Source organism: Pseudomonas shiyinii (assembly GCF_056725765.1).
In genome coordinates this window covers 3469860-3697340 of sequence record NZ_CM161522.1, presented here as the reverse complement: position 1 = coordinate 3697340, position 227481 = coordinate 3469860, and the positions used below count along the sequence as shown (strand labels likewise).

Sequence of the window (227481 nt, the reverse complement as noted above, 5' to 3'; positions counted from 1 at the left end):
CGGCCAGTTTTTTGCCCGGAGTCAGAGATTTGCAAGTCCATGCCCAAGAAAGCGATGAATGAATCACCATTCTTGAAATCCCCCCCGGATAAACGCTGTCACCAACCCCACAGCGGTCAAAAATCCGATGCCTTCTATCTTTTGGCAACGGGCGACCTGCTCGCTTAATCCTGCTTCGCGTACCAACTCCTTGAGCTTTTTCTGAAGCAGTACATCGAGTTTCTCCATGCTCTTGGCAAAGGATTTGAACACGGTCTCAAGGCTTCTCTCATTGGACCAGCTTTGCGTCAAGGCGGTGCGTGCCGAGACCAGCGAGGCGCGGCGACGCAGAAGGCTCTGGAGCTTGCCGTAGACGGCTGGAGGTGGGCTCCAAGGACGTAGTCCACTGCCTTCGCGGGAAAGATAGCGAGAGAGTAGATAAGCGTCAGAGGCGTCCGTCTTCACCCGACCACCGACGCTCTTTCGATAGTTACTGAGCTGGAAGCCATCGACCACGTAGACTTCAAAGCCTTTTTCATAAGCCATCTCCACCAGGTCGAGATGGTAGGTATTCGTTGCTTCGACGCAGATAGCGGTATTGGCGGGTTGTTGTCCCAGCCATTTCTTGATTTCGGGTTTGGTATTTTTCAGCGAGGACTGTTCATCACGGTCTTCGAAATGGACAACCAATTCGACTTTGGCCACATCCACACCAATGATGAATTGGCTTACCTGCATTGCCATTGGCCACACTCCCACGTATGGTTTTTCTGCTTGGAGGGGTTTTCACCAAGAGGCGCTGGCTTGCTTCTATCGTCGCTTGCAAACGATGCATTCTTTATCGGCGCTTTGGTGAAGGGGTGGGGCGATGTCTCCCACGGTCTGTACTGCGGCTAACAGTCAGAATCGGCTTTTTCGTCCCACCACCCCTTCAAGTATCACCATACAAGCGGGCTTGTCCCGCGATTAGGCCGGGCCCGATATCACCGTCGCCTGGCAAGGGCTTCGCTCTTGATCGCGGGACAAGCCCGCTCACACAGGGATTTCGCTAGTCTTGAGAGCGGCGCAATCTCGGTGGGAGCTGGCGACAGCCTGCGATGGGCTGCAAAGCAGCCCCAAGCCCTCAAACGCTGGAGCCCCTCCAGACTCAAGGGGCCGCTTTGCGGCCCATCGCAGGCTGTCGCCAGCTCCCACGAAGCAAGCGGAGCCTGGGCTGTATTCAGGGCTGGAAGGCGCCGATGAAGATCGCCGGGTCGACCCGTGCGTCGTTGAGGCTGACGTTCCAGTGCATGTGCGGCCCGGTTGCCCGCCCGGTGGCGCCCACGCGGCCGACCACCTCGCCGCGGCGCAGTACCCGCCCCGGCTTCACGTCGATCTTCGACATATGGCAGAACATGCTGATGAACCCCTGGCCGTGGTCGACGAACACGGTGCGGCCATTGAAGAAGTAGTCGCCCACCAGGATCACCTTGCCGTTGGCTGGGGTCTTGATCGGCGTGCCGGCCGGCACGGCGAAGTCCAGGCCGGCGTGGGGGTTGCGTTCCTCGCCGTTGAAGAAGCGGCGCACGCCGAACTTGCTCGACAAAGGGCCGGTGACCGGCTTGTCGAGGATCAGGTTGCTCGGCAGGGTGGGGCTGAAGCTGCGATAGGCCTTGATCTGTTCGGCCAGTTCCCGGTCGATGCGCTTGAGGTCGGCAGGGTTGGGGTTGACTTGGCGCTTGTTCTTCAAGGTGATGTGCTGCTCGGGGTACTTCTTGCTGCCAACGGTGAAGGGCAGGGTGCGCGAGCCTTGGGTGACAACGGCCGTGCCGGGTTTCTGGGTCAGCGGAATGCCGACAATGGCCAGCCAGTTGCCCTGTTCCTGAACCACCAACACCGGCTTGCCGTCGAAACGTGCGCTGGGCGCGGTGGCGGCGGGGCCAAGGTCGACCACTGCCACGCCGCCGGGTACCGGCTTGTTCAGCTGGCGGGTGATGTAGCTGGCTTGGGCATGGGGGCCGAGCAGCAGCAGGGAAAGAGCGAGCAGGGGCGCGAGCAGGCGGGGCATGTATCAGTCCAGTAGCGAAAGGGTGACCGGGGTCTGGTGGTTGTCCTCGACCCTCACCTTGAGCTCGCCTTCGTTCAGGCGTGCGGTCAGGCGTTGGCCGTTGTGGGTCTGGGCGGCGCTGCGGATGGCCTGGCCGCGCTCGTCGAGCAGGATGCTGTAACCGCGCGCGAGGGTGGCCAGGGGGCTGACCACCTGCAAGGTCTGCAGCTGGGCCTGGAAGCGTTGGCGGCGGTCCTTGAGCACCTCGCGCATGGCCCGCGGCAGGCGTTCGGCGAGGGCGTCCAGGCGCTGGCCGAGCAGCTTCAGCGCCCGGCCTGGATGTTGGGCAGCCAGGCGCGTGTCGAGGCGGCCCAGGCGTTCGTGGCGCTGGTTCAGGGTGAGCATGAAGGCGCGACGCAGGCGCATGTCCAGGTCGTCCAGGCGCTGGGCCTGCTGGCGCAGGCGCTCGCCGGGGTGGCGCAGGCGCCGGGCCAGGCCGTCCAGGCGCAGGTGGTCGTGGGCCAGGCGGTTCTTCATGCGCAGCAGCAGGCGCCGCTGCAGGCTGTCGAGGCGTTGCTGCAGGCCGCTGCTGTCAGGCGCCAGCAGCTCGGCGGCGGCCGAGGGCGTCGGCGCGCGCACATCGGCGACGAAGTCGCTGATCGATACGTCGGTCTCATGGCCCACGGCACTGACGATGGGCGTCACGCAGGCAGCCACGGCGCGGGCCACATCTTCTTCGTTGAAGCACCAGAGGTCTTCCAGCGAACCACCGCCGCGGGCCAGGATCAAGGCGTCGTAGCCTTGGCTGTCGGCCAGGCGCAGGGCACGGACGATCTGGCCGATGGCCTCGCGCCCCTGAACGGCGGTGGGAATCAGGTTCAGTTCGACCTGTGGCGCGCGGCGGCGGAACACGCTGATGATGTCGCGGATCACCGCGCCTGTGGGCGAGGTGACGATGCCGATGCGTTGCGGGTGGGCCGGCAGCGGCTTCTTGCGTTCGGCACTGAACAGGCCCTCGGCGCCGAGCTTTTCTTTCAGCGCCTCGAAGGCCAGGCGCAAGGCGCCATCGCCGGCCGGCTCGACGGTGTCGAGGATCAGCTGGTAGTCGCCACGCCCCTCGAACAGCGAGACCTTGCCACGCACGCGCACGGCCAGGCCGTCGCGCAGGGCCTGGCGCACACGCGCGGCATTCTGCCGGAACAGTGCGCAGCGCACCTGGGCGCCGCTGTCCTTGAGGGTGAAATACATGTGCCCGGAGGCCGGGCGGGCGAGGTTGGAAATCTCGCCTTCCACCCAGACACTGCGGAACACATCCTCGAGCAGCACGCGCGCGCGGCCGTTGAGCTGGCTGACGGTGAGGACCTCGCGGTCCAGGCCGAGTCGTTCGAAGGGGTCTCTGATCATGGCGGGCATCATAAAGGACATCGGCCCCGGTTGTCTGTCCCGGCCCTATCGCCGGCAAGCCGGCTCCCACAGGTATCGCGCTGGCTTGGGCCTCATGCTGTCCCTGTGGGAGATTCTATGGTTGTGGGCAAGCATTTTTAGCTGTTCTGGTGACGTATTCGCCCTGGCTCTTCAGTAGGGCGAATGCGACTCTGGCGAGCTTTCTGGCCAAGATCACCAGGGCCTCAGTAGTGGCCTTACCCTTGCCCCTATGGTGTGCATAAACGTCTTTCCAGACCGCTGATCGACTAGCTGACATGGCCGCATTGTGCAAAAGGCGTCGTATCTCAGAACAACCCCGTTTGGTGAGCCGCCGACGGCCAGTTTTTTGCCCGGAGTCAGAGATTTGCAAGTCCATGCCCAAGAAAGCGATGAATGAATCACCATTCTTGAAATCCCCCCGGATAAACGCTGTCACCAACCCCACAGCGGTCAAAAATCCGATGCCTTCTATCTTTTGGCAACGGGCGACCTGCTCGCTTAATCCTGCTTCGCGTACCAACTCCTTGAGCTTTTTCTGAAGCAGTACATCGAGTTTCTCCATGCTCTTGGCAAAGGATTTGAACACGGTCTCAAGGCTTCTCTCATTGGACCAGCTTTGCGTCAAGGCGGTGCGTGCCGAGACCAGCGAGGCGCGGCGACGCAGAAGGCTCTGGAGCTTGCCGTAGACGGCTGGAGGTGGGCTCCAAGGACGTAGTCCACTGCCTTCGCGGGAAAGATAGCGAGAGAGTAGATAAGCGTCAGAGGCGTCCGTCTTCACCCGACCACCGACGCTCTTTCGATAGTTACTGAGCTGGAAGCCATCGACCACGTAGACTTCAAAGCCTTTTTCATAAGCCATCTCCACCAGGTCGAGATGGTAGGTATTCGTTGCTTCGACGCAGATAGCGGTATTGGCGGGTTGTTGTCCCAGCCATTTCTTGATTTCGGGTTTGGTATTTTTCAGCGAGGACTGTTCATCACGGTCTTCGAAATGGACAACCAATTCGACTTTGGCCACATCCACACCAATGATGAATTGGCTTACCTGCATTGCCATTGGCCACACTCCCACGTATGGTTTTTCTGCTTGGAGGGGTTTTCACCAAGAGGCGCTGGCTTGCTTCTATCGTCGCTTGCAAACGATGCATTCTTTATCGGCGCTTTGGTGAAGGGGTGGGGCGATGTCTCCCACGGTCTGTACTGCGGCTAACAGTCAGAATCGGCTTTTTCGTCCCACCACCCCTTCAAGTATCACCATACAAGCCGGCTTGCCGGCGATGGGGCCCTTCAGGCCTGCATCGCCGTGACGAACTGGCGCACCATCGAGCCTGCGTCACGCCTGCAAGCCATCGCCACAGAACTCTCACACCCTCCTTCCAGCGCCACGAAGCTGACTGAGGCCGGGGCAATCTCGCGCATGCACGCCGGCAGCAACGCCACCCCAAACCCCGCCTGAATCAGCTGCAACTGGGTGGTCTTGCGCGACAGCACCTGCGCCGCGCGCGGGAAAAAGCCTGCCTCCATGCACATCGAGGCCGACAGGTAGCTCAGCCCGCCACGGTCCCGGTGCGGAATGGAAATGAAGCGCTCTTCCCGCAGTTGTTCCAGTTTCACCTGTGGCGCGCTGGCCAAGGGATGCGCGGCGGCGACCGCCAGCAGCAGGGGTTCGCTGAACAGTTCATGCAGCACCACCCCTTCATGCTGGCGCAGCACCGGCAAGCGCAGCAGGCCGATGTCCAACCGCCCGGCAGCGATATCCTCCAGTTGAGCCTCCGACGACTGCTGGGCAATTTCCAGCGAAACCCCTGGGTTGTCGCGCAAGTAGCCGCCCAGGCGAGCCAGCAACGGGCCGGTCAACGGCACTGTACTGGAGTGGTTCAGGCGCAGGCTGCCCTGCAACCCTTCGCCAATATCGCGGGTAACCCTCTCGGCCTGCGCCAGGTCGGCCAGCAAGCGCCGCGCCCGTTCCAGGAAGGCCTGGCCAGCCAGTGTCAGGCGTGGCTGGCGGGCGGTGCGTTCGAACAGCGGCGTGCCAAGCTGCTGCTCCAGCTCCTTGATCTGCCGGCTCAAGGCCGATTGGGCAACGTACAGCCGCTCGGCAGCCGCGCTGAAGCTGCCGTGCTCGGCAATTTCCACGAAGTAGCGCAGTTGGCGGATGGAGGTCATGGCATGCCTTTTCGAGATGGCTAAGGGTGAAAAAGCATATTAGTCGGCATGGCTCATGGCTGGCTAACCTGTCTGCGTCTTGTCAGGAATCGTGTTCATGCTCGTCCAACTGCCCTTTTCCGGTCTTGATTGGTTGCCCATCCTGCTGGGTGTCGGCATCGCCTACATTGTGTTTGGCATCGCCGGCTTCGGCACCGCCTTGGTGGCGGGGCCGATATTGATTCATTTCATGCCGTTGTCGCAGATCATCCCGCTGCTGGTGCTGCTGGACTTCGTGGCCGCGTTCGGCAACTGGTTACCCTCGCGCAGGGCGGTGGCGCGCAGCGAGCTGTTGAGGTTGTTGCCGTGCATGGCGGTGGGCTGCACCCTGGGCGTGGTCTTCCTGCTGCACTTGAAGTCGGACCTTCTCTTGTTGCTGATGGGGCTGTTCGTGACGGGGTATGCGCTGTATGGCCTGGCGATAAAGGTGCGGCCCGCGCGGCTGGCAGGCGCCTGGGCAGTGCCGATGGGCACGGTGGGCGGGCTGTTCGGCGCCTTGTTCGGCAGCGGGGGCTTTCTTTATGCGATCTACCTCAATGCCCGGCTGGATTCCACGGAGCAGGCGCGGGCGACCCAGAGTGCGCTGATCAGTTGCAGCACGGTGGTGCGCCTGTCGCTGTTTGTCATCGCCGGGGCCTATGCCGATGGCCAGCTGTTGTGGCTCGCCGCGTGCCTGCTGCCGGTGATGGCTGTCGGGCTCTGGCTGGGCCGGCACTTGACCTCGAAGCTGTCCCGTGAGGCCTTCGTGCGCGTGGTCACCTGGCTGGTGCTGGCCAGCGGGCTGGCGCTGATCGGTCGCTACCTCGGTGGCTGAGCGGTAGAATCTCATCATTACCGCAGTCCGCAGGCCCGTTTCGTTCATGAACACCCAGAGCATCATCGTTCCCAAACTCTCCACTGTCCCGGTCCACGAAGCCCGCGCCCGGGCGATCCTGCGCTGGCTGGTGCGCGAGAAGATCGTCGAGGAGCCGCTCAGCACCTGTGGCCGCACCGGCAACCGCATGGGGCATGCCCTGGCCGAAGGTGCACGCAAGGTGGCGCTGCACCCCGAGCGGCTACCCTTCGGCGAGCAGGTCAACGGCCTGGAGGTGATGCTCAAGCGCTGCATCTATACACCCACCGAGGGCTTTCTCGAAGAGGCCGGTTGCCCCGAATGCCGGCGTGAAATCGGCGAGCCGCTGTTCGAAAGCCTGGAAGAGTGGATGCCCGGGGTGACGGACAACTTCACCTGCCCGCTGTGCGGCTTCGAGGACGACATCAACGGCTTTCTTTTCCTGCAGCCATGTGCCTTTTCCAACCTGGGCTTCATCTTCAACAACTGGGGCGAGGCCGGGTTCACCCAGGCCTTTCTCGATAGCTTCGCCGACTGGCTGGACCAGCCAGTGGCGGTGGTGCAGGTGAAACTGCCGCAAGGCTGACCGAAGGCCCTTATTTTGCATTGAGCGGCGCGCCGTGGATGAGTATAATGGCGCGCTTCCATTTTTCCCGCCCGGGAGCCCCCGCGATGCTGCGTATCAGCCAAGAAGCCCTGACCTTCGACGATATCCTCCTTGTACCTGGCTATTCCGAGGTACTGCCCAATGAAGTCAGTCTCAAGACCCGTTTGACCCGCGGCATCGAGCTGAACATCCCGCTGGTCTCCGCCGCCATGGATACCGTGACCGAAGCGCGCCTGGCCATCGCCATGGCCCAGGAAGGCGGCATCGGCATCATCCACAAGAACATGACCATCGAGCAGCAGGCTGCCGAAGTGCGCAAGGTCAAGAAGTTCGAGGCCGGCGTGGTCAAAGACCCGATCACCATCGACGCCGACGCCACCGTGCGCGACCTGTTCGATCTGACCCGCCTGAACAACATCTCGGGTGTTCCGGTGCTGGAGAACGGCGACCTGGTCGGTATCGTCACCTCCCGTGACGTGCGCTTCGAAAGCCGCCTGGACGCCAAGGTGCGCGAGGTGATGACGCCCAAGGAGCGCCTGGTCACCGTGCGCGAAGGCGCCGACAAGAACGAAGTCCGCGAGCTGCTGCACAAGCACCGCCTGGAAAAAGTCCTGATCGTCGACGACAAGTTCAACCTCAAGGGCATGATGACCGTCAAGGACATCGAAAAAGCCAAGGCCTACCCGCTGGCCAGCAAGGACGACCAGGGTCGCCTGCGCGTCGGCGCCGCGGTCGGCACCGGCAAGGACACCGGCGAGCGTGTTGCCGCCCTGGTTGCCGCCGGCGTCGACGTGGTGGTGGTCGACACCGCCCACGGCCACTCCAAGGGCGTGATCGACCGCGTTCGCTGGGTCAAGCAGACCTACCCGCACGTGCAGGTGATCGGCGGCAACATCGCCACCGGCGCTGCTGCCAAGGCCCTGGCCGAGGCCGGTGCCGACGCGGTCAAGGTCGGTATCGGCCCAGGCTCGATCTGCACCACCCGCATCGTCGCCGGTGTCGGCGTGCCGCAGATCAGCGCCATCGCCAACGTCGCCGCCGCATTGGAAGGCACGGGTGTGCCGCTGATCGCCGACGGTGGCATCCGCTTCTCCGGTGACCTGTCCAAGGCCATCGTGGCGGGCGCCTCGTGCGTCATGATGGGTTCGATGTTCGCCGGTACCGAAGAGGCCCCGGGCGAGGTCGAGCTGTTCCAGGGCCGTTCCTACAAGGCCTATCGCGGCATGGGCTCGCTGGGTGCCATGGCGCAGGCCCAAGGCTCCTCGGACCGTTACTTCCAGGACTCTTCGGCCGGTGCCGAGAAGCTGGTTCCGGAAGGCATCGAAGGCCGCGTGCCCTACAAGGGCGCCCTGGCGGCGATCATCCACCAGCTGATGGGCGGCCTGCGGTCTTCCATGGGCTACACCGGCAGCGCAACCATCGACGAGATGCGCACCAAGCCGGAATTCGTGCGCATCACCGGTGCTGGCATGGCCGAGTCCCACGTGCATGACGTGCAGATCACCAAGGAAGCGCCAAACTACCGCGTAGGCTGAGGCTTCCAGCAACACCTGTTAGCGGGGCTGTCACGACAGCCCCGCGTCGTTTCCGATTTCCACTGACGAGATTGAGTCATGGCCCTCGACATTCACGCTCACCGCATCCTGATCCTCGATTTCGGTTCCCAGTACACCCAGCTGATCGCCCGCCGCGTGCGCGAGATCGGCGTCTACTGCGAACTGCACCCGTTCGACATGGACGATGAAGCGATCCGTGCCTTCAACCCGCGCGGCATCATCCTCGCCGGCGGCCCGGAATCCGTTCACGAAGCCAACAGCCCGCGCGCGCCGCAGGCCGTCTTCGACCTGAACGTACCGCTGCTGGGTATCTGCTACGGCATGCAGACCATGGCCGAGCAGTTGGGCGGCAAGGTCGAAGGTTCCGACCTGCGCGAGTTCGGCTATGCCCGCGTCGACGTGGTCGGCAAGAGCCGCCTGCTCGACGGCATTGAAGACCATGTCGACGATGACGGCGTACTGGGCCTGGACGTGTGGATGAGCCACGGCGACAAGGTCACCCAGATGCCGGGCAGCTTCAATATCCTGGCCAGCACCCCGAGCTGCCCGATCGCCGGCATGTTCGACGATACCCGTGGCTACTACGGCGTGCAGTTCCACCCGGAAGTGACCCACACCAAGCAAGGCGGTCGCATCCTGTCCCGCTTCGTGCAGGACATCTGCGGCTGCGAGGCCCTGTGGACCCCATCCAACATCGTCGAAGACGCCATTGCCCAGGTGCGCGAGCAGGTCGGTTCGGCCAACGTCCTGCTGGGCCTGTCCGGCGGTGTCGACTCCTCGGTGGTTGCCGCGCTGCTGCACCGTGCCATTGGCGATCAGCTGACCTGCGTCTTCGTCGACAACGGCCTGCTGCGCCTGCACGAGGGTGACCAGGTGATGGCCATGTTCAAGGAGAACATGGGCGTCAAGGTGATCCGCGCCGACGCTGAAAAGCAGTTCCTCGACAACCTGGCCGGCGAGACCGACCCAGAGAAGAAGCGCAAGATCATCGGCCGCACCTTCATCGACGTGTTCGACGCCGAGGCCAGCAAGCTGGAGAACATCCAGTTCCTCGCCCAGGGCACCATCTACCCGGACGTGATCGAGTCGGCCGGCGCCAAGAGCGGCAAGGCCCACGTGATCAAGTCGCACCACAACGTCGGCGGCCTGCCGGAGGAAATGAACCTCAAGCTGGTCGAGCCGCTGCGCGAATTGTTCAAGGACGAAGTCCGCAAGATCGGCCTGGAGCTGGGCCTGCCGTACGACATGGTCTACCGCCACCCGTTCCCGGGCCCGGGCCTGGGCGTGCGTATCCTCGGTGAAGTGAAGAAGGAATACGCCGACATCCTGCGTCGCGCCGACCACATCTTCATCGAAGAACTGCGCAAGGCCGACTGGTACCACAAGACCAGCCAGGCGTTCGTGGTGTTCCAGCCGGTGAAATCCGTCGGCGTCGTCGGCGATGGCCGTCGCTACGCCTGGGTCGTGGCCCTGCGCGCCGTCGAGACCGTGGACTTCATGACCGCTCGCTGGGCACACCTGCCGTACGAGCTGCTGGAGACCGTCAGCGGCCGCATCATCAACGAAATCGACGGTATCTCGCGCGTCACCTACGACGTGTCGAGCAAGCCGCCGGCCACCATCGAGTGGGAATGAGTTGAGCCACGAGGGCGCCGCAAGGCGCCCTTGTCGTATTTGGCGTCGCGACACAAGGCCGCGCCCATGAAAGGCACTCTTCACTTAATCTTTCTCAATTGCAGGTGTATCGTATTCGCCCTTCATTGCCGGCCACTGCTGGCAGACTGATTGCGCAGAAACGAGGTACCCGCACCGATGTCCTTTACCCGTCGACAAATGCTCAAGGGCCTGACCGGCCTGGTGGTGGTTGGCCTGGGCGCGGGAGGCGCCGCGCGGTACTGGCTGGGCAAGGTCGAGGACGAGAATGCCGGGCACGACTATGAACTGATCGCCGCGCCCCTGGACGTCGAGCTGGTACCGGGCTTCAAGACCGAGGCCTGGGCCTTTGGCCCCTCGGCTCCGGGCACCGAGCTTCGTGTGCGCCAGGGCACCTGGTTGCGGGTGCGGTTCATCAACCACCTGCCGGTGGAAACCACCATCCATTGGCACGGTATCCGCCTGCCGCTGGAAATGGACGGCGTGCCCTATGTGTCGCAGTTGCCGGTGAAGCCTGGCGAGTTCTTCGACTACAAGTTCCGCGTGCCGGATGCCGGCAGCTATTGGTACCACCCCCATGTCAGCAGCTCCGAGGAACTGGGTCGCGGCCTGGTCGGGCCGTTGATCGTCGAGGAGCGCGAGCCTACCGGGTTCAGGCATGAGCGCACCTTGAGCCTGAAGAACTGGCACGTGGATGAGCAGGGTGCCTGGCTGCCGTTCAGCATTCCCCGGGAGGCGGCGCGCAACGGTACCGCCGGGCGCCTGATCACCATCAATGGCCAGGCAGGGTCGGTCACCGAGTTGCCGGCCGGGCAGGTGGTGCGGGTGCGGTTGCTGAACTTGGACAACACCTGGACTTACCGCATCAACCTCAAGGGCAACTGCGAAGCCAGGATCTACGCACTCGATGGCAACCCGGTCACCCCGCGGCCACTGGACGACGACTACTGGCTTGGCCCGGGCATGCGGATCTGCCTGGCCATTCGCATCCCTGAAGCGGGCGAGGAAATTTCCCTGCGTGACGGCTTCGTGCGCCTGGGCACCCTGCGTTCGGTAGCCAGCAACGAGGCACCGGGCGACTGGCCGGAGGCGTTGCCTGCCAACCCCATCGCCGAGCCGGACCTGGAGAACGCCGAGAAACTCAACTTCAATTTCGAGTGGGCCGGCAAGGTTTCGGTGGGCACCGAGGACGGGCGGCCGCCGAGCCTCTGGCAGATCAACGGCCAGGCCTGGGACATCACCGACAAGACCTGTGCCGAGCGGCCTATCGCCACCTTGACCAAGGGCAAGAGCTACATCCTGGAACTGAAGAACATGACCCAGTACCAGCACCCCATCCACCTGCATGGCATGAGCTTCAAGGTGATCGCCTCCAATCGACGCAAGATCGTCGAACCGTGGTTCACCGACACCTACTTGTTGGGCAAGAACGAACGGGCCCAGGTTGCGCTGGTGGCGGATAACCCCGGCACCTGGATGTTCCACTGCCACGTGATCGACCACATGGAAACCGGCCTGATGGCCGCGATCGCGGTGGTCTGATGCGCCCGCAGATCATCGATCGCAGCCGCGACCAGGAATTCATGCGCCTGGCCCTGGACCTGGCCGCCCAGGGCGCCGCCATGGGTGAAGTGCCGGTGGGTGCGGTGTTGGTGCAGCATGGCCAGGTGATCGGCCAGGGTTTCAACCGTCCGATCATCGACAGCGACCCCAGCGCCCATGCCGAGATGGTGGCCATCCGCGCGGCGGCCAAGGCTGCCTGCAACTACCGGCTGCCAGGCAGCACCCTCTACGTGACTCTGGAGCCGTGCAGCATGTGCGCGGGGCTGATCGTGCATTCGCGCATCGCCCGGGTGGTGTATGGGGCGCTGGAGCCCAAGGCTGGGATCGTGCAGAGCCAGGGGCAGTTCTTCAGCCAAGGCTTTCTGAACCATCGGGTGATGGTCGAGGGAGGGGTGTTGGCCGAGGAGTGCGGGCAGATACTCAGCGAGTTCTTCAAGGCCAGGCGGGCCAAGGGCTAGCGCGCCCCTGTAGATACCGTCTTGACCCTCACCCCGCAAGGGCGATTTGAGGGTCAAACGGTTTACCGGACTTCACCACGCCATACACCAGGTGCAAAAGCTTGCGCATAGCAGCGCAAACTATCTGCTTATAGGCTTTACGCCGGCTGTTCAAACGCTCTGCCAGTGCCTTCACGACCGGGTTGTGTCTGATCGAGACCGTGCCTGACATCCACAAGCCGGCGCGCAGCCTCGGCGCTCCTGTGCGAGAAATGGTCGATTGGCCAATCTTCTCCCCCGATTGATGGATCATCGGGTTCAGACCTGCAAACGCAACAATGGCTGACGGGCTTTCGTATTTCAGCGGATCACCCAGTTCTGCGAGGATCAGTGCGGCTGTGGTATCACCCAGACCATCAATCGATGTAATCAGTTTTCGCCGTTGGCGCAGATCCGGATCGTCATCGATCGTCTGCTCAATCGCCTTGCGGGTTTTCTCTATTTCTTCGGTGATATGCCCAATTACAGCTCTGATTGACTCCTGCACAGCTGTCTGCGCCACATCCAGACGGTTCTGCTCCATCTGCTGCATTTCTTTCAGGTCGTCCAGACGCCGTACTAAGGCCCGCAAACGCCGCTGAGCTGGCGGCTCAGGCTCCCACTGACGGAGCTCATCCTGTTTTTGCTGGCCATAAGCAGCAATAACTTTGGCATCAGCCTTATCGGTTTTGACGCGTCGAAGGTCGGCCTCGGCAAACTTGGCAATTACGGCGGGATTCAGAATGCACACCCGGTAACCCTTGGCATGAAGGCAATCGGCAAGCGCCTCGTGATAAGTGCCAGTAGCCTCCATGACAACCCAGGCACGCGGTTCGGCATGTTTCTCAAGCCAGGTTGCGAACTGCTCAAAACCACTCGGATCATTGGACAGCTTGGCCTTGGTGCGAACCTTCCCATTGGGAAGTGGAGTCGCAATATCGAAGGATCGCTTGGCTACATCGACGCCAACAACAACAGACATGATCTTCTCCTTCAGACAACGAAAGTTCGATCACCCAGCACTCGGTTCAACCTTGTGAATGCGTGCTCACGCCGGGGGCGGGCACTAGATACCGTTCGAACTGTTCGAGTGGGGTTGGAGGGTCTGAGCGTTATCTACAATACGGGCTCGATGCCCTTGGAGCGGCTCCGCTTCATGACCCTCCCTCGATGATCAGTCGAGAACTTTCGCCTCTTGGAAGGCGAAAGTCGAGATACAAGGAGCGGCCTTGTGCCGCGAAAGGGCTGCGCAGCAGCCCCAGTCCGGTGCAGGCGCATGAATCGCTGGGGCCGCTGCGCAGCCCTTTCGCGGCACAAGGCCGCTCCTACAGAGGGGCCTACATCGGCGGCGACTGTTCGGCCGGCTTGTCCTTGTTGACCCCGGGCACGTGCAGGTTGCCTTCGGCCACCTGGCCTTCGAGCTGCGGCTGGGTCACCCAGGTGAGGATGTCGTAGTAGCGGCGGATGTTGGCCACGAAGTGCACCGGCTCGCCGCCGCGGGCATAGCCGTAGCGGGTCTTGCGGTACCACTGCTTCTGCGACAGGCGCGGCAGCATCTTCTTCACGTCCAGCCATTTGTTCGGGTTCAGCCCCTCGCGCTTGGCTAGCATGCGCGCGTCCTCCAGGTGGCCGCTGCCGACGTTGTAGGCGGCCAGGGCGAACCAGGTACGGTCAGGCTCCTTGATGCTGTCGTCGAGCTGGCTCTTGACCAGCACGAAGTACTTGGCGCCACCCTGGATGCTCTGCTTGGGGTCCAGGCGGTTGGACACGCCCATGGCCTGGGCGGTGCGCTGGGTGAGCATCATCAGGCCGCGCACGCCGGTCTTGGACGTGACTTCCGGCTGCCACATGGACTCTTGATAGCCGATCGCTGCCAGCAGGCGCCAGTCCACCTGCTCGACCTTGCTGGAGGCGCGGAAGTGCTTTTCATATTTGGGCAGGCGTTGCTGCAGGTGCTGGGCGAAGGTATAGGCGCCAACGTAGCCGAGCACGTCGACATGGCCGTAGTAGCGCTCCTTCAGGCGTTGCAGGGTGCCGTTCTTCTGCGCCTTGTCGAGGAACTCGTTGACTTCGTTGAGCAGGCTGTTGTCCTCGCCGGGCGCCAGCGCCCAGCGCTGGTCACGGGAGTCGCCCAGGTCGAATGCCACGCGCACGTTGGGGAAGTAGACCTGGTTCATGGCCAGCTCATTGGAGTCCACCAGGGTCAGGTCGATTTGCCCTTCATCGACCATGCGCAGGAGGTCGACGACCTCGACCGCATCGGACTCTTCGTATTCCAACGTAGGATTTTGCTTTTTCAGTTCAGCCAGCTGATCGGCATGGCTGCTGCCCTTGAGCACCATGATTTTCTTGCCGATGAGCCCCTTGACGTTGGTGGGCCGGGAGCGGCCGTTGCGGTAGATGACCTGCGGGGTCACCTCGAGGTACGGATGGGAGAACTTTGCCTGGGCAGTGCGTTTTTCGCTGCTGACAAGGCCTGCGGCGGCCAGCACCGGGCCTGAGGGCTTGCCCAGCTGGTCGAACAGTTCATCGAGGCTGTCGGCCGTCTCGATTTCCAGCTTCACGCCGAGATCTTCGGCGAAACGCTTGACAAGTTCGTACTCGAAGCCGGTTTCGCCGTTGCGGTCCTGGAAGTAGGTGGCCGGGCTGTTGCGGGTAATTACGCGCAGCACGCCATCTTCCTTGACGCGTTCTAGGGTGCTGGGTTTTTCAACACAGGCACCGAGCATCAGGAAGAGTCCGGTTGCGAAGAGCCATCTGGCGCAGCGCTGGCGCAAAGCAGTGTGGGCGAACATAGGTTGCAGTATACGCAAAGGACTGGCCCCGCCATATCTCGACAATATACGGGTTGTCTGGTAGCGAGCCTTGTGGTGTGCCCCACGTCCGCCCCAGCCCTATCGCCGGCAAGCCGGCTCCCATAAAGGATGTGCCGTACCCTGTGGGGGCCGGCTTGCCGGCGAAAGGCCGGTAACGGTCACAAGGCATGGAAGCGATAATTTTTTGACCGCAAAGTCCGGTTCCGCCGCCCGGCAGCCGTGGCTTAGAGCGGGTGCCGAAACCGTACGAATTAGGCTAGAATGCACGGCCTCTAAGCACACCCCTTCCTGAGGCTGTCCCGACGATGTTGATCCTGCGCGGCGCTCCTGCCCTTTCTGCCTTCCGCCACGGTAAGTTACTCGAGCAACTGAGCCAGAAAGTACCCGCTGTTACTGGTTTGTATGCCGAATTCGCCCACTTCGCCGATGTCGATGGCGAGCTGACCGCCGACCAGCAGCAGGTGCTGGGCCGTCTGCTCAAGTACGGCCCGAGCGTCCCGGTCCAGGAGCCGAGCGGCCGCCTGTTCCTAGTCGTGCCGCGCCTGGGCACCATTTCGCCCTGGGCCAGCAAGGCCAGCGATATCGCCCATAACTGTGGCCTGCAGAGCATCCAGCGCCTGGAGCGCGGTATTGCCTACTACGTCGCCGGCGAGCTGTCCGATGCCGACGCGGCCGCCGTCGCCGCCGAGCTGCACGATCGCATGACCCAGCGCGTCCTGGGCCGCCTCGAAGATGCCGCCGACCTGTTCAGCCATGCCCAGCCCAAGCCGATGACCTCCGTGGACATCCTCGGCGGTGGCCGTGCCGCCCTGGCCCAGGCCAACATCGACCTGGGCCTGGCCCTGGCCGAAGACGAGATCGACTACCTGGTCAATGCCTTCCAGAGCCTCAAGCGCAACCCGAACGACATCGAGCTGATGATGTTCGCCCAGGCCAACTCCGAGCATTGCCGCCACAAGATCTTCAACGCCAGTTGGGACATCGACGGCCAGGCCCAGGAAAAAAGCCTGTTCGGGATGATCAAGAACACCTACCAGATGCACAGCGAAGGCGTGCTGTCGGCCTACAAGGACAACGCCTCGGTCATCGTCGGCAACGTCGCCGGCCGCTTCTTCCCGAACCCTGAAACCCGCCAGTACGGCGCGGTGCAGGAGCCGGTGCACATCCTGATGAAGGTCGAGACCCACAACCACCCGACCGCCATCGCCCCGTTCTCCGGCGCCTCCACCGGCTCCGGCGGCGAGATCCGCGACGAAGGCGCCACTGGCCGTGGCGCCAAGCCCAAGGCCGGCCTCACCGGCTTCACTGTCTCCAACCTGCGCATCCCGGGCTTCGAGCAGCCCTGGGAGCAGGCCTACGGCAAGCCAGGCCGCATCGTCGACGCCCTCGACATCATGGTCGAAGGCCCCCTGGGCGGCGCTGCGTTCAACAACGAATTCGGCCGCCCGGCCCTGACCGGCTACTTCCGTACCTTCGAACAGGCGGTCAATACCCCGCGCGGCGAAGAAGTGCGTGGCTACCACAAGCCGATCATGCTCGCCGGCGGCATGGGCAACATCCGTGAAGACCATGTACAGAAGGGCGAGATCACCGTCGGCGCCAAGCTGATCGTGCTCGGCGGCCCGGCCATGCTGATCGGTCTGGGCGGCGGCGCCGCCTCGTCGGTGGCCACCGGCGCCAGCTCGGCCGACCTGGACTTCGCCTCGGTACAGCGCGAAAACCCGGAAATGGAGCGCCGTTGCCAGGAGGTCATCGACCGTTGCTGGCAGCTGGGCGACAAGAACCCGATCGCCTTCATCCATGACGTCGGTGCCGGCGGCATCTCCAACGCCTTCCCCGAGCTGGTCAACGACGGTGGCCGCGGCGGCCGCTTCGAGCTGCGCAACGTGCCCAACGACGAGCCGGGCATGGCCCCGCACGAAATCTGGAGCAACGAGTCCCAGGAGCGTTACGTGCTGGCGGTCAGCGCCGAGGACTTCGAGCGCTTCAAGGCCATCTGCGAGCGCGAGCGTTGCCCGTTCGCCGTGGTCGGCGAAGCCACCGAGGAAAAACACCTCACCGTCACCGACAGCCACTTCGACAACACCCCGGTCGACATGCCGCTGGACGTGCTGCTGGGCAAGCCGCCGCGCATGCACCGTTCGGTTACCCGCGAGGCCGAGCTGGGCGATGACTTCGACCCGAGCGAGCTGGACCTGGACCAGGCCGTCGAGCGCGTCCTGCACCACCCGGCCGTGGCCAGCAAGAGCTTCCTGATCACCATCGGCGACCGCACCATCACCGGCTTGGTCGCCCGCGACCAGATGGTCGGCCCGTGGCAGGTCCCAGTGGCCGACTGCGCCGTCACCGCCACCAGCTTCGACGTCTACACCGGCGAAGCCATGGCCATGGGCGAGCGCACCCCCCTGGCCCTGCTCGACGCCCCGGCCTCCGGCCGCATGGCCATCGGTGAGGTGCTCACCAACCTGGCCGGTGCCCGCATCGAGAAGCTTTCCGATATCAAGCTGTCGGCCAACTGGATGTCCGCTGCCGGGCACCCGGGGGAAGACGCCCGCCTGTACGACACCGTCAAGGCCGTCGGCATGGAGCTGTGCCCGGAACTGGGCCTGACCATTCCGGTGGGCAAGGACTCCATGTCGATGAAGACCCAGTGGAGCGAGGATGGCGTGCAGAAGAGCGTCACCGCGCCGATGTCGCTGATCGTCAGCGGCTTCGCCCCGGTGGTCGACATTCGCGGCACCCTGACCCCGCAACTGCGCATGGACAAGGGCGAGACCGACCTGATCCTGATCGACCTGGGCCGCGGCAAGAACCGCATGGGCGCCTCGATCCTGGCCCAGACCTACGGCAAGATCGGTGCCCAGGCACCGGACGTCGACGACGCCGAGGACCTCAAGGCCTTCTTCGCCGTGATCCAAGGCCTGAACGCCGACGGCCACCTGCTGGCCTACCACGACCGCTCCGACGGCGGTCTGCTGACCACCGTGCTGGAAATGGCCTTCGCTGGCCACTGCGGTCTCGATCTGCAACTCGATCCGCTGACCGACAGCAAGCGCGACGTGGCGGCCATCCTCTTCAACGAAGAGCTAGGTGCGGTCATCCAGGTTCGCCAGGATGCCACCCCGGACGTACTGGCGCAGTTCAGCGCCGCCGGCCTGGGCGAAGGGTGTGTCGCGGTGATCGGCAAGCCGGTCAACAATGGCGAAGTCTCCATCAGCCTGAACGGCGAAGTGCTGTTCGACGACGACCGTCGTCTGCTGCAGCGCCAGTGGGCCGAGACCAGCTACCAGATCCAGCGCCTGCGCGACAATGCCGACTGCGCCGACCAGGAATTCGACGTCCTGCTGGAGGAAGACAACCCTGGCCTGTCGGTCAAGCTGGGCTTCGACATCAACGAGGACATCGCCGCGCCGTACGTCAAGAAGGGTGTGCGTCCGCAAGTGGCGATCCTGCGCGAGCAGGGCGTCAACGGCCAGGTCGAGATGGCGGCAGCCTTCGACCGCGCCGGCTTCGCGGCCATCGACGTGCACATGAGCGATATCCTCGCTGGCCGTGTCGACCTCGAAGCCTTCAAGGGCTTGGTGGCCTGTGGCGGCTTCTCCTACGGTGACGTGCTGGGTGCCGGCGAGGGCTGGGCCAAGTCGGCGCTGTTCAACAGCCGTGCCCGTGACACCTTCCAGGCGTTCTTCGCGCGCAACGACAGCTTCGCCCTGGGCGTGTGCAACGGTTGCCAGATGATGTCCAACCTGCACGAGCTGATCCCGGGCACCGAATACTGGCCGCACTTCGTGCGCAACCGCTCGGAGCAGTTCGAGGCGCGCGTGGCCATGGTCGAGGTGCAGAAGTCCAACTCGATCTTCCTGCAGGGCATGGCCGGTTCGCACATGCCGATCGCCATCGCCCATGGTGAAGGCCATGCCGAGTTCGCCAGCGAAGAGGCCCTGCTGGAAGCCGACCTGTCCGGTTGCGTGGCCCTGCGTTTCGTCGACAACCATGGCAAGGTCACCGAGGCCTACCCGGCCAACCCGAACGGCTCGCCGCGTGGTATCACCGGCCTGACCAGCCGCGACGGCCGCGTGACTATCATGATGCCGCACCCCGAGCGTGTGTTCCGTGCCGTGCAGAACTCCTGGCGCCCGGATGAGTGGCAGGAAGACGGTGCCTGGATGCGCATGTTCCGCAATGCGCGTGTCTGGGTGAACTAAGGGTGTACAAGCTCGCCTTCTTCGTGCCGCCGAGCCACGTGGATGTGGTCAAGGCGGCCGTGTTCGCCGCTGGGGGCGGGCGCATCGGCGACTACGACCACTGCGCCTGGCAAACCCTCGGCCAGGGCCAGTTCCGCCCGTTGGACGGCAGCCAGCCGTTCCTCGGGCAGGCAGGCCAGGTCGAGCAGGTGCAAGAGTGGAAGGTGGAGCTGGTGGTGGCCGACGACCTGGTCGCACAGGTCGTCGCCGCGCTCAAGGCGAGCCACCCGTACGAGACGCCGGCCTACGAGGTCTGGCGCCTCGCCGAGTTCTAGACCACACCGGACCCTGTGGGAGCGGGCTTGTCCCGCGATCAAGGGCGAAGCCCTTGCCAGGCGACGGTGATATCGGGCCCGGCCTAATCGCGGGACAAGCCCGCTCCCACAGGCCGCCGCAACCCCGCACAGGCCAGCAACCCCACCTCGAACAGCAGCCACATCGGCACCGCCAGCAGGGTCTGCGAAAACACGTCCGGCGGCGTCAGGATCATCCCCACCACAAAACACCCGACGATCACGTAGGGCCGGCTGCGTCGTAGCGTGGCCACATCGGCAAGCCCTGCCCAGACCACGATGAAGGTCGCCACGGGGATCTCGAACGCCAGGCCGAACGCCAGGAACAGCGCCATGATGAAATCCAGGTACTGGCTGATGTCGGTCATCATCGCCACCCCTTCCGGAGTGACGCTGGCAAAGAACCCGAACATTATCGGAAACACCAGGAAGAACGCGAACGCCATGCCGGCATAGAACAGCAGGATGCTCGACACCAGCAAGGGCAGGGCAATGCGCCGCTCCCGGCGGTACAGGCCCGGCGCGATGAAGCCCCAGGCCTGGTGCAGCAGCACTGGCATGGCGACGAACAGCGCGCACATCGCCGTCAGCTTGAACGGTGTCAGGAAGGGCGAAGTGACGCTGGTGGCGATCATGCTGGCGCCTTGCGGCAGGAAGCGCCGCAAGGGTTCGGAGATCAAGGTGTAGAGCGTCTGGGCGAAGGGAAACAGCCCAGCGAACATCACCGCGACCACCAGCAGGCTGCGTACCAGGCGTTTGCGCACATCGCGCAGGTGTTCGGTCAAGGGCATGCGCGCCTCCTGTTCCATGGCAGTGCTCATGCGCTGTGCTCCTTGGCTGGGGTGGTGGTTGCAGGCGGGGCCTCGAGGCTCACGCCCTGGCGGATCTGCTGTTCCAGGCGCTGCAAGGGCTGGCTGTCCAGTGGCGGCAGGTCGATTTCCCGTTCCACCTGCGCCCGTAGTGCCTGCATGGCCCGCCGTGCCTGGCCGAGCCCACGGCCGACGGTACGCGCCGCCACGGGCAGACGCTCGGGGCCCAGTACCAGCAGGGCGACGATGCCCACCAGCAACAGTTCGGTGAAGCCTACCTCGAACATCAGGCCTGGCGGTCCGCTTGCGGCTGCTGGGCGGCCTGGCCGGTCAGCGGAGCCTGTTGCTGTACCTGGGCGTTGGTCGGCTCTGTTTCCGCGCCGCTGCCCATGGATTTGCGAAAGCCCTGGATCGCGTCGCCCACATCGCTGCCCAGGCCCTTCAGACGCTTGGTGCCGAACAGCAGGAAGACGATCAACAGCACGATCACCAATTGCCAGATTCCGATGCCACCCATTGCGACCACTCCTGTAAGGTCATGAAAAGGAACGACGATCCTGCCTGCCTTAGATGACGTGCACATGAACGCTGGCGTTGCCATCTGCCTGAAACACGCGCCGTGTTGACTGGCGCTTTTGGCAGGCGCAGGGATGGGCAGGATGGGCGGTCGGCGACAGCGTGGGGCAGCATTGCTGATGGTGTTGGTGGCGCTGGCGATGCTCGCCGGTGGCCTGGCCTGGCTGGTGGAGGATGGCCGCCATCAGGTGGACGACGTGCGGCTGTTGCAGCAGCGGGTGCAGGTGCGGGCGATGGAGCAGGCCGGCCTGGCCTATGCCAGCCAGGCCCTGCGCGACCCGGCATGGCGGGCCAGCCCGTTGTTCTGGCAGGCCTTGCGCGGTCAACCGCTGGACTATGACTTTGGCGCCGGTACCGCCCGATTGCGGGTGCGCGACCAGCACACCTGCTTCAACGTCAACGCCTTGCTCGGCGAGGATGGCGAACGTGCCGAGCGCCAGCTGCGCTACCTGCTCGGCGACGACATGGCGGCCGAGCGGCTGGTGCAGGCTCTGGCCGACTGGCTCGATGCCGACAGCGATGCTCGCCTGCAAGGGGCCGAAAGCGCCCAGTACCTGCGTCAGCGGCCACCACGGCTGGCGGCCAACCAGCCGATGCTGGACATGAGCGAGCTGAACCTGCTGCTCGAGCCTGACCCTGGCCGCCAGGCGCGCTACCCGATGCTCTGCGCCTTGCCCGAGACCCGTGGCTGGCGCTTGAATGCCAACGCCCTGGGGTTGGAGCACCTGCCATTGCTCGATGCCGTCTATGAAGGCCGTTTTCCCCGTTCGCTGCTCAGCCGTATTGTCAGCGGCAGGCCGGCGTCGGGTTATGTGGATGCGGCGGCACTGCGCCAGGCCTTGGGGGCGGTGGACGACGAGACCTTCGAACGGCTGAGCGAGGGGTTGCTGCTCAACAGTGGCTACTTCCTGTTGCAGCTGTCATTCGAACAAGAAGGGCGCACCCTGCGCAGTGAGTTCCAGGTGCAGGCACATGGGGTGGTGCAATGGCATGCGAGGGTGCCGGCGCAGCAGGTGCGGGTCAGCAGTAGGTCGCCAGTTCTCTGGTGAAAGGCGAGAACCCATCGCCGGCAAGCCGGCTCCCACAGGTACGGCGGTGTCTCTGAAAACAGCGCAGGACAAGTGGGTGCAACTGTCTTGGTTGTTTGCCCTGGCCCTATCGCTGGCAAGCCAGCTTCCACCGGTATGGCGATGTCTTTGAAACAGCGCAGGGCAGGTGGGAGCCGGCTTGCCGGCGATTGGGCCGCAACGCGGCCCCGTTGGGTCAGACCGTCCCGATCTCCCCGCCATCGTTACGCTGGATCACCACCGTCGAAGCCCGTGGCCGCACCGTGGTGCCTGCCGGGGTCACGTCGGTCGCCTTGTCGGTCGACGGCCAGTTGTCCGGGTGCTGGATGTTGACGAACAACGTCTTGTTGTCCGGCGTGAAGGCGATACCGGTCACCTCGCACCCGTTCGGGCCGACGAAGAAGCGGCGCAGGTCCACCTGGTTCTTGGCATTGACCGGCACCTGCTTGCCGTTGGCGTCCACCAGGTCGGTCGGGATGACCGCCAGCAACTGGTCGTTGGTGTAGCTGGTCACGCTCTTCTCACCGTTGTCGGTCTCGAACCACAGCACGCCCCGGCTATCGAAGCTCATACCGTCGGGGCTGGCGAACTGGTTCAGTTCGGTGAGGCCGGAGCGGTTGATGTCCGCAGTGCCATCGGCATTGGCGCCGAACACGAAGATGTCCCAGGTGAAGCTCAGGTGATCGTCGCTGTCGTGCCAACGGATGATGTGGCCGTGGCGGTTCGGCCCGCGAGGGTTGGCGGCATCCACCTTGTCCGGCGTGCGTGCGCTGTTGTTGGTCAGGGTCAGGTAGACGTCGCCGTTGAGCGGGTTGACCGTGGTCCACTCCGGGCGGTCCATCGGCGTGGCGCCCACAGCGTCGCCGGCACCTCGGGTGTTGAGGATGATGCCGGGCAGGTCGCCGTACAGCGCGCCCAGGGTGCTGCCGCCGGTGGTCGGGGTGGCCACGTCGAGCAGCAGCCACTTGCCGGTGCCGTCGGCATTGAAGCGCGCTACGTAGAGCTTGCCTTTGTCCATGTACTTGGCGCCGGTCGCCAGGCGGTCGGCCGGGTTGGCATCGGCCTCGCTCCATACGGCGTCGGAGACGAACTTGTACAGGTACTCGTTGTTCGAGTCGTCGCCCATGTACCAGACCAGGGGCTTGCCGGCCACCGGCAGGCCCGGGCAGCAGCCTTCGTGACGGAAGCGCCCCAGGGCGGTGCGCTTGGTGGCGAGGGTAGCGCTGTTGTACGGGTCGATCTCGACGATGTAGCCGTAGGTGCTGGCTTCGTTGCGGTAGTCGTCGGTGGCGCTGGCGCCGCTCGGGGTGATGTCGAAGCGGGCGAATTCGTCATTCACCTCGGTGCTGTCACCGGCTGCGCTCTCCCACTTGTACTGGCCATTGGCGGTGGCCACGCCGATACGCACCTGGTCCTCTGGCCGGGTGGCCTTGTTGACGAAGATGCCAGGCCAGTTCTCTTCGCAGGTCAGGTAGGTGCCCCACGGTGTGTAGCCGTTGCCGCAGTTGTTGTTGGTGCCGCGGCACTGGGTGCCGGTGGGCGAGAACTTGGTCTTGACGTGGTCGGTGCCACGCAGCGGGCCGGCGATGTCCATCAGCGAGGCGGTGGTGAAGCGGCGGTTGAGCGGGTCGTTGTCCACCACCTGCCAGCGGCCGTTGACCTTGCTCAGGCGCACCACGCCGGCGCCGTGGGCATTGATTTCCTTGCGCACTTCCTCGGCCGGGCGCTTGCCGTCCAGGTCGGTGGTCGGGCCGTTGGGGTGCAGGGCAGAGGCGTCGATGTACTCGAAGTTGATCGCCAGCAGGCCATCGTCGGAGCGACCGTCGATGGGGAAGAAGTGCATGCCGTCGTGGTGCATGCCCATGGCATTGGCCTGGTCGGTGGAGGTGTTGCTGCCGTCGGCCTTCCATGGGTTGGCGTTGCGGTTCAGCGGCGTGCCCCAGGGCGCCAGGACATAGGCGCTGTAGCCCGTGGCGACCACGCAGGCATCGGTGCGCGAGCCGGGGATGGACTGGAAGCCCAGCTTGAGTTTCGGCTTTTCCGGCTCGGGCGCGGGGGCATCGTCGTGGTCGGAGCCGCCGCCGTCGAAGCAGCCTGTCAGACCGGTACCGGCGATCATGGCGATCGCTGCGCCAAGGCTGCCGCGCATCACGCTGCGCCGGCTCAGGTAGGCGTCCATGACGCTGGCCATTGGCAGGTTGTCGCTTGGGTTGCGGTCCAGGTTGTCGCCGGTATCTCGACTCATCAGGGTGTCCTTAGGTTGGCTGAGTTGAAGAAAACCGCGACTGTAGAGCGCAAAGATGATGATTGGTTGGCAGAAATGTTAAGGGCTTTTTAAAACAAGCCGTTCTTAGCATCGCGTTACAAAGATTTTTTTGGAATCGTTGTCGGATATCTGCCATCAAACTGTCATCCAGGCGCCGCAATATCCGGGACCCAACAAGGAGACGGGCGAGGATGGCGGGTCGATGGCAAGCAGTGTAGGCAGGCGGGAAGTCATCAGCTGGATGGGTGTCGGAGCACTGGCACCCTTGCTCGGCGCCTGCTCCACATTCCCGGGGCGAGGCCGCGACAACGCCGCGGTGGACCTGCTCTACCTCGCCGACACCCTCGACACCCGTCAGCCCGGCCCACCCGTGGTGCCGGCGACCCGGCTGGGGCCGGTCAGCCACCTGGGGCGTGCACCCTGGATGACCGGCGCCAGTGCCCTGGCGTTCGACCCCGCGTTGGCCCCCTTGCTCGATGCCACCCAGGCCGGCAATGCCCGCCTGGGTGGCTATGCGGTGCTGGCGGCGTTGCTGGAGCAATTGCGTGGCGAGGCGGGGGCGAACAACAGCCTGACCCTGGAGAACGGCCAATGCTGGAACGGCAGCGGCCTGGCCTACCTGACCCAGGGCGACAGCGGTGTGCAGGGCAGCCAGCTGCTGGGCAGCGAGGTGCGGGTCAGCAGCGACGAACGCGTGCTCTGGCCGCAGCGTTGCGCCGGCCTGTATCGCCAGGCACCGGCCACCACTGTTGGTGCCGGCCTCGCAGTCAGCCAGGCCAAGGCACTGGCCATCGACGGCATGCGGGTGTTCGAGCGGGGCGGGGCGCGCATTGCCGTGGTCGGGGTGACCGACCCCTATGCCCAAGACCAGAAAGCCTCCCTTAAACAGTGGTACCAATCACTGTTGCCCACTTTTCAGCAAGCGCGCCGTGAAGCCGATCTGGTCGTGGCGCTGGCCGATGTCGGCACCGGCCCTGGCCTGTGGCTGGCCGAGCGGGTGCCTGAGCTCGACGTGCTGTTCTGCGCCCGTGGCCAGGACTTCTGGCCCGCACCGGTAGAGGTCACCCAGGCCAGCGGGCGGCGCGTGCCGGTGCTGTTCGCCGGCTGCCGCGCCAGTGGCGCATTCCGCCTGCGTTGCCAGCAGGTGGCCGGGCAGTGGCGGTTCACGGCGCAATTCTTCCCCGCCTTCGAGCACCAGCTCGGCCCGGTTGCCCAGGGCCGCGCCAGCCAGTTGCGTACGCAGCTGCACCTGCAACGCGCCGGGCATGCCGCCTGGCTCGACCAGCCCCTGGCCAGGGCGCCGGAAGCCCTTTGGCGTCGCGACACCCTCGGCGGCAGCTGGGACCGCTTGCTGCACCAGGCACTGGCCGACGGCAGCAGCGTCCCGGTGTTGCTGCCAGGGCTGCGCTACGACGCACCGCTGGCCAGCGGTGAATTCATCACCCGCGAACACCTGATCGCGTTGTCTGGCGGCTACCCGGCGCCGGTGGTCGAGGCACCGGCGCGGCAGGTCGAGCAGGTGCTGGAGAACGCCGCCGAGCAATTGTTCGGCGACCCGCTGCTGCTGGACAACAGCCAGGACCTGCCCCGCTGGCAAGGCCAGGCCTGGCGCCTGAGCTATAGCCCCCAGGGCAAGCGGGTCGCGGGCCTCGAGCCGGTCGAAGGGCTGTGCCGCACCTTTGGCCTGCAGTTCGATGCCAAGGCCGGCGAGCCGTTGTGGCAGAAGGTCGAGGCCTGGCTGCTGCGCCAGCGCCCCGACTGGCAGCTGGACACGCTGCAACGGCCGGATGTGCGCTATGTACAGGGCCACCCCGGCTGGCACCCCCGGCAGGTGGCGTCGTGACCTGGCGCGGCCGCCTGTTCGGCGCATCGCTGCTGACCCTGGCCGGCTGGCTCGCCGCCCAATGCGTGCTGCAGCTCAGCCAACCCGTGCAGCCCGCCCGTGCTCCCGACAGCCGCGATACGGGCCTGCCCGGTCTGATGGCCGGCCACTGGCAGCCCGCGCTCGACGATGGCGTCATTCCCTTGACCCGCTTGCCGCTGCGCTACCTGGGAGGCCTCAAGGCGCAGCCGCTGTCCGCCACGGTGGTGGTGCTGCGTTTCGGCGAACAGGTACGCACCCTCGGCCTTGGCCAGCGGCTGGCGCCGGGCATCGTGCTGCAGGCCATCGACGCCGATGGCCTGATTTTCGACAACCAGGGGCGGCGCGAACGCCTGCCCTGGCCGCCACGGCCCGCCGTGACCGGCTTCAAGCGGCAAGGATGAGCGATGTTTGCAAGATACTGTGTGGCCGCAATGTTGAGCCTGGGCCTTGCCCTGGCCTGGGCCGAGGAGCCCGAGGAGATCGATGAGAACGGCACGCCGTTGTACGAGGTGAACTTCGTCGACACCGACCTTGGCGAGTTCATCGACAGCGTGTCGCGCATCACCGGCACCAGCTTCATCGTCGACCCACGGGTCAAGGGCAAGGTCACCGTGCGCACCGTCGATCGCCATGACGCCGAGGCCATCTACGACATCTTCCTGGCCCAGTTGCGCGCCCAAGGCTTCGCCGCCGTCGACCTGCCCAACGGCAGCGTGAAGATCGTCCCCGACCAGGCTGCGCGCCTGGAGCCGGTGCCTGTGGAGGCCGCAGGCAGGCAGAGCGAGGGCAGCGATGGCGTGGCCACCCGGGTGTTCAATGTGCGCAACGCTGCCAGCGAACAGATGCTCGGCATCCTCAAGCCGCTGATCGACCCCCGGGTCGGTGTCATCACCCCGTATCCGGCGGCCAACCTGCTGGTGGTGACCGACTGGCGCAGCAACCTCGAGCGTATCGACAGCCTGCTGCGCCAGCTCGACCAGGTCAGCGACGAGCCCCTGCAGATGATGCCGCTGCGCCATGCCAGTGCCGCCGACACCGCCCAGCTGGTAACCCGCTTGCTGGCCCGCGAGCAGGGCGCCGACAGCGCCCAGGTGGTGGCCGACCCGCGCAGCAACGCCTTGCTGGTACGCGGCAGCGCCGATAGCCGCGAGCGCGTGCGCGCCCTGCTGGCCCAGCTCGACCGGCCCAGCGACAGCCTGCACAGCAGCAACACCCAGGTGATCTACCTGCGTCACGCCAACGCCAGCGAGGTGGTCAAGGTCTTGCGCGGCCTCAGCCAGAGCGGCGCGGTGCCGACCGAAGGCGAAGGGCAGGGCAAGGAGGCGCCGGTGGCGATGGCCAGCGACTCGGGTATTCGCCTGGAGTACGAAGAAGGCACCAACGCTGTGGTGATGGTCGGCCCGGACAGCGAGCTGGCCGCCTATCGCAACATCGTCGAGCAGTTGGACATCCGCCGTGCCCAGGTGGTGGTCGAGGCGATCATCGCCGAGGTCAGCGACAGCCAGGCCCAGGAGCTGGGCGTGCAATGGCTGTTCGCCGACGAGAAGTTCGGCGCCGGTATCGTCAACTTCGGCAGCAACGGCGTGAACATCGCCAACGTCGCCGGGGCGGCCGCCAGCGGCGACAACGAAAAGCTCGGCAAGCTGCTTTCGGCCACCACCGGTGCCACCGTCGGCATCGGCCATATCGGCGGCGGCTTCAACTTCGCCATGCTGATCAATGCGCTCAAGGGCAAGAGCGGCTTCAACCTGCTGTCGACGCCGACCCTGCTGACCCTGGACAACGCCGAGGCGTCGATCCTGGTCGGCCAGGAGGTGCCCTTCGTCACCGGCTCCGTGACCCAGAACAACGCCAACCCCTACCAGACCATCGAGCGCAAGGAAGTGGGGGTCAAGCTGCGCATCAAGCCGCAGGTGAACATCGACAACAGCGTGCGCCTGGACATCGTCCAGGAGGTCTCGTCGATCGCCGATTCCAGCGCGGCCAGCGACGTCATCACCAACAAGCGCGAAATCAAGACCAAGGTGATGGTCGAGGACAATGGCCTGGTGATCCTCGGTGGCCTGATCAGCGACGAGCTGAGCACCAGCGACCAGCGCGTCCCGTTGCTGGGCGATATCCCGGGGCTGGGCCGGCTGTTCCGCTCCGACGCCAGCAAGAACACCAAGCAGAACCTGATGGTGTTCATCCGCCCGCGCATCCTGCGCGACGGCCAGAGCCTGGCGGGCCTGAGCCAGGAGAAATACCGCAGCCTGCAGCAGGGCACGCCGCTGCAACTGCCGGAGCTGGCCGAGGGCTCGCAATTGCTGAAGGTGTTCCCCTCCAGCCGTGCGCGCCTGGAAGGCGGGGACTGGTGATGCTCCCGTATCGCCTGGCACGCCAGGCCGGCCTGGCCATGGCCCCGAGTGCCGAAGGTTGGCAGCTGTGGCTGCGCGACGATGCCGACAGCGACCAGCTTCACGAGCTGCTGCGCGTGCATGGCCGGCCGCTCGCCTGCCAATACCTGGACCGTGCTGCCTTCGACGAGCGTCTTGGCCTGCTGTACCAAGCGGGGGAGTCGGCCACCGAGGCCTTGATCGAAGGCATCGGCGACCAGGTCGACCTGGCCGGGCTGATGAGCGAGATGCCGCGCATCGAGGATTTGCTCGAAAGCGATGACGAAGCGCCGGTGATTCGCCTGATCAACGGCCTGTTCGCCCAGGCTTTGCGCCAGCGCGCTTCGGATATCCATATCGAGACCTTCGAGCAGAGCCTGGTGGTGCGCCTGCGCATCGACGGTCACCTGCGCGAGGTGCTGCGCCCGCCGCGGGCGCTATCGGCCATGCTGGTGTCGCGGATCAAGGTCATGGCACGCCTGGACATCGCCGAGAAGCGCCAGCCCCAGGACGGGCGCATCACCCTGCGCGCCGCCGGGCGCGAAGTGGACGTACGGGTCTCGACCTTGCCGGGCATCCACGGCGAGCGGGTGGTGATGCGCGTGCTGGACAAACAGGCCAGCCTGCTGGCACTGGACAACCTGGGCATGACCGAAGCGGTGCTGCACGGCTTGCGTGGCTGCCTGGCCCGCCCCAATGGCATCGTGCTTTCCACTGGCCCCACTGGTTCGGGCAAGACCACCACGCTCTATGCCTGCCTCAACAGCCTCAACGACGGCAGCCGCAACATTCTCACTGTCGAAGACCCAGTGGAATACGCCATCGCCGGCATCGGCCAGACCGCCATCAACCCACGCGCGGGCCTGACCTTCGCCAATGGCCTGCGTGCCATCCTGCGCCAGGACCCGGACGTGATCATGCTCGGCGAGATCCGTGACCGGGAAACCGCGCAGATCGCGGTGCAGGCCAGCCTCACTGGGCACCTGGTGCTTTCGACCCTGCACACCAACAGTGCCGTGGGCGCGGTGACGCGTCTGCGCGACATGGGCGTCGAGCCGTTCCTCATCGCCTCCAGCCTGCGTGGCGTGCTGGCCCAACGCCTGGTCAGGCGGTTGTGCCCATGTGCCGTGCCACACCCACTGCAGGCGGCCGAGCGGCGTCTGTGGCCTGAGCTTGCGAACCTGGACGAGACCTACCACCCGGTCGGTTGCGAGCAGTGCCAGGGCACTGGCTATGTGGGGCGCCTGGGCCTCTACGAATTCATCGAACTGGATGCCGGCCTGGTGGCGCTGCTGTATGACGGCGCCAGCGAGGTGGCCATGCAAGGCTACCTCGCCGACCGGCGCCAGAGCCTGGTAGGCATGGCCAGCGACTGCCTGGCCCGCGGCCGGACCAGCCTGGCCGAAGTGTTGCGCGTGGTGCAGGGCTGAGCATGCCGACCTACCGATACCAGGCGCTCGACATGGCCGGGCGGACCCACAAGGCCAGCGTGCAGGCCGACACCGAGCGCCACGCCCGGCAGCTGTTGCGCGAGCAGGGCCTGTTCGCTCGTCAGTTGCAGCGCCAGGACCCGGGCGAAAGCAAGCCGCACCGCCAACGCCTGAGCCGGCCGCAATTGTGCGAGCTGACCCGGCAGTTGGCCACCTTGACCGGTGCCGGCATTCCCTTGGTCGATGCCCTGGCGACCCTGGAGCGGCAACTGCGTCAGCCGGCGTTGCACACGGTGCTGGTCGCCGTACGCGGCTCGCTGGCCGAAGGCCTGGGGCTGGCGCGCAGCCTGGCCCGCCAGGGCGCCCCCTTCACTGGCCTGTACTGTGCCCTGGTCGAAGCCGGCGAGCGCTCCGGGCGCCTGGCCCAGGTGCTGGCGCGCCTGGCCGATCATCTGGAGCAGGTGCAGCGCCAGCAGCACAAGGCCCGCACGGCACTGATCTACCCCAGCGTGTTGATGGGTGTGTCGCTGGCGGTGGTGATCGGCCTGATGACCTTCGTGGTTCCCAAGCTCACCGAGCAGTTCGCCCATTCCGGGCAGAGCCTGCCCCTGGTCACCTCGCTGCTGATCGGGCTCAGCCAGGGCCTGGTCACGGCAGGCCCCTGGTTGCTGGGCCTGGCGATCCTGTCGACGTTGTTGTGCGCCTGGCTGCTGCGCAAGCCCCACTGGCGCTTGCGCCGCGACGACCTGCTGCTGCGCGTGCCGCGCGTCGGCGCGCTGCTGCAAGTACTGGAAAGCGCGCGGCTCGCGCGCAGCCTGGCGATCCTCTGCGGCAGCGGCGTGGCCCTGCTCGAAGCCTTGCAGGTGGCCACCGAGACGGTCGGCAACCGGCGCATCCGCCAGGCCATGGAACAGGTGCGTACTCAGGTCGAAGGCGGTACCTGCCTGCACCGGGCCCTGGATGCCAGCGGCCAGTTCCCGCCACTGCTGGTGAACATGGTCGGCAGCGGCGAGGCCAGCGGCACCTTGGCCGACATGCTCGAGCGCGTGGCCGATGACCAGGAGCGCGGCTTCGCCCGCCAGGTGGACACCGCCATGGCGCTCTTCGAACCCTTGATGATCCTGGTGATGGGCGGCGTGGTGCTGTTCATCGTGCTGGCGGTGCTGTTGCCGATCATGCAGCTCAACCAGGGCCTGCAACTGTGAAAACCCGCAATGTGAAAAGGAGCACCGACATGCAGCACCGACGCCCCCGCCAGCGTGGCTTCACCCTCATGGAAATCATGGTGGTCATCTTCATCATCGGCCTGCTCATCGCCGTGGTCGCCCCCAGCGTGCTGGGCAACCAGGACAAGGCCATGCGCCAGAAGGTCATGGCCGACCTGGCGACCCTGGAACAGGCGTTGGACATGTACCGCCTGGACAACCTGCACTTTCCCAGCAGCGAACAGGGCCTGGCGGCCCTGGTGAAGAAGCCGACCCAGGAGCCGCTGCCACGGGCCTGGCGCAGCGACGGCTATATCCGTCGCTTGCCGGAAGACCCTTGGGGTACGCCCTATCAATATCGCTTGCCTGGTGAGCACGGCCGGGTCGATGTCTATTCCCTGGGTGCCGATGGCGTGCCGGGCGGCGAGGGCCTGGATGCCGACCTGGGCAACTGGGCGCTCTGACCTGTGACCGGCCAACGCGGCTTCAGCCTGCTCGAGCTGCTGGTGGTGCTGGCCATCGCCGGGCTGATGACCGGGCTCGGCGTGGCCTGGCTCGACGGCGGCAAGGCTGGCGCCGATCAAGCCTTGGCGCGCTTGGCCGCCGAGATCCGCAGCCAGTCTGCCCTGGCCCGGCACGCGGGCCAGTTGCGTGGCCTGCGCTGGAACGGCCAGCGCCCGGAGTTCGTTCGGCGTGAGCCGGCAGGTTGGGTAGTCGAGCCGACCCGCCTGGGCGACTGGCCCACGGCGCTGCGCCCGGACTGGCCCGCGAGCCAGGCACCGCAACTGGTGTTCACCCCGCAGGGCTGGGCCCAGCCGGGCAGCCTGACCTGGCGCTGGGCCGAAGGCAGCGAGCGTTGGGCGTGGGGGCGTGATGGCCAGCTGCGCAGGATCCAGGGCTCATGAAGGCGCGCCAGCGAGGGTTCACCTTGCTCGAAGTGAGCGTCGCCCTGGCGATCGCCGCAGTGCTGGCGGTGATCACCAGCCAGGTGCTGCGCCAGCGCCTGGCCGTGCAGGAAAGCGTGCAACAGCATCGCCTGGGCCTGCTCTGCGCGCGCGAACTGCAGGCGCGTTTTACCGTGGAGCGCTACTGGCCACCGTCCAACCAGAACAGCGGCGTACTGCACCAGGGCGGGCAGGCCTGCCACTGGCAGTTGCAACTGCGTGGCACAGGTGTGCGCGACTTGCGCCGGGGCCAGTTGCGGCTGTTCGCCGACGCCGACCAACGTCTGCCGCTGGGGCAGTACAGCCTTTTCCTGGAGCGCCCATGAACGCGCGCCAGGGAGGCATGACCCTGATCGAACTGATGGTGGCGCTGGCCTTGACCGCCGTGCTCGGCGTCATGCTTGCGGCGCTGGTGAACGGCTGGCTCAAGGTGCGCGAACGCCTCGGTACCTCTGCCGACGCAGACAGCGTCCTGGAGTTCTGCCTGGCCCTGGAGCGTCGTTTCGACAGCCCGGTGCTGCGCCGGGTGTATGAACAACGCCTGCCCCTGGCGGTGCGCTGGCTCGACTGGCAGCCGCAGGGCAACACCTTGTTCTGGGTGGCTGCAACCGGCTGGCCGCAGGCCGAGGGCGGGTCGCGCCTGCAGCGCCAGCGCCTGCGCTTCGACGTCCAGGGCCAGCGCCTGCTGCTGGAAAGCTCGGCAGACCTGTACGCCGTGGCTGAGCCGCACTGGGTGCTGCGTGACCAACTGCAGCGGGTGGACGCCATGCACATTCTCTATTTCCAGGAGGGCCGTTGGCTGGCCTGGCCTTCCGACCAACCGGTGCACCCTGGTCGTGGCGTGCGCCTGCATCTGCAGCGTGATGGAGCACCGTATGCCTGCACCTTCGTATTGCCCTGGGGGCGCTCATGAAACGTGAGTGGCGCCGATCCGCGCCGGCCCGGCCCTGGCTCCTGCTGCGCCCCGGCCAGGCCGACGCCCCCTGGGACTGGTTGCTGGTGGACGGCGACACACCGCTGCGCCAGGGCCAGGGCGAGCCGCCAGCCGAGCCGCACGCCCGTGTAGCCCTGGTGGTGCCGGGGGAGGCGTGCAGCCATTTCCAGGTGCCTGCACCTGCTGGGCTCAGGCGCGAGGAGTGGCCATTGCTGCTGGAGGACCAATTGTTGCAGGAGCCCCAGATCCTGGCCTGCGCCAACCTTGCCCGGCTGGCGGGCCAGGTACGCCTGGTGGTCGTGGCCCGCCAGCAGCTCGAAGCCTGGCAAGCCCAGTGTGCAACCTGGGGATTGCCGCTCGAGCGCTGCTGGGCGGAGTTCCAGCTGCTGCCGGCACCGACGACGGGCACGGCATGGCAATGGCGCAAGCTGACGAACATGAGGCTGTTCAGAGGCGTGCTCGAGGATGGCCGCGAGCATTGGCTGGCCTGGCCGCAGACCCTGGGCGAGGCCCCGCGTTCGCCTTGGGCGGGCCTGCCGATGGAGGTCATGGAGGGCGCCTGGCCGACGCACCTGGCCAACCTCGACGTGTTGCCCGGGCTGTTCGCCCAGCAGCGTACGCAAACTTGGCGCAGGCCCCAACTGCCGCGCGTGCATCTGCGCCTGATGCTGGCTTGCCTGCTGTTGTGCACGCTATGGGCCGGGTTGTGGACGCACCAGCAATGGCGCCAGGCGCAACTATGGCGAGCCCAGGTACACGCGGTGGTAGGCCAACAGGCGTCGCCACGCCAGGCCGCACAGGCCCTCAAGCGCCTGCAGGGGGCCGAGACGGAGCGGCAACTGCGCCTGCGCCAGCTCGAGGACCTGCAAACCCGTTTGCAGGCCTGGCTGCGTGAGCAGCCAGCCTGGCGCCTGCAAGCCGTGCGTTTCGATGGCCGGCGCTGGCACTTGAGCATGGAGGGCGATGGCGCCGCGCCGCCTTGGGACGCGATGGCCTCGGGCGCGGGCGTACGCGTCGAGGTGCAGGGCGATGGGCAAGCAGGGCAATGGCACGTGGTGTTCGACCTGGGGGACGCAACATGAACTTGGAGGGCGTGCGCCGCTACCGCATGGTCCTGGCCTGGAGCCTGATTGCATCGCTGCTGGCGTTGCTGGCCGGGCGTGAAGGCTTGGCCCTGTGGCGCGAGACGAATCAGTGGCAAGCCTTGGCCGCCACGGCTGCAGGGCTGCGCAATGGGCCGACGCTGAGCCTGGAGCGTCTGCGTCAGTCGGCCCAGGCACGGGGGATCGAGCTGCAGGATGTGCAAGCCGACGACCAAACCTGGCAACTGCAGGGCCTGGTCGCCGACGAGCAGGTGCTGCAAGGCTGGCTGCAGGCCGTGCAGATCGACGGCGCCCGGCCCTTGCAATGGGGCTTGGAGCGGGACGCCAAGGGCCTGCGTTTCGCGCTGTGGTTGCGGCCATGACACGGCGTGGCTGGGTATGGCTGATGGTGGTGTTCTGCCTGACCCTGCTGGTCGAGCTGCCTGCCGGCTGGGTGCTGCGTGGCCAGGCCCTGCCGGTGGCCGGCGTGTCTGGCAGCCTATGGCAGGGTGAAGCCCGGCAGGTAGGCGAAGCCGGCCCGGTGCGCTGGCAGTGGCGCCCCTGGCATCGCGAGCTCGAGGCAGACCTGGCGTACCAAGGGCAAGGCTGGCGCGCCCGCCTGAGCGGTTGGCCATGGCAGTGGCAGGCTGAGCTCGAGGCGCTGGGACCGCACGCCAGCGTTGCGTCGGTCTATCGGGTGGCGGGGCAATGGCAAGGCGTGGTTCGTCTGCAGGGCAAGGGGGCGCGATGCCTGCAAGCCCAGGGCCGGCTTGCGGTGGAAGACTTGGCGCTGGTTGCGCCCTGGTCGCTGGGGTTGGGGCAGGGCTGGGTTGAGATGGACTGTCATGCAGGCTGGCGTTTGCGCGGGCAACTGACGCAGATGGGGCAACATGAATTGAAGCTGGATGCCAACCTGCTGGCACACCGAGCAACGGTTGCGCTCGATTTGCAGCCAGATGCCGGGCTGATTGCGGTGTTGCGGGGCATGCAATGGCTGGGGCCGCAAGTGCTGTCTGGTCGAAAAGAGCTCCAGTGGTAGCGATTTTTCCTACAGACGCTTCTGAAATTACAAAAAGGCCCATTTAACTGAACCGCCAACCTTCGGCTCAGAGGCAACGATTTCTCTGGTGTGTGGCTTTTTGATGTCATTTTTGTCCACCTGTAACCCGCGCCAGACAAGGCCCTCACTCGGTTGACAGTGCAACGCCCCAGCCTATTAACTCAGCGCCTTTCACGGATGATTACACGGCAATCTGATTGAGGACCTTCACCGTGCATTTCATGGAGATGCTGATGTTTATGGATCGACGCGACCCGGTCGCAGGCGATCCCGTTCCTGGCGAACAGGAGTAACCCTCATGTTCGAAGCGGCCAGGTTCGGCGACGAGATTTCACACACCAGCGCGCTGGGGGGCTTCCTGATCGGAGCGGCCCTGGGGATCGCGCTGGTGGCCACGGTGGCCATCGCCACGTTCACATGCGGGTTCGGCGTGGCCTTGCTGGCCGGTCTCGCAGCCGGTATCGGAGGCAGCTTGCTGGTTGCCGCAGGGGAGGCGATAGGCAAAATGTTCTCATCCCCCTCAGGGACGATAACCACTGCCTCCCCCAACGTCTTCATCAATAGCCGCAAGGCCGCCCGCGTCGAAAAAAGCATCGGTGCCTGCGACAAGCACCCAGGGCCGGTGCAGATCGCCGAAGGCTCGACCAACGTTTTCATCAACAGCGTGGCCGCCGCACGCAATGGCGACAAGCTGACTTGCGGCGCGACCATTACCAGTGGCTCGGACAACGTCATCATCGGCGGCGGTACCTACCGTTACCTGCCGGTAGATGATGAAGTACCTGAATGGCTACGCACCACCGTCGATGTGCTGATGGCCATCGCGGGTGCTGCCGGCGGCATCGCGCAGTTGATCAAGGCCGGTAGCCAGGCCGGCATGAAGGCCATCATGCCGTGCGTGGCCAAGTTCACCGCCGGGTTCGTGGCCGGCGAGGTGGCCAGCCGTTATGTGGTCGGCCCCGCGATCGAGCGTGCCGTGGGCGGCCTGGTGGGCAACCCGGTCGACCTCACGACTGGGCGCAAGGTCATTCACGACGAAGTCGATTTCAACCTCCCGGGCCTCATGCCGATCGAATGGTCGCGCTTCTACGCCAGCGACCTGACCGTCGACAGCGTACTCGGCCGTGGTTGGGTGCTGCCTTGGGAGCAGAGCCTGCGCCGCAGCGGTAGCTTCATCTACCTGACCGACAACCAGGGCCGGGAAGTCCCCTTCGTCACCCTGCAACCAGGCGAGCGCATCTACAACCCCCACGAGCAGGTGTACCTGGTGTGCACCGAGGGCGGCCACTACCTCCTGCAAACGCTGGACAACCTGTTCTTCTACTTCGGTGAAGTGCCAGACACCAACACCGAAGTCCCGCTGCAACGCATCGAGAACGCCCTCGGCCACTTCCTGCATTTCACCCGTACACCCGAAGGCAGGCTGACCGACATCAGCGCCACCGGCGGCACGCGGGTGCACCTGCACTATGACAACCCGCTGGGCCGGCTGACCGACATCAAGCGCGTGGTGAACAACGAAGCGGTCGAAACGCTCACCCAGTACCGCTACGACGAACACGGCCAACTGAGCGAAGTGATCAACCGCAACGGTGATTCGGTGCGCGGTTTCACCTACGCCGAAGGGCTGATGACCAGCCACAGCAACGCGCTGGGCCTGGGCTGCCACTACCGCTGGGAAACCATTGGCGACAAGCCGCGCGTGGTGGAGCATTGGACCAGCGACGGTGAGCACTACCATTTCCGCTACGACCTGAGCGCCCGCACCAGTTGGGCCACCGACGTGTTCGGCCGCGAGCTGGAAGTGCAGTACAACGCCGACCATCGCGTGGTCGCCAGCCGGGACTATGGTGGCGAGCGCTATGCCATCGAGCTGGACGAGCAGGGCAACATGATCGGCCTGGGCCTGCCGGACGGCAACAAACTCGCCTTCAAGTACGACGAGTTCGCCCGCCTGCTGGAGGAAACTGACCCGCTGGGGCGCAAGACCACCTACGAGTATCACCACCTGACCACCCTGGTGACCCAGGTCAGCTACCCGGACGGCAGCACCTGGCGAGCGCGCTACGACGACAAGGGCAACCTGCTCGCCGAAATCGATGCCCTCGGCCAGATGACCGAGTACCTCAACAGCGACGATGGCCTGCCGCACACCATCATCGATGCGACCTACAAGTCCAAGTACCTGTGGTGGAACACCCAGGCCCAGGTCGAGCGTTACCAGGACTGCTCGGGCAAGAGCACCTACTACCGCTACGACGAGCGCCAGCACCTGGTCGCCGTCACCGACGCGCTGAACCAGACCACCACGCTGGAGCGCAAGCCGGACGGTGAGGTGCTGAAGATCACCCATCCGGACGGCACCTCGGAAACCTTCACCTACAACGTCTATGGCCAGGTGCTCAGCCACACCGACGGCAAGGGCCAGACCACCCGCCTGCTGCGCACGGCCCGGGGTTTGCCAAGCAGCCGCCAGGATGCCAAGGGCCAGCGAATTCGCTACGAGTACGACAAAGCCATTCGCCTGACCGCGTTGGTCAACGAGAACAACGCGACCTACAGCTTTGCCTACGATGCGTCGGACCGGTTGGTCGAAGAAGTACGGGTGGATAACCTGACCCGGCGTTTCAGCTACAACGTCGGAGGTCATCTCATCCGACTGGATGAGATGGGCTACGGCGAAAACGCCGAACGCCCGGAACGGCACACGCTGTTCGAGCGTGACAGCATTGGCCGGTTGGTCGCCAAGATCAACCGCGATGCGAGCCAGACCTTCGCGTACGACGACGGCGACCGGTTACTGAGCATCGAGCGGCAACCGACTGGGATCGGCAAGCAGCTTGGGATCACGGAAGAGAAGCTGGAGTACGCCTACGATCTGCTCGGCCGGCTGACGAAAGAAATCACGCCCGCCGGCACGCTCGGTTACGAGTACGACCCGCTCAGCAACCTGACCACCCTGACATTGCCGGACGGCCGCAAGGTCAACCACCTGTACTACGGCAGCGGACACCTGCACCAGTTGAACCTGGACGGCCAGGTGATCACCGACATGGAGCGTGACGACCTACACCGGGAGATCTACCGGACCCAGGGCAAGCTCACCAGTTGCTTTGGCTACGATGCGATGGGGCGCAAGGCCTGGCAATTCGCCTCGAGCTTGCCAGCCGACAAGCTCTCGCAGGTGCATAACACCGGTATCAATACCTCGCTGCTGGTGGAGCATGCCTACAACCCGATCCACCGCCGTTATCAGTACGACCCGTCGGGTGAACTGGTGCGCACGCTGGACAAGCTACGCGGCGAGGTTAAATACGAATACGAAGCCAACGGGCAATTGCGCAGCCGCGATACCGGCTCGCTGATTGGTAGCGAAGAGTTTCGTTACGACGCGGCGGCCAACCGGTTGGACTTCAACGCGCGCCAGTTCGATAAGGTCAAGGACAACCGGATCAAACAGTGGCGGGACCAGGAATACAACTATGATCCCTGGGGCAACCTGATCGAGAAGCGCTCGGGGCACAGCAAGCTGCAGCACTTTGTCTATGACTGCGAAAATCGATTGGTGCGGGCAGAAACAACGGTCAATGGCAAGCTGGAAAGCACCGGGCACTACCGTTATGACAGCTTGGGGCGGCGGGTTGCGAAGCAGGCGGAAATCAACGGCGAGGTCGAGCAGAAACGCTTCCTCTGGCAAGGGCTGCGGATGCTGCGTGAGGAGACGCCGGGGCAGAGCATTCTGTATCTCTATGAGCCGGGGAGTTACGCGCCCTTGGCACGTGTCGATCAAGTCGAAGGGGAAGGGCAGAAGGTCTACTACTTCCATACCGATCAGATCGGCACGCCGCTGGAGCTGACGGATAGCGACGGTGAGATCGTTTGGCAGGCGACGTATCGTTCATGGGGGGGGATTGAACAGCTAGCCATAAATGAGGTTGAACAGAACCTGCGGTTCCAAGGGCAGTATCTTGATGACGAAACCGGGCTACACTACAACACCTTCCGCTATTATGATGCTGAAAGCGGACGTTTTATTACTCAAGACCCAATAGGAATAAGTGGGGGTTTTAACCTCTATCGTTATGCCTCAAATCCAGTTAACTGGGTGGATCCATGGGGGTGGGCGTGTAACAAACCAGGAGGATATAAAGCTGGCGATGTTGATGCGCACGGTAATCTATCGCCCCAAGTAAACAGAGCTGTAGGTCATAAAAACATTGCGGCAGATGATTTCGTGCAGTCTCATCATTTCATCCAGCATGAGTGGGCCAAGCTCAACGTAAAAGGATATAAAAGAAATAGCGCTCCGGCTATTTTGCTAAAAAGTAGTTCGGGTGAGTCACATGCCATGATTTCTGCTATGCAGCGAGCAAGACGCAGAGTGTCCGGATTTGGCGGAACGCTACGCGACGAGTTTAATATTGCATATAGAGAAATGATTGATGCAGGGGTTAGCCCAGATGTAGCTAGGCGCGCTGCAAGCAAGTCGTATAAATATTATGAATCTTTAGGGGCTTTCTAAATTATGCGTATATATACTGAACGTCACGATGCAGCGCCTGATAAACTAATTGAGGAGGTCGCCGAGAGGTTGGGGATTGTGACTGGCTCATGGATTTTGGAGTTCTGGAGGAAGAGTGACGGTGCGCTACTAAATGATCAGGTTCTGATTTATTCGACTAGTGATATCGAAGAGCGCAATGATACTTTTGAAGTGGATAAGAACTTCAAAGGTATGGTGGCTATTGGGGATGACTCGGGTGGCCGGATAATTCTCATTGACAAGAACGATGCCGGTAAATTATGGCTCGTAGATGCAGGTAGTGTATCGCTAGAAGCAAGTGATCAATTCGTATCTTTGGATCAAGTGTTGGATTTTATTGCGTCTGAAGATGATGTTGATGATGTGGGGATTGGAGATATTGTCACTGTTGGCTCTAAGCCAAGTCTTGATGAGGTTTTTAATATAAAAAAGGCTCTGGCGGTTAATATCTCAGTGGTGGAGTTGAAAAAGCTGCTTGAAGAACCTGGGCAGGTTTTGTTGAGATCTGTTTATGCGCAGAAGTATGAGCGAGCCCTAATTGAGTTTTCTCATATCATTAGATTTCGATAGGGCCTAGTTGATGCGTTTAGAAGTGGCACATATGATGCTATCTTCGCGCAGCATCCGCGGCAGCGATTGCTGAGGCAGCAGGCGAGAGCTCTTTAAAAATAATTCAAGATGGCGCGTTTGTTATCTTGGGCTTGGGGCAAGTAATTAACTAGTTGATTAGGCTATCAACAGCATGTTGGTCGCACGCAATGGCGACAAGCTGACTTGCGGCGCGACCATTACCAGTGGCTCGGACAACGTCATCATCGGCGGCGGTACCTACCGTTACTTACCGGTAGACGACCTGACCACCTTGGTGACCCAGGTCAGCTACCCGGACGGCAGCACCTGGCGAGCGCGCTACGACGACAAGGGCAACCTGCTCGCCGAATTCGATGCTCTCGGCCAGATGACCGAGTACCTGAACAGCGACGATGGCCTGCCGCACACCATCATCGACGCGACCTACAAATCCAAGTACCTGTGGTGGAACACCCAGGCCCAGGTCGAGCGTTACCAGGACTGCTCGGGCAAGAGCACCTACTACCGCTACGACGAGCGCCAGCACCTGGTCGCCGTCACCGACGCGCTGAACCAGACCACCACGCTCGAGCGCAAGCCGGACGGTGAGGTACTGAAGATCACCCACCCGGACGGTACCTCGGAAACCTTTACCTACAACGCCTTCGGGCAGGTGCTCAGCCACACCGACGGCAAGGGCCAGACCACCCGACTGCTGCGCACGGCCCGGGGTTTGCCGAGCAGCCGCCAGGATGCCAAGGGCCAGCGAATTCGCTACGAGTACGACAAAGCCATTCGCCTGACCGCGTTGGTCAACGAGAACAACGCGACCTACAGCTTTGCCTACGATGCGTCGGACCGGTTGGTCGAAGAAGTACGGGTGGATAACCTGACGCGTCGCTTCACCTACAACGAAGGTGGTCATCTCACCCGACTGGATGAGATGGGCTACGGCGAAAATGCCGAACGCCCGGAACGGCACACGCTGTTCGAGCGTGACAGCATTGGCCGGTTGGTCGCCAAGATCAACCGCGATGCGAGCCAGACCTTCGCGTACGACGATGCCGACCGGTTACTGAGCATCGAGCGGCAACCGACCGGGATCGGCAAGCAGCTTGGGGTCACGGAAGAGAAGCTGGAGTACGTCTACGATCTGCTGGGCCGGCTGACGAAAGAAATCACGCCCGCTGGCACGCTCGGTTACGAGTACGACCCGCTCAGCAACCTGACCACCCTGACATTGCCGGACGGCCGCAAGGTCAACCACCTGTACTACGGCAGCGGACACCTGCACCAGTTGAACCTGGACGGCCAGGTGATCACCGACATGGAGCGTGACGACCTACACCGGGAGATCTACCGGACCCAGGGCAAGCTCACCAGTTGCTTTGGCTACGATGCGATGGGGCGCAAGGCCTGGCAATTCGCCTCGAGCTTGCCAGCCGACAAGCTCTCGCAGGTGCATAACACCGGTATCAATACCTCGCTGCTGGTGGAGCATGCCTACAACCCGATCCACCGCCGTTATCAGTACGACCCGTCGGGTGAACTGGTGCGCACGCTGGACAAGCTACGCGGCGAGGTTAAATACGAATACGAAGCCAACGGGCAATTGCGCAGCCGCGATACCGGCTCGCTGATTGGTAGCGAAGAGTTTCGTTACGACGCGGCGGCCAACCGGTTGGACTTCAACGCGCGCCAGTTCGATAAGGTCAAGGACAACCGGATCAAACAGTGGCGGGACCAGGAATACAACTATGATCCCTGGGGCAACCTGATCGAGAAGCGCTCGGGGCACAGCAAGCTGCAGCACTTTGTCTATGACTGCGAAAATCGATTGGTGCGGGCAGAAACAACGGTCAATGGCAAGCTGGAAAGCACCGGGCACTACCGTTATGACAGCTTGGGGCGGCGGGTTGCGAAGCAGGCGGAAATCAATGGCGAAGTCGAGCAGAAGCGCTTCCTGTGGCAAGGGCTGCGGATGCTGCGTGAGGAGACGCCGGGACAGAGCATTCTGTATTTCTATGAGCCAGGGAGTTACGCGCCGCTGGCACGCGTCGATCAAGTCGAAGGGGAAGGGCAGAAGGTCTACTACTTCCATACGGACCAGATTGGTACACCGCTGGAGCTGACGGATAGCGATGGCAAGATCGTTTGGCAAGCCATGTATCGTGCATGGGGGACGGTAGAGCTTTTCGCTGTCAACGAAATTGAGCAGAATTTGCGCTTTAAAGGGCAGTACTTTGATTCAGATACAGGTCTGCACTACAACACATTTAGATACTATGACCCTGAGATAGGCCGATTTATTAGCCAAGACCCAATTGGTTTGGGGGGGGGGCTGGAATCTTTACAAGTACGTAGCCAACCCAATCGCTTGGGTGGATCCACTTGGGCTGGACGCATTAAGCACTCTCGCAGAGCGAGGGTATTCTGGTGTAACGAAAACACTGGGTGGAGGGTTAGATTATGCTGGTAGTAATGCGCTTTATGCGAAAAAGCCTAATGTCAATCCTATAGTTACAATCGAGTACACAGGGGACTATATTAAGGATTTTGAAGCGGCGAATAAGGTCGCTGAATTGAATCAAAAAACGACCCCGCGTGGCTATGTTTGGCACCATCTGGATGACTATGATCCTAAGACTAACAAAGGTACTATGCAGCTAGTGGAGCAGAGAGCTCACCAAGGCGTTCCTCATAAAGGAGGAGTGGCCCAGTACACGGCGGCAACTGGGAAGTCTTATACATTCCCTGCTAGGAAACCGGCGGCAGCAAAAAAGGTAGGAGGGACTGCATGTTAGATCTAGAAGAGTCTGAATCGAGTATTGATATGGGGGATTTCTCCCAGATTGAGTTTCTGGCTGGAGGAAAGCTTCCGCCTCTATTTAAGAGTATTTATCTTAAGAATAATGGCGGTTTCCCTGAGGCGACCGAGGTCGAAGGTGATGAGTATGTGTTTAGTATAAATGGTTTCAACCCCATAAAGTTTGGTAAGCTGCCGATAGAAAAATTAATGCAGGAATATATAAATCAAGATAGCGACCTTGAAGGTTATGTTCCTTTTGCATATGATGATGGCGGAAACAGCTTTATGCTTTCTTTAAAGAAAGAAGATGCCGGGGTGGTGTATTTATGGATTCAAGGTGAAATGCGTTTAGAAAAAGTTTGTTCGGGCTTTGATGACTTTATAAACTCACTTCGTGTAGGCTAGGCTCTGTACGAAAAGAGATGTCGCAAACACCGCATGGAACAAGCCATTGAGACCATGGCGGCATAGCTTTTCGCGAGCTTGTCGAAGCGTGTCACGATGCGACGGTTCTCTTTCAGCCAGCCAAACATGCGCTCAATGATATTGCGCTGTCGGTATTTGGGCCGATCAAACAGTCTGGGTAAGCCTGGTTTGGGCTTGCGCTTCATCGAGCGCAGCGGGATGACGGGCTGCATTCGGTATTGGTCGCAGTAGCGGCGAAGTGCCTCGGCGTCGTAGCCCTTGTCGGCAAGCAACCATTTACAGCGCTTGCGAGGGCGGCCACGTTGGCTCGATGGAATGCTGACCTCGTCCAGCAATGGCTGGGCATAGCTGATGTCACTGGCTTGACCGCCAGAGAGGAGGAAGCGCAACGGTGTCCCGTTGGCGTCGCAGAGCATATGGATTTTGGTTGTCAGTCCGCCACGACTGCGGCCTAAAGCGTGATCGGCAGGCTCGTCAGGCCCCCTTTTTTCCCGGCACCAGAAGACGCTCGGGTTGCGCGTACAGCGGTTGAGTCGATCATCCAGGTTTGCAAGTCGATCAAGCCTTGCTCATTCAATCTCAGATGCAAGCGTTTGAGCATCTGATTGAACGTGCCCTGGTTTCGCCAACCCCGGAACCGCTGATAGACCGTTGACCATGGACCGAAGCGTTCCGGCATGTCTCGCCACGCAGCGCCTGAACAGAGCACCCAAAGCACGCCATCGAGCATCAGCCGGTCGCTCAGGCGCGGCCTCCCTCGGCCATGAGTTTCGATGAAGAGATCGGAGACCACATCCCAGGCCTCGTCCGAGAGTTCGTAACGCTTTGCCATCACAGAATTCCTTTCCGTCGATGGCGTGGGACTCTACAAAAACTCAGCGTTCGAGGGGCGGCGATTGGGTTTCTCGGGATTTCGTACAGAGCCTAGAGGTTGATAAGGTTCAGCAGAATTTACGCTTTCAAGGCCAGTACTTCGATTGCGAAACGGAATTGCACTACAACACGCTCCGCTACTATGATACTGGTGCCGGGAGGTTTGTGACTCAAGACCCAATTGGGTTGCAAGGTGGTTTTAACTTATACAAATACGCTATCAATCCGCTGACTTGGCTTGACCCCCTTGGATTGGCGAACAGGCCGAATAATGGAAAGTATAATATTTTCCATGATCACATGTTGGATCCTCAGTATAGATACTCTAGTGATGCCGTTCAATTTAATAGGGCTAATGCCGATCTTTTGAATAGGATGGAACTTGAGCCTGAGTTCAGGAAGGATATGCTGAATCGCTATCCAAAACTTGAGGAGTGGGCTAAGACAGGTGGTAAAAGTGGCAGCCCCCCTGGCTTGACGTGGCACCACCACGAGGATGTTAATAGGCTATCTCTAGTGGATCGTATGGATCATAAGTCGAATCATAGTTTATACCACCCGACTGGTAAAGGCGGTAGAGATATATGGGGTGGTGGCGCTCAAGGGCGAAAAGGCAAGCTTGACGGCGCAACCGGAAAAATTTGCTGTGGTTGATCAACTGGAGAAATGTCATGTTATTGAAGGATAAGTTTTATGCTCTTTCAGAGCTAATCGAGCATGTTAAGGTTTTTGCAGAGCAAGATGATGACTTTTGTCTTTATGGTCAGGATCAAGATCAGCTAGATTTAAAGGTGCAATATTTTGTGGCGGATTATCCAAGCGTTAAAGACGATAAGGAGATCTATCCAGAGTCCGTAAAAAAAACAGGGCTGAGTTATCTCTATGCGGGGCAGCAATTTGTTGATGTTGTAACGTTGTTGGCGGAGCAAAAGCCTGATGCATCGTATGATGACTATGTTAAGGTCTTGAATTATTATCAAGATAATGATGAATTTATCGATTTGTGATTTTTTACTTTTAATCTCTTCACATGAGTCGGCGCTTTGATCGGTAGAAGGTAAAATGTGCGAGGCAAATTAGCCTCGCACAGACATACGTAGGTTGTATTCACGTTCCCAGCCTGCAAGCCAATCGATATTTAAAATTCAAACTTATGGACTGAGGCGTAAGTCTCAGTCCTATTGGTAGCGTGTCCGACGGCACCCTGACCGAGGCTGTCACTACCGCTGGGAAACCCAGGGTGGCAAACCACGGGTGGTCGAGCACTGGACCAGCGACGGCTACAACCTGAGCGCCTGCACCAGCTGGGCCACCGACGTGCTCGGCCGCGAGCTGGAAGTGCAGTACAACGCCGACCATCGCGTGGTTGCCAGCCGGGACTATGGTGGCGAGCGCTATGCCATCGAGCTGGACGAGCAGGGCAACATGATCGGCCTGGGCCTGCCGGACGGCAACAAACTCGCCTTCAAGTACGACGAGTTCGCCCGCCTGCTCGAGGAAACCGATCCGCTGGGCCGCAAGACCACCTACGAGTATCACCACCTGACCACCCTGGTGACGCAGGTCAGCTACCCGGACGGCAGCACCTGGCGAGCGCGCTACGACGACAAGGGCAACCTGCTCGCCGAATTCGATGCCCTCGGCCAGATGACCGAGTACCTGAACAGCGACGATGGCCTGCCGCACACCATCATCGACGCGACCTACAAATCCAAGTACCTGTGGTGGAACACCCAGGCCCAGGTCGAGCGTTACCAGGACTGCTCGGGCAAGAGCACCTACTACCGCTACGACGAGCGCCAGCACCTGGTCGCTGTTACCGACGCGCTGAACCAGACCACCACGCTGGAGCGCAAACCGGACGGTGAGGTGTTGAAGATCACCCACCCGGACGGCACCTCGGAAACCTTCACCTACAACGTCTATGGCCAGGTGCTCAGCCACACAGACGGCAAGGGCCAGACCACCCGCCTGCTGCGCACGGCCCGGGGTTTGCCGAGCAGCCGCCAGGATGCCAAGGGCCAGCGAATTCGCTACGAGTACGACAAAGCCATTCGCCTGACCGCGTTGGTCAACGAGAACAACGCGACCTACAGCTTTGCCTACGATGAGTCGGACCGGTTGGTCGAAGAAGTACGGGTGGATAACCTGACGCGGCGTTTCAGCTACAACACGGGTGGTCATCTCACCCGACTGGATGAGATGGGCTACGGCGAAAATGCCGAACGCCCGGAACGGCACACGCTGTTCGAGCGTGACAGCATTGGCCGGTTGGTCGCCAAGATCAACCGCGATGCGAGCCAGACCTTCGCGTACGACGACGGCGACCGGTTACTGAGCATCGAGCGGCAACCGACCGGGATCGGCAAGCAGCTTGGGGTCACGGAAGAGAAGCTGGAGTACGCCTACGATCTGCTGGGCCGGCTGACCCAGGAAGTCACGCCCGCCGGCACGCTCAGTTATGAATACGACCCGCTCAGCAATCCGATCACATTGACCCTGCCAGATGGCCGCAAGGTCAACCACCTGTACTACGGCAGCGGGCACCTGCACCAGCTGAACCTGGACGGTCAGGTGATCAGCGACATGGAACGTGATGACCTGCACCGCGAGGTGTATCGGACCCAGGGCAAGCTCACCAGTTGCTTCGGTTATGACGCGATGGGGCGCAAGGCCTGGCAATTCGCCTCGAGCTTGCCAGCCGACAAGCTCTCGCAGGTGCATAACACCGGTATCAATACCTCGCTGCTGGTGGAGCATGCCTACAACCCGATCCACCGCCGTTATCAGTACGACCCTGCAGGCGAACTGGTACGTACCCTCGACAAGCTGCGCGGCGAGATCAAGTACGAGTACGAAGCGAACGGGCAGTTGCGTAGCCGTGATACCGGTTCATTGGTGGGCAGCGAAGAGTTTCGTTACGACCCGGCAGCCAACCGGCTGGATTTCAATGCGCGACAGTTTGACAAGGTCAGAGACAACCGGATCAGGCAGTGGCGGGATCAGGAGTACCGTTACGATCCGTGGGGCAACCTGATCGAGAAGCGCTCGGGGCACAGCACGCTGCAGCACTTTGCCTATGATTGCGAAAACCGGTTGGTGCGGGCGGAAACACTGGTCAATGGCAAGCTGGAGAGTACCGGGCAGTACCGGTACGACAGCCTTGGGCGTCGGGTGGCCAAGCAGGCTGAAATCAACGGCGAGGTCGAGCAGAAACGCTTCCTGTGGCAAGGGCTGCGGATGCTGCGTGAGGAGACGCCGGGGCAGAGCATTCTGTATTTCTATGAGCCAGGGAGTTACGCGCCCTTGGCACGTGTCGATCAAGTCGAAGGGGAAGGGCAGAAGGTCTACTACTTCCATACTGATCAAATGGGCTTGCCGTTAGAACTGACAGACAGTGATGGTGATATAGTCTGGAAAATATCTTATCGATGCTGGGGAGTAGTTGAGAAGATTGCAGTAAACAAAGTCGAGCAAAATTTACGCTTTCAAGGTCAATACTATGACCAAGAGACTTGTCTTCATTATAACTTATTTAGGTATTATGAACCTGAGTTGGGGCGTTTTATCACGCAAGATCCATTAGGGATTTTGGGCGGGGATAATCTTTATGCATATGCCCCCAATCCTATTTCTTGGGTAGATCCTGCTGGTCTTTCACCTAGCAAGCTTCTTGCTATGGCCATGGCTAAAGCCGGAAATACGATCCCGCCTGGGTATGCCGCACACCATCTCATTCCTACTAATGTGGTCAATAGATTCGCTCTAATCCAAGAGGCGATGAAGCGTGGGATATATAATCCGAATGGTGCCAGTAATGGTTCATCACTACCTACGTCTTCAGCAGAATCACTCGCCTCGGGTAAACCATTGCACAGCGGCGGTCACTTGGGCTCGTATTATGATGCGGCTCGAAGCCGCTTGATGATTGCGGAGCAAAAAATAGGCAATATAGCAGCAGCATCTGATAAAGAGCTGCTTAAGAAAATTGGGGCTGTCGAGCGCAGTATGCGGATGAGCCTCGGATCAGATACATTACGCTTGCAGAATACAGATCCCAGACCAAAGGGCACTCGTTCGACATGTTAGGAGAAAGGAATGAATTACTATTCTATGTGCCATGAGGTGGTGGATGGTGGATATACAGATGGCGATGTTCTATTTTCGCCAGCGCTAGGCGGTTATTATCGAGTTGGGGAAAGTATTTCTTTAACGCATCTGTCGGTTTCGGTGGTTTTAGATAAAAAGGTTCGCAGTCTGAAGTCTGACTTCTTTCTAACAGCTTGTGGTGCTTTTTTTGTGTCAAACGATTTGAAAGATGTTCTTGAGGAGCTTAGTTCTAAGGCGCAGTTTGTTTCAGCTGATGTCAAGTACTTTAACGGGCGACATACTGAAAAAAAATATTTTCTGATTCATGTAAATGAGAAGGTCCCGTGTTTTGACTACGAGCTGTCGGAATATTCTGGTAAGTCTATGGTTGTGAGTAAACTTTTGGCTGGTGAGCTGGCTTATGATTATAAGGTTCGAGGTGTGAAAAAGATGTGTATCAACGAGAAGGCAGCTGGGGGGTTGGACTTTTTTTTTGTGGATGGTGTGATATGGATTGATCCTATTGTCTCAGAGCAACTGGTGCTAAAGGTTAAGAGTAAAGAATTATCAGTTAGGTTTAATGCTATTGATTAGGATGGCTTGTACTGCTTATATCGTATAGTTTTAATGTAAGTGGTTTGAATGGCATCTATAGCTACTAAGCGGCGACGAGAACAACGCGATCTACAGCTTTGCCTACGATGCGTCGGACCGGTTGGTCGAAGAAGTACGGGTGGATAACCTGACCCGGCGTTTCAGCTACAACGTCGGAGGTCATCTCACCCGACTGGATGAGATTGGCTATGGCGAAAACGCCGAGCGCCCGGAACGGCACACGCTGTTCGAGCGTGACACCATTGGCCGGTTGGTCGCCAAGATCAACCGCGATGCGAGCCAGACATTCGCGTACGACGACGGCGACCGGTTACTGAGCATCGAGCGGCAACCGACCGGGATCGGCAAGCAGCTTGGGATCACGGAAGAGAAGCTGGAGTACGCCTACGATCTGCTCGGCCGGCTGACGAAAGAAATCACGCCCGCCGGCACACTCGGCTACGAATATGACCCGCTCAGCAACCTGACCACGCTGACATTGCCGGATGGCCGCAAGGTCAATCACCTGTACTACGGCAGCGGGCACCTGCACCAGCTGAACCTGGATGGTCAGGTGATCACCGACATGGAGCGTGATGACCTGCACCGCGAGGTGTATCGGACCCAGGGCAAGCTCACCAGTTGCTTCGGTTATGACGCGATGGGGCGCAAGGCCTGGCAGTTCGCGTCGAGCTTGCTAGCGTACGAGATGTGCTGGCGCGTGACATAAGAGAGTTGCGGCGTGTTTATCCTGATGTGCCAAATCAGAAGCTACAAGAATGGATGGTCATGAATAAATTTATGTATCCAGAGATGCGAAAATAAGGGTTGGTAGATGAATGATAAGAAATTTGTGGATGCCATTTACTGCGAACTATTCAGAAAGAATTTTTTGCGGTATAAGGAGTCTCTTCAGAAACCAGTTGAAGGTGATAAAGACTCATATGCTCGAGCGCGAAATTCCCTGGCGCTGCTTAGTGGTTCTCAGAGAATGGATGTAATAGATTTCTTTAAGGTTATTATTGCGGATAGCGCTTCTGTACTATTGGGCGCACTGGACGGAGTGCACTTTCCAGATGGTCTGGAAGGCGATTTTATACTGAGTATGGATGGCGAGGAAATTCAGGGTTACTTGCAGGATCTGTTTATTGAAAAAGCTCAAGAGGAAGGGGTTTACGACTGACTTAAGATCTGGGGGGAATTGGAAAGGCATTTCTGGATGGTTATGAGATATTACTCAGTAGCTCAGGATGATAAATTTAAAACTTTAATTGGAAAATATGGCGGTCTTTCATTGCATGCTGCCGCGCAGCAATACGCCTTTGGCAATGATGTCGAATCTTTGCTTGCAAACCAATATGAGCTGGAGTTCAATTCTGATGATAAGAATAAGAAAGACGCCTCGGATATATTTGCTTTCTTTAAGCCTGTGCTCATTGTGACGTCCAAGGCCAAAATTCTATTCCGCTCCGTGGCTCCCAGTTCTATTGAGGATGTAAGTGTCTTGTCCCCAAATTCAGATCATTCTGGAATTTTGGTTCAGACGGTTCTGGATGGCGCGTTTAATAGAGAACTCTCGGAGTTTGATGAATACCCCAATGGTTTGGTTGTTTATAGGGTTGTACTTAATGCTCTTGCGGTGCAAGGTTGTGATGTTTTTCGGGTGGCTGAAAGTCCGCTTTCCATTTTTGTTTCTGATAAATTCGTTGATGCGGCCAAGGATAGCGGGTTGAAGGGGTTGGATTTAAGGGAGATTAGAGTGGTTTGATAGTCCCGCTCGCTGCAACGCATCGAGAACGCCCTCGGCCACTTCCTGCATTTCACCCGTACACCCGAAGACAGGCTGACCGACATCAGTGCCACCGGCGGCACGCGGGTGCAATACCCGCCTTGCAATAGTTGTAAAGGTAAGATGAATGCATTTAAAGGCTTTGCCGGTGCTGATGTCGAATATAGATGGCCATCAGGCGATGGCGCATCCAAAGAGGTTTGGAATGCGAAAAGTAAGAAAGTACAAAAAATATCTGGTTCTGGATGTGGCTAGTAATGGAGGTCTCTATGGATGATTTTGTTGCCTCAAACATCGAATGCTATGAAGAAGATGATGTATTAATAGTTGCGCTTGGTGATGGTGGTGCTGACCCTGTAAATTATGTGATAATTACCCGCTTGGATGATGAAGATAATTCAAGTGTTGATAGTTGTATTGGCTTGCAAGCTTCTGGGGCAAGCTATGAAGTGGCAGGCGCAATAGAAAAAATAGTGTTGGCGGAGGGTGGTCTTAGGGTTGAGGTCAAACCGCAGTTCGTTAATCATTTCGGGGCTTCAACTATTTTTGCTAAATTTGACAATGCTCTTTTAGACGTCGAGGGCAAAGTATTCTCCATGCGAGAGGCTTTGCAAGTGCTTTTCAATGGTAGTGCGGTTGAATTGGATGTTTAGATTGGATTGTTTGATGTTTTGTGAGTTCTTTAAAGGCTGAAGCTGTAGTCTTATTTTAACTTCTGGGTGTATATTTATTAACGGCGCCGCGCGGGCGGCGCTCGATCTCGCAAGCACCAACACCGCCGCGGCGAACACTACATAACCCTCTCAGCGATCCCCCTTCTGCCGAACCTCCGAAACCCACTGCTCGCTGCGGCTATACCCACTGGTGCGTAACAATCCCAGGTCCAACGCGTTCTCGCCATCGGCCGCCCCCTTGCCCTTGGTCAGCTCGGCGATCGCGGTGCCCAGGTCGACGGGTGAGTTCGACGCATCGACCGACACATCCCGCCGATAATCCGTGCCGCTCAGCGTTTCGCGGGTAACCGACGTCGCCTGCAGTTCCACCGGCCCATTGGCCGACTGCAAGCGGGCACCCACCAGGCGCGCATCGCCGCCAACCTTCAGGTCGATGCCCTCACGGCCCTTGAGGGTTGCCTGATGGGCCACGGTGTCGCGTTGCCGATGGGACACCTCGAGCTTGAGGGTTGGCGACAGGCCCGGCTCGGCCTTGCTCAGCGCTGCGCTGGTCTTCTCGTTGACCTTGCCGCTTGCCGGCCCGGCCAGGGCCTTGGCGGCGTTGGTATAGCCTTGGGGGTTCTTCTCCTGGCTCAGGCGCGCATCGACCGCCACGGTCAGGCTATCGACCCGGTCCTTGCGGCTGGCGACCAGCAGGTCGCCGTCGATGTCGCCCTGGATGCGCTGGGCCTCGAGGCTGCTGCCTTCGATGCGGGTGTCACCCTGGCTCAGCAGGTTGATCCGGTCGGCACGCCAGGTGTTGGCATTCCAGGTTTGGTTGTCCCGTTTGTCGAGGTCGACCTGGACTCGGCCGTGCAGGGCGCGGCTATCGAGTTCGCCCTGGCTCAGGCTGATACCGGCCCCTGCGCTGATGCCGAGGTTGTTGCGATAGTCCCGGTTGCCCGAGCTCTCGAGCAACAGGCCACCCTTGAACGCCTGGGCGTCGATCCGTGCCGCAGATGCCTGCAGGCCTTGTACCCACAGGGCGGTTTCTTCCCGGGTGCGGCTGCTCATGGACAGGGCGCCGGCACTGGTGATGCGCGCATCGACGGCCTGGTCGCTGCGTTCGTCCAGCGTGCCATGGGTGAAGTGGCCGCCGATGCCACCGCCCTTGCTGGTACCGGCCTTGGCCGCCAGTTCGAGCCCGCCGCCGAGCTTGGCACCGCTGGCCTGATGGGGGTCGCGCGCGGCCTTGACCTGCAGCAGGCCGTCGCTCTCCAGGCGCACATTGGCCACGGGGGCCTCGCGGCTGCCGATGCGTGTGCCTTCGAGCAGCAGGTCGCCGCCGCTGGTGAGGCTGACATCGCCCTTGGCATCGATCTGCGCGACCCGGGCCTGGGTGTCCAGGCTTTGCTGCCGGTCCTTGTCCAGGTAGCCCCGGCCGTCGATACCTACGCTGCCAGGGCGGTTGCCGCCCTTGACCCAGCCGTTGCCGACCAGGCTCCCGGTCTGCTGGCGGGTGCTGTCCGTGGCCTGGGCCAGGGTCAATGTGCCATCACTGTGCACTGATACGTCGCCTTCACCACCCTCGATACGGGTGCCTTCGTAGCGGCCCTCGCTGCCGAGTTGGACCTGGATGCCCTGTTGGCCGTACAGCGTGCCGGGGCGGGCCGTGGTGGTGGTGGCCTGTTTCTCCAACGAGCCCCCTTTACCGGCGACCCGTGCGTTGATGTCCTGGCCGGTGCTGGTATCGACGCGCACGTCGCCGCCCACGTCCAAACGCCGGACGCTGTCTGTACCCGTGTCCGAGGCCGCCAGCATCTGGTGCCGTTTTGCCTGGAGGGTCAATACCCCTTCGTTGGCGCGCCATTGGGTGCCCCGGTCATCGACCTGCTGGGCCTTGACTGTGACCGAGGCGCCGGACAGCTCGCTGGCCTGGGCATAGCCGCGGCGCTGGTTTTCCAGGCGCAGCAGATGGTCTGCGGTCAGGTCGGCTCCGATGCTGGGGGCTGTCAACGCGTCTTCCACAGAAGCCTGCTGGAAGCGGGCAGCTTCCTCGCCCTGCACCAGGCGTTCGATCGGCCGGCTGATGTCGCGGTATTCGAGGCTGGCGCCAAGGCCGGCGCGCCAGTTGCGGGTCTCTTGCTCATGGCTTTCGATGTTCTCGACGGCCTGGTTGTCGATGCGCTCGGCCTGTACCTGCAGAGCGCCGCCTGCCACCACGTGAGCGGCCTCGGTGAGAAGAGTGCCCGTGTCGATGCGGATATCGCCAGCGGCCTGCAGTTCACTGCGCACGGCAGTGCTGGTGCTATCGCGCACCGTCTGCTGCTGATGCTGGCCGGTAAAGGCGCTGCCGACTCTGTCGATCCCCCCGGTTACCGCCAGGGCGCCTTCGATGTGGGTCTTGTCGGTAGCCGACTCGCGGGTATCGCGCGTCACGCCGAGTGTGGTTCGTTCGGCCTGCACGGTGAGGGAGCCGGCGCTGGCCTGGACCTTGGAGCCCTTGACCTGCAGGTGCCCACCGCTGGTGAGCGCCACGGTGGCGCCCTTGAGCTCGCTGGATACCTGCGAGGTGTCCTGTTGTTGCTGACGCGTGTTGCTCACCCGATACCCCAGGCTGGCTTCGAATTGGCGCGAGTCCGGTTTGCCGTCCTGCGCCGTCTGGGTTTGCCTGGCGCTGGCGGTCAGGCCGCGCGCGTGGGTCAGGACCTCGGTCTGTTTGCTGGCTTGTGCGCTGTCGACCAGCAGGTCGCCCTTGGCCTCGACGTGCAAGGTACCGCCCGCGTTGACCTTGGCGCCATGGATACGCATTTCTTCGGCACTGGCCAGGCGCAGGTCGCTGCTGGCGGACACGTCGCTGACCAGCACCTGGTCCTCACGGTTCGTGCGGGTCTGCTGGTTGCCGATCAGGCCGAAGAGCTTGTTGTCGCTCTCACGTTCCGTGGAAGTGAGGGTACTGCGGTCGGCCTCGATGGCCAGCAGGCCTTGCTCGCTGTAAAGCACCGAGTCGCCCTGGCTTGCCAGGCGGCTGCCTTTGATCGTGACCTGGTCGGCGCTGATACTGAGGTTCGCGCCTGCCGTGACGGTGCTGCCGGCCAGGGTCTGGCCCTGGCGCTCATTGCCTTTGCGGTCGCCGAAAAAGGTGCCGGAAACCAGGTCGCCGCGATAGTCGCGCTGATTGCCGGATTCTTCGAGCGAGGTCGTGGTCACAGTCACCTGCTTGGCCTTCAACTGCATGTCGGCACGGCTCTGCAGCTGGCTGCCTTGCACCTTGAGGTTTTTTCCGGCATTCACGACCAGGCGCTCACCCTCGAGCACGCTGCCTCGAGCCATCTCCTTGGACGTATCGGTATCGCTGTCGCCACGCCAGAGGTGCTTGCGATGGCGCACCTGTTCTTCGATCCGCTGGCGATCGATGCCCGCCTCGATGTCAAGGTTCCCGGCACTGTCGAGGGTGACCTGGTCGCCGGCACGCACGTCGGCTGCCACCAGGCGCATGTCGGCCCCGGACCGCAGGGAAAGCCCCTCATCGGCTCGCAGTTGGCTACCTTGTTGCGTGCGATCGGTGGTGGTGCGGGTGCGGCTGTAGGTTTCGGTGGTGACGAACCAGGCTTTTTTCTTCCATGCTTCCTGGTCGCGCTGGATCTTCTCACGGAGCTCGGCGTCCAGGGTCAGTGTGTTGCCGGCCTCGATGTCGACCCGCCTGGCTTGGCCTTCGACGGCCTTCAAGGCCAAGTCGCCTGTCGCGGTCAACCGGAGCTCGCCCTTCCCGGCGTTCAAGCGGGTACGCTCGGTGCCGGTGCCGCTGACCTCCAGGCCGCCGGCCGAACTGACGCTGAGGCCGTTGTCCGCCGATACCGGTACCGCTCCCATGCGCACGCCGGCACCTTCGGCAGTGCTGACCACACGGATGCGCCCGGCACGCATGGCGCCGAACAGGTTGGCATCGATGCTGGCCGGTACACCTGGCTGGTGCTCGAGTACATCGCCTGTAGCAGGATCGATGCGGTTGCGCCCCACGGTGAGCGTGAGGTCGCCTGCAGCGGTCAGCGGGCCTTGGCTGTCGATGCGCGGGGCGATCAGGTCCAGTGCGCCTTCGCTGTTGGCCTGTCCGTCACCGGCTACCTGCAAGGCACCACTGGCCTGCAGGGTGTCGATCAAGCGCAGTTGCTGTTCCTCGACCAGCGGGGTGCCGACCACGAACCCGGCGCGGGTCGTGTTGATGAAGCTGCCGCCGTTGAGGGTGATGCCATTGGGGTTGGCCAGGATGTAGTCGGCCGGGCGACCGAAGATTTCCTGAGGGCCTTCGATCAGCGACGCGTTGCGGCTGATCACTTCGTTGAGGATGGTCGAAGCGGCCTGGCCCTGGAACTGCGGGTTCGCCGCCAGGGCGCCGGCCAGTTGCGACTGGCCGGGTTGCAAGGCGTTGTTCAACACCACACCGGGCCTGCCGACGTTGTAGTCGAGGAACTGGTTATGCGACAGGCCCTTGGCATTCGGGGCGACGATGTCGATCACCGGCACGCCATGGCCATTGTTGACCACCGGGGTGCCGCCAGGGCCGGCGGCCGGTTGCAGGCCAGGCCCTGCCAGAGCGGCTGAAGAGGCCAGCAGAGCGATGAAGATAGCCCAGCGCAAGGTATCCGGGCGTTTGGATCGAGGTTGGATGCAAGTCGTCACGGTTTCTTCTCTTTGTTGTGGTGATCAGATGCTCAGGGCCCATTCCAGGACCCAGATGCCGGGTTCCAGCGACTGCTGGTTGCGATCGCTGGCGTACAGGGCGCGTTGGTAGTCGAGGCGCAGGCGGTTGCCCGGGCGCGCCAGCTCGACGCCGAGGGAAGCGCCGGCGAGGCGTTGGGACGGAGCGTTGCGGTTGAAGCGTGTCCAGCCCAGGTCCAGGCCAAGCTGGGGGCGGATCTCCAGCGGCACGGGGATGGGCAGGGGCTGGCTGAAGGTATTGCGCCACACCGCACCGCTGGCGCCGGCCACGGTGGCCTGGCGCCAGCCGCGGACGGCGGAATCGTCACTGAGCAGCAGTTGTTCGATGGCCGGCAGTGCCTCGCGGCTGTATTGCAGGTTCAGCTCGCCTTGCCAGCGCCAAGGCCATTGTGCAGGCCCCTGGCGCAGGTGCAGGAGGTTGGCGCGGTACTTGCGAAAATGTGCCCGCGTAGCCAGCCACGGAACCTGGGCGGGGTGCTCGGCGCCGAGCCAGTCCAGGCTCTGGGCGACGCCCAGGTAGGCATTCCACAGGCCGCCGTCGAGCCACAGCAGGTTGAGCCCGGCTTCCAGGGTGGTCAGGGTCGGGCTCTGCTGGCGAGTCGTGGCGCCGTCGATGCGATTGACCAGGGCTTTTCTGTCCAGGCGGGCGACCGTGCTCAGCAGGCCCTGTTGGTTGCGCCAGAGCACACGCTCCAGGCTCATGCCCTGGAGGCTGCTGGTGCCGCTGCTGACCTGCCGCCCGTTGGGCAGTGGGGCCTTGTAGCGCATCCAGCTGGCGTTCAGGGCGAACGTCCAGGGGCCATAGGGCACGGTGTAGTAAAGGCTGGCGCCCTGGCTTTGCCCTGGGGCATGGAAAACAGCCGAGACCAGGGCCAGGCGCAGGTCATCGTTCAGGCCCAGCGGGCTGTCCAGCCCCAGGCCGAGGTTCAGGCGGTGGCGGCCGGTCAGCTCGCTGCCGCGATTGTCCAGGCGGCTGTCCAGGTGCCAGCGCGAGCCGACCTGGCGCGGCTGGATGATCACCCGGGTACCCCCTTGCAGCGCCCCCGGCAACAGGTCCGCGCCCAGGTCATAGGCGCGCAGGCGGTTGAGCTGGTCCAGCCCTTGTTCCAGGTCAGGCAGGTACAAGGGGTTACCGAGCAGGCCGGGAAAGGCGCCTTGCAAGGACAGCGGCAGGTCGGCGTCGGACAGTTCGATCGACTCGACGAAGCCTTCGACGATGACGATGTCCAGGGGCTGGCCGTCTTGGGGCTGAAGGGCCAGGTAGGGGCGGCTGGCGGGGTAGCCGGCCGCCACGTAGCGTTCGGTGATGGCCTTGAGCAGCCGATTGATGCTGGCCACATCCAGGCAGGGCGCAAGCAGGGGGCGCAGGGCCTGGTCCAATGTCGCGCTCGACACCTGCCGGTTGCCGCGCAGGCGCAGGCCGGGGATTGCCCAGCAGCGACCGCCTGGGCGTTCATCGGTGGTCGGTTCCCTGGCGGAGGTGGGCGCTGGGCGCCGCCGCCATTGCTCCAGGCGCTGTTGTTGTTCGAGCTGGCGCAGTGTGCGCTGCTGGTCGCGCAGTTGTTCGCTGGCAGGGTCGGCTGCCTGGGCGGGCAGCGCGACCAGGCAGGCCGGGATCAGCCCGATGGATAACCAGCTGGCAATACGCGACAGGAGGGTCGGCATAGGGGAATTCCGCAAGGTGAGTACGGGAAGTACCCGATTGCGTGAATTCTAAAAATGGATCCTATGGCTTGGATGCGGTCCCGTGCCCACACGCCTGTCGGCTGGGAGCGGATTGAATGTATGAAGCTTCTTACAGAATTGGCGAAGTGTAGGAATCAGGGACGAATCTCGATCAAGGTCCCGTCCTTGACCATGCTCCAGACTTCCTGCATGTCCGCGTTGCGCATGGCGATACAGCCTTCGGTCCAGTCCAGGGTGTGGAAGTACCACTCCGGGTATTCCTCGTCGATGGGCGTACCGTGGATCATGATCATGCCGCCAGGGTTGACGCCTTCACGGCGGGCGCGGGCGGCATCGCTGATGTTGGGGTAGGAGATGTGCATGGCCAGGTTGAAGCGGTCGCTGACCTTGCGCCAGTCCAGCCAGTAGAGGCCTTCGGGGGTGCGGTTGTCGCCTTCGCGTTCCTTGGTGCCCTTGGGTTGCTTGCCCAGGGAGATGCGGTAGGTCTTGAGCGGCTCGCCACGGCTGATCAGTTGCAGGCGGCGCTCGGACTTGAGCACCAGTACCTTGTCGACCAACGGTTGACGGGTGACCGAGGACTGCGCGGCGTCCTGTGGCTTGCGGATGATGGTCTCGGTGAACGCAGCCTGGGACACCGACGTAACGCAAAGGCAGAAAAGGGCGAGCAACCAGCGCATGAAACCGTATCCCTGAAAACTAGGTGATGGACGACGAGACATTCATCGGGGGCAGGTACTCATGGCCTACCGGGTAGGACTGCCCGATGCGGTCGCGATAATAGCATTCTAGTGTGCGTGCCACGGTGCGGAAAGCCAGCTGGTCCCATGGAATTTCATGTTCCTCGAACAAGCGCACTTCCAGGCTCTCGATTCCGACGGCGAACTCCAGGTCGGCCAGTTCGGCGCGGAAGAACACATGCACCTGGTCGATGTGCGGCAGGTCGAACAACTGGTACAGGCTCATGTGCCCGACCCGGGCGCAGGCTTCCTCCACGGTTTCGCGACGGGCGGCTTGCTCGAGGGTCTCGCCGTTTTCCATGAAACCGGCGGGCAGTGTCCAGAACCCACGGCGCGGCTCGATCGCACGGCGACACAGCAAGACCTGGGTGCCGTGGGTGGGTAAGACGCCAGCAACGATATTGGGGTTCTGGTAATGGATGGTCTGGCAATGGTCGCAGACATAGCGGGGGCGGCTGTCGCCCTCGGGGATCCGCTGTATCACTGGCTGGCCGCACGCGCTGCAGAATTTCATGCTTTTCTTCCTTTGAGGTACGGCTATCTTGGCGTGCCCGCCACCGTGACCGCAAGCTGCCATCCGGCGGGGCTTGGGTGCGTTGCGGCTTTGGTGCATCATGCAGGGCAGGCCTTGCAATCGAGAGTGTGTAATGCTGGATGAGCTCCTTCGCCGTATGAGCAACCATACCCCCGCGTCATTGGAAACGGACCGTCGTTTCCCCGAAGCGGCGGTTCTCTTGCCCATCACCCGTAGCGAAGAGCCCGAGCTGGTGCTGACCCTGCGGGCCAAGGGCCTTTCCACCCACGGGGGCGAAGTGGCCTTCCCCGGTGGGCGGCGCGACCCGGAAGATCCTGACCTGGTGTTTACCGCCTTGCGCGAAGCCGAGGAGGAAATCGGCCTGCCGCCTGGCCTGGTGGAGGTGGTTGGCCCACTCAGCCCGCTGATCTCCCTGCATGGCCTGAAGGTGACGCCGTTCGTCGGTGTGGTGCCGGATTTCGTCGAGTACCGGGCCAACGACGCAGAGATCGCAGCCGTGTTCACCGTGCCGCTGGCATTCTTCCGCCAGGACCCGCGCGAGCATACCCATCGTATCGATTACCAGGGGCGCAGCTGGTATGTGCCTGCCTACCGCTATGGCGAATACAAGATCTGGGGGCTGTCGGCGATCATGATCGTCGAGCTGGTCAACGTGCTGTTCGATGCCGGTATCGACCTGCACCATCCCCCCGAGCGCTTTATCCCGATCTGATCGGGCATTCCGCCAAGGCCTTGAACCATGAGGAGCGAGACATGAAATACCGCCTGGGCGACCTGCGGGTCGAAACCCATCCCACCAGCTGGGCCGCACCCAATGCCACGCTGATCGGCAAGGTGCGCCTGCAGGCCGGGGCCAGCGTCTGGTTCGGTGCGGTGCTGCGTGGCGACAACGAGCTGATCGACATCGGCGAAGGCAGCAATGTCCAGGATGGCACGGTGATGCATACCGACATGGGCTCGCCGCTGACCCTCGGCAAGGGCGTCACCGTCGGCCACAACGCCATGCTCCATGGCTGCACGGTGGGCGACCACAGCCTGGTCGGTATCAATGCGGTGATCCTCAACGGGGCGCGTATCGGCAAGCACTGCATCATCGGCGCCAACGCATTGATCCCGGAAGGCAAGGAGATTCCCGACGGCTCGCTGGTGATGGGTTCACCGGGCAAGGTGGTACGCGAGCTGACCGAGGCACAGAAGCGCATGCTCGAAGCCAGCGCCGCCCATTACGTGCAGAACGCCGAACGCTATGCCCGTGACCTGGTGCCGCAGGATGACTGACGTGGCTGATCGTGAGCGGCCGGTCGCCTCGCCGTGCGTGAACGTCTGCGCGCTGGATGAACAGGACATCTGCGTGGGCTGCCAGCGTACGGTGGCCGAGATCACCCGCTGGTCGCGTATGGACAACCAGGAGCGCCGGCAGGTGCTGGCGCTGTGCCATGAGCGGGCGGTGGCGGCTGGGTTGGTCATCGGGCGGTGAGCCGGCTGGCCCCCCCTTGAGTCTGAAGGGGCTCCACCGTTTGAGGGCTTGGGGGTGCTTTGCAGCCCATCGCAGGCTGTCGCCAGCTCCCACCAAGATTGCGCCGCGCTCAAAATTTGCGAAATCCCTGTGGGAGCCGGCTTGCCGGCGATAGGGCCATGACAGGCCACTACCGAGTCAAAAGCTGCAGTTGACTTTGAAATCAAGTATTCTGTGCCGCTTGCCCAACGCGTGATCCCATGTTCTATCTCATTGCCTACATCAGCAGCGTAGTGCTGATCAACTACGCCTTCTCCAGTGCGCCGCACCTGGATGTGATCTGGTCCGCCTGGGGCGGGCTGGTGTTCATCCTGCGTGACATGGTGCAGACCCGCTATGGCCATGGCGCGCTGCTGGCCATGCTGGCGGCCCTGGTGCTGTCCTACGTCACTTCGGAGCCGGCCATCGCGCTGGCCAGCGCCACTGCGTTCTTCATCTCCGAGCTGATCGACTGGCTGGTGTTCAGCGTTACCCGCCGGCCGCTGCGCGACCGCCTGTGGCTGAGTTCGGCGCTGAGCATCCCGGTGGACACCTTCATTTTCTTCGGCATGATCGGTGCCCTGACCCCAGCGGTGATCGGCACGGCGCTGGCCTCGAAATTCGCCGGCGTGACCGCCGTGTGGCTGGCCATGGCCTGGCGGGCACGCCGCACGGCCGTGGTGGGTTGAGGCAGGCGCGCACGCTCTTTGGCGACACCAGGCCGCCTTCACAACAGCCCCAACGGGCGTTGCCAGGTGTAGAATACCGGTCCTTTTTCAGCGGGCGGCAGCCAGCGTGGCGCGGCCCCGACGCCTTCGAGGACCTGAAATGACCCGTATCGGAACCCCATTGTCGCCCACCGCGACCCGTGTACTGCTGTGTGGCTGCGGCGAGCTGGGCAAGGAAGTGGTGATCGAGCTGCAGCGCCTGGGTGTCGAGGTGATCGCCGTGGACCGCTACGCCAATGCGCCGGCCATGCAGGTCGCGCATCGCAGCCATGTCATCAACATGCTCGATGGCGCTGCCCTGCGCGCGGTGATCGAGGCTGAAAAGCCGCACTACATCGTGCCGGAAATCGAGGCCATCGCCACCGCCACCTTGGTGGAGCTGGAGAATGAAGGCTTCAACGTGGTGCCCACCGCCCGTGCCACGCAACTGACCATGAACCGTGAGGGCATCCGGCGCCTGGCGGCCGAGGAGCTGGACCTGCCGACCTCGCCCTATCACTTTGCCGATACCTTCGAAGACTACGCCAAGGCGGTCGCCGACCTGGGCTACCCGTGCGTGGTCAAGCCGGTGATGAGCTCCTCGGGCAAGGGCCAGAGCCTGCTGCGCAGCGAAGCCGACCTGCAGAAGGCCTGGGACTATGCCCAGGAAGGCGGCCGTGCCGGCAAGGGCCGGGTGATCATCGAAGGCTTCATCGACTTCGAATACGAGATCACCTTGCTGACCGTGCGCCATGTGGGCGGCACCACCTTCCTGGCACCGGTCGGGCATCGCCAGGAGAAGGGCGACTACCAGGAGTCCTGGCAGCCCCAGGCCATGAGCCCTAAGGCGCTGGCCGAGTCCCAGCGGGTCGCCCAGGCGGTCACCGATGCCCTGGGCGGGCGTGGCCTGTTCGGCGTAGAGCTGTTCGTCAAGGGTGACCAGGTATGGTTCAGCGAGGTCTCGCCGCGCCCGCACGACACGGGCCTGGTGACGCTGATCTCCCAGGATCTGTCGCAGTTCGCCCTGCATGCCCGCGCGATCCTCGGCCTGCCGATCCCGGTGGTGCGCCAGTTCGGCCCGTCGGCCTCGGCCGTGATCCTGCCGCAGGGCAAGTCGCAGCAGACCTCGTTCGCCAACCTGGGCGCAGCGTTGAGCGAGCCGGATACCGCGATCCGCCTGTTCGGCAAGCCGGAAATCGACGGCCAGCGCCGCATGGGCGTGTGCCTGGCGCGTGATGCGTCGATCGAGGCCGCGCGGGCCAAGGCTACCCGTGCGTCGCAGGCGGTCAAGGTCGAGTTCTGATACCTGCCGCTCCCACGATTCCGGTAGGAGCGGCCTTGTGCCGCGAAAGGGCCGCAACGCGGCCCCAGCCGTTCAAAGTTCCGCGTTGCGGGTCTCTTTCAGGCACAGCACGGCGATCAGGCTGATCACAGCCGCCGCCGAGACGTAGCCGCCCACCCAGCTCAACCCACCCATGCTCACCAGTTTCTGGGCGAAGAACGGAGCCGCCGAGGCGCCGACGATGCCGCCCAGGTTGTAGGCCGCCGAGGCGCCGGTGTAGCGCACATGGGTCGGGAACAGTTCAGGCAGCAAGGCGCCCATCGGGGCGAAGGTCACGCCCATCAGGAACAGCTCGATGGCCAGGAACAGCGCCACGCCCGTGGTCGAGCCCGAAGTCAGCAGTGGCTCCATGGTGAACCCCGATGCCACCGCCAGCAGTGCGCCGACGATCAGCACCGGCTTGCGCCCGTAGCGGTCGCTCAACCAGGCCGACAAGGGCGTGGCCAGGGCCATGAAGACCACGGCGAAGCACAGCATGCCCAGGAAGCTCTGGCGGGTGTAGCCCAGGGTCGAGACCCCGTAGCTCAGGGAAAACACCGTGGAGATGTAGAACAGCGCATAGCACACCACCATCGCCAGGGCGCCCAGCAGGGTCGGCAGCCAGTACTTGGCGAACAGGTCGACCACCGGCAGTTTCACCCGCTCATGGCGCGCCACGGCCTTGGCGAACACCGGGCTTTCCTCGAGCTTCAGGCGCACATACAGGCCCACCACCACCAGTGCGGCGCTGAGCAGGAACGGAATGCGCCAGCCCCATTCGCGGAACTGTTCGTCGCTGAGCACCAGGGCCAGGCTCAGGAACAGACCGTTGGCGGCCAGGAAGCCGATCGAAGGGCCCAATTGCGGGAACATGCCGAACCAGGCCCGCTTGCCTTCGGGCGCGTTCTCGGTGGCCAGCAGCGCAGCCCCGCCCCATTCGCCGCCCAGCCCCAGGCCTTGGCCAAAGCGCAACAGGCAGAGCAGTACCGGTGCCCAGATACCGATGCTGTCATAGCCCGGCAACACGCCGATCAGCGTGGTGGACACGCCCATCAGCAACAGCGAGGCGACCAGGGTCGACTTGCGCCCGATGCGGTCGCCGAAGTGGCCGAACAGCGCCGAGCCCAGCGGGCGGGCGAGGAAGGCGATGCCGAAGGTGATGAAGGCCGCGAGCATCTGCGCGGTGCCCGAGCCCGACGGGAAGAACACCGGGCCGATCACCAGGGCCGCGGCCGTGGCATAGACGTAGAAGTCGTAGAATTCAATGGCGGTGCCGATGAAGCTGGCGGTGGCCACCCGCGCAGGCGAGTTGACCGGAGCTGCCGGGGTATCGGCATAGGTACTGCTGGTTGTCATCGTGTAGGTCCCTGACAGTCGATTGCTCCTTGTGGGCGGTTCGTGCCCTGCCGGGCAGACAGGGGCGCACGGGCGCCGGAGCGAATAGTAGTGAGTCGCCCGACTGACGATAGCCCAGGGGGTAGGGAAGGGGAGCGGGCTGTTCTGGGTGGTGAAGCAGGACCGCGGGGCGTGTCAGTGGAGCGGACTGGCCGTAGGACGCCGGGTGCGGGTAGCGGGCGGGACGGCAGGGCTGGGTAAGCGTGACCCGAGTATAGCTATCGGGTCACGGTCCACACCAGTACCTTGCTGGCGCAATTGTCCTCTGTTTCGAGGATTTCCAGGCGATAGCGGCCGATCTTCAGGCAGACGGCGCTTTCCGGGATGCTTTCCAGGGCTTCGGTGACCAGGCCGTTGAGGGTCTTCGGGCCGCCGTCGCAGGGCAGGTGCCAGCCGAGGCTGCGGTTGATCTCGCGCAGCGAGGCGGTGCCTTCGATCACGTAGCGGCCATCGTCCAGGGGGTGGACGTGGGGGTTGTCGAGGGACTGTTCGTCCTCGAACTCGCCGACGATCTCCTCGAGGATATCCTCCAGGGTAACGATCCCCAGCACTTCGCCGTATTCGTCGACCACCACGCCCAGGCGCCGCTGCTGCTTGTGGAAGTTCAGCAGCTGCATCTGCAGCGGCGTGCTCTCGGGTACGAAATAGGGCTCGTAGCAGGCGGCCCGCAACGCCTCGCGGGTCAGTTCGGCGTGGGGTAGCAGGTGGCTGATCTGCTTGGTGTTGAGGATGGCTTCGACCTGGTTGATATCGCTGTGGTAGACCGGCAGGCGGGTATGGCGGCTGACGATCAGCTGCTCGATGATCTGCTCGATCGGCTCGTCCAGGTTGATGCCGTCCACTTCGTTGCGCGGCACCAGGATGTCGTTGACGGTGATCTTGTCCAGCGATTGCAGGCCTTCAAGCAGGCCCGCCCGAGGGGCCTCGAAGGGTTCGGCGTCGTCGAAGTCGTCGTGCTCCTCCGGGTGCAGGGCTACTGCCGTGGGCGGGGTGCGAAACGGCCGCAGGAGCAGTTTGGCGCAGCCATCGAGCAGGCAGGCCAGTGGCTGCAATAGCACCAGCGGCCAGCGCAACAGGGCGCCGAGGGCGACGAAGGCCTGCGGGTTGCGCCGGGCCATGCGTCGTGGCAGGTATTCGCCCAGGACCAGCAAGGTGAAGGTGGCCGCCAGGCCGGCCAGCCAGAAGCCATGCTCACCGTTGTAGCGCTGCCCGGCCAGGCAGGCCAGGCCGAGCACCAGCAGCTTGCCCAGGCTCGCACACAGCACCACGGCCTGGGCCGGCAGGGCGGGTTCGGTGCTTTCAGCGGGGCGCTGGTGGCCGTTGAGCAGTTGGCGGGCCGCGTCGACTGCGGTGAACAGCGCCGACCACAGCAGCGCCAGTGCCAAGGTGCCGAGTAGCGGTGCGTACGGCAGGGTGTTCATGGGCGGCCGTCAGATATGCAGGATGAATTCACGTACCAGCTTGCTGCCGAAATAGGCCAGCATCAGCAGGCAGAAACCGGCGAGGGTCCAGCGGATCGCCTTGTGGCCACGCCAGCCCAGGCGGGTGCGGCCCCACAGCAACAAGCCGAACACCACCCAGGCGATGCAGGACAGCAAGGTCTTGTGCACCAGGTGCTGGGCGAACAGGTTATCCAGGAACAGCCAGCCGGACACCAGCGACAGCGAAAGCAGGCCCCAGCCCGCCCAGAGGAAGCCGAACAGCAGGCTTTCCATGGTTTGCAGGGGCGGGAAGTTGCGGATCAACCCGGAGGGGTGCTTGTGCTTGAGCTGGTGGTCCTGCAGCAGCAGCAACAGGGCCTGGAACACGGCGATGGTGAACAGGCCATAGGCCAGGATCGACAGCAGGATGTGCGCCAGGATCCCCGGCTCCTCGTTGACCAACGGTACGGTCCCAGGTGGCGCGAACTGGGCCAGCAGGGCGGTGATGGCGCCGAGCGGGAACAGCAGTATCAGCAGGTTTTCCACCGGGATGCGCAGGCAGGCCAGCAGGGTCAGGCCGATCACCGCGACGGCGATCAGGCTGGCGGCGCTGAAGAAGTCCAGGCTCAGGCCCAGCGGGGTGATCAACTGGAAGAACAGGGCGCCGCCCTGGGCGAGCACGGCAAGGGCGCCGAGCAGGCCGAGCAGGCGCTTGTCGGCCTTGCGGCCCTGGGCGAAGTAGGCACCCTGGTAGATAGCTGCGGCTATATAAAGGCCGGCGGCGATCAGGTTGGGGATGAGGCTGGGAGAGGAGACCATAAGTCCTGGTTGGCGAGCCTTAAAGAGACGGAGTGTGGCATAGATCGCCGCTGCCAAGGAAGACCGGCAGGCCCCATCGCCGGCAAGCCGGCTCCCACCTGTCCCGCGCTGCTTTTAGAGACACCGCCATACCTGTGGAGAGGGGCGGCTTGCCGGCGATGGGGACACCGACCATCCAGATCCGGTGGTGCCAAGGTGTGCGCCGTCGCCGCTCTTCGCTATAATCGCCGCCTTGCTGTGCCCAGCGCGTGTACCTATTCACCTGGGCGCCTGAAAAACCTCGGCTTCACTAGGGCCTGAAAGGATCACCATGTTCGAAAACCTGACCGACCGCCTGTCACAGACGCTGCGCCATGTCACCGGCAAGGCCAAGCTGACCGAAGACAACATCAAGGACACGCTGCGCGAAGTGCGCATGGCCCTGCTCGAGGCCGACGTCGCCCTGCCGGTGGTCAAGGATTTCGTCAACAGCGTCAAGGAGCGTGCGGTCGGCACCGAGGTGTCGCGCAGCCTGACCCCGGGCCAGGCGTTCGTGAAGATCGTCCAGGCCGAACTCGAAGGCCTGATGGGCGCCGCCAACGAAGACCTGGCGCTCAATGCCGCTCCGCCCGCCGTGGTGCTGATGGCCGGCCTGCAGGGCGCAGGCAAGACCACCACCGCCGGCAAGCTGGCGCGCTTCCTTAAAGAGCGCAAGAAAAAGAGCGTGATGGTGGTCTCGGCCGACGTCTACCGCCCAGCGGCGATCAAGCAGCTGGAAACCCTGGCCAATGACATCGGCGTGACCTTCTTCCCGTCCGACATCAGCCAGAAGCCCGTGGCCATCGCCGAGGCGGCGATCCGCGAGGCCAAGCTCAAGTACATCGACGTGGTGATCGTCGATACCGCCGGCCGTCTGCACATCGACGCCGACATGATGGACGAGATCAAGGCCCTGCACGCCGCAGTCAAGCCGGTCGAGACCCTGTTCGTGGTCGACGCCATGACCGGCCAGGACGCCGCCAACACCGCCAAGGCCTTCGGCGACGCGCTGCCACTGACCGGCGTGGTGCTGACCAAGGTCGACGGCGACGCCCGTGGCGGTGCCGCTCTGTCGGTGCGCGCCATCACCGGCAAGCCGATCAAGTTCATCGGCATGGGCGAGAAGACCGAGGCCCTGGAGCCGTTCCACCCGGACCGTATCGCCTCGCGTATCCTCGGCATGGGCGACGTGCTCAGCCTGATCGAGCAGGCCGAGCAGAACATCGACAAGGCCAAGGCCGACAAGCTCGCCAAGAAGCTCAAGAAGGGCAAGGGCTTCGACCTCGAGGACTTCCGCGACCAGCTGCAGCAGATGAAGAACATGGGCGGCCTGGGCGGCCTGATGGACAAGCTGCCGAGCATCGGCGGGGTCAACCTGTCGCAGATGGGCAATGCCCAGGGCGCGGCCGAGAAGCAGTTCAAGCAGATGGAGGCGATCATCGACTCCATGACGCCGGCCGAACGTCGCGACCCGGAAATCATCAGCGGCTCGCGCAAACGCCGCATCGCCCTCGGCTCCGGCACCCAGGTGCAGGATGTCGGCCGGCTGATCAAGCAGCACAAGCAAATGCAGAAGATGATGAAGAAATTCTCCGCCAAGGGCGGCATGGCCAAGATGATGCGTGGCCTGGGCGGGATGCTGCCGGGTGGCGGCATGCCGAAGCTGTAATGTCATTCAGGGCGGTTGCCTTTGATCGGGCAGCCACCCGGAACCCCCGCCTTGGCGGGAACGATGTCGCGAAATCCGCGGCTTAACCGGCAGATCTGAACGGCGCGGCAGGCCCTCGCCGAAAAAGGCATTTGCAAATGTCCGTGTATTCCCCGAGAATATGCGGCCTTTTGGGCACCCTGTGCCCATTTGGGCATTCAGATTTGCAGCACCGACTATAGGAACGATGTTCACATGGTAACCATCCGTCTTGCCCGTGGCGGCTCGAAAAAGCGCCCATTCTACCACCTGACCGTGACCAACTCGCGTAACGCCCGTGACGGCCGTTTCGTTGAGCGCGTTGGCTTCTTCAACCCGATCGCATCGGGCGCCGAAGTCAAGCTGTCGGTCAACCAGGAACGCGTCAACTACTGGCTGAGCCAGGGCGCGCAGCCGTCTGAGCGTGTTGCTCAGCTGCTGAAGGACGCTGCCAAGGCCGCTGCCTGAGCAGTATGAACGCGACGCCAGAAAACGCTGACGCCCTCATCGTCGTCGGCAAGATTTTTTCGGTTCACGGCGTTCGCGGCGAGGTGAAGGTGTACTCCTTTACCGATCCGATTGAAAACCTGTTGGATTATCCACGCTGGACGCTTCGGCACGAAGGCAAGGTAAAGCAGGTCGAGCTGGTCAACGGTCGTGGCTCCCAAAAGGGCCTGGTCGTGAAATTGAAAGGCCTCGACGATCGTGATGAAGCGCGTCTTCTGAGCGGTTACGAAATCTGCATCCCGCGGAGCCTTTTGCCCAACCTGGCAGCTGACGAGTACTACTGGTACCAGTTGGTGGGCCTGAAGGTCATCAATCAGGACGAACAGCTGTTCGGCAAGATCGATCACCTGTTGGAGACCGGTGCGAACGATGTAATGGTGGTCAAGCCTTGCGCAGGCAGCCTGGATGATCGCGAGCGTCTGTTGCCCTATACGGAGCAATGTGTGCTGGCAGTCGACCTGGAAGCAGGCGTGATGCGAGTCGAATGGGACGCGGATTTCTAACGATGGGCAACCTTCGCGTAGAAGTCGTCACCCTGTTCCCCGAGATGTTCTCGGCCATCACGGAGTACGGCATTACCAGCCGCGCGGTGAAACAGGGGTTGCTGCAGGTGACCTGCTGGAACCCGCGGGACTACACCACGGATCGCCATCACACGGTGGATGATCGGCCTTTTGGCGGTGGTCCTGGCATGGTGATGAAGATCAAGCCTCTGGAAGACGCCCTGGCCAGCGCCAGGCAGGCAACCGGAGCATCGGCGAAGGTGATCTACCTTTCGCCACAAGGCCGCAAGCTGACCCAGCAGGCGGTCGAAGGCCTGGCACAACAGGAATCGTTGATCCTGATTGCCGGCCGTTATGAAGGCATCGACGAGCGTTTTATCGAGGCTCATGTCGATGAAGAGTGGTCGATTGGCGACTATGTGCTTTCCGGTGGCGAGCTGCCGGCCATGGTACTGATCGATGCGGTTACGCGACTGCTGCCCGGAGCTTTAGGGCATGTGGACTCGGCGCAGGAAGATTCCTTCACCGATGGTCTGCTCGATTGCCCGCACTACACCCGACCGGAGGTGTATGCGGATCAGCGCGTTCCCGACGTGTTGCTTAGCGGCAACCATGCACACATCCGGCGTTGGCGGTTGAAGCAGTCCCTTGGTAGGACCTTCGAACGACGCGCCGATCTTCTGGAAAGTCGCTCGCTTTCTGGAGAAGAGAAGAAGCTGCTCGAGGAATACCTCCGCGAGCGGGACGATAGTTAACGTATCGATGGTGGATCGAGTTATCCGCCTTAGGAGCACAGCATGACCAACAAGATCATCCAGCAGCTCGAAGCCGAGCAGATGAACAAGGAAATCCCTGCCTTCGCACCAGGCGACACCATTGTCGTCCAGGTCAAAGTGAAGGAAGGCGACCGTTCCCGTCTGCAGGCGTTCGAAGGTGTCGTTATCGCCAAGCGTAACCGCGGCCTGAACAGCGCCTTCACCGTGCGCAAGATCTCCAGCGGCGTTGGCGTAGAGCGTACCTTCCAGACCTACAGCCCGCAGATCGACAGCCTGTCCGTGAAACGTCGTGGTGACGTGCGTAAGGCCAAGCTGTACTACCTGCGCGACCTGTCCGGCAAAGCCGCTCGCATCAAGGAAAAACTGTCCTGAGTGCAGTTTGACCGGTGGCCGAGGCCACCTTGCGAGAGAAAAAGCAGCCTTCGGGCTGCTTTTTTGCTTTCTGCTGCAGGGATTGTTCACTGGCCCTGTAGGAGCGGGCTTGTCCCGCGATTGGGCGCAAAGCGCCCCCTTCCATTCTTCAGCGATTGGCCACGCCCGCCTCGACAGCCGTTTTCGCCTCCCGATCAGCCTCTACCAGCGCCACCAGCGTCCACCCTGGCTGGGGCTTTAGCGGTGCGTCCGGGCTGGCCACATGCACCCAGCCATTGGCGTCGCAGGCGAACAGGACGGTGGCTCGATCGCCATGCAGGTCCTGGTAGTCCTGCCAGGAAAAGCCCTCGGTCAGGTGGGTGCTGTACAGCTCGGCACCCTGGTGCAGGCGGTTGGCCAGTTGCCCGTAGGTCATCGGGTTCGCCCCCAGTAATTGGCCGCGATGTTCCTCGCTGGCGCGGTGCTTGTCGCTGCGCTGCTTCTCCAGACCGCTGGCCAGCACGAACAGGCGGTTATGGCCGAAGTCATGGCGAAAGCGCGCGCAGGCCAGGGCATTGAGCTCGCCTGCCGGCGACAGGCCGAGCAGGTGGCCAAGACCGACCAGGTCCAGGTGGGCATCGGCATGCTGGGAGGCAGGGTTGCCGAAATAGGTCGGCAGCCCATCCATGCGCGCGGCGCGGATGTTTTCCCAGCTCGAGTCGGTCAGCAGGACCCGGCTACCCAGTTGTTGCAAGGCTTTGGCGACGGCGCGTGCCGGTGGGTTGGCGCCGACGATGAGAAAGCCGCTGGGCGCAGGTTCGGCAACCTTGAGCAGGCGGGCCAGGGGCCTGGCGGTGGCGCTCTGCAGCACCACGGTGCCGATGATCACCGCGAAGGTCAGAGGCACCAGCAGCAGAGCGCCCTCATGGCCCGCTTCGTCCAGGCGGATGGCGAAGATGGCCGAGACCGCTGCAGCAACGATACCCCGTGGGGCGATCCAGGCCAGCAGCAGGCGTTCGCGCCATGCCAACGTCGAGCCCCAGGTGGACAGCAGAACATTGAGCGGGCGTGCCAGCAGTTGGATTACCAGCAGCAACGCCAGTACCGCCGGGCCCAGGGCCAGCAATGCATGCAGGTCGAGGCGGGCGGCCAGGAGGATGAACAGGCCGGAAATCAACAGCACGCTGAGGTTTTCCTTGAAGTGCAGGATCTGCCGTACATCCACCCCCGGCATGTTCGCCAGCCACATGCCCATCACCGTCACCGCCAGCAGGCCGGATTCATGGACGATCTGGTTGGCCGCGATGAAGATGCCCAGCACCGCGGCCAACGAGGCCAGGTTGTGCAGGTACTCCGGCAGCCACTGGGCGCGCATCACCTGCCCCAGCAACCAGCCGCCGGCGGCGCCCAGGGCGCTGCCGCAGAAGATCACCCCGCCGAAGGTCACCAGGCTCTGGCTGAGTCCTTCGCCATCGGTGCGGGCGATGATGAAGCTGTAGACCACCACCGCCAGCAAGGCGCCGATCGGGTCGATGACGATGCCTTCCCAGCGCAGGATGTTGGCGATCGCCGCCTTGGGCCGCACCACGCGGAGCATGGGCACGATCACCGTCGGGCCGGTCACCAGGGTCAGGGTGCCGAACAGGATCGCCAGCGGCCAGTCGAAACCCAGCAGCCAATGGGTGGCCAGGGCGATCACCAACCAGGTGCTCAGCGCGCCCAGGGTCACCAGCCGGTGCACCACGCTGCCGATCTCACGCCATTGGGACAGGTGCAGCGTCAGGCTGCCTTCGAACAGGATCAGGGCCACGGCCAGAGACACAAGGGGCATCAGCAACGGGCCGAACAGGTCTTGAGGCGACAGCCAGCCGAGCACTGGGCCGGCGACGATCCCGCACAGCAACAGAAACAGGATCGCAGGCAGCTTCAGGCGCCAGGCCAGCCATTGGCAAGCCAGTGCGGCGGCGCCGATGCCACCGAAACTCAGGAGAATCTGCTGTTCGCTCATGCGGGCTCCCTATGCCGACGTTGTTATGAAAGACTAAGCGCCAATTCGTCGTTTGCCACCGAGTTTTCATGTCCGCCCTCGACCATCCCCTGATCGACCAGTTCCTCGATGCCCTGTGGCTTGAAAAAGGCCTGTCCGACAACACCCGCGCCTCCTACCGAAGCGACCTGGCCTTGTTCAATGGCTGGCTGCAGGCGCGCGGCGTGGCATTGCCGGACGTTGGTCGCGAACTGATCTTCGATCACCTGGCCTGGCGCGTCGACCAGGGCTACAAGCCCCGTTCCACGGCGCGCTTTCTTTCCGGGCTGCGCGGCTTTTTCCGCTACCTGCTGCGCGAGCGGCTGGTCAGTGTCGACCCGACCTTGCAGGTCGACATGCCGCAGTTGGGCCGGCCTTTGCCCAAGTCCCTCTCCGAGGCCGACGTCGAGGCATTGCTCAAGGCGCCGGACCTGGGCGAGGCCATCGGCCAGCGCGACCGGGCCATGCTCGAGGTCCTTTATGCCTGTGGGCTGCGCGTTACCGAGCTGGTCAGCCTGACACTCGACCAAGTCAACCTGCGCCAGGGCGTGTTGCGGGTCATGGGCAAGGGCAGCAAGGAGCGCCTGGTGCCGATGGGGGAGGAGGCGGTGGTGTGGCTGGAGCGCTACCTGCGCGATGGGCGCGGCGAACTGCTCAACGGCCGCCCCAGCGACGTGTTGTTCCCCAGCCAGCGGGGCGAGCAGATGACCCGGCAGACCTTCTGGCACCGCATCAAGCACCAGGCCAAGGTGGCCGGGATCGACAAGCCGCTGTCGCCCCATACCCTGCGCCACGCCTTCGCCACCCACTTGCTCAACCACGGCGCGGACCTGCGTGTGGTGCAGATGCTGCTGGGGCATAGCGACCTGTCCACCACGCAGATCTACACCCATGTGGCCAAGGCGCGCCTGCAACAGCTGCATGCCCAGCACCATCCGCGTGGATGAATGATTTTCATGTTCCGACCTGTGGCGTGTGAGGGCTGATTTAGCGCCTGCCGGTTGTGGTAGGCTTGGACGGTTTCCAAGGGCCGCACGGTCGACGCCCGCTTGCCGCATGTCGACGCCCTCCGGCCCCGTCCGCCTTCAGGAGTACCCCATGCGCGTGACCCATCTTTTCGCCGCCGCCGCCCTGGCGCTGGCCAGCACCTTTGCCGTGGCTGCGGCCAGCGACGCCGGTGCCGGCGCCGAGCAGGCGATCCGCAACACCCTCAAGACGCTTGAGCTGGAAGTACCGATCGAGAGCGTGGCCAGCAGCCCGGTCAATGGCCTCTATGAAGTCAAGCTGCAGGGCGGACGCGTGCTGTATGCCAGCGCCGACGGTCAGTTCGTGATGCAGGGCTACCTGTACCAGATCCAGGATGGCAAGCCGGTCAACCTCACCGAGAAGACCGAGCGCCAGGGCATCGCCAAGCTCATCAACGGCATTCCGGCTGCCGAGATGGTGGTTTATCCTGCCAAGGGCCAGACCAAATCGCATATCACCGTCTTCACCGATACCACCTGCCCGTATTGCCACAAGCTGCACGCCGAAGTGCCCGAGCTCAACCGTCGCGGTATCGAAGTGCGTTATGTCGCCTTCCCGCGCCAGGGCCTGGGCTCGCCGGGTGACGAACAGCTGCAGGCGGTCTGGTGCTCCAGCGACCGTCGCGCGGCACTGGACAAGATGATCGATGGCAAGGAAATCAAGGCCGCCAAGTGCGCCAACCCGGTCGGCAAGCAGTTCCAGCTGGGCCAGTCGATCGGCGTCAATGGCACGCCTGCGATCGTCCTGGAAAGTGGCCAGGTGATTCCGGGCTACCAGCCGGCCCCTCAGGTGGCCAAGCTGGCGCTGGCGCAAGGCAAGTAATTCAAACAGTACGCCGTCTTCATGGGGAGACGGCACGTTTCACGGTCGGCGCAGGCGCCGGCCGTTCAATGGGGAGTTCACAGTGAAACCGGTCAAAGTAGGCATCTGTGGGTTGGGGACCGTCGGTGGCGGAACCTTCAATGTACTTCAGCGCAACGCCGAGGAGATCGCCCGCCGTGCCGGGCGCGGTATTGAAGTGGCACAGATCGCCATGCGCTCGCAGAACCCGAACTGCCAGATTACCGGTACCCCCATTACCGCTGATGTGTTCGAGGTCGCGTGCAACCCCGAGATCGATATCGTCATCGAGCTGATTGGCGGCTACACCATTGCCCGTGACCTGGTGCTCAAGGCCATCGAGAACGGCAAGCACGTGGTCACCGCCAACAAGGCGCTGATCGCCGTGCATGGCAACGAGATTTTCGCCAAGGCCCGCGAGAAGGGCGTCATCGTCGCCTTCGAAGCTGCGGTGGCCGGCGGCATCCCGGTGATCAAGGCGATCCGCGAAGGCTTGTCGGCCAACCGTATCAACTGGCTGGCGGGCATCATCAACGGCACCGGCAACTTCATCCTTACCGAGATGCGTGACAAGGGCCGTGCCTTCCCCGAAGTGCTGGCCGAAGCCCAGGCCCTGGGCTACGCCGAAGCCGACCCGACCTTCGACGTCGAAGGCATCGATGCCGCCCACAAACTGACCATCCTGGCGTCCATCGCCTTCGGCATCCCGCTGCAGTTCGACAAGGCCTACACCGAAGGCATCACCCAGCTGACCACCGCGGACGTCAACTACGCCGAGGCCCTGGGTTACCGTATCAAGCACCTGGGCGTGGCCCGCAGCACCGACGCCGGTATCGAGCTGCGTGTCCACCCGACGCTGATCCCCAACGACCGCTTGATCGCCAACGTCAACGGCGTGATGAACGCGGTGATGGTCAATGGCGACGCCGCTGGTTCCACCTTGTACTACGGCGCAGGTGCCGGCATGGAGCCGACCGCCTCCTCGGTCGTCGCCGACCTGGTGGATGTTGTCCGCGCCATGACCTCCGACCCCGAGAACCGCGTGCCGCACCTGGCCTTCCAGCCAGACTCGCTGTCGGCTCACCCGATCCTGCCGATCGAGGCCTGCGAGAGCGCCTACTACCTGCGCATCCAGGCCAAGGATCACCCGGGCGTGCTGGCCCAGGTGGCGAGCATCCTCTCCGAGCGCGGTATCAACATCGAGTCGATCATGCAGAAGGAAGCTGAGGAGCAGGATGGCCTGGTGCCGATGATCCTCCTGACCCACCGCGTGGTGGAGCAGCGCATCAACGACGCCATCGTTGCCCTGGAAGCCTTGCAGGACGTGGTCGGCAAGGTCGTGCGCATCCGCGTCGAACAGCTCAATTAATGTCAGTGGCGGGTCGCGACGGCGGCCCGCGCCCAGAACCGAAGGTTTGCACCCATGCGCTATATCAGTACCCGCGGCCAGGCACCGGCCCTGAATTTCGAAGATGTCCTGCTGGCCGGCCTTGCCAGCGATGGCGGCCTGTACGTGCCGGAAAACCTGCCACGCTTCACCCAGGAGGAGATCGCCTCCTGGGCCGGCTTGCCGTACCACGAACTGGCCTTCCGGGTGATGCGCCCGTTCGTCGACGGCAGCATCGCCGATGCCGACTTCAAGAAGATCCTGGAAGAAACCTACGGCGCCTTCGCCCACGCCGCCGTTGCGCCGCTGCGCCAGCTGGGCGGCAACGAATGGGTCATGGAACTGTTCCACGGCCCGACCCTGGCCTTCAAGGATTTCGCCCTGCAGCTGCTCGGCCGCCTGCTCGACCACGTGCTGGCCAAGCGCGGCGAGCGTGTGGTGATCGTCGGCGCCACCAGCGGTGACACCGGCTCCGCAGCTATCGAAGGCTGCCGCCGTTGCGACAACGTCGACATCTTCATCCTGCACCCGCACCAGCGCGTGTCGGAAGTGCAGCGCCGCCAGATGACCACCATCTTCGGTGACAACATCCACAACATCGCCATCGAAGGCAACTTCGACGACTGCCAGGAAATGGTCAAGGCCAGCTTCGCCGACCAGTCCTTCCTCAAGGGCACGCGCCTGGTGGCGGTGAACTCGATCAACTGGGCGCGGATCATGGCCCAGATCGTATACTACTTCCATGCAGCGCTGCAGCTGGGTGGCCCGGCCCGTTCGGTGGCCTTCTCGGTGCCGACCGGCAACTTCGGCGACATCTTCGCCGGCTACCTGGCGCGCAACATGGGCCTGCCGATCAGCCAATTGATCGTGGCCACCAACCGCAATGACATCCTGCACCGCTTCATGAGCGGCAACCAGTACGTCAAGGATGCCCTGCACCCGACCCTGTCGCCGTCGATGGACATCATGGTGTCGTCGAACTTCGAGCGCCTGCTGTTCGACCTGCATGGTCGCAACGGCGCCGCCATCGCCGAGCTGATGGAGCGCTTCAAGCAGGGCGGCGGCTTCAGCGTCGAGCAAGACCGCTGGACCGAGGCCCGCAAGCTGTTCGATTCCCTGGCGGTGACCGACGAGCAGACTTGCGAGACCATCGCCGAGGTGTTCGCCAGCACCGGTGAGGTGCTGGACCCGCACACGGCGATCGGCGTCAAGGCCGCCCGCGAATGCCGCCGCAGCCTGGACACGCCAATGGTGGTGCTGGGCACGGCGCACCCGGTCAAGTTCCCCGAGGCGGTGGAAAAGGCAGGCGTGGGCAAGGCCCTGGAGCTGCCGGCGCACCTGAGCGATCTGTTCAGCCGCGAAGAGCGCTGCACGGTCCTGGCCAATGACCTGAAGACCGTCCAGGCCTTCGTCAGCCAGCACGGCAACCGCGGCAAGCCGCTCTGACCTCATTGCGGGACAGGTCGGGCCGCCGGTCCGACGTGTCCCGCGATCACGGCAACGCCGTTGCCATGCACCGCGGCGCGCAAGCCGTTCCCGCAACGGGTGGCGCGGATATTTCTACAAAAGATTCGGATTTTTCTGACATAGCTTTCAGCGTGACGCCATTAGAGTGACTTGCCCATTCACGCGGGTGCGATACCCCAGGAGCGGCTCATGCAATGGCTCAACGTGCTGATTCACGCACGACCTTCCCACGACATTTCCCTGCATCAGGCCTGCAATGCCCACGGCGTCTTCAATGTACGGGTCGCCCAGGACCTGCTCGAGGCCAAGTCCTGCCTGGCGCAACGCGGTACGGTCGACCTGCTGATCCTGGACAATGCCATGCCGGTACGAGAGGGGCGAGTCCTGCTCCGGCAGGTGGATCGCGCACAGCGTCCTTGTGCGTTGTTGTTCGTCGGCGAGCCGGCGGGGCAAGGAGAGAGCCTGGCCCGCGAAGCCCGGCGGCAGGACCTCAAGGTCGTCGGTGAGCTGTCCTGGCCCTTGTCGATGCCGACCTTGCAAAGAGCGCTGGAGCGCCTGGCGTTGCCGGCCGGCCTATCCGTCTAGGCCGGTTGTCAAACTGTAATCTCCCCCGCGCATGCTCAAGGTGACCGGCGCTGTGTGACGAACTTTCCGCTGCGCCTGGTGGTCAGTTCCGATAGGTTCCACGAACAGCGAGTAAGCCGGATGGAAAGAATCTGCAAACTGCTCAACCATGCCCTGACCCCTTACCAGGCCCAGCTTGGCGAAACAGACGCCAGCGGCAACCGCCAACTCACCGTGGTCGACAAGCAGGGGGACGTGACCCTCCAACGCACCGTGAGCCAACATCAGTTGCAGGACCAGCGGCTGCTGGTCGATCTGGTCGATGGCCTGCACCGGGACCTGCAGATCGCCGAAGGCCGTTTGCAACCCTGCGTGATTGCGGCCTTGCAGCATCAGCGAACATTCCAGGGAACCTTCGCCTGAACGGTTCATCAGAAACAGTAGGGGTGGTGTGACAGCGCTTTGCTCCGGTGCTGCGGGCTGCCCCTGGAAGCCCCTTGGGCTTCGCTTGACCCCGGACGATCCTTCCCCAGCGTCCGGGGTTTCTTTTTTGAGGCAATAAACCTAGTTCTGGCGGTCTTCGAAAAAGTGCTTGCTGTGCTCCAGGTAGTCCACTCGTTGCTCCGGGTCCAGCCAGTGGGCATACAGTGCAGGCAGGACGTCCCGGCGCAGGGCCGACAGCAGTTGGTCGATATGGCGGATGGCTTCGCGCCCCAGCGGCGTATCGGAGCAGCCGACATGCAGGAACTGGTAGCGGCTCACGCCCTGGATGGGATGGAACGCATAATCCTCCAGCGGCCAACCCTGCGCCTGAATCAGGTAGCGGATTTCCGGCCAGTACCCCAGCACCAATTGCAGGCGCCCCAGCTGCTGCATCTGCAACAGGTTGGTGGTGGCTTCATTGCCGTAATGGCGGCTCACGACGGTGTCGGGCAGTTGGCGCAGCATGGCATCGACCTGGGTGCTGTAGCTGCGTTCTGCGACCACGCCAAGCTTGAGACGGGGCTCGGCGAGCAAGCGCTTGAGGTCGACGCGCTCGCCGTCCAGAAGGGGCGTCAGCATGGCCTGGTCCTGCTTGCGCACCACCACGCCGCTGCTCAACACGCCCAACGACGGTGTGGAGAAATGCACGAACCTGGCCCGCTCCGGCGTCCACAGCAAAGTCGGGTCACAGGTGAAGCTGGGCTCCTGGAGCATCTGCATGCCCCGGGCACGATTGACCCGGATGATGCTGTGCTCGTATTCGGGCATCTGTGCGATCAGCTGTGGCAGCAGACGGTCGATGACGCCCTGGCCTTGTGCTACGCCATCGAAGATGGTGAACGGTGGCAAGTCGCGTATCAGCCACATCAGGCGTTCCTTGGCGCTGGCCATGGCGGGCAACAACCCGCACAACAGTACCAACAGGCCCAGCACCTTCCGGACGGCCAGGGGCATCGGCGTGCCGTCAGACCGCACCGGCTTCGCGCAACCGGCTGATAGCTGGCGCGTCGTAGCCCAGGCTGGCGAGCACCGCCTCGGTATGTTCGCCCAGGGCCGGGCCGACCCATTCGGTGGAGCCCGGGGTGTCCGAGAGCTTGGGGACGATGCCCGGCATCTTGAACGGCTTGCCATCGGGCAGCCTGGCCTGGAGGAACATTTCGCGGGCCAGGTACTGCGGGTCGTTGAACATGTCCTCGGCCGAGTAGATCCGGCTCGCCGGTACCTCGGCATCGGTCAGCACCTGCATCACCTGCGCCAGCGGCAGGCTGTTGACCCAGCGGTCGATGACGCCGTAGAGCTCGTCGCGGCGCAGGTCCCTGCCATCGTTGGTGGCCAGGGCCGGGTCGCTGGCCAGGTCGTCGCGGCCGATGGCCTGCATGAAACGCTTGAAGATGGCATCGCCATTGGCGCCGATCTGCACGTGCTTGCCATCGGCGCTGGTGTGGATGGAGGAGGGCGTGATGCCCGGCATGATGTTGCCGGTGCGCTCGCGGATGAAGCCGAACACATCGAACTCCGGCACCATGCTTTCCATCATGGCGAAGATGGCTTCGTACAAGGCCACATCCACCACCTGCCCCTGGCCACCGTTGACCTCGCGGTGACGCAGGGCCATGAGTGCGCCGATCACGCCCCACAGGGCGGCGATCGAATCGCCGATGGAGATCCCGGTGCGCACCGGTGGGCGGTCCTCGAAACCTGTGATGTAGCGCAGGCCGCCCATGGATTCGCCCACGGCGCCGAAACCGGGCTGGTCCTTCATCGGGCCGGTCTGGCCGAAGCCCGACAGTCGCACCATGACCAGGCGCGGGTTGAGCGCATGCAGCACCTCCCAGCCCAGGCCCAGTTTCTCCAGCACGCCGGGCCGGAAGTTCTCGATCAGGATGTCGGCATCGGCCAGCAGCCGCTTGAGAATCTCACGGCCTTCGGGGTGCTTGAGGTTGAGTGTCAGCGATTGCTTGTTGCGCGCCTGGACGAACCACCACAACGAAGTGCCCTCGTACAGCTTGCGCCATTTGCGCAGCGGGTCGCCGCCATCGGGGGATTCGACCTTGATGACCTCGGCGCCGAATTCGGCGCAGATGCGCGAGGCGAAGGGGCCGGCGATCAGGGTGCCGAGCTCGATCACTTTCAGGCCGGCGAGGGGTTTGCTGGGCGTGGGCATGGGGCATCCGTGGCGGCTGGGTTGATGCGTGGTTTTATCATAGGTCGTCGGCTGCAGGTACTGTCACGGCACAACGAAGGGCGGGATCGGTTAGACTGTGTGACTTTTATTTCGCAAGAAGCCCCCGCCCATGGCCCAGCCGTCCACCACCTACAAGTTCGAACTGAATCTGACCGACCTCGACCGCGGCGTATACGAGAACGTCCGCCAGACCATCGCCCGCCATCCTTCGGAAACCGAGGAGCGCATGGCCGTGCGCCTGCTGGCCTATGCCCTGTGGTACAACGAGAACCTGTCGTTCGGCCGCGGCCTGTCGGACGTGGACGAGGCGGCCTTGTGGGAAAAGAGCCTGGATGACCGCGTGCTGCACTGGATCGAGGTCGGCCAGCCGGATGCCGAGCGCCTGACCTGGTGCTCGCGCCGTACCGAACGTACCAGCCTGCTGGCCTATGGCAGCCTGCGCGTATGGCAGAACAAGGTGGTCGATGCGGTCAAGGGCCTGAAGAACCTCAGCATCGCCGCGGTGCCCCAGGACGTGCTGGAGACCCTGGCCACCGACATGCCCCGCTCGATCAAGTGGGACGTGATGATCAGCGAGGGCACCCTGTTCGTGACCGACGACCGTGGCCAGCACGAAGTGCAGCTGGAGTGGCTGCTCGGTGAGCGTGGCTGACCTGTCCCCAACCTGATTGCCGAAGCCCTCAATGCGTATCGAACCTCGTCCCTTGCCACCGAGCCTGCCCTTTCTCGGTAACCTCCCGCCCTTGCTGACCCGCCTGTATGCCGCCCGTGGCGTGCAGTCGGAGGCCGAACTGGACAAGAGCCTGGCGCGGCTGCTGCCCTACCAACAGCTCAAGGGCATCGACGCGGCGGTGGACCTGCTGGTCGAGGCGCTCGACCAGCACCAGCGCATCCTCATCGTCGGCGATTTCGACGCCGACGGTGCCACGGCCAGTACCGTCGGTGTGCTTGGCCTGCGGCTGCTGGGCGCGGCCCATGTCGACTACCTGGTGCCGAACCGTTTCGAATACGGCTATGGCCTGACCCCCGAAATCGTCCAGGTGGCCCTGCAGCGCGAGCCGCAGTTGCTGATCACGGTGGACAACGGCATCTCCAGCGTCGAGGGCGTCGCCGCCGCCAAGGCGGCCGGCCTGAAGGTGCTGGTCACCGACCACCACCTGCCGGGCGAACACCTGCCGGATGCCGACGCGATCGTCAACCCGAACCAGCCCGGCTGCGATTTCCCCAGCAAGGCCCTGGCCGGCGTGGGGGTGATCTTCTATGTATTGATGGCCCTGCGTGCACGCCTGCGCAGCCTGGGCCGCTATGACAGCCAAGCGCAGCCGAACATCGGCGAGCTGCTCGACCTGGTGGCCCTGGGCAGCGTCGCCGACGTGGTGCCGTTGGATGCCAACAACCGCATCCTGGTGCACCAGGGGCTGGAGCGTATCCGCGCTGGGCGGGCCCGGCCGGGGCTCAAGGCCATCCTCGAACTGGCCCGGCGCGATCACCGGCGCATCACCTCCACCGACCTTGGCTTCATTCTCGGCCCGCGCCTGAATGCGGCCGGCCGCCTGGACGACATGAGCCTGGGGATCGAATGCCTGCTCTGCGATGACGCAGCCTTGGCGCTGGACATGGCCCAGCAGCTCGATGGGCTGAACCAGGACCGCAAGTCCATCGAGCAGGGCATGCAGCGCGAGGCGCTGGCCCAGCTCAAGGACCTGCCGGTCGAGTCCATGCCTTATGGCCTGTGCCTGTTCGAGCCCGACTGGCACCAGGGGGTGATCGGCATCCTTGCGTCGCGGCTGAAGGAGCGTTACCACCGGCCGACGATCGCCTTTGCCGACGCCGGCGAGGGGATGCTCAAGGGGTCGGCGCGTTCGGTACCTGGGTTCCATATCCGCGATGCGCTGGATGCGGTGGCGGCACGGCATCCGCACTTGATCAGCAAGTTCGGCGGGCATGCCATGGCGGCCGGCCTGTCGTTGCCGGCGGAGCATTTCCCGGCGTTTGCCGCAGCCTTCGACGAGGAGGTTCGCCGGCACCTTGGGGAAGAGGACCTGACCGGGCGGTTACTGTCCGACGGGACGCTGGCGGTCGAGGAGTTCCACCTGGACCTGGCACGTGCCTTGCGCCATGCCGGGCCGTGGGGGCAGCACTTCCCCGAGCCATTGTTCCACGGGGTTTTCCAGTTGGTCGAGCAGCGGGTGGTGGGGGAACGGCACCTGAAGGTGGTGCTCAAGAGTGAGTGCGGTTCGGTCAGGCTGGACGGGATTGCCTTCGGGATCGACCGGGAGGTCTGGCCGAACCCTACGGTACGTTGGGTGGAGCTGGCCTACAAGTTGGATGTGAACGAGTTTCGCGGGCAGGAGAGCGTGCAATTGATGATTGCACACATGGAGGCGCGGTAGCCGGATTTATCGGCGCGCGCTCGTCCCGCGATTGGGCGGCGCTCGATCTTTCAGACACTCTCCCTGAAGGCAGGCACTCCCTATCTGGTCTAGTCTGAACACTACCGATACCGGACCAAGGCCTCACACAAGTGCCCGGACCGGCCAACCATTGGAGTCCCTGGGAGGTCCCCTCATGAGCCTGCTGCTTGAGCCCTACACCCTGCGTCAGCTGACCCTACCCAACCGCATCGCCGTCTCCCCCATGTGCCAGTACTCCGCCGCTGACGGGCTGGCCAACGACTGGCACCTGGTGCACCTGGGCAGCCGTGCCGTCGGCGGCGCTGGCCTGGTGATCACCGAAGCCACCGCCGTCACCCCCGATGGTCGCATCAGTGCCGAGGACCTGGGCCTGTGGGACGACGCCCAGATCCCACCCCTGCAGCGCATCACCCGCTTCATCACCGCCCAGGGCGCCGTGCCCGGCATCCAGCTCGCCCATGCCGGGCGCAAGGCCAGTACCCATCGCCCCTGGCTGGGCAAGCACGGCAGTGTCAAGGTCGAAGACGGCGGCTGGCAGCCGGTAGGCCCGTCGAAGATTGCCTTCGACCCGGAACACACCGTGCCCCGTGAGTTGTCCGAAGATGAAATCGCCGGCATCGTCCAGGCTTTCACCGATGCTGCGCGTCGTGCCCTGGAGGCAGGTTTCAAGGTGGTCGAGGTGCATGCTGCCCACGGCTACCTGCTGCACCAGTTCCTGTCGCCGCTGAGCAACCAGCGGCGCGATCGCTATGGCAGCTGCTTCGAAAACCGTATCCGCCTGACCCTGGAAGTCACCGAGGCGGTGCGCAAGGTCTGGCCACAGGAGCTGCCGTTGTTCGTACGGGTCTCGGCCACCGACTGGGTCGAAGATGGCTGGAACCCGGACGAAACCGTCGAGCTGGCCCGGCGCCTGAGAGCCATTGGCGTGGACTTGATCGATGTGTCCTCCGGCGGCACCTCGGTCAACGCCGAAATCCCCACCGGTCCCGGCTACCAGACCCGATTTGCCGAACGAGTGCGCAAGGAGTCGGAGATTGCCACCGGCACCGTGGGCATGATCACCGAACCGGCCCAGGCCGAGCACATCCTGCGCACCGGGCAGGCCGACATCATCTTCCTCGCCCGCGAGCTGCTGCGCGACCCGTACTGGCCCCTGCACGCCGACGACGACCTGGGCGGCAACAAGGCCACCTGGCCGGCCCAGTACCAACGGGCTACCAGCCGGGCCAACCCGATCCATGAGTCGGACTTGAGGGAGTGACCGCGCTATTTCAGTTATGGGCGGCTTGATCGAGGATGTCGCTCACCCACTGGTTGATACTCTTCTGCGCCAGTTCGGCCTTCGCTGCCACGCTGGCGTGGAGAGCCGGTTCCAGGCGAAGGCTGAGCTTGCCGGAGTAGGCTTTCTGTGGGGCCCGGCCCAAGCGTTCGCAGGTTTCCAGGTAATCGTCCACGGCGTCTTCGAAGGCGCTGCGCAACTCACTGATCGATTCGCCATGGAAACCAATCACATCGCGTATGCCGGCAACATGCCCGATCAGCAGTTGGTCTTCATCGCTGTACTCGATGCGTGCGCTATAGCCGCGATAGCTCATGACATTCATGGGGTTACTCCTGCCTGCTCGAGGAATTGACGGGCGTCGCGTATCTGGTATGGCTTTGCATGCCTGTCTGGGTGTGGCCGATGAAAGGTCGCCACCATCCTAACGCCAGTCAGTTAAGCCTTATCGGCTGCATTTGGGGCTGCTTCGCAGCCCATCGCCGGCAAGCCGGCTCCCACAGGTTCCGCGGTGTCTATAACAGCAGCGCAGGACAGGTGGGAGCCGGCTTGCCGGCGATGGGGCCTTAACTGACAGACATTCGCCACCACCCCTTTCACTCGAAGCGCACCCGAGAGCCTCTGCCCTCGATGACCTTCGCGCCAAGCGATACCAAAAGCGACTCCAGCCGCGACCATTCCAGGGTCTTGGGAGCGGGCTTGCTGAAGATTAAAGACAAGGTCGTTCGCTGATGTGTGTTCATGGTATCAGGCTATGATACCAATTGCGCGTGTCACAACCGCTTGCGAGTAGGAAGGGGAAGCGCTTGTTGAATGAAATCGCGACACCGCTTCCGGTGAAAGAAGCGGCGTCGTCTCGTCCGTCAGCTCAATGCTTGATCATCACATGCCGCACGCAGGTGTAGTCCTCCAGGCCATACATCGACATGTCCTTGCCATACCCCGAATGTTTCTGCCCGCCATGGGGCATTTCGCTCACCAGCATGAAGTGGGTGTTGACCCAGGTGCAGCCATACTGCAAGCGCGCCGCCAGGCGATGGGCGCGACCGGTGTCGCGGGTCCACACCGACGAGGCCAGGCCGTAGTCGGAGTCGTTGGCCCAGGCCAAGGCCTGGGCCTCGTCGCTGAAGCGCGTCACCGATACCACCGGGCCGAACACTTCGTGGCGCACGATCTCGTCGTCCTGCTGGGCGTCGGCCAGTACCGTGGGCTCGAAGAAGAAGCCGTCGCCGGGCAGTACCTTGCCGCCGGTGACCAGACGGATGTGCGGCTGGGCGATGGCCCGCTGCACCATGCCTGCGACCTTGTCGCGATGCTGGGCGCTGATCAAAGGGCCTAGTTCGGTATCGGTGGCATCCTGCAGGCCAGGCTTGATCGTGGCCACAGCCTGGCCCAGGCGCTCGACGAAGCGTTCGTAGATGCCATCCTGCACGTAGAGCCGGCAGGCGGCGGTGCAGTCCTGGCCTGCGTTGTAGAACCCGAACGTGCGGATGCCCTCAATGGCGGCATCCAGGTCGGCATCATCGAACACCAGCACCGGCGCCTTGCCACCCAGCTCCATGTGCATGCGCTTCACGCTTTCGGCGGTGGCACCGATGATGCGCGCCCCGGTGGGGATGGAGCCGGTCAGCGAGACCATGCGCACCTTGGGGTGGGTGACCAGCGGCGTGCCGACCGTCTGGCCACGGCCGAAGACGATGTTCAGCACCCCGGCGGGCAGCAGGTCCTGGGCCAGCTCGGCCAGGCGCAGGGCGGTCAGCGGTGTCATCTCCGAGGGTTTGAGCACCACTGTGTTGCCTGCCGCCAGCGCTGGGGCGATCTTCCACGCCAGCATCATCAACGGGTAGTTCCACGGGGCGATGGAGGCCACTACGCCCAATGGGTCGCGACGGATCATCGAGGTGTGGCCCGGCAGGTATTCGCCGGCCGCCGAGCCGCCCAGGCAGCGGGCTGCACCGGCGAAGTAGCGGAACACGTCGGCGATGGCCGGGATCTCGTCACCCAGTGCGGCGGCGAACGGCTTGCCGCAGTTCTGCGATTCCAGCCGGGCCAGCTCCTCGCCGTGGCGCTCGACCGTGTCGGCCAACGCCAGCAAGGCCTGTGCACGGTCCTTGGGGGTGGTCTGCGACCAAGCGTCGAAGGCCTGGTCGGCGGCGCGCACCGCGGCATCCACCTGGGCCTCGCTGGCCTCGTTGATCTGCGCCAGGGCGCTGCCCAGGGCCGGGTTCAGCACGGTCCAGGCCGGACCTTCGCCGTTCACCAGGCGGCCATTGATCAGCATTCGGGTTTGCATGGAAGTCCTCCTAGGTCATTTGCCGCTGCCCGCAACGTTTTCGCCGCCACGGGTCAGGTAATAGGCGCCGAGAATCGGCAGCATGGTCACCAGCATCACCAGCATGGCGACCACATTGGTCACCGGCACATCGCGTGGGCGGCTGAGCTGGTTGAGCAACCAGATCGGCAGTGTGCGTTCGTGGCCGGCGGTGAAGGTGGTGACGATGATTTCGTCGAACGACAAGGCAAAGGCCAGCATGCCGCCGGCCAGCAGGGCCGAACCGAGGTTGGGCAGGATGATGTAGCGAAAGGTCTGCCAGCCGTCCGCGCCCAGGTCCATCGAGGCTTCGATCAAGTTCTGGGAGGTGCGCCGCAGGCGCGCGATGACATTGTTGTAGACGATCACCACGCAGAACGTGGCGTGGCCGACCACGATGGTGAAGATGCCCGGTTCGATGCCCAGCTGCTTGAAGGCTGCCAGCAAGGCGATACCGGTGATGATGCCGGGCAGGGCGATGGGCAGGATCAGCATCAGCGAGATGCTTTCCTTGCCGAAGAAGCTGCGCCGGTACAGGGCCGCTGCCGCCAGGGTGCCCAGCAGCAAGGCGATCAGGGTCGCCAGGCAGGCGACCTGCAGCGACAGCTTGATCGCCTCCAGTACGTCCGGGCGCGAGAAGGCCACGCTGAACCACTTCAGGGTGAACCCCTTGGGCGGAAAGCTGAACGCGGCGTCCTCGGTGTTGAAGGCGTAGAGCAGGATGACCAGGATCGGGAAGTGCAGGAACAGCAGCCCGCCCCAGGCCGCCAGGCGCAGGCCCAGCGAGGCTTTTTCAGAGTGCATCGAAGGCCCCCAGGCGTTTGACGATCGACAGGTATACGGCGATCAGCACGATGGGCACCAGGGTGAAGGCGGCGGCCATGGGCAGGTTGCCGATCGCCCCTTGCTGGGCATAGACCATGCTGCCGATGAAGTAGCCCGGCGGCCCGATCAACTGCGGCACGATGAAGTCGCCCAGGGTCAGGGAAAAGGTGAAGATCGAACCTGCGGCGATGCCCGGTACCGCCAGCGGCAGGACCACCAGGCGCAATGTCTGCCCAGGGCGGGCGCCCAGGTCGGCGGAGGCTTGCAGCAGCGAGGGCGGCAGGCGTTCCAGCGCGGCCTGGATCGGCAGGATCATGAAGGGCAGCCAGATGTACACGAACACCAGGAAGCGCCCCAGGTGAGAGGTCGAGAGGGTGCTGCCGCCCACGCCCGGGACGGCCAGGGCCGTTTGCAGCAGCGGCTCCAGGTGCAACTGATGGATGAACCACTGGGCCACGCCGCCCTTGGCCAGCAGCAAGGTCCAGGCATAGGTCTTGACGATGTAGCTGGCCCACATCGGCATCATCACCGCGATATAGAAGAACGCTTTGGTCCGGCCTGTGGTGTGGCAAGCCATGTAGTAGGCAATGGGAAAGGCCAGTACGGCGCTGGCCAGGGAGACGGCGATGGCCATCGCCAGGGTGCGCAGGATGATGTCGAAGTTCGAGGGGGCGAACAGCGCGGCGAAGTTGGCCAGGGTCAGGTCCGGCGTCACCGCCATGGTGAAATCGTCGAAGGTGTAGAAGCCCTGCCAGAGCAAGCCCAGCAGCGAGCCGAGGTAGATCGCGCCGAACCAGGTCAGGGGCGGGACCAGCAGCAACGCCAGGTACAGGTTGGGGCGCCGGTAGAGCAGGGTGCTCAGGCGGCGCGCAGGCCCGGTCTCGCGCTGCATGGCCAGGGTCACCTCACTGGCCCTCGTCGGGCAGGGTTTCCCGCAACCCGGTCATCGCCGCCCGGGGCCAGTGGGCCTGCACGCGTTGGCCGGGTTGCCAGGGCAACGGCTGCGCCTGCCACTGGTCATTGGCCTGGCTCACGGTCAGCAGCAGGCCATCGTCCAGCTGCACGTCATAGCGAGTGGCGCTGCCCTGGTACTGGATGTCATGCAGCAGCCCGCTGACCTGGATGTCCTGGCTGGCATCGGCCTGGCCGCCCAGGCGGATGTGCTCGGGGCGGATGGAAAACGCTGAAGCATCCCCCGTGAGGCGCCTGGCCAGGTCGCCGCGGATCACGTTGGAGGTGCCGACGAATTGGGCGACGAAGGTCGTCGCCGGTTTCATATAGAGGTTGCGCGGCGTGTCGACCTGCTCGATACGCCCGCGGTTGAAGACCGCGACCCGGTCGGACATCGACAACGCTTCGGTCTGGTCATGGGTGACGAAGATGAATGTAATGCCCAGTTGGCGCTGGAGCTTCTTCAGCTCGCCCTGCATCTGCTCGCGCAGCTTGAGGTCCAGAGCACCGAGGGGCTCGTCGAGCAGCAGTACCCGTGGCCGGTTGACCAACGCACGGGCCAGGGCCACGCGCTGGCGCTGGCCGCCGGAGAGCTGTGCCGGCCTGCGTTCGGCGTAGCCGGCCAGGGCCACCATGCCCAGGGCTTCGTCAGCCCGGGCGTAGCGTTCGGGCTTGGCCACGCCCTTGACCTTCAGGCCATAGGCGATGTTGTCGCGCACGTTCATGTGCGGGAACAGGGCGTAGTCCTGGAATACCGTGTTGACGTCGCGCTGGTAGGGCGGCAGGCCTGCCGCTTCCAGTCCATGCAGGCGGATCGAGCCGCTGCCGGGCTGCTCGAAGCCGGCGATCAGGCGCAGGCAGGTAGTCTTGCCCGACCCGGAAGGGCCGAGCATGGAGAAGAACTCACCTTCCTGGATGTCGATGCTGACCCGATCGACAGCCATGACCTCGCCGAATGCGCGGGTGACCTCGGTGAACTGGACGGCTAGGGGCATTGCGTTGGCTCCCGGCGATGGTTGTGTTCTACGCGGGCAGGTTTGTCCTTGCCCGGCAGCGGCGTTGGCAGTGCCGGCCATTCGCGGGACAAGCCCGCTCCTACAGGATGACCTCGGCAAACAGCCGCCCTCAACGCCCACCCATGATCGCGATGTAGTCCTGGGTCCATCGGCTATAGGGCACGAACTTGCCGCCCGAGGCCTGTGGGGTCTTCCAGAAGGCGATCTTGTCGAAGTTGTCGAAACCGTTGGTCTTGCAACCCTCGGCGCCCAGCAGTTCGCTGCCGGTGCAGGCAGCAGGAACAGCTGGCAGCGAGCCGAACCAGGCCGCCACATCACCTTGCACCTTCGGCTGCAGCGACCAGTCCATCCATCTGTATGCACAGTTCGGGTGCTTGGCCTGGCTGTGCAACATGGTGGTATCGGCCCAGCCGGTGGCGCCTTCCTTCGGTACGGTGGAGGCCACCGGCTGGTTGTCGGCCTTGAGGCTGTTGACCATGTAGCCCCAGGAACTCGAGGCGACGACCCCTTCGTTCTTCACATCGCTCATCTGGACCGTGGCGTCATGCCAGTAGCGATGGACCAGCGGTTGTTGCTGGCGCAGCAGGTCGAGCACGGCCTTGTACTGGGCCTCGTTCAGTTCATAAGGGTCCTGGATACCCAGTTCCGGTTTGGCCGACTTCAGGTACAGCGCAGCATCGGCGATGTAGATCGGCCCGTCGTAGGCCTGCACACGGCCCTTGTTGGGCTTGCCGTCCGGCAGGTCCTGGGGCTCGAAGACTACACTCCAACTGCTCGGCGGTTGCTTGAACACCGTGGTGTTGTACAGCAGCACGTTCGGGCCCCATTGATACGGGGTGCCGTAGACCTGCTTGTCGACCACGTACCAACCGCCATCGCGCAGGCGCGGGTCGATGTTCTTCCAGTTGGGGATCAGCGCGGTGTTGATCGGTTGCACCCGCTTGCCGGCGATCAGGCGCAGCGAGGCATCGCCCGAGGCGGTCACCAGGTCGTAGCCGCCCTTGGTCATCAGGCTGACCATCTCGTCGGAAGTCGCGGCGGTCTTCACGCTGACCTTGCAGCCGGTGGCTTTTTCGAACCCGGTGACCCAGTCGTAGGCTTTATCGCTCTCACCGCGTTCGATGTAACCGGGCCAGGCCACGATATCCAGGCGCCCCTCGCCATCGCCGAGGCTCTGGGGCAGGCCGGCGGCCTGCAGGTGGGCGCTGGCCAGCAGGGCGCAGGTCATGGCGCTGGACAATGCGGTCTTGTGCACTGGCATGGTGTTCCCTCTTTTTAACGTTCTAGTCGGGGCAGTCGTCAAGAAAGCAGTGAAGCGATGGGATAAGCGTAGTGCGGTTGGCGCAGGCCGCAGTCGAGTCTAGTCCGTTTTTATCGGGTGGCCGCGCAACATCCGGAAGCAAATGCATTAAGCGTGAGTTCAGCGTGCGGGCCTAATCTGGGGCTTTCCTTTCCAGTGAAGAGGTAATGCCAGATGAACACCCGTGGCTTGCTCGACCAATTGCTCAAGTCCGGCCAGCAATTGCTGCAGAACTCGCAAGGCAAGGGCGAGGCAGGCAAGGCTCCCGGCCTTGGCGACCTGCTGGGTGGCCAGGCGGGCAAGGGCGGCCTTGGCAGCTTGCTCTCCGGTGCCGGTGGCGGCGCGTTGGCGGCAGGTGCCATGGGCCTGCTGCTGGGCAACAAGAAGGCCCGCAAGTACGGCGGCAAGGCGCTGACCTATGGCGGCCTGGCCGCTCTTGGCGTGCTGGCCTACAAAGCCTATGGCAACTGGCAGGCGCGCCAGGGCATGGCCCAGCCGCAGGAGCCGCAGACCCTCGACCGTCTGCCCGCAGCCCAGGCCGAGCAACACAGCCAGGCCGTGCTGCGCGCCCTGGTGGCGGCCGCCAAGTCCGATGGCCATATCGACGCGCGTGAGCGGGCACTGATCGAAGGTGAGTTCGTCAGGCTCGACAACGACCGCGAACTGCAGCACTGGCTGCATGCCGAACTGAACAAGCCGCTGGACCCCGCCGAAGTCGCCAGCGCCGCGCAGACACCGGAAATGGCCGCCGAGATGTACCTGGCGAGCGTGATGATGGTCGACCAGGAGAACTTCATGGAGCGCGCCTACCTGGATGAACTGGCACGCCAGCTGCGTCTGGACGCGAACTTGCGCCAGGAACTGGAGGCGCAGGTCAGGCTCGCCGCCGGACAATGACCCGACCTGGGCAGGGAAGCCCCGTCACCCCTTGATTGAGCTGCGATTGCGCTGGGCGCCTACGCTATACTCTGGCGATTTTCCCCGCTCGTATCGAATTCCTGAGGGCTGAATGTGAAGAACTGGACCTTGCGCCAACGGATCCTGGCAAGTTTCGCCGTGATCATCGCCATCATGCTGCTGATGATCGTTGCCGCCTACTCGCGGCTGGTGGCGATCGAGGCCAGCGAAGAATCGGTGGGGTCCGACAGCATTCCCGGCTTCTACTACAGCTCGATGCTGCGCAGTGCCTGGGTCGACAGCTACGTGGCCAGCCAGCAGCTGGTGGGCCTGTCCAATCGCCGCGAGATGACGGCGGCCGACCTGGCCGACTTCAAGTCGTTCGACGAGCGTCTCAAGCAATACATGGCCAGCTACCAGGGCACGATCAAGGAGTCGGACGACCAGGCCGCCCTCGATACCTTCCGGCGCCTGGAAGCGGAATACATCAAGATCCTCGACCAAGTGCTGGCTACCTACCGGCAGAAGGACTACACCGAGGCCGAACGGTTGGTGAACGATGTGCTGACGCCGGCGTGGGTCAATGGCCGCCAACACCTCAATGGTGTCATCGAGCGCAACCGGGAATCGGCCGAGTCGGCGACCAACGATATCGTCAGTGCGGTGGCCACCGCCAAGGGCAGCATGGTCGTCTCGTTGCTGCTGGCAATCGTCGCCGCAGGCATCTGCGGCCTGTTGCTGCTGCGCGCGATCACCGCGCCCGTGCAGCGCGTCGTGCATGCGTTGGACAAACTGCGCTCCGGCGACCTGAGCATGCGCCTGAGCCTGGACCGCAAGGACGAGTTCGGCAGCATCGAGACCGGCTTCAACGAAATGGCCGAGGCCTTGGCCAACCTGGTCGCCCAGGCCCAGCGCTCGTCGGTGCAGGTGACCACCTCGGTCACCGAAATCGCCGCCACGTCCAAGCAGCAGCAGGCCACCGCCACCGAAACCGCCGCCACCACCACGGAAATCGGCGCCACCTCGCGGGAAATCGCCGCCACCTCCCGTGACCTGGTGCGGACCATGACCGAAGTCACCTCCGCCGCCGACCAGGCCTCGGTGCTGGCCGGCTCCGGCCAGCAGGGCCTGGCGCGCATGGAGGAAACCATGCACCAGGTGATGGGCGCAGCCGACCTGGTCAACGCCAAGCTGGCGATCCTCAACGAGAAGGCCAGTAACATCAACCAGATGGTGGTGACCATCGTCAAGGTGGCTGACCAGACCAACCTGTTGTCGCTCAATGCCGCCATCGAAGCGGAGAAGGCGGGCGAGTACGGGCGTGGCTTCGCCGTGGTCGCCACCGAGGTGCGACGCCTGGCCGACCAGACGGCCGTGGCCACCTACGATATCGAGCAAATGGTGCGCGAGATCCAGTCCGCCGTGTCGGCCGGGGTCATGGGCATGGACAAGTTCTCCGAGGAAGTGCGCCGGGGCATGTTCGAAGTCCAGCAGGTGGGCGAGCAGCTCAGCCAGATCATCCACCAGGTGCAGGCGCTGGCGCCGCGGGTACTGATGGTCAACGAAGGCATGCAGGCCCAGGCCACCGGTGCCGAACAGATCAACCAGGCCCTGGCCCAGCTCAGCGATGCCAGCACCCAGACTGTGGAGTCGTTGCGCCAGGCCAGCTTCGCCATCGATGAACTGAGCCAGGTGGCCGCCGGACTGCGCGGCGGCGTGTCGCGCTTCAAAGTCTGATCGCGATGAACGACGTGCAGCTCCAGCAGGAGCAGGCAGGCGACGGCAAGGGCACGCTGTACCTGCAGTTTCGCATCGGTGACCAGCGTTTTGCCCTGGATGTGCACGAGGTGATCGAGGTATTGCCGCGCCGTACGCTCAAGCCCATCGCTCAAGCCCCTGTGTGGGTGGCCGGTATCCTGGCCCACCGCGGCGCACTGGTGCCGGTGGTGGACCTCTCGGCGCTGAGCTTCGGTCGCCCGGCCCCCATGCGCACCAGTACGCGACTGGTGCTGGTGCATTACCGTGGCGACCAGCAACTGGGCCTGGTCCTGGAGCAAGCCACCGATACCCTGCGCTGCCGCCCCGACGAGTTCCAGCCCTATGGCCTGGACAATACCGATGCGCCGTACCTGGGGCCGGTGCGCCAGGACGCAGGCGGGTTGTTGCAGCGTATCGAGGTGGACGACCTGCTGCCGGACGATGTGCGCCGGTTGCTGTTTCCCGAGCTGCCTGGGCAGGTGACGGCATGAACCAGCAGCATTTCTTCCGTTTCCTGCAGGAGCGTATCGGCCTGGACGTGGACTCGGTCGGCGCGCCCATGGTCGAGCGGGCCTTGCAGCAGCGCTGCGCCGCTTGCCAGGCCAGCGACCTGGACGACTACTGGCTGCGCCTGCAGCAGTCGATAGACGAGCAACAAGCGCTGATCGAGGCGGTGATCGTTCCGGAAACCTGGTTCTTCCGCTACCCGGAGTCGTTCACTGCCCTGGTGGGGCTGGCCCATAAACGCCTGGCCGAGCTGGTCGGCGCACGCCCGCTGCGCATTCTCAGCCTGCCCTGTTCGACGGGCGAGGAACCCTATTCGATCGCCATGGCGTTGCTCGATGGGGGCATGGACCCGGCGACGTTCCGGATCGATGGCATCGACATCAGCCCCAGTTCCATCGCCCGCGGCGATCAGGCGGTATACGGGCGCAACTCCTTCCGTGGTATCGACCTGGCCTTCCGTGACCGGCACTTCAGTGAGGCCGACGAGGGCCACCAACTGGCCGAGCGGGTGCGCAAACAGGTCAACCTGCAGGTAGGCAATGTGCTGGACCCTCTGCTCAAGAGCCGCGAAGGGCTCTACGACTTCGTGTTCTGTCGCAACCTGTTGATCTATTTCGACGTGCCGACCCAGCGGCGAGTTTTCGAGGTGCTCAAGCACCTGACCCATGCCCAGGGCGTGCTGTTCATCGGCCCGGCCGAGGGCAGCCTGCTGGCGCGCCTGGGCATGCGCCCGCTGGGCATCGCCCAGTCGTTCGCCTATGTTCGCCAGGAAGCGCCACCGCCCCCAGCCACCCGCCCGGTACTGGCCGTTCGCCCGCTGACGATGCCGCCCTTGGCGCCGCGGCCTGTGACTCGCCCCGCCCGGATGCCTCGCCCGGTGCCGGCGGTTTCCCATGCCCCGGCCCATGGCGAAGGCGAGCGGCAGTTGCTCGAGCGCATCGCTCGCCAGGCCAATGCCGGCGACAGCGAACAGGCGCGGGCCAGCTGCCAGCAGTATCTGCAGCAGTTCCCGCCCAAGGCGCAGGTCTATTATTGGCTGGGCCTGCTCAGCGATACCGAAGGCGACATCCAGGCCGCACTCAGCCATTACCGCAAGGCACTGTACCTGGAGCCCCAGCATCCAGAGGCGTTGGTGCACCTGGCGGCCTTGCTCGCCTCCCAGGGCGATGAGGCCGGGGCCCGTCGGCTGCAGGCGCGGGCTGCGCGTGCGGGGCGGGAGTCTGAACGATGAGTGACGTACAGGGGGTGCACCTGATCGCACGGGACGATGAGCTCATCGACGACTGCTGGAACCGCATCGGCGTGCATGGCGACAAGCAGTGCCCGTTGCTCGAACGCCATGTCCACTGCCGCAACTGCCAGGTCTATGCCGCAGCGGCCACCCGCCTGCTGGACCGCTATGCCCTGTTGCAGGACGAGCAGGACGTGGTGTTGCCGCCGGAGGAAGACAGCGTTGGGCGCTCCATGCTGCTGTTCCGCCTGGGCGAGGAGTGGTTGGCCCTGGCCTGCGCATGCCTTGCCGAAATCGCCCCGCTGCAGGCCGTGCATTCACTGCCGCACCAGCGTTCACGGGTACTGCAGGGCGTGGCCAACGTACGTGGCGCGCTGGTGCCCTGTCTGTCGCTGGCCGACCTGCTGGGCATGGAAATACTGCCGGCCCAGGAACGCAATGGCCGAGTGATGCCACGTATGTTGATCCTTGCAGCCGAAGGTGGCCCGGTGGTTATCGCGGTGGACGAAATCGATGGTATCCACCGCCTGGACCCTGCGCGTTTGGTCGATGGCCAGGACGCCGCGCATTTCACTGCGGCGGTGCTGCAATGGCGCGGCCGCAGCGTGCGGGTGCTGGATGAACGACACGTACTGTCTGCCGTGAAGCGGAGCCTGTCATGACCCCTGAGCAAATGCGCGACGCATCGCTGCTCGAGCTGTTCAGCCTGGAGGCCGAGGCCCAGACCCAGGTGCTCAGTGCTGGCCTGATGGCGCTGGAACGCAACCCGACCCAGGCCGACCAGCTGGAAGCCTGCATGCGTGCGGCCCACTCCCTCAAGGGCGCCGCCCGCATCGTCGGCATCGATGCCGGGGTCAACGTGGCCCATGTCATGGAGGATTGCCTGGTGGCCGCTCAGGAAGGGCGCCTGCTGCTGCGTGCCGAGCATATCGATACCCTGCTGCAGGGCACCGACCTGCTGATGCGCATCGCCACGCCGGGCGACCAGGGCAGCGAGGCGGCGGTGCCGGCCTTCCTGGCACAGCTGGCCGGCCTGCTCGACCCGAGCGCGTCGGCTGCAGCCCCACCGAGTGCCCCCGCCACTGCGGCCTTGCCTCCTGCGGTAGAGGCAGAGGCGCCAGCGGCTGTGAGCGAGCCGGCCGAGCCCGTCCCGCCGCCCAAGGTGGCCAAGCGCGGCGGGGAAGGGGCCGAGCGGGTGCTCAGGGTCACGGCCGATCGCCTCAACAGCCTGCTGGACCTGTCGAGCAAGTCGCTGGTGGAAACCCAGCGCTTGAAGCCCTACCTGGCCAGCCTGCAGCGCCTCAAGCGCATGCATGGCCAGGGCATGCGCGCCCTCGATGGGCTCAAGCAGCAGCTCGAAGGCAGCGGCCAAAGCCAGGAGGTGCTCGAAGCCCTGGCCCAGACCCAACGCCTGTTGGGCGAAACCCAGCAGATCCTGCAGCAGCAGGCCGCAGAGATCGACGAGTTCGGCTGGCAGGCCAGCCAGCGTGCGCAGCACCTCTACGACACGGCGTTGGCCTGTCGTATGCGCCCCTTCGCCGATGTTTTGACCGGGCAAAGCCGCATGGTCCGCGACCTGGGGCGCTCCCTGGGCAAGCAAGTGCAACTGCAGGTCGAGGGCGAAAAGACCCAAGTCGACCGCGACGTGCTGGAGAAGCTCGAAGCGCCCTTGACCCATCTGCTGCGCAATGCCGTCGACCATGGCATCGAGCTGCCCGAGCGGCGCCTGCTGGCGGGCAAGTCGGTCGATGGCACGTTGCGCCTGCGAGCGTCCCACCAGGCCGGGCTGCTGATTCTCGAACTCAGCGATGACGGCGCCGGTATCGACCTTGAACGTCTGCGTCACAGCATCGTCGAGCGTGCGCTGTCGCCTGCCGAGACCGTGGCGCAGATGAGCGAGGCGGAGCTGCTGACCTTCCTCTTCCTGCCGGGCTTCAGCCTGCGTGACCAGGTCACCGAGGTGTCCGGGCGGGGCGTTGGCCTGGATGCGGTGCAGCACATGGTGCGCGAGCTGCGCGGCTCGATCGAACTGACCCAGGTGTCCGGCCAGGGGTGCACCTTCCACCTGGAAGTGCCGCTGACCTTGTCGGTGGTGCGCAGCCTGGTGGTGGAAGTGGGCGGTGAAGCCTATGCGTTCCCATTGGCGCACATCGAACGCACCCTGGAGGTGTCCGCCGAGCAGATCGTGCAGATCGAAGGGCGCCAGCACTTTTGGCACGAGGGCCGGCACATCGGTCTGGTGGCCGCGAGCCAGTTGCTCAACCGCCCGGCAGGGCAGGATGACGAACGCAGCCTGCGGGTCGTGGTGATCCGTGAGCGCGATCAGCTCTACGGTGTGGCGGTCGAGCGCCTGGTCGGTGAGCGGGTGTTGGTGGTGATGCCGCTGGATACGCGCCTGGGCAAGGTCCAGGACATTTCTGCCGGGGCCTTGCTCGACGATGGCTCGGTGGTGCTGATCATCGACGTCGAAGACCTGCTGCGCTCGGTCGAGAAGCTGCTCAGCACCGGGCGGCTGGAACGTATCGAGCGTGGTGCCCGGGGTGGGCGTGGCCTGGTGCGCAAGCGCATCCTGGTGGTGGACGACTCGCTCACCGTACGCGAGCTGCAGCGCAAGCTACTGGGCAACCGCGGCTACGACGTGGCCGTGGCGGTGGACGGCATGGACGGCTGGAACGCCTTGCGCAGCGATGATTTCGACCTGCTGATCACCGATATCGACATGCCGCGCATGGACGGCATCGAACTGGTGACCCTGGTACGCCGGGACCAGCGCCTGCAATCGCTGCCGGTGATGGTGGTGTCCTACAAGGATCGTGAAGAAGACCGGCGACGTGGACTGGACGCCGGTGCCGACTACTATTTGGCTAAGGCCAGCTTCCACGACGACGCGCTGCTGGACGCCGTGGTGGAGCTGATCGGAGGGGCCCAGGGATGAAGATCGCCATCGTCAACGACATGCCCATGGCCGTGGAGGCGCTGCGCCGGGCGCTGGCCTTCGAGCCTGAGCACCAGGTGTTGTGGGTGGCGGCCAATGGCGCCGAGGCGGTGAGGCTGTGCGCCGAGCAAACCCCGGACCTGATTCTCATGGACCTGATCATGCCGGTGATGGACGGCGTCGAGGCCACCCGCCGGATCATGGCCGAGACCCCATGCGCCATCGTCATCGTCACGGTCGATCGCAAGCAGAACGTGCACCGGGTGTTCGAGGCCATGGGCCATGGCGCCTTGGACGTGGTCGACACGCCTTCGCTGGGGGCCGGCGACGCCCGGGAAGCTGCCGCGCCACTGTTGCGCAAAATCCTCAATATCGGCTGGTTGATCGGCCAGCAACGGCCTGCCACGACTCGGACTGTGTCGGCGCCGCTGCGTGAAGCGTCCCAACGTCGTGGCCTGGTAGCCATCGGTTCTTCGGCGGGTGGGCCGGCGGCACTGGAAGTGCTGCTCAAAGGGCTGCCGCGCGAGTTCCCGGCCTCCATCGTGCTGGTCCAGCATGTGGACCAGGTGTTCGCCGCCGGCATGGCCGAATGGCTCAGCGGGGTGTCCGGCCTGCCGGTACGCCTGGCCTGCGAAGGCGAGCCACCGCAGCCGGGGCAGGTCCTGCTGGCGGGCACCAACCACCATATCCGCCTGATGCAAGACGGCCAGCTGGCGTATACCGCCGAGCCGGTCAACGAGATCTACCGCCCCTCGATCAACGTGTTCTTCGAGAGTGTGGCCCGCTACTGGACCGGCGATGCCGTCGGCGTGCTGCTCACCGGCATGGGCCGCGACGGCGCCCAGGGCCTCAAGCAGATGCGCCAGCGAGGGTTCCTGACCATCGCCCAGGACCAGCAAAGCTCCGCCGTCTACGGCATGCCAAAGGCCGCTGCGGCAATCGATGCCGCTGTGGAAATCCGGCCGCTGGAGCGTATCGCCGGGCGGCTGATGGAGATCTATCCAAAATGAAGTTATGTATTGAGTCACGCCGGCTGGCCGGCAGTGACCGGGTGAACAGGCATGAATGATCTACCGATCGAAGGTTTCACGACCATCAACGAAAGCGCGGCGATGGTCCTGCTGGTCGACGACCAGGCGATGATCGGCGAAGCGGTGCGCCGTGGGCTGGCCCATGAGGAGAACATCGACTTCCATTTCTGCGCCGACCCCCACCAGGCGGTGGCCCAGGCCATGCGCATCAAGCCCACGGTCATCCTCCAGGACCTGATCATGCCAGGCCTCGATGGCCTGACCCTGGTGCGCGAATACCGCAACAACCCGGTCACCCAGGACATCCCGATCATCGTCCTGTCGACCAAGGAAGACCCACTGGTCAAGAGCGCAGCCTTCGCCGCCGGGGCCAACGACTACCTGGTCAAGCTGCCGGATAACATCGAGCTGGTGGCGCGGATCCGCTATCACTCGCGCTCCTACCTGACCCTGCTGCAGCGCGACGAAGCCTACCGCGCCCTGCGGGTCAGCCAGCAGCAACTGCTCGATACCAACCTGATGCTGCAGCGGCTGATGAACTCCGATGGCTTGACCGGGCTGTCAAACCGCCGTCACTTCGACGAATACCTGGAACTCGAATGGCGGCGAGCCATGCGCGAACAGCAGCAATTGTCGCTGTTGATGATCGACGTCGATTATTTCAAGGCCTACAACGACAGCTTCGGCCACTTGGCCGGCGACGAGGCCCTGCGTCAGGTGGCCGAAGCCATCCGTGGTTCCTGCTCGCGGCCCACCGACCTGCCGGCGCGCTATGGCGGCGAGGAGTTCGCCCTGGTGCTGCCCAATACCTCGCCCGGCGGGGCCCGGCTGATCGCCGAGAAGCTGCGCCAGACGGTGCTGGCGCTGAACATTCCACACAGCGCCCCCCAGGCCGATGCGCACCTGAGCGTGAGCATCGGCCTGGCGACCCTCACGCCTGGCATCGGCAGCCATAGCCGGCAGCTGATCTCGGCGGCCGACAAGGGGCTGTACATGGCCAAGAACAACGGGCGTAACCAGGTGGGTGTGGCCTGACTCCCTTGCGGCTTGCACCAGGACACAGCGCGCAAGTGCGGCGCGTACCTTGTGCCGCGCAGGGGCGCGCGACGGACTCCTGCCGATACCGCCCGGCGGGTCTGCCGCCCTGGCACGGACTGCGTTATACTCGCAGGCTTTTCACCGAATTCGCGCGAGTAGCCAGCCCATGGAAATCCAACCAATCCTGAACACCATCAAGGACCTCACCGAACGTTCCCAGTCCATTCGGGGGTATCTTTGACTACGATCAAAAAGCTGATCGCCTGATCGAAGTCAACCGCGAACTGGAAGACCCTGCCGTCTGGAACAAGCCCGAGTATGCCCAGGGGCTGGGGCGCGAGCGTGCCATGCTGGCACAGGTCGTCGAAACCCTGGACAAAATGTCCAACGGCCTGTCCGACTGCAAGGACCTGCTCGACATGGCCGTCGAAGAGAATGACGAAGCTGCCGTCAGCGATGTCGTGACCGAGCTGGAGGGGCTGGAAGAAGTCCTGGCCCAGCTCGAGTTCCGTCGCATGTTCAGCGGCGAGATGGACATGAACAACGCCTACCTGGACATCCAGGCCGGCTCCGGCGGCACCGAGGCCCAGGACTGGGCCAACATCCTGCTGCGCATGTACCTGCGCTGGGCCGACAAGCGCGGTTTCGACGCCACCATCATCGAGCTGTCCGAAGGCGAGGTCGCCGGCATCAAGGGCGCTACCGTGCACATCAAGGGTGAGTACGCCTTCGGCTGGCTGCGCACCGAGATCGGCGTGCACCGCCTGGTGCGCAAGAGCCCGTTCGACTCCGGCGCCCGTCGTCACACCTCGTTCTCGGCGGTGTTCGTCTCGCCCGAGATCGACGACAAGGTCGAGATCGAGATCAACCCGGCCGACCTTCGCATCGACACCTACCGCTCCTCCGGTGCCGGTGGCCAGCACGTGAACACCACCGACTCGGCGGTGCGTATCACCCACGTGCCGACCAACACCGTGGTGGCCTGCCAGAACGAACGTTCCCAGCACGCCAACAAGGACACCGCCATGAAGATGCTGCGGGCCAAGTTGTACGAACTGGAAATGCAGAAGCGCAATGCCGCCTCGCAAGCCCTGGAAGACAGCAAGTCGGACATCGGCTGGGGCCACCAGATCCGCTCCTACGTGCTCGATGACTCGCGCATCAAGGACCTGCGTACCGGCGTCGAGCGCAGCGACTGCCAGAAGGTCCTGGACGGCGACCTCGACCAGTACCTGGAAGCGAGCCTCAAGCAGGGGCTGTAAACCGCACACCACCGCCGCGATACCAGGCCCCGGGCCGGTATCGCGTGCCCTGCCCGACAGGGGCAACGAACACCTGATGGAAACAATGACGACATGAGCGACCTCAAGACCGAATCGCAAGACCTGCAACAGGAAGAAAATGCCCTGATCGCCCTGCGCAAGGAAAAACTTGCCGCCGAGCGTGCCAAGGGCAACGCCTTCCCCAACGACTTCCGTCGCGACAGCTACTGCAACGACCTGCAGAAACAGTACGCGGACAAGACCAAGGAAGAGCTGGAAGCAGCCGCGATTCCGGTCAAGGTTGCCGGCCGCATCATGCTCAACCGTGGTTCGTTCATGGTCATCCAGGACATGACCGGGCGCATCCAGGTCTACGTCAACCGCAAGACCCTGCCGGAAGAAACCCTGGCCGCGGTCAAGACCTGGGACCTGGGCGACATCATCAGTGCCGAAGGCACCCTGGCCCGTTCCGGCAAGGGTGACCTGTACGTCGAAATGACCAACGTGCGCCTGCTGACCAAGTCGCTGCGCCCGCTGCCGGACAAGCACCACGGCCTGACCGACACCGAGCAGCGCTACCGCCAGCGTTACGTCGACCTGATGGTCAACGAGGAAACCCGCCACACCTTCCGTGTGCGTTCGCAGGTGATCTCGCACATCCGCAAGTTCCTCATCGAGCGCGACTTCCTCGAAGTCGAGACGCCGATGCTGCAGACCATTCCCGGTGGCGCCGCGGCCAAGCCGTTCGAAACCCACCACAACGCCCTGGACATGGCCATGTTCCTGCGTATTGCGCCGGAGCTGTACTTGAAGCGCCTGGTCGTGGGCGGTTTCGAAAAAGTCTTCGAGATCAACCGCAACTTCCGTAACGAAGGCGTCTCGACCCGGCACAACCCCGAGTTCACCATGCTCGAGTTCTACCAGGCCTACGCCGACTACCGCGACAACATGGACCTCACCGAGGAGCTGTTCCGCGAGCTTGCGCAGTTGGTACTGGGTTCCACCGACGTGCCGTATGGCGACAAGGTGTTCCACTTCGGCGAGCCGTTCGCGCGCCTGTCGGTGTTCGACTCGATCCTCAAGTACAACCCTGAGCTCACCGCCGCCGACCTGCAGGACGTCGACCGTGCCCGCGAGATCGCCAAGAAGGCCGGCGCCAAGGTGCTGGGCCACGAAGGCCTGGGCAAGCTGCAGGTGATGATTTTCGAGGAGCTGGTCGAGCACAAGCTGGAGCAGCCGCACTTCATCACCGAGTACCCGTTCGAAGTCTCGCCGCTGGCGCGCCGTAACGATGACAATCCGGCCGTCACCGACCGCTTCGAGCTGTTCATCGGTGGCCGCGAGATCGCCAACGCCTACTCCGAGCTCAACGATGCCGAAGACCAGGCCGAGCGCTTCCTGGCCCAGGTGGCCGAGAAGGATGCCGGTGACGACGAGGCCATGCACTACGACGCCGACTTCGTCCGAGCCCTGGAATACGGCATGCCGCCGACTGCCGGTGAGGGTATCGGTATCGACCGTCTGGTCATGCTGCTGACCAACTCGCCGTCGATCCGCGACGTGATCCTGTTCCCGCACATGCGTCCGCAGGCCTGAGCATGGTAAAGGGGGCCGCTGCGCGTCCTGCCCTGTAGGAGCGGGCTCGCCCCGCGAAAGGGCTGCGCAGCAGCCCCAGAATTTCAAAGCGCCGCTCCAGTGAATGCCAAGTGCCTTCGGAGCGGCCTTTTTTTGCCTGCAACCCTTTTGTGACTGGGTGGTCACAGTTCGCGGGCCGGCGCCGCCACCGGCTACAACCGTCTTTACTGGAAGCAGAGGGGACGACCCTCGCCGAGATTCAACGAGGTAAACATCGTGACTCCCGCAATGGCTCAACAAGGTGCAGCCGGCGTCGCCAGCGCCGTCGCTGAAAGCGTGCAATACCAGGGGCGCAAGACTGCCCGCCAGGGCAGCGAGCAGCGCCGCCAGCAGATCCTCGACGCGGCCATGCGCATCGTCGTGCGCGATGGCGTGCGCGGCGTGCGACACCGGGCGGTGGCCGCCGAGGCCGGTGTGCCTTTGTCGGCCACCACCTACTACTTCAAGGACATCGAAGACCTGCTCACCGACACCTTCGCCCAGTATGTCGAGCGCAGCGCCGCCTACATGGCCAAGCTCTGGGCCAGTTCCGAAGTGCTGCTGCGCCAGTTGCTCGCCCAGGGCGACGGCAGCCCGGCGTCCCGGGCACGCCTGGCCGACGACGTGGCGCGCATGATGGCAGATTATGTCAGCCGCCAGTTGCATACCCGGCGCGACTTCATCATGGCCGAGCAGGCCTTCCGCCAGGAGGCGCTGTTGTGCCCACGCCTGGCCGAACTGGTAACCGCCCACGAGCAGATCCTGCTGCATGGCGCACGCCAGATGCTGCAGGTGGTCGGCTCGCGCCAGCCCGAGCAGGACGCCCAGATGTTGACGGCGATAATCGAGCAGATGGAATATCAGGGCCTGCTCAAGGATGCGAATGCGCAAGCCGATGGGCAGATGCTCGCTATCCTTACCCGGTACCTGCACCTGGTGCTGGCATCGGCCTAGGCTGGGACCGACCCCAGGGGCGACCGACTTTTTCAAGGAGAACCTGATGAAAGCCTGGCGTGTGGTGTTGTTGACGCTGTCATTCCTGATGCTCGGTGGCTGTCTGGTGACCTTCCATGAACCTTTGCCCAGCAACCAGGCCGCGCCCAAGGCGCTGCTTGGCAAATGGAGCAGCAAGGACGCCTGGGGCGAGCCGCTCAAGCTCGCCATCAGCCGCGTCGGCGGCGATGCCTACCGGGCGGTGGCCACCGCCAAGGGCAAGGCACCCGAGGAGTACGTCTTTACCGTGTCGCGCCATGGCAACCGCTGGTACCTGTCGGCGGGGGTGCCCAAGCGCCTGGGCGGCAACTTCCTGATCGGTGGCTTCGATATCGTCGATGACAAGGAGCTGGTGCTCTACAACCTCGATGTCGACCAGGTCCAGCAGGCGCTGGAGCACAAGGAACTCAATGGGCGCAGCACCGAGGGGGTGGAGGACAACGGGCCGGGTGTGTTGATCGACAGCCCGGCGGAGCGGGTTCTGGCCTACCTGGACGACCCGGCCAATTCCGACCTGTTCGTCGAAGTGGCCCGTTTCCAGCGTTCCAGCAAATGATCGTGCGGCCTCATCGCCGGCAAGCCGGCTCCCACAGGTATATCACTGCCCTTGCGCATGTGTATCGGTGAGAGCAACTGTCTTGTCGGATTTCTGTGAGCTGGCGCAACCCGGTGGGAGCCGGCTTGCCGGCGATAGGGCCGTTACAGGTATGTTCTGAAAGGAGTCCTCGGTGGACGAGTACCAGCAAACCATACGCGCGTTGTCCGATCGCATCGTCGCGGCGCAAACCCCCATTCGTGTGCTCGACGCGGTGAAATGGGACGACAACATCCGTAACGGTTTTCTCAAGGCCAAGGGCAAGGAGCCACCTGCGGTCGATCGCGCCTACTACCAGGGCCGACCCTTGTCGTTCGATTCCAGCGCAGTGAAGGCCGAGTTCCAGAGCATCGAGCGCGACATCACCCGCCAGCTCGGCCAGTTCAACCCGGTCGGCCAGATCATGCGGCGCATGTGCAAGGAGTACCGCATGGTGGTGCGCATGCTCGAAGCCCGTGGTACCGAGGACTTTGGCCTGATTTCCCAGGAGCTCTATGGCGCGGCCTCCGACGCCTTCCATGCCGGCGACCCGACCCTGGCCGACCTTGGCCTGATGCTCTCGGATTACCTGAACAACATCGATGGCCGGGGCGACCTGAAGGACGAGCCGAAGAACCTCACCGCCAAGGAAGCCGTGGCGATTCTCCAGCGCCGCCTGAACAAGGTGTTCGGCGAAGCCGAGGAGACCATCCGCGTGTTCGAGTCCGATGGTATCGTCGCCGACGCTGCTGCCGGTGCCGACTACATCAAGGTGCGTGCCGACGCCATGTTCAACAGCCGCGACGTACGCGCCCTGGAGGTCCACGAGGGGCTGGTGCACGTGGGCACCACCCTCAATGGGCTCAACCAGCCGATCTGCACTTTCCTGGCCAAGGGGCCGCCCTCGTCGACCGTGACCCAGGAAGGCCTGGCCATCCTCATGGAGGTGATCGCCTTCGCCTCCTACCCCAGCCGCCTGCGCAAGCTCACCAACCGCACCCGGGCGATCCACATGGTGGAGGAGGGCGCCGACTTCATGCAGGTCTATGAATTCTTCCGCGGCCAGGGCTTCGAGATGGCCCAGAGCTACAGCAACGCCAGCCGGGTGTTTCGTGGTTCGGTGCCCAATGGCCTGCCTTTCACCAAGGACTTGTCCTACCTCAAGGGTTTCATCATGGTTTACAACTACATTCAGTTGGCCGTGAAGAAGGGCAAGCTCGAGCAGATCCCGCTGCTGTTCTGCGGCAAGACCACCCTGGAAGACATGCGTACCCTGCGCCAGCTGGTCGAGGAGGGCCTGGTGGAGCCGCCCAAGTACCTGCCGGAGCAGTTCCGCGACCTCAACGCCCTGTCGGCCTGGATGTGCTTCTCCAACTTCCTCAACCACCTGAGCCTGGATCGCATTGAAGCCGACTACGCGAACATTCTCTGACGCTTGTCGCCTGCTGATCCTGGGCCTGCTCCTGTTGGGGCTCGGGGGCTGCAGCAGCTTGCTGTTCTTCCCGGAGCCGGGCCTTGCGTTCACCCCGGAAAAGGCCAAGCTCGCCTATCGCGACCTGACCCTCACGGCGGCCGACGGCACGCGCCTGCACGGGTGGTGGCTGCCGGCCAAGCCTGGTGTCGAGGTCAAGGGCACGGTGCTGCACCTGCACGGCAACGGCGGCAACCTGGCCTGGCACCTGGGCGGCAGCTACTGGCTGCCCGAGCAGGGCTACCAGGTGCTGTTGATCGACTACCGCGGCTATGGCCTGTCCCGGGGCAAGCCCAGCTTGCCCGAGGTTTACCAGGACATCGCCGCGGCCATGGCCTGGCTGGACCAGGCCCCGCAAGTCAAGGGCAAGCCCCTGGTACTGCTGGGGCAGAGCCTGGGCGGTGCCATGGCCATCCACTATCTGGCCGCTCATCCCGACCAGCGCCAGCGCTTCAAGGCACTGGTGTTCGACGGCGTGCCGGCCAGCTACCGGGAAGTGGGGCGTTTCGCCTTGAGCACGTCCTGGCTGACCTGGCCGTTGCAGGTGCCGCTGTCATGGCTGGTACCGGACGGCGACAGTGCGATCCGCTCCATCGAGCGGCTGGACAGCCCACCGAAGCTGTTCTTCCACAGCATCGACGACAACCTGGTGCCGATGGACAGCGGGATCCGCCTGTACCAGCACGCACCGCCGCCGCGGGTCCTGCAACTGACCCGGGGTGGCCATGTGCAGACCTTCGCCGACCCGACCTGGCGCCAGGTGATGCTGCGCTTTCTTGATGACCCCAGCCACTTCAATGGCCTTCGGCGCTTGGCCGAAGTGCCCAACTACCCAGACGAGAACAACGAGCAATGAGTGAAGAACGCAACGCCATCCCGCTGATCCTGACGGCCGTCGGCAGCATCATCGTGACGGTCGGCACCCTCTGGTACTACGGCTACGTGCATTTCGCCAAGCCCGAGGATGCCCTGCTGCTGCAGGACTTCACCATGCTCAAGACCATCCCCGGCGAAGACTACAAGGTCTCCCTGGACCCGGCGCCCCAGGTGGCCCAATGCGTCGATGGTGTGCTGGTGCTGTTCGATACCCAGCAGAAGGGCCTGACCGGCGTGCTGGTGGACAACCGCAAGCGGGCGATCCGCTGCCTGGGGCAGGAGACGCCACAGCAGGTGCAGTGATTCTTTTCACGAGAACAAGCCCGCACCCACAAGAGAACCCTGTAGGAGCGGGCTTGTCCCGCGATGGGCTGCAAAGCAGCCCTGTTCAAGACCCAGGCCCTATCGCGCCTGGCTCACCGAACGCGGTTGCACCGGTTGGTTGTCGTTGGAGATGGTCACCTCCACGCGGCGGTTCTGGGCGCGACCGGAGTTGCTGCTGTTGTCGGCCACCGGGTATTCCTTGCCGTAGCCTTGGGCGACGATGCGGGTCGGGTCGACCCCGGCACGCACCAGGGCCATGCGCACGCTGTTGGCGCGGCGTTCGGACAAGGCCTGGTTGTAGGTGGCCGAGCCCACGCTGTCGGTATAGCCCTCGACGATCACCTTGCGCTCAGGGTTCTCCTGGAGGAACTGGGCGAGCTTGGTGATGTTGGGGAAGGCGCTGCTCTTGAGCTCGGACTTGTTGAAGTCGAACAGCACGTCGCCGAAGGTCACCAACGTGCCTCGGTCGGTCTGCTTGGCGTTGAGGCTCTCCTGCAGCGTGCGGATCTGTGCGTCGCGGGCATCCAGGCGGGCCTGGGCGCGCTGGGCGGAGGCGTTTTTCAGTTCGTTCTCGGCCGAGCGCAGGGCGATGGTCTGCTTGGCCACCTCGACGCGCTGGTTGGTCAGGTAGGCCAACTGGTCGACCTTCTTGTCGTCCTCGCGGTCCATGAATGCCTTGTCGGCCTTGTTCAGCCAGTCCTGGGCATCCTTGGTCTCGAGAGCCGCCAGCTTGCTGGCTTGCGGGTCGCTCTGCAGGGCCGAGAAATTGGTACGCGCCGACTCAAGGTTCGGGTTCGGGTCGTGGGAGCAGGCGGCCAGGCCTACGCTCAGGGCCAGCAGAGCGGGGATCATGACGTGATTACGCATAGTGTTCATCCTTTGAAAAGTGGCGAAGGCTCAAGAAAAGGCTGGGCTGCGCTCATTCGGCGCTGCGCATGCCTTCCTCACGCAGGTCCTGGACACCCTGGCGAGCGTCCTGCACGGCCTTTTGCGCCTTGGCGGCCTGCGCCTTGCGCTCGGCCACGCGCGCGTCCCACTCGGCCTGTTCGGCCAGGCGCTTGGCTTCGTCATACTTCTTGTCATGCATGGCGATTTCGGCCTGCTTGAACTTGTCCTGGGCGGCCTTCATTTCCACTGCGGCGAATTCGGTGCCGCCGGCACTGACCGCGGAGTTGACCGCGGATTGGGTAACGGCGTACTGCTCGGTGGGCGGGTTGCCAGCGCAACCGGCCAGGACCAGGCTGCTGCCCAGGGCCAGTGCGGCCAGCTTGAGCCCGCGCCCAGGGTAGGATGAGTCGTGCGATGTGCGGGTCTTCATGGTGGTCAGCTCCATTGGTTCACTCCTGTTGACGACAATGTCCGTAGCAGTCCATCGCTTCTCCCTGGCAGATGCGCGCACTTCGGCTGAACAGTGCACAACGGCATGTGTGCAGGGTTTTAGCGTGATGGCTATTGGCTGTGACTGAGGCGTTTTTCAGATAGTTCAGAAAAAATTGCCCTCGATAGGCAAGTTTTTCTGACTGATCAGTCAGCGTTTTCGCCGCTGATGGGAGTCTCTGGGACAAACTGCGAGCGCCCTGGGGGCGCTCGCCCAGACTCACTTGGAGGTGTCGTCGCCGGTGCTGCCGAGGCTATGCAGGTGGTGGCGAGAAAGCGCCAGGAAACGCGGGGTAGGGCCGATATCTTCGTACAACGGGTCACCCTCTTCATCGGTGGCGATCACCTGCTGCCCCTGGACATAGGGAAAGCTGGCCTCCAACTCTTCGAGGGCTGCGCCGACCAGCTCACCGAGCAGTTCTTCGGCGGTGCGCTTGGGGTACATGTCGATCAAGGCAGCCAGGCGCGCTTCGGACTCCAGGTCCAGGTGCAGCACATGGCCGGTAGGGCTCAAATGCCCCTTGGCGTTCTGTTCCCATTGTTGGACAAGCTCGCGGATTTTCATGACGACCTCTGGCCACGGATGACTCCTTTCACTTTAGTCGCTTTGCCAGGCTGCGGCTTGCCATGGCGGGCCGGCTGTGCCAGTACTGTTCCCTTCCTGAGCGGGAGCGCGGGCGAGCCGCGCCGGAGAGAGGGCCGATGACCGATATCGATGTACGCTTGCGTGAGGATGTCCATCTGTTGGGGGAGCTGCTGGGGGAGACCATACGCCAGCAGCATGGCGAGGCGTTCCTGCAGAAGATCGAGGACATTCGCCACAGCGCCAAGGCCGACCGCCGTGGCGCCGCCGAGCAACTGAGCTCGACGTTGGGCGACCTGGCCGACGATGACTTGCTGCCGGTGGCGCGGGCGTTCAACCAGTTCCTCAACCTGGCCAATATCGCCGAGCAGTACCAGTTGATCCGCCGCCGCGACGCTGGCCAACCCGAGCCCTTCGAGGCGCGGGTATTGCCGGAGCTGCTGGCGCGCCTGAAACAGGCCGGGCACAGCGATGATGCCCTGGCCAGGCAACTGGCCAAGCTGGATATCCAGCTGGTGCTCACCGCCCATCCCACCGAGGTGACGCGCCGGACCCTGATCCAGAAATACGACGCCATCGCCGGGCAACTGGCGGTGCAGGACCATCGTGACCTGACCCTCGCCGAACGCCAGCAGGTTCGCGAGCGCCTGCGCCGGTTGATCGCCGAGGCCTGGCACACCGAGGAAATCCGCCGCACCCGGCCGACGCCTGTGGACGAAGCCAAGTGGGGCTTCGCGGTGATCGAGCATTCCCTGTGGCAGGCGATCCCCAACCACCTGCGCAAGGTCGACACGGCGCTGTTCGACGCTACCGGGCTACGGCTGCCGCTGGAGGCGGCACCGGTCCGCTTCGCCTCCTGGATGGGCGGCGACCGCGACGGCAACCCCAACGTGACCGCGGCGGTGACCCGTGAAGTACTGCTGCTGGCGCGTTGGATGGCCGCCGACCTGTTCCTGCGCGATATCGACTACCTGGCCGCCGAACTGTCCATGCAACAGGCCAGCGCGGCCCTGCGCGAACGGGTTGGCGACAGCGCCGAACCCTACCGTGCACTGCTCAAGCAATTGCGTGATCGCCTGCGCGCCACGCGCGCCTGGGCCCATGCCGCCCTTACCAGCACGCTGGCGCCTGGAGCCGAGGTATTGGCCAGCAACCGTGAGCTGATCGAGCCCCTGGAGCTGTGCTACCAGTCGTTGCATGAGTGCGGCATGGGGGTGATCGCCGACGGCCCGTTGCTCGACTGCCTGCGCCGGGCGGTGACCTTCGGCCTGTTCCTGGTGCGCCTGGATGTACGCCAGGACGCGGCCCGGCATCGTGACGCGCTGACCGAAATAACCGATTACCTGGGCCTGGGGCGCTACGCCGACTGGGACGAAGAGCAGCGCATCGCGTTCCTTCAGGCTGAACTGAAGAATCGGCGACCTTTGCTGCCTGCACATTTCCAGCCTGGGGCCGATACCGCCGAAGTACTCGTCACCTGCCGCGAGATCGCCGCCGCGCCCGCGGCCTCGCTGGGCTCGTATGTCATCTCCATGGCCGGTGCCGCCTCGGACGTGCTGGCGGTGCAACTGTTGCTCAAAGAAGCCGGCCTGACCCGACCGATGCGGGTGGTGCCGCTGTTCGAGACCCTGGCCGACCTGGACAACGCCGGGCCGGTGATGGAGCGTCTGCTCGGCCTGCCGGGCTACCGTGCCGGGCTGCACGGGCCACAGGAAGTGATGATCGGCTACTCCGACTCCGCCAAGGATGCCGGTACCACGGCAGCCGCCTGGGCCCAGTACCGGGCCCAGGAAAACCTGGTACGCATCTGCCGCGAGCACCAGGTCGAACTGCTGTTGTTCCATGGCCGGGGCGGTACGGTCGGCCGAGGGGGTGGGCCGGCCCACGCTGCGATCCTGTCGCAGCCGCCCGGCTCGGTGGGCGGGCGGTTCCGCACCACCGAACAGGGCGAGATGATCCGCTTCAAGTTCGGCCTGCCGGGTATCGCCGAGCAGAACCTCAACCTGTACCTCGCCGCTGTGCTCGAGGCCACCCTGCTGCCACCGCCGCCCCCGCAGCCAGCGTGGCGCGCATTGATGGATCAACTGGCGGCCGATGGTGTCAAGGCGTACCGCGACGTGGTGCGCGAGAACCCTGACTTCGTCGAATACTTCCGCCAATCCACCCCCGAGCAGGAGTTGGGCCGCCTGCCCCTGGGCAGCCGCCCGGCCAAGCGACGTGCCGGCGGCATCGAGAGCCTGCGTGCGATTCCGTGGATCTTCGGCTGGACCCAGACGCGCCTGATGCTGCCGGCCTGGCTGGGCTGGGAAACGGCGCTGGGCAATGCCCTGGCCCGTGGCCAGGGCGAGCTGCTGGCACAGATGCGCGAGCAATGGCCCTTCTTCCGCACGCGCATCGACATGCTGGAGATGGTCCTGGCCAAGGCCGATGCGGAAATCGCCAAGGCCTACGACGAACGTCTGGTGCAACCGGAACTGCTGCCATTGGGTGCGCAACTGCGCGACCTATTGTCGCAGTCGTGCCAGGTGGTGCTGGGGCTGACCGAGCAATCGGTGCTACTGGCTCACAGCCCCGAGACCCTGGAGTTCATCAGCCTGCGCAACACCTACCTGGACCCGCTGCACCGCCTGCAGGCCGAGCTGCTGGCCCGTTCGCGCAGTCGCGAAGCCGCTCTGGACAGCCCGTTGGAGCAGGCCCTGCTGGTGACCGTGGCGGGCATCGCCGCAGGCCTTCGCAACACCGGCTGAGGTGACAGAGGAAGGGCCTTGGCCGGGTGGCATGTGCCGTTCGGTCGGGCCTGGCCAAGCCGGTTGCGCTGGGCGCAACCGACTCGCCAAAGGCCCCTGCATGGCGATTTCCTGCAACTTTGGGACGCTTGTCTGGTTGCCGGGCGCTGTGTATCTTGAGCAGCCTTTTGACCGATTTTCGGTCTCACCCGATTTTTCGGAATTGGCCATGTGTGCCGAATCCGTTGATTTACATAGAAAAATATGAGGAGCACAAGATGCGCGTAATTCTGCTGGGAGCTCCCGGGGCCGGTAAAGGTACTCAGGCAAAGTTCATCACCGAGAAGTTCGGTATTCCACAGATCTCCACCGGTGACATGTTGCGTGCTGCCGTCAAGGCCGGCACCCCGCTGGGCCTGGAACTCAAGAAGGTCATGGATGCCGGCCAGCTGGTTTCCGACGAGCTGATCATCAGCCTGGTCAAGGAGCGCATCGCCCAGCCGGATTGCGCCAACGGCTGCCTGTTCGACGGCTTCCCGCGCACCATTCCCCAGGCTGAAGCCATGGTCGCCGCCGGTGTCGACATCGACGCCGTGGTCGAGATCGCCGTGGACGACGAAGAGATCGTCGGTCGTATGGCCGGCCGCCGCGTACACCTGGCGTCGGGCCGTACCTACCACATCCAGCACAACCCGCCGAAAGTGGAAGGCAAGGACGACGTCACCGGCGAAGCGCTGATCCAGCGTGATGACGACAAGGAAGAGACCGTACGCCACCGCCTGTCGGTGTACCACAGCCAGACCAAGCCGCTGGTGGACTTCTACCAGAAGCTGTCGGCCGCAAACAATGGCAAGCCGAAGTACGCCCACATCGAAGGTGTCGGCTCGGTCGAGTCGATCACCGCCAAGGTGCTGGCAGCCCTGAGCTGATCCAACACCGTGCGTCACGACGGCCCGCTTGCGGGCCGTTGTCGTTTATACTGCCGTTCTTTTACCTCTGCCCTGGAATACCGTTCGATGACCACGTTGCTGGCCCTGGATACCGCCACCGAAGCCTGTTCCGTCGCCTTGCTGCATGACGGCAAGGTGACCAGCCACTACGAGGTCATCCCACGCATGCACGCGCAGAAGTTGCTGCCGATGATCAAGCAACTGCTCGCCGATTCCGGTGTGGCGCTCAATGCCATCGACGCCATTGCCTTTGGCCGTGGCCCGGGCGCGTTCACCGGTGTGCGTATCGCCATTGGCGTGGTGCAGGGGCTGGCCTTTGCCTTGGAGCGCCCGGTGCTGCCGGTGTCCAACCTGGCGGCGCTGGCCCAGGGAGCCTTGCGCGAGCGTGGCGTGCAGCAGGTGGCCGCGGCCATCGACGCGCGCATGGACGAGGTGTACTGGGGGTGCTACCAGGCCAGCGAGGGCGAGATGCGCCTGCTCGGGCGCGAAGCGGTACTGCCGCCGGAACGGGTACAGTTGCCCGAAGGTGCCAGCGGTGACTGGTTCGGTGCCGGCACCGGGTGGGGCTATGCCGAGCGCCTGGCCGTACCGGTGGGCGAGCGCGACGCTTCGGCGTTGCCCAACGCTTTGGACATCCTCAGCCTGGCCACCTTCGCTTGGGGGCGCGGTGAGGCCATTGCCGCCGAGCAGGCGCAACCTGTGTACCTGCGCGACAACGTGGCCACGCCCAAGGCGCGCTGAACAGTTCAGACCTTGGAGAAGCGGCGCCCTTGATTCGGCCGACCCTGCCATCGCGGTGAATTCAGTTCTGCGTGCATAGCCCGAAGGGCTGGGTTATGGCTCACCGGAAAATGCGGCGTTCTGACGAATGGGTTCATCCGGCGATGAGGCCAAATCCGAACCTTTTGTCCAAACTGTGGTCCAGTTAACAAATCGGGCATTAGCGACGGATCTCTGGTGCTGCTAAATTGCCATCATTGATCCTGAGTGCCCTGTCCATGCGTATCGACGGTTTCTCCTCGCAGTCCTATCCGATCAAGCGCCCCGCGCGTAAGGCACCGGTGCGCGACGAAGCGATCGAGGACGCCGAGCTGGTCGATGAGGTCGAGGTGCCGCAGGACCCGGGAACCCGTCGCCGCGCCGCTGGGTTCCCCGCCCGCCAGCAGGACATGGTCTTCCCGCGTGCCCGCGACCGGCGCACCGCGACGGCCCTGGCAAGCTACCTGGCCACAGCCGGCTTCACCGACTGGGAGATGGAAGTGCTGGGGCTGGACCTGTACATTTGATGGATGAATCCATCGTCTCTTCCTTATTTTCTCGGTTGCCCGTCCTGGAGTGACAACGCCTGGCGCGACTACCTCTATCCCGCCGATGCCCGTCCTGCCGAATACCTTGGCCTGTACAGCCAGGTGTTCAACGCCGTTGAGGGCAACACCACCTTCTATGCCCGCCCCGCACCCGCCACGGTGGAGCGCTGGGCGCAGGTGATGCCGGCGCATTTCCGTTTCACTGCCAAGTTTCCGGGCGATGTCAGCCACGCAAGCCACCTGGGCGAACAATTGGCCTCGGCGCATGATTTCACGCGGCTGCTGGCGCCGCTGGGCCCACGGGTTTCGCCGTATTGGCTGCAGTTGCCCGCGCAGTTCAGCCCAACGCGTCTGGGGGAGCTGTGCCATTTTCTCGATGAGATCGGCGTACCGGTGGCGGTCGAGGTGCGTAACGAGGCATTCTTCGCCCGTGGCGAGGAAGAGCGCCTGCTCAATCGGCTGCTGCGCGAGCGTGGCGTCGAGCGTATCTGCCTGGACCCGCGCGCCCTGTTCAGTTGCACGCTGCGCGACCCCGGCGTGTTGGACGCCCAGGCCAAGAAACCACGGGTACCGCCACGTCCGGCTGCTTTCAGCCAGCATCCCCAGGTGCGTTTCATCGGGCATCCGCACCTGGACGCCAACGAACCCTTCCTCACGCCCTGGGTAGACAAAGTGGCCACATGGATCGAGGAAGGCCGCAGCCCCTATGTCTTCTTGCACACGGCCGACAACCGGCTGGCCGCTGCCCTGGCCCAGCGCTTTCACCAGCGTCTGATGGCACGCCTGCCTGGGCTTGCCCCGCTGCCGGAATTGCCCCGCGCCCCCGAGGTCGAACAACTAGGACTACTCTGAGCCATCCCCAACACGCTGCCGGAGGTCATGACCATGGATGTGCAAACCCTGCGAGCCGAAGCCTTCAGGGCCCTGCACGAGCGCGATGGCGCGTTCGTCATTCCCAACCCGTGGGATGCCGGGTCTGCGAAGTTGCTGGCCAGCCTTGGGTTCGAGGCGCTGGCGACTACCAGCGCCGGCCTTGCCTTCAGCCTGGGGCGGCCTGATGCAGAAGGGGCCTTGGACCTCGAGCAGACGCTCGGTAATGCACGGGCAATCGTTGATGCCACGCCTTTGCCGGTGGCGGCCGATCTGGAAAACGGTTTTGGCGACTTGCCCCAGGACTGTGCCGAGACGATCCGACAGGCCGCCGGGGTCGGGTTGGTGGGCGGTTCGATCGAAGATGCCAGCGGCCAGGCCGATGCACCGATCTATGACTTCGGCCTGTCGGTGGAGCGTGTCCGTGCAGCGGTGCAGGCTGCCCGTGAGCTGCCATTTCCCTTCACCCTCTGCGCCCGGGCCGAGAACCTGCTGCACGGCCGCCTGGACCTGGATGACACCATCCGCCGCCTGCAGGCCTATGCCGAGGCCGGTGCCGATGTGCTGTATGCCCCGGGCTTGCGCAGCGTCGACGAGATCCGTGCGGTGGTGCAGGCCGTGGCGCCCAAGCCGGTCAATGTATTGATGGGGATGGCGGGCGTGGCGTTGAGCGTCAACCAGTTGCAGGATTTGGGTGTGAAGCGCATCAGCGTCGGTTCTTCCCTGGCACGGGCGGCATTGGGCGCGTTCCGCCGAGCGGCGCTGGAGATCCGTGACGAGGGCACGTTCGGTTATGGCGAACAGGCCATGCCGTTCGCCGACCTCAACGACCTGTTCCGGCGCTGAATGCGCCTGTTGTCGGTGCTGGCCGTCGGCCTGCTGATGCTGGCGGGCTTTGCCTGGCAACTGGGCTGGCGACCGCCGTCGGCCTGGAACCCCTGGGCGGTGCTGGATGTACGCCAGCCACCGAACCTGCTCACCCCATACAAGCTGTCGCGCCTGCGCACCGATGCAGGCCTGTGCCGCCAGGCGTTGCAGACCTCATCCCTGCGCTACCGGGCGCAGGCCGACAGCCCGTCGACGGCGGCATGCCCGTTGCGGAACGTCTGGCGCATCGAAGGTGGCCTGGCGCGCCTGGGCAGCAGTTTCCTGGCGTCGTGCCCGCTGGCGGTGGCCTACGCATTGTTCGAAACCCATGGCGTGCAGCCGGCGGCACGGCGGGTGTTCGGCCAACCGGTGGCGCAGGTCGAGCACCTGGGCAGCTTTGCTTGTCGCAATGTCTATCACCGCAAGCAGGGGCGGCTGAGCCAGCATGCCACGGCCAATGCCCTGGATATCAGCGGCTTTCGCCTCCAGGATGGCGGGCGCATCGTGCTGGCGCGGGACTGGCAGGGGCAGGGGCGGGAAGCCGAGTTCCTGCGTCAGGTCCATGAGGCGGCGTGCGGCAGTTTCAGCACCGTGCTGGGGCCGGACTACAACGCGGCCCATCGCAACCACTTTCACCTGGACATGGGCTTCTGGCAGGTCTGTCGCTGATCAGGCGTGTACGCGCACGTTGTTCAACACCACCGGGCGGGCCCAGTGGAGGTCGAATTCCAGGTCGTTCTGTTGCTGGGCCAGGGTGGGCTCGTCGTAGGGTTCGGGGGCGTTGTCCAGCAGGTCCATCTCGAACTCGGCGATCGGCAGGAACAGTGGGCGCGGCGACGGTGCCGGGCCTGGCTCGGGTAGCGGTTGGCCTTGGCTCATGACCACCGGGCGCAACCAGCTGTTGTTCAGGTCGAGCTGGCGTTGTTGTTCGATGAGTTCGGCGGCGCTGAAGGGTTCGGGGGCATTTTCCAGCAGCTCCATCTCGAACTCGGCCTTGGGCAGGAACAGCGGCTCGGGCGGGGAGATCTCGCTGTCATGGATGTCGCAAGCGCGCTGCAGGCGAATCTTCGCCAGAGCTTGCGCACCGCCCAGTGGCTCGCCGCTGTGTTGGTCGACCTGCTGCTCGATGGCCTGGCTGACCGGGTCGGGCTCCGGGGCCTGCTGTTCGGCCAATGCGTGGGCGAAGAAGTCCTGCCACAGGTGGCTGACGCCCCCGAGTGCCTGGGTGTTCTGCCGACCGAAATGGTCGACAGGCGACAGGTAGGTCAAGCCGATGGGAAGAGTATCTGACATGGCAGTCGCGCGCGTTGTGCTCTGGCAGAATAGCGGATACTGCGTGTATCGGCGGTGGCCGGGATTTCATTAATTTTTCGAGTGCGGGAACGGATGGTAGAGCTAGAGCAGGGCGCGGGTATCAGGGTCGAGGCGTTGTCGGCCGAATTTCAGGCCCAGGCGGTGGCGTGGGCCGAGCGCTTGGGCTTGCCACTGGTGGACGACGCTGCCGGCTTCGCCGTGCAGGTAGGGGCCGAGGGATTGCAGATCCAGCAATTGGGGCCACAGGCACCGGGGCCGGTGCGGGTGGATTTCGTCGAGGGGCAGGCGGCCCATCGGCGGCTCTATGGCGGCGGCAATGGGCAGATGATCGCCAAGGCGGTGGGCATCGCCCAGGGCGTGCGGCCGCAGGTGCTCGATGCCACGGCGGGGCTGGGCAAGGATGCGTTCGTCCTGGCCAGCCTGGGCTGCCAGATGACCTTGATCGAACGCCAGCCGTTGATTGCCGCCTTGCTCGAGGATGGCCTGGCGCGGGCGCGCGGCGATGAGGAGGTCGGCGCGATCGTGGCGCGCATGCGCTTGCTGACGGGCAACGCGATCGAGCGCATGCGCAGTTGGGAGGGCGAGGCGCCGCAGGTGATCTACCTCGATCCGATGTTCCCGCATCGGGACAAGAGTGCGTTGGTGAAGAAGGAAATGCGGGTGTTTCGGCCCTTGGTGGGCGATGACCTCGATGCGCCGGCATTGCTCGAGGCGGCCCTGGCGTTGGCTTCGCACCGGGTGGTGGTCAAGCGGCCGCGCAAGGCACCGATGATCGAGGGGCCCAAGCCAAGCCACAGTCTGGAGGGGAAGTCGAGTCGGTATGACATCTACCCCAAGAAGGCGCTCAAGACTGGCGGGTGAGTGGTCGCTTTGGTGCTGGGTGGCGCCTGGGCTGGCGTTGTTTATTCAATGGGATTGGCGGTGGGCTGTTGGGCCAATCGCGGGACAAGCCCGCTCCTACAGGAGGGCGCGGTCTCCCTGTGGGAGCGGGCTTGTCCCGCGATTAGGCCAGAAAAGCCAACCAATCAATATGATTTTTCGACACCGTCGAGCGCGATGCCGGGGCCGGATGCAGGGCCAGCGTTTTGTCGCGTGGGCGGAAAGGTGCCTGAGCGGGAGGAGGGTGTCACTTACTCGAGACCTACATTCAAAAAAGCGCCTAAACCCGATACGCCCGCATGAACAAACCAACCACCTCTCGCACATGCGCCTCGGCCTCATCCCCCACCAATGCCGGTGCACACCCCAGCAGCAACCGATAATCCGGCGCCCCCTTCACCAGGCAGAAGAAGTGCTCCGCCGCCCGCAACGGGTTGTCGATCGCCAGAAGCCCTCGCTGCGCCACACACCGCAGCAGCGACTCCATGCCCCCGAGCACCCGTTTCGGCCCCGCTTCCCAGAAGTACTCCCCGAACCCAGGGTCCTGGTTCCCCAGGGCAATGATCAACCGGCTCAACCTCACCGACTCGTCACTGCTGATCAATGCATGGAAACCGCGAGCGATGTTCAGCAGCACCTGCTCCAGCGGTACCCCCTCGGGGAGTTCGAAGATCAGGTCCGGCAGTTGCGCCTGGCAAGTCGCCATGACCGCCGAGCCGAACAGCGTCTGTTTGTCGGTGAAATGGCTGTAGACCGTGAGCTTTGAAACACCTGCCGCCGCAGCGACCGCATCCATGCTGGTGTTGGCATAGCCAAGGCTGAGGAACAGCGTCTTGGCGGCTTCGAGGATGGCCTCGCGTTTGGCCAGGTCCTTGGGCCGGCCCGGGCCTATGGGGGCGTCGTGGGACATGGGGATCCGAATCTGGTTGAAAAAGGCCTCCATCTTACCGGGTATGACGGCGATGGGCGTGTGCTGGGCGAACGTTTTTCTCGCATCTGCCCGCTTCCCCGGGCCGATCAGCTGACTTAATATACTCGCCAGTATAAATATTCCAGGCGCTGCCCCCGAAAGGATTTCCATCATGTTGCGTCATGCCTTGCCCATCGTTTTGCCTGTCGCCTTGGCCCTGCTGCTGTCCGCCTGCGGGCAGGAAACCGCGGCACCCGCGGCGCCTCGTCCGGCGCTGGTGGTCCAGCCCCAGCCGGCCGGCGCGTCGGCCGACAGCTACCCAGGCGAGGTGCGGGCCCGCTTCGAACCGGAGCTGGCCTTCCGGATCGGCGGCAAGGTCACCAAGCGCCTGGTGGAGGAAGGGCAGCGGGTCAAGGCGGACCAGCCCCTGGCAGAACTCGACCCTCAGGATGTGCGCCTGCAACTGGAGGCCAACCGCGCCCAGCTTGCCGCCGCCCAGGCCAACCTGGCCCTGGTGCGGACCGAGCGCGACCGCTATCAGAAGTTGCTAGAGAAGCAGATGGTCAGCCGTTCCCAGTTCGACAACGCCGAGAACCTCTACCGCGCCGGCCTGGCCCGACTGAAACAGGCCAAGGCCGAATTCGACGTGGCCGGCAACCAGGCTGAATACGCGGTGTTGCGCGCTCCCCAGGCTGGCGTGATCGCCAAGCGCCAGGTCGAGGTGGGCCAGGTGGTGGCCGCCGGGCAAACAGTCTTCACCTTGGCCGCCGACGGCGAGCGTGAAGTGCTCATCGGCCTGCCGGAGCAGCAGTTCGCCCGTTTTGCCGTGGGGCAAACGGTCAGCGTGGAGCTGTGGTCGCACCCCAATGCGCGCTATGAAGGGCGTATTCGCGAGTTGTCTCCGGCGGCCGATCCGCGTTCACGCACCTTCGCCGCGCGGATTGCCTTCACCTCGGCCAGCGCACCGGCAGAGCTGGGCCAGAGCGCGCGGGTGTTCATCGCCCATGCCGAACAGGCGCCGCTGTCGGTGCCGCTGTCGGCCGTCACCGCCGAGCAGGGCCAGGCCTATGTCTGGCGTGTCAACAAGGACAGCCGGCTGGAGCGCGCCGTGGTGCGCCTGGGGCCCTATGGCGCCGACAGCGTGCCGGTGCTCGAAGGCCTGCGGGCCGACGACTGGGTAGTGGCCGCCGGTGGCCATGTATTGCGCGAAGGGCAGCAAGTCCGGCCCGTGGATCGCACCAACCGTGATGTGGACCTGGCGGCCAAGGAGTAAGTCCCGATGGGTTTCAATCTTTCCGCCTGGGCCCTGCGCAACCGGCAGATCGTGCTGTTCCTGATGATTCTCCTGGCCGCGGTTGGCGCCATGTCCTACACCAAGTTAGGGCAGAGCGAGGATCCACCGTTCACCTTCAAGGCCATGGTCATCCGCACCCTCTGGCCGGGCGCCACTGCCGAGGAAGTCTCCCGGCAGGTCACCGAACGCATCGAGAAGAAGCTGATGGAAACCGGCGAGTACGAGCGCATCGTTTCGTTCTCGCGCCCGGGGGAGTCCCAGGTCACCTTCATGGCCCGGGACTCCATGCATTCGCAAGCCATCCCCGAACTCTGGTACCAGATCCGCAAGAAGGTCGCGGATATCCGCCATACCCTGCCGCCGGAAATCCAAGGGCCGTTCTTCAACGACGAATTCGGCACCACCTTCGGCAACATCTATGCCCTGACCGGTGCCGGCTTCGACTACGCGGTGCTCAAGGACTATGCAGACCGCATCCAGATCCAGCTGCAGCGGGTCAAGGACGTGGGCAAGGTGGAACTGCTCGGCCTGCAGGACGAAAAAATCTGGATCGAGCTGTCCAACGTCAAGCTGGCGACCCTCGGCGTGCCGTTGCAGGCCGTGCAGCAGGCGTTGCAGGAACAGAATGCGGTGAGCACCGCCGGCTTCTTCGAAACCCCCAGCGAGCGCCTGCAACTGCGGGTGAGCGGGCGCTTCGATACGGTCGAGCAGATCCGCCAGTTCCCGATTCGCGTGGGTGAGCGCACCTTCCGCATCGGCGACGTGGCCGACGTGCACCGTGGCTTCAACGATCCGCCTGCGCCGCGCATGCGTTTCATGGGGGAAGATGCCATCGGTCTTGCGGTGTCGATGAAGGAGGGGGGCGACATCCTGGTCCTGGGCAAGGCCTTGGAAAGCGAGTTCGCCCGCCTGGCCCGCAACCTGCCCGCCGGCATGGAGCTGCGCAAGGTCTCCGACCAGCCGGCGGCGGTGAAGGCCGGGGTCGGCGAGTTCGTCCAGGTGTTGGTCGAGGCCCTGGCGATCGTGCTGCTGGTGAGCTTCTTCTCCCTGGGCCTGCGCACCGGCTTGGTGGTGGCCCTGGCCATTCCGCTGGTGCTGGCCATGACCTTCGCCGCCATGCACTACTTCGGCATCGGCCTGCACAAGATCTCCCTGGGCGCATTGGTGTTGGCCCTGGGGTTGCTGGTGGACGATGCGATCATTGCCGTCGAGATGATGGCGATCAAGATGGAGCAGGGCTTCGACCGGCTCAAGGCGGCCAGCTATGCCTGGTCGAGCACGGCGTTCCCGATGCTCACCGGTACCCTGATCACCGCAGCGGGCTTCCTGCCGATCGCCACCGCCGCCTCGAGCACCGGCGAATACACCCGTTCGATCTTCCAGGTGGTGACCATCGCCCTGCTGACGTCCTGGGTCGCGGCGGTGGTGTTCGTGCCCTACCTGGGCGACCGGCTGTTGCCGGACCTGGCCAAGCGCCACGCGGCGCGCCATGGCGAGGGTGGCCATGACCCGTACGGCACGCCGTTCTACCAGCGGGTGCGCCGGGTGGTGGGATGGTGCGTGCGACGGCGCAAGACGGTGATCGTGCTGACCATCGCTGCGTTCATCGGCAGCCTGTTGCTGTTCCGCTTCGTGCCCCAGCAGTTCTTCCCGGCGTCGGGTCGGCCTGAATTGATGGTCGACATCAAGCTCGCCGAAGGCGCGTCGCTGGCCAATACCGCCGAGCAGGTCAAACGCCTGGAGGCATTGCTCAAGCAGCAGGACGGCATCGAGAACTACGTCGCCTACGTCGGCACCGGCTCGCCGCGTTTCTACCTGCCCCTGGACCAGCAACTGCCGGCGGCCAGCTTTGCCCAGTTCGTGGTGCTGGCCAAGAGCCTGGAGGACCGCGAGGCCTTGCGCAGTTGGCTGATCGCCACGTTGGACGAACAGTTCCCAGAACTGCGCTCGCGGGTCACACGCCTGGAGAACGGCCCGCCCGTGGGCTACCCGGTGCAGTTCCGGGTGACGGGCGAGCATATCGAGAAGGTCCGCGCCCTGGCGCGTGAAGTTGCCGACAAGGTGCGCGAGAACCCCCACGTGGTGAACGTGCACCTGGACTGGGAGGAGCCGAGCAAGGCCGTGTTCCTGGAAATCGACCAGGACCGCGCGCGTGCCCTGGGCGTGAGCACCGCGCACCTGTCGAGCTTCCTGCAAAGCTCGCTCACCGGCACCACTGTCAGCCAATACCGCGAGGACAACGAGCTGATCGAGATCCTGCTGCGCGGGACCGATCAGGAGCGCCGCGAGCTGGGCAACCTGGGCAGCCTGGCATTGCCCACCGACAACGGCCAGAGCGTGGCCCTGTCGCAGGTGGCGACGCTGGAATACGGCTTCGAGGAAGGCGTCATCTGGCACCGCAACCGTTTGCCGACGGTGACCGTGCGCGCCGATATCTACGGCAAGGAGCAGCCGGTGACGCTGGTCAAGCAGATCCTGCCGACCCTGCAGCAGGTGCGCGACCAGTTGCCGGACGGTTACCTGCTGGAGGTCGGTGGCACGGTGGAGGATTCCGAGCGCGGGCAGAAGTCGGTGAATGCCGGCATGCCGCTGTTCATCGTGGTGGTGCTGACGTTGCTGATGATCCAGCTGCGCAGTTTCTCGCGCACGGTGATGGTGTTCCTCACCGCCCCCCTGGGGCTGATCGGCGTGACGCTGTTCCTGCTGGTGTTCCGCCAGCCGTTCGGCTTCGTCGCCATGCTCGGCACCATCGCCTTGGCGGGGATGATCATGCGCAACTCGGTGATCCTGGTCGATCAGATCGAGCAGGATATCGCCGCCGGGCTGGACCGTTGGCAGGCGATCATCGAGGCCACGGTACGACGCTTCCGGCCCATCGTGCTCACCGCGCTGGCGGCGGTGCTGGCGATGATCCCGCTGTCGCGCAGCGTGTTCTACGGGCCGATGGCGGTAGCGATCATGGGTGGGTTGATCGTGGCGACGGTGCTGACCCTGTTGTTCCTGCCGGCGCTGTATGCGGCGTGGTTCAGAGTGAAGAAGGGCTGAAAACCGAAGGGGCGCTGCAGGCCCATCGCCGGCAAGCCGGCTCCCACAGGATGGTGCTGTCCTCAAAGCTAACGCTTTATTTGTGGGAGCCGGCTTGCCGGCGATGGGCAGCCCTCGGGTTTATGTCGGTAGACGGCTGATCACAGCGCGCCGAACACCTTCTTGGCCAGGCTGGTAGCCGCTTGTGCCGGGTTCTGGCGGATGCTCTGTTCCTGCTTGGCAATCATCTCGAACAGGCCGTCCAGCGCTTTCTCGGTGACATAGTTCTCGATGCTGGCGCTCTTGGCGTCGACCACGCCCAATGCCACAGCCTGGCCGGCGAAGTTGTTGTACTGCTGCGCCAGGCCGACCTTGTCGGTGGCTTGCTTGACGATCGGCAGGAACTTGGCGCGGATCTCCTCGCGGCTGCTCTTGTTCAGGTACTGGGTGGCCGAATCCTGGCCGCCTGCGAGGATGTCCTTGGCGTCGGTCACGGTCATCTTCTTCACCGCGTCCACCAGGATGACCTGGGCTTGCGGCACAGCCGCTTCGGCGGCCTTGTTCATGCTGTCTTCCAGGGCTTCGACTTGCTCACCCTTGCCGAACATCTTCATGGCCTTGGCGGCCTTGCCCAGGTTGCCCGGCAACTCGATGCGCACATCCGGGTTGTTGCTGAACCCGCCAGGCGTGCTCAGTTGCTTGACGGCGATTTGGGCGCCCTGGGTCAGGGCGTCCTTCAGGCCGCCGCTGGCATCTTTCTGGGTGAGGTCGCCCAGTGACAGGGCCAGGGCGCTGGCCGACAACAGCAGGCCGGCGCAGAGGGTGGTGAAGCGCAGGGAGGTGCGGATCATGGGTATTTCCTTATAGGCAAAATGGGCGGGTCAGCGCACCGGGTCGACTTTGATACGCACGGGCTGCGGGTCGCTGCCGTCGAGCTTGACGCCATGGTGTTCGGTATTGATGAACAGCAGCTTGCCGTCCAGTTCGATGCGTGCGCTGACGGCATAGCGGTGGCCAGGTTTGACCTGGGCGGGGTCGTAGCTCAGGTGGAAGGGCAGCGGGACGTTGCCCTTGACCGGGCCGGCCTGGTTGGCCAGGGTCACTGCCGGGGCGTCCATCAGCGATACATCCTGCAGGCTGACGCTCAAGGTGGCCGCAGGCGGCAGGGCGATGCGCTGCAGGTAGAAGACTTCGCCATCCAGGCTGGCCTGGTGCGAGGGGGTGTTGCTGGAGCAGGCTGCGAGCAGGGATGCGCCACACAGCATGAAGAACTTTTTCATGGAATCTCCGATGTCCTTGGGGTCGGCTTTTGGCCAACCCCAGGGACTTTAGCGGATTTTTCCGGAGGATTCAGCGACGCGGCTTACGCAGGGTGATTTCGCTCAGGTCCATTGGATTGGAAAGGTCCAGGTTCTTGATGACGTTGCCCGCGAGTAGTTGTTGTCGATCGAGGCTGAAGAGGCCCATGTGCAGTTTTACCCGATACCCAGGGGGAATGACGGAGGCATCCAGGAGCAGGGTGAAGGGTGCGTTCGGCTGTCGGATGAGCCTGGAATGCTCAGCGATGTTGCTCGACGCTCTGTTGCTGTACCCATCTTCCTGGATGAGCAACAAGGTTGTGTCCAGATAGGCTTCTTCCAGCATGAGTTCAGGGGGAATCTGGATAACGCCGGACAGCGGAATGATCGCGGGCGGAATCGGCATTTTTTCTGCGGTGGCCTGCGCTATGCCGTCGATCGGTTCCAATAGCAGGTCCAGAGGGCCGACCTGCGTGCTAGCCTCCCCTGCGAAGGGCTGCGACGCGAAGGCCACCGTACCCGCTTGCCCTGGCGTGGTCGAGCACCTGGCCTCCAGTACTAACGCCTGCTCGGTCTCCAGGCAGGTGCTGTCGACTTGTAGCTGGAAGGGCATGGGCGAGCCGCTGGCCTGGCAGCTCCATGACGCGATGAACTCCCCGTATGGCTGGGTCTCGGTTTTGAGTGTGACGCTCAGGCGGGCAGCACCATCTGCCAGTGTCGGTAGATGGGGGCTGGTTACAGTGCCGAAGATTTCCGTGAAGCGATGGTCCATATGAGCTCCTTGCCATGCGCCGGGTGATGGCGAACGTGCCGTGTGCATGTCTGGCGGACTCTAGGAAATGACGAGGCTGCGGATCAGAGGGAAATGGCACACGAACCGTGAGGCCGTGTGCCCGCTGGATCACCTGGTACGGTTGCCGCCATGGATGCCGTCAGGCTGTTGGTCGATGAAGCCACTGCCGCGTTCGCCACGCATGCAGGCCGGCTCCGCGACCCTGTCGACAGACACGCGCAGCGGACCGGTAACGCCGTCAGGCTCAACAGGGTGCGACACGGTGTTGATGTACCAAAGCTTGTCTTCTTGCTCGATGCGTGCGCCAAGGACATAGCGCCGGCCAGCTTTCAGGCTTCGGCTGTCGTAGTTCAGCATAAGGCGGATCGGCATCACGCCAGCACAACGCAAGCGCAGCTGCGCGATAGCGATGGCTGGCGCATCCGCGAGCGAGGTATCCAGGAGGCTGAGCGAAACCTGTGCCGAGGGTGGAAGGTCCAGGGTGCTGGTAGAGACGATTTCGATATCCAGGTGTTTCATGGATGTATCGGTCATGTGAGGGCTCCGATAAGTATTCGAGTGGATGCAGCCTTGGCATCCTGAATCTTCCGCGGGCCCTCTGGCAGGCTGAAACCCTACACCCCGACGATTTCCTCCGGTTCGTCACGGTGCAAGGCCACCTGACGGATCGACAGGCGCAGCTCGGCCGACAGCACCCGCTTGGCCACGCCCTCGGCCAGTTCGGCGAGCTTGTCGTGATAGCCCAGCTTGCCCTGGGCATCGGGCCGCAGCACATCCTGGCCAACCAGGGTCTGGATGAAGTGGCGGAACAGCGTCTTGTCGAAGAATTCCGGGGCATTGAGCCCATGCAGGATCGACAGGCGCTGGGCCATCATCACGCACAGGTCCTCCAGCTCCTCGGCCGTCAGGGTGTTCTGGCCGCTGTTGAGCAACAAGGACGTCGCCATGTAGAAGCGTTGCAGCGTCTGGGTGATGGCGCGGGCCAGCAGGGTCAGCAGGACGAACTGTCGCGAACTGGGCGCCGGGCGCAGGTAGACGCCGTTCTCGAAGCGCAGCAGGCCCTGTTCCACCAGGGCGGCCAGCCATTGGTCGATCACGCCCTCCAGTTGCCCCGGTGTCCAGCGCAGGAACAGCTCGGCCTGCAGGTAGGGGTACAACGCCTGGACATATTGGCCGACCAGCTCGCGGCTCATGCGCGAGCTGCTCTGGAAGAAGCTCGCCAACAGGGCCGGCAGTGCGAAAATGTGCAGGACATTGTTGCGGTAGTAGGTCATCAGCACCGCGTTGGCTTCATCCAGGTACAGGATGCGCCCCAGGGCGTCCTTCTGTTCGGACAGCAGGCCCATGCCCTTGACGTGCTCGATCAGCGCCGGGCCATCACCCTCCGGCAGGGTGGTGTGCGGGGAATAGGGCACTTGGCGCAGCAGCGCCAGGTAGAGGTCGAGCACCCGGGTCAGGGCGCGGTCGTCCAGGGCCAGGCGGCTGGTGGAGAGCAGCGCCAGGGCCACCAGGTTGACCGGGTTGATCGCTGCGGCTTCGTTCAGGTGACGGGCCACGGTCTCGCCCAGGCGTGTAGTGGTCTCGTTGAGCCAGGCCGGGCGGAACTGTGGGCCGAGCGCCTGTTCGCGCCAGCCGGGCTGCTGCTCGTCGAGGAACCCGGCCAGGCGGATCGGCTCGCCGAAGTTCACGTAGACCTGCCCGAAGCGCTGTTTCAGCGCGCCGACCACCTTGAAGATGTCGAAGATCGACTCCTTCTTCTTGCTCGCCCCGCGCAGCTCGCCCAGGTAGGTACGGCCCTCCAGCACGCGTTCGTAGCCGATATACACCGGCACGAAGACGATCGGTGTACGCGAGGAACGCAGGAAGCTGCGCAGGGTAATGGCGAGCATGCCGGTGCGTGGCTGCAGCATGCGGCCGGTGCGCGAACGGCCGCCCTCGACGAAGTACTCGACAGGGAAGCCCTTGGTGAACAAGGTATGCAGGTATTCATTGAACACCGCCGTGTACAGGGGGTTGCCCTTGAACGTGCGGCGCATGAAGAACGCACCGCCACGGCGCAGCAGGCCGCCGATGACCGGCATGTTGAGATTGATGCCCGCCGCGATGTGAGGTGGGGTGAGGCCGTTGCGGAACAGCAGGTACGACAGCAATAGGTAGTCGATGTGGCTGCGGTGGCAGGGCACGTAGATCACTTCGTGGCCTGGCGCGATGCCTTGGACCTGCTCGATATGGTTGACCTTGATACCGTCGTAGATCTTGTTCCAGAACCAGCTCAGCACCACCTCGAGGAAGCGGATCGCCGTGTAGGTGTAGTCCGAAGCGATCTCGTTGCCGTAGCGCAGCGCCTGGGCTTCGGCCTTGGCATAGGGGATCTTCTCGCGCTCGGCTTCGTCGCTGATCGCCTGGCGCACCAGCGGGTCGTGGACCAGCCCCTTGACCAGGTTGCGCCGGTGGGAGATGTCCGGGCCGATGACTGCAGTCTTCAGGTTGCGAAAGTGCACGCGCATGATGCGCTGGGCCATGCGCACGGTGCGCTCGTGGCCTTTGTTGTGCTGCACCAGCTCGCGCAGGTGGATGGGCGCGGAGAACTGCACGCGGGTCTTGCGGCCCAGGATCATGATCGTCAGCAACCGGCGCAGGCGCCCGGTGACGGCCCAGCTGTCGGCGAACAACAGCTTCCACGGGCTGGACTCGCTGGCCGGCGACTGGCCCCAGAACACGCTGACCGGGATGATCTGCGCATCTTCCTCGGCATGCTGGCTGACTGCGGCCACCAGGCGCTCCAGGGTGGGCGGCGCGCCGCGCTTGTCATGGCGGCCGAGCCAGTCCGGGTCGGGCGTCAGGTAGAAGAACGCAGCCGGTTCTTGCAGCGGGCCCACGGCAACCGGCAGCACCGGGCGCGGCAGCCCGGCCTTGGTGCATTCGCGGTCGACCACGGCCAGGTCGGTCAGCGAGGGCGAGGGCAGGGCGTAGAACACTGGGCGGCTGCGGTCGAGCTTGAGCGTCAGGGACGACTGGTTGATGGTTTCGGAGCGCACCCACAGGTACAACAGGCGACGCAGGGCGCCGAAAATCAGCCGGCGCAGGGGGGAACGGGTCATGGGGTGTGTGCCCTGGGTGAAATGTTTTGGGAATATCCAGGCAGTTAGTCTGCCGTATCTGTGCAAGTTCGGCAAAATTCGCCAAAACTCGTTCCAGTCATGAATTTTTTTTGTTCGCTGTCATATACTCGGTCCGCAGCTTGCAAGATATTTCAGCGAGCTGCGTCAGCACGGGGAGGTGACCCCGTGCTTGCAAGGCGATCTTCAAAATAAAAATCCGGAGTAGTTCAGATGTCGTCTCGTGAGACTGGGAATGTAAAGTGGTTCAACGATGCCAAGGGTTATGGCTTCATTCAGCGCGAGGGTGGTGCGGATGTGTTCGTCCACTATCGGGCTATCCGCGGTGAGGGGCATCGTACCCTGGTCGAGGGACAGCGGGTTGAATACGCCCTCGTGCAAGGCCAGAAAGGCTTGCAGGCCGAGGACGTGATCGGCCTCTAAGGCCTCTGGCTACACGCTTGAAGCTTCAAGCTGCAAGTTGACCGTGGAACTTGCAGCCTGACGCTTACCCGCCGGCGTTTCAGCTGGTGCGCCAGGTGATTTCCTGTTCACCGTCGGCGCTGATGCGGACCCAGCGGTCGGCATCTTCTTCGCCATCTTCCTCGGCCCAGCCACCCGGTGCGCAGCGCACTTCGACCCCGAGTGCGGCATAGGCTGCACGGGCGCAGGCGATGTCGTCGTCCCACGGCGTCTGGTCGCTTTCCAGGAACAGGCTGTTCCATTTCCCCACAGCCTTGGGTACCCAGGTGACCGGAATGTTACCGGCTGTGCATTTCCAGGTCTGGCCACGTTGCTGCCATTGGCTGCAAGAGCCCAGGGCCTGGCCGAGCCACTCGGCCACCTGCTTGTGGTCGACGTCGGTGTCCTTGAGGTAGATCTCGATATCGGGTTGGCGCATAAAGGGCTCCGGTGTGCTCAGTCTTGGCGCACGAAATAGTCATAACGCATGGAAACCGTGACTTCGAACGGTTCGGGCTGGTCGATCACCCGCGCGCGCTTCTCGGCGCTGGCGCGCCAACCATGCGGGGTCATCGCCAGCAGGTCGGCGCGTGCCTGAGGCTCGGCCAGGCTCAGGCGAAACTCCAGCACTTCGCCATGGGCGTGGTACAGGCCCTCCGGGACCAGGGCCAGGTGCTTGTCATCGGCGTAGGGGCGTACTTCATCGTAGAGCACCTCGCGCAGTTCCATCAGGTGGCCGCTGGTCGGCCCGACCCGCATCAGGCCGCCACCGGGGTTGAGCAGGCGCTTGGCCTCGTGCCAATCCAGCGGGCTGAACACGCTGGCGATGAACTGGCAGCTGGCGTCGAGCAAGGGCACCCGGGCCATGCTCGCGACCATCCAGGTTACCTGGGGCGCGCGCCGGCAGGCGCGCTTGACCGCCTCGCGGGAGATATCCAGGGCGTAGCCATCGGCGGTGGGCAGGGCCTGGGCCAGCTGTGCGGTGTAATAGCCCTCGCCGCAGCCGATGTCCAGCCAGGCGCTGGGCTGGCGCTCGGCGGCAAGTTCGGCCAGGCGCCGGGCCACCGGGGCGTAGTGGCCGGCGTCGAGGAAGTCACGGCGCGCCTGGACCATGGCCTGGTTGTCGCCGGGGTCGCGGCTGTTCTTGTGCTGCACCGGCAACAGGTTCAGGTAGCCCTGGCGGGCCCGGTCGAAGCGGTGCCCGACGGGGCATACCACGCCGTTGTCGAGGCGCGTCAGGGCGGCCTGGCAGAGAGGGCAGGCGAGCATCAGGCGAGCAACCGTACCAGGGTCTGGTAGTAGATCTCGGTCAGCAACTCCAGGTCGCTGGCCAGGATACGTTCGTCGACCTGGTGGATGGTGGCGTTCACCGGGCCGAGTTCCACCACCTGGGTGCCCAGGGTGGCGATGAAGCGCCCATCGGAGGTACCACCGCTGGTGGACGGTTGGGTGTCGCGGCCGGTGACGGCCTTGATACCGGCGGACACGGCGTCGAGCAACTCGCCAGGTTCGGTCAGGAACGGCAGGCCGGACAACGCCCAGTCAATGGTCCAATCCAACTGGTGCTTGTCGAGGATCGCCGCCACGCGGGCCTGCAGGCCCTCGACCGTGGATTCGGTGGAGAAACGGAAGTTGAACACCGCGACCAGCTCGCCCGGGACCACGTTGGTCGCGCCGGTGCCGGAATTGAGGTTGGAGATCTGGAAGCTGGTCGGCGGGAAGAATGCGTTGCCTTCGTCCCAGTGCTCGGCGGCCAGTTCCGCCAGGGCCGGGGCGGCCAGGTGGATGGGGTTGCGCGCCAGGTGCGGGTAGGCCACGTGGCCCTGCTTGCCGCGCACGGTAAGCTTGGCGCCGAGCGAGCCACGGCGGCCGTTCTTGACCACATCGCCCAGCAGGGTGGTACTGGACGGTTCGCCGACGATGCACCAGTCCAGGCGCTCGTTGCGCGCCCGCAGGCGTTCGACCACGGCCTTGGTGCCATGGTGGGCCGGGCCCTCTTCGTCGCTGGTGATCAGGAAGGCCACCTTGCCACGGTGGTTCGGGTAGTCGCGCACGAAGCGTTCGCTGGCCACCACCATGGACGCCAGGCTGCCTTTCATGTCCGCGGCGCCGCGGCCACAGAGCATGCCGTCGGCATCGATCAGTGCCTCGAAGGGCTCATGCTGCCAGGCCTGCACGGGGCCGGTGGGCACCACGTCGGTATGGCCGGCGAAGCACAGCACCGGGCCGTCCTGGGTGCCGTGGGTCGCCCAGAAGTTGTCGACGTCTTCGATGCGCATCGGCTCCAGCTGGAAGCCGACAGCACCCAGGCGGTTCATCATCTGGGCCTGGCAATCGGCATCGACAGGGGTGACCGAAGGGCGACGGATCAAGTCGCAGGCCAGTTGAAGGGTAGGCGAGAGCTCGGCAGGGGCCGTCATGAAGGACTCCGGGGGCAAGGCGGGCGGGGAAACAGGGGCGTTATCTTATATCAAATGGTTCCAGGCGGCACGGCCCAATCGCCGGCAAGCCGGCTCCTACAGATGCATCGCAGCCCCTGAGGCTTGTGGGAGCCGGCTTGCCGGCGATGGGCTGCAAAGCAGCCCTGATAGTTTCAAGCCTGCTGCGGCTCGGCCGCCTTTTCCACCGGCTTGGGCAGCGACGACAGGAACGCCATTACCAACGCCGCCACATAAGGCAGCGACTGCACCAGCAACATCGCCACCCAGAAGCGCATGTCCGCGCCAGGCAAGCCTTGCACCAGGTAGATGCCCAGCGCTGCGCCCCACAGCATGAGCATGATGAACAACTCCTCCCGGGCCTCGGAAATCGCCACCAGCAAGCCATGGCTGTCGGCATTCTTGGGCGTGCGGAAGAACGGCATGCTGCTGGTGAAGAACCCGTACAGCACCGCCTTGGCGATGGTATGCGACAGTGCCAGCCCTGCCAGCGCGGCGGCGAACGCATCCTTGAGGTCGACACCCACGGCGCGGCGGTACAGGAAGATGATCTTGCCGACCTTGAAGAAGAACAGCGCCAGCGGCGGAATGGCGAAGATCATCAGCGGTGGGTCGACCCGTTGCGGCACGATGATCATCGCGGCCGACCACAACAACGCACCGACGGTGAAGAAGATGTTCATGCCATCGGCGATCCATGGCAGCCAGCCGGCCAGGAAGTGGTAGCGCTGGCCGCGGGTCAGCTCGCTGCCCTTGCCCCGCAGCAGGGCGGCGGCGTGGTGCTTGATGATCTGGATGGCGCCGTAGGCCCAGCGGAAGCGCTGCTTCTTGAAGTCGATGAAGGTGTCCGGCATCAGGCCTTTGCCGTAGCTGTTGTGCGCGTAGGCAGCCGACAGCCCCTTTTCGAACACCCGCAGGCCCAGCTCGGCATCTTCGCAGATGCACCACTCGGCCCACCCCAGCTCCTGCAGCACCGAACGGCGGGTCATGGTCATGGTGCCGTGCTGGATGATCGCGTCACGGTCGTTGCGGGTGACCATGCCGATGTGGAAGAAGCCCTTGTACTCGCTGTAGCACAGCTTCTTGAAGGCGCTTTCATGCTGGTCGCGGTAGTCCTGGGGCGACTGCACCACGGCGATCTTCGGGTCGGCGAAGTGCGGGACCATGTGCTTGAGCCAGTTGCGGTCGACGCAGTAGTCCGAGTCGATCACGGCGATCACTTCGGCATCGGCGGCGGTGTGTGGGATCAGGTAGTTCAGCGCGCCACCCTTGAAGCCGGCCAGCGGCGCTACGTGGAAGAAGCGGAAGCGCTCGCCCAGCAGCTCGCAATGGGCCTTGAGCGGTTCCCATACGGCCGGGTCCTTGGTGTTGTTGTCGATCACCAGCACTTCATAGTCGGGGTAGTCGAGGGCGGCCAGGGCGTCGAGGGTCTGTTTCACCATCTCGGGCGGCTCGTTGTAGCAGGGCACGTGGATCGAGACCTTGGGCCGGTAGGCCGTGTCCGCCTGCACCGGTAGGAATTCCCTGCGCCGCTTGTGGATCCACACCGCTTCGGCCAGCTCATGGGCCTCGGTCAACAGCACGATGAACACGCCCAGGGCGCCCAGGGCCAGCAAGACGCCCACGGTCACGCTGAACCAGGTGCTGTACTGCTGGCTGTAGTCATAGGCGATCCACACCAGCACCGACCCGCACAGGAAGGTGATGAAGGTGAGGAAGGTGCGGCCACGCTGGCGCAAGGCCGAGCCGTCGATCAACAGCACCGCCAGGGCGATCAGCGCCAGCACCACCGAGGCCACGGCCAGGGCGCGCCATTGCGGGATGGCGACCACGGGGCCCTCGAAATTGAATTTTTGCTGGCGCGCGGCGTTGAACACGCCCCAGTAGGCGCCCACGGAGCCTTCGTCGCTGGCTTTCCAGGGTTGGTCGTAGGCCTCGATGACGAAATAGTTGTAGCCGCGACGGTTGAGGGTATTGACCAGCGTGCGCAGGTAGATCGCCTGGTCGGCCTGGGTGGCGTCGGCACCGCCGCGCATGCGCCCGTTGCTGGGCCAGCCGACCTCCGAGAGCAGCAACGGCTTGCGTGGGAATTGCTGTTTGAGCTCGCGGGCGCGGTCGAGGACGAACTGCAGCGAGTCCTTCATCGGCACGAACTCCCAGTAGGGCAGGATATGCGCGGCGATCAGGTCGACATGCTTGGCCAGCTCCGGGTTTTCCTTCCAGATGTGCCATTGTTCGCTGGTCGTGACCGGGACCTTCACCGCTGCCCGCACCCGGTCCAGGTAGTTGATCAGTGCTTCGGGGGTGATCTCCTCGCGGAACAGGGCTTCGTTGCCCACCACGACCCGCACCACGCTGCGCGAGGTATTGGCCAGTTCGATGGCCTTGGCGATCTCACGCTCGTTGCGTTCCAGGTCCGGGCTGATCCAGATGCCCAGGGTGACGCGCAACCCCAGTTCCTCGGCCAGGCGAGGGATGTCCGCCTGGGTACCCTCGACCGTATAGATGCGGATGCTGTCGGTCAGCTTGCTCATCTGCTCCAGGTCCTGGAGCATTTCTTCATCGCTGGGGTATTGGCCTTTCTGTGGGCTCTGGCCCAGGCGGAACGGCGAATAGGAGAAGCCGGAGATCTGCTCCGGCCAGGCAGGGGCGGACACCGGGCGGTTGATCAGCGCCCAGAAGCCAGTGAACAGCGCGGCGATGGCCAGGACCACCACCAGGTTGAGACCGAATTTGCGTGATGACATAGGTGTTTCAGGTTCCGAAGGGGGAGCGGGGCGGGCCTTGCCAGGGCAAGCAATGCTTGGATTGCCCGCGCACGATGAAGTTCTGATGCCGCTCGGCTATCGCTCAGGACGCTTTGGTTGATGGGGTATTAAAGCAGGGTTTGTAGGGTCTTTACTAACAAGGGCGGCATGGCGGCCCCAGGGCTGGCCTGTTGGCATATAATGCGCGCCGTTTTTTCAGGGGGTGAGCATGAGCACAGAAGATCCACGCTTTGCCGGCGTTGCCCGGCTGTATGGCGAGCAGGGCCTGAAGCGCCTGCGCCAGGCCCATGTGGCGATCGTCGGTATCGGCGGGGTCGGTTCCTGGGCGGCCGAGGCCATGGCCCGCAGCGGCGTGGGCGAGATCACTTTGTTCGACCTGGACGATGTCTGCGTCAGCAACACCAACCGCCAGGCCCATGCCCTGGAGGGCCAGGTGGGGCGGCCGAAGGTGGAGGTGATGGCCGAGCGCCTGCGCGCGATCAACCCGGCGTGCACTGTGCATGCCGTGGCCGACTTCGTCACCCGCGACACCATGGTCGAGTACATCACCGAAGCGCTCGACTGCGTCATCGACTGCATCGACAGCGTCATGGCCAAGGCCGCATTGATCGCCTGGTGCCGCCGGCGCAAGATCGCCATCGTCACCACCGGTGGCGCAGGCGGGCAGATCGACCCGACCCAGGTGCAGGTCGGTGACCTCAACAAGACCTTCAACGACCCGCTGGCCTCGCGGGTGCGTTCGACCCTGCGGCGCGACTACAACTTCTCGCGCAATGTGTCGCGCAACTATGGCGTGCCGTGTGTGTTTTCCAGCGAGCAGCTGCGCTATCCCAAGGGTGATGGCAGCGTCTGCCTGCAGAAGAGCTTCGTGGGCGAGGGCGTGCGCCTGGACTGCTCAGGTGGCTTTGGCGCGGTGATGATGGTGACCGCGACCTTCGGCATGGTCGCGGCGAGCAAGGCGGTGGAGAAACTGGTGGCAGGGGCGCGGCGGCCTTCGGAGCGCATCAAGCCAGAATAACCGCCCTGCTCGCGCCCTGTAGGAGCGGCGTTGGTCAGCGGTTGGACGCCAACTCTGCCATGCGCTGGAGCACTGCATGCAAGCCATTGCTGCGCGATGGCGACAACTGGCGCTCCAGCCCCAGCTGGGTAAACCAGCCGCGCAGGTCCACCTGGGCCAGGTCCGCGCTTGGCAACCCTTGCACCCGCACCAGCAGCAGGGCCAGCAGCCCACGCAACAGGCGGGCATCGCTGCTGGCCTTGAAGTGCCATTGCCCCTGGTCGTTCTCGGCCACCAGCCAGACCAGGCTTTCGCAGCCATGCACGCGGTTGGCTTCGCATTTCTGCGCATCGTCCAGTGGCTCCAGCCGATCGCCCCACTGCATCAGCAATCGCGCCCGCTGTTCCCAGCCGCGCGCCTGCTCGAAGCTCTCCAGCGCCTGGCTGGCCTCTGCCGACAGGCTCATCGCAACAGCTCCAGGCCTTGGTCGAGGGCGTCGAAGAAGCGCACCAGGTCGTCGCCGTCGTTGTACAAGGCCAGCGACACCCGAATCGCGCCTTCGAGCCCCAGGCCCTTGAGCAGCGGCATGGCGCAGTGATGCCCGGCGCGCACGGCGATGCCTTGCTCGGTCAGCACGTGGGCAAGGTCGGCATTGTGCACGCCTTCCACCACGAAACTGGCCAGCGCCGCTTGCGGCGTGCCCAGGATGCGGATGCCGTCCCGGTCGGCCAGGCCACGCAGCAGATGCTGGTGCAGGTTGGCTTCATGCTGGGCGACGGCCGTAGCGTCGAGGCTGGCGAGGTAGCCAAGGGTCGCGCCCAGGCCGATGACGCCGGCGATCGGTGGGGTGCCGGCTTCGAAGCCCAGCGGCGCGGGGCGATAGCTGGCGCTGTGATAGTCGGCCAGTTGCACCATTTCGCCGCCGAACTGCCAGTGGCGCAGCAGCTCCAGCGCTCCGGGGCGTCCATACAGCACGCCGACGCCTTCGGGGCCGTACAGCTTGTGGCTGGAGAACACATAGAAATCGCAGCCCAGCTGTTGCACGTCGTGGCGACCATGGACGATGCCCTGGGCACCGTCGACCACGGTCAGTGCGCCCTGGGCCTGGGCGTGGGCGAGCAACGCAGGCAGGGGTTGCCAGGTGCCCAGCACATTGGACAGCTGGCTCACCGCCAGCAACCGCGTACGGGGGCCGATCAGTTGCAAGGCTTGGTTCAGGTCGATGTGGCCGTGTTCGTCCAGTGGCAGTACCACCAGGCGCAGGTCACGGCGCCGGGCCAGCTCCTGCCAGGGCAACAGGTTCGCATGGTGCTCCAGGGCGCTGATGGCGATTTCGTCGCCAGCCTCGAAGCGGTATTCCAGGCCATAGGCCAGCAGGTTCAGCGCCGAGGTGGCGCCATGGGTGAAGACCACCTGGCGCGCGTCGCCGGCGTTGAGCCAGGCGGCGACCTTGTCACGGCTGGTTTCGAAGGCCTGGGTGGCCATGGCGCCGGGCAGGTGCTGGGCGCGATGCACATTGGCCGCGCCGTGGCGGTAGTAATGGTTCAGGGCATCGAGCAGGGCCTGGGGCTTCTGGGTGGTGGCGGCGCTGTCCAGGTAGGTCTGGTGCTGCCGTTGCAGGGCGGCGATCGCGGGGAAATCGGCACGCCAGGGGGAGGGCTGGAACATGATCACGGGACCTGAAATGAAAATCGGGCCTGGTGCTAGGCCAGACCCGATCTTATCACTTCGAACCCGTCATGGTTCTCAGTTGTGGGCGTGCAGCGCCTCGTTCAGCTCGATGGCCGACTTGTGGGTCTTGCATTCCACTGCGCCGTTCAGCGAGTTGCGGCGGAACAGCAGGTCGGTCTGGCCGGCCAGGTCACGGGCCTTGACCACCTTGACCAGTTGGTTGTTCTCGTCCAGCAGGTTCACCTTGGTACCGGCCGTGATGTACAGGCCCGCTTCCACGGTGTTGCGGTCGCCCAGCGGGATGCCGATGCCGGCATTGGCGCCGATCAGGCAGCCTTCGCCGACCTTGATGACGATGTTGCCGCCGCCGGACAGGGTGCCCATGGTCGAGCAGCCGCCACCCAGGTCCGAGCCCTTGCCGACGAACACGCCCGCCGAGACGCGGCCTTCGATCATGCCCGGGCCTTCGGTGCCGGCGTTAAAGTTGACGAAGCCTTCGTGCATGATGGTGGTGCCTTCGCCGATGTAGGCGCCCAGGCGTACACGGGCGGTGTCGGCGATGCGCACGCCGGCCGGGACCACGTAGTCGGTCATCTTCGGGAACTTGTCCACCGAGAACACTTCCAGCAGCTCGCCCTTCAGGCGTGCCTCGAGCTGCAGTTCGGCCAGCTCGCTCAGGTCCACCGCGCCCTGGTTGGTCCAGGCGACGTTCGGCAGCAGCGGGAAGATGCCGGCCAGGCTCACGCCGTGCGGCTTGACCAGGCGGTGGGACAGCAGGTGCAGCTTGAGATAAGCCTCCGGGGTGGAGGCCAGGGCGCCGTCTTCGGCCAGCAGGGTGGCGACCAGCGGCTTGTGGCTTTCGGCCAGGCGGGTCAGCAGGGCGGCCTGGCCGGCATCCACAGCCTTGAGTGCTTCGGCCAGCTGGGCGGCCTGGGCGTTGCTGAAGGCGATGGCCTGGTTGCCACCTTCATAACCGAGGATCGGGGCGATGGCGGCGACCAGCTCGGCGCTCGGGGAAACCAAGGGCTGTGCGTAGAAGACTTCCAGCCAGGCACCCTGGCGGTTCTGGGTGCCGACACCGAAGGCCAGGCTGAACAGGGTAGTGGACATGCGATTACCTCATGCAAATAAGGGGTTGAAGCGAAGGCGGTTCAGGCCAGTGCCGCGGCGTACAGGTCGGGCTTGAAGCCGACCAGGGTGCGGCTGCCAAGGTCGAGTACCGGGCGCTTGATCATCGACGGCTGGGCCAGCATCAGCTCGACGGCCTTGGCCTGGTCGAGACCGGCCTTGCTGGCGTCATCCAGCTTGCGGAAGGTGGTACCGGCGCGATTGAGGACCACTTCCCAGCCGTGCTCGTCGCACCAGCGGTTGAGGCTGTCGCGGTCGATGCCTTGGGTCTTGTAGTCGTGGAATTCGTAGGCAATGGCCTGGCCTTCGAGCCAGGTGCGTGCCTTTTTCATGGTGTCGCAGGCTTTTATGCCGTAGAGCGTGTAGGTCATCGTGTGCATTGGGGTTCGAAGGCCGCCCCAATTTCTCCGTGTTCGATTGTCAGTCGCGGGATTATGCGGGAACGCTCCCTGGAGCGCCACGGGTGTGCATGGCTTGGGGGCTCGGTGCATGGTCGATCGCGCGCAGTCGCAATCCTGAAGCCCTGCACCTCGCCCCTGCCACGTATCATCATGTTACATATTCACTCGCCCCCTGCGACTATCGTGCAGCGGCCCCGTTTCCCCATCCGCCGCTAACATATTGTTTCAATGGCGAGGATTCGCCCCGTTGTCGCTTTATTCGGATTACACAGGAAGCCTTTGCCGATGCAGTCAGCCTATACCGTCCTCATCCTGCTGACGCTGGTAAGCGTGTCGAAACTGGTCGGGCGGGTGGTCCCGCTGCCATTGCCGCTGGTGCAGATCGCCGCCGGCGCGCTGCTGGCCTGGCCGACCCTGGGCCTGCACGTGGCGCTGGACCCGGAGCTGTTCCTGTTCCTGTTCTTGCCGCCGCTGCTGTTCGCCGACGGCTGGCGTATGCCCAAGCGCGAACTGTGGCGCCTGCGTGGGCCGGTGGTGGCCTTGGCGGTGGGGCTGGTGCTGTTCACCGTGGTCGGTGCGGGCTACTTCATCCACTGGATCCTGCCGAGCATTCCCCTGCCGGTGGCCTTCGCCCTGGCGGCGGTACTGTCGCCCACCGACGCCGTGGCGGTGTCGGCCATCGCCCAGGATCGCCTGCCTACCCCGTTGATGCACATGCTCCAGGGCGAGGCGCTGATGAACGATGCGTCGGGCCTGGTGACCTTCAAGTTCGCCCTAGCTGCGGCGATCACTGGGGTGTTCTCGCTGACCGAGGCGAGCGTGACCTTCGTCATCGTCGCCCTGGGCGGCCTGGCGGTCGGCGTGGCCCTGAGCTGGCTGATCGGGCGGCTGCGGGCCTGGATGATCGCTCGCGGCTGGGACGATCCGGCGACCCACGTGGTGTTCATGTTGCTGCTGCCGTTCGCCGCTTATGTGCTGGCCGAGCGCCTCGGTGTGTCGGGCATCCTCTCTGCGGTAGCGGCCGGCATGATGCAGAGTTGGCTCGACCTGCTGCCGCGCCAGACGAGTACGCGCCTGCTCAACCGCAGTGTGTGGTCGCTGTTGGAGTTCGCCTTCAATGGCCTGATCTTCCTGCTGCTGGGCCTGCAGTTGCCGGACATCATCAAGGCTGTGGTCAGCGACGAAGCTACCGTATGGCCGACCCTGGCCTGGCGCTGTCTGGACGTGGTGGCGATCTTCGTGGCGCTGGTGGCGCTGCGCTTCGTCTGGGTGCAGAGCATCTGGCGGGCGATCGGCGTGGTACGCCGTTGGCGCGGCAAGCCGGAGCTGGTGCTGGTGCCCACCACCCGGTCCTGCCTGCTGTTGACGCTCGGTGGCGTACGCGGGGCGGTAACCCTGGCAGGCGTGATGTCGGTGCCATTGCTGATGGGGGCGGGCAAGGCTTTCCCTGAGCGTGATCTGCTGATCTTCATCGCCGCCGGCGTGATCCTGCTGTCGCTGGTCAGTGCCTGCATCGCCCTGCCGCTGTTGCTGCGCGGGGTGACCAAAAGCCCGGACGAACGCCTGCGCCAGGAGGTACAGGACGCCTGGCGGCGTACGGCGGAGGCGGCCATCCATGCCTTGGAGGCCGAGGAGGTGGTCGATGCCAATGCGCCTCAGGATGCAGCCCAGGCGACCTTGGCGGTGGAGCTCAAGGCGCGCTTGATGGCCGAGTACCGTGATGAGCTGGACAGCTACAACGACACCGCCGAAGCCCGGGCCCTGGCCGAACAGATGGACCTGCTGGAGCGGCGATTGCGGGTGCGGGCCCTGAGGGCGCAGCGGTTGGCGTTGTACGAACTGCATCGCAAGCACTTGGTGGGCGATGAGGTGGTACGCCAGGTGCTGGGGGAGCTGGACATGAGTGAGGCGAACCTGGGGCAGGTCAGGTAGCACCGTCGCTGACCCATTCGCGGGACAAGCCCGCTCCCACAGGGTACGCGCTGCCTTCAAGATAGCGAGGCCTCTGTGGGAGCGGGCTTGTCCCGCGAAATGGGGCGCAAAGCGCCCCCTGATGCCATCAGCGGCTTTGCAGGAATGCGCGAATCCGCTCGGAGGCCTCGATGCACTCGGCCAATGGTGCGACCAGCGCCATGCGCACCCGGCCCGCGCCCGGGTTCACGCCATCGACTTCACGCGACAGGTACGATCCTGGTACCACGGTCACATGCTGGGCTTCGAACAGGTCACGGGTGAAATCGGCATCGCAGCCGGGCACCTTGGCCCACAGGTAGAAACTGCCGTCCGGGCGCTGCACGTCCATCACCGGCTGGAGAATTTCCAGGACTGCGTCGTACTTGGCCCGGTACTGGTCGCGGTTTTCACGCACATGGGCCTCGTCCTGCCAGGCGGCGATGCTGGCCAGCTGGGTTTGCACCGGCATGGCGCAACCGTGATAGGTGCGATACAGCAGGAACGGCTTGATGATCGAGGCGTCGCCGGCGACGAAGCCCGAGCGCAGGCCCGGCAGGTTGGAGCGCTTGGACAGGCTGTGGAACACCACGCAACGCTTGAAGTCGCTGCGGCCAAGCTCGGCACAGGCACTCAGCAGGCCCGGAGGCGGGGCATCTTCGTCGAAATACAGCTCGCTGTAGCACTCGTCGGCGGCGATCACGAAATCATGCTCGTCGGCCAGGGCGATCAGCTTCTTCAGCGTGTCCATCGGCACCAGGGCGCCGGTGGGGTTGCCCGGGGAGCACAGGAACAGGATCTGGCAGCGCTGCCAGACTTCGGCCGGTACGGCATCGAAGTCCGGGTTGAAGCCGTTGCTTTCCAGGCATGGCAGGTAATGCGGGGTGGCGCCGGCCAGCAGGGCCGCGCCTTCGTAGATCTGGTAGAACGGATTGGGGCTGACCACCAGGCCGTCATCGGCGCGGTTGACCACGGCTTGGGTGAAGGCGAACAGCGCCTCGCGGGTGCCGTTGACCGGCAGGATGTGGCGGTCGGCATCGAGCCAGCCGGCCGGCACGCCGAAGCGGCGTTCGCACCATTGGCCGATGGCCTGGCGCAGCGCGGGCAGGCCGATGGTGCTCGGGTACACCGCCAGCTTGTCGAGGTTGTCGGCCATGGCCTTGGCGACGAACGCCGGTGATTCATGCTTCGGCTCGCCGATCGACAGGGCGATGGCGCGTTTGTCCGCCGCAGGCTTCACGCTGCCCAGCAGGGCACGCAGTTTCTCGAACGGGTAGGGCTGAAGCTGGGTCAGGGCATGGTTCATCGGCGCAGGGTCTCGTCAATCGTTAGAAGGTCACGCGGGTGGTGCTGGTGTCGCTGGCCTGGCCAGCCTGCAGCTGCTTGATGATCGCTTCCTGCAGGCGCAGGCACAGCTGGGGGTCCGACAGCGGCTGGTTGTCGGCGTCGGTGATGAAGAACACGTCCTCCACCCGTTCGCCGAGGGTGGCGATCTTGGCGTTCTGCAGCGACAGGTCGAACTCCAGGAAGATGCGCCCGATCCGCGCCAGCAGGCCGGGGCGGTCGGGTGCGGTGATTTCCAGGATGGTCACCGGCCGCTGGGCATCGTTGTGGATGGTCACCTGTGGGGCGAAGGTGAAGTGCTTGAGCTGGCGCGGGACCCGACGCTGGATGATGGTCGGGTAGTCCTCCGGGTTGCGCAGGGCCTCGGTCAGGCCGTCGCGGATCTGCTTGACCCGCTGCGGGTTGTCGCCGATCGAGCCGCCGTCGTTGTCCAGGACGATATAGGTGTCGAGGGTGAACTGGCTGCTGGAGGTGATGATCCGCGCGTCATGGATGTTCAGGTTGAGCTGGGACATCGCGGCCACGGTCACGGCGAAGAAGTCGTGCTGGTCGGGGGCATAGATGAAGATCTGCGTGCCGCCCTCGAACTCGCGCTGGGTGGTTTCCTTGATCAGTACCAACGGGCCACCATCGGCCGGCTGCTGGAGGATCGCGTCGCTGTGCCAGGCTACGTCGGCAGCGGTGTGCTTGAGGAAGTAGTCGTCGCCCAGTTGGGCCCACAGCTGTTCCACATCGTCCGGGTCGATGCCTTCGCGCACCAGGATATCCAGCGCAGCGGTCTGTGTCTGGCGGATCTGCTCCTCGCGGTCCAGCGGGTTCTCCAGGCCGCGGCGCAGGGCGCGCTTGGTCTCGGTGTAGAGCTGGCGCAGCAGGCTGGCACGCCAGGAGTTCCAGAGGCTGGGGTTGGTGGCGTTGATGTCGGCCACGGTCAGCACATAGAGGTAGTCCAGACGGGTCTCGTCGCCCACGTGCAGGGCGAAGTCGTTGATCACCTGCGGGTCGGAGAGGTCCTTACGCTGGGCGGTGGTGGACATCACCAGGTGGTTCTGGACCAGCCAGACGATCAACCGGCTGTCCCACGCCGGCAACTGGTGGCGCGCGCAGAAGGCCTGCGCATCCACCGCACCCAGCTCGGAGTGGTCGCCCTGGCGGCCTTTGCCGATGTCATGGTAGAGGCCGGCCAGGTAGATCAGCTCGGGTTTGGGCAGGCGCCCCATGAGCTTGCTGGCCAACGGGAATTTCTCCGAGACCGGGGTGTACTGCAGCTTGCGCAGGTGCTTGATCAGGTTGAGGGTATGGGCATCGACCGTATAGATGTGGAACAGGTCGTGCTGCATCTGCCCGACGATCAGGCCGAACTCCGGCAGGTAGCGCCCGAGGATGCCGTAGCGGTTCATCCGCCGCAGGTTGCGGTGGATGCCGATCTCGCACTTGAACAGTTCGATGAACAGGCTGGTATTGCGGATATCGTTGCGGAACGTGTCGTTGATCAGGTGGCGATGTTCGCGCAACTGACGCACGGTATCGGCTCGCACGCCCTTGATCTCCGGGTGCTGGGCCATCAGCACGAAGATTTCCAGCATGGCGAACGGGGTGCGCTTGAACACGGCCGGGTTGGCCGTCTCGATGTAGCCGTCATGCAGCCGGAAGCGTGCATTCAACGGCTGGGTGGTGCTACTGGCATCATCGGCGAGGATGACCTCCTCGAAGTGCTGGATGATCAGGTCGCACAGCTGGCTGATGCTCATCACCACCCGGTAGTACTGGGTCATGAACTGCTCGATCGCGCGCTTGGGGTTCTCGTCGCCGTAGCCGAGCAATGCGGCGATGCTGCGCTGGTGGTCGAACAGCAGGCGGTCCTCGGCGCGCCCGGCGAGCATGTGCAGGGCATAGCGCACCCGCCACAGGAACGCCTGGGAGGAGGCCAGCAGCTCGTTCTCGCTCTCCAGCAGGAAGCCTTCGTCGGCCAGGGCGTGGAGGTTGAGGGTGCCGTACTGGCGGCGGGCCACCCACAGAACGGTCTGGATATCGCGCAGGCCGCCCGGGGAGCCCTTGACGTTGGGCTCGAGGTTGTATTCGGTGTCGTTGTACTTGTGGTGGCGAGCCTTGAGTTCGGCGCGCTTGGCCAGGAAGAACTCCTTGCTCGGCCACATATGTTTGGTGCTGGTGACATCCAGCATGCGTTGGCGCAAGGCCTCGGGGCCGGCGATGGTGCGGCTTTCCATCAGGTTGGTGATCACCGTCAGGTCGGCCTTGGCCTGTTCGGCGCATTCCTCGACGGTGCGCACGCTCTGGCCCACTTCCAGGCCGATGTCCCACAGCAGGGTAAGGAAGCGTTCGATGGCATCGCGGTACTGCTCGTGCTCGGCGCTGTCGAGCAGGATCAGCAGGTCGATGTCAGACCAGGGGTGCAGTTCGCCACGGCCGTAGCCGCCGACGGCGACCAGGGCGATGCCGGCCTGGTCGCGCCAGTCGAACTGGTTCCAGGCCTGTTGCAGGATATTGTCGACGAACCAGGCGCGATCCTCGATGAGCGGGCGGATCTCGCCGCCTTCGCGAAAGCGCCGATCGAGCACCGCGCCGGCCTGGCGGATGGCTTTCTTGAAGGCAGCGATGGGGCTTGCCTTGAGCGCCAGTTCCGCCTGGAACTGGCCACGGTCGAACAGCTCGGGATCCACCTGGGGCATCGAGTCGCGTTCCTGTGTTGTTGGCCCTGGGGCGGGTCAGGCCGAGGTGCGCGGCAGGGTGTCGTCCTTGCGCAGGGTGAAGATCTCGTAGCCGGTGGCGGTCACCAGGATGGTGTGCTCCCACTGGGCGGACAGCTTGCGGTCCTTGGTGATGGCGGTCCAGCCGTCGCCCAGTACCTTGGTGTCGGCCTTGCCCTGGTTGATCATCGGCTCGATGGTGAAGGTCATGCCTTCCTTGAGTTCCATGCCGGTGCCGGCGCGGCCGTAGTGCAGTACCTGCGGCTCTTCGTGGAACACCTTGCCGATGCCATGGCCGCAGAATTCGCGTACCACCGAGAAGCCGTTCTTCTCCGCGTGCTTCTGGATCACCTCGCCGATATCGCCCAGGCGGCAGCCCGGCTTGACCAGTTCGATGGCCTTGTACATGCATTCCTGGGTGACCTTGGACAGGCGCTCGGCCCAGGGCGCAACGGTACCGACGTGGAACATACGGCTGGTATCGCCGTGGTAGCCGTCCTTGATCACGGTGACATCGATGTTGAGGGTGTCGCCATCCTTGAGCGGCTTCTCGTTGGGGATGCCATGGCAGACCACGTGGTTGATCGAGGTGCAGATCGACTTGGGGAAGCCTTTATAGTTGAGCGGCGCCGGGATCGCCTGCTGGACGTTGACGATGTAGTCGTGGCAGAGGCGGTCGAGCTCCTCGGTGGTGACGCCGGGCTTGACGTGTTCTTCGATCATCTCGAGGACTTCGGCGGCCAGGCGGCCGGCGATGCGCATCTTCTCGATGTCTTCTGCGGTCTTGATGGTGACGGTCATACAGGCTCTCTACGGCGCCCTGGGGGCGCGAACAAACGGGAAAGGCCGGATTCTAGCAGAGCGGGGCGTCAATCTGTGGGGATAAAGGCGCAGGTTCTGCTGTCTAGTCAGTAGGCAATTCTGGCGCGATTGCCCACAGGCTGCAAAAGCCGCTGACGGACGAGGCATCATCCGGGTTCCGTTCGCCCGCGGTCTGTGGTATAAAATGCGCCGCTTTCGGGGGAGGTCCCCGGAAGCCTTAACCCACACACGTGTCGACACGATGACCTGGGTGCCCCAAGCTCGCGAGCCTGTGGGTTGGTCATTGGGATACGTGGAGGCCCAACCCGACTTATCAAGGAACTATCATGTCCCAAGTCAACATGCGCGATATGCTGAAGGCCGGTGTGCACTTCGGCCACCAGACCCGTTACTGGAACCCGAAAATGGGCAAGTTCATTTTCGGCGCGCGCAACAAGATCCACATCATCAACCTGGAAAAAACCCTGCCGATGTTCAACGACGCTCTGTCGTTCGTCGAGCGCCTGGCCCAGGGCAAGAACAAGATCCTGTTCGTCGGCACCAAGCGTTCCGCTGGCAAGATCGTCGCCGAGCAAGCTGCTCGTTGCGGTTCGCCATACGTTGACCACCGCTGGTTGGGCGGCATGCTGACCAACTACAAGACCATCCGTGCTTCGATCAAGCGTCTGCGCGACCTGGAAACCCAGGCCGAAGATGGCACCTTCGCCAAGCTGACCAAGAAAGAAGCCTTGATGCGCAGCCGCGACCTGGAAAAACTGGATCGCAGCCTGGGCGGTATCAAGGACATGGGTGGCCTGCCTGATGCACTGTTCGTCATCGACGTCGAGCACGAGCGCATCGCTATCACCGAAGCCAACAAGCTGGGCATCCCGGTCATCGGTGTTGTCGATACCAACAGCAGCCCGGAAGGCGTTGACTACGTCATCCCAGGCAACGACGACGCCATCCGCGCCATCGAGCTGTACATGACTTCGATGGCTGACGCCGTCATCCGCGGCCGCAACAACGTTGCCGGCGGCACCGAAGTCTACGCTGAAGAAGCGGCTGCACCTGCTGCCGAGTAATTGACGCCCGGCGTCTACTTGGCACGCAAAAAGGGGGCTAGGCCCCCTTTTTGCCACCTTGAAATCCTGCTGTCAGCACCTTTGCGCATCATGGGGCTGCTGAAGTGACAGCAGTGGATTTGCAGAATTGAACGCCCGTGACGAGCGGGTGGAATGGTTGAAAAACTTTCCAAGAGGATTTTGAAATGGCAGCAATTACTGCAGCGCTGGTCAAAGAACTGCGCGAGCGTACCGGCGAAGGCATGATGGACTGCAAGAAGGCCCTGGAAAAGGCCGGCGGCGACATCGAAAAGGCCATTGATGACATGCGCGCTTCCGGCGCCATCAAGGCCGCCAAGAAGGCTGGCAACGTTGCCGCCGAAGGCGCCATCGCAGTCAAGACCGACGGCAAGTCCGCTGTCCTGCTGGAAGTGAACTCGCAGACCGACTTCCTGGCCCTGCAAGACGACTTCAAGAACTTCGTTGCCGACAGCCTGGAAGAAGCCTTCGCCCAGAAGCTGACCGATGCCGCTCCGCTGATCGCCTCGCGCGAAGCTGCTCGTGAAGCCCTGGTCGCCAAGTGCGGCGAAAACGTCAACATCCGTCGCCTGGTGCGCGTTGAAGGCGACGTCGTCGGCGCCTACCTGCACGGCAACAAGATCGGCGCTGCTGTCGTCCTGAAGGGCGGCGACGTCGAGCTGGCCAAGAACATCGCCATGCACGTTGCAGCTTCGAACCCTGAGTTCCTGGATTCGTCGGAAATCTCCGCCGAGGCCATCGAGCGTGAGAAGAACGTCTTCCTGCAGCTGAACGCCGACAAGATCGCTGGCAAGCCGGAAAACATCGTTGAGAACATGATCAACGGTCGTATCACCAAGTTCAAAGCCGAAGCTTCGCTGAAAGAGCAAGCCTTCGTCATGAACCCGGAAGTCAAGGTTGGCGAACTGGCCAAGAAAGCCGGTGCTGAAATCGTTTCCTTCACCTACTTCAAGGTCGGCGAAGGCATCGAGAAGCCGGTTGACAACTTCGCTGAAGAAGTTGCCGCCCAGGTAGCTGCCGCCAAGCAGTAAGACAGCCCCGTCTGTCGCCCCAAAGAGGCTGCCCGCTCACGCGCGCAGCCTCTTTGTCAAAACGGATGCGGGTTTACCCCTCGCGCATCCGCTGGCGCTGAAGCAGCGCCACGCTACAGTTAGCAGGCTGCAAACAGCCCGCACGAATTTTCTAAATGTACGCCCCAGGAGAAACTCGCAATGGCCCAGCAGGTGAGTGGTCGCCAACCTCGCTATAAACGCATTTTGCTCAAACTTAGCGGCGAGGCCCTGATGGGCTCGGAAGAGTTCGGGATCGACCCGAAGGTACTGGACCGCATGGCCCTGGAAGTCGGCCAGCTGGTCGGCATCGGCGTCCAGGTCGGCCTGGTGATCGGCGGCGGCAACCTGTTCCGCGGTGCAGCGCTCAGCGCCGCCGGCATGGACCGTGTCACCGGCGACCATATGGGTATGCTGGCCACCGTGATGAATGCCCTGGCCATGCGTGACGCCCTGGAGCGTTCGAACATCCCGGCGCTGGTCATGTCGGCCATTTCCATGGTTGGCGTTACCGACCATTACGACCGCCGCAAAGCTATTCGTCACCTCAACTCCGGGGATGTGGTAATTTTCTCCGCCGGTACCGGCAACCCGTTCTTCACCACCGACTCCGCTGCCTGCCTGCGCGCCATCGAGATCGATGCCGACGTGGTGCTGAAAGCGACCAAGGTCGATGGTGTGTACACTGCCGATCCATTCAAGGACCCGCACGCCGAGAAGTTCGATCACCTGACCTACGACGAGGTCCTGGATCGCAAGCTCGGTGTCATGGACCTGACCGCAATCTGCCTGTGCCGCGACCACAAGATGCCATTGCGGGTATTCAACATGAACAAGCCTGGCGCCCTGCTGAACATCGTGGTGGGTGGCGCTGAAGGTACTCTGATCGAGGAAGGCCAAGCATGATCAACGACATCAAGAAAGACGCGCAGGAGCGCATGGGCAAGTCCATCGAGGCCCTGGCTCGCAACCTGGCGGCGATCCGTACCGGTCGCGCCCACCCAAGCATCCTGGACAGTGTCAAGGTCCCGGCCTGGGGGAGCGAGATGCCGCTGAACCAAGTGGCTGCTATCACCGTCGAGGACGCCCGTACCCTGAAGATCGTCGCCCACGACAAGAACCTCAGCGCCGCCATCGAGAAGGCCATCCTGACCTCCGACCTGGGCCTGAACCCGTCCAGCGCAGGCACCACCATCCGTGTGCCGATGCCGGCCCTGACCGAGGAAACCCGCAAGGGCTACACCAAGCAGGCCAGCGGCGTCGCCGAGGACGCCAAGGTGGCTGTGCGCAACGTGCGTCGCGATGCACTGGCTGACCTCAAGAAGCTCACCAAGGACAAGGAAATCAGCGAAGACGAAGAGCGTCGTGCCGCGGACGAGATCCAGAAGCTGACCGACAAGTTCGTCGCTGAAATCGATGCTGCGTTCAAGGCCAAGGAAAAGGACCTGATGGCCGTCTGAGGCCGGGGTTTCTTTCATGGAAAAGACCAAGCCAGCGGCATCGCCTTCGGTGCCGCGTCACGTCGCGATCATCATGGATGGCAACAACCGCTGGGCCAAGCGACGCCTGCTGCCCGGCGTCGCCGGGCACAAGGCCGGTGTCGATGCGGTTCGTGCGGTGATCGAAGTCTGCGCCGAGGCCGGGGTCGAGGTGCTGACCCTCTTCGCCTTCTCCAGCGAGAACTGGCAGCGGCCGGCCGATGAGGTCGGTGCGCTCATGGAGCTGTTCTTCACGGCCCTGCGCCGCGAGGCCAAGCGCCTGAACGAGAACAAGATCAGCCTGCGCATCATCGGCGACCGCTCGCGCTTCCACCCCGAGCTGCAGGCCGCCATGCGCGAAGCCGAGGCCCTGACCGCCGGCAACGACCGCTTCATCCTGCAGATCGCCGCCAACTACGGTGGCCAGTGGGACATCGCCCAGGCGGCGCAACGCCTGGCGCGTGAAGTCCAGGCCGGCCACCTGCGTCCCGAGGACATCACCCCGGGCCTGTTGCAGACCTGCCTGGCCACAGGCGACCTGCCGTTGCCCGACCTGTGCATCCGCACCGGGGGCGAACATCGCATCAGCAACTTCCTGCTGTGGCAGCTGGCCTATGCCGAGCTGTACTTCTCCGACCTGTACTGGCCGGACTTCAAACACGAGGCCATGCGTACCGCCCTGGCCGATTTCGCTTCGCGCCAGCGCCGCTTCGGTAAGACCAGCGAGCAGGTCGAGGCTGGAGCTCGTGCTTAATGCTTAAACAACGCATCATTACCGCGCTGATCCTGCTGCCGGTCGCGCTGGGTGGCTTCTTCCTGCTCAACGGCGGGGATTTCGCCCTGTTCATCGGCCTGGTCGTCACCCTCGGCGCCTGGGAATGGGCGCGCCTGGCCGGGCTCGTCGCCCAGCCGTTGCGCCTGGCCTATGCGGCGGTGGTCGCCGGGGCGCTGATGCTGCTTTACCTGATGCCCGACCTGGCGCCCTGGGTCCTCGGCGCCTCGGTGATCTGGTGGGGGCTGGCCACCTGGTTGGTGCTCACCTACCCACGCAGCAGCGAGCTGTGGAACAGCGCGGCCTGTCGCCTGCTGATCGGGCTGCTGGTACTGCTGCCGGCCTGGCAGGGCCTGGTGCTGCTCAAGCACTGGCCGCTGGGTAACTGGCTGATCCTGGCGGTCATGGTGCTGGTGTGGGCCGCCGATATCGGTGCGTACTTCTCCGGTCGAGCCTTCGGCAAGCGCAAGCTGGCGCCGCAGGTCAGCCCTGGCAAGAGCTGGGAGGGTGTCTATGGTGGCTTGGCGGTGAGCCTGCTGATCACCCTGGGCGTGGGCCTGGCCCGCGACTGGAGCATCGGCGATGTGCTGCTCGGCCTGCTGGGCGCAGCGATCGTGGTGATGTCCTCGGTGATCGGTGACCTGACCGAGAGCATGTTCAAGCGCCGCGAAGGCATCAAGGACAGCAGCAACCTGCTGCCCGGCCATGGTGGCGTGCTCGACCGCATCGACAGCCTGACCGCGGCGATCCCGATGTTCGCCGTACTGCTCTGGGCTGCCGAATGGGGTGTGATGTGAGCCATCCGCAACGTATCACGGTGCTGGGTGCCACCGGTTCCATCGGCCTGAGCACCCTGGACGTCATCGCGCGCCACCCGGAGCGTTACCAGGTGTTCGCCCTGAGCGGCTATTCCCGCCTCGATGAATTGCTGGCCCTGTGCGAGCGGCACCGCCCGGCCTATGCCGTGGTGCCCAGCGCCGAGGCTGCTGCGCGCTTGCGCGACGGCCTGGCGAGTGCCGGTTGCACCACCGAGGTGCTGGAAGGGGAGGCCGGGCTGTGCCAGGTCGCCTCGGCGCCGGAGGTGGATGCGGTGATGGCGGCCATCGTCGGTGCCGCGGGCCTGCGCCCGACCCTGGCGGCCGTGGAGGCGGGCAAGAAGGTGCTGCTCGCCAACAAGGAAGCGCTGGTGATGTCCGGCGCGCTGTTCATGGACGCTGTACGGCGCAGTGGCGCCGTGTTGCTGCCGATCGACAGCGAGCACAACGCGATCTTCCAGTGCCTGCCTGCCGACCATGCTCGCGGGCTGGCCCAGGTCGGCGTGCGGCGCATCCTGCTGACCGCTTCGGGCGGGCCGTTCCGCGAGACACCGGCCGCGGCGTTGGCCAATGTCACGCCAGAGCAGGCGTGTGCCCACCCCAACTGGTCCATGGGGCGCAAGATCTCGGTCGACTCGGCGAGCATGATGAACAAGGGTTTGGAGCTCATCGAAGCCTGTTGGTTGTTCGATGCGGCGCCGGCCAAGGTCGAGGTGGTGGTCCACCCGCAGAGCGTCATCCATTCGCTGGTGGACTATGTCGATGGTTCGGTGCTCGCACAGCTGGGCAACCCTGACATGCGCACGCCGATCGCCAATGCCCTGGCCTGGCCGGAGCGCATCGACTCGGGGGTTGCGCCGCTGGACCTGTTCACCATCGCCCGCCTGGACTTCCAGGCCCCCGACGAGCAGCGCTTCCCCTGCCTGCGCCTGGCGCGCCAGGCGGCTGAGGCGGGCAACAGCGCACCGGCCGTGCTCAATGCGGCCAACGAAGTGGCCGTGGAGGCATTTCTCCAGCGGCGTATCCGCTTCCCGGAGATCGCGGGTATGATCGAACAGGTGCTCGACCAGGAACCCGTGGTACCGTTGCCTTCGCTGGAGGCGGTATTCGCCGCGGACCAGCGGGCCCGGGAACTGTCCCGGGAGTGGTTGAGGCGTCACGGTTACTGATGTCCGCGAGTTCCAGGGATGGGCTGAACGTCATTCGGAGACAGGTATGACAGCGCTCTACATGATAGTCGGCACCCTGGTCGCCCTGGGTGTGCTGGTCACCTTCCACGAATTCGGCCATTTCTGGGTGGCCAGGCGCTGTGGCGTCAAGGTGCTGCGCTTCTCCGTGGGGTTTGGCACGCCGTTGCTGCGCTGGCACGACCGCCACGGCACCGAGTTCGTGGTGGCAGCCATCCCCCTGGGTGGCTACGTCAAGATGCTCGACGAGCGCGAAGGCGAAGTCCCGCCTGCGTTGGTCGACCAGTCTTTCAATCGCAAGCCGGTGCGCCAGCGGATCGCCATCGTCGCGGCCGGCCCTGTGGCCAACTTCCTCCTCGCCCTGTTGTTCTTCTGGGTCCTGGCCATGCTCGGTACCCAGCAGGTGCGCCCGGTGATCGGTGCCGTCGAGGCGGGCAGCCTGGCGGCTTCCGCAGGCCTGGCCGCTGGTCAGGAAGTGGTATCCATCGACGGCGAACCGACCAATGGCTGGTCTGCGGTCAACCTGCAACTAGTCCGTCGTCTTGGCGAAAGCGGCACCCTCAAGGTTGGTGTCATCGAGCAGGGCGGTACGCTGGAGCGCCAGCATGAAATCACCCTCAGCCAGTGGCTCAAGGGCGTGGACGAACCGGACCCGATCCAGTCCTTGGGGCTGCGCCCGTGGCGCCCGGCCATTGCGCCGGTGCTGGCCGAGATCGACCCGAAAGGCCCGGCCGCCGCTGCCGGGCTCAAGACCGGTGACCGGTTGCTGAGCCTCGATGGCGTTGCCCTGAACGATTGGCAGCAGGTGGTCGACAGCGTTCGCGCCCGCCCCGAGGCCAAGGTGCAGCTGCGCGTGGAGCGCGACGGTGCCCAGCTCGAGGTCCCGGTGACCTTGGCCCGGCGCGGCGAAGGGCAGGCTTCCGGCGGGTACTTGGGGGCAGGCGTCAAGGGTGCCGAATGGCCCGCCGACATGCTCCGCGAAGTCAGCTACGGGCCGCTGGATGCCGTTGCCCAGAGCCTGTCGAGAACGTGGAACATGAGTGTCCTGACCCTCGAATCGCTGAAGAAAATGCTGTTCGGGGAGCTCTCGGTAAAAAACTTGAGTGGACCGATAACCATTGCTAAAGTGGCGGGCGCTTCAGCCCAGTCGGGCGTGGGGGATTTCCTGAATTTCCTGGCCTACCTGAGCATAAGCCTGGGGGTTCTTAACCTGCTGCCCATCCCCGTATTGGATGGGGGGCATTTGCTGTTCTACCTGATCGAGTGGGCGCGCGGTCGTCCGCTTTCGGATCGGGTGCAAGGTTGGGGGGTCCAGATCGGTATCAGTTTGGTCATTGGGGTGATGTTGCTCGCCCTGATCAACGATCTGGGTCGACTATAAAAAGCTTCGCTCAATTGCGAACGAACCTGCCGCCTTATCGCGGCAGGTTGTTTATTGCCAGTTGGAATAAAAGGACTTCATGAAACGTCTGCTGCTAACTGCGGTCCTCTCCGCACTGATGATCGCTGAAGTTCACGCCGAGTCCTTCACCATCTCCGATATTCGTGTCAATGGCCTGCAGCGGGTTTCCGCTGGCAGCGTGTTCGGTGCCCTGCCCCTGAACGTGGGCGACCAGGCCGACGATCGGCGCCTGGTGGAGTCTACCCGCTCGCTGTTCAAGACCGGCTTCTTCCAGGACATCCAGCTGAGCCGCGACGGCAATGTCCTGATCATCAACGTGGTCGAGCGCCCGTCGGTGTCGAGCATCGAGATCGAAGGCAACAAGGCGATCAGCACCGAAGACCTGATGAAGGGCCTGAAGCAATCGGGCCTGGCCGAAGGCGAGATCTTCCAGCGTGCCACCCTCGAAGGCGTGCGTAACGAACTGCAGCGCCAGTACGTGGCCCAGGGCCGCTACTCGGCCGAGGTCGACGCCGAGGTGGTGCCGCAGCCGCGCAACCGCGTCGGCCTGAAGATCAAGATCAACGAAGGCACCGTCGCCGCGATCCAGCACATCAACATCGTCGGCAACAATGTCTTCGACGACGAGGAGCTGGCCCAGCTCTTCGAGCTCAAGACCACCAACTGGCTGTCCTTCTTCAAGAACGACGACAAGTACGCCCGCGAGAAGCTCTCCGGTGACCTGGAGCGCCTGCGCTCCTACTACCTGGACCGCGGCTACATCAACATGGACATCGCTTCGACCCAGGTTTCCATCACCCCTGACAAGAAGCACGTCTACATCACCGTCAACATCAACGAAGGCGAGAAGTACACCGTCCGTGACGTGAAGCTCTCCGGCGACCTGAAAGTGCCTGAAGACCAGGTCAAGTCGCTGCTGCTGGTGCAGCCGGGCCAGGTGTTCTCGCGCAAGGTGATGACCACCACCTCCGACCTGATCACCCGTCGCCTGGGCAACGAAGGCTACACCTTCGCCAACGTCAACGGCGTGCCGCAGCCGAACGATGAAGACCACACCGTCGACATCATGTTCGTCGTCGACCCGGGCAAGCGTGCCTACGTCAACCGCATCAACTACCGCGGCAACACCAAGACCGAAGACGAAGTGCTGCGCCGCGAAATGCGCCAGATGGAAGGCGGCTGGGCTTCGACCTACCTGATCGACCAGTCCAAGACTCGCCTCGAGCGCCTGGGCTTCTTCAAGGAAGTCAACGTCGAGACCCCGCCGGTGCCAGGCACCGACGACCAGGTCGACGTCAACTACAGCGTCGAAGAGCAGGCCTCCGGCTCCATCACCGCAAGTGTCGGTTTCGCCCAGAGCGCGGGCCTGATCCTTGGTGGCTCGATCAGCCAGAGCAACTTCCTGGGTACCGGTAACAAGGTGTCCGTCGGCCTGACCCGTTCGGAATACCAGACCCGCTACAACTTCGGTTTCGTCGACCCCTACTGGACCGCCGATGGCGTCAGCCTGGGCTACAACGCCTTCTACCGCAGCACCGACTACGACGACCTCGATGTCGACGTGGCGAGCTATGCGGTGGACAGCCTGGGGGCCGGTGTCAGTGTCGGCTACCCGATCAGCGAGACCTCGCGCCTGACCTTCGGCTTCAACGTGCAGCAGGACAAGATCAAGACCGGCCGCTACACCGTCGACGAGATCTTCGACTTCCTGGACCGTGAGGGCGACGACAGCTTCCTGAACTTCAAGGCGTCGGCCGGTTGGTCCGAGTCCACCCTGAACAAGGGCGTGCTGGCGACCCGTGGTCATTCCCAGAGTCTGACCGCCGAAGTCACCACCCCGGGCAGCGACCTGTCGTTCTTCAAGCTCGACTACCGTGGCCAGCTGTTCAAGCCGATCAACAACGACTACACCCTGCGCCTGCACACCGAGTTGGGCTATGGTGATGGTTTCGGCTCTACCGATGGCTTGCCGTTCTACGAGAACTACTTCGCCGGTGGCTTCAACTCTGTCCGTGGCTTCAAGGACAGCAGCCTGGGCCCACGCAGCACCCCGAGCGACGGCACCAAGCCAGGTACCGAGCGCGACCCGGACCAGGATCCACTGCCGTTCGGTGGCAACGTCCTCGTGCAGGGTGGTGTAGAACTGCTGTTCCCGCTGCCGTTCGTCAAGGACCAGCGTTCCCTGCGTACGTCCGTGTTCTGGGACGTGGGTAACGTGTTCGACACCAACTGCGGCAACCAGCCTGACTGCGAGAAGGTCGGCTTCTCGGGCATGGCCAGCTCCGTCGGCCTGGGCGTCACCTGGATCACCGCGCTGGGCCCGTTGAGCTTCAGCCTGGCGATGCCGGTGAAGAAGCCGGACGACGCCGATACCCAGGTGTTCCAATTCTCTCTGGGCCAGACCTTCTAAGGTCGGCCCTCGCTCAACGACAACGGTTTATCCAGGAGTGCATCGTGCGTAAGTTGACTCAACTGGCCGTGATGGCCGCGGCGCTGGTCGCCACCCCGGCTTTCGCCGAAATGAAGATTGCCGTGCTGAACTATCAGATGGCACTGCTCGAGTCCGACGCGGCCAAGAAGTACGCTGTCGATGCCGAGAAGAAGTTCGGCCCGCAGCTGACCAAGCTGAAGAACCTGGAAAGCAGCGCCAAGGGCATCCAGGACCGCCTGATCAAGGGCGGCGACAAGATGCAGCAACAGGAGCGCGAGCGCCTGGAGCTCGAATTCAAGCAGAAGGCCCGTGACTTCCAGTTCCAATCCAAGGAGCTGAACGAAGCCAAGGCCGTCGCTGACCGTGACATGCTCAAGCAGCTCAAGCCCAAGCTCGACGGTGCTGTCGAGGAAGTGATCAAGAAGGGTGGCTATGACCTGGTGCTCGAGCGCGGCGCGGTAATCGACGTCAAGCCGCAATACGACATCACCCGTCAAGTCATCGAGCGTATGAACCAAGCCCGTTGATATGACCGTGACCATGACTCTCGGCCAGTTGGCCGAGGCCCTCGGGGCGACCCTCAAGGGCCCCGAGGCGCTGCAGATCACCGGCCTGGCAACCCTGCAGGAAGCCAGCGCCGGGCAATTGAGCTTCCTGGCCAACAAGCAGTACCGCAAGTACCTGGACGCGTCCAAGGCCGGTGCGGTGTTGCTCAAGGCCGAGGATGCCGAAGGCTTCGCCGGCAACGCGTTGATCGTGCCCGACCCGTACCTGGCCTACGCCCGGATTTCCCATCTGTTCGACCCCAAACCCAAGGCTGTGGCGGGAATTCATCCCAGCGCCGTGGTGGCCGAGGACGCCCAGGTGGACCCCAGCGCCAGCATCGGCCCGTTCGCGGTGATCGAGAGCGGTGCGCAGGTAGCGGCCAATGTCACCATCGGTGCCCACTGCTTCGTCGGTGCCCGTTGCGTGATCGGTGAAGGCGGCTGGCTGGCACCGCGGGTGACGCTGTACCACGACGTGACCATCGGCAAGCGCGTGGTCATCCAGTCCGGTGCGGTGATCGGCGGCGAAGGTTTCGGCTTTGCCAACGAGAAGGGGGTCTGGAACAAGATCGCCCAGATCGGTGGCGTGACCATCGGCGACGACGTGGAGATCGGCGTGAACACCGCCGTGGACCGCGGCGCACTGTCGGACACGCGCATCGGCAACGGCGTCAAGCTCGACAACCAGATCCAGATCGCCCATAACGTGCAGGTCGGCGACCACACGGCCATGGCCGCATGCGTCGGGATTTCCGGCAGCACGCGTATCGGCAAGCACTGCATGATCGCGGGCGGTGTGGGCATGGTGGGTCATATCGATGTCTGCGACAACGTATTCGTTTCCGGCATGACCATGGTGACCCGTTCCATCACGGAACCGGGTGGCTATTCATCCGGCACGGCCATGCAGCCGCTGGCCGAATGGCGCAAGAGCGCCGCGCGTATCCGCCAGCTGGACGAGATGTCCAAGCGTCTCCAGCAGCTGGAAAAACGTGTCGATACCGTGACCTCAGGTGGCCAGCTGGCATCAGAAGGCTGATACCATTCCCTGAGCAAGAGTGAACAGTCGCTAGCTGGCTCCTCTTTGGATTGCAAAAGGAGCGTGTGGTCAGCACCTGCGCTCCCTATTCTTATTACAGGCTTCCCCCCGAAATGATGGACATCAACGAGATTCGCGAATACCTGCCTCACCGTTACCCGTTCCTGCTGGTGGACCGCGTAACGGACCTGGACTTCGAGGCCCAGAGCATTCGTGCCTACAAGAATGTCAGCATCAACGAGCCGTTCTTCAACGGCCATTTCCCGGCGCATCCAATCATGCCGGGCGTGCTGATCATCGAGGCCATGGCCCAGGCGGCCGGGATTCTCGGTTTCAAGATGCTCGATGCCAAGCCTGCCGACGGCACCCTCTACTACTTCGTCGGCTCCGACAAGCTGCGCTTCCGCCAGCCTGTGCTGCCGGGGGACCAGCTGGTTCTGGAAGCCAAGTTCCTCAGCCGCAAGAGCATGATCTGGAAGTTCGAATGCCGCGCCCTGGTCGACGGCAAGCCGGTCTGCTCGGCCGAGATCACCTGCGCGGAACGCTCCCTATGAGTTCGATTGACCCTCGGGCGATCATCGACCCGTCGGCCAAGCTGGCCGACGGCGTCGAGGTAGGCCCCTGGTCGATCGTAGGGCCTGGCGTGGAAATCGGCGAGGGCACCGTCATCGGCCCTCACGTGGTGCTCAAGGGGCCGACCCGGATCGGCAAGCACAACCGTATCTACCAGTTTTCCTCCATCGGTGAAGACACCCCTGACCTCAAGTACAAGGGTGAACCCACGCGCCTGGTGATCGGTGACCACAATGTGATCCGCGAAGGTGTCACCATTCACCGTGGCACCGTCCAGGACCGCGCGGAAACCACCCTCGGCGACCATAACCTGATCATGGCCTATGCCCATATCGGGCACGACAGCGTTATCGGTAACCATTGCATCCTGGTCAACAACACCGCGCTGGCCGGTCATGTGCATGTGGGCGACTGGGCGATCCTGTCTGGCTACACCCTGGTGCACCAGTACTGCCATATCGGCGCCCACGCCTTCTCCGGCATGGGCACGGCGATCGGCAAGGACGTGCCGGCCTTCGTCACGGTGTTCGGCAGCCCGGCAGAAGCCCGTAGCATGAACTTCGAGGGCATGCGCCGCCGGGGCTTCAGCGACGAGGTCATCCACGCCCTGCGTCGTGCCTACAAAATCGTCTATCGCCATGGCCTGACCGTGGAAGACGCGCTCAACGAGCTGGGCGAGCTGGCAACGCAGTTCCCCGAGGTCGAGCTGTTCCGTCAGTCGATCCAAAGCTCCGCTCGCGGCATCACTCGCTGATATGGCCCAGCTGTGCGTGGCGTTGGTCGCCGGCGAGGCCAGCGGCGATATCCTCGGTTCCGGCCTGATGCGTGCCCTCAAGGCGCGCCACCCCGATGTGCGTTTCATCGGCGTCGGTGGCCCCTTGATGGAGGCCGAAGGCCTGGTGTCCTACTTCCCCATGGAGCGCCTCGCGGTCATGGGCCTGGTGGAAGTGCTGGGGCGGTTGCGCGAGCTGCTCAAGCGTCGCAAGGAACTGATCCAGACGCTCATCGCCGAAAAGCCGGATGTGTTCATCGGCATCGATGCGCCCGACTTCAACCTCACCATCGAACTGAAGCTGCGCCAGGCCGGGATCAAGACCGTGCACTATGTCAGCCCGTCGGTCTGGGCGTGGCGGCAGAAGCGTGTGTTGAAGATCCGCGAAGGCTGCGACCTGATGCTGACGCTGCTTCCCTTCGAGGCGAAATTCTACGAAGAGAAGGGCGTGCCGGTACGTTTCGTCGGCCATCCGCTGGCCGATACCATCCCGCTCGAAGCCGATCGCCAGGCGGCGCGTACCGCCCTTGGACTGGGCGAGGGGCCGCTGGTCGCGCTGATGCCGGGTAGCCGTGGGGGCGAGGTCGAGCGCCTGGGCGCGCTATTCCTCGATGCCGCCGAGCGCCTGCGTGAGCGGGTGCCTGGGGTGCGTTTCGTCTCGCCGTGTGCCAACCCGTCCCGGCGTGCCCAGCTCGAGCAGATGCTGCAGGGCCGTGACCTGCCGTTGACTTTGCTCGACGGCCGCTCCCACGAGGCCCTGGCCGCGTGCGATGCGGTGCTCATCGCCTCGGGCACAGCCACCCTGGAAGCGCTGCTGTACAAGCGGCCCATGGTCGTCGCCTACCGCCTGGCGCCATTGACGTACTGGATCCTCAAGCGCATGGTCAAGAGCCCGTACGTATCGTTGCCCAACCTGCTGGCCCAGCGTCTGTTGGTACCCGAGCTGCTGCAGGACGCCGCTACCAGCGACGCGTTGGCTCAGACCCTCGCTCCGCTGGTCACCGACGGTACGCAGCAGACCGACAGCTTCGACCGGATTCACCGCACGCTGCGCCGTGACGCCTCCAACCAGGCAGCCGACGCGGTGCTGGCCTTGCTAGGAGCGCGATAGCATGCAGATGGGGCTGGACTTCAATCTGGTCGAGGAACTGGTCGCCGGTGTCGACGAGGTGGGCCGTGGGCCGCTGTGTGGCGACGTCGTGACGGCGGCGGTGATCCTTGACCCGCAGCGTCCGATCCTGGGTCTGAACGACTCGAAGAAACTCACCGAGGCCAAGCGCGAGGCGCTGTTCGACGAGATCTGCGAGAAAGCCTTGAGCTTTTTCATCGCACGCTCCACGGTAGAGGAGATCGATAGCCTGAACATCCTGCAGGCCACCATGCTGGCTATGCAGCGCGCGGTGGAAGGCTTGAGCATCACGCCCAAGCTTGCGCTGATCGACGGCAACCGTTGCCCGAAGCTCGCGGTGCCGGCTGCGCCGGTGGTTCAGGGTGACGCCCAGGTGCCAGCGATCGCGGCGGCCTCCATCCTGGCCAAGGTCACCCGTGACCGGGAGATGAGCGCATTCGAGCTGATCTACCCGGGCTATGGCATCGGCGGGCACAAGGGCTACCCGACGCCGGTGCACCTGGAGGCTTTGGCGCGGTTGGGGCCGACGCCTATCCATCGGCGGTCCTTTGCGCCGGTACGAGCGGCGTATGAAGCCCGAGAGGGTGTCTCGGATTCCTTGATCTGAACCCGTCCAGGCCGCTTTGTGGCCCTTCGCGGGTAAACCCGCTCCCACGCGGTCGTCTGTGGGAGACTCTATGGTGCTGGGCAAGCTCAAATTGCCTTCGGTTGGTTTAATTACGGCCTGGGCTCCGCTTGCTTCGTGGGAGCTGGCGGAGCCTGCGATGGGCCGCAGAGCGGCCCCTTGAGTCTGGATGGCTCGACCGTTTGAGGGCTTGGGGCTGCTTTGCAGCCCATCGCAGGCTGTCGCCAGCTCCCACCGAGATTGCGTCGCTCTCAAGATTTGTGAAATCCCTGTGTGGGCTTACCCGCGAAGGGCCGCAAAGCGGCCCCGAAACTTTCATGGCTTTTACGCTACAATCCCGCCCTTGTTTCAGGCACTGCTATAGGATCATCCATGTCGGTCTCCTTCGTTCACCTTCGCGTGCACTCCGAATTCTCGCTGGTCGACGGCCTGGTGCGGATCAAGCCGCTGGCCAAGGCACTGGCGGGGATGAACATGCCGGCGGTGGCGATCACCGACCAGAGCAACATGTGCTCGCTGGTGAAGTTCTACAAGACCGCCATGGGGGCCGGTATCAAGCCGATCTGTGGCGCCGACCTGTGGTTGGCAGGCAGTGACCCCGAGGCACCGCTGTCGCGCATCTGCTTCCTGGCGATGAACCCCAAGGGCTACCGCAACCTCACCGAACTGATCTCCCGTGGCTGGACCGACGGCCAGCGCAATGGGTTGGTGATCATTCAGCGCGAGTGGATCGCCCCAGCCAGCGAGGGCCTGATCGGCCTGTCGGCGGCCAGGGAAGGGGACATCGGCATGGCCTTGCTGGCTGGCAAGGCCGCAGAGGCTGAGGCCCTGTTGCGCGATTGGATGCAGATGTTCCCCGATCGTTTCTATGTCGAGGTGCAGCGCACCAATCGTGCCGGTGACGAAGAATACCTGCACGCTGCCGTGGCCCTGGCCGACAAGGTCGGTGCACCGCTGGTGGCGACCAACGACGTGCGCTTCATCAAGCAGTCCGACTTCGATGCCCACGAGACGCGCGTGTGCATTGGTGAAGGCTGGACCCTCGATGACCCTCGCCGCCCGCGCATGTACAGCGACCAGCAGTACCTCAAGAGCGCCGAGGAAATGGCCGAGCTGTTCAGCGACCTGCCGGACGCCATCGCCAATACCGTGGAAATCGCCAAGCGCTGCAACATCACCGTGCAGTTGGGCAAGTACTTCCTGCCCGACTTCCCGACGCCCAACGGCATGGGCATCGACGATTACCTGCGTCATGTCTCCCATGAAGGCCTGGAGGAGCGTCTGGCGGTGCTCTGGCCGAAGGAGACCACGCCCAACTACGAAGAGAAGCGCCAGGTCTACCTGGACCGACTGAAGTTCGAACTGGACATCATCATCCAGATGGGCTTCCCCGGTTACTTCCTGATCGTGATGGACTTCATCAAATGGGCCAAGAACAACGGCGTGCCGGTAGGTCCGGGCCGAGGGTCGGGTGCCGGTTCGCTGGTGGCCTACGTGCTCAAGATCACCGACCTCGACCCGCTGGCCTACGACCTGCTGTTCGAGCGCTTCCTCAACCCTGAACGTATTTCCATGCCCGACTTCGACGTCGACTTCTGCATGGATGGCCGCGACCGGGTGATCGACTACGTGGCCGAGGCCTACGGGCGCAACGCGGTGAGCCAGATCATCACCTTCGGCACCATGGCGGCCAAGGCGGTGGTGCGTGACGTGGCGCGGGTGCAGGGCAAGTCCTACGGCCTGGCCGACCGCCTGTCGAAGATGATCCCGTTCGAAGTGGGCATGACCCTGGAGAAAGCCTACGAGCAGGAAGAAATCCTGCGCGACTTCCTCAAGGGCGACGAGGATGCCCGCGAGATCTGGGACATGGCCCTCAAGCTCGAAGGCGTCACCCGCGGCACCGGCAAGCACGCCGGCGGCGTGGTGATCGCCCCGACCAAGCTCACCGACTTCTCGCCGATCGCCTGTGACGAAGAGGGCGGCGGCCTGGTGACCCAGTTCGACAAGGACGACGTCGAGGCCGCTGGCCTGGTGAAGTTCGACTTCCTCGGCCTGCGTACGCTGACCATCATCAAGTGGGCGATGGAGATCATCAACCGCGAGCAGAAAAAGAAGAACCTGCCCGAGGTCAATATCGACTTCATCCCGCTGGACGACCGCAAGACCTACGAGCTGTTGCAGAAAGCCGAGACCACGGCGGTGTTCCAGCTCGAATCGCGCGGCATGAAGGAGCTGATCAAGAAGCTCAAGCCCGACTGCCTGGAAGACCTGATCGCATTGGTCGCGTTGTTCCGCCCGGGCCCGTTGCAATCGGGCATGGTCGATGACTTCATCAACCGCAAGCACGGCCGCGCGGAGCTGGCCTATCCACACCCGGACTACCAGTACGACGGCCTGAAGCCGGTGCTGGCACCGACCTACGGCATCATCCTGTACCAGGAACAGGTGATGCAGATCGCCCAGGTCATGGCAGGTTACACCCTCGGCGGCGCTGACATGCTGCGCCGAGCCATGGGCAAGAAGAAGCCCGAGGAGATGGCCAAGCAGCGTGGCGGTTTCATCGAAGGCTGCGCGAACAACGGCATCGACGCGGACCTGGCCGGTAACATCTTCGACCTGGTGGAAAAGTTCGCAGGCTACGGCTTCAACAAGTCCCACTCGGCCGCCTACGGCCTGGTGTCCTACCAGACCGCCTGGCTCAAGACCCATCATCCTGCGCCGTTCATGGCTGCGGTGCTCTCGGCCGATATGCACAACACCGACAAGGTGGTCGTGCTGGTCGAGGAAGTGCGCAGCATGAAGCTGCGCCTCGATGCGCCGGACGTGAACTTCTCCGACTTCAAGTTCACCGTCAACAATGACGGCCGCATCGTCTATGGCCTGGGCGCGATCAAGGGGGTCGGCGAAGGGCCGGTGGAGGCCATCGTCGAGGCGCGCGCCGAGGGTGGGCCGTTCAAGGACCTGTTCGATTTCTGCGAGCGCGTGGACTTGAAACGCATCAACAAGCGCACCCTCGACGCCCTGATCCGCAGTGGCGCCCTGGACCGCCTTGGCCCTTATTTCCATGACGAGATCAAGGCCTACCAGGCCAACATCGACCGCAACCGCGCGGTGCTGCTCTCGGCCCTGGAAGAGGCGATCAAGGCCGCCGAGCAGACGGCACGGACCGCCGACAGCGGCCACGTCGACCTGTTCGGCGGGCTGTTCGTCGAGGAGGACTCCGATGTCTATGCCAACCACCGCAAGGTGCGCGAGTTGACCCTCAAGGAGCGCCTGCGGGGCGAGAAGGACACCCTGGGCCTGTACCTGACCGGCCACCCGATCGACGAGTACGAGGCCGAGATCCGTCGCTTCGCCCGCCAGCGCATCGTCGACCTCAAGCCTTCCCGCGATACCCAGACCGTGGCCGGGATGATCATTGCCCTGCGGGTGATGAAGAACAAGAAGGGCGACAAGATGGGCTTCGTCACCCTCGATGACCGTTCCGGGCGGATCGAGGCCTCGCTGTTCGCCGATGCCTTCATGGCGGCCCAGGCCCTGCTGCAGACCGACGCAATGGTGGTGGTGGAAGGGGAGGTGAGCAACGACGACTTCTCCGGTGGCCTGCGCCTGCGGGTCAAGACCGTGATGACCATGGAGGATGCGCGGACCAAGCTGGCCGAAAGCCTGCGCTTGAAAGTCGCCCACGAGGCGCTCAAGGGCGACCGCCTGGCCTGGCTCGGCGAGCTGATCACCAAGCATCGTGGCGGCTGCCCGATCACCCTGGAGTACACCGGCAGTGATGCCCGGGCCATGTTGCAGTTCGGCGACGAATGGTCGATCGACCCCGCCGATGGCCTGATTCAAGCACTGCGTGACCAGTTCGGACGTGAGAACGTCTTCCTGCAATATCGCTGAACCGACGAATTTTAATCTCGACCTGAATGCGCCTGATCCCTTAAGGTAGGGCGCCAAACGGATCAACCGGCCGGCCGCCTGGCCGTAGACCCAAGACGGATGCCTATGAACCCGAATTTCCTCGACTTCGAACAGCCGATTGCCGACCTGCAAGCCAAGATCGAAGGGCTGCGCCTGGTGGGCAACGACAATTCGCTGAACATCAGCGACGAAATTGCCCGTCTTCAAGACAAGAGCAATACCCTGACCGAAAGCATCTTCGGCAACCTGACCAGCTGGCAGATCGCGCGTCTGGCCCGTCATCCGCGTCGTCCCTATACCCTGGACTACATCGACCACATCTTCACTGAGTTCGAAGAGCTGCACGGCGACCGTCACTTCGCCGACGATGCCGCCATCGTCGGTGGTACCGCGCGCCTGGACGGCAAGCCGGTCATGGTCATCGGCCACCAGAAGGGCCGTGAAGTACGCGAGAAGGTCCGCCGCAACTTCGGCATGCCGCGTCCGGAAGGCTACCGCAAGGCCTGCCGCCTGATGGAAATGGCCGAACGCTTCAAGATGCCGATCCTCACCTTCATCGACACCCCGGGCGCCTACCCGGGCATCGACGCCGAAGAGCGCAACCAGAGCGAGGCCATTGCCTGGAACCTGCGCGTGATGGCACGGCTGAAGACGCCGATCATCGCCACCGTCATCGGCGAGGGTGGTTCCGGCGGTGCTTTGGCCATCGGCGTATGCGACCAGCTGAACATGCTGCAGTATTCCACCTACTCGGTGATCTCGCCCGAAGGCTGCGCCTCGATCCTGTGGAAGACCGCCGACAAGGCAGCCGATGCCGCCGAAGCCATGGGCATCACCGCTGAGCGCCTGAAGAGCCTGAACATCGTCGACAAGGTCATCAATGAACCGCTGGGCGGCGCCCACCGCGACCCGGCCAAGATGTCCGAAAGCATCCGCGCCGACCTGGTCGAGCAGCTGGACATGCTGGGCAAGTTCGACACCGATGCCCTGCTGGCGCGCCGTTACGAGCGCCTGATGAGCTACGGCGTTTGATAGGCCTTGGGGCCGCTATGCGGCCCTTTCGTGGCACAAGGCCGCTCCTACAGGAGAGCGCGATTTCCCCGTAGGAGCGGCCTTGTGCCGCGAAAGGGGTGCAAAGCCCCCCTGCAATCTCAAGCCACGTGAGGCCCCAATGATCAACCTCACCCCCTGGCTCGACGCCCCCGCCTGGTACGTCGCCTTCTCTGGCGGCCTCGATTCCACCGTCCTCTTGCACCTGCTGGCTGACTATGCCCGTACCCATGACGCACCGCCCCTGCGCGCCGTGCATGTCCATCATGGCCTGCAAGCCGCCGCCGACGGCTGGCCAGCGCATTGCCGGTCAGTCTGTGATGGCCTGGGCATCGCGCTGCAGGTGATCCCTGTGCAGGTCGCTCCGGGGGCGAGCCTCGAGCAGGCCGCCCGGGAGGCTCGCTATGCTGCGTTCAGCCGGTTGCTCGGGCCGGGCGAGGTGCTTTTCACCGGCCAGCACCGTGAGGACCAGGCCGAAACCCTGCTCTTTCGCCTGTTGCGCGGTGCCGGCCTGCGTGGGCTGGCAGCGATGCCGACGGCGCGAACGCTGGGTCAGGGCACCCTGGCCAGGCCATTGCTGGCCGTGGCGCGCGGGCAATTGCTGGCCCATGCCAGGGCGGCCGGGCTTGCCTGGGTCGAGGATCCCTCCAATGCCGACACCGCCTTCGCCCGCAACTACCTGCGTCGCGAGGTGTTCCCCTTGCTGGGTCAGCGCTGGCCCCAGGCGGCGAGCAACCTGGCGCGCAGTGCCGAGCACTTGGGTGAGGCCCTGGGCCTGCTGGACGAGCTGGCCAGCAATGACCTGGCGCCAGCCACAGGCGGCGCGCCACTGCCGTGGTTGGGCCTGGATTCTCTGGACCTGGAACGCCTCAAGGCGTTGTCCCACGCGCGCCAGCGCAATGCCCTGCAATATTGGCTGAGCACCCGTACGCGGCTGCCGGACAGCCGCCACTGGGCCGGGTGGGAAGATCTACGCGACGCCGCCGTCGATGCCCAGCCGCTCTGGCGCCTCGGCGACGGGGTGCTGCAGCGAAGCCATGGGCGCATCTGGTGGCTGAGCGGGCAATGGCTGGAGCCGGTCGCCGGCAGGCATGCCTGGGTGGATCCAGGCATGCCGCTGGAATTGCCCGGCAACGGGCAGGTATGCCTGCAGGCCGACTGCTGGCCCATGGGGTTGCAGGTCGGCTACCGCCAAGGGGGCGAGGTGCTCGACCTGCCCGGGCGCGGCCGACGCGACCTCAAGCGCCTGCTCAATGAGTGGCAGGTCCCGCATTTCGTGCGGCCACGCCTGCCGTTACTGTTGCAGGGCGAACAGGTGCTGGCGGTGGCCAACCTGCCGCCGGCTGGGCAGGGCGGCCTGCAGTTTCGCTGGCAGCCACCGACGAGCGTGCAAGGTTTGAGCTGAAGGGTACATTCGGGTAGACTACCCTCCCTTCTTGATACAGCTTCTGTGGGTTCATCGAAAACACAGGAGTTGCCGATTACCAAGCAGTTTTTTGCTGGGCTGATTCTTAAAATGACGAGCGAGCGCCATGCCGGGGATACCCCTGGTTTGTACAGACGCGGCAGTTTTTCGAGATGCACTGTGATAGACGCAGGTGATCGGGGGCTTCGGCCTTCCTTCGCTTTCTCCGGCGGCGCTGGCCGCTTTAACGCAGACTTCTAGGGTTTTTCATGACGCGCTACATATTCGTCACGGGCGGTGTTGTTTCTTCATTGGGGAAAGGCATTGCCTCGGCTTCCTTGGCGGCCATCCTGGAGGCGCGGGGGCTCAAGGTCACCATGCTCAAGCTGGACCCGTACATCAACGTCGACCCCGGCACCATGAGCCCGTTCCAGCACGGTGAGGTGTTCGTCACCCACGATGGCGCCGAAACCGACCTTGACCTGGGCCACTACGAGCGGTTCATCCGCACGACCATGACCCAGAACAACAACTTCACCACCGGCCGTATCTACGAGCATGTGCTGCGCAAGGAGCGCCGTGGTGACTACCTGGGCGCGACCATCCAGGTCATCCCGCACATCACCGACGAGATCAAGCGTCGCATCATCAAGGGTGCCGGCGATGCCGACGTAGCTCTGGTGGAAATCGGCGGCACCGTCGGCGACATCGAGTCGCAGCCGTTCCTCGAGGCGATCCGCCAGCTGCGCGTCGAAGTGGGTTCCAAGCGCGCCATGCTGATGCACCTGACCCTGGTGCCGTACATTGCCACCGCAGGCGAGACCAAGACCAAGCCGACCCAGCACTCGGTCAAGGAGCTGCGCTCCATCGGCCTGCAGCCTGACGTGCTGATCTGCCGTTCCGACCACCCGGTCGACGCGTCGTCGCGCCGCAAGATCGCGCTGTTCACCAACGTCGAAGAGCGTGCGGTGATCTCCCTGGAAGACGTCGATACCATCTACAAGATCCCAGGCGTGTTGCATGCCCAGGGCCTGGACGATTTCGTCGTCGAGCGCTTCGGCCTGCAGTGCAACAGCGCCGACCTGTCCGAGTGGGACCAGGTGGTGGACGCCAAGCTCAACCCTGAGCATGAAGTCACCATCGCCATGGTCGGCAAGTACATGGAGCTGCTGGACGCGTACAAATCGCTGATCGAGGCGATGAGCCACGCCGGCATCCAGAACCGCACCAAGGTCAACCTGCGCTACATCGACTCCGAAGACATCGAGAACCAGGGCACCAGCCTGCTCGAGGGCGCCGATGCCATCCTGGTTCCGGGCGGTTTCGGCCTGCGCGGTGTGGAAGGCAAGATCACCGCGGTGCAATATGCCCGTGAGAACAAGGTCCCGTACCTGGGTATCTGCCTGGGCATGCAGGTTGCGGTGATCGAGTTCGCCCGTAACGTGATGGGCTGGAAAGACGCCAACTCCACCGAGTTCGACCGCAACAGCGGCCACCCGGTCGTGGGCCTGATCACCGAGTGGGCCGATGCCACCGGTGCCGTCGAAACCCGCACCGAAGCCTCGGACCTGGGCGGTACCATGCGCCTGGGCGCGCAGGAGTGCCAACTGATGGGCAACTCGAAGGTCCACGACTGCTACGGCAAGGACGTGATCGTCGAGCGTCACCGTCACCGCTACGAAGTCAACAACACCCTGCTGCCGCAGTTGGTCGAGGCTGGCCTGGTGGTGTCCGGCCGCTCCGGCGACGGTGCCCTGGTCGAAGTCGTCGAGTCCAAGGACCACCCATGGTTCGTGGCGTGCCAGTTCCACCCAGAGTTCACCTCGACCCCGCGTGACGGCCACCCGCTGTTCAGTGGCTTCGTCAAGGCGGCCCTGGCGCAGAAGAACAAGGCCTGACCCATGACCCAGAAGATCATTCGCGTCGGTAACATCGAGATCGCCAACGACAAGCCGTTCGTCCTGTTCGGCGGCATGAACGTCCTGGAGTCCCGTGACCTGGCCCTGAAGGTCTGCGAAGAGTACGTGCGGGTTACCGAGAAGCTCGGTATCCCGTATGTGTTCAAGGCCAGCTTCGACAAGGCCAACCGTTCGTCGATCAACTCCTACCGTGGCCCCGGCATGGAAGAAGGCCTGAAGATCTTCGAGGAGATCAAGCAGACCTTCAAGGTGCCGGTGATCACCGACGTGCACGAGCCCTACCAGGCCGAGCCCGTGGCCAAGGTGTGCGACATCATCCAGCTGCCGGCCTTCCTGTCGCGCCAGACCGACCTGGTGGTGGCGATGGCCAAGACCGGCGCAGTGATCAATATCAAAAAGGCCCAATTCCTCGCGCCCCAGGAAATGAAGCACATCCTGGCCAAGTGCGAGGAAGCCGGCAACGACCAGTTGATCCTTTGCGAACGGGGTTCGAGCTTCGGCTACAACAACCTCGTGGTGGATATGCTCGGCTTCGGCATCATGAAGCAGTTCGAGTACCCGGTGTTCTTCGACGTGACCCATGCCCTGCAGATGCCGGGCGGTCGCTCCGATTCTGCTGGCGGTCGCCGCGCCCAGGTCACCGACCTGGCCAAGGCCGGCATGAGCCAGGGTCTGGCGGGGCTGTTCCTGGAAGCCCACCCGGACCCGGACAACGCCAAGTGCGATGGCCCATGCGCCCTGCGTCTGGACAAACTGGAGCCGTTCCTGGCCCAGCTCAAGCAACTGGACGACCTGGTGAAAAGTTTTCCGACGGTAGAAACCGCGTAAAGCTCATTTCTCGGGTAAAGTACCGCCCGTTCCACCCCTGACCTTTCGGTCAGGGGCTCCCTTCGCCAGGCCTGCCCGTGCCATGTCGCCTGGTGAACGGCAAGAATTCCCAAAGCTGCGTTGTTTTCGTCAATTCTGGAGTGCTTACAACAATGGCAAAGATCGTCGACATCAAAGGTCGTGAAGTTCTCGATTCGCGTGGCAACCCCACCGTGGAAGCCGATGTACTGCTCGACAACGGCATCATCGGCAGCGCCTGTGCGCCGTCGGGTGCTTCCACTGGCTCGCGCGAAGCGCTGGAGCTGCGTGATGGCGACAAGAGCCGTTACCTGGGCAAGGGCGTGCTGAAGGCCGTCGCCAATATCAACGGCCCGATCCGCGACCTGCTGCTGGGCAAGGACCCGGCTGACCAGAAAGCCCTGGACCGCGCCATGATCGAACTGGACGGTACCGAGAACAAGGCCAAGCTGGGCGCCAACGCCATCCTGGCCGTCTCCCTGGCTGCTGCCAAGGCTGCCGCCCAGGATCAGGACCTGCCGCTGTACGCACACATCGCCAACCTCAACGGCACCCCTGGCCAGTACTCCATGCCGGTGCCGATGATGAACATCATCAACGGTGGCGAACACGCCGACAACAACGTCGACATCCAGGAGTTCATGGTCCAGCCGGTCGGCGCCAAGACCTTCTCCGACGCCCTGCGCATGGGCACCGAGATCTTCCACCACCTCAAGGCTGTGCTCAAGGCGCGTGGCCTGAACACCGCCGTGGGTGACGAAGGTGGCTTCGCCCCGAACCTGACCTCCAACGAAGATGCCCTGGGCGCCATCGCCGAGGCCGTCGAGAAGGCCGGCTACAAGCTGGGCACCGACGTGACCCTGGCCTTGGACTGCGCGGCTTCCGAATTCTATGAAGACGGCAAGTACAACCTGTCCGGCGAAGGCAAGTCGTTCGACGCCGAAGGCTTTGCCGACTACCTCAAGGGCCTGACCGAGCGCTTCCCGATCATTTCGATCGAAGACGGCCTGGACGAGTCCGACTGGGCTGGCTGGAAGATCCTCACCGACAAGATCGGCGCCAAGGTCCAGCTGGTCGGTGACGACCTGTTCGTGACCAACACCAAGATCCTCAAGGAAGGCATCGAGAAGGGCATCGGTAACTCGATCCTGATCAAGTTCAACCAGATCGGGTCGCTGACCGAAACCCTGGAAGCCATCCAGATGGCCAAGGCCGCTGGCTACACTGCGGTGATTTCGCATCGCTCCGGCGAAACCGAAGATTCCACCATCGCCGACCTGGCCGTGGGTACCGCTGCCGGCCAGATCAAGACCGGTTCGCTGTGCCGTTCCGACCGCGTCTCCAAGTACAACCAGCTGCTGCGTATCGAAGAGCAACTGGGCGCCAAGGCGGTGTACCGCGGTCGTGCCGAGTTTCGCGGCTGAGCAAGAGATGGTAAAAAGGCAGCAGCCGAGGCTGTCTGAACGTTCGTATTGAACACCAGACGCTTCTTACGGGTTTCTGTCGACGAAGCCTGGCCTCGGCCAGGCTTCGTGCTATCGGAAGCCCGCGGCGGCGGCCTTTTACCTCTGGATACCTTGATGCGCAGTCCCTATTGGTTGTTTCTCGTCCTGCTCCTGCTGCTGGGTGGCCTGCAGTACCGCCTCTGGGTGGGCAATGGCAGCCTGGCGCAAGTGGCCGAGCTCAAGCAGCAGATCGCCGAACAGCATGCGGAAAACGAGCGGCTGCTCGAGCGTAACCGTGTGCTGGATGCCGAAGTCCTGGAGTTGAAAAAAGGTATGGAGACCGTGGAAGAGCGGGCTCGTCATGAACTGGGGATGGTCAAGGAGGGCGAAACCCTCTACCAGTTGCCGCAAAAATGACACAGATGCTACCGGCCTTCTGGGCCGTGATTCCTGCTGCGGGTGTTGGCGCCCGCATGGCTGCCGATCGCCCCAAGCAGTACCTGCAGTTGGGCGGGCAGACCCTCCTCGAGCATAGCCTCGACTGTTTCCTCGACCACCCCACGCTCAAGGGCGTGGTGGTCAGTATTGCCCCCGACGACCCGTACTGGCCTGGCCTGCGTTGTGCCAGCGACCCCCGTATCCAGCGGGCGGCCGGTGGCCGTGAACGTGCCGACTCGGTGCTCAATGCCTTGTTGCTGCTGCACGCCCAGGGCGCGGCCGACGACGATTGGGTGCTGGTGCATGACGCGGCGCGGCCGAACCTGGCGCGCAGTGATCTGGACCGGTTGCTGTCGGAGTTGGCCGATGACCCTGTCGGCGGCCTGCTTGCGGTGCCGGCGCGCGATACCCTCAAGCGCGCCGATGCCCACGGGCGGGTCAGCGCCACGGTGGACCGCAGTACCATCTGGCAGGCCTATACGCCGCAAATGTTCCGTCTTGGCGCCTTGCACCGGGCCCTGGCGGAATGCCTGGTGTCGGATGTGCTGGTCACCGACGAAGCGTCTGCCATCGAATGGGCCGGGCAGGCGCCGCGGCTGGTCGAAGGGCGCAGTGACAATATCAAGGTCACCCGCCCGGAAGACCTGGAGTGGTTGCGCCAGCGGTGGGCGGCTAGACGCTGAAGGTGTTGGGACCGCTGCGCGGTCCTTTCGCGGCACAAGGCCGCTCCTACAGGGCTTCGCGTTCACCAGTAGGAGCGGCCTTGTGCCGCGAAAGGGTCGCGCAGCGGCCCCAGCGAACCATCAGGCCACCCGGTACTCCGGCAACCCCGCCAACCCTTCCTTCAGGTAATCCACCAACCGCCTCACCTTAGGCGACAGGTGCCGCTGCTGCGGATACAACGCCCACACGGCCGTGTTCGGTGGCTGATGTGCTTCCAGCAGTGACACCAGCGCGCCGCTGTGCAAATGCTCGAGCACGTAATAGTCCGGCAACTGGCACAACCCCATCCCCAACAATGCCGCATCCAGCACCGCCTGCCCGCTGTTGCACCGCCAGTTGCCCTGGACCCGCTGGCTCAGTTCCCGGCCGTCCTGTTGCAACATCCACACGTCCGAGCTGCCGACCAGGCAGTTGTGTCGGGCCAGCTCCGAAAGGCTGTGGGGCCGGCCGTAACGTTCCAGGTACGCAGGCGATGCGCACAGGAACATGCGCCGCGGGGCCAGCCGCGTGGCGACCAGGCGAGAGTCCTGCAGGCGCCCGAGGCGTATCGCCAGGTCCATGCCTTCATGGACCAGGTCCAGGGTGCGGTTGCTCAGCTCCACCTCGACCCGCAACTGTGGGTATTGCGTCATGAAGCGGGTCACCAGGGGCACGATGAAGCGCTCGCCATAAGCCACTGCGCAGGTCATGCGCAGCAGCCCCTTGGGCTCGCTGGCCAGGTCGCCCATGGCGCGCAGCGCTTCCTCGCGGCCGTCCTGCAGGCGTTGGCAATGCTGCAGGAAGGTCTGCCCGGCTTCGCTGAGGGTCACCCGGCGGGTGCTGCGGTACAGCAGTGGCGTCTGCAGGCGCTCTTCGAGGCGGGCGATCTGTCGGCTGATATGGGAGGAGGAAACACCCAGGCGTTCGGCTGCGGCGGTGAATTGCCCGGTTTCGGCCACGGCGACGAACTCGTCGATACCTTCCCAGCGGCTGCTCATTGATTATCCCTATACAGCAATAATGTTTTTACTTTTGCCGGATTATTCATCAAAAGCTTGTGAATTACACTGCCGGGCAGTATCGATCCTTATCTGGAGCCTTTTGATGATCAAGTCCCGCGCTGCCGTTGCCTTCGAGGCCAAGAAACCCCTGGAAATCGTCGAAGTCGACGTGGCCATGCCCAAGGCCGGTGAGGTACTGCTGCGCGTGGTCGCCAGCGGTGTCTGCCACACCGACGCCTACACTTTGTCCGGGGCCGACCCGGAAGGCATCTTCCCGTCGATCCTCGGCCATGAAGGCGGCGCTATCGTCGAAGCGGTAGGCGAGGGCGTGACCTCGGTGGCCGTGGGTGACCACGTGATCCCGCTGTACACCCCTGAGTGCGGCAAGTGCAAGTTCTGTCTCTCGGGCAAGACCAACCTGTGCCAGGCCATCCGTGCCACCCAGGGCAAGGGCCTGATGCCTGACGGCACCACCCGCTTCTCGTACAAAGGCCAGCAGCTGTTCCACTACATGGGCACCTCGACCTTCTCCGAGTACACCGTGCTGCCTGAAATCTCCGTGGCCAAGATCCAGAAGGAAGCGCCGCTGGAGAAGGTGTGCCTGCTCGGTTGCGGCGTCACCACCGGTATCGGTGCGGTGCTCAACACCGCCAAGGTCAAGCCGGGCGATACCGTGGCCATCTTCGGCCTGGGCGGCATCGGCCTGTCTGCCGTGATCGGCGCGGTCAAGGCCAAGGCCTCGCGCATCATCGCCATCGACATCAACCCGGCCAAGTTCGAGATCGCTCGCCAGCTGGGCGCCACCGACTGCATCAACCCGAAAGACTATGATCGCCCGATCCAGGAAGTGATCGTCGACCTCACCGATGGCGGCGTGGACTTCTCCTTCGAGTGCATCGGCAACGTACAACTGATGCGCGCCGCGCTGGAGTGCTGCCACAAGGGCTGGGGCGAGTCGGTGATCATCGGCGTGGCCGGTGCCGGCCAGGAAATCGCCACGCGTCCGTTCCAGCTGGTCACCGGTCGCGTATGGCGCGGCTCGGCCTTCGGTGGCGTGCGCGGCCGCAGCGAGCTGCCAAGCTACGTGGAAATGTCCGAGAAAGGCGAGATCCCGCTGGATACCTTCATCACCCACACCATGGGCCTGGAAGACATCAACAAAGCCTTCGACCTGATGCATGAAGGCAAGAGCATCCGCAGCGTGATCCACTTCTGAGGTCTGTCATGAGCCTGGAAAACATTTCCTGCCAGAAGAGCTTCGGCGGCTGGCACAAGCGCTACCGGCACCCTTCCAAGGTGCTGGGCTGCGACATGGTGTTCGCCGTCTACCTGCCACCGCAGGCCGAGCAGGGCGAGAAGCTACCGGTGCTGTACTGGCTCAGCGGCCTGACCTGCACCGACGAGAACTTCATGCAGAAGGCCGGCGCCCAGCGCCTGGCCGCCGAGCTTGGGCTGATCATCGTCGCCCCCGACACCAGCCCACGCGGCGAGCAGGTGCCGGGTGACCCGGAGGGTGCCTGGGACTTCGGCCTGGGTGCCGGGTTCTACCTCAATGCCACCCAACAGCCCTGGGCCCAGCACTACCGCATGCATGACTATGTGGTGCACGAACTGCCGGCCCTGGTGGAAGCCCATTTCCCGGCCTCCGATCAGCGCAGCATCAGCGGCCATTCCATGGGTGGCCATGGTGCGCTGGTGTGCGCCTTGCGCAACCCGGGCCGGTACCGCTCGGTATCGGCATTCTCACCGATCAGCAACCCGATGGATTGCCCGTGGGGCGAGAAGGCGTTTTCCCGGTACCTGGGTGACGACCGTACGCGTTGGCGTGAGTGGGATGCCAGCGTGCTGCTGGCCGAGACGCCTGCCGGGCAGTGCCCTCCGCTGCTGGTGGACCAGGGCGACCGGGATGACTTCCTGGAAAAGCAGCTCAAACCCGAAGCCTTGGAGCAGGCCGCACGCAAGGGCAGCCATGAGCTGACCCTGCGTCTGCAGCCGGGCTATGACCACAGCTACTACTTCATCGCCAGCTTCATCGATGAACATCTGCGTCATCATGCGGTGGCCTTGGGGCGGGTGTAAGGCGTAGCTGCGGTGTTTGATTCATCGCTGGCAAGCCAGCGCCCACAGGTATGGCGGTGTCTCTGAAACAGCGCAGGGGCGGTGGGAGCTGGCTTGCCGGCGATGGGCTGCGAAGCAGCCCCAATGTCTCAAAAGCAGGTAGAATCCCGCCCTGACTCAATCAGGGCTTTTTCCTATGCGTATTGGCCACGGCTACGATGTGCACCGTTTCTGCGACGGTGATTTCATTACCCTGGGTGGGGTGCGTATCCCCCACAAATACGGCCTGTTGGCCCATTCCGATGGTGACGTGCTGTTGCACGCCCTGAGCGATGCCTTGCTCGGCGCCGCGGCGCTGGGCGACATCGGCAAGCATTTCCCCGATACCGACCCCCAGTTCAAGGGCGCCGACAGCCGCGTGCTGTTGCGCCACGTGGTTGGCATCGTCCAGGCCAAGGGCTGGAAGGTCGGCAACGTCGACGCCACCATCGTGGCCCAGGCACCGAAGATGGCGCCGCACATCGAGACCATGCGTCAGCGGGTCGCCGAAGACTTGCAGGTCGCCCTCGACCAGGTCAACGTCAAGGCCACCACCACCGAGAAACTAGGCTTCACCGGCCGTGAGGAGGGCATCGCCGTGCATGCGGTGGCCCTGTTGCTGCCAGCATGACCGAGCTGGAACTGCTGGGCCCTAGGGCATCGGGCGAACCGCTCGGCCAGGCGGTGCTCAAAGCCGTTGCCGAGGACTTCCAGGTCGATGAGGTGCTGGACATCCCATTGTCCGGCCAGGGCGAACACCTCTGGCTGTGGGTCGAGAAGCGCGACCTGAACACCGAGGAGGCCGCCCGGCGCCTGGCCCGTGCCGCAGGCGTGCCGGTGCGCACCATCAGCTATGCGGGCCTCAAGGACCGCCAGGCCTTGACCCGCCAATGGTTCAGCCTGCATCTGCCGGGCAAGGCCGACCCCGACCTGTCGCGGGCCGAAGACGCCAGCCTGCGGGTGCTCAAGCAGGTTCGCCACCAACGCAAACTGCAGCGTGGGGCCCATTCGGCCAATGGCTTTACCCTGCGCCTGACCGCCTTGCAGGCCGACCACGACGCCCTGGATGCGCGCCTGGCGTTGTTGAAGGCGCAGGGCGTGCCGAACTACTTCGGCAGCCAGCGCTTCGGTCATGCCGGCGGCAACGTGCACGATGCCCAGGACTGGGCAGCTCGCAAGGCATTGCCCGAGCAGCGCAATGTCCGTTCGCGGCTGTTGTCGGCCGGGCGCAGCTACCTGTTCAACCAGGTGCTGGCCGCACGGGTCGCCGAAGGCACCTGGAACCAGGCGCAGGTGGGTGACCTGTTGGCATTCACGGACAGTCGTAGCTTTTTTCCTGCGGGAGAGGAGGAATGCTCTGATCCTCGATTGTCGATTCTCGACTTGCATCCTACCGGCCCTTTGTGGGGCGAAGGGCCTACGCCGGCCTGCGGCCCAGTATCCACGCTGGAATCAAGCATCGGCGAACAGCACATGGCGCTGTGCCAGTGGCTGGCGCAAGCGGGCATGAGTCACGAACGGCGTATCTTGCGGCTCCCTATTGGCGAGCTGACGTGGCATTATCCCGAGCCTGATATCCTGCAACTGGAATTCGTCCTTCCGGCCGGATGCTTCGCCACCGTGGTTGTGCGCGAGCTCGTCGATCTGGTGCCGGCAGGGCAGACGGACAGCCCATGCGTATTCTGATTTCGAATGACGACGGTGTTACCGCACCCGGCCTCGCCGCGCTGCATGCTGCGCTGGTGGATCACGCCGAGTGCGTAGTGATTGCCCCGGATCAAGACAAGAGCGGCGCCAGCAGTTCGCTGACGCTGGACCGGCCACTGCACCCGCAGACACTGGCCAATGGCTTCATCAGCCTCAACGGCACGCCGACCGACTGCGTGCACCTGGGGCTCAACGGCCTGTTGCCGGAGACGCCCGACATGGTCGTGTCCGGCATCAACCTGGGCGCCAACCTGGGCGACGACGTGCTGTACTCAGGTACCGTCGCCGCGGCATTGGAGGGGCGCTTCCTGGGCGGTACGTCGCTTGCTTTCTCGTTGCTGTCGCGCCAGCCGGATAACCTGCCCACCGCCGCCTACATCGCGCGGCGTCTGGTCGAGGCTCAGTCGCGCCTGGAGCTGCCACCGCGCACAGTGCTCAACGTCAACATTCCCAATCTGCCGCTCGAGCATATCCGTGGCATCCAGCTGACCCGCCTCGGCCACCGGGCGCGCGCGGCCGCGCCGACCAAAGTGGTCAACCCACGAGGCAAGGAAGGCTACTGGATTGCCGTGGCCGGCGATGCCGAGGACGGTGGGCCGGGTACCGACTTCCATGCGGTGATGCAGGGCTATGTGTCGATCACCCCACTGCAGCTGGACCGCACCTTCAATGATGCCTTCGAACGTCTCGACGGTTGGCTGGAGGGCCTGCTCTGATGCGTGAACAGGACGATATGCTGCGCCGCGGTATCGGCATGACTTCCCAGCGGACCCGGGAGCGGCTGATACAGCGCCTGTACGAGGAAGGGGTGTCGAACACGCAAGTGCTCGAGGTCATTCGTCGTACCCCGCGCCACCTGTTCGTCGACGAGGCCTTGGCGCACCGGGCCTACGAGGACACCGCACTGCCGATCGGGCACAACCAGACCATCTCCCAGCCGTTCATGGTCGCCCACATGAGCGAGCTGCTGCTCGAGGCGGGCCCGCTGGACAAGGTCCTGGAGATCGGCACGGGCTCAGGCTACCAGACGGCGGTCCTGGCGCAGCTGGTGGAACGGGTGTTCTCGGTGGAGCGGATCAAGGTCCTGCAGGACAGGGCCAAGGAGCGCTTGGTCGAGCTCAACCTGCGCAACGTGGTGTTCCGTTGGGGGGATGGCTGCGAGGGCTGGCCGGCGCTTGCGCCCTACAACGGCATCATCGTCACTGCCGTGGCACCGGAAGTGCCCCAGGCGCTGCTGGACCAGCTGGCACCCGGTGGGCGCATGGTGATCCCGGTGGGGACTGCCGGCGAAGCGCAGCAATTGATGCTGATCGTGCGCGAGGAGCATGGTTTCTCCCGCCGCGTGCTGGGAGCCGTGCGCTTCGTGCCACTGCTCAACGGCCCGCTGGCCTGAGAGCGCACGGAATATTTACAGCATCGACGAATTCTTCTGTCGCGTCCCTGTCTATCGTGCGGGGTTTCGCCAGTCTTGTCGTGGCATTTGAGCCGGCCCCCCAAGGCGTGTCGGCTCGTTTATAATTGCAACAATATTGCATTTCGTATTGTCATCGTTTCGGCACCATGAGGGGAGCGCGGGTGGGGCACACAATCATGCGGCAACGCAAGGATCAGTCGTTTTTCAGGCTTCTGGTGATTGCCCTGGCCATGGCCACAACGCTGGCTGGCTGCTCCAGCACCGGTTCCAACAACGCGCGCGTGGTGGATCGCAACAACACGGTGCCCAAGCGCCCCACCGTGACGTCCGGTCATTATGTGGTCAAGCCCGGCGACACCTTGTATTCCATCGCCTTCCGCTATGGCTGGGACTACAAGGAGCTGGCCGCACGCAACAACATCGCCGCCCCCTATACCATCCGGCCTGGCCAGGCCATCCGTTTCAGCAGTGGCGCCACCGGCACGACCCGGGTGGTGTCCAGCCCTTCCTCGTCCAGCAGGACCACGGTCACCCGCCGCCCTGTGGGCACACCGGCCACGCCTCCTGCGAGCAGCCGGCCTGCCACGCCGGTGCCTGCGACACCGGCTCCGGTGGTCACCCAGGTGCCTGCCGCAGAGCGCTCCGTGGGCGGGTGGACCTGGCCAGCCAATGGCGTGCTGATTGGAAAATTCGCTTCAAACGGTAGTTTGAATAAAGGCATTGATATCGCCGGTGATTTGGGACAGCCTGTTTTTGCTGCGTCTGGTGGTTCAGTGGTGTACGCCGGGAGTGGCTTGAGGGGCTACGGCGAGCTGATCATCATCAAGCACAGCGATACCTACGTCAGTGCCTACGGTCATAACCGCAGGCTTTTGGTTCGGGAGGGACAGCAGGTCAAGGCAGGGCAGACGATCGCTGAAATGGGGTCAACGGGCACTGATCGGGTGAAGCTGCATTTCGAGATTCGCCGCCAGGGCAAACCCGTCGATCCGCTCCAGTTCCTGCCACGTCGTTGATCTTTGCCCCCGGCCTGTTCCCACTGACGTAGAGGGGACAGGCTCCAGCGCTGCCAGGGAAACAGGTGCCGCTCGAGCCTGAGTTCGAACTCAGCAAAGGACTATAACAATGGCTCTCAGCAAAGAAGTGCCGGAGTTTGACATCGACGATGACCTCCTTCTGATGGAGACAGGCATCGTTTTGGAAACGGATGTGGTGTCAGACGAACCTGCTGTACCTTCGGTTCGGACCAAGGCCAAACAAGGCTCATCGCTCAAGCAACACAAGTACATCGATTACAGCCGGGCGCTCGATGCCACCCAGCTGTATCTCAACGAGATCGGTTTCTCCCCGCTGCTTTCTCCCGAAGAGGAAGTGCACTATGCGCGCCTGTCGCAGAAAGGGGACCCGGCTGGTCGCAAGCGCATGATCGAGAGCAACCTGCGCCTGGTGGTCAAGATCGCTCGCCGTTACGTCAACCGTGGCCTGTCGCTGCTCGATTTGATCGAGGAGGGCAACCTGGGGTTGATCCGGGCGGTGGAGAAGTTCGACCCCGAGCGGGGCTTCCGCTTCTCGACCTACGCCACCTGGTGGATCCGCCAGACCATCGAGCGGGCAATCATGAACCAGACCCGCACCATTCGCCTGCCGATCCACGTGGTCAAGGAGCTCAACGTCTACCTGCGCGCGGCGCGGGAGCTGACCCAGAAGCTCGACCATGAACCTTCCCCGGAAGAAATCGCCAACCTGTTGGAAAAACCGGTCGCGGAGGTCAAGCGCATGCTTGGGCTCAACGAGCGGGTTTCTTCGGTGGACGTCTCGCTCGGCCCGGACTCCGACAAGACTCTGCTCGACACCTTGACGGATGACCGCCCGACCGACCCATGCGAGTTGCTCCAGGACGATGACCTATCCCAGAGCATCGATCAGTGGTTGGGCGAGCTGACCGACAAACAGCGTGAAGTGGTGGTACGCCGTTTCGGCCTGCGCGGGCATGAGAGCAGCACCTTGGAGGACGTCGGCCTGGAAATCGGCCTGACCCGCGAGCGGGTGCGGCAGATCCAAGTCGAGGGGCTCAAGCGCCTGCGCGAGATCCTCGAGAAGAACGGGCTCTCCAGCGAGTCCCTGTTCCAGTAAGCGCCGCTGCTTTGACAACGCCCCGATGACTCGGGGCGTTTTTGTTCGTGGGCGAGAATGTTTACTTCGCTAGCGTTGTAGCAGTGCGTGTAAGAGATTGCTTACCTGTTATGTAGGACTTTTCTGTAGGGATCAGTAAATCATTGTCGTTTCCACCGGGCTTGAAATCCTAACTTGCTGATAATTAAGGATTTTTTAGGTGTGAAAAGATGTGTCCACTGAATTGTTTTGAGAGGTTTGACCCTTGCTCGCCCAACTGGAATGGCTAGTATTCGAACTGTGTCGACGGACTGACACAGGCTTTCAAGGATGAAGGTCAGGGACATCGCAAGACGCGATTCATCAGGATGATGATTGGGACAAGCAGGGACTACGGAAAAAATGTGGGCGGGTCAAACCGCCCCTTTTTTTGCCCGGAAAAAGCCGCAATACCCACGCCCGCCTTGTAGGTGCCGGCCTTGTGCCGCGATCGGCTGCATAGCAGTCTTAAAGCCTGCATGCACGTTCTACCGGGTGTATCGGGGGCGCTGATTTTACGGCTGCTGCGCAGCCGATCGCGGCACAAGGCCGCTCTCATAGAACAACGCATGACCATTTGATTTGCGGCACCCTGTGGGAGCGGGCAGCATTGGCCGCTTGTTCTCTGCGCGACAGCGCAGCCCGGAAGGGCTGGGTGATCTCCCACAAGGGTGAGATCTGCAAGGTGTTTTGCAGGCAATAAAAAAGGCCCTTTCGGGCCTTTTTCAGGTTCGGACGCTCAGCGTTCCAGATCCGCGATCTTGCCAGGCTTGCCATCCCACTCTTCGGCGTCCGGCAGCGGGTCCTTGCGCTCGGTGATGTTCGGCCAGATCTCCGCCAGTTCGGCGTTCAGCTCGAGGAAGTTCTCCATGCCGGCAGGTACTTCGTCTTCCGAGAAAATGGCTTGGGCCGGGCATTCCGGCTCACACAGGGCGCAGTCGATGCACTCGTCCGGGTGAATCACCAGGAAGTTCGGGCCTTCGTAGAAGCAGTCCACCGGACAGACTTCCACGCAGTCGGTGTATTTGCATTTGATGCAGTTGTCGGTGACGACGAAGGTCATTTCTAGTTCTCTCCTCAGGCGACGGCGGCGGCCCTTCCTCTAACGGGCCGCGCGGTTTACAGGCAGTTGGCTGCAGGCCAGGCTAATAACCTGCAGCACCGGCAAACCGCGGCGGATTCTACCAGCTTGTTGTGGGCGCCGTTATAACAGGTTTTTCAGTTGATATAGCGTTTCGATAGCTTGGCGCGGTGTCATCTCGTCCAGGTCCAGCTTGCCCAGCTTCTCGATGGCCGGGTGTGGCAGGCTGGCGAACAGGTCGCTCTGGTGCGGGACCTGCGGCTCGCCCTTGGCGACCTTGACCGGTTGCTCATGGGGCAGGCTGGCGGTTTCCAGGCGGCCCAGATGCTCGCGGGCACGTTGGATCACCGGTGCCGGCACGCCGGCCAGCTGCGCCACGGCCAGGCCGTAGCTCTGGCTGGCCGGACCAGGCAGTACATGGTGCAGGAAGACGATGCGTTCGTTGTGTTCGGTGGCGTTCAGATGCACGTTGGCCACCAGCGGCTCGCTCTCCGGCAGCACGGTCAGCTCGAAGTAGTGCGTGGCGAACAGCGTGTAGGCACGCAGCTGGGCCAGGCGCTCGGCGGCGGCCCAGGCCAGCGACAGGCCGTCGAAGGTGCTGGTGCCGCGGCCGACTTCGTCCATCAGCACCAGGCTGCGGTCGGTGGCGTTGTGCAGGATGTTGGCGGTCTCGCTCATCTCGACCATGAAGGTCGAGCGCCCACCGGCGAGGTCGTCGCTCGAGCCGATACGGGTGAAGATGCGGTCGACCAGCGACAGCTCGCAGCGCGCTGCAGGCACGAAGCTGCCGATATGCGCCATCAGCACGATCAGGGCGGTCTGGCGCATGTAGGTGGACTTACCACCCATGTTCGGGCCGGTGATGATCAGCATCCGCGTGTTGTTGTCCAGCGCCAGGTCGTTGGCCACGAACGGCGTGGTCAATACCTGCTCGACCACCGGGTGACGGCCCTGGTCGATGCGCAGGCAGGGCTCGTCGACGAAGGTGGGGCAATTGAGGTCCAGGTTCAGCGCGCGCTCGGCCAGGTTGCTCAGAACATCCAGCTCGGCCAGGGCGGCGGCGCTGTCCTGCAGCGGGGCCAGGTGGCCGATCAGGGTCTCGAGCAGGGCGTCGTAGAGCATTTTCTCGCGGGCCAGGGCGCGGCTCTTGGCCGACAGCGCCTTGTCCTCGAACGCCTTGAGCTCGGGGGTGATGAAGCGCTCGGCACCTTTGAGGGTCTGCCGGCGGATGTAGTCGCCCGGCGCCTGCTCGGCCTGCTTGGTGGGCAGCTCGATATAGTAGCCGTGCACGCGATTGTAGCCGACCTTGAGGTTGGCCAGGCCCGTACGGGCTTTTTCCCGGGCTTCCAGGTCGATGAGGAACTGGCCGGCGTTCTCGCTCATGGCCAGCAGCTCGTCCAGCTCGCTGTCATAGCCGGTCTTGAGTACCCCGCCGTCGCGGATCACCGCGGGCGGGTTGTCGATGATCGCCCGCTCCAGCAGGCTGGCCAGTTCCGGGTAGGTGCCGGTGATCGCCGCCAGGCGTGCCAGGTGCGGGGCCTCCAGCTCGGCCATGGCATTCTGCAGCTCGGGCAGGGCGCCCAGGGCATCGCGCAGGCGGGCTAGGTCACGCGGGCGGGCGTTGCGCAGGCCGATACGGGCCAGAATCCGCTCGATGTCGCCGATTTCCTTGAGCTGCGGCTGCAGCTTTTCGAAGCGGTAGCCGTCGAGCAGGCAGCGGATCGAGTCCTGGCGCGCCTTGAGCACCTTCAAGTCGCGCAGCGGGCGGTTCAGCCAACGGGTCAGCAAGCGGCTGGCCATGGCGGTCTGGCAGCGGTCGATGACCGATTGCAGGGTATTGTCGCGGCCACCGGCCAGGTTGATGTCCAGCTCCAGGTTGCGGCGGCTGGCGCCGTCCAGGATCACCGTGTCGTCCATGCGCTCATGGCGCAGGCTGCGCAGGTGCGGCAGGGTGGTGCGCTGGGTTTCCTTGGCGTAGGTCAGCAGGCAGCCGGCGGCGCCGATGGCCAGGGTCAGCTTGTCGCAGCCAAAGCCCTTGAGGTCCTGGGTCGCGAACTGCTGGCACAGGCTTTTGCGTGCCGAGTCGCGGTCGAAATCCCACGGCGCGCGGCGGCGGCAACCCGGGCGCTTTTCCGCCGGCAGGCCCTGGGGCCAGTCGTCGGGGATCAGCAGCTCCACCGGGTTGATGCGCTCGAGCTCGGCCAGCAGGTTTTCCCAGCCCTTGATTTCCTGGACGGTGAAGTTACCGCTGGTGATGTCCAGCACTGCCAGGCCGAACAGGCGCTCATCGCCCAGCAGCGCGGCAATCAAGTTGTCGCGGCGCTCGTCGAGCAGGGCCTCGTCGCTGACCGTACCGGGGGTGATGATCCGCACCACTTGGCGCTCCACCGGCCCCTTGCTGGTGGCCGGGTCGCCGATCTGCTCGCAGATCACCACCGACTCGCCGAGCTTGACCAGCTTGGCCAGGTAACCTTCCACCGAATGGAAGGGGATCCCGCACATGGGGATCGACTGGCCGGCGGACTGGCCACGGGCGGTCAGGGTGATATCCAGCAGTTTGGCGGCTTTCTTCGCGTCTTCGTAGAAGATCTCGTAGAAATCGCCCATGCGGTAGAACATCAGCTGGTCTGGATGCTGGTTCTTCAGCTTCCAGTACTGCTGCATCATTGGTGTGTGTGCGGAAAGGTCAGACATTCAAGGCCTTGAAGCTGTGCGTCTCAGACAAAATGCGAAACGCCCAAGTCTACAGGTTCTTGCCTGCCGGGCACAGGCGCCCAGGCCACTTCGTTGATCATCGAAGCGGCGTTGCCCCGCGCGGGCGGGCGCGGGGCAGCGCGCTTTCAGCTGCGTTGCCAGACCACCGGGAACCAGTCTTCGCGCATGCGCTCGCCGTCGCGCAGGTTGATGCCCGGGAACGGTGGCGAGGTGCGGCCAGGGCGCTGCACGTAGCGCACGTCGTCGCCCAAAAAGCGGGTGGAGAAGGCCCGGCGTCTGCCGGTGCCGGTGTTACCCGCCGCGCCGTGCACGGTGCGGAAGTCGAAGACGATGGCATCGCCCGGCTCCAGTTCCGGCGACAGGATCTGGTATTCGCCGTTCTCTACATCCGGCATGTCCATGTACAGGTTCTGGCCGTCGGCGTCGGTGGCGCCGTAGAAGTCCTGGTTGCTGGCCCAGCGTTTGGGGCGGACCGGCTTGGGCCAGCGGTGCGAGCCAAGCACCACGCTCAGGGTGTTGTGGCGGGTGACCGGGTCCAGGGGGATCCAGTAGCTGGCAGTCTGCAGGCCGTCTACGCAGTAGTAGGGCAGGTCCTGGTGCCAGGGGGTGGGCTTGGCGGTGCCGGGCTCCTTGACCAGGATGTGGTCGTGGAACACCTGCACCTGCTGAGCGCCCATCAGTTCGCCGGCCAGGCCCGCGGCGGGGGAGTTGAGCACGAAGTCGGTGAACGCGGGGATGCGCTGCCAGTTGCAGTAGTCCTCGAAGAACCGCCCGCCTTCGCCGGAGCCGACGTTCTCGATGGCAAAGGCGCTGGGTTCGGCCAGGTTCTGCTCGAAGCCTTCGCGCAGGCGTTCGATCCAGTCCTTGAACACGCCACGCAGGATCACTGCGCCGTCGCGCTGGTAGTCTTCGATGTGGGGATTCATGGGGCAGCCCTCTCCTTGTTGTTGTCGTGGCACCAGCATCGGGTGCCGGCGAGGGCCGGGTAAATCACAGAATTCCTATTCGTCACTATAGCTATTCTGTATGCCCCACCTTGTTGTCTTGCCTTTCGATTGGCCGGTTAATAGCCCTGCGCCCTGCGGTTTCCGGGCCTTGCGTGAACCCTTCCACGGCAGCGCGACTGCCGGCCAAGAACAAGAACAACGAGGAGTCCCTGGGATGAACGACCACAACAACCTGCGACGGGGCCTGAGTACCCGGCACATCCGCTTCATGGCACTGGGCTCGGCGATCGGCACGGGGCTGTTCTATGGCTCGGCGTCGGCGATCAAGCTGGCCGGGCCGTCGGTGCTGCTGGCCTACCTGATCGGTGGTGCGGCCATCTACATGATGATGCGCGCTCTCGGCGAGATGGCCGTGCGCAACCCGGTGTCCGGCTCGTTCGGGCAGTACACCAGCCAGTACCTGGGGCGCTACCTGGGGTTTCTCACCGGCTGGAGCTATGCGTTTTCCATGTTGGTGGTGTGCCTGGCGGACGTCACCGCCTTCGGCGTCTACATGGGCCTGTGGTTCCCGGACACGCCGCGCTGGATCTGGGTGCTGGGTATCGTCTGCTTTATCGGCGCGCTGAACCTGTGCAGCGTCAAGGTGTTCGGTGAAATGGAGTTCTGGTTGTCGCTGCTCAAGGTCACGGCGATCATCGCGATGATCCTGGCCGGCGGCGCGGTGCTGCTGTTCGGCATCCAGCTGGGTAATGGCGCCGAGACCGTCACGGGGCTGTCCAACCTGTGGAGCCACGGCGGGTTCTTCCCCAACGGCCTCGGCGGGATGATCGCCTCCTTCACCGTGGTGATGTTCGCCTTCGGCGGCGTCGAGATGATCGGGATCACCGCCGGCGAAGCCAAAGACCCCAAGCGCGTGCTGCCCAAGGCGATCAATTCGGTGCCGTTGCGCATCCTGCTGTTCTATGTGCTGACCCTGGTGGTGCTGATGGCGATCTACCCCTGGACCAAGATCGGCAGCCAGGGCAGCCCGTTCGTGCAGATCTTCAGCGGCCTGGGCATCGGTTCGGCGGCGACCCTGCTCAACATCGTGGTCATTTCGGCGGCAGTCTCGGCGATCAATAGCGATATCTTCAGTGCCGGGCGCATGATGTACGGCATGGCCCAGAACGGCCAGGCACCGTCGGGCTTCTCGCGGCTGTCGCGCTTCGGTGTGCCATGGATGACCGTGGTGGTGATGGGCGTCGCCTTGCTGCTGGGTGTGGTGCTCAACTACCTGGTGCCGGAGAACCTGTTCCTCATCCTGGCCGCTGTGGTGACCTTCTCGATCGTCTGGGTGTGGCTGATGATCCTGCTTTCGCAGGTCGCCATGCGCCGAGGCATGAGCCGCGAGGAAATCGCCGCCCTGGACTTCCCGGTGCCGCTGTGGCCGGTAGGGCCGGCCCTGGCCATCGTGTTCATGCTGTTCATCTTCGGCGTGCTGGGCTGGTTCCCGGATACCCGCACGGCGATGTACGTCGGCCTCGGTTGGCTGGCCCTGCTGTCGGTGGGCTACTGGTTGTGGGTGGCGCGCCAGCCGCGCCCGGCACCGGTCAGCGCCTGAGTCAGACGGAAAACAGCTCGCTGGCCCAGCGCAGGAATGCCTGGGCCACCGGCGAGGGGCGCATGGCGCTGGATTGCGCCAGCACCACCGACTGCGGGCTGACCGCTTCGCGCAGGGGCCGGCACGCCAATGGCCGGCCATCGTAGCTTTGGTCCCCCGCGGGGCGGGTACAGGATAACGCCACGCCATAGCCATGGGCGACCAGCCCGCGTTGCATCTCGAAGGTCTGGGTCAGTTGCTGGGAACGTGGCTGCAGGTCATGGGCCCAGAACAGCGACAGGAAGTATTCACGGGTGCGGGCGATGTCTTCGAGGATCAGGCACTCCTCGGCAAGCTCGACCAGCGAGACCTGTTCCTGGCGGGCCAACGGGTGGTCCACCGGCAACAGGGCATAGGGCGCTACCTGCGCCAGCACGCGCCGCTCGATCTGCGGGTCCAGGCCCACGTCATAGGTCAGTGCCAGTTCCGCCTTGCCGTCGTTCAGGCGTCGGTTGACGCCCGCTAGGTCGGTCTCGAACAGGGTGATGGCTACTTCCGGGTGACGCTGGCGAAAGCCGCTGAGCAGGCGTGGCGCGTACCAGGGGCCCAAGTCCTGGAAGCAGATCAGGCTCAGGTTGCCGCGCAGCACCTCCGGTTCATCCCCCGCTGTGCCGATGCCTGCAGCCATGGCCAGGATTTCGCGCGCCTGCTCGAGCAGCTGGCGCCCGGCCGGGCTCAGTTCCAGGCCGCGGCTGGCCTGGCGCAGGAACAGCTTCTCGCCCAGGATCGCCTCGAGCTGGGAGATCGCCAGCGACACCGAAGGTTGCGAAATATGCTTGGCCCGGGCCGCGGCGCTGACGCTGCCTTGTTCGGCAGTGGCCACGAAGTATTCGAGCTGGCGGAGGGTAAAGCCGATCATTGTTGTTCTTGTCCTTCTGTTGGCAGGCGAAACCATCCTGCGCCACCGGGCCCATGAGCCTACAAGGAATTGCCAGTTCATGGGGAACGACAAGAGAAATGGCCTGCATGGATTGCATTTGCGTTGCAGCACATCCATGATGCACGGTATGCAAAAACGCAACGTAGCCACTGTACTCAGAGCACTGCTCGATCGCCACGGCCTGTCCCCGACGGAGCTGCACCGGCGCACGGGCGTTCCCCAATCCACCTTGTCGCGTATCCTCAGCGAGAAGATCGTCGACCCGTCCGACAAGCACGTGTCGAAGATCGCCGATTATTTCGGCGTGAGCACCGACCAGCTGCGAGGCCGTGCCGAGCTGGGCGAGACCCGCGAGCTTCGCGAGTCGGCGCAGCCGGCCCATGGCCATGCGGAGCTGAGCGACATCAGCCTGTGGGACGACGAAACCCCAGTCGAGGACGACGAGGTTTCCGTTCCCTTTCTTCGAGAGGTCGAGTTGGCAGCAGGATCAGGGCGATTCGTCATCGAGGAAAGCGAACGCGCGCGCCTGCGTTTCGGCAAGCGCAGCCTGCGCCACAATGGCGTGCAGTTCGACCAGGCCAAATGCGTGACGGTACGGGGCAACAGCATGTTGCCAGTGCTGCGCGACGGGGCGACGGTAGGCGTCAACACCGGCAAGTGCTCCATTGGCGATATCATCGATGGCGACCTCTATGCCATCAACCATAACGGGCAGCTGCGGGTGAAGCAGGTCTATCGCCTGCCCACGGGCATCCGCCTGCGCAGCTTCAACCGCGACGAGCACCCTGACGAAGACTACAGCTTCCAGCAGATGCAGGACGAACAGATCAGCCTGCTCGGGCATGTGTTCTGGTGGGGGATGTACGCCCGCTGATCAACCGACCGCTCCAGGAAAACCCGCTTCGGCGGGTTTTTTTTCGCCTGTGGAAAATCCCTACAAGCCGTGTCGTACGTGGCGTTCATGCATTTCAGCAAATTCTCATGCATAAAAATATGAAGAAACGCATTGACTGGATATGCGTCAGTGCATATCTTGTGTCCCAAGCCGGTCGACACCGGTTGTTACACAGGCAGCGATGAACAGGCCTCGACTGTTCAGAGGGTTGGCAACTGGCCCGGGTGTGCAGCGTAAAGCACCACGATCAGTTATCCGGCGGGCAGGCAGCCGCGGTCGGAGTCACCAATTTGAAGCGGAACCGCCAGGCGTCACCAGCCGTGGCCGGCGGTTCGACAACGCATTACTGAAAAGCCTGGCAAGCCGGGCTTTTTGGAATGCCGAGTTCATACACAACCGACCCGCCGGTTTTGCCGGCGGGCTTTCTACAGGAGGCAGGACAGTGACGAGCGAACAACAGACGTTGCTGGAGATACCGCTCTGGCTGGTAATCGTCCTGGCATTGCTGGGCGGCCTCAGCGGTGAGATGTGGCGGGCCGACAGGGCCGGCGCCCGAGGATGGTCGCTGGCGCGGCGGCTGGCCTTGCGCTCCGGAGCGTGCATGGTCTGCGGGGTCTCGACGGTGATGCTGCTGTATGCCAGCGGCATGTCGATCTGGAGTGCCAGCGCCTTTGGCTGCATGACGGCGATGGCAGGCGCCGATGTGGCCATCGGGCTCTACGAACGCTGGGCGGCGAAGCGCCTGGGGCTGCGTGACATTTCCCAGGTCGATGAACGACAGGAGTCCAAGCAATGAGTGAATTGGCCACGCTGCATGCAGCATTGACCGTAACGATACGTGAGGCGATTCCCGACCTCGCGTCGGTCGACATCGCATCCGAGGCCGACAGCGGCGCGATATTACCGGCCCTGCGTCACGGCATCGTACGCATGACCGCCGATGCCGCCCCTCGTGACGGCCGCTCGGTCCTGATCACCACCTTCGAGGCGGATATCACGCCGGATGCGGCCAACCCCGAGGCGCGCCTGCAGGGAAGCCTGCTCGCCGCGCAACTGATGGATCTGCTGCGTCAGCAGCATTGGGGCCTGGACTTCGTCGAGGCCAGCCGCAACGCCCAGGCCCAATATGAAGGCGGCCTGTGGAAAGTCCGTTGGGAGCAGCCGGTGCTGCTGGGTGAAATGCAATGGTCCTGGCCCGACCAACCTCCCGGCACGCTGATGCTGGGTATCGACCCGGACACCGGCATGGGCAACGAACACCGCTACATAGCCGCCGAGGACATTCCATGAGCTATGCCAGTTCGATGCATGACCGGATGCTGGCCAGCCTGGTCATCCCCTGCCGCGTGGTAGCGGTAGACCTTGCCGCCGCTCGGGTGCGGGTAACCGATGGCACTTGGACCAGCGCCTGGTTGCGCTGGCATTCCCTGGCCGCCGGCAAGGCACGCCATTGGAGGGCGCCGAGCCTGGGCGAGCAGGGCGTGTTGGTCAGCCCCAGCGGCGAGCCGGCCCAGGGCACTTTCGTGCCAGGGCTCTACGGCGATGCCGGCAGCCCAGCGGATAACCGCGACCATGTGGCGGTGTGGCGCTTCGACGATGGCGGCTCGCTCGCCTATGACTGGCAGGCAAAGCGCTACGACATCCATTTGCCCAGTGGCAATGCCAGCATCAAGGTCGGCGAAAGCACGCTGGTGGTCAGCGATGGCGTGCTCACCCTCGACGCTGCGGCCATCACCTTGACCGGCACGGTCGCCATCAATGGCCCTTTAACCGTCAGCGGCGATATCAACGGCGGCGGCAGGATCATCGATACCGCCGGCAACACAGCCAACCACAAACATTGATCAAGGCCCGCAACAGCGGGCTTTTTCATGGTGCGCCAGGCATGGCGCGTTGCGCGCAAGCGCAACCCGCTTGGCTGTGGTGGTCGAGTGGGTGACTTGGAGGTGAAAGTCCTCTACACACCCGGCAAGGGGAAGTGTTAGCCAGAGGCAAGGGTGTCGCGGGTGACTGCGAATCTGAAGGAAGCCCGAGGCAAAATGCTGGCCTGACGTACAGGAAGCGGATTAGGCGGCGCAGCGGGGTAAGACGGCTATGATCGTCAAAGCCCAATACTTGCACGGAACGCTGCGACGTAGATCCGACAGGCATAAGCAGGAAGGTCACGCGAATTACCCTGGGAGATCTGCATGTTTGCCTTTGTGCTACCGAGCGTCGAGAGGCGACGGGATGAATGTGCAGAAGTCAGCCGAGGCCGTAGTAAGTGACGGCTAACCACGTCACCAAGGGCCGAACAGGTTATGCCGCCAGTAGGCGTCACTGTCTCGTTGGTAGCCGCAATGCAGAAATTTCCCACAGCGGAAACTGTTATTCCGAGTCCTGGCCAGAAGTCGAGGATGATGCATGACAGTGCAAAGGTATCGACGGCGTCAGTGGCGTGGACGAACGCGGAGCCGGACACGCTGATGGAGCGGGTGCTTGCACCGACGAACCTCAAGCGTGCGTATCAACGCGTGGTCAGCAACAAGGGAGCGCCGGGTGCCGATGGCATGAAGGTCGCTGACTTGGCGGGCTATGTGAGACAGTATTGGTCAATCCTCAAGGCCAGGTTGTTGGCCGGCGAATATCATCCCCAGACAGTGCGAGCGGTTGAAATTCCCAAGCCGCAGGGCGGCACCCGGCAACTGGGAATTCCCAGCGTCGTGGATCGCCTGATCCAACAAGCACTACTGCAACAGCTCACGCCTATCTTCGATCCGCTGTTTTCGGACTACAGCTACGGCTTTCGTCCAGGCAGAAGCGCCCATCAGGCTGTAGAAATGGCTCGAACCCACGTGGCGGCAGGTCATCGCTGGTGTGTGGAACTTGATCTGGAGAAGTTCTTCGATCGGGTCAACCACGACATACTCATGGCCTGTATCGAGCGCCGGATCGAAGACAAGCGCGTGCTCAGGCTCATCCGCCGCTACCTCGAAGCCGGGGTCATGTCGGGCGGCGTCGTTAGCCAACGGCGGGAAGGGACGCCGCAAGGTGGCCCGCTTTCGCCTCTGCTGTCGAACATCCTGCTCGATGAACTCGACCGAGAGTTGGAGCGACGGGGCCATCGCTTCGTACGATATGCCGATGACGCGAACATTTATGTGCGCAGTCCTCGTGCTGGCGAGCGAGTGATGGACGGTGTGGAGCGCTTCTTGAGCCAGCGCCTGAAACTGACGGTGAATCGAAAGAAGAGCCGTGTCTCAAGGGCTTGGAAGTGTGAATACCTGGGCTATGGAATGAGCCGGCACATACAGCCGAGACTGCGTGTGGCGATGATGAGCCTAGGCCGCATACGTGACCGGCTGAGAGAATTGCTACGCGGTGCGCGGGGTCGCAAGGTGGCAAACGTCATCGAGTGGATAAACCCTGTGCTGCGAGGCTGGGCGAGTTACTTCCAGCTCAGCCAGAGCAAGCGGCCGCTTGAAGAGTTGGATAGCTGGGTCAGGCACAAACTTCGCTGTGCCATCTGGCGACAATGGAAGCGGCCCTCTACGAGGGCGCGCAACCTGATGCGTCTGGGGTTAAGCGAGGAACGGGCCTGCAAATCAGCCTTCAATGGCCGAGGCCCATGGTGGAACTCCGGAGCGCCACATATGAATCAGGCGCTGCCGAAGAAGCTATGGAATCAACTCGGACTGGTCTCGATACTGGATACGATCAACAGGCTTAGCCGCATAACCTGAACCGCCGTGTACGGAACCGTACGCACGGTGGTGTGAGAGGACGGCGGGTCAGGGCCCGCCTCCTACTCGATTCAGGAGACTGCATATGCGACCCCATCGACGGGCCTTGCGCCCCAGGGCAGGAGGTACGCCATGATCGGCATGGACCGCCGTACCGGCCAGCCTTTGGCCGGCATCGCCCACCTGCGTCAATCCATCGAAGACATTCTCACCACACCATTGGGCAGCCGCCGTATGCGACCGGAGTATGGCAGCCAGCTGCGCCGCTACATCGACCTGCCGGTCACCGAAGGCTGGAAGAGCGCCGTGCAGGCCGAGGTGGCCCGTGCGCTCGGGCGCTGGGAGCCACGCTTGCAACTGGAGCGGGTAAAGGTGCTGTCGGTGCTCGACGGCCAGGTCAACCTTGCTTTAAGCGGGCGCTACCTGGGCGACGAAGCCTTGGTGGAGGTGAGTGTATGAGCCAGGTCGACCTGTCCAGACTCCCTGCGCCGCAATTGCTCGAGGACCTCGACTACGAGGCCTTGTACCAGGCCGACCTGGACACCTTCCGCGCCCACCTGGGCGAGGCCTGGGACGCTCGCCTGGAAAGCGACCCGGTGACCAAGTTGCTGGAGGTTGGTGCCTACCGCAAGCTGCTCAACCGGGCACGTATCAATGATGCGGCCAAGGCATTGCTGCTGGCCTATGCCCAGGGCAGCGACCTGGACCAGCTGGCGGCCAATGTAGGCCTGCAACGCCTGGAGGTCCAGGCCGAAGACCTGACCCACGTACCGCCGATCCAAACGGTGCTCGAGTCCGATGAAGCCCTGCGCGAGCGGGTGCAACTGGTCTATGAGGGCCTCACCACCGCAGGCCCGCGCAACAGCTACATCCTGCATGCCCGCAACGCCTCCGGGCTGGTCGCGGATGCGACCGCCGAAAGCCCGTCGCCGGCCGTGGTGGATGTCACGGTGCTGAGCCTGGAGGGCAATGGCGTGGCCAGCGCCGAGCTGCTGGAGCAGGTCAGGGTGTACCTCAATGACGACGACATCCGCCCAGTGGCTGACCGGGTCAACGTGCGCAGCGCGCAGGTATTGCCGTACCGGATCGATGCGGTGGTGTACATGGCGGACAAAGGCCCGGAGTCGGAAGCGGTACTTGTCGAATGCCGGCGTCGTCTCGAGGCGTGGGTGAATCCACGTCGGCGCCTGGGTGTCGAGGTCGCGCGTTCGGGAATCGACGCCCAACTGCATATCGGCGGGGTCAGTCGGGTCGAGCTGAGTGACTGGGCCGATATCCGGCCCAGTAAGGCCCAGGCAGCCTGGTGCACTGGTTTCGACATCAAGCAGGGAGCCTGACATGCAAAGCCTGCTGCCGCTCAATCGCACACCGCTGGAAAGGGCCATCGAAGTGGCGGGCGAGGAAGATATCAAGGTCGACCTGCGCCTGCTCTATCACCCAGATGCCTGCCCTGCACACTTGCTCCATCAGCTGGCCTGGGCTTGGTCCGTGGACCGTTGGGACGATGGCTGGAGCGACGCCGTCAAGCGGTCGGTGATCCGCTCGGCCTTTTTCGTCCATGCCCACAAGGGCACCGTCGGCGCCTTGCGTCGGGTGGTCGAGCCGTTTGGCTACCTGATCGAAATACAGGAGTGGTGGCAAGGCGAGCCTGCCCAGGTGCCGGGCACCTTCGCCCTGAAGGTCGGCGTGTCGGAATCGGGCATCAGCGAAGAGACCTACAACGAATTGTCGTCGCTGATCGACGACGCCCGCCCGGTCAGCCGCCACATGACGGGCCTGGTGATCAGCCTTGAAAGCCGTGGCGACTTCTACTTTGGCTGCGCGATCCAGGACGGTGACGAACTGGACATCTATCCGCCGGCGCCACATGACATCGACGTGATGGGCTCGATCGGTCGCGGCGGCCGCGAACATACAATCGATACCTTGGACATTGCACATGGTTGACCAGAATTCACAGTTCTACGCGATCCTCACCAATGTGGGGGCTGCGAAACAGGCAAATGCAGATGCCTTGGGCATCGCATGGAAAATCACGCACATGGGAGTGGGGGACGCCAACGGTACCGACCCGACCCCCAACGCCAACCAGGCCAGCCTGATCAATGAGTGGCGCCGCGCGCCGTTGAACCAGCTCAAGGTGGACGACAAGAACAGCGCGATCATTGTTGCCGAGCAGGTCATTCCTGCAGACGTCGGTGGGCGCTGGATCCGCGAGATCGCGCTGTATGACGCCGACGGCGACATGGTTGCGGTCGCCAATTGCGCACCGACCTACAAACCTTTGTTGAGCCAGGGCTCGGGCCGTACCCAGGTGGTGCGCATGAACCTCATCGTCAGCAGCTCGAGCAACGTGGAGCTGAAGATCGATCCGAGCGTGGTGCTGGCCACTCGGGAATGGGTGACGGAGGAGTTGGCCAAGCAGGATTTCAAGCATTCGGTGCTAGCCGCGACCACGGGCAATATCGCCCTGAGTGGCCTGCAGACTATCGACGAGGTGGTGCTTTTCGCAGGGGCGCGGGTGCTGGTCAAAAACCAGGTGGCGGCCAAGGATAACGGACTGTACACCGTCGCAGTGGGGGCCTGGACGCGCTGCACTGATGCGGATGTCAGTGCGAAGGTGACGCCTGGCATGTTGGTCTTGGTGGAACGCGGTACGGTCAACGGTGACAGTGCCTGGCAACTGCTGACCAACGCGCCGATCACCTTGGGCGTGACCGCACTGGCATTTGAGATGGCGTTCGGGCGCACGGGGGTAGCCGAAAACACTTACCGTAGCGTGACCGTCGACAAATACGGCCGTGTCGTTGCGGCGACCAACCCGACCACGGTGGCCGGCTACGGCCTCACGGATGTCTACACCAAGACACAGATTGACCAGGCGCTTGCACTCAAGGCGCCATTGGCCAACCCTGCCTTGACCGGCGTGCCGACGGCACCGACGGCGCCGGTCGGTACCAATACCGCTCAGTTGGCCAACACGGCATTCGTACAGGCGGCCATCGCGGCGCTGGTCGCTTCCTCGCCCGGCGCCCTGGATACCTTGAACGAACTGGCGGCAGCGTTGGGCAACGACCCGAACTTTGCAACCACGATGACCAATGCGCTGGCCCTCAAGGCCCCACTTGCCAGCCCAGTCTTTACCGGTGATCCGAAGGCGCCCACGATGGCTGCATCGGACAATGACACATCTATCGCGACCACTGCGTTCGTGCGGGCTGCCCTGGCGTTGTTTGGCCTCGGCGCCCCATCGGCAAACGTTGTAAACATTGACGACGTATCACTCAACGGCTTTTACGTTGTGGGTGAAAACACTTTAGGAACAAAGCCAAAACATCCAATAACAGGGGAGACGTTACCGTCTGGTCAGATAATGCATATTCACAGGCCTAGTACCGTGGCTGCGACACAGCTGTGGGACACGCTTACGAGCGGAGAGCCGTTGACCTTCATTCGAAGCCGTCTTGGGAATTCCAGTCAATGGACCCCTTGGGCTCAGATATGGACGAGCGCAAATTCCCCGAAAATGGATAGTCTCACTGATCCAACGGTTGGCCGAGTGGTGACGGTTGGCGGGCACGGTGTCGGGCGCGGGATCTTGTCTGAGGAGGTGGATCTCAACAGGTACACGACTCCGGGCAACTACGTTACTGCTCAGTATCCAATCAATATACCTATGGATTGGCTTTCAAGTGGTAGACGCTATGCACTCTCGGTCGAAGGGCTTAACAGTAGCGGACATTTAATCCAGCGTCTTACGAGCGGCCTTTCTGGCGAGGGAGTGCGCGTCGCGATTCGTTCTTTTTCGGCAAGCCAGCAATGGTCAGCTTGGGATGAACTGCCAGTGAGTCAAGATCGACCATTCAAAGGCGTTCAGGCTTACAGGGCGGTGGGCGTATCCACTTGGACAGTTCCTGCCGGGGTTAAAAAGGTTTGGGTCACGGTTATTGGCGGTGGCGGTGGTGGCGGTTTTGCGCCTGCTGCCAACAGCGTTGGGTCGGCCGGCGGCGGTGGTGGCGGTCTCTCGCAGCGACTTGTTAGTCTGGGCGGTGTTACTAGCGTCGCGGTAACAGTTGGGGCTGGCGGTACAGGCGCTACGGTGGCTGGTGACGCTGGCGGCACTGGAGGGTCGTCCTCCTTTGGTACCTATCTATCGGCAACAGGGGGGGCAGGTGGCGGTGGTAACAACCCCAACGGCAACGCTCCTGGCTCTGGAGGCCGAGGAGCGGGCGGTGATTACAACACTTCGCTAGGGGCCGGCGCTCCAAACTATGGACTCTTTGGTGGTACGGGGGGCGGACCGGGTCCTCGCTCAACCCAAGCATCGACGTCCGGTGGATCTGCCGCCGATGCGGGCGGCGGTGGGTCTGGTGCCTACTCGGGTAATGCTGGCGGCAATGGTGCCCCTGGCTGCGTAATTATTCATTGGTGATGACTATGTGGGCACTTGTACAAGACGGCGTCGTGATCGAAACGACGGACCTTGACCCGGAAGGGCGCTACCACCCCGATCTTAAATGGCGTCCCTGTGGAGAGAGGGTCCAGCCAGGCTGGTTGTTCAAGGATGGAGCCTTTGCTGAAAAGGTAGTGACGCTTCAGGAGCGGATGGACGCCGAGCGCCAATGGCGTGACAGTCAGCTTACATCCCGGCAATGGCTGCGAGACCGCCACCGAGACGAGCAAGACCTGGGGCGCCCGACCACACTCGACAATGAGCAATTCGTGCAGCTGCTGACCTATCTGCAGAGCTTGCGCGACTGGCCTGTAGACGAGGCGTTCCCTGATCCGCAACAGCGGCCGGACCCGCCCAGCTGGATCGATCTATACATCCAATGACGCCCCGCACCGACGGGGCGTTTTCTTTTCTGCTGTATCACCTGGCCCTGCTCTGCAGGGCCTTTTCACATCTGGAGTACTACATGACTGGATTCTTTCACGGCGTCACCGTGACCAACGTCGACACCGGCGCCCGCAGCATTGCCCTGCCGTCGTCCTCGATCATCGGCCTGGTCGATACCTTCACCGAAGGCCCTGGCGCCACTGCCAAGGCCAACGACCTGGTGCTGATCACCAGCGAGCGCGAAGCGGTCGCGGCATTCGGCAGTGATGCGGCGATCACCAAGGCTTGCCGCGCCATCTATACCCGCGCCAAGGCGGTCATCGTCGCCTGCGGCGTGGCCAAGATCGAAGACGCTGCCGAGCAGACGGCGGCGATCATTGGCACCGTCCAGAACGATGGCAAGCGTACCGGCCTTCAGGCACTGCTCGATGGCAAGAGCCGTTTCAACGCCCAGCCGCGCCTGTTGGTAACGCCCAAGCACAGCGCCACCGACGCCGTGGGCACAGCCCTGGTGGCGCTGGCCGACAAGCTGCGCGGCATCGCCATCATCGACGGGCCGAACAGTACCGACGAAGCGGCGATCGCCTATGCCGGCAACTTCGGTGCCAAGCGCGCCTTCATGGTCGACCCGGGCGTGCGCTATTGGGACAACGACGCCGAAGCCACCGTCGATGCCCCCGGCTCGGCCTGGGTCGCCGGCCTGTTCGCCTGGACCGACAGCGAGTACGGCTTCTGGGCGTCGCCCTCGAACAAGGAATTGGTCGGCATCACTGGCACCAGCCGCCCGGTGGAGTTCCTCGACGGTGACGACACCTGCCGCGCCAACCTGCTGAACAATGCCAACATCGCCACCATCATTCGCGACGACGGCTTCCGCCTGTGGGGCAACCGCACCTTGTCGAGCGACCCGAAATGGGCCTTCGTCACCCGCGTGCGCACGTTGGACATCGTCATGGACGCGATCCTCTACGGCCACAAGTGGGCCGTGGACCGCGCCATTACCGCCACCTACGTCAAGGACGTCACCGAGGGCCTGCAGGCCTTCATGCGCGACCTGAAGAACCAGGGCGCGATCATCAACTTCGAAGTCTACGCCGACCCTGAACTGAACACCGCCAGCCAGCTGGAGCAGGGCAAGGTGTACTGGAACATCCGCTTCACCGACGTACCGCCTGCCGAAAACCCCAACTTCCGCGTCGAAGTCACCAACCAGTGGCTGACCGAAGTCCTCGATTCTGCCGCCTAAGGAGCCCAAGACATGGCAATGATTCCCGAAACCCTGGCCAACTTGAACCTGTTCGTCGACGGTGTGAGCTTCCAGGGCGATGTCCCGAGCCTGACCCTGCCCAAACTCACCCTGAAAATGGAGGAGCACCGCCCCGGCGGCATGGACATGCCGGTCGAAATGGACCAGGGCATGGAGAAGCAGGAAGCGGCCTTCACCACCACTGGCGTGCGCCGCGAAGCACTGAAGTTCTTCGGCCTGGCCGACGGCTCCGCCTTCAACGGCACCTTCCGCGGTGCTTTCAAAGGTCTCAAGGGCCGGATCAACCCCGTGGTCGTCACCCTGCGTGGTTCGCTCAAGGAAATCGACATGGGCGACTGGAAGTCCGGCGACAAGGCCGAGATCAAGCACAGCGTGGCCCTGACCTACTACAAGCTCGAGGTCGATGGCCGCCTGGTCTATGAAATCGATGCCCTGGGCATGCGCCGGGTGATCGACGGTGTCGATCAGCTGGCCGCCCAGCGTGCGGCTCTTGGCCTGTAAGGAGGTGTGACGATGGCTCAAGCGAAAAAGCTTCCTCAATGGCTGGCGCTCGATCCTGATCGAGTGACCGTGCGCCTGTCGCGCCCCAGCGAGGCCAACGGCATGCAGGTCGACAGCCTGTCACTGCGCGCGCCGACCGTGCGGGACATCCGTAATGCCCAGGCGGGCGGTGCCAATGACGACGAGCAACGGGAGCTGAACCTGTTCGCCTCGCTGGCCGAAGTCGGCGTCAGGGATCTGGAAGGTCTGACACTCAAGGACTACAGCCGCCTGCAGACCGGCTATTTTCGCCTGGTGCAGGACGACGAGCTTTGATCCCGCCCGGCAGAAGGCCGCCGCCCGGCGGCTGGCCAAGGAGCTGAACTTTTCCGCGAGCGAAATCATGACCATGTCGTACAGCGACATGGTCTGGTGGCTCTCGGAGTGAGAGGAGGAATCTATGGCGAACACACCTGTGTTCACGCTCGGGCTTGGCGCCACCGTCGACAAGCCGGTAGGCGCCGCGTTCGACTCGCTCCATCAGTGGCTCGAGCGCTTGCGCAGGCAGGCCGACGGCCTACGGTTGGGGCGAATCATCAACGAAGTGATTCGCCTTGGGTTGGAGCAGGACAAGCTGCAAAAAACTGATCAGGCATCGTACGCGCAGGCCCACGAGCACGAGGCACATATCGACAGGCTACGCAGGGAAGGCGGTGAAGTCGAGCGATTGCGGCGGCTCTACCTGGCGTTGGCTTGGCAGTCTGGGGAAGCCGCGCATAGCCCTCCCAGGGTCGAGAAGACGACGTCAGCGGCGTCGCCTGGGAACAGTGACCACCCTGCGCGCCGCCCGGTGCCGATTCATGCACCAGGCAGCAGGCAAACGGAGCCGCCATCGCTCGGCTCCCGTGGCTCTGCCTCTACCAAGGGCCTTGCAGTGGCGACCGGTGTAACCGCAGCAGTGGGGGCGGCCTACGTGGGACATCGCCTCGTCAAACGATCTTCGCCCATTGCACGCACTCGGGCACGTACCGCGGTGAGCGACCAGCTCGAAATGGGGGAAGCGGCTTTCATCCTCAAGACGATGGATGCGTTGGGGAGTGCCCAGGATGGCAAGGAGGCCGCCGAAAGTGTCGGCGGTGCAGTGGGCGAGCTGGGCGGAACCTTGCTGGGGGCTGCCCTGGGCGGATTAGTGGGGAAGGGCAAGGGGGCTGAATATGGCAGCCTGTTGGGTGGTTTTTTCGGCGAGAAGCTTGGCAACTGGGTAGGCGGTGCGGCCCATGAACTGTTCGCCGGGCCCACGCCTGAGGCGTCGGTCACCGAGGGTGCCGACCATACTGTGGTTGAAGAGCGGGGCAAACCCCTGTCGGGCGTAGGTTCGGCGCAGGACAGGAGCAGAATTGGCGCAACCCAGGCTGGCGAAAGCCCGGCCGTGTTGGGCACCCCCCATGAGCAGCCCTCGAATAGGAGGGCATCGATTGCCGATGGCAACCCACGCACAAGTGTCGAGGGGCCAGGGTCGCCCACTCATTTGGCGGCGACAAGGAGAGCCCCCACGACTGTCGCCAATGGCCAAGCCTCCGCTGAACAGGCCGAAGGTCTTGGCAGCGTAGCGGGCGGGCTGGTGGGGACGTTGGTGGGGGGAGCCATCGGATCGGTCGTTCCAGGCTTTGGCACGGCTGTGGGGTCGACAGTTGGTGGTCTGCTCGGCGAAGCGGTCGGTGGTTGGATCGGCAGGGCCTGGTTTGCTGGCGATGGCGAGTCTCGCACGGTTTCGCAGCAAGCCGGTTCGAATACCGTATCTGCCAGCGTCCAAGGTGTTGCGATGTCCCCGGCAACGATGGCGAGTGCGCCGGGCAAGCAAACCATGGGAGCATCAACGTCCGAGCCCCGGGGGAAAGGTGCCGCCGTCAATGGATGGGTGAAACCTGCCGTCGTGGCGGCGGCCAGACAAAGTCTACAGACCTTCGCCAGCGACGGGCCCCGTAACGAAAAGGCCGATGGGTATGGACGCGCCGCAGGTGGGTTGGTCGGCACTTTGCTGGGCGGTGCGGTCGGCTCGGTGGTGCCTTTGGTTGGCACGACGTTCGGAGCGGCCTTGGGGGGCTTGGTTGCAAGCCAGCTGGGCGGTTGGTTGGGCAAGATCTGGTTCGGTGGGGCAGAGGAGGCGCGAGGCGCCACTGCAACGTCCTTGCCGACCGCTCGCGAGCGGGATGCGTCTCGCGCTGGTTCGGATACCACGTCGCGTGATGCGCAGCCAATGTCTTCACCGCTGCCGTCCAAGCCCAGAGGTATGGCCGCTGCCATGAAGGCGTTGGCAAAGCCTGCGATCCTCAGTGCCACCGAACGCACGCTCGAGACTTTCGCCAGCGAAAAGCCCGGCAGCGAAAAAGCTGAAGGCTACGGCATGGCTGCGGGAGGGCTGATCGGCACCCTGGCGGGAGGCGCCATTGGTTCTGTCGTACCCATTATCGGTACCACGTTCGGTGCTGCCTTGGGGGGCTTGGTCGGAGGCCAGTTGGGTGGGTGGCTGGGGAAATCCTGGTTCGACAGCACGGTAAAGGGCGAGGTGGCTGCCGAACCCAGTGTTCCGGGCCAGGGGGCGCCTGACCGAAAGGTCGCGCCTGGTGAAGTGATTCGGTCGATCAGGCGGGAGCAACCGCCTTCGCAAAATCCCGGCGTGCCGAATCCGACGGCACCCGTTGCCTCGGCCCCTGTGTATAACCAGCAGTTCACCTTCACCGCCAACATGCCCGTCACGGTCAACAACCGCCTCGACGACCCGCTCACCCTCCAGCACCTGGAAGCCATCGCGCGTCGGCAACTGGAAGAGCTGATGCGCCAGGCCCGTTCGGTGCAATTGGCCGATACCCCACATATCGCACTTTGAGGAGCAATCATGACCTACATGGAGCAACTGCAATCCGGGCTGCATGCGGTGGTCCGGGCTGGTGAGGCCGGGCGGCGACGTGTCGACGCCATGCTTGACCCCATGGACGACGCCATCGGCCATGTGCAGGGCGCGGTGAGCGAGCTGCAAGGGCTGCCGGTGGTCGGCCCGGCCATCGGGGCGCGCCTGCAACGCACGATGCGGGCGATCTCGTCAGCGCAGGCGCGGGTCGAAAACGTGATCGGCCAGTACGATCAGGCGGTGGGCGTTGGACGTGAGGTGCGCGATCGAATCGACGCCTTTGCCGGCCACGTCGACCAGGCGCACGGGGCGATACGGCGGCTGGCAGGCGAGGTACAGGCGACGGTGGGCTCGGTCCTGTCGAGCCTGGGCCTTGCACCCGAAGCGACGCCGACGGCGCAAGCCGTCACGCCGTTCGCCCACCTGCTGGTGCTGCAACCGCTCAAGGCCGGTGCGCCACCGTACTACTTCAACCTCGATACCGCGGCTTTCGACCAGTTACGCCGGCAGACCCGCTTCCGCTGGGCCGGCCAGGAACGCTTGAGTCGTGAAACCGCGCAACAGGCGGTGAGCCTGGGCGAGGAGACCATCAGCATCCGCGGCGCGATCTTCCCCGCCTTCAAGGGAGGGCTCGGCCAGTTGCAGGCGCTACGCAGTATCGGTCGGCAGTTGCTGCCGCTTTCACTCACCACCGGCTATGGCGAGGTGCTGGGCACCTGGTGCCTGACCAGTATCGAGGAAGAGCAGGGCAGCCTGCTGGCCGGTGGTATTCCACGCAAACAAGGCTTTTCACTGGAGTTCGTCAGCTATGGCCAAGACCTGCAAGACCGCTGAGGGCGATGTGCTCGACACGCTCTGCCAGCATAACTACGGGCACCTAAACGGCACGGTCGAGGCGGTGCTGGCTGCCAACCAGGGCCTGGCCGAGGAGGCTCAGCCGTTTCGCTCCGGGGTGACGATCCGGTTGCCCGACCTGCCGATGACGCTGGCCACGACCGTTCAGCTGTGGGATTGACCCCTCGTGTGAGCCAAGGAGTGCGCCTCATGCAGCCTGTCTTCTCTGTCCTGGCCGATGGCAAGGACATCACCGCACTGATCAACGATCGCCTGTTGCAACTGCGCACCACCGACAAACCGGGCCTGGAGTCGGATGAGTTCGAGCTGCGCATCGATGCCCGCAACGGTGTTATCGCACTGCCCGCCCGTGGTGCCCTGATCGACGTCAGTCTGGGCCATGCCGGCCGGCCGCTGACCCGCCTGGGGCGTTACACCGTGGATGAGGTGGAGTTGGCCGGCCCGCCGGATACCTTGGTCATCCGTGGCAAGGCCAGCGACGTGCGAGGCAGCGGCAAGACCATCCGCAGCGGCAGCTGGGAGGACGCCACGCTGCAACGCATCGTCACCGATATCGCTGCGCGTAACGGCTGGCAGGCCGCCTGTCCGGTCACCAGCAAGATCCCCCGAGTCGATCAGTACAGCGAGTCGGACTTCAATTTCATCACACGCCTGGCACGCCAATATGATTGCACCGCCAAACTTGCCAATGGCCAGCTTCTGGTGCTGCCACGCCAGGGCGGACAAAGCGCCACCGGCAAGGCCCTGGCGCCATTGAGCCTTGCCCGCGAAGACATCAGCCAATGGCAATTCAGGCTGGGCGACAAGACCACCCACAAGGCCGTGCGCACCCGCCACCAGAACGGCGCCAGCGGTGAGCTCGATGTCGTCGAGCTCACCAACGACAACGCCCCCGATGGCCTGCAGCCGGTCTATACCGACCGCCACCTGTACCCCAATCGCGCCGCCGCCGAACAGGCCGCCAAGGCCCGCCTGGCCAGCTTCAACCGCGACACCGCCAGCGTGCGCCTGGACATGCCGGGGCGTACCGACCTGTTCGCCGAGCGGCCGGTGCGACTGCATGGCTTTCTCTCGGGGCTCGACGGTACGTACCTGATCGAGTCTGTCGAGCAGGTATTCACGAACGCGGGGTGGCGTACCACGGTGCAGTGCAACGGTGGTCGACAAGGCAAGGCCAGGGCCAAGGGCAACGCGCCGCGGCGAACCCTCGACAGCAAGGCCTGACCGGGCCCTGCGGCGGGCGCCGTCGACCCTCTTTCAGGAGATACAGCATGCTCACGGAGCGACAGATTGAAGCTATCTACCCTCTTGCCGGCCAGCGCGCCGGCATTTTTGTACAACCACTGAACGACGCCATGGCCCGCTGGGAAATCGACCACCCCAAGCGTATCGCGGCCTTCCTCGCCCAGGTCGGCCATGAGTCCGGCCAACTGCGCTACCTCAAGGAGCTTGGCAGCGACCGCTATCTCTCGCGCTATGACACCGGCAGCCTGGCCTCGCGCCTGGGCAATACCCCCGAGGCGGACGGCGATGGCCAGCGTTATCGAGGCCGGGGCCTGATCCAGGTCACCGGGCGCAACAACTACCAGGCATGCAGCCGGGCGCTGTTCGGTGACGAGCGGCTGCTGGCGCAGCCGCAGATGCTGGAGCAGCCTCGCTGGGCCTGTGAATCGGCAGCCTGGTTCTGGCATTCGCGTGGGCTCAATGGGCTGGCCGATCGCGGCGAGTTCAATCGCATCACCCGACATATCAATGGCGGGCTCAATGGCCTGGAGGACCGCCTGGCGATATGGGCCCGGGCGCGCGAGGTGTTGTCATGAGCCGGCTGCACCTGGGGTTGTGCCTGGTACTGATGCTGTTGTCGGCGACCCTGGCCTGGCAAGTCCAGGGCTGGCGCCTTGGCCGATTGCTGGCGCAGCAGGCCCAAACCCAGGCCCGCGAGGCGCAGGTGCAGGCCGAGACCGCGACACGTCAGTTGCTGGTCGAGCGCGAGGGGCGCCAGCAACTGGAACGGCGCCTGCATGACAACGAATCACGCTATTTCAAGGAGCTTTCCGATGCCCGACAGACTCAGGTTCGCCTGCGTGATCGCCTGGCTACTGCTGACCTGCGGCTGTCGGTCCTGGTCGAGCGTGACGCCACCTGTGCCGCACTGCCTTCCTCCGCCGATGCCGGCGGCCTGGATAATGGCCCCGTACACGCCCGACTTGACCCAGCGCATGCTGGACGAATTATCGCCATCACCGACCGCGGCGACCGGGGACTGATCGCCTTGCGTGCCTGCCAGGCCTACATACGCGCCTTGGCACGTTGAACGCTTGCCTAGGTTGTCGAGGGTGGTAGGGTAATGCGCAGTCTTCAAGGAGTGCGCCATGGACCCGATCACCGTTCTCTCCACCCGCCTGGGCGAGCACCTGCGGCGCTTCAAAGCCCAGGTGACTACCGCTGAATCCTGTACCGGCGGGGGCATCGCCGAGGCCATTACCCGCATCCCCGGGAGTTCGGCCTGGTTCGAGGCCGGCTACGTGACCTACTCCAATCGCCAGAAGACCCGTCAGTTGGGGGTGCCCGAAGCGCTGTTCGCCAACGTGGGCGCCGTCAGCCAGGAAGTGGTCGAGGCCATGGTCCGCGGTGCCCAGGCTGCCAGCGGGGCGCGCTTTGCCGTGGCAGTCAGTGGCGTGGCCGGGCCGGATGGCGGTTCACCGGCCAAGCCGGTGGGTACCGTATGGCTGGCCTGGGCCGACGGCAGCCATGTGACCAGTGAGCGCCGGCACTTCGACGGCGACCGCGAAGCGGTGCGCCGACAGACGGTGATCGCCGCGTTAGACGGCTTGTTACAGCTTGGTGCGGAGTAAATCGCTGGCGGGGGTTTGCGGAATCGTATCCCTGTGGAATAATACTGGCTACTTATACAGGTATTCCCGGCCCCAGGGCCGCCAGTCGATCACGTGAGGATTTCAATGGACGACAACAAGAAGCGCGCCTTGGCTGCGGCCCTGGGTCAAATCGAACGCCAGTTCGGCAAGGGCGCAGTCATGCGTATGGGCGATCACGAGCGCCAGGCCATTCCTGCCATCTCCACCGGCTCCCTGGGCCTGGACATCGCCCTGGGCATCGGCGGCCTGCCAAAAGGCCGTATCGTCGAGATCTACGGTCCGGAATCCTCGGGTAAGACCACGCTGACCCTGTCGGTCATTGCCGAAGCTCAGAAGAACGGCGCCACCTGCGCCTTCGTCGACGCCGAACACGCCCTCGACCCCGAATATGCCGGCAAGCTGGGCGTCAATGTCGACGACCTGCTGGTTTCCCAGCCGGATACCGGTGAACAGGCCCTGGAAATCACCGACATGCTGGTGCGCTCCAACGCCGTCGACGTGATCATCGTCGACTCCGTGGCGGCCCTGGTGCCCAAGGCCGAGATCGAAGGCGAGATGGGCGATATGCACGTAGGCTTGCAGGCTCGTCTGATGTCCCAGGCGCTGCGCAAGATCACCGGTAACATCAAGAACGCCAACTGCCTGGTCATCTTCATCAACCAGATCCGTATGAAGATCGGCGTGATGTTCGGCAGCCCGGAAACCACCACCGGTGGTAACGCCTTGAAGTTCTACGCCTCTGTGCGCCTGGACATCCGCCGTACCGGCGCGGTCAAGGAAGGCGACGAAGTCGTGGGCAGCGAAACCCGCGTCAAGATCGTCAAGAACAAGGTCTCGCCACCGTTCCGCCAGGCCGAGTTCCAGATCCTCTACGGCAAGGGCATCTACCGCAACGGCGAGATCATCGACCTGGGCGTGGCCCAAGGCCTGGTGGAGAAGTCCGGTGCCTGGTACAGCTACCAAGGCAACAAGATCGGCCAGGGCAAGGCGAACGCCGCCAAGTTCCTGCAAGAGAACCCAGCCGTGGGCGCCGAGATCGAGAAGCAGATCCGCGAGAAGCTGCTCAACGCTGGTGCCGTCGCTGCTGCAGGCAAGGCTGCTGCCGCCGAGGCCGATGCCGACGACATGGCTGACGCCGACGCTGGTTATTGATTGGCCCTATGTCCGTCGTACTCGACACCCCCGTCGCCGTCCGACGGACAGCCATGGACCTGCTCGCACGCCGCGAGCATGGTCGTGTCGAGCTGACGCGAAAACTGCGTCAGCGCGGTGCACCGGATGAGCTGATCGAGCCCGCGCTCGATCGGCTTGCCGAAGAAGGGCTGCTCAGTGAGGCCCGCTATCTCGAGAATTTCATCTCCTACCGTTCCAATGCCGGCTATGGCCCCGCGCGTATTCGCGAAGAGCTTGGCCAGCGTGGCCTGAACCGTGGTGATATCGACCAGGCCCTGCGTGACAGCGGGGTGGACTGGGCGGCCCGGTTGCAGGATGTCTGGCAACGCAAGTTCGCCGGGCAACGCCCCCATGATCCCCGTAGCCGAGCCCAGCAAACCCGATTCCTGGCCTACCGTGGTTTCCCCCTGGAACTGATCGGTCGGCTGCTCAGTGGCCGGGATCTGGACGACTGAGCATTCTCACACAGGAGCGGGTCGGAGCAATGCTCTTGAGTTGCTTGCCCCGGCCCTATCGCTGACAAGCCAGCGCCCACAGGTATGACGGTGTTTCTGAAAACAGCGCAGGACCGGTGAGAGCCGGTACATACCCCTCAAGGCAATCCCTTCTTCAATCGACCTTCAAGGCCTCCCGCGCCCGTTGGGTGGTATGCATCGGCTGCGGCTTGGCCCAGTTTTCCGGTAGGTTGATGAAGTCCACCAGCTCGCGCAAGCGGCCTTGGTCTCGACCGTTGAAGGCGAAGGTCAGCCGTGTGAGATGGCTGAAATTGCCTACCTCATGTTCAAGCCCGCTATCAGGTTGTTGGTGGTATTTGCCGCTCAGGCGCAGGTCGGCGAACCCCTCCTGGATGTCATAGAGCGCTGCGTCGCTTAACGGGTGGTGCATGCGGATGACGAACTGGTTTTTCAGCCAGCGGCTGGAGTGGTAGTTGCTGTAGAACTGGTTGATCTCCTCGACGGCTTCGTCGGCGCTATGCACCAGGCGTAGCAGTTTCAGGTCGCTGGGCAGGATGTAGCGGTTTTCTTCCAGTTGCCGGCTGATGAACGCCAGGGCGTCGCGCCAGAAGCTACCGCCGGGCGAGTCCAGCAGCACCACGGGCACCAGCGGGCTCTTGCCGGTCTGGATCAAAGTGAGAACTTCCAGCGCTTCATCGAGGGTGCCGAAGCCGCCCGGGCACAGGACCAGCGCGTCGGCTTCCTTGACGAAGAACAGCTTGCGGATGAAGAAGTGGAACGACAGCAGCTTCTCCGTGCCGTCCACCGTGGCATTGGCATGCTGCTCGAAAGGCAGCGTGATATTGAAGCCCAGGCTGTGCTCCGTGCCAGCGCCTTCATGGGCGGCAGCCATGATACCGCCGCCGGCCCCGGTGATGACCATCAGGTCCGAGCGGGCCAGGGTCGCCCCCAGTTCTCGGGCCAGGGCATACATGGGATGCTCCAGCGGCGTACGCGCCGAGCCGAACACCGTGACCTTGCGCCGCCCCTTGTAGCGTTCCAGGGTGCGGAAGGAATGGTCCAGTTCGCGCAGGGCTTGCAAGGTGATCTTGGCATTCCAGCGGTTGGTGTCGTCTTGGGCCATACGCAGGATGGTCAACATCATGTCGCGGTACAGCGGCAGGTTGGGGCTGCCGGGGGCGACCAGTTGCAGCTGTTCGTCAATCTTGCTCAGGTCGATACCGTTGTCCCTGAAGTGATTGAACAAGAGTTCATTCGGTTGGTAAGGCATTCAACGTCTCCTTCTGCAGCAGAACCTCTGACCGGGTCGATGGCGTATCCCGGCCGCGACACTGCGTGTGTCGCTGGCTGCTCTAGCTCGAGTGTGCACACCGAGCATTGCAGTAGGCCTTCAAGGCCGTGGTGCAGTGGCAAATCCATCACGTTGTCGTTCTATTTTTGGACCGCAAATACCGTGCCTTCGGCATTCTCCTCGGTTTGCCGGAAATACACGGGGGGTGCTATCAATCTAGACCCTGGCGCACGAACGTGCCGCCTCGGGTGACCAGGCCGGGCGAAGGGCACGCAAACAGGCGAAACAGAACGAACGAATTTCCACTCGTCGGATCGGATCCAAGCCTTGCGAAGCTCTGGTTAACTGGAGGCGCGGCGTCTCGATGCAGGAGGTTGCGGTATGCATCGGTTGGTGATCGAGGTGGACAGGCAGCTGTACCTGCTGTTGGAGCGGGCAGCTCAGGCCAACCACCTGAGCCTTGAAGCGGAGTGCCTGCGTAGGTTGGGCGACGGCGAGCGGCAGTCGCGCTACTTCCAGGCCCTGCTGGCAGAGCTGCGCGCCGACGAAGAGCAGCGGCGCGCCAATGACAACGGCCGGGTGGCCTGATTACTTCTTCTTGTTGCCTGCTACGCAACTGGCGTTATTGAACGCCTGATCCATGATCGGCTGGTTGGTCTTGTACACGGTGAACCGGTAGACCAGTACGGCGCCCTTGGACATCAGCTGACGGTAGCCGTTGTTACGGCAAACGCTGTCACCCAGCTGGCTGCGCACTTGCTCCGGGTTGGCGCGCATTCGCTCGGCATGGCTCTCACGCACGCTCAGGTGGTTGACCAGTGCCTTGCCTTTCTCGACGGTGTAGCCCTGGTCGAGAATATCTTCGTTGATGGCGCGGGGCGTGCCGACGCTGCTTTCCTTGGCGACCTTCTCCAGCATCTGGTTGAGCTCGTATTCCTGCTTGGAGGCTGCCTGGGCCGCCAGGGGCAGGGCGAGCAACAGGCTCAAGGCCGGGATGGTAAAACGCAGCATGAATCTCTCCTGGTTCGATGACTGGCACTTTGACCTGCGCCGGCGAGCGGCGTTCCGTGGCCCCCGCATCGATGGGGATCCCAGGTCGCAAAAGCGTGATTATAAAGGAGGCGTCTCGCCGCCTGCACGGCAAATGACGCCGCCTCTGGTAGACTGGCGGCTCGTTTCTCGCCGAGTTGTCGCAGTGTCCGTTCCTTATCTCTCCAGAGGCTTGCAGCCATGAGCCACGCGGTAGCGCGCTTGCGCGCCGAGCGCCTGGCCCGCAGCAACAAACCTTTCATTGCCCGTGGCTCGCGCGCGCTGCGCTGCCCGGATTGCCGGGTGATCGCCAGCCATTGCCTGTGCGCCCTCAAACCCAAGGTGCAAGCCGAGGCCGGGGTGTGCCTGCTAATGCACGATACCGAGCCGCTGAAGCCGACCAACACCGGCTGGCTGATTGCCGACCTGGTCGAAGATACCGCAGCGTTCGGCTGGCAGCGCACCGAGGTCGACCCGCGCCTTTTGGCGTTGCTCGATGACCCCCAGTGGCAGCCCTATATCGTTTTCCCGGGCGAGTTCGTGGCGCCGGAGCGGGTGGTCAGCGACGTGGTACGCGAGCCTGGCAAGCGGCCGCTGTTCATCCTGCTCGATGCGACCTGGACCGAAGCCCGCAAGATGTTCCGCAAGAGCCCGTACCTTGACCGCTTCCCGGTGCTGAGCCTGCAGGCCGAGCAGATGTCGCGCTATCGCCTGCGTCGTTCCAAGCGTGACGACCATTTCTGCACGGCCGAGGTTGCCGCCATGTGCCTGGAGCTGGCCGGCGATCAGCAGGCCTCCCGGGCCCTGGATGCCTACCTGGATGTCTTCAGCCTGCACTACCTCAGTGCCAAGCGGCACCTGCCGCTGGACTTGCAGGACGATACCCACCAGCGCTTGCATACCTTCCTATAGTCCAAGGGGCAGGTGCGCCGGATTGGTTCATAATGTCCGGGCTGGCAGCCAGGAAGGCGGGGACGACCGGGCGATTGGCTTGACCACCCGGAGCGTGCTCGGCATTCTTGGCGCCGATTCGGGCACGACGAAGATGCTGTTACCCCGGACTTCGCCGTGCCTTACCGGCCGGCGGCCCTGCCGTTCGCGCCTTGAGTTGCCTGCCAGGTGCTTCCTCCACCCCTCTAGCGCCTGGCACAGAACAGGATCCATAGATCGATGGCCACATACGAAATCCTGATTGCCGATGACCACCCACTGTTCCGCAGCGCCCTGCGCCAGGCCGTTACCCTCGGCCTGGGGCCCGACGTGCGCCTGGTCGAGGTGGCGAGCATCGCCGAACTGGAAACCCGCCTGACCGAAAAGGCAGATTGGGACCTGGTCCTGCTGGACCTGAACATGCCCGGTGCCTATGGGTTCTCCGGCCTGGTCCTGCTGCGTGGGCAGTACCCGCAGATCCCGGTGGTGATGGTGTCGGCCCAGGAAGAAGCGGCCGTGGTGGTCAAGTCCCGCGAGTTCGGCGCCAGTGGCTTCATTCCGAAATCCAGCAACCTGGACGTCATCCAGGATGCAGTGCAGAAAGTGCTCGACGGTGAGGTCTGGTGGCCGCCCCAGGCGTTCGAGAAGGTCGATGTCTCGGCCGAAGCCAAGGCCGCCAGCGAAGGCCTGGCGAGCCTCACGCCGCAGCAGTTCCGGGTGTTGACGATGGTCTGCGAAGGTTTGCTGAACAAGCAGATCGCCTATGAGCTGAATGTCTCGGAGGCGACCATCAAGGCCCACGTGACGGCGATCTTCCGCAAGCTCGGAGTGCGTACCCGCACCCAGGCGGCCTTGCTGCTGCAACAACTGGAATCGGTTGCGAGCAGCTAAGTCCCCGTCCGTTCACGCTTTTTTGACTCGGGTTGGACTAATCTGCCGGCCCTTTACCGGTGAAGTGACTCCCATGTCGCCATTCAAGGGCCAAACCGGCCTCAAACGTATCTTCAACGCCGCCGGCTATTCGTTGGACGGCCTGCGTGCCGCCTTCAAGGGCGAGGCCGCGTTCCGTCAACTGGTGATCGCCAACCTGGTGCTGATTCCCCTGGCGTTCTGGCTGCCGGTCACCCGTGTGGAGCGGGCGATCCTCATCGCCGTCTGCCTGCTGGGGTTGATCGTCGAACTGCTCAACTCGGCGGTGGAGGCGGCCATCGACCGAATCTCTCTGGAGCGTCACCCCTTGTCGAAGAACGCCAAGGACATGGGCAGCGCCGCCCAGTTGGTCGCCATGACCATGGTGGCGCTGGTGTGGGGCGTGATCCTGCTCTGATCAGGCGATCGGCGGCAGGACGATCTCGTCGCTGCGGCTGACGCCGGCGGTGAAGCTGCGGCACAATTCGAGAAACTCTCGCATGGCAGAAGTCTGGTACTTCTGCTTGTGCCAGATGAAATAGAACTGCCGCGACAGGTCCAGTTGCGGGGTTTCCACCGGCACCAGGCTGCCACGGCGGAACGCATCGCGCAGAGCCAGACGCGAGATGCAGCCGATGCCCAGGCCCGACTCCACGGCGCGCTTGATCGCCTCGGTGTGTTCCAGCTCCAGGCGGATGTTCAGGTTGGCACGATGGTGGCGCATGGCTTGGTCGAAGGTCAGGCGGGTGCCGGAGCCTTGTTCGCGCAAGATCCAGGCTTCGTGGGACAGTGTTTCCACGTCCGCCCGGCCGGCCTTGGCCAAAGGATGCTGCGGCGCACAGAACACTACCAGTTCATCTTCCACCCATGGCTGCACCTCGATGTCCGGGTGGCTGCAGTCGCCTTCGATTAGACCCAGGTCAATTTCATAGTGGGCCACCTGCTGCACGATATGTACGGTGTTCTGCACATGGAGCTTGACCTGGCTCTCGGGGTGGCCCTGCATGAAGCTGCCGATGAGCAAGGTGGCCAGATAGTTGCCGATGGTCAGGGTGGCACCGACCGCCAATGAGCCGAAACCGGTCTTGCCGTTGAGCAGGTCTTCGATTTCCTTGGCCTGGTCGAGCAGGGCCACGGCCTGGGGCAACAACTGGTGGCCCAGGGCATTGAGGCTCAACCGTTTGCCGGCGCGGTCGAACAGCTGGCAGCTGGATTGACGCTCCAGTTCAGTGATCGAGGTACTGGCAGCCGATTGCGACAATGCCAGGACGCTCGCCGCCCGTGACACGCTCTGGTGCTGGGCGACGGCGACAAAGACTTGTAGCTGACGAAGCGTGAATCGCATATCTATATAACCGATAAGACATATCTTGATAATCCATTTAACAGATATTGTCGCTGCCCCTAAAATATCGCGCAATAGTGCGCTTGGTCCGCGCTGCGTCTTTCTTCAGGAGCCCCCATAGATGAGCAACATGAACCACGAACGTGTCCTCAGTGTGCACCACTGGAACGACACCCTGTTCAGCTTCAAGTGCACCCGTGACCCGGGCCTGCGCTTCGAGAACGGTCAGTTCGTGATGATCGGCCTGCAGCAGGACAATGGCCGTCCGCTCATGCGCGCCTACTCGATCGCTTCGCCGAACTGGGAAGAGCACCTGGAGTTCTTCAGCATCAAGGTGCCGGATGGCCCGTTGACCTCCCAGCTGCAGCACCTGAAGGAAGGCGATGAGATCATCATCAGCAAGAAGCCTACCGGTACGCTGGTCCTCGACGACCTGAACCCGGGCAAGCACCTGTACCTGCTCAGCACGGGCACTGGCCTGGCGCCGTTCATGAGCGTCATCCAGGACCCGGAAACCTACGAGCGCTTCGAGAAGGTGATCCTGGTTCACGGTGTACGCTACGTCAACGAAGTGGCCTACCGCGAATTCATCACCGAGCACCTGCCGCAGAACGAGTTCTTCGGCGATGCGGTACGTGAAAAGCTGATCTACTACCCGACCGTGACCCGTGAGCCGTTCGAGAACCAGGGCCGCCTGACCGACCTGATGCGCAGCGGCAAGCTGTTCAGCGACATCGGCCTGCCGCCGATCAACCCGCAGGACGACCGCGCCATGATCTGCGGCAGCCCGAGCATGCTCGACGAGACCGCCGAGGTCCTGGACAGCTTCGGCCTGAAGATCTCCCCGCGCATGCGCGAGCCGGGCGATTACTTGATCGAGCGTGCCTTCGTCGAGAAGTAAGCGGCACGTCATAGAAAAAACGCAGGCCTCGACCTACGCCAGTCAGTTAAGCCTATTTGGGGCTGCTTCGCAGCCCATCGCCGGCAAGCCGGCTCCCACAGGTTCCGCGGTGCCTACAACAGCAGCGCAGGACAGGTGGGAGCCGGCTTGCCGGCGATGGGGCCTTAACTGACAGGCATTCGGTCTCGACCTGCGTTTTTTATTGCCTGAGGAATGGTTCGTCGGCCCAATCGCGAGGCAGGCCCGCTCCCACGAGGCAAAGCAATACGGTGCCTGTGCCGCCAATCAAAGGTCTTGCACCACTTCCAATACGCGAATCTCGTCAGGCTGTGGGTAGTGCCAGCGTACCTGCACGTCCCAGAACTTCACCCCATACATCCGCTCCGCCGGCGGCACCTGGTACGCCGGTCGCGGGTCCTGCGCCAGGCACTGCTCGATCAGCTCTACCAAGGGCTCCCCCAGGCGCACGGCATGGGCATGGGCCTGGGGCAGGGCGCTTTCACTCCAGCTTACGGCAATCGCCTCAGGTGCATCGCTGGCCATCTGGTTGATGGCGCCGTCGATACGGTCGGCGTACGGCACATAGGGCTTGATATCCAGCACCGGCGTGCCATCGAGCAGGTCGATGCCCGACAGCAGCAGGCGCCCCGGTTCCACGCCTTCCAGGCGCACCACCGATTGGCCGATGCCATTGGGCCTATGGGTCGCACGTGTGGCGAACACGCCCATGCTCTTGTTGCCGCCCAGGCGCGGCGGGCGGACCTTAAGGCGCGGTTTGTCTTCCAGGGCTTGGTGGAACAGGAACAGCAGCCAGACATGGCTGACCTGCTCGAGCCCGGCCACCGCATCGCCCTGGTCGAACGGCGGCAACAGTTCCAGCACGCCACGCGCCGCTGGCGCCAACTGCGGTTGACGCGGGATGGCGAATTTCTCCTTGAAGCAGGAGCGGACGATACCGACCGGTGAAACCGTATGCTGCATGGTCACTCAGCCACGCACGCGCAGGGTCAGGCCCTTGAGGAAGTTGCGCAGCAACTGGTCGCCGCAAGGGCGGTAGTTGTCGTGCCCGACCTTACGGAACAGGGCGCTCAGCTCTGGCTTGGACACCGGGAAGTTCACCGACTTGAGAATCACGTGCAGGTCTTCTTCCTTGAGCTCGAAGGCTACGCGCAGTTTCTTGAGGATGGTGTTGTTGCTCACCGGCACTTCGATCGGTTGCGGTGCACGGCTGTCGTCGCGGCCGCGGCGATGGATCACCAGGCCATCGAGAAAGTGCGCCATGACCCGTTCAGGGCAGCGCACGAAGCCGGCTTCGTCCTCTTTCTTCAGGTAGGTGGCCAGTACCAGCGGGTGTACCTCGAGGCCGGACAGCCCGATGATCTCGGCCATTTTGGCGTCGTTCACCTTGAGCATGTAGCGCAGGCTACGCAGGACATCGTTGTGGTTCATGTGACAGATCCTGTTCAAGCGCCACGCAGACCATGGCGTGGCGGTAATGCTAGAAGCGTTCGTTGACAGCCAGGTAGCGCCATTGGCCGGTAGGCAGCTTGCCCATGGACACGCCGCCCAGGCGGATACGGCGCATGCCCAGCACCTTCAGGCCGAGGCTGGCGCAGAGGGCGCCGATCTGCCCGGGGCGTGGGTTCTTCAGGGCCAGGCGCAGGTGGTTTTCGTTCTGCCAGCTGGCCTTGGCCTTGGGCAGCTCCTGACCGCTATGGGTGATACCCCGGGCCAGGCGTTGCAAGGCTTCTGCAGGCGCCTGGCCTTCGACCTGGACGATATATTCCTGCTCCAGGCGATGCAGGTCCGCCTCGACCTTGCGCGTTACCCGCCAATCCTGGGTATAGAGCTGCAGCCCGCTGGCGCCGGGCTCCAGGGGCGCGATGCAGGACAGCCTGGCGAAATGCCCGTGCAGCGGGCGCACCGCTGGCGGGTGGGCTTCGCTGAGGGTGGCCATGGTCATGCTGGTCCGGCCCGTCTCGGCGTCCTGGCCGGTCAGATGGTTGAGCAGCAGGGTGACAGGCGGCAATTGCTCGGCACGGGCACCGGGCAGCAGGGCGACCTGTTCGGCTGAGACTTTGTACTGGGGTTGTTCGACCACCACGCCATCCACCGTGACCCAGCCGCCCTCGATAAACAGCTCGGCCTCCCGGCGGGAGCAGCCGAGTTGCTCGATGAGGCGTTTGGACAGGCGCACGGGTTCAGACATGAAAGCGATTCGCATAAGGGCAGGGGAAGCCGACATTGTACCTGCCCAGGCGACATTGGGGCTGGGAATCTACGCCATTTACGCCATTTCAGGGGAGGTGTACGGCATCCTTCGCCCCAATCTCAAGGTTTCGTAGGAATCAGCCTCATGTGCAGCAGGGGGTAGGGTTGGCCCAGGCCATCGGTTTCCGAGCGGCCACTGACTTCGAAGCCCTCATGCAGGTAGAAGCCCAGGGCCTTGGGGTTTTGTTCGTTGACGTCCAGGCGCTCGGCGTTCAGTTCATCGACGGCATAGCGCAGCAGGCGTTTGCCGATACCCTGGCCGATGAACTCAGGGTCCACGAACAGCATGTCCAGCCGCCCGTTGGCCACGCCCGCGAAGCCGCGGATGCGCTTGGCGGTGTCTTTGCAGCAGACCAGCATGACGGCGTCGAGGTACTGGCGCAGCACGTATTCGCGCAGCAGCACGATATAGGCGTCCGGCAGGAAATCATGGGTGGCACGCACCGACGCTTCCCAGATCCGGACCAGCTCCGGGTAGTCGCTTACGTGTGGGGTTTGCAGCGTCAGGGACGATGACATTGGGCTTTCCTCGTGGGGCATAGAGGAAAACATAGATGCTAAAAAATACCCTGCCAGTGAGAGCGGTTTTGCCTGCCTGGGGCTGCTGCGCAGCCCATCGTGGCACAAGGCCGCTCAGGTTCGCGCAAACCCTGGAGCGGCCTTGTGCCGCGAAAGGGCCGAAAAGCGGCCCCGACGATCTTAAGTGGCTGGCAGAAAACCTCAGACAGGCTCGGCCCACATGTCGTACTCGTCGGCATCGACGATGCGGCAGCGTACCTTGTCGCCCGGCTTGAAGCCGTGGTCGCCGTCGATGAACACGCTACCGTCGATTTCCGGCGCGTCGAAGAAGCTGCGGCCGACCGAGCCCTGTTCCTCGACTTCGTCGATCAGCACGTCGATCTCCTTGCCGATACGCAGCTGCAAGCGTGCGGCACTGATCGCCTGCTGGTGCGCCATGAAGCGGTCCCAGCGCGACTGCTTGACGTCGTCCGGTACTTCGTCCAGGCCCAGGTCGTTGGCCGGGGCGCCTTCGACAGGCGAATACTGGAAGCAGCCGACGCGGTCGAGCTGGGCTTCGGTCAGCCAGTCGAGCAGGTACTGGAAATCTTCTTCGGTCTCGCCCGGGAAGCCGACAATGAAGGTCGAACGGATGACCAGCTCAGGGCACTGCTCGCGCCAGCGCTTGATGCGAGCCAGGGTGCGGTCTTCGAAGGCCGGGCGCTTCATGGCCTTGAGGACCTTGGGGCTGGCGTGTTGGAAGGGGATGTCCAGGTACGGCAGGATCTTGCCGGCAGCCATCAGCGGGATCACGTCGTCGACGTTCGGGTACGGGTAGACGTAGTGCAGACGCACCCAGGCACCCAGGCTGCTCAGGGCTTCGCACAACTCGAGCATGCGGGTCTTGACCGGGCGACCGTTCCAGAAGTCGGTCTTGTACTTGACGTCCACGCCGTAGGCGCTGGTGTCCTGGGAGATCACCAGGATTTCCTTGACCCCGGCCTTGACCAGGCGCTCGGCCTCGCTCAGTACCTCGCCCACCGGGCGGCTGACCAGCTTGCCGCGCATGGACGGGATGATGCAGAAGCTGCAGCTATGGTTGCAGCCTTCGGAAATCTTCAGATAGGCGTAGTGGCGTGGGGTCAGCTTGACGCCCTGGGGCGGTACCAGGTCGATCAGTGGGTTGTGGTCCTGGCGCGGAGGCACCACCTCATGCACGGCGTTGACCACCTGCTCGTACTGCTGCGGGCCGCTGACCGAAAGCACGCTCGGGTGCACGTCGCGGATGTTGCCTTCCTCGACGCCCATGCAACCGGTGACGATGACCTTGCCGTTTTCCTTGATCGCCTCGCCGATCACTTCCAGCGACTCGGCCTTGGCGCTGTCGATGAAGCCGCAGGTATTGACCACCACTACGTCGGCGTCCTCGTAGGTGGGCACGACTTCGTAGCCTTCCATGCGCAGCTGGGTCAGGATGCGCTCGGAATCGACCAGAGCTTTCGGACAGCCCAGGGAAACAAAGCCGACCTTCGGCGTGGCGGGAGTGGTGGACATGACTAACCTCGGTATTGAATACGGCTCGCCCGGCCGGAATTGAAGGGGGCGATCCTGACGGGCGCTTTTGGCGCCTCTGATCAAAAAGTGCGCAATTCTAGCGAGCACAAGGACGCTTGACCAGCAGAAAAGCGACGAACGCTGAGCTATGCTTCGCGCCATTGTGCCGGGGCAGGCGTGACACCTTGGCGCGGGTGTGAATTCTATCGGCCTGCAAGGCCGTCTGCGGGAGTGGTCGATGGTTCAGGCAAGCAGTCACGCCGAAGGTGGGCAGGGAGCGGCCCGGCCGCTGAGCCTGCTGGTGGCAGCGGTAGGGGTGGTGTATGGCGACATCGGCACCAGCCCGTTGTATACCCTCAAGGAAGTGTTCACCGGCGGCTATGGTGTCACGGTCAACCATGATGGTGTGCTGGGGATCCTGGCGCTGATCTTCTGGTCGTTGGTGTGGGTGGTGTCGGTCAAGTATGTGATCTTCATCCTGCGTGCCGACAACCAGGGCGAGGGCGGCACCATGGCGCTGACCGCCCTGGCCCGGCGTGCCGTGGCGCCCTATCCGAGGCTGCGCATGGTCATGGTCGGCTGCGGGTTGATCGGTGCCTCGTTGTTCTATGGCGACAGCATGATCACCCCGGCGGTGTCGGTGCTGTCCGCGGTGGAGGGCATGGGGCTGGCGTTCGACGGCATCGACCACTGGGTAGTGCCCATTGCCGTGGTGATCCTGGTGGCCTTGTTCCTGGTGCAAAAGCACGGCACGGCGAAGATCGGAATCCTGTTTGGGCCGGTGATGGTCGCTTGGTTCCTGGTGCTGGCGGCGTTGGGCGTGCATGGCATCCTGCAGAGTCCCGAGGTGCTCAAGGCCCTCAACCCGGCGTGGGCGGTGCGTTTCTTCATCGTCCACCCGGGCGTGGGGGTGGCGATCCTGGGCGCGGTGGTATTGGCCCTGACCGGGGCCGAGGCGCTGTATGCGGACATGGGCCACTTCGGTCGCAAGCCCATTGCCCGGGCCTGGTTCGCCCTGGTGCTGCCAGCGCTGGTGCTCAACTACTTCGGCCAGGGCGCCATGTTGCTGCAGGACCCGGCTGCGGCACGCAACCCGTTCTACCTGCTGGCGCCCAGCTGGGCCTTGCTGCCCTTGGTAGGCTTGGCCACGCTGGCCACGGTGATCGCGTCCCAGGCAGTGATCTCCGGTGCCTTCTCCTTGACCCGGCAGGCCATCCAGCTGGGCTATGTGCCGCGCATGCAGATCCAGCACACCTCCAGCGACGAGCAGGGGCAAATCTACATCGGTGCGGTGAACTGGGCCTTGATGGTCGGCGTGGTGCTGCTGGTGATCGGTTTCGAGTCTTCCAGCGCGTTGGCGGCAGCCTATGGTGTGGCGGTGACCGGTACCATGCTGATGACCACAGTGCTGGTGTCGGTGGTGATGTTACTGCTATGGAAGTGGCCACCGGTGCTGGCGGTGCCGGTGCTGCTGGGCTTCTTGCTGGTCGACGGGCTGTTCTTCGCGGCCAACCTGCCCAAAGTCGTGCAGGGTGGCGCGTTCCCGGTGCTTGCGGCGATCGTGTTGTTCGTGCTGATGAGCACCTGGAAGCGTGGCAAGCAGATCCTCGTGGAGCGCATCGATGACGCGGCGCTGCCGCTACCGCTGTTCATCAGCAGTATCCGTGCGCAGCCGCCGCACCGGGTGGAGGGCACCGCGGTATTTCTGACCGCACGCTCGGATGCCGTACCCCATGCGCTATTGCACAACCTGTTGCACAACCAAGTGCTGCACAGCCAGGTCGTGCTGCTGACAGTGGTCAGTGAAGACCGCCCGCGGGTGCCGGAGCATGAACGCTTCGAGGTGGAGGCCTATGGCGACGGGTTCTTCAGGGTGCTGCTGCACTTCGGCTTCATGGATGAGCCTGACGTGCCGGCGGCATTGCGTTTGTGTCACCTGGATGCGCTGGATTTCAGCCCGATGCGCACCACCTACTTCCTCAGCCGCGAGACGGTGATCGCTTCGCGGCTCGAAGGCATGGCGCGCTGGCGTGGCAACCTGTTCGCCTTCCTGCTCAAGAATGCCAACGGCAACCTGCGGTTCTTCAACCTGCCGTTGAACCGCGTGATCGAGCTGGGGACGCAAGTGGAGATCTGAACCGTTGTTTGGTAGCAGTAGCCTTGCGCGGCCGATTTTCGGGGCCGCTGCGCGGCCCTTTCGCGGCACAAGGCCGCTTCTACCTACCTCGATATAGCGCCCGACGCGATCGTGTAGGAGCGGCCTTGTGCCGCGAAAGGGCTGCCAAGCAGCCCTCGCAAGGCCATTCCTGCGTTTCAGTTCTGCTCTGCCACGCTGGCCTTGCCCTGGCGGGTCTCGATCTCGCCGATGAGGCGCTTGGCCAGGGCCGGGTAGTTCTCGTCGAAGTGGTGGCCGCCTGGAAGCTTCAGATGTTCGCCGACGGCGGTCTTGTCCGTGCAACCACTCTCGTCGGCTTCCTCGACGCCATACACACACACCACCTTGGAAGCCGGCAGCCTGGCCATCTCCGGCCCGGTTGGCGCTTCCTGGCCTTCCTTGCCCAGCCAGCCCTCGACCTCGATCTCGAAACTGCCACTGCGGGCGAACGCCAGCAGGATCACCGCATCGACCCGTCGCTTGTCTTCGTCCGGCAAGCGGTTGTAGATCGCCGGAAGGACATCGGCACCGAAGGAATAGCCGGTGAGCACGAAGCGTTTGGTCCCCCACTTCTGGCGGTAGTGCTGCATCAGCTCCGAAAGGTCCGCGGCACTCTGTTCCGGGCTCTTGTGCTGCCAGTAGTAGCGCAGGGTGTCGATACCGACCACCGGGTAGCCGAGCTTGGCCATTTCCCCGGCCACGTCGCGGTCCAGGTCACGCCAACCGCCGTCACCGGAGAGGAATAGGGTCACCGTGTCGGTGGTCTGCCCGGCCGGAACCTCGACCACCGGGATGTTCAGACCATTGCCATTGTTGCCCACCAGGGCCTGGGTCAGTTGCGCCTTGAGTACCTGAGGCAGGTGGATGTCATAGTCGCTGATGCTGGTTTCGGCGTTGGCCTGGTTGCGCACGAAGGCTGCGCTGGCATCGTCGGGGTTGTCGTTCCAGGCCACGCTCCAGTGCCCGTGGGCGGCCGCTTGGGGCAAGGGCTGGCAGCCGGGTTGCTCCAAGGTGAAACCTACGGAGATGGCGCGGGCCTTGTCATCGCCTTGGGCGGCGAGCCAACGCCAGGCCTGGGCGGCACCAGGGCCGATACCGGCGACCAGGTTCGCAGGCGCGGACAGGGCCTTCATGGCTTCGTCCAGTACCTGTTGCTGCCGGGTGCAATCGCTTGGCGGTAAGACGACCTGCACCAGTTGTGCCTCGCCCGCCTGGCTCAGGTCAAGCAGCTGCCTGTCGCTCAACGCCTGCCCGGCAGGGACGGCGATGGCGACATGGCTGCGGGCATGCACGCCGGGTATGGTACGCAGCAGGGTGCTGCCGTCGGCCAGGGTCAGGTGTTCCAAGTGGGCCTCGGGGGCGGGGCGGGTCCATAGCCAGAACGTCGCTGCGCCTGCCAGCAAGGCCAGGAAAAATGCGCTGCATACGTACAACCAATAGCGTCGGGTCATCAACGTTTCACCAAACCAGTCAGGCCGCCTGCGATCAGGGCGGCGGTATCGGCCAGCGCCACCAGCGGGTCGAGCCCGGCTGGCACGGCCATGTAGCGGGGTTCCCAGTCCGGTTGGAACTTGTCCTTGAAGCGTCGCAGCCCCTGGAAGTTGTAGAGCTGCTCGCCGCGCTGGAACACCATCGAGCCCAGGCGCTGGGTCAGGGGCGCGCCACGCCTCGGCTGCAGGCCGGAAAGCGGCACCATGCCCAGGCTGAAGTGGGCGTAGCCCTGGCTTTTGTAGTGCTGGATCAGGCCGATCATCAAGAACTCCATGGTCAGCTTGGGCGCCTCGGGGTGGGCGCGCATCAGGTCCAGGCTGGCCAGTTCGTTACCATGGGTTTCAAGGAGGTTGGCGAAGGCCACCGGGCGCCCCTGGAAGCGGATCAGGGCGATGCGAAAATGGTGCAGGTAGTCCTGGCTGAAGCGGCCCAGGGAAAAGCCTTTCTCGCGTACGTTCTTGCCGCCGAGCCAGGCGTCAGAAATCTCCTTGAGCGCCGCCAGCGGTGCCTGGCCGGGTTCATGGATTTCCAGGGCCAGGCCATCGCGCCCGCCTCGGTTCCAGGTGTAGCGCAGGTCTTTCATTTCCTTGCCCTGAGCCTGCAGATCGAAGCGCTGCAGGTCGACCCGGGCTTCCTCGCCGAGCTTGAGCGCAGTCAGGCCGATGTCCATGTAGTAGGGCAGGTTCTGCGCACGCACTTGGTAGAACACCGGCCGGGCGTGGTGTAGGTCGCACAAGTCGCGGAACTGCCAGATCATCTCGGCCCGCGCCTCGGCGGGGCCGATCGGGTCGTACAGGGCGACCAGGCTACGGCCTCGGCGGGCGTACATGAGGAAGGCTTCGTCGTTGGGGTGGAAAAGCAGCGCCTTGTCGCCGGTCAAGGCCAGGCCGCCATCGGGTTGGTCGGAGTCCAGCAGAATGCGCTTGGCCCGTTGCAGCTCTTCTTCTGTGGGCAGGTGGATAACCGGCCGCGCGGTACGCAGCAACCAGGTGAGGGCGACGATCACCAGCAGCACGGCACTGCCCATGGCGGCGCGCAGGCCGCGGGGCGCGTCGGCATCCAGGGTGAACTGCCACCACAGTTCGTGGCTGTAGGGCACATCCTGATAGGCGAATAACAGCAGCCACAATGAGGCACCGAGCACGCAGACGCTGGCCACCAGGTAGACCGGTGAGAATGGCAGCTCCAGCAGTCGGCTGGGCCGGTAGAAGGAGCGGCGGAACAGGGCCAGCAGTGCTGCGGTGACACTCAGTATGCAGGCTTCCTCCCAGTCGAAGCCTTTGAGCAGCGACAACACGGCACCCACCAGCAACAGCACGGTGGTCAGCAGCCAGGCCGCTGACAGCCGTCGCCTCAGGCCTTGGGCCAGGAGCAGGCACAGCACGCCGACCAGGCTGGCGCCGAAGTGTGAGGCGTCGATCAGGCGATGGGGGATAAGAAAGCCCATGTGTTCCAGGCGCGTGTCGATCTCCGGGGTGGCGCCGGAAAACAGCAGCACGACGCCTGAGAGGAACACTAGGATCGCCAGCACCGGCGCAGCCAGCCCGGCCGCGGCATTGATCGCCTGGCGGGCGAACAGCAGGCGGCGCGCTTCGCTGGCCAGCAGCAATACGCAGGCCACCAGCAGGGGCAGCACCACATAGATGAGGCGGTACAGCAGCAAGGCGGCGGCCAGCGGTGCGGCGCCCAGTTGCTCGGCGAACGCTGCAAGCAGCACGGCCTCGAACACCCCGACCCCGCCCGGTACGTGGCTGAGCACGCCTGCCGCCAGGGCCAGCAGGTAGACCAGGACAAAGGCGCCGAGCGGCGGGGCGTCGGGCAGCAGTAGGTAAAGCACCGTGGCTGCGGCGATGACATCCAGGGCCGTGACCAGCAGTTGCAAGGCCGCCAGGCGTAGGCCAGGCAGGCGCAAGGTCCGTCGCCCGAACCGCACCAGCACGTTGTCGGCCAGGGGTTGTTCGGGCAGGCGCCGGCGATAGAGACTGGCCACCAGTACAGCGGTCATCGCCAGCACCGCCACGGCGATACCGGCCAGCACGGGGGCGGGCAGGCGTAGCGCAGCGGCGGCAGCCGGCAGGTCACCGAGCGTTGCCAGTGCCGCCAGGGGTGGCAGGGCACAGCCCAGCGACAAGCTGGCGAACACGGTCATGCGGGCGATTTCTGCTGCGCCCAAGCCATGGCGTGCATACAGGCGATAACGCACCGAGCCGCCAGAGAGGATCGACAGGCCGACGGCATTGCCAATAGCGAAGGCACTGAACCCTCCCAGGGCGAGGGTGCGCGCGGGGAGGGGCACCGCGGCGTAGCGGCTGGCCGACCATTCATAGCCGAGCAGGGCCGTGAAACCCAGCGCGGTAGCCAGCAAGGCGCCTGCCAGGGACGGGCCCGGCACGCTGAGCAGGGCGTCATGCAGGGCATGGATGTCCAGTTCGCTCAGCAGGTGGCGACAGGCGACCAGGGCCAGGCTGAACAGCAGCAGGGTCAAGGCCAGGCCAAGGGGCTGGCGGTATCGGCTCAGCCGTTCCAGCCAAGGTAGGCGACGGGCGGCGTTGGGCAGCGTGGTGGCAAGAGGCACCGGGTTTTGGGTGTCATGCGCATTCATAGGTAACCCCGGGCAGGCTGCGCGAGGTTGGGCAGAGGTGCGGCCAAGTGAAAGTCTCTTCGGAAAACGTATCCAGATATTACTCCTGGCCGACGCGCTTTCAGCGCTCTGGCAGGGTTAAAGATAGTTCATCCGAAGGCGTGGTTTTGCGGCACGCTGCCATGCCCTCCTGTAGGAGCGGGCTTGTCCCGCGATCGGCTGTAAAGCAGCCGCAAACCAGCGACACCTGTTCTGTCTGTTGTATCGAAGTGGAGGGTTTCACGGCTGCTTGCAGCCGATCGCGGGACAAGCCCGCTCCTACAGGGAGACATATTTTTCGGGGGTATAAACAACAAACCCCGCACTGCTTTCACAGTGCGGGGTTTGTTCTGACGAATATGGTTGCGGGAGCCGGATTTGAACCGACGACCTTCGGGTTATGAGCCCGACGAGCTACCAGGCTGCTCCATCCCGCGTCAGTGGGGCGCATTCTACGGATTTCTGAGTGGCTGTCAAGCATTACTCTTTGATTTTCCGTCGATTTTTTTCAAGGGCAAGAAAAAAGGCCACTGTATCGACAGTGGCCTTTCTCTGAATCTGGTTGCGGGAGCCGGATTTGAACCGACGACCTTCGGGTTATGAGCCCGACGAGCTACCAGGCTGCTCCATCCCGCGCCTGTGAGATCGAATTCTACGGAAATCCTGCCCCATGTCAAGGCTTATTTTGAAAAATCCTTTTTTGTTCAATCCCTTAGCGTCGATGGCGTGGCTGCAGCTCAGTCATGGCGGGGCTTGCAAGGAATTTGGCGGTTTTACTGGAAGGCTGCTGACGCCGTTTCGTCCCATGGAGTAGTATCTGTATGAATTTACAGTGCTGACGGTCATCCATGTCCCTGCGCAAGATCATCCATATCGACTGCGATTGTTTCTATGCCGCGATCGAGATGCGCGACGACCCGCGGCTGGCTGGCCGGCCCATGGCCGTGGGCGGGTCGCCGGAGCAGCGTGGGGTCATCGCTACCTGCAATTATGAGGCGCGTGCCTATGGGGTGCGCTCGGCCATGTCGTCGCGGCATGCCTTGAAATTGTGTCCGGACCTGTTGATCGTCAAGCCACGTTTCGAGGCCTACCGCGAAGCCTCCCGGGAGATCCATGCGATCTTTCGCGACTACACCGACCTGATCGAGCCGCTGTCGCTGGACGAGGCCTACCTGGATGTCACTGACAGCCAGTGGTACGCCGGCAGTGCCACGCGCATTGCCGAGGATATACGCAGGCGGGTCGCCAAGACCTTGCACATCACGGTGTCTGCCGGTGTGGCGCCGAACAAGTTCCTGGCCAAGATCGCCAGCGACTGGCGCAAGCCCAATGGCCTGTTCGTCATCACGCCACCTGAAGTCGAGGCCTTCGTGGCCGCGTTGCCCGTCGCCAGGCTGCATGGGGTGGGCAAGGTCACGGCCGACAAACTGGCGCGCCTGGGCATCGATACTTGCCTGGAACTGCGCGACTGGTCACGGCTGGCGCTGGTGCGTGAGTTCGGCAGTTTTGGCGAGCGGCTGTGGGGCTTGGCGCGGGGTATCGATGAGCGCAGTGTGCACAATGACAGCCGGCGCCAGTCGGTCAGCGTGGAAAACACCTACGACACCGACCTGCCGGACCTGGCGAGCTGCCTGGCCAAACTGCCTGAACTGCTGCGCAGCCTGAACGAGCGTATCGCGCGGATGGACAGCAGCTATCGGCCCGACAAGCCGTTCGTCAAGGTCAAGTTCCATGACTTCAGCCAGACCACGTTGGAGCAGGCGGGCGCAGGGCGAGACCTGGAGAGCTATCGGCAGTTGCTGAGCCAGGCCTTTGCCAGGGGCGGCAAGCCGGTGCGGCTACTGGGGGTGGGGGTACGTTTGCGGGATTTGCGCGGGGCCCATGAGCAGTTGGAGCTTTTTCCACCGCAATAGAGCGGCAAGCGCGTAAAAAGGTGATAGGAGCAGCCTTGCGCTGCGAAAGGGCCGCAAAGCGGCCCCATCGATCTCAGCTACTGAACGCCCGGATCAGCCGCCAGCCGCCCGGCATCCTTGGTCAAGGCATGCAGGAATTCCTGTTGCAGCTCCGGATCGTTGCGGGTCAGCTCGATCAGGCTCTGCTCCAGTTCGCTGGCTTCCTCTTCCAAGCCCAGTTCAGACAAGCGCTTGACCCGGTGGACCCATTGCCCCACCTCGTCATCCTCGAGGTCGTCGAAGATCAGCTCGTGGGCTTCCTGCAGCTTGCCCCGCAGGGCGCTGCTGACCAGCAGGCTGGCATCGGCCCGAGCGCCGTTGTCCTCGTCGGCCACGTGCAGGTGCAGGGTGCCGACGTGATTGAGGTTCTGTTCGGAGAACGGGCTGTCCAGCAGGTTCAGGCGCAACACACCGTTGTGGTCAGTGGTGAGCTCGTGGGTCAGCTTGCCGGCCTTGACCTCGACCAACCGCTCGTTCCAGGGCAGGCTGGTGTATTCCTCGCGCTTGTCCTTTTGCACCTCGCTGATACCCGCCAGGTTCTGCTGCGCGCGGCCGTTGGATTGCACGTTCATGAACGGGTTGAGCCCGGCCAGGCCGTAGCTGAGCCAGTCATGGGTAACGCTTTGCGGCAGGTTGCCCAAGGCGAATACATTGACCACGTTGGCGCCGATGCCAGCGACCACCGCCACCGCACCCAGGGGGATCTCGTAGATCTCCCGCCAGGGTTGGTACGGCGTGTAGCGGTCATACCGGCGAGTGACTTCGAACTCGGTGACTTCGAAGCGCTTCTGTTCATGAACCCGCACGCGCCGTTGCGGAAGCTCCATGACCTTGGGCTCGCCGACGTCGATCTGCAGGGTATGTTCGAGCAGCTTGCGCTCGGCGCGCTCCTCATGCTCGCTGCGCTGGGACATCTGGTTGGCGCAGCCGCTGACGAGCAGGGCGCCGCACAGTGCGGCGCCCCCCAGGGCAAAGGTACTTCGCTTGGACATGGCTACTCGTATCAGCGGCGAATGCGGGCTTGCAGGAAGGTCAGCACCTCGTTGAGCGGCAAGGTCTGGGCCTCCTGCTCGGTGCGGTGCTTGTATTCCAGGTTGCCTTCGGCCAGGCCGCGGTCGCTGACCACGATGCGGTGCGGAATGCCGATCAGCTCCATGTCGGCGAACTTGATGCCGGGGCTGGTCTTCTTGTCGCGGTCGTCCAGCAGCACTTCGTAGCCGGCGGCGGTCAGTTCGGCGTACAGCTTGTCGGTGGCTTCGCGAACGGCGTCGGTTTCGTAGCGCAGCGGTACCAGGGCGATCTGGAACGGTGCCAGGGCGTCGTTCCAGATGATGCCCTTGTCGTCATAGCTCTGCTCGATGGCGGCGGCGACCACGCGGGACACGCCGATGCCATAGCAACCCATGGCCAGGGTCACCGGCTTGCCGTTCTCGCCCAGTACCTGGCACTTGAGCGCCTCGCTGTACTTGGTGCCGAGCTGGAAGATATGGCCAACCTCGATGCCACGCTTGATCACCAGGGTACCCTGGCCGTCCGGGCTCGGGTCGCCTTCGACCACGTTGCGCAGGTCGGCGACCTGTGGGACTGGCAGGTCGCGTTCCCAGTTGACACCGAAGTAGTGCTTGTCGTCGATGTTGGCGCCGATGCAGAAGTCGCTCATCAGGGCCACGGAGCGGTCGATGATGCATTCCAGCGGCAGGTTCATCGGGCCCAGGGAGCCGGCACCAGCACCGATGGCAGCGCGCAGGTCGGCGTCAGTGGCCATGACCAGCGGGTCGGCGACTTGTTCCAGCTTGGCAGCCTTGATCTCGTTCAACTCGTGGTCGCCACGGACCACCAGGGCGACCAGCTTGCCTTCCTCGGCGCCGCGCACGATGAGGGTCTTGACGGTCTTCTCGATCGGCAGGCCGTAGTTTTCGACCAGTTGCGCGATGGTCTT

The 227481-nt window shown here is 63.7% G+C and carries 205 protein-coding genes, 2 tRNA genes and 7 pseudogenes (2 of these 214 running past the window's edge); 145 read left to right on the top strand and 69 right to left on the bottom strand.

The window, feature by feature from the left end; all coding sequences use genetic code 11:
* The 5 genes and pseudogenes from ACXHGZ_RS16650 to ACXHGZ_RS16630 all read right to left on the bottom strand — a co-directional run.
* Nucleotides 1-723 (bottom strand): annotated as a pseudogene (locus tag ACXHGZ_RS16650) (IS110 family transposase) (it extends 241 nt beyond the left edge of the window).
* A gap of 475 nt (nt 724-1198) precedes the next feature.
* Nucleotides 1199-2026, bottom strand: a complete 828-nt coding sequence (locus tag ACXHGZ_RS16645; RefSeq protein WP_480460632.1) for a peptidoglycan DD-metalloendopeptidase family protein — start codon at nt 2024-2026, stop codon at nt 1199-1201.
* A 3-nt stretch (nt 2027-2029) separates the two neighbouring features.
* On the bottom strand, nt 2030-3409 hold the full coding sequence (gene xseA / locus ACXHGZ_RS16640; protein WP_480460631.1) for an exodeoxyribonuclease VII large subunit: 1380 nt from the start codon (nt 3407-3409) through the stop codon (nt 2030-2032).
* Between the two features lie 115 nt (nt 3410-3524).
* Nucleotides 3525-4487 (bottom strand): IS110 family transposase, encoded by a 963-nt coding sequence (locus tag ACXHGZ_RS16635; protein ID WP_480459995.1) that lies wholly within the window; start codon nt 4485-4487, stop codon nt 3525-3527.
* A gap of 230 nt (nt 4488-4717) precedes the next feature.
* Nucleotides 4718-5596, bottom strand: a complete 879-nt coding sequence (locus tag ACXHGZ_RS16630) for a LysR family transcriptional regulator (RefSeq protein ID WP_480460630.1) — start codon at nt 5594-5596, stop codon at nt 4718-4720.
* Between the two features lie 97 nt (nt 5597-5693).
* Between ACXHGZ_RS16630 and ACXHGZ_RS16625 the strand changes: the two genes are divergently transcribed.
* The 6 genes from ACXHGZ_RS16625 to tadA all read left to right on the top strand — a co-directional run bounded on the left by ACXHGZ_RS16625 (nt 5694) and on the right by tadA (nt 12304).
* Nucleotides 5694-6449, top strand: coding sequence for a sulfite exporter TauE/SafE family protein (locus ACXHGZ_RS16625; RefSeq protein WP_480460629.1), 756 nt, complete (start codon nt 5694-5696; stop codon nt 6447-6449).
* A 46-nt stretch (nt 6450-6495) separates the two neighbouring features.
* Nucleotides 6496-7053: a sugar ABC transporter ATPase gene (locus ACXHGZ_RS16620; protein ID WP_084856702.1), complete on the top strand. Its 558-nt coding sequence runs from the start codon at nt 6496-6498 to the stop codon at nt 7051-7053.
* 86 nt (nt 7054-7139) lie between these two features.
* Nucleotides 7140-8609, top strand: a complete 1470-nt coding sequence (guaB, locus tag ACXHGZ_RS16615) for an IMP dehydrogenase (RefSeq protein WP_084856704.1) — start codon at nt 7140-7142, stop codon at nt 8607-8609.
* 78 nt (nt 8610-8687) lie between these two features.
* Entirely contained in the window at nt 8688-10265 is a 1578-nt protein-coding gene (gene guaA, locus ACXHGZ_RS16610) for a glutamine-hydrolyzing GMP synthase (RefSeq protein ID WP_480460628.1), read from the top strand.
* A 177-nt stretch (nt 10266-10442) separates the two neighbouring features.
* A complete protein-coding gene (locus ACXHGZ_RS16605) occupies nt 10443-11825 on the top strand; it encodes a multicopper oxidase family protein (RefSeq protein ID WP_480460627.1) in 1383 nt (460 codons plus the stop codon).
* Nucleotides 11825-12304, top strand: coding sequence for a tRNA adenosine(34) deaminase TadA (tadA, locus tag ACXHGZ_RS16600; protein WP_480460626.1), 480 nt, complete (start codon nt 11825-11827; stop codon nt 12302-12304). Before ACXHGZ_RS16605 ends, tadA begins: the two co-directional genes overlap by 1 nt.
* Before the next feature lie 28 nt (nt 12305-12332).
* Here the strand turns inward: tadA and ACXHGZ_RS16595 are convergent, their stop codons facing one another.
* On the bottom strand, nt 12333-13304 hold the full coding sequence (locus tag ACXHGZ_RS16595) for an IS110 family RNA-guided transposase (RefSeq protein ID WP_480460242.1): 972 nt from the start codon (nt 13302-13304) through the stop codon (nt 12333-12335).
* A gap of 355 nt (nt 13305-13659) precedes the next feature.
* The gene (mltF, locus tag ACXHGZ_RS16590) at nt 13660-15117 is read right to left on the bottom strand and encodes a membrane-bound lytic murein transglycosylase MltF (protein ID WP_480460625.1); all 1458 of its coding nucleotides are present in this window, start codon (nt 15115-15117) and stop codon (nt 13660-13662) included.
* 326 nt (nt 15118-15443) lie between these two features.
* Here mltF and purL point away from each other — a divergent pair, with 326 nt between their 5' ends.
* Nucleotides 15444-19343: a phosphoribosylformylglycinamidine synthase gene (purL, locus tag ACXHGZ_RS16585; protein WP_480460623.1), complete on the top strand. Its 3900-nt coding sequence runs from the start codon at nt 15444-15446 to the stop codon at nt 19341-19343.
* 2 nt (nt 19344-19345) lie between these two features.
* The gene (cutA, locus tag ACXHGZ_RS16580; RefSeq protein WP_084856714.1) at nt 19346-19657 is read left to right on the top strand and encodes a divalent cation tolerance protein CutA; all 312 of its coding nucleotides are present in this window, start codon (nt 19346-19348) and stop codon (nt 19655-19657) included.
* 83 nt (nt 19658-19740) lie between these two features.
* On the opposite strand, the gene tatC is transcribed toward cutA, so the two are convergent.
* The 3 genes from tatC to tatA are packed head-to-tail and all read right to left on the bottom strand — an operon-like array spanning nt 19741 to nt 21001.
* Nucleotides 19741-20496 carry a twin-arginine translocase subunit TatC gene (gene tatC, locus ACXHGZ_RS16575; protein ID WP_480460622.1) on the bottom strand — a complete coding sequence of 252 codons (756 nt, stop codon included), beginning with the start codon at nt 20494-20496 and terminating at the stop codon, nt 19741-19743.
* A complete protein-coding gene (gene tatB / locus ACXHGZ_RS16570; RefSeq protein WP_084856718.1) occupies nt 20493-20771 on the bottom strand; it encodes a Sec-independent protein translocase protein TatB in 279 nt (92 codons plus the stop codon). The genes tatC and tatB overlap by 4 nt, the downstream gene beginning before the upstream one ends.
* The gene (tatA, locus tag ACXHGZ_RS16565) at nt 20771-21001 is read right to left on the bottom strand and encodes a twin-arginine translocase TatA/TatE family subunit (RefSeq protein WP_084856720.1); all 231 of its coding nucleotides are present in this window, start codon (nt 20999-21001) and stop codon (nt 20771-20773) included. The genes tatB and tatA overlap by 1 nt, the downstream gene beginning before the upstream one ends.
* 142 nt (nt 21002-21143) lie before the next feature.
* On the opposite strand from tatA, the gene gspK reads away from it, so the two are divergent.
* On the top strand, nt 21144-22109 hold the full coding sequence (gene gspK, locus ACXHGZ_RS16560; protein ID WP_480460621.1) for a type II secretion system minor pseudopilin GspK: 966 nt from the start codon (nt 21144-21146) through the stop codon (nt 22107-22109).
* A 214-nt stretch (nt 22110-22323) separates the two neighbouring features.
* On the opposite strand, the gene ACXHGZ_RS16555 is transcribed toward gspK, so the two are convergent.
* On the bottom strand, nt 22324-24372 hold the full coding sequence (locus ACXHGZ_RS16555; protein ID WP_480460620.1) for a PhoX family protein: 2049 nt from the start codon (nt 24370-24372) through the stop codon (nt 22324-22326).
* 223 nt (nt 24373-24595) lie between these two features.
* On the opposite strand from ACXHGZ_RS16555, the gene ACXHGZ_RS16550 reads away from it, so the two are divergent.
* The 17 genes and pseudogenes from ACXHGZ_RS16550 (at nt 24596) to ACXHGZ_RS16470 (ending at nt 43614) form a co-directional block, all read left to right on the top strand.
* Nucleotides 24596-26236: a bifunctional UDP-sugar hydrolase/5'-nucleotidase gene (locus ACXHGZ_RS16550; RefSeq protein ID WP_480460619.1), complete on the top strand. Its 1641-nt coding sequence runs from the start codon at nt 24596-24598 to the stop codon at nt 26234-26236.
* The gene (locus ACXHGZ_RS16545) at nt 26233-26658 is read left to right on the top strand and encodes a pilus assembly protein PilZ (RefSeq protein WP_368829790.1); all 426 of its coding nucleotides are present in this window, start codon (nt 26233-26235) and stop codon (nt 26656-26658) included. The genes ACXHGZ_RS16550 and ACXHGZ_RS16545 overlap by 4 nt, the downstream gene beginning before the upstream one ends.
* A 3-nt stretch (nt 26659-26661) precedes the next feature.
* Nucleotides 26662-28614: a type II secretion system secretin GspD gene (gene gspD / locus ACXHGZ_RS16540; protein ID WP_368829789.1), complete on the top strand. Its 1953-nt coding sequence runs from the start codon at nt 26662-26664 to the stop codon at nt 28612-28614.
* A complete protein-coding gene (locus ACXHGZ_RS16535; RefSeq protein WP_480464078.1) occupies nt 28614-30062 on the top strand; it encodes a GspE/PulE family protein in 1449 nt (482 codons plus the stop codon). The genes gspD and ACXHGZ_RS16535 overlap by 1 nt, the downstream gene beginning before the upstream one ends.
* A 2-nt stretch (nt 30063-30064) precedes the next feature.
* On the top strand, nt 30065-31267 hold the full coding sequence (gene gspF, locus ACXHGZ_RS16530; protein ID WP_480460618.1) for a type II secretion system inner membrane protein GspF: 1203 nt from the start codon (nt 30065-30067) through the stop codon (nt 31265-31267).
* A gap of 29 nt (nt 31268-31296) precedes the next feature.
* Nucleotides 31297-31731 (top strand): type II secretion system major pseudopilin GspG, encoded by a 435-nt coding sequence (gene gspG / locus ACXHGZ_RS16525; RefSeq protein WP_480460617.1) that lies wholly within the window; start codon nt 31297-31299, stop codon nt 31729-31731.
* 3 nt (nt 31732-31734) lie between these two features.
* On the top strand, nt 31735-32172 hold the full coding sequence (gene gspH, locus ACXHGZ_RS16520) for a type II secretion system minor pseudopilin GspH (protein WP_480460616.1): 438 nt from the start codon (nt 31735-31737) through the stop codon (nt 32170-32172).
* Nucleotides 32169-32537: a type II secretion system protein GspI gene (locus tag ACXHGZ_RS16515; protein ID WP_084856735.1), complete on the top strand. Its 369-nt coding sequence runs from the start codon at nt 32169-32171 to the stop codon at nt 32535-32537. The genes gspH and ACXHGZ_RS16515 overlap by 4 nt, the downstream gene beginning before the upstream one ends.
* Nucleotides 32534-33124, top strand: coding sequence for a PulJ/GspJ family protein (locus ACXHGZ_RS16510; protein ID WP_480460615.1), 591 nt, complete (start codon nt 32534-32536; stop codon nt 33122-33124). The genes ACXHGZ_RS16515 and ACXHGZ_RS16510 overlap by 4 nt, the downstream gene beginning before the upstream one ends.
* A complete protein-coding gene (gene gspL / locus ACXHGZ_RS16505; RefSeq protein ID WP_480460614.1) occupies nt 33121-34227 on the top strand; it encodes a type II secretion system protein GspL in 1107 nt (368 codons plus the stop codon). Before ACXHGZ_RS16510 ends, gspL begins: the two co-directional genes overlap by 4 nt.
* Complete coding sequence (gspM, locus tag ACXHGZ_RS16500; protein ID WP_480460613.1) at nt 34224-34610, top strand: type II secretion system protein GspM; 387 nt, start codon at nt 34224-34226, stop codon at nt 34608-34610. Before gspL ends, gspM begins: the two co-directional genes overlap by 4 nt.
* A complete protein-coding gene (locus tag ACXHGZ_RS16495) occupies nt 34607-35266 on the top strand; it encodes a hypothetical protein (protein ID WP_480460612.1) in 660 nt (219 codons plus the stop codon). Before gspM ends, ACXHGZ_RS16495 begins: the two co-directional genes overlap by 4 nt.
* Before the next feature lie 319 nt (nt 35267-35585).
* A complete protein-coding gene (locus ACXHGZ_RS16490; protein ID WP_480460611.1) occupies nt 35586-39809 on the top strand; it encodes an RHS repeat-associated core domain-containing protein in 4224 nt (1407 codons plus the stop codon).
* 3 nt (nt 39810-39812) lie between these two features.
* Nucleotides 39813-40400, top strand: coding sequence for an SMI1/KNR4 family protein (locus ACXHGZ_RS16485; RefSeq protein ID WP_480460610.1), 588 nt, complete (start codon nt 39813-39815; stop codon nt 40398-40400).
* A gap of 283 nt (nt 40401-40683) precedes the next feature.
* Nucleotides 40684-42811 (top strand): annotated as a pseudogene (locus ACXHGZ_RS16480) (RHS repeat-associated core domain-containing protein); the annotation flags it as partial.
* A 171-nt stretch (nt 42812-42982) separates the two neighbouring features.
* A complete protein-coding gene (locus ACXHGZ_RS16475) occupies nt 42983-43204 on the top strand; it encodes an HNH endonuclease signature motif containing protein (protein WP_480464077.1) in 222 nt (73 codons plus the stop codon).
* Nucleotides 43198-43614 (top strand): SMI1/KNR4 family protein, encoded by a 417-nt coding sequence (locus tag ACXHGZ_RS16470; protein ID WP_224455781.1) that lies wholly within the window; start codon nt 43198-43200, stop codon nt 43612-43614. The genes ACXHGZ_RS16475 and ACXHGZ_RS16470 overlap by 7 nt, the downstream gene beginning before the upstream one ends.
* Here ACXHGZ_RS16470 and ACXHGZ_RS16465 read toward each other — a convergent pair.
* Nucleotides 43611-44467 (bottom strand): IS5 family transposase gene (locus tag ACXHGZ_RS16465; protein ID WP_480460609.1). Its coding sequence is split into 2 segments (ribosomal slippage): nt 43611-44123 and nt 44126-44467, totalling 855 coding nucleotides; the frame shifts between segments, so codons are not numbered across the junction. The genes ACXHGZ_RS16470 and ACXHGZ_RS16465 overlap by 4 nt on opposite strands.
* Nucleotides 44468-44565: 98 nt before the next feature.
* On the opposite strand from ACXHGZ_RS16465, the pseudogene ACXHGZ_RS16460 reads away from it, so the two are divergent.
* The 10 genes and pseudogenes from ACXHGZ_RS16460 to ACXHGZ_RS16415 all read left to right on the top strand — a co-directional run.
* A pseudogene (locus tag ACXHGZ_RS16460) lies at nt 44566-44766 on the top strand (RHS repeat-associated core domain-containing protein); the annotation flags it as partial.
* Between the two features lie 42 nt (nt 44767-44808).
* Nucleotides 44809-45162 (top strand): HNH endonuclease, encoded by a 354-nt coding sequence (locus ACXHGZ_RS16455; RefSeq protein WP_480464076.1) that lies wholly within the window; start codon nt 44809-44811, stop codon nt 45160-45162.
* A gap of 17 nt (nt 45163-45179) precedes the next feature.
* Nucleotides 45180-45515, top strand: coding sequence for a DUF7716 domain-containing protein (locus ACXHGZ_RS16450; protein WP_480460608.1), 336 nt, complete (start codon nt 45180-45182; stop codon nt 45513-45515).
* A gap of 205 nt (nt 45516-45720) precedes the next feature.
* Nucleotides 45721-48597 (top strand): annotated as a pseudogene (locus tag ACXHGZ_RS16445) (RHS repeat-associated core domain-containing protein); the annotation flags it as partial.
* Between the two features lie 9 nt (nt 48598-48606).
* On the top strand, nt 48607-49191 hold the full coding sequence (locus ACXHGZ_RS16440) for an imm11 family protein (protein WP_480460607.1): 585 nt from the start codon (nt 48607-48609) through the stop codon (nt 49189-49191).
* Nucleotides 49192-49264: 73 nt separating this feature from the next.
* Nucleotides 49265-49894 (top strand): annotated as a pseudogene (locus tag ACXHGZ_RS16435) (hypothetical protein); the annotation flags it as partial.
* A gap of 132 nt (nt 49895-50026) precedes the next feature.
* On the top strand, nt 50027-50374 hold the full coding sequence (locus ACXHGZ_RS16430; protein ID WP_480460606.1) for a hypothetical protein: 348 nt from the start codon (nt 50027-50029) through the stop codon (nt 50372-50374).
* 42 nt (nt 50375-50416) lie between these two features.
* Nucleotides 50417-50959: an imm11 family protein gene (locus tag ACXHGZ_RS16425; protein ID WP_480460605.1), complete on the top strand. Its 543-nt coding sequence runs from the start codon at nt 50417-50419 to the stop codon at nt 50957-50959.
* Nucleotides 50960-51103: 144 nt separating this feature from the next.
* Nucleotides 51104-51235, top strand: coding sequence for a hypothetical protein (locus tag ACXHGZ_RS16420; RefSeq protein WP_465001380.1), 132 nt, complete (start codon nt 51104-51106; stop codon nt 51233-51235).
* A 14-nt stretch (nt 51236-51249) separates the two neighbouring features.
* Nucleotides 51250-51633, top strand: a complete 384-nt coding sequence (locus ACXHGZ_RS16415) for a hypothetical protein (protein WP_480460604.1) — start codon at nt 51250-51252, stop codon at nt 51631-51633.
* Nucleotides 51634-51783: 150 nt separating this feature from the next.
* Here the strand turns inward: ACXHGZ_RS16415 and ACXHGZ_RS16410 are convergent, their stop codons facing one another.
* From ACXHGZ_RS16410 to ACXHGZ_RS16395, 4 genes are all read right to left on the bottom strand, one after another.
* Nucleotides 51784-56313 (bottom strand): hemagglutinin repeat-containing protein, encoded by a 4530-nt coding sequence (locus tag ACXHGZ_RS16410; RefSeq protein ID WP_480460603.1) that lies wholly within the window; start codon nt 56311-56313, stop codon nt 51784-51786.
* Nucleotides 56314-56337: 24 nt separating this feature from the next.
* Complete coding sequence (locus tag ACXHGZ_RS16405; RefSeq protein ID WP_480460602.1) at nt 56338-58017, bottom strand: ShlB/FhaC/HecB family hemolysin secretion/activation protein; 1680 nt, start codon at nt 58015-58017, stop codon at nt 56338-56340.
* Nucleotides 58018-58172: 155 nt separating this feature from the next.
* Nucleotides 58173-58715 (bottom strand): L,D-transpeptidase family protein, encoded by a 543-nt coding sequence (locus tag ACXHGZ_RS16400; protein WP_224456733.1) that lies wholly within the window; start codon nt 58713-58715, stop codon nt 58173-58175.
* 19 nt (nt 58716-58734) lie between these two features.
* Nucleotides 58735-59289: an NUDIX hydrolase gene (locus ACXHGZ_RS16395; protein WP_480460601.1), complete on the bottom strand. Its 555-nt coding sequence runs from the start codon at nt 59287-59289 to the stop codon at nt 58735-58737.
* Between the two features lie 133 nt (nt 59290-59422).
* Between ACXHGZ_RS16395 and ACXHGZ_RS16390 the strand changes: the two genes are divergently transcribed.
* The 5 genes from ACXHGZ_RS16390 to purT all read left to right on the top strand — a co-directional run bounded on the left by ACXHGZ_RS16390 (nt 59423) and on the right by purT (nt 62815).
* On the top strand, nt 59423-60022 hold the full coding sequence (locus ACXHGZ_RS16390; RefSeq protein WP_084856746.1) for a CoA pyrophosphatase: 600 nt from the start codon (nt 59423-59425) through the stop codon (nt 60020-60022).
* A 41-nt stretch (nt 60023-60063) separates the two neighbouring features.
* The gene (locus ACXHGZ_RS16385) at nt 60064-60588 is read left to right on the top strand and encodes a gamma carbonic anhydrase family protein (RefSeq protein WP_084856748.1); all 525 of its coding nucleotides are present in this window, start codon (nt 60064-60066) and stop codon (nt 60586-60588) included.
* Nucleotides 60581-60787, top strand: coding sequence for a DUF1289 domain-containing protein (locus ACXHGZ_RS16380; protein WP_480460600.1), 207 nt, complete (start codon nt 60581-60583; stop codon nt 60785-60787). The genes ACXHGZ_RS16385 and ACXHGZ_RS16380 overlap by 8 nt, the downstream gene beginning before the upstream one ends.
* 239 nt (nt 60788-61026) lie before the next feature.
* A complete protein-coding gene (locus ACXHGZ_RS16375; protein WP_084856751.1) occupies nt 61027-61494 on the top strand; it encodes a VUT family protein in 468 nt (155 codons plus the stop codon).
* Nucleotides 61495-61633: 139 nt separating this feature from the next.
* Nucleotides 61634-62815 (top strand): formate-dependent phosphoribosylglycinamide formyltransferase, encoded by a 1182-nt coding sequence (gene purT, locus ACXHGZ_RS16370; RefSeq protein ID WP_480460599.1) that lies wholly within the window; start codon nt 61634-61636, stop codon nt 62813-62815.
* A 72-nt stretch (nt 62816-62887) separates the two neighbouring features.
* Here purT and ACXHGZ_RS16365 read toward each other — a convergent pair whose 3' ends face one another.
* From ACXHGZ_RS16365 to ACXHGZ_RS16355, 3 genes are all read right to left on the bottom strand, one after another.
* A complete protein-coding gene (locus ACXHGZ_RS16365) occupies nt 62888-64189 on the bottom strand; it encodes an MFS transporter (RefSeq protein WP_084856754.1) in 1302 nt (433 codons plus the stop codon).
* 257 nt (nt 64190-64446) lie between these two features.
* Entirely contained in the window at nt 64447-65649 is a 1203-nt protein-coding gene (locus tag ACXHGZ_RS16360) for a transporter associated domain-containing protein (protein WP_480460598.1), read from the bottom strand.
* A 9-nt stretch (nt 65650-65658) separates the two neighbouring features.
* Nucleotides 65659-66468 carry a cytochrome C assembly family protein gene (locus ACXHGZ_RS16355; protein ID WP_480460597.1) on the bottom strand — a complete coding sequence of 270 codons (810 nt, stop codon included), beginning with the start codon at nt 66466-66468 and terminating at the stop codon, nt 65659-65661.
* 310 nt (nt 66469-66778) lie between these two features.
* Between ACXHGZ_RS16355 and ffh the strand changes: the two genes are divergently transcribed.
* The 5 genes from ffh (at nt 66779) to rplS (ending at nt 70331) form a co-directional block, all read left to right on the top strand.
* Nucleotides 66779-68155, top strand: coding sequence for a signal recognition particle protein (ffh, locus tag ACXHGZ_RS16350; RefSeq protein ID WP_043212452.1), 1377 nt, complete (start codon nt 66779-66781; stop codon nt 68153-68155).
* Between the two features lie 234 nt (nt 68156-68389).
* Nucleotides 68390-68641, top strand: coding sequence for a 30S ribosomal protein S16 (rpsP, locus tag ACXHGZ_RS16345; RefSeq protein ID WP_023382041.1), 252 nt, complete (start codon nt 68390-68392; stop codon nt 68639-68641).
* Nucleotides 68642-68646: 5 nt separating this feature from the next.
* Nucleotides 68647-69183, top strand: a complete 537-nt coding sequence (rimM, locus tag ACXHGZ_RS16340) for a ribosome maturation factor RimM (RefSeq protein ID WP_070574704.1) — start codon at nt 68647-68649, stop codon at nt 69181-69183.
* Between the two features lie 2 nt (nt 69184-69185).
* Entirely contained in the window at nt 69186-69938 is a 753-nt protein-coding gene (gene trmD / locus ACXHGZ_RS16335; protein WP_196144557.1) for a tRNA (guanosine(37)-N1)-methyltransferase TrmD, read from the top strand.
* 42 nt (nt 69939-69980) lie between these two features.
* Complete coding sequence (rplS, locus tag ACXHGZ_RS16330) at nt 69981-70331, top strand: 50S ribosomal protein L19 (protein ID WP_084856761.1); 351 nt, start codon at nt 69981-69983, stop codon at nt 70329-70331.
* 148 nt (nt 70332-70479) lie between these two features.
* On the opposite strand, the gene ACXHGZ_RS16325 is transcribed toward rplS, so the two are convergent.
* Complete coding sequence (locus tag ACXHGZ_RS16325) at nt 70480-72318, bottom strand: cation:proton antiporter (protein ID WP_480460596.1); 1839 nt, start codon at nt 72316-72318, stop codon at nt 70480-70482.
* Between the two features lie 68 nt (nt 72319-72386).
* On the opposite strand from ACXHGZ_RS16325, the gene xerD reads away from it, so the two are divergent.
* The 6 genes from xerD to ACXHGZ_RS16295 all read left to right on the top strand — a co-directional run bounded on the left by xerD (nt 72387) and on the right by ACXHGZ_RS16295 (nt 78043).
* The gene (gene xerD / locus ACXHGZ_RS16320) at nt 72387-73283 is read left to right on the top strand and encodes a site-specific tyrosine recombinase XerD (RefSeq protein WP_084856764.1); all 897 of its coding nucleotides are present in this window, start codon (nt 72387-72389) and stop codon (nt 73281-73283) included.
* Between the two features lie 151 nt (nt 73284-73434).
* Nucleotides 73435-74184 carry a DsbC family protein gene (locus ACXHGZ_RS16315; RefSeq protein WP_224456722.1) on the top strand — a complete coding sequence of 250 codons (750 nt, stop codon included), beginning with the start codon at nt 73435-73437 and terminating at the stop codon, nt 74182-74184.
* Nucleotides 74185-74266: 82 nt separating this feature from the next.
* Nucleotides 74267-75571: a homoserine dehydrogenase gene (locus ACXHGZ_RS16310; RefSeq protein ID WP_224456721.1), complete on the top strand. Its 1305-nt coding sequence runs from the start codon at nt 74267-74269 to the stop codon at nt 75569-75571.
* 54 nt (nt 75572-75625) lie between these two features.
* Nucleotides 75626-77035, top strand: a complete 1410-nt coding sequence (thrC, locus tag ACXHGZ_RS16305; RefSeq protein ID WP_084856769.1) for a threonine synthase — start codon at nt 75626-75628, stop codon at nt 77033-77035.
* 210 nt (nt 77036-77245) lie between these two features.
* A complete protein-coding gene (locus ACXHGZ_RS16300; RefSeq protein WP_480460595.1) occupies nt 77246-77641 on the top strand; it encodes a response regulator in 396 nt (131 codons plus the stop codon).
* A 120-nt stretch (nt 77642-77761) separates the two neighbouring features.
* Nucleotides 77762-78043: a DUF3509 domain-containing protein gene (locus ACXHGZ_RS16295; protein WP_480460594.1), complete on the top strand. Its 282-nt coding sequence runs from the start codon at nt 77762-77764 to the stop codon at nt 78041-78043.
* Nucleotides 78044-78184: 141 nt separating this feature from the next.
* Here ACXHGZ_RS16295 and ACXHGZ_RS16290 read toward each other — a convergent pair whose 3' ends face one another.
* Nucleotides 78185-79057, bottom strand: coding sequence for a TIGR02285 family protein (locus ACXHGZ_RS16290; RefSeq protein ID WP_480460593.1), 873 nt, complete (start codon nt 79055-79057; stop codon nt 78185-78187).
* Nucleotides 79058-79067: 10 nt separating this feature from the next.
* Complete coding sequence (locus ACXHGZ_RS16285; protein ID WP_480460592.1) at nt 79068-80267, bottom strand: CaiB/BaiF CoA transferase family protein; 1200 nt, start codon at nt 80265-80267, stop codon at nt 79068-79070.
* 130 nt (nt 80268-80397) lie between these two features.
* Here ACXHGZ_RS16285 and ACXHGZ_RS16280 point away from each other — a divergent pair, with 130 nt between their 5' ends.
* The 3 genes from ACXHGZ_RS16280 to ACXHGZ_RS16270 all read left to right on the top strand — a co-directional run bounded on the left by ACXHGZ_RS16280 (nt 80398) and on the right by ACXHGZ_RS16270 (nt 83963).
* Nucleotides 80398-80940 carry a YaeQ family protein gene (locus tag ACXHGZ_RS16280; protein WP_196144568.1) on the top strand — a complete coding sequence of 181 codons (543 nt, stop codon included), beginning with the start codon at nt 80398-80400 and terminating at the stop codon, nt 80938-80940.
* Between the two features lie 31 nt (nt 80941-80971).
* The gene (gene recJ, locus ACXHGZ_RS16275) at nt 80972-82681 is read left to right on the top strand and encodes a single-stranded-DNA-specific exonuclease RecJ (protein ID WP_480460591.1); all 1710 of its coding nucleotides are present in this window, start codon (nt 80972-80974) and stop codon (nt 82679-82681) included.
* A gap of 175 nt (nt 82682-82856) precedes the next feature.
* A complete protein-coding gene (locus tag ACXHGZ_RS16270; RefSeq protein ID WP_480460590.1) occupies nt 82857-83963 on the top strand; it encodes an NADH:flavin oxidoreductase/NADH oxidase in 1107 nt (368 codons plus the stop codon).
* A gap of 10 nt (nt 83964-83973) precedes the next feature.
* On the opposite strand, the gene ACXHGZ_RS16265 is transcribed toward ACXHGZ_RS16270, so the two are convergent.
* From ACXHGZ_RS16265 to ydcS, 7 genes and pseudogenes are all read right to left on the bottom strand, one after another.
* Nucleotides 83974-84306 carry a type II toxin-antitoxin system HicB family antitoxin gene (locus ACXHGZ_RS16265; RefSeq protein WP_224456713.1) on the bottom strand — a complete coding sequence of 111 codons (333 nt, stop codon included), beginning with the start codon at nt 84304-84306 and terminating at the stop codon, nt 83974-83976.
* Nucleotides 84303-84401 (bottom strand): annotated as a pseudogene (locus tag ACXHGZ_RS16260) (type II toxin-antitoxin system HicA family toxin); the annotation flags it as partial. The pseudogene ACXHGZ_RS16260 and the gene ACXHGZ_RS16265, both read right to left, overlap by 4 nt.
* Before the next feature lie 448 nt (nt 84402-84849).
* Nucleotides 84850-86274, bottom strand: a complete 1425-nt coding sequence (locus ACXHGZ_RS16255; RefSeq protein WP_480460589.1) for a gamma-aminobutyraldehyde dehydrogenase — start codon at nt 86272-86274, stop codon at nt 84850-84852.
* A gap of 15 nt (nt 86275-86289) precedes the next feature.
* Entirely contained in the window at nt 86290-87096 is an 807-nt protein-coding gene (locus tag ACXHGZ_RS16250) for an ABC transporter permease (RefSeq protein WP_480460588.1), read from the bottom strand.
* Nucleotides 87086-88009 (bottom strand): ABC transporter permease, encoded by a 924-nt coding sequence (locus tag ACXHGZ_RS16245; RefSeq protein WP_480460587.1) that lies wholly within the window; start codon nt 88007-88009, stop codon nt 87086-87088. Before ACXHGZ_RS16245 ends, ACXHGZ_RS16250 begins: the two co-directional genes overlap by 11 nt.
* 13 nt (nt 88010-88022) lie before the next feature.
* Entirely contained in the window at nt 88023-89063 is a 1041-nt protein-coding gene (locus tag ACXHGZ_RS16240) for an ABC transporter ATP-binding protein (protein WP_480460586.1), read from the bottom strand.
* A 130-nt stretch (nt 89064-89193) separates the two neighbouring features.
* Complete coding sequence (gene ydcS, locus ACXHGZ_RS16235; RefSeq protein WP_224456707.1) at nt 89194-90345, bottom strand: putative ABC transporter substrate-binding protein YdcS; 1152 nt, start codon at nt 90343-90345, stop codon at nt 89194-89196.
* A 213-nt stretch (nt 90346-90558) separates the two neighbouring features.
* Between ydcS and ACXHGZ_RS16230 the strand changes: the two genes are divergently transcribed.
* The 15 genes from ACXHGZ_RS16230 (at nt 90559) to ACXHGZ_RS16160 (ending at nt 106874) form a co-directional block, all read left to right on the top strand.
* Nucleotides 90559-91281 (top strand): tellurite resistance TerB family protein, encoded by a 723-nt coding sequence (locus ACXHGZ_RS16230; protein WP_480460585.1) that lies wholly within the window; start codon nt 90559-90561, stop codon nt 91279-91281.
* Between the two features lie 114 nt (nt 91282-91395).
* Nucleotides 91396-93018, top strand: coding sequence for a methyl-accepting chemotaxis protein (locus tag ACXHGZ_RS16225; RefSeq protein ID WP_480460584.1), 1623 nt, complete (start codon nt 91396-91398; stop codon nt 93016-93018).
* 5 nt (nt 93019-93023) lie between these two features.
* Nucleotides 93024-93530, top strand: coding sequence for a chemotaxis protein CheW (locus ACXHGZ_RS16220; protein ID WP_480460583.1), 507 nt, complete (start codon nt 93024-93026; stop codon nt 93528-93530).
* Nucleotides 93527-94777 (top strand): CheR family methyltransferase, encoded by a 1251-nt coding sequence (locus ACXHGZ_RS16215; RefSeq protein WP_480460582.1) that lies wholly within the window; start codon nt 93527-93529, stop codon nt 94775-94777. The genes ACXHGZ_RS16220 and ACXHGZ_RS16215 overlap by 4 nt, the downstream gene beginning before the upstream one ends.
* A complete protein-coding gene (locus ACXHGZ_RS16210) occupies nt 94774-95439 on the top strand; it encodes a chemotaxis protein CheW (RefSeq protein ID WP_084856791.1) in 666 nt (221 codons plus the stop codon). Before ACXHGZ_RS16215 ends, ACXHGZ_RS16210 begins: the two co-directional genes overlap by 4 nt.
* Nucleotides 95436-97712: a hybrid sensor histidine kinase/response regulator gene (locus tag ACXHGZ_RS16205; protein ID WP_480460581.1), complete on the top strand. Its 2277-nt coding sequence runs from the start codon at nt 95436-95438 to the stop codon at nt 97710-97712. The genes ACXHGZ_RS16210 and ACXHGZ_RS16205 overlap by 4 nt, the downstream gene beginning before the upstream one ends.
* Nucleotides 97709-98722, top strand: a complete 1014-nt coding sequence (locus ACXHGZ_RS16200) for a chemotaxis response regulator protein-glutamate methylesterase (protein WP_480460580.1) — start codon at nt 97709-97711, stop codon at nt 98720-98722. The genes ACXHGZ_RS16205 and ACXHGZ_RS16200 overlap by 4 nt, the downstream gene beginning before the upstream one ends.
* Before the next feature lie 51 nt (nt 98723-98773).
* Entirely contained in the window at nt 98774-99778 is a 1005-nt protein-coding gene (locus ACXHGZ_RS16195) for a diguanylate cyclase domain-containing protein (protein WP_480460579.1), read from the top strand.
* Between the two features lie 169 nt (nt 99779-99947).
* Nucleotides 99948-101043, top strand: a protein-coding gene (gene prfB, locus ACXHGZ_RS16190) for a peptide chain release factor 2 (protein WP_143515203.1) whose coding sequence is annotated in 2 segments (ribosomal slippage) — nt 99948-100019 and nt 100021-101043 — 1095 coding nt in all. Because the reading frame shifts where the segments join, the coding sequence is not laid out codon by codon here.
* A gap of 93 nt (nt 101044-101136) precedes the next feature.
* Nucleotides 101137-102639, top strand: coding sequence for a lysine--tRNA ligase (gene lysS / locus ACXHGZ_RS16185; RefSeq protein WP_084856798.1), 1503 nt, complete (start codon nt 101137-101139; stop codon nt 102637-102639).
* A gap of 267 nt (nt 102640-102906) precedes the next feature.
* Nucleotides 102907-103611, top strand: coding sequence for a TetR/AcrR family transcriptional regulator (locus ACXHGZ_RS16180; RefSeq protein ID WP_084856799.1), 705 nt, complete (start codon nt 102907-102909; stop codon nt 103609-103611).
* Nucleotides 103612-103657: 46 nt separating this feature from the next.
* The gene (locus tag ACXHGZ_RS16175) at nt 103658-104206 is read left to right on the top strand and encodes a hypothetical protein (protein ID WP_084856801.1); all 549 of its coding nucleotides are present in this window, start codon (nt 103658-103660) and stop codon (nt 104204-104206) included.
* A 172-nt stretch (nt 104207-104378) separates the two neighbouring features.
* Entirely contained in the window at nt 104379-105656 is a 1278-nt protein-coding gene (locus ACXHGZ_RS16170) for a flavohemoglobin expression-modulating QEGLA motif protein (protein WP_084856803.1), read from the top strand.
* A complete protein-coding gene (locus ACXHGZ_RS16165) occupies nt 105628-106551 on the top strand; it encodes an alpha/beta hydrolase (protein WP_084856805.1) in 924 nt (307 codons plus the stop codon). The genes ACXHGZ_RS16170 and ACXHGZ_RS16165 overlap by 29 nt, the downstream gene beginning before the upstream one ends.
* Nucleotides 106548-106874: a PA3694 family proteiin gene (locus ACXHGZ_RS16160; RefSeq protein WP_084856807.1), complete on the top strand. Its 327-nt coding sequence runs from the start codon at nt 106548-106550 to the stop codon at nt 106872-106874. The genes ACXHGZ_RS16165 and ACXHGZ_RS16160 overlap by 4 nt, the downstream gene beginning before the upstream one ends.
* Nucleotides 106875-106973: 99 nt before the next feature.
* Here ACXHGZ_RS16160 and lptF read toward each other — a convergent pair whose 3' ends face one another.
* From lptF to ACXHGZ_RS16145, 3 genes are all read right to left on the bottom strand, one after another.
* A complete protein-coding gene (gene lptF, locus ACXHGZ_RS16155) occupies nt 106974-107762 on the bottom strand; it encodes a lipotoxin F family OmpA-related lipoprotein LptF (protein ID WP_480460578.1) in 789 nt (262 codons plus the stop codon).
* A gap of 52 nt (nt 107763-107814) precedes the next feature.
* Nucleotides 107815-108228: a DUF4398 domain-containing protein gene (locus tag ACXHGZ_RS16150; RefSeq protein WP_480460577.1), complete on the bottom strand. Its 414-nt coding sequence runs from the start codon at nt 108226-108228 to the stop codon at nt 107815-107817.
* Between the two features lie 264 nt (nt 108229-108492).
* Complete coding sequence (locus ACXHGZ_RS16145; protein ID WP_480460576.1) at nt 108493-108837, bottom strand: pilin assembly protein; 345 nt, start codon at nt 108835-108837, stop codon at nt 108493-108495.
* A gap of 137 nt (nt 108838-108974) precedes the next feature.
* On the opposite strand from ACXHGZ_RS16145, the gene ppc reads away from it, so the two are divergent.
* The 7 genes from ppc to ACXHGZ_RS16110 all read left to right on the top strand — a co-directional run bounded on the left by ppc (nt 108975) and on the right by ACXHGZ_RS16110 (nt 116244).
* On the top strand, nt 108975-111602 hold the full coding sequence (ppc, locus tag ACXHGZ_RS16140) for a phosphoenolpyruvate carboxylase (protein WP_480460575.1): 2628 nt from the start codon (nt 108975-108977) through the stop codon (nt 111600-111602).
* 257 nt (nt 111603-111859) lie between these two features.
* Nucleotides 111860-112510, top strand: coding sequence for an adenylate kinase (adk, locus tag ACXHGZ_RS16135; RefSeq protein WP_084856818.1), 651 nt, complete (start codon nt 111860-111862; stop codon nt 112508-112510).
* Nucleotides 112511-112597: 87 nt separating this feature from the next.
* Nucleotides 112598-113272: a tRNA (adenosine(37)-N6)-threonylcarbamoyltransferase complex dimerization subunit type 1 TsaB gene (gene tsaB / locus ACXHGZ_RS16130; RefSeq protein ID WP_084856820.1), complete on the top strand. Its 675-nt coding sequence runs from the start codon at nt 112598-112600 to the stop codon at nt 113270-113272.
* 257 nt (nt 113273-113529) lie between these two features.
* Nucleotides 113530-113817 carry a hypothetical protein gene (locus tag ACXHGZ_RS16125; RefSeq protein WP_084856845.1) on the top strand — a complete coding sequence of 96 codons (288 nt, stop codon included), beginning with the start codon at nt 113530-113532 and terminating at the stop codon, nt 113815-113817.
* 3 nt (nt 113818-113820) lie between these two features.
* Nucleotides 113821-114690 (top strand): DUF72 domain-containing protein, encoded by an 870-nt coding sequence (locus ACXHGZ_RS16120; protein ID WP_480460574.1) that lies wholly within the window; start codon nt 113821-113823, stop codon nt 114688-114690.
* A 33-nt stretch (nt 114691-114723) separates the two neighbouring features.
* A complete protein-coding gene (locus tag ACXHGZ_RS16115) occupies nt 114724-115554 on the top strand; it encodes an isocitrate lyase/PEP mutase family protein (RefSeq protein WP_480460573.1) in 831 nt (276 codons plus the stop codon).
* Nucleotides 115555-116244, top strand: coding sequence for an extensin-like domain-containing protein (locus ACXHGZ_RS16110; protein WP_480460572.1), 690 nt, complete (start codon nt 115555-115557; stop codon nt 116242-116244). It begins immediately after the preceding gene.
* On the opposite strand, the gene ACXHGZ_RS16105 is transcribed toward ACXHGZ_RS16110, so the two are convergent.
* Nucleotides 116245-116868 carry an energy transducer TonB gene (locus ACXHGZ_RS16105; protein ID WP_480460571.1) on the bottom strand — a complete coding sequence of 208 codons (624 nt, stop codon included), beginning with the start codon at nt 116866-116868 and terminating at the stop codon, nt 116245-116247. It lies immediately after the preceding gene.
* A gap of 93 nt (nt 116869-116961) precedes the next feature.
* Between ACXHGZ_RS16105 and ACXHGZ_RS16100 the strand changes: the two genes are divergently transcribed.
* The gene (locus ACXHGZ_RS16100; RefSeq protein WP_480460570.1) at nt 116962-117750 is read left to right on the top strand and encodes a class I SAM-dependent methyltransferase; all 789 of its coding nucleotides are present in this window, start codon (nt 116962-116964) and stop codon (nt 117748-117750) included.
* A gap of 298 nt (nt 117751-118048) precedes the next feature.
* Here ACXHGZ_RS16100 and ACXHGZ_RS16095 read toward each other — a convergent pair whose 3' ends face one another.
* Nucleotides 118049-118678 (bottom strand): TetR/AcrR family transcriptional regulator, encoded by a 630-nt coding sequence (locus ACXHGZ_RS16095; RefSeq protein WP_172402940.1) that lies wholly within the window; start codon nt 118676-118678, stop codon nt 118049-118051.
* Nucleotides 118679-118850: 172 nt separating this feature from the next.
* Between ACXHGZ_RS16095 and ACXHGZ_RS16090 the strand changes: the two genes are divergently transcribed.
* Together ACXHGZ_RS16090 and ACXHGZ_RS16085 are read left to right on the top strand one after the other, a co-directional pair.
* Nucleotides 118851-119951, top strand: a complete 1101-nt coding sequence (locus ACXHGZ_RS16090; RefSeq protein ID WP_324814538.1) for an efflux RND transporter periplasmic adaptor subunit — start codon at nt 118851-118853, stop codon at nt 119949-119951.
* A gap of 6 nt (nt 119952-119957) precedes the next feature.
* A complete protein-coding gene (locus tag ACXHGZ_RS16085) occupies nt 119958-123017 on the top strand; it encodes an efflux RND transporter permease subunit (protein ID WP_480460569.1) in 3060 nt (1019 codons plus the stop codon).
* A 140-nt stretch (nt 123018-123157) separates the two neighbouring features.
* Here ACXHGZ_RS16085 and ACXHGZ_RS16080 read toward each other — a convergent pair whose 3' ends face one another.
* The 5 genes from ACXHGZ_RS16080 to plsB form a co-directional block, all read right to left on the bottom strand.
* Nucleotides 123158-123847, bottom strand: coding sequence for a DUF4197 domain-containing protein (locus ACXHGZ_RS16080; RefSeq protein WP_480460568.1), 690 nt, complete (start codon nt 123845-123847; stop codon nt 123158-123160).
* Between the two features lie 30 nt (nt 123848-123877).
* Complete coding sequence (locus ACXHGZ_RS16075) at nt 123878-124276, bottom strand: YbaY family lipoprotein (protein WP_480460567.1); 399 nt, start codon at nt 124274-124276, stop codon at nt 123878-123880.
* A gap of 70 nt (nt 124277-124346) precedes the next feature.
* Nucleotides 124347-125066 (bottom strand): hypothetical protein, encoded by a 720-nt coding sequence (locus ACXHGZ_RS16070; protein WP_480460566.1) that lies wholly within the window; start codon nt 125064-125066, stop codon nt 124347-124349.
* A 129-nt stretch (nt 125067-125195) separates the two neighbouring features.
* On the bottom strand, nt 125196-125621 hold the full coding sequence (locus ACXHGZ_RS16065; RefSeq protein ID WP_480460565.1) for a YbaY family lipoprotein: 426 nt from the start codon (nt 125619-125621) through the stop codon (nt 125196-125198).
* Between the two features lie 80 nt (nt 125622-125701).
* Nucleotides 125702-128188 (bottom strand): glycerol-3-phosphate 1-O-acyltransferase PlsB, encoded by a 2487-nt coding sequence (gene plsB / locus ACXHGZ_RS16060; protein WP_480460564.1) that lies wholly within the window; start codon nt 128186-128188, stop codon nt 125702-125704.
* Nucleotides 128189-128419: 231 nt separating this feature from the next.
* Here plsB and ACXHGZ_RS16055 point away from each other — a divergent pair, with 231 nt between their 5' ends.
* Complete coding sequence (locus ACXHGZ_RS16055) at nt 128420-128629, top strand: cold-shock protein (protein ID WP_084854326.1); 210 nt, start codon at nt 128420-128422, stop codon at nt 128627-128629.
* Nucleotides 128630-128708: 79 nt separating this feature from the next.
* Here the strand turns inward: ACXHGZ_RS16055 and ACXHGZ_RS16050 are convergent, their stop codons facing one another.
* The 4 genes from ACXHGZ_RS16050 to ACXHGZ_RS16035 all read right to left on the bottom strand — a co-directional run bounded on the left by ACXHGZ_RS16050 (nt 128709) and on the right by ACXHGZ_RS16035 (nt 133832).
* Nucleotides 128709-129086, bottom strand: coding sequence for a hypothetical protein (locus tag ACXHGZ_RS16050; protein WP_480460563.1), 378 nt, complete (start codon nt 129084-129086; stop codon nt 128709-128711).
* 17 nt (nt 129087-129103) lie between these two features.
* Complete coding sequence (locus ACXHGZ_RS16045; protein WP_480460562.1) at nt 129104-129916, bottom strand: putative RNA methyltransferase; 813 nt, start codon at nt 129914-129916, stop codon at nt 129104-129106.
* Entirely contained in the window at nt 129916-131067 is a 1152-nt protein-coding gene (gene dapE / locus ACXHGZ_RS16040) for a succinyl-diaminopimelate desuccinylase (protein WP_480460561.1), read from the bottom strand. Before dapE ends, ACXHGZ_RS16045 begins: the two co-directional genes overlap by 1 nt.
* A 173-nt stretch (nt 131068-131240) precedes the next feature.
* Nucleotides 131241-133832, bottom strand: coding sequence for a glycosyltransferase (locus ACXHGZ_RS16035; protein WP_084854336.1), 2592 nt, complete (start codon nt 133830-133832; stop codon nt 131241-131243).
* Nucleotides 133833-134061: 229 nt separating this feature from the next.
* Here ACXHGZ_RS16035 and tcdA point away from each other — a divergent pair, with 229 nt between their 5' ends.
* Nucleotides 134062-134871 (top strand): tRNA cyclic N6-threonylcarbamoyladenosine(37) synthase TcdA, encoded by an 810-nt coding sequence (gene tcdA, locus ACXHGZ_RS16030; RefSeq protein ID WP_480460560.1) that lies wholly within the window; start codon nt 134062-134064, stop codon nt 134869-134871.
* A 34-nt stretch (nt 134872-134905) separates the two neighbouring features.
* Here tcdA and ACXHGZ_RS16025 read toward each other — a convergent pair whose 3' ends face one another.
* The 4 genes from ACXHGZ_RS16025 to ACXHGZ_RS16010 all read right to left on the bottom strand — a co-directional run bounded on the left by ACXHGZ_RS16025 (nt 134906) and on the right by ACXHGZ_RS16010 (nt 138020).
* A complete protein-coding gene (locus tag ACXHGZ_RS16025) occupies nt 134906-135316 on the bottom strand; it encodes a SufE family protein (protein WP_480460559.1) in 411 nt (136 codons plus the stop codon).
* Nucleotides 135313-136518, bottom strand: a complete 1206-nt coding sequence (locus ACXHGZ_RS16020) for a cysteine desulfurase (RefSeq protein ID WP_480460558.1) — start codon at nt 136516-136518, stop codon at nt 135313-135315. Before ACXHGZ_RS16020 ends, ACXHGZ_RS16025 begins: the two co-directional genes overlap by 4 nt.
* A 78-nt stretch (nt 136519-136596) precedes the next feature.
* Entirely contained in the window at nt 136597-137631 is a 1035-nt protein-coding gene (dapD, locus tag ACXHGZ_RS16015) for a 2,3,4,5-tetrahydropyridine-2,6-dicarboxylate N-succinyltransferase (protein WP_480460557.1), read from the bottom strand.
* A 41-nt stretch (nt 137632-137672) separates the two neighbouring features.
* On the bottom strand, nt 137673-138020 hold the full coding sequence (locus tag ACXHGZ_RS16010) for an ArsC family reductase (protein ID WP_480464075.1): 348 nt from the start codon (nt 138018-138020) through the stop codon (nt 137673-137675).
* A 315-nt stretch (nt 138021-138335) separates the two neighbouring features.
* Here ACXHGZ_RS16010 and ACXHGZ_RS16005 point away from each other — a divergent pair, with 315 nt between their 5' ends.
* Nucleotides 138336-139982: a Na+/H+ antiporter gene (locus ACXHGZ_RS16005; RefSeq protein ID WP_480460556.1), complete on the top strand. Its 1647-nt coding sequence runs from the start codon at nt 138336-138338 to the stop codon at nt 139980-139982.
* A gap of 127 nt (nt 139983-140109) precedes the next feature.
* On the opposite strand, the gene dapC is transcribed toward ACXHGZ_RS16005, so the two are convergent.
* The 3 genes from dapC to map are packed head-to-tail and all read right to left on the bottom strand — an operon-like array spanning nt 140110 to nt 144850.
* Nucleotides 140110-141306, bottom strand: a complete 1197-nt coding sequence (gene dapC, locus ACXHGZ_RS16000; RefSeq protein WP_480460555.1) for a succinyldiaminopimelate transaminase — start codon at nt 141304-141306, stop codon at nt 140110-140112.
* Nucleotides 141307-141328: 22 nt separating this feature from the next.
* Complete coding sequence (locus ACXHGZ_RS15995; protein WP_480460554.1) at nt 141329-144031, bottom strand: [protein-PII] uridylyltransferase; 2703 nt, start codon at nt 144029-144031, stop codon at nt 141329-141331.
* A gap of 36 nt (nt 144032-144067) precedes the next feature.
* Complete coding sequence (gene map, locus ACXHGZ_RS15990) at nt 144068-144850, bottom strand: type I methionyl aminopeptidase (protein WP_084854356.1); 783 nt, start codon at nt 144848-144850, stop codon at nt 144068-144070.
* 347 nt (nt 144851-145197) lie between these two features.
* Here map and rpsB point away from each other — a divergent pair, with 347 nt between their 5' ends.
* The 23 genes from rpsB (at nt 145198) to ispD (ending at nt 171474) form a co-directional block, all read left to right on the top strand.
* Nucleotides 145198-145935 (top strand): 30S ribosomal protein S2, encoded by a 738-nt coding sequence (gene rpsB / locus ACXHGZ_RS15985; protein WP_196144838.1) that lies wholly within the window; start codon nt 145198-145200, stop codon nt 145933-145935.
* Between the two features lie 185 nt (nt 145936-146120).
* Nucleotides 146121-146984 (top strand): translation elongation factor Ts, encoded by an 864-nt coding sequence (gene tsf, locus ACXHGZ_RS15980; protein WP_084854360.1) that lies wholly within the window; start codon nt 146121-146123, stop codon nt 146982-146984.
* A 180-nt stretch (nt 146985-147164) separates the two neighbouring features.
* Nucleotides 147165-147908: a UMP kinase gene (gene pyrH / locus ACXHGZ_RS15975; RefSeq protein WP_084854362.1), complete on the top strand. Its 744-nt coding sequence runs from the start codon at nt 147165-147167 to the stop codon at nt 147906-147908.
* Entirely contained in the window at nt 147905-148462 is a 558-nt protein-coding gene (gene frr, locus ACXHGZ_RS15970) for a ribosome recycling factor (RefSeq protein WP_084854363.1), read from the top strand. Before pyrH ends, frr begins: the two co-directional genes overlap by 4 nt.
* 16 nt (nt 148463-148478) lie before the next feature.
* Entirely contained in the window at nt 148479-149234 is a 756-nt protein-coding gene (gene uppS, locus ACXHGZ_RS15965; RefSeq protein ID WP_084854365.1) for a polyprenyl diphosphate synthase, read from the top strand.
* Nucleotides 149234-150049, top strand: a complete 816-nt coding sequence (locus ACXHGZ_RS15960) for a phosphatidate cytidylyltransferase (RefSeq protein ID WP_480460553.1) — start codon at nt 149234-149236, stop codon at nt 150047-150049. Before uppS ends, ACXHGZ_RS15960 begins: the two co-directional genes overlap by 1 nt.
* Nucleotides 150046-151236, top strand: a complete 1191-nt coding sequence (ispC, locus tag ACXHGZ_RS15955) for a 1-deoxy-D-xylulose-5-phosphate reductoisomerase (protein ID WP_084854369.1) — start codon at nt 150046-150048, stop codon at nt 151234-151236. The genes ACXHGZ_RS15960 and ispC overlap by 4 nt, the downstream gene beginning before the upstream one ends.
* A 46-nt stretch (nt 151237-151282) precedes the next feature.
* A complete protein-coding gene (gene rseP / locus ACXHGZ_RS15950; RefSeq protein ID WP_480460552.1) occupies nt 151283-152635 on the top strand; it encodes an RIP metalloprotease RseP in 1353 nt (450 codons plus the stop codon).
* A 79-nt stretch (nt 152636-152714) separates the two neighbouring features.
* On the top strand, nt 152715-155066 hold the full coding sequence (gene bamA / locus ACXHGZ_RS15945; protein ID WP_480460551.1) for an outer membrane protein assembly factor BamA: 2352 nt from the start codon (nt 152715-152717) through the stop codon (nt 155064-155066).
* Between the two features lie 44 nt (nt 155067-155110).
* Entirely contained in the window at nt 155111-155614 is a 504-nt protein-coding gene (locus tag ACXHGZ_RS15940) for an OmpH/Skp family outer membrane protein (RefSeq protein ID WP_084854375.1), read from the top strand.
* Between the two features lies 1 nt (nt 155615).
* Nucleotides 155616-156671 (top strand): UDP-3-O-(3-hydroxymyristoyl)glucosamine N-acyltransferase, encoded by a 1056-nt coding sequence (lpxD, locus tag ACXHGZ_RS15935; protein ID WP_480460550.1) that lies wholly within the window; start codon nt 155616-155618, stop codon nt 156669-156671.
* A 113-nt stretch (nt 156672-156784) separates the two neighbouring features.
* Entirely contained in the window at nt 156785-157225 is a 441-nt protein-coding gene (gene fabZ / locus ACXHGZ_RS15930; protein WP_003252314.1) for a 3-hydroxyacyl-ACP dehydratase FabZ, read from the top strand.
* Nucleotides 157222-157998, top strand: coding sequence for an acyl-ACP--UDP-N-acetylglucosamine O-acyltransferase (gene lpxA / locus ACXHGZ_RS15925; RefSeq protein ID WP_084854379.1), 777 nt, complete (start codon nt 157222-157224; stop codon nt 157996-157998). Before fabZ ends, lpxA begins: the two co-directional genes overlap by 4 nt.
* 1 nt (nt 157999) lies before the next feature.
* Nucleotides 158000-159127, top strand: coding sequence for a lipid-A-disaccharide synthase (gene lpxB / locus ACXHGZ_RS15920; protein WP_368829912.1), 1128 nt, complete (start codon nt 158000-158002; stop codon nt 159125-159127).
* A gap of 1 nt (nt 159128) precedes the next feature.
* On the top strand, nt 159129-159752 hold the full coding sequence (rnhB, locus tag ACXHGZ_RS15915; RefSeq protein WP_480460549.1) for a ribonuclease HII: 624 nt from the start codon (nt 159129-159131) through the stop codon (nt 159750-159752).
* Nucleotides 159753-160142: 390 nt separating this feature from the next.
* Complete coding sequence (gene dnaE, locus ACXHGZ_RS15910) at nt 160143-163667, top strand: DNA polymerase III subunit alpha (protein WP_480460548.1); 3525 nt, start codon at nt 160143-160145, stop codon at nt 163665-163667.
* A 105-nt stretch (nt 163668-163772) separates the two neighbouring features.
* The gene (locus tag ACXHGZ_RS15905; protein ID WP_084854387.1) at nt 163773-164720 is read left to right on the top strand and encodes an acetyl-CoA carboxylase carboxyltransferase subunit alpha; all 948 of its coding nucleotides are present in this window, start codon (nt 163773-163775) and stop codon (nt 164718-164720) included.
* A 139-nt stretch (nt 164721-164859) separates the two neighbouring features.
* Nucleotides 164860-166143 (top strand): tRNA lysidine(34) synthetase TilS, encoded by a 1284-nt coding sequence (gene tilS, locus ACXHGZ_RS15900; RefSeq protein WP_480460547.1) that lies wholly within the window; start codon nt 164860-164862, stop codon nt 166141-166143.
* A gap of 269 nt (nt 166144-166412) precedes the next feature.
* Nucleotides 166413-168041: a CTP synthase gene (pyrG, locus tag ACXHGZ_RS15895; RefSeq protein ID WP_084854391.1), complete on the top strand. Its 1629-nt coding sequence runs from the start codon at nt 166413-166415 to the stop codon at nt 168039-168041.
* Between the two features lie 3 nt (nt 168042-168044).
* Nucleotides 168045-168890 (top strand): 3-deoxy-8-phosphooctulonate synthase, encoded by an 846-nt coding sequence (gene kdsA, locus ACXHGZ_RS15890; RefSeq protein ID WP_084854393.1) that lies wholly within the window; start codon nt 168045-168047, stop codon nt 168888-168890.
* Between the two features lie 152 nt (nt 168891-169042).
* The gene (eno, locus tag ACXHGZ_RS15885; protein WP_043208831.1) at nt 169043-170332 is read left to right on the top strand and encodes a phosphopyruvate hydratase; all 1290 of its coding nucleotides are present in this window, start codon (nt 169043-169045) and stop codon (nt 170330-170332) included.
* Between the two features lie 156 nt (nt 170333-170488).
* The gene (gene ftsB / locus ACXHGZ_RS15880) at nt 170489-170770 is read left to right on the top strand and encodes a cell division protein FtsB (protein WP_043208829.1); all 282 of its coding nucleotides are present in this window, start codon (nt 170489-170491) and stop codon (nt 170768-170770) included.
* Nucleotides 170767-171474 (top strand): 2-C-methyl-D-erythritol 4-phosphate cytidylyltransferase, encoded by a 708-nt coding sequence (gene ispD, locus ACXHGZ_RS15875; RefSeq protein ID WP_480460546.1) that lies wholly within the window; start codon nt 170767-170769, stop codon nt 171472-171474. The genes ftsB and ispD overlap by 4 nt, the downstream gene beginning before the upstream one ends.
* A gap of 120 nt (nt 171475-171594) precedes the next feature.
* Here the strand turns inward: ispD and ACXHGZ_RS15870 are convergent, their stop codons facing one another.
* Nucleotides 171595-172491, bottom strand: a complete 897-nt coding sequence (locus tag ACXHGZ_RS15870; RefSeq protein ID WP_480460545.1) for a LysR substrate-binding domain-containing protein — start codon at nt 172489-172491, stop codon at nt 171595-171597.
* A 106-nt stretch (nt 172492-172597) separates the two neighbouring features.
* On the opposite strand from ACXHGZ_RS15870, the gene ACXHGZ_RS15865 reads away from it, so the two are divergent.
* The 8 genes from ACXHGZ_RS15865 to rpoS all read left to right on the top strand — a co-directional run bounded on the left by ACXHGZ_RS15865 (nt 172598) and on the right by rpoS (nt 179845).
* Nucleotides 172598-173710, top strand: a complete 1113-nt coding sequence (locus tag ACXHGZ_RS15865; protein WP_016712915.1) for an S-(hydroxymethyl)glutathione dehydrogenase/class III alcohol dehydrogenase — start codon at nt 172598-172600, stop codon at nt 173708-173710.
* Nucleotides 173711-173718: 8 nt separating this feature from the next.
* Complete coding sequence (gene fghA / locus ACXHGZ_RS15860; RefSeq protein ID WP_480460544.1) at nt 173719-174573, top strand: S-formylglutathione hydrolase; 855 nt, start codon at nt 173719-173721, stop codon at nt 174571-174573.
* A 175-nt stretch (nt 174574-174748) separates the two neighbouring features.
* The gene (gene ispF / locus ACXHGZ_RS15855) at nt 174749-175222 is read left to right on the top strand and encodes a 2-C-methyl-D-erythritol 2,4-cyclodiphosphate synthase (protein ID WP_084854401.1); all 474 of its coding nucleotides are present in this window, start codon (nt 174749-174751) and stop codon (nt 175220-175222) included.
* Complete coding sequence (truD, locus tag ACXHGZ_RS15850) at nt 175219-176277, top strand: tRNA pseudouridine(13) synthase TruD (RefSeq protein ID WP_480460543.1); 1059 nt, start codon at nt 175219-175221, stop codon at nt 176275-176277. The genes ispF and truD overlap by 4 nt, the downstream gene beginning before the upstream one ends.
* Entirely contained in the window at nt 176265-177014 is a 750-nt protein-coding gene (gene surE / locus ACXHGZ_RS15845) for a 5'/3'-nucleotidase SurE (RefSeq protein WP_084854406.1), read from the top strand. The genes truD and surE overlap by 13 nt, the downstream gene beginning before the upstream one ends.
* Before the next feature lie 38 nt (nt 177015-177052).
* On the top strand, nt 177053-177691 hold the full coding sequence (locus ACXHGZ_RS15840) for a protein-L-isoaspartate(D-aspartate) O-methyltransferase (protein WP_480464073.1): 639 nt from the start codon (nt 177053-177055) through the stop codon (nt 177689-177691).
* A 182-nt stretch (nt 177692-177873) separates the two neighbouring features.
* Nucleotides 177874-178728: a peptidoglycan DD-metalloendopeptidase family protein gene (locus tag ACXHGZ_RS15835; RefSeq protein ID WP_224456634.1), complete on the top strand. Its 855-nt coding sequence runs from the start codon at nt 177874-177876 to the stop codon at nt 178726-178728.
* A gap of 109 nt (nt 178729-178837) precedes the next feature.
* Nucleotides 178838-179845, top strand: coding sequence for an RNA polymerase sigma factor RpoS (rpoS, locus tag ACXHGZ_RS15830; protein WP_480460542.1), 1008 nt, complete (start codon nt 178838-178840; stop codon nt 179843-179845).
* 757 nt (nt 179846-180602) lie between these two features.
* On the opposite strand, the gene fdxA is transcribed toward rpoS, so the two are convergent.
* The 3 genes from fdxA to ACXHGZ_RS15815 form a co-directional block, all read right to left on the bottom strand.
* The gene (fdxA, locus tag ACXHGZ_RS15825; RefSeq protein WP_054891051.1) at nt 180603-180926 is read right to left on the bottom strand and encodes a ferredoxin FdxA; all 324 of its coding nucleotides are present in this window, start codon (nt 180924-180926) and stop codon (nt 180603-180605) included.
* Between the two features lie 141 nt (nt 180927-181067).
* Complete coding sequence (mutS, locus tag ACXHGZ_RS15820; RefSeq protein ID WP_480460541.1) at nt 181068-183638, bottom strand: DNA mismatch repair protein MutS; 2571 nt, start codon at nt 183636-183638, stop codon at nt 181068-181070.
* A 146-nt stretch (nt 183639-183784) separates the two neighbouring features.
* A complete protein-coding gene (locus tag ACXHGZ_RS15815; protein ID WP_084854420.1) occupies nt 183785-184585 on the bottom strand; it encodes a phytanoyl-CoA dioxygenase family protein in 801 nt (266 codons plus the stop codon).
* A gap of 235 nt (nt 184586-184820) precedes the next feature.
* Here ACXHGZ_RS15815 and ACXHGZ_RS15810 point away from each other — a divergent pair, with 235 nt between their 5' ends.
* Nucleotides 184821-186206: an amino acid permease gene (locus tag ACXHGZ_RS15810; protein ID WP_480460540.1), complete on the top strand. Its 1386-nt coding sequence runs from the start codon at nt 184821-184823 to the stop codon at nt 186204-186206.
* 1 nt (nt 186207) lies between these two features.
* Here ACXHGZ_RS15810 and ACXHGZ_RS15805 read toward each other — a convergent pair whose 3' ends face one another.
* The gene (locus ACXHGZ_RS15805; RefSeq protein ID WP_480460539.1) at nt 186208-187104 is read right to left on the bottom strand and encodes a LysR substrate-binding domain-containing protein; all 897 of its coding nucleotides are present in this window, start codon (nt 187102-187104) and stop codon (nt 186208-186210) included.
* 148 nt (nt 187105-187252) lie between these two features.
* On the opposite strand from ACXHGZ_RS15805, the gene ACXHGZ_RS15800 reads away from it, so the two are divergent.
* From ACXHGZ_RS15800 to recX, 23 genes and pseudogenes are all read left to right on the top strand, one after another.
* The gene (locus ACXHGZ_RS15800; protein ID WP_084854426.1) at nt 187253-187999 is read left to right on the top strand and encodes an XRE family transcriptional regulator; all 747 of its coding nucleotides are present in this window, start codon (nt 187253-187255) and stop codon (nt 187997-187999) included.
* Nucleotides 188000-188462: 463 nt separating this feature from the next.
* Nucleotides 188463-188816, top strand: a complete 354-nt coding sequence (locus ACXHGZ_RS15795) for a phage holin family protein (RefSeq protein ID WP_084854428.1) — start codon at nt 188463-188465, stop codon at nt 188814-188816.
* Nucleotides 188813-189310: a hypothetical protein gene (locus tag ACXHGZ_RS15790; protein ID WP_480460538.1), complete on the top strand. Its 498-nt coding sequence runs from the start codon at nt 188813-188815 to the stop codon at nt 189308-189310. The genes ACXHGZ_RS15795 and ACXHGZ_RS15790 overlap by 4 nt, the downstream gene beginning before the upstream one ends.
* A complete protein-coding gene (locus ACXHGZ_RS15785; RefSeq protein WP_480460537.1) occupies nt 189307-189864 on the top strand; it encodes a phage baseplate assembly protein V in 558 nt (185 codons plus the stop codon). Before ACXHGZ_RS15790 ends, ACXHGZ_RS15785 begins: the two co-directional genes overlap by 4 nt.
* 456 nt (nt 189865-190320) lie before the next feature.
* On the top strand, nt 190321-191742 hold the full coding sequence (gene ltrA, locus ACXHGZ_RS15780; protein WP_480460536.1) for a group II intron reverse transcriptase/maturase: 1422 nt from the start codon (nt 190321-190323) through the stop codon (nt 191740-191742).
* Nucleotides 191743-191874: 132 nt separating this feature from the next.
* A complete protein-coding gene (locus ACXHGZ_RS15775) occupies nt 191875-192201 on the top strand; it encodes a GPW/gp25 family protein (protein ID WP_084854434.1) in 327 nt (108 codons plus the stop codon).
* Nucleotides 192198-193079: a baseplate J/gp47 family protein gene (locus ACXHGZ_RS15770; RefSeq protein ID WP_480460535.1), complete on the top strand. Its 882-nt coding sequence runs from the start codon at nt 192198-192200 to the stop codon at nt 193077-193079. Before ACXHGZ_RS15775 ends, ACXHGZ_RS15770 begins: the two co-directional genes overlap by 4 nt.
* Before the next feature lies 1 nt (nt 193080).
* Nucleotides 193081-193689, top strand: coding sequence for a phage tail protein I (locus ACXHGZ_RS15765; protein ID WP_480460534.1), 609 nt, complete (start codon nt 193081-193083; stop codon nt 193687-193689).
* A pseudogene (locus tag ACXHGZ_RS15760) lies at nt 193682-194752 on the top strand (phage tail protein); the annotation flags it as partial. The gene ACXHGZ_RS15765 and the pseudogene ACXHGZ_RS15760, both read left to right, overlap by 8 nt.
* Nucleotides 194753-194836: 84 nt before the next feature.
* Nucleotides 194837-196174, top strand: coding sequence for a glycine-rich domain-containing protein (locus tag ACXHGZ_RS15755; RefSeq protein WP_480464072.1), 1338 nt, complete (start codon nt 194837-194839; stop codon nt 196172-196174).
* A gap of 32 nt (nt 196175-196206) precedes the next feature.
* Nucleotides 196207-196578: a phage tail assembly chaperone gene (locus tag ACXHGZ_RS15750; RefSeq protein WP_143515147.1), complete on the top strand. Its 372-nt coding sequence runs from the start codon at nt 196207-196209 to the stop codon at nt 196576-196578.
* Between the two features lie 83 nt (nt 196579-196661).
* Nucleotides 196662-197828 (top strand): phage tail sheath subtilisin-like domain-containing protein, encoded by a 1167-nt coding sequence (locus tag ACXHGZ_RS15745; RefSeq protein ID WP_480460533.1) that lies wholly within the window; start codon nt 196662-196664, stop codon nt 197826-197828.
* A gap of 12 nt (nt 197829-197840) precedes the next feature.
* Nucleotides 197841-198350, top strand: coding sequence for a phage major tail tube protein (locus ACXHGZ_RS15740; RefSeq protein ID WP_084854444.1), 510 nt, complete (start codon nt 197841-197843; stop codon nt 198348-198350).
* Between the two features lie 12 nt (nt 198351-198362).
* Entirely contained in the window at nt 198363-198665 is a 303-nt protein-coding gene (locus ACXHGZ_RS15735) for a phage tail assembly protein (RefSeq protein WP_480460532.1), read from the top strand.
* A gap of 124 nt (nt 198666-198789) precedes the next feature.
* A complete protein-coding gene (locus ACXHGZ_RS15730) occupies nt 198790-201216 on the top strand; it encodes a hypothetical protein (RefSeq protein ID WP_480460531.1) in 2427 nt (808 codons plus the stop codon).
* 9 nt (nt 201217-201225) lie between these two features.
* Nucleotides 201226-202071, top strand: coding sequence for a phage tail protein (locus ACXHGZ_RS15725; protein ID WP_480460530.1), 846 nt, complete (start codon nt 201226-201228; stop codon nt 202069-202071).
* Complete coding sequence (locus tag ACXHGZ_RS15720) at nt 202046-202252, top strand: tail protein X (protein WP_324814707.1); 207 nt, start codon at nt 202046-202048, stop codon at nt 202250-202252. The genes ACXHGZ_RS15725 and ACXHGZ_RS15720 overlap by 26 nt, the downstream gene beginning before the upstream one ends.
* 29 nt (nt 202253-202281) lie before the next feature.
* Nucleotides 202282-203316: a phage late control D family protein gene (locus ACXHGZ_RS15715; protein WP_480460529.1), complete on the top strand. Its 1035-nt coding sequence runs from the start codon at nt 202282-202284 to the stop codon at nt 203314-203316.
* A gap of 47 nt (nt 203317-203363) precedes the next feature.
* Complete coding sequence (locus ACXHGZ_RS15710; RefSeq protein ID WP_480460528.1) at nt 203364-203912, top strand: glycoside hydrolase family 19 protein; 549 nt, start codon at nt 203364-203366, stop codon at nt 203910-203912.
* A complete protein-coding gene (locus ACXHGZ_RS15705) occupies nt 203909-204406 on the top strand; it encodes a lysis system i-spanin subunit Rz (RefSeq protein WP_480460527.1) in 498 nt (165 codons plus the stop codon). The genes ACXHGZ_RS15710 and ACXHGZ_RS15705 overlap by 4 nt, the downstream gene beginning before the upstream one ends.
* Nucleotides 204407-204464: 58 nt before the next feature.
* Nucleotides 204465-204947 carry a CinA family protein gene (locus ACXHGZ_RS15700; RefSeq protein WP_480460526.1) on the top strand — a complete coding sequence of 161 codons (483 nt, stop codon included), beginning with the start codon at nt 204465-204467 and terminating at the stop codon, nt 204945-204947.
* Nucleotides 204948-205052: 105 nt separating this feature from the next.
* The gene (gene recA, locus ACXHGZ_RS15695; protein ID WP_084854453.1) at nt 205053-206120 is read left to right on the top strand and encodes a recombinase RecA; all 1068 of its coding nucleotides are present in this window, start codon (nt 205053-205055) and stop codon (nt 206118-206120) included.
* 8 nt (nt 206121-206128) lie between these two features.
* Nucleotides 206129-206596, top strand: coding sequence for a recombination regulator RecX (recX, locus tag ACXHGZ_RS15690; protein WP_480460525.1), 468 nt, complete (start codon nt 206129-206131; stop codon nt 206594-206596).
* Between the two features lie 154 nt (nt 206597-206750).
* Here the strand turns inward: recX and ACXHGZ_RS15685 are convergent, their stop codons facing one another.
* Nucleotides 206751-207866, bottom strand: coding sequence for an LOG family protein (locus ACXHGZ_RS15685; RefSeq protein ID WP_480460524.1), 1116 nt, complete (start codon nt 207864-207866; stop codon nt 206751-206753).
* Nucleotides 207867-208268: 402 nt separating this feature from the next.
* Here ACXHGZ_RS15685 and ACXHGZ_RS15680 point away from each other — a divergent pair, with 402 nt between their 5' ends.
* Nucleotides 208269-208475 (top strand): hypothetical protein, encoded by a 207-nt coding sequence (locus tag ACXHGZ_RS15680; protein ID WP_480460523.1) that lies wholly within the window; start codon nt 208269-208271, stop codon nt 208473-208475.
* Here ACXHGZ_RS15680 and ACXHGZ_RS15675 read toward each other — a convergent pair whose 3' ends face one another.
* A complete protein-coding gene (locus ACXHGZ_RS15675; RefSeq protein WP_196144875.1) occupies nt 208476-208898 on the bottom strand; it encodes a quorum-sensing-regulated virulence factor family protein in 423 nt (140 codons plus the stop codon).
* A 219-nt stretch (nt 208899-209117) separates the two neighbouring features.
* Here ACXHGZ_RS15675 and ACXHGZ_RS15670 point away from each other — a divergent pair, with 219 nt between their 5' ends.
* From ACXHGZ_RS15670 to ACXHGZ_RS15660, 3 genes are all read left to right on the top strand, one after another.
* Nucleotides 209118-209828 carry a tRNA-uridine aminocarboxypropyltransferase gene (locus ACXHGZ_RS15670; protein WP_480460522.1) on the top strand — a complete coding sequence of 237 codons (711 nt, stop codon included), beginning with the start codon at nt 209118-209120 and terminating at the stop codon, nt 209826-209828.
* A 258-nt stretch (nt 209829-210086) separates the two neighbouring features.
* Nucleotides 210087-210737, top strand: coding sequence for a response regulator transcription factor ErdR (erdR, locus tag ACXHGZ_RS15665; protein WP_084854459.1), 651 nt, complete (start codon nt 210087-210089; stop codon nt 210735-210737).
* A gap of 73 nt (nt 210738-210810) precedes the next feature.
* On the top strand, nt 210811-211173 hold the full coding sequence (locus ACXHGZ_RS15660) for a diacylglycerol kinase (protein ID WP_084854460.1): 363 nt from the start codon (nt 210811-210813) through the stop codon (nt 211171-211173).
* Here the strand turns inward: ACXHGZ_RS15660 and ACXHGZ_RS15655 are convergent, their stop codons facing one another.
* On the bottom strand, nt 211174-212100 hold the full coding sequence (locus ACXHGZ_RS15655; protein ID WP_324818653.1) for a LysR family transcriptional regulator: 927 nt from the start codon (nt 212098-212100) through the stop codon (nt 211174-211176).
* A 121-nt stretch (nt 212101-212221) separates the two neighbouring features.
* Between ACXHGZ_RS15655 and fpr the strand changes: the two genes are divergently transcribed.
* Nucleotides 212222-213001: a ferredoxin--NADP reductase gene (gene fpr, locus ACXHGZ_RS15650; RefSeq protein ID WP_196144878.1), complete on the top strand. Its 780-nt coding sequence runs from the start codon at nt 212222-212224 to the stop codon at nt 212999-213001.
* A 285-nt stretch (nt 213002-213286) separates the two neighbouring features.
* On the opposite strand, the gene tsaA is transcribed toward fpr, so the two are convergent.
* The 5 genes from tsaA to rimO form a co-directional block, all read right to left on the bottom strand.
* Nucleotides 213287-213982 carry a tRNA (N6-threonylcarbamoyladenosine(37)-N6)-methyltransferase TrmO gene (gene tsaA / locus ACXHGZ_RS15645; protein WP_480460521.1) on the bottom strand — a complete coding sequence of 232 codons (696 nt, stop codon included), beginning with the start codon at nt 213980-213982 and terminating at the stop codon, nt 213287-213289.
* Between the two features lie 6 nt (nt 213983-213988).
* Nucleotides 213989-214450: a YehS family protein gene (locus ACXHGZ_RS15640; protein ID WP_324819138.1), complete on the bottom strand. Its 462-nt coding sequence runs from the start codon at nt 214448-214450 to the stop codon at nt 213989-213991.
* A 49-nt stretch (nt 214451-214499) separates the two neighbouring features.
* Nucleotides 214500-215210, bottom strand: coding sequence for an rRNA pseudouridine synthase (locus tag ACXHGZ_RS15635; protein ID WP_480460520.1), 711 nt, complete (start codon nt 215208-215210; stop codon nt 214500-214502).
* A 122-nt stretch (nt 215211-215332) separates the two neighbouring features.
* Nucleotides 215333-215791, bottom strand: a complete 459-nt coding sequence (locus tag ACXHGZ_RS15630; protein ID WP_084854465.1) for a GNAT family N-acetyltransferase — start codon at nt 215789-215791, stop codon at nt 215333-215335.
* A gap of 201 nt (nt 215792-215992) precedes the next feature.
* A complete protein-coding gene (gene rimO / locus ACXHGZ_RS15625) occupies nt 215993-217324 on the bottom strand; it encodes a 30S ribosomal protein S12 methylthiotransferase RimO (protein WP_324819033.1) in 1332 nt (443 codons plus the stop codon).
* A 238-nt stretch (nt 217325-217562) separates the two neighbouring features.
* On the opposite strand from rimO, the gene ACXHGZ_RS15620 reads away from it, so the two are divergent.
* The gene (locus tag ACXHGZ_RS15620; protein ID WP_480460519.1) at nt 217563-219461 is read left to right on the top strand and encodes a potassium transporter Kup; all 1899 of its coding nucleotides are present in this window, start codon (nt 217563-217565) and stop codon (nt 219459-219461) included.
* A 176-nt stretch (nt 219462-219637) separates the two neighbouring features.
* Here ACXHGZ_RS15620 and ACXHGZ_RS15615 read toward each other — a convergent pair whose 3' ends face one another.
* The 4 genes from ACXHGZ_RS15615 to ACXHGZ_RS15600 all read right to left on the bottom strand — a co-directional run bounded on the left by ACXHGZ_RS15615 (nt 219638) and on the right by ACXHGZ_RS15600 (nt 224226).
* The gene (locus ACXHGZ_RS15615; protein ID WP_480460518.1) at nt 219638-220930 is read right to left on the bottom strand and encodes a virulence factor family protein; all 1293 of its coding nucleotides are present in this window, start codon (nt 220928-220930) and stop codon (nt 219638-219640) included.
* Complete coding sequence (mprF, locus tag ACXHGZ_RS15610; RefSeq protein ID WP_480460517.1) at nt 220930-223572, bottom strand: bifunctional lysylphosphatidylglycerol flippase/synthetase MprF; 2643 nt, start codon at nt 223570-223572, stop codon at nt 220930-220932. The genes ACXHGZ_RS15615 and mprF overlap by 1 nt, the downstream gene beginning before the upstream one ends.
* A 378-nt stretch (nt 223573-223950) precedes the next feature.
* Nucleotides 223951-224027, bottom strand: a tRNA-Met gene (locus ACXHGZ_RS15605).
* 122 nt (nt 224028-224149) lie between these two features.
* A tRNA-Met gene (locus ACXHGZ_RS15600) sits at nt 224150-224226 on the bottom strand.
* A gap of 218 nt (nt 224227-224444) precedes the next feature.
* On the opposite strand from ACXHGZ_RS15600, the gene dinB reads away from it, so the two are divergent.
* The gene (gene dinB, locus ACXHGZ_RS15595) at nt 224445-225503 is read left to right on the top strand and encodes a DNA polymerase IV (protein WP_480464071.1); all 1059 of its coding nucleotides are present in this window, start codon (nt 224445-224447) and stop codon (nt 225501-225503) included.
* Nucleotides 225504-225580: 77 nt separating this feature from the next.
* Here dinB and ACXHGZ_RS15590 read toward each other — a convergent pair whose 3' ends face one another.
* A complete protein-coding gene (locus ACXHGZ_RS15590; protein ID WP_480460516.1) occupies nt 225581-226534 on the bottom strand; it encodes a hypothetical protein in 954 nt (317 codons plus the stop codon).
* Nucleotides 226535-226545: 11 nt separating this feature from the next.
* Nucleotides 226546-227481: the 3' portion of a proline--tRNA ligase gene (locus ACXHGZ_RS15585; protein WP_368829737.1), read on the bottom strand. It continues 780 nt past the right edge of the window; the window shows 936 of its 1716 coding nt (coding positions 781-1716); its start codon lies beyond the right edge, outside the window; its stop codon occupies nt 226546-226548.

Bases quoted from the DNA above. Each gene is read 5' to 3' on its own strand.
- ACXHGZ_RS16265 (WP_224456713.1), bottom strand. From the start codon at position 84,306: ATGAATGTCATGAGCTATCGCGGCTATAGCGCACGCATCGAGTACAGC.
- rnhB (WP_480460549.1), top strand. From the start codon at position 159,129: ATGCAGATGGGGCTGGACTTCAATCTGGTCGAGGAACTGGTCGCCGGT.
- rpsP (WP_023382041.1), top strand. From the start codon at position 68,390: ATGGTAACCATCCGTCTTGCCCGTGGCGGCTCGAAAAAGCGCCCATTC.
- guaA (WP_480460628.1), top strand. From the start codon at position 8,688: ATGGCCCTCGACATTCACGCTCACCGCATCCTGATCCTCGATTTCGGT.
- ACXHGZ_RS16110 (WP_480460572.1), top strand. From the start codon at position 115,555: ATGCGCCTGTTGTCGGTGCTGGCCGTCGGCCTGCTGATGCTGGCGGGC.
- dnaE (WP_480460548.1), top strand. From the start codon at position 160,143: ATGTCGGTCTCCTTCGTTCACCTTCGCGTGCACTCCGAATTCTCGCTG.
- truD (WP_480460543.1), top strand. From the start codon at position 175,219: ATGACCGAGCTGGAACTGCTGGGCCCTAGGGCATCGGGCGAACCGCTC.
- ACXHGZ_RS16395 (WP_480460601.1), bottom strand. From the start codon at position 59,289: ATGAAATTCTGCAGCGCGTGCGGCCAGCCAGTGATACAGCGGATCCCC.
- lysS (WP_084856798.1), top strand. From the start codon at position 101,137: ATGAGCGACCTCAAGACCGAATCGCAAGACCTGCAACAGGAAGAAAAT.
- ACXHGZ_RS16005 (WP_480460556.1), top strand. From the start codon at position 138,336: ATGCAGTCAGCCTATACCGTCCTCATCCTGCTGACGCTGGTAAGCGTG.
- gspM (WP_480460613.1), top strand. From the start codon at position 34,224: ATGAACTTGGAGGGCGTGCGCCGCTACCGCATGGTCCTGGCCTGGAGC.
- ACXHGZ_RS16290 (WP_480460593.1), bottom strand. From the start codon at position 79,057: ATGCCCCTGGCCGTCCGGAAGGTGCTGGGCCTGTTGGTACTGTTGTGC.
- fdxA (WP_054891051.1), bottom strand. From the start codon at position 180,926: ATGACCTTCGTCGTCACCGACAACTGCATCAAATGCAAATACACCGAC.
- ACXHGZ_RS16515 (WP_084856735.1), top strand. From the start codon at position 32,169: ATGAAGGCGCGCCAGCGAGGGTTCACCTTGCTCGAAGTGAGCGTCGCC.
- ACXHGZ_RS15840 (WP_480464073.1), top strand. From the start codon at position 177,053: ATGACTTCCCAGCGGACCCGGGAGCGGCTGATACAGCGCCTGTACGAG.
- ACXHGZ_RS15755 (WP_480464072.1), top strand. From the start codon at position 194,837: ATGACCAATGCGCTGGCCCTCAAGGCCCCACTTGCCAGCCCAGTCTTT.
- ACXHGZ_RS15870 (WP_480460545.1), bottom strand. From the start codon at position 172,491: ATGAGCAGCCGCTGGGAAGGTATCGACGAGTTCGTCGCCGTGGCCGAA.
- tilS (WP_480460547.1), top strand. From the start codon at position 164,860: ATGATCAACCTCACCCCCTGGCTCGACGCCCCCGCCTGGTACGTCGCC.
- ppc (WP_480460575.1), top strand. From the start codon at position 108,975: ATGACCGATATCGATGTACGCTTGCGTGAGGATGTCCATCTGTTGGGG.
- ACXHGZ_RS16325 (WP_480460596.1), bottom strand. From the start codon at position 72,318: ATGAGCGAACAGCAGATTCTCCTGAGTTTCGGTGGCATCGGCGCCGCC.
- ACXHGZ_RS16245 (WP_480460587.1), bottom strand. From the start codon at position 88,009: ATGCAGCGCGAGACCGGGCCTGCGCGCCGCCTGAGCACCCTGCTCTAC.
- ACXHGZ_RS16620 (WP_084856702.1), top strand. From the start codon at position 6,496: ATGAACACCCAGAGCATCATCGTTCCCAAACTCTCCACTGTCCCGGTC.
- tsf (WP_084854360.1), top strand. From the start codon at position 146,121: ATGGCAGCAATTACTGCAGCGCTGGTCAAAGAACTGCGCGAGCGTACC.
- guaB (WP_084856704.1), top strand. From the start codon at position 7,140: ATGCTGCGTATCAGCCAAGAAGCCCTGACCTTCGACGATATCCTCCTT.
- ACXHGZ_RS15680 (WP_480460523.1), top strand. From the start codon at position 208,269: ATGCATCGGTTGGTGATCGAGGTGGACAGGCAGCTGTACCTGCTGTTG.
- lptF (WP_480460578.1), bottom strand. From the start codon at position 107,762: ATGCGTAATCACGTCATGATCCCCGCTCTGCTGGCCCTGAGCGTAGGC.
- ACXHGZ_RS16355 (WP_480460597.1), bottom strand. From the start codon at position 66,468: ATGGTCTCCTCTCCCAGCCTCATCCCCAACCTGATCGCCGCCGGCCTT.
- ACXHGZ_RS16085 (WP_480460569.1), top strand. From the start codon at position 119,958: ATGGGTTTCAATCTTTCCGCCTGGGCCCTGCGCAACCGGCAGATCGTG.
- ACXHGZ_RS16070 (WP_480460566.1), bottom strand. From the start codon at position 125,066: ATGGACCATCGCTTCACGGAAATCTTCGGCACTGTAACCAGCCCCCAT.
- ispF (WP_084854401.1), top strand. From the start codon at position 174,749: ATGCGTATTGGCCACGGCTACGATGTGCACCGTTTCTGCGACGGTGAT.
- ACXHGZ_RS16495 (WP_480460612.1), top strand. From the start codon at position 34,607: ATGACACGGCGTGGCTGGGTATGGCTGATGGTGGTGTTCTGCCTGACC.
- ACXHGZ_RS16635 (WP_480459995.1), bottom strand. From the start codon at position 4,487: ATGGCAATGCAGGTAAGCCAATTCATCATTGGTGTGGATGTGGCCAAA.
- ACXHGZ_RS16415 (WP_480460604.1), top strand. From the start codon at position 51,250: ATGGATGATTTTGTTGCCTCAAACATCGAATGCTATGAAGAAGATGAT.
- mprF (WP_480460517.1), bottom strand. From the start codon at position 223,572: ATGAATGCGCATGACACCCAAAACCCGGTGCCTCTTGCCACCACGCTG.
- ACXHGZ_RS16050 (WP_480460563.1), bottom strand. From the start codon at position 129,086: ATGCGCCAACCCGATATCGAGATCTACCTCAAGGACACCGACGTCGAC.
- ACXHGZ_RS16205 (WP_480460581.1), top strand. From the start codon at position 95,436: ATGACCCCTGAGCAAATGCGCGACGCATCGCTGCTCGAGCTGTTCAGC.
- ACXHGZ_RS16075 (WP_480460567.1), bottom strand. From the start codon at position 124,276: ATGAAAAAGTTCTTCATGCTGTGTGGCGCATCCCTGCTCGCAGCCTGC.
- bamA (WP_480460551.1), top strand. From the start codon at position 152,715: ATGAAACGTCTGCTGCTAACTGCGGTCCTCTCCGCACTGATGATCGCT.
- xseA (WP_480460631.1), bottom strand. From the start codon at position 3,409: ATGATCAGAGACCCCTTCGAACGACTCGGCCTGGACCGCGAGGTCCTC.
- purT (WP_480460599.1), top strand. From the start codon at position 61,634: ATGACCCGTATCGGAACCCCATTGTCGCCCACCGCGACCCGTGTACTG.
- ACXHGZ_RS16455 (WP_480464076.1), top strand. From the start codon at position 44,809: ATGTTGGATCCTCAGTATAGATACTCTAGTGATGCCGTTCAATTTAAT.
- ACXHGZ_RS15685 (WP_480460524.1), bottom strand. From the start codon at position 207,866: ATGCCTTACCAACCGAATGAACTCTTGTTCAATCACTTCAGGGACAAC.
- trmD (WP_196144557.1), top strand. From the start codon at position 69,186: ATGGGCAACCTTCGCGTAGAAGTCGTCACCCTGTTCCCCGAGATGTTC.
- ACXHGZ_RS16145 (WP_480460576.1), bottom strand. From the start codon at position 108,837: ATGAAAATCCGCGAGCTTGTCCAACAATGGGAACAGAACGCCAAGGGG.
- ACXHGZ_RS16510 (WP_480460615.1), top strand. From the start codon at position 32,534: ATGAACGCGCGCCAGGGAGGCATGACCCTGATCGAACTGATGGTGGCG.
- ACXHGZ_RS16150 (WP_480460577.1), bottom strand. From the start codon at position 108,228: ATGGAGCTGACCACCATGAAGACCCGCACATCGCACGACTCATCCTAC.
- ACXHGZ_RS15800 (WP_084854426.1), top strand. From the start codon at position 187,253: ATGCAAAAACGCAACGTAGCCACTGTACTCAGAGCACTGCTCGATCGC.
- ACXHGZ_RS16365 (WP_084856754.1), bottom strand. From the start codon at position 64,189: ATGACAACCAGCAGTACCTATGCCGATACCCCGGCAGCTCCGGTCAAC.
- ACXHGZ_RS16250 (WP_480460588.1), bottom strand. From the start codon at position 87,096: ATGCACTCTGAAAAAGCCTCGCTGGGCCTGCGCCTGGCGGCCTGGGGC.
- adk (WP_084856818.1), top strand. From the start codon at position 111,860: ATGCGCGTAATTCTGCTGGGAGCTCCCGGGGCCGGTAAAGGTACTCAG.
- ACXHGZ_RS16120 (WP_480460574.1), top strand. From the start codon at position 113,821: ATGAATCCATCGTCTCTTCCTTATTTTCTCGGTTGCCCGTCCTGGAGT.
- ACXHGZ_RS16385 (WP_084856748.1), top strand. From the start codon at position 60,064: ATGAAATACCGCCTGGGCGACCTGCGGGTCGAAACCCATCCCACCAGC.
- mltF (WP_480460625.1), bottom strand. From the start codon at position 15,117: ATGTTCGCCCACACTGCTTTGCGCCAGCGCTGCGCCAGATGGCTCTTC.
- ACXHGZ_RS16255 (WP_480460589.1), bottom strand. From the start codon at position 86,274: ATGCAAACCCGAATGCTGATCAATGGCCGCCTGGTGAACGGCGAAGGT.
- ACXHGZ_RS16115 (WP_480460573.1), top strand. From the start codon at position 114,724: ATGGATGTGCAAACCCTGCGAGCCGAAGCCTTCAGGGCCCTGCACGAG.
- ACXHGZ_RS16020 (WP_480460558.1), bottom strand. From the start codon at position 136,518: ATGTTCCAGCCCTCCCCCTGGCGTGCCGATTTCCCCGCGATCGCCGCC.
- ACXHGZ_RS15630 (WP_084854465.1), bottom strand. From the start codon at position 215,791: ATGTCATCGTCCCTGACGCTGCAAACCCCACACGTAAGCGACTACCCG.
- tsaA (WP_480460521.1), bottom strand. From the start codon at position 213,982: ATGCAGCATACGGTTTCACCGGTCGGTATCGTCCGCTCCTGCTTCAAG.
- pyrH (WP_084854362.1), top strand. From the start codon at position 147,165: ATGGCCCAGCAGGTGAGTGGTCGCCAACCTCGCTATAAACGCATTTTG.
- ACXHGZ_RS16430 (WP_480460606.1), top strand. From the start codon at position 50,027: ATGAATGATAAGAAATTTGTGGATGCCATTTACTGCGAACTATTCAGA.
- ACXHGZ_RS16400 (WP_224456733.1), bottom strand. From the start codon at position 58,715: ATGCGCTGGTTGCTCGCCCTTTTCTGCCTTTGCGTTACGTCGGTGTCC.
- xerD (WP_084856764.1), top strand. From the start codon at position 72,387: ATGTCCGCCCTCGACCATCCCCTGATCGACCAGTTCCTCGATGCCCTG.
- rseP (WP_480460552.1), top strand. From the start codon at position 151,283: ATGACAGCGCTCTACATGATAGTCGGCACCCTGGTCGCCCTGGGTGTG.
- lpxA (WP_084854379.1), top strand. From the start codon at position 157,222: ATGAGTTCGATTGACCCTCGGGCGATCATCGACCCGTCGGCCAAGCTG.
- ACXHGZ_RS16535 (WP_480464078.1), top strand. From the start codon at position 28,614: ATGCTCCCGTATCGCCTGGCACGCCAGGCCGGCCTGGCCATGGCCCCG.
- ACXHGZ_RS15655 (WP_324818653.1), bottom strand. From the start codon at position 212,100: ATGCGATTCACGCTTCGTCAGCTACAAGTCTTTGTCGCCGTCGCCCAG.
- ACXHGZ_RS15640 (WP_324819138.1), bottom strand. From the start codon at position 214,450: ATGAACCACAACGATGTCCTGCGTAGCCTGCGCTACATGCTCAAGGTG.
- rplS (WP_084856761.1), top strand. From the start codon at position 69,981: ATGACCAACAAGATCATCCAGCAGCTCGAAGCCGAGCAGATGAACAAG.
- gspK (WP_480460621.1), top strand. From the start codon at position 21,144: ATGGGCGGTCGGCGACAGCGTGGGGCAGCATTGCTGATGGTGTTGGTG.
- recX (WP_480460525.1), top strand. From the start codon at position 206,129: ATGTCCGTCGTACTCGACACCCCCGTCGCCGTCCGACGGACAGCCATG.
- ACXHGZ_RS16095 (WP_172402940.1), bottom strand. From the start codon at position 118,678: ATGTCCCACGACGCCCCCATAGGCCCGGGCCGGCCCAAGGACCTGGCC.
- ACXHGZ_RS15745 (WP_480460533.1), top strand. From the start codon at position 196,662: ATGACTGGATTCTTTCACGGCGTCACCGTGACCAACGTCGACACCGGC.
- map (WP_084854356.1), bottom strand. From the start codon at position 144,850: ATGACCGTCACCATCAAGACCGCAGAAGACATCGAGAAGATGCGCATC.
- ACXHGZ_RS16440 (WP_480460607.1), top strand. From the start codon at position 48,607: ATGAATTACTATTCTATGTGCCATGAGGTGGTGGATGGTGGATATACA.
- ACXHGZ_RS16100 (WP_480460570.1), top strand. From the start codon at position 116,962: ATGGTAGAGCTAGAGCAGGGCGCGGGTATCAGGGTCGAGGCGTTGTCG.
- ACXHGZ_RS16550 (WP_480460619.1), top strand. From the start codon at position 24,596: ATGGCAAGCAGTGTAGGCAGGCGGGAAGTCATCAGCTGGATGGGTGTC.
- lpxB (WP_368829912.1), top strand. From the start codon at position 158,000: ATGGCCCAGCTGTGCGTGGCGTTGGTCGCCGGCGAGGCCAGCGGCGAT.
- ACXHGZ_RS16645 (WP_480460632.1), bottom strand. From the start codon at position 2,026: ATGCCCCGCCTGCTCGCGCCCCTGCTCGCTCTTTCCCTGCTGCTGCTC.
- ACXHGZ_RS15660 (WP_084854460.1), top strand. From the start codon at position 210,811: ATGTCGCCATTCAAGGGCCAAACCGGCCTCAAACGTATCTTCAACGCC.
- ACXHGZ_RS15675 (WP_196144875.1), bottom strand. From the start codon at position 208,898: ATGCTGCGTTTTACCATCCCGGCCTTGAGCCTGTTGCTCGCCCTGCCC.
- ACXHGZ_RS16080 (WP_480460568.1), bottom strand. From the start codon at position 123,847: ATGATCCGCACCTCCCTGCGCTTCACCACCCTCTGCGCCGGCCTGCTG.
- ACXHGZ_RS16405 (WP_480460602.1), bottom strand. From the start codon at position 58,017: ATGCCGACCCTCCTGTCGCGTATTGCCAGCTGGTTATCCATCGGGCTG.
- ACXHGZ_RS16630 (WP_480460630.1), bottom strand. From the start codon at position 5,596: ATGACCTCCATCCGCCAACTGCGCTACTTCGTGGAAATTGCCGAGCAC.
- gspG (WP_480460617.1), top strand. From the start codon at position 31,297: ATGCAGCACCGACGCCCCCGCCAGCGTGGCTTCACCCTCATGGAAATC.
- ACXHGZ_RS15615 (WP_480460518.1), bottom strand. From the start codon at position 220,930: ATGACCCGACGCTATTGGTTGTACGTATGCAGCGCATTTTTCCTGGCC.
- ACXHGZ_RS15635 (WP_480460520.1), bottom strand. From the start codon at position 215,210: ATGTCTGAACCCGTGCGCCTGTCCAAACGCCTCATCGAGCAACTCGGC.
- ACXHGZ_RS16485 (WP_480460610.1), top strand. From the start codon at position 39,813: ATGCGTATATATACTGAACGTCACGATGCAGCGCCTGATAAACTAATT.
- tatC (WP_480460622.1), bottom strand. From the start codon at position 20,496: ATGAGCACTGCCATGGAACAGGAGGCGCGCATGCCCTTGACCGAACAC.
- uppS (WP_084854365.1), top strand. From the start codon at position 148,479: ATGGAAAAGACCAAGCCAGCGGCATCGCCTTCGGTGCCGCGTCACGTC.
- dapC (WP_480460555.1), bottom strand. From the start codon at position 141,306: ATGAACCATGCCCTGACCCAGCTTCAGCCCTACCCGTTCGAGAAACTG.
- surE (WP_084854406.1), top strand. From the start codon at position 176,265: ATGCGTATTCTGATTTCGAATGACGACGGTGTTACCGCACCCGGCCTC.
- ACXHGZ_RS16605 (WP_480460627.1), top strand. From the start codon at position 10,443: ATGTCCTTTACCCGTCGACAAATGCTCAAGGGCCTGACCGGCCTGGTG.
- tatB (WP_084856718.1), bottom strand. From the start codon at position 20,771: ATGTTCGAGGTAGGCTTCACCGAACTGTTGCTGGTGGGCATCGTCGCC.
- rpoS (WP_480460542.1), top strand. From the start codon at position 178,838: ATGGCTCTCAGCAAAGAAGTGCCGGAGTTTGACATCGACGATGACCTC.
- fabZ (WP_003252314.1), top strand. From the start codon at position 156,785: ATGATGGACATCAACGAGATTCGCGAATACCTGCCTCACCGTTACCCG.
- ACXHGZ_RS15720 (WP_324814707.1), top strand. From the start codon at position 202,046: ATGGCCAAGACCTGCAAGACCGCTGAGGGCGATGTGCTCGACACGCTC.
- ACXHGZ_RS16215 (WP_480460582.1), top strand. From the start codon at position 93,527: ATGAACCAGCAGCATTTCTTCCGTTTCCTGCAGGAGCGTATCGGCCTG.
- frr (WP_084854363.1), top strand. From the start codon at position 147,905: ATGATCAACGACATCAAGAAAGACGCGCAGGAGCGCATGGGCAAGTCC.
- ltrA (WP_480460536.1), top strand. From the start codon at position 190,321: ATGCCGCCAGTAGGCGTCACTGTCTCGTTGGTAGCCGCAATGCAGAAA.
- ACXHGZ_RS16160 (WP_084856807.1), top strand. From the start codon at position 106,548: ATGAGTGAAGAACGCAACGCCATCCCGCTGATCCTGACGGCCGTCGGC.
- ACXHGZ_RS15705 (WP_480460527.1), top strand. From the start codon at position 203,909: ATGAGCCGGCTGCACCTGGGGTTGTGCCTGGTACTGATGCTGTTGTCG.
- ffh (WP_043212452.1), top strand. From the start codon at position 66,779: ATGTTCGAAAACCTGACCGACCGCCTGTCACAGACGCTGCGCCATGTC.
- ACXHGZ_RS16065 (WP_480460565.1), bottom strand. From the start codon at position 125,621: ATGACCGATACATCCATGAAACACCTGGATATCGAAATCGTCTCTACC.
- gspD (WP_368829789.1), top strand. From the start codon at position 26,662: ATGTTTGCAAGATACTGTGTGGCCGCAATGTTGAGCCTGGGCCTTGCC.
- ACXHGZ_RS15810 (WP_480460540.1), top strand. From the start codon at position 184,821: ATGAACGACCACAACAACCTGCGACGGGGCCTGAGTACCCGGCACATC.
- ACXHGZ_RS15725 (WP_480460530.1), top strand. From the start codon at position 201,226: ATGACCTACATGGAGCAACTGCAATCCGGGCTGCATGCGGTGGTCCGG.
- rpsB (WP_196144838.1), top strand. From the start codon at position 145,198: ATGTCCCAAGTCAACATGCGCGATATGCTGAAGGCCGGTGTGCACTTC.
- ACXHGZ_RS16420 (WP_465001380.1), top strand. From the start codon at position 51,104: ATGAATGCATTTAAAGGCTTTGCCGGTGCTGATGTCGAATATAGATGG.
- ACXHGZ_RS16555 (WP_480460620.1), bottom strand. From the start codon at position 24,372: ATGAGTCGAGATACCGGCGACAACCTGGACCGCAACCCAAGCGACAAC.
- ACXHGZ_RS15905 (WP_084854387.1), top strand. From the start codon at position 163,773: ATGAACCCGAATTTCCTCGACTTCGAACAGCCGATTGCCGACCTGCAA.
- fghA (WP_480460544.1), top strand. From the start codon at position 173,719: ATGAGCCTGGAAAACATTTCCTGCCAGAAGAGCTTCGGCGGCTGGCAC.
- ACXHGZ_RS16180 (WP_084856799.1), top strand. From the start codon at position 102,907: ATGGCTCAACAAGGTGCAGCCGGCGTCGCCAGCGCCGTCGCTGAAAGC.
- ispD (WP_480460546.1), top strand. From the start codon at position 170,767: ATGACACAGATGCTACCGGCCTTCTGGGCCGTGATTCCTGCTGCGGGT.
- ACXHGZ_RS16220 (WP_480460583.1), top strand. From the start codon at position 93,024: ATGAACGACGTGCAGCTCCAGCAGGAGCAGGCAGGCGACGGCAAGGGC.
- ACXHGZ_RS15770 (WP_480460535.1), top strand. From the start codon at position 192,198: ATGAGCCAGGTCGACCTGTCCAGACTCCCTGCGCCGCAATTGCTCGAG.
- ACXHGZ_RS15730 (WP_480460531.1), top strand. From the start codon at position 198,790: ATGGCGAACACACCTGTGTTCACGCTCGGGCTTGGCGCCACCGTCGAC.
- ACXHGZ_RS16425 (WP_480460605.1), top strand. From the start codon at position 50,417: ATGAGATATTACTCAGTAGCTCAGGATGATAAATTTAAAACTTTAATT.
- fpr (WP_196144878.1), top strand. From the start codon at position 212,222: ATGAGCAACATGAACCACGAACGTGTCCTCAGTGTGCACCACTGGAAC.
- eno (WP_043208831.1), top strand. From the start codon at position 169,043: ATGGCAAAGATCGTCGACATCAAAGGTCGTGAAGTTCTCGATTCGCGT.
- tatA (WP_084856720.1), bottom strand. From the start codon at position 21,001: ATGGGTGGCATCGGAATCTGGCAATTGGTGATCGTGCTGTTGATCGTC.
- recA (WP_084854453.1), top strand. From the start codon at position 205,053: ATGGACGACAACAAGAAGCGCGCCTTGGCTGCGGCCCTGGGTCAAATC.
- thrC (WP_084856769.1), top strand. From the start codon at position 75,626: ATGCGCTATATCAGTACCCGCGGCCAGGCACCGGCCCTGAATTTCGAA.
- dapE (WP_480460561.1), bottom strand. From the start codon at position 131,067: ATGACGGCCCCTGCCGAGCTCTCGCCTACCCTTCAACTGGCCTGCGAC.
- ACXHGZ_RS15995 (WP_480460554.1), bottom strand. From the start codon at position 144,031: ATGCCCCAGGTGGATCCCGAGCTGTTCGACCGTGGCCAGTTCCAGGCG.
- ACXHGZ_RS16360 (WP_480460598.1), bottom strand. From the start codon at position 65,649: ATGAACACCCTGCCGTACGCACCGCTACTCGGCACCTTGGCACTGGCG.
- ACXHGZ_RS16240 (WP_480460586.1), bottom strand. From the start codon at position 89,063: ATGCCCCTAGCCGTCCAGTTCACCGAGGTCACCCGCGCATTCGGCGAG.
- gspF (WP_480460618.1), top strand. From the start codon at position 30,065: ATGCCGACCTACCGATACCAGGCGCTCGACATGGCCGGGCGGACCCAC.
- dapD (WP_480460557.1), bottom strand. From the start codon at position 137,631: ATGTCCACTACCCTGTTCAGCCTGGCCTTCGGTGTCGGCACCCAGAAC.
- ACXHGZ_RS16195 (WP_480460579.1), top strand. From the start codon at position 98,774: ATGAATGATCTACCGATCGAAGGTTTCACGACCATCAACGAAAGCGCG.
- ACXHGZ_RS16175 (WP_084856801.1), top strand. From the start codon at position 103,658: ATGAAAGCCTGGCGTGTGGTGTTGTTGACGCTGTCATTCCTGATGCTC.
- ACXHGZ_RS16375 (WP_084856751.1), top strand. From the start codon at position 61,027: ATGTTCTATCTCATTGCCTACATCAGCAGCGTAGTGCTGATCAACTAC.
- ACXHGZ_RS16010 (WP_480464075.1), bottom strand. From the start codon at position 138,020: ATGACCTACACGCTCTACGGCATAAAAGCCTGCGACACCATGAAAAAG.
- ACXHGZ_RS15710 (WP_480460528.1), top strand. From the start codon at position 203,364: ATGCTCACGGAGCGACAGATTGAAGCTATCTACCCTCTTGCCGGCCAG.
- ACXHGZ_RS16025 (WP_480460559.1), bottom strand. From the start codon at position 135,316: ATGAGCCTGTCGGCAGAGGCCAGCCAGGCGCTGGAGAGCTTCGAGCAG.
- ACXHGZ_RS16045 (WP_480460562.1), bottom strand. From the start codon at position 129,916: ATGCTCGCCTGCCCTCTCTGCCAGGCCGCCCTGACGCGCCTCGACAAC.
- ACXHGZ_RS16285 (WP_480460592.1), bottom strand. From the start codon at position 80,267: ATGCCCACGCCCAGCAAACCCCTCGCCGGCCTGAAAGTGATCGAGCTC.
- ACXHGZ_RS16230 (WP_480460585.1), top strand. From the start codon at position 90,559: ATGAACACCCGTGGCTTGCTCGACCAATTGCTCAAGTCCGGCCAGCAA.
- ACXHGZ_RS16295 (WP_480460594.1), top strand. From the start codon at position 77,762: ATGGAAAGAATCTGCAAACTGCTCAACCATGCCCTGACCCCTTACCAG.
- gspL (WP_480460614.1), top strand. From the start codon at position 33,121: ATGAAACGTGAGTGGCGCCGATCCGCGCCGGCCCGGCCCTGGCTCCTG.
- plsB (WP_480460564.1), bottom strand. From the start codon at position 128,188: ATGACCCGTTCCCCCCTGCGCCGGCTGATTTTCGGCGCCCTGCGTCGC.
- ACXHGZ_RS16390 (WP_084856746.1), top strand. From the start codon at position 59,423: ATGCTGGATGAGCTCCTTCGCCGTATGAGCAACCATACCCCCGCGTCA.
- mutS (WP_480460541.1), bottom strand. From the start codon at position 183,638: ATGTCTGACCTTTCCGCACACACACCAATGATGCAGCAGTACTGGAAG.
- rimO (WP_324819033.1), bottom strand. From the start codon at position 217,324: ATGTCCACCACTCCCGCCACGCCGAAGGTCGGCTTTGTTTCCCTGGGC.
- ACXHGZ_RS15735 (WP_480460532.1), top strand. From the start codon at position 198,363: ATGGCTCAAGCGAAAAAGCTTCCTCAATGGCTGGCGCTCGATCCTGAT.
- ACXHGZ_RS16490 (WP_480460611.1), top strand. From the start codon at position 35,586: ATGTTCGAAGCGGCCAGGTTCGGCGACGAGATTTCACACACCAGCGCG.
- ACXHGZ_RS16450 (WP_480460608.1), top strand. From the start codon at position 45,180: ATGTTATTGAAGGATAAGTTTTATGCTCTTTCAGAGCTAATCGAGCAT.
- tcdA (WP_480460560.1), top strand. From the start codon at position 134,062: ATGAGCACAGAAGATCCACGCTTTGCCGGCGTTGCCCGGCTGTATGGC.
- ACXHGZ_RS15700 (WP_480460526.1), top strand. From the start codon at position 204,465: ATGGACCCGATCACCGTTCTCTCCACCCGCCTGGGCGAGCACCTGCGG.
- ACXHGZ_RS15785 (WP_480460537.1), top strand. From the start codon at position 189,307: ATGAGCTATGCCAGTTCGATGCATGACCGGATGCTGGCCAGCCTGGTC.
- ACXHGZ_RS16315 (WP_224456722.1), top strand. From the start codon at position 73,435: ATGCGCGTGACCCATCTTTTCGCCGCCGCCGCCCTGGCGCTGGCCAGC.
- tsaB (WP_084856820.1), top strand. From the start codon at position 112,598: ATGACCACGTTGCTGGCCCTGGATACCGCCACCGAAGCCTGTTCCGTC.
- ACXHGZ_RS15620 (WP_480460519.1), top strand. From the start codon at position 217,563: ATGGTTCAGGCAAGCAGTCACGCCGAAGGTGGGCAGGGAGCGGCCCGG.
- ACXHGZ_RS15715 (WP_480460529.1), top strand. From the start codon at position 202,282: ATGCAGCCTGTCTTCTCTGTCCTGGCCGATGGCAAGGACATCACCGCA.
- ACXHGZ_RS16595 (WP_480460242.1), bottom strand. From the start codon at position 13,304: ATGTCTGTTGTTGTTGGCGTCGATGTAGCCAAGCGATCCTTCGATATT.
- kdsA (WP_084854393.1), top strand. From the start codon at position 168,045: ATGACCCAGAAGATCATTCGCGTCGGTAACATCGAGATCGCCAACGAC.
- ACXHGZ_RS16105 (WP_480460571.1), bottom strand. From the start codon at position 116,868: ATGTCAGATACTCTTCCCATCGGCTTGACCTACCTGTCGCCTGTCGAC.
- ACXHGZ_RS15765 (WP_480460534.1), top strand. From the start codon at position 193,081: ATGCAAAGCCTGCTGCCGCTCAATCGCACACCGCTGGAAAGGGCCATC.
- ACXHGZ_RS16300 (WP_480460595.1), top strand. From the start codon at position 77,246: ATGCAATGGCTCAACGTGCTGATTCACGCACGACCTTCCCACGACATT.
- erdR (WP_084854459.1), top strand. From the start codon at position 210,087: ATGGCCACATACGAAATCCTGATTGCCGATGACCACCCACTGTTCCGC.
- ACXHGZ_RS15590 (WP_480460516.1), bottom strand. From the start codon at position 226,534: ATGTCCAAGCGAAGTACCTTTGCCCTGGGGGGCGCCGCACTGTGCGGC.
- ACXHGZ_RS15960 (WP_480460553.1), top strand. From the start codon at position 149,234: ATGCTTAAACAACGCATCATTACCGCGCTGATCCTGCTGCCGGTCGCG.
- purL (WP_480460623.1), top strand. From the start codon at position 15,444: ATGTTGATCCTGCGCGGCGCTCCTGCCCTTTCTGCCTTCCGCCACGGT.
- ACXHGZ_RS16280 (WP_196144568.1), top strand. From the start codon at position 80,398: ATGGCCCAGCCGTCCACCACCTACAAGTTCGAACTGAATCTGACCGAC.
- ACXHGZ_RS15815 (WP_084854420.1), bottom strand. From the start codon at position 184,585: ATGAATCCCCACATCGAAGACTACCAGCGCGACGGCGCAGTGATCCTG.
- ACXHGZ_RS16055 (WP_084854326.1), top strand. From the start codon at position 128,420: ATGTCGTCTCGTGAGACTGGGAATGTAAAGTGGTTCAACGATGCCAAG.
- ACXHGZ_RS16035 (WP_084854336.1), bottom strand. From the start codon at position 133,832: ATGTCATCACGCAAATTCGGTCTCAACCTGGTGGTGGTCCTGGCCATC.
- ACXHGZ_RS16125 (WP_084856845.1), top strand. From the start codon at position 113,530: ATGCGTATCGACGGTTTCTCCTCGCAGTCCTATCCGATCAAGCGCCCC.
- recJ (WP_480460591.1), top strand. From the start codon at position 80,972: ATGCGTATCGAACCTCGTCCCTTGCCACCGAGCCTGCCCTTTCTCGGT.
- ydcS (WP_224456707.1), bottom strand. From the start codon at position 90,345: ATGCCAGTGCACAAGACCGCATTGTCCAGCGCCATGACCTGCGCCCTG.
- ACXHGZ_RS16380 (WP_480460600.1), top strand. From the start codon at position 60,581: ATGACTGACGTGGCTGATCGTGAGCGGCCGGTCGCCTCGCCGTGCGTG.
- ACXHGZ_RS16625 (WP_480460629.1), top strand. From the start codon at position 5,694: ATGCTCGTCCAACTGCCCTTTTCCGGTCTTGATTGGTTGCCCATCCTG.
- lpxD (WP_480460550.1), top strand. From the start codon at position 155,616: ATGACCGTGACCATGACTCTCGGCCAGTTGGCCGAGGCCCTCGGGGCG.
- ACXHGZ_RS16270 (WP_480460590.1), top strand. From the start codon at position 82,857: ATGAGCCTGCTGCTTGAGCCCTACACCCTGCGTCAGCTGACCCTACCC.
- ACXHGZ_RS15775 (WP_084854434.1), top strand. From the start codon at position 191,875: ATGATCGGCATGGACCGCCGTACCGGCCAGCCTTTGGCCGGCATCGCC.
- ACXHGZ_RS15670 (WP_480460522.1), top strand. From the start codon at position 209,118: ATGAGCCACGCGGTAGCGCGCTTGCGCGCCGAGCGCCTGGCCCGCAGC.
- ftsB (WP_043208829.1), top strand. From the start codon at position 170,489: ATGCGCAGTCCCTATTGGTTGTTTCTCGTCCTGCTCCTGCTGCTGGGT.
- ACXHGZ_RS16470 (WP_224455781.1), top strand. From the start codon at position 43,198: ATGTTAGATCTAGAAGAGTCTGAATCGAGTATTGATATGGGGGATTTC.
- ACXHGZ_RS16090 (WP_324814538.1), top strand. From the start codon at position 118,851: ATGTTGCGTCATGCCTTGCCCATCGTTTTGCCTGTCGCCTTGGCCCTG.
- ACXHGZ_RS16200 (WP_480460580.1), top strand. From the start codon at position 97,709: ATGAAGATCGCCATCGTCAACGACATGCCCATGGCCGTGGAGGCGCTG.
- rimM (WP_070574704.1), top strand. From the start codon at position 68,647: ATGAACGCGACGCCAGAAAACGCTGACGCCCTCATCGTCGTCGGCAAG.
- ACXHGZ_RS15740 (WP_084854444.1), top strand. From the start codon at position 197,841: ATGGCAATGATTCCCGAAACCCTGGCCAACTTGAACCTGTTCGTCGAC.
- ACXHGZ_RS15790 (WP_480460538.1), top strand. From the start codon at position 188,813: ATGAGTGAATTGGCCACGCTGCATGCAGCATTGACCGTAACGATACGT.
- ACXHGZ_RS15805 (WP_480460539.1), bottom strand. From the start codon at position 187,104: ATGATCGGCTTTACCCTCCGCCAGCTCGAATACTTCGTGGCCACTGCC.
- pyrG (WP_084854391.1), top strand. From the start codon at position 166,413: ATGACGCGCTACATATTCGTCACGGGCGGTGTTGTTTCTTCATTGGGG.
- tadA (WP_480460626.1), top strand. From the start codon at position 11,825: ATGCGCCCGCAGATCATCGATCGCAGCCGCGACCAGGAATTCATGCGC.
- ACXHGZ_RS16210 (WP_084856791.1), top strand. From the start codon at position 94,774: ATGAGTGACGTACAGGGGGTGCACCTGATCGCACGGGACGATGAGCTC.
- ACXHGZ_RS15865 (WP_016712915.1), top strand. From the start codon at position 172,598: ATGATCAAGTCCCGCGCTGCCGTTGCCTTCGAGGCCAAGAAACCCCTG.